The sequence below is a fragment of the Acidobacteriaceae bacterium genome, assembly GCA_028283655.1.
Taxonomy (GTDB): Bacteria; Acidobacteriota; Terriglobia; order Terriglobales; family Acidobacteriaceae; genus Granulicella.
In genome coordinates, this window is record JAPWKE010000003.1 from 1,266,713 (window position 1) to 1,497,398 (window position 230,686).

Annotated in this window: 192 protein-coding genes, 6 tRNA genes, 1 other RNA gene and 2 pseudogenes (2 of these 201 cut by a window edge); 107 read left to right on the plus strand and 94 right to left on the minus strand. The window is 57.6% G+C overall.

Annotated elements, in window-relative coordinates:
* From PW792_08155 to PW792_08285, 27 genes are all read left to right on the plus strand, one after another.
* Positions 1-1,791 carry the 3' portion of an alpha/beta hydrolase-fold protein gene (locus PW792_08155; GenBank protein MDE1161905.1) on the plus strand. It extends 24 nt beyond the left edge of the window, so 1,791 of the gene's 1,815 nt are visible here — the last part of the coding sequence; its start codon lies beyond the left edge, outside the window; its stop codon occupies positions 1,789-1,791.
* 44 nt (positions 1,792-1,835) lie between these two features.
* Complete coding sequence (locus PW792_08160) at positions 1,836-1,964, plus strand: hypothetical protein (protein MDE1161906.1); 129 nt, start codon at positions 1,836-1,838, stop codon at positions 1,962-1,964.
* 829 nt (positions 1,965-2,793) lie between these two features.
* On the plus strand, positions 2,794-4,038 hold the full coding sequence (locus PW792_08165; protein ID MDE1161907.1) for a site-specific integrase: 1,245 nt from the start codon (positions 2,794-2,796) through the stop codon (positions 4,036-4,038).
* Between the two features lie 243 nt (positions 4,039-4,281).
* Positions 4,282-4,509, plus strand: a complete 228-nt coding sequence (locus PW792_08170; GenBank protein MDE1161908.1) for a hypothetical protein — start codon at positions 4,282-4,284, stop codon at positions 4,507-4,509.
* Positions 4,509-5,036, plus strand: a complete 528-nt coding sequence (locus PW792_08175) for a hypothetical protein (protein MDE1161909.1) — start codon at positions 4,509-4,511, stop codon at positions 5,034-5,036. The genes PW792_08170 and PW792_08175 overlap by 1 nt, the downstream gene beginning before the upstream one ends.
* Complete coding sequence (locus PW792_08180; protein MDE1161910.1) at positions 5,036-5,962, plus strand: DUF5131 family protein; 927 nt, start codon at positions 5,036-5,038, stop codon at positions 5,960-5,962. Before PW792_08175 ends, PW792_08180 begins: the two co-directional genes overlap by 1 nt.
* Positions 5,963-6,088: 126 nt before the next feature.
* Entirely contained in the window at positions 6,089-6,454 is a 366-nt protein-coding gene (locus tag PW792_08185) for an HNH endonuclease signature motif containing protein (GenBank protein ID MDE1161911.1), read from the plus strand.
* Positions 6,454-6,654, plus strand: a complete 201-nt coding sequence (locus tag PW792_08190; protein MDE1161912.1) for a hypothetical protein — start codon at positions 6,454-6,456, stop codon at positions 6,652-6,654. The genes PW792_08185 and PW792_08190 overlap by 1 nt, the downstream gene beginning before the upstream one ends.
* Positions 6,655-7,146: a sigma factor gene (locus tag PW792_08195; protein ID MDE1161913.1), complete on the plus strand. Its 492-nt coding sequence runs from the start codon at positions 6,655-6,657 to the stop codon at positions 7,144-7,146.
* A 1,023-nt stretch (positions 7,147-8,169) separates the two neighbouring features.
* Positions 8,170-8,820: a DNA cytosine methyltransferase gene (locus PW792_08200; protein ID MDE1161914.1), complete on the plus strand. Its 651-nt coding sequence runs from the start codon at positions 8,170-8,172 to the stop codon at positions 8,818-8,820.
* Positions 8,821-8,905: 85 nt separating this feature from the next.
* Complete coding sequence (locus PW792_08205; GenBank protein ID MDE1161915.1) at positions 8,906-9,292, plus strand: hypothetical protein; 387 nt, start codon at positions 8,906-8,908, stop codon at positions 9,290-9,292.
* A gap of 70 nt (positions 9,293-9,362) precedes the next feature.
* The gene (locus PW792_08210; protein ID MDE1161916.1) at positions 9,363-9,689 is read left to right on the plus strand and encodes a hypothetical protein; all 327 of its coding nucleotides are present in this window, start codon (positions 9,363-9,365) and stop codon (positions 9,687-9,689) included.
* 2 nt (positions 9,690-9,691) lie between these two features.
* A complete protein-coding gene (locus tag PW792_08215; protein MDE1161917.1) occupies positions 9,692-10,039 on the plus strand; it encodes an HNH endonuclease in 348 nt (115 codons plus the stop codon).
* A 169-nt stretch (positions 10,040-10,208) separates the two neighbouring features.
* A complete protein-coding gene (locus tag PW792_08220) occupies positions 10,209-10,694 on the plus strand; it encodes a phage terminase small subunit P27 family (GenBank protein MDE1161918.1) in 486 nt (161 codons plus the stop codon).
* Entirely contained in the window at positions 10,672-12,327 is a 1,656-nt protein-coding gene (locus tag PW792_08225) for a terminase large subunit (protein ID MDE1161919.1), read from the plus strand. The genes PW792_08220 and PW792_08225 overlap by 23 nt, the downstream gene beginning before the upstream one ends.
* A 5-nt stretch (positions 12,328-12,332) precedes the next feature.
* A complete protein-coding gene (locus tag PW792_08230; protein MDE1161920.1) occupies positions 12,333-13,640 on the plus strand; it encodes a phage portal protein in 1,308 nt (435 codons plus the stop codon).
* Positions 13,630-14,262, plus strand: a complete 633-nt coding sequence (locus tag PW792_08235) for an HK97 family phage prohead protease (protein MDE1161921.1) — start codon at positions 13,630-13,632, stop codon at positions 14,260-14,262. Before PW792_08230 ends, PW792_08235 begins: the two co-directional genes overlap by 11 nt.
* Before the next feature lie 83 nt (positions 14,263-14,345).
* On the plus strand, positions 14,346-15,521 hold the full coding sequence (locus PW792_08240; protein MDE1161922.1) for a phage major capsid protein: 1,176 nt from the start codon (positions 14,346-14,348) through the stop codon (positions 15,519-15,521).
* 64 nt (positions 15,522-15,585) lie between these two features.
* Positions 15,586-16,245, plus strand: a complete 660-nt coding sequence (locus tag PW792_08245; GenBank protein ID MDE1161923.1) for a head-tail connector protein — start codon at positions 15,586-15,588, stop codon at positions 16,243-16,245.
* Positions 16,245-16,586 carry a phage head closure protein gene (locus PW792_08250; protein ID MDE1161924.1) on the plus strand — a complete coding sequence of 114 codons (342 nt, stop codon included), beginning with the start codon at positions 16,245-16,247 and terminating at the stop codon, positions 16,584-16,586. Before PW792_08245 ends, PW792_08250 begins: the two co-directional genes overlap by 1 nt.
* Positions 16,583-16,975 (plus strand): DUF3168 domain-containing protein, encoded by a 393-nt coding sequence (locus tag PW792_08255; GenBank protein ID MDE1161925.1) that lies wholly within the window; start codon positions 16,583-16,585, stop codon positions 16,973-16,975. Before PW792_08250 ends, PW792_08255 begins: the two co-directional genes overlap by 4 nt.
* A gap of 78 nt (positions 16,976-17,053) precedes the next feature.
* The gene (locus PW792_08260; protein ID MDE1161926.1) at positions 17,054-17,530 is read left to right on the plus strand and encodes a hypothetical protein; all 477 of its coding nucleotides are present in this window, start codon (positions 17,054-17,056) and stop codon (positions 17,528-17,530) included.
* 53 nt (positions 17,531-17,583) lie between these two features.
* The gene (locus tag PW792_08265) at positions 17,584-17,952 is read left to right on the plus strand and encodes a hypothetical protein (GenBank protein MDE1161927.1); all 369 of its coding nucleotides are present in this window, start codon (positions 17,584-17,586) and stop codon (positions 17,950-17,952) included.
* 92 nt (positions 17,953-18,044) lie between these two features.
* Positions 18,045-18,332 carry a hypothetical protein gene (locus PW792_08270; GenBank protein ID MDE1161928.1) on the plus strand — a complete coding sequence of 96 codons (288 nt, stop codon included), beginning with the start codon at positions 18,045-18,047 and terminating at the stop codon, positions 18,330-18,332.
* Positions 18,287-19,558: a hypothetical protein gene (locus tag PW792_08275; protein MDE1161929.1), complete on the plus strand. Its 1,272-nt coding sequence runs from the start codon at positions 18,287-18,289 to the stop codon at positions 19,556-19,558. Before PW792_08270 ends, PW792_08275 begins: the two co-directional genes overlap by 46 nt.
* Before the next feature lie 6 nt (positions 19,559-19,564).
* On the plus strand, positions 19,565-19,996 hold the full coding sequence (locus tag PW792_08280) for a lysozyme (protein ID MDE1161930.1): 432 nt from the start codon (positions 19,565-19,567) through the stop codon (positions 19,994-19,996).
* A gap of 8 nt (positions 19,997-20,004) precedes the next feature.
* A complete protein-coding gene (locus PW792_08285) occupies positions 20,005-20,277 on the plus strand; it encodes a hypothetical protein (protein ID MDE1161931.1) in 273 nt (90 codons plus the stop codon).
* Positions 20,278-21,694: 1,417 nt separating this feature from the next.
* Here the strand turns inward: PW792_08285 and PW792_08290 are convergent.
* The 5 genes from PW792_08290 to PW792_08310 all read right to left on the minus strand — a co-directional run bounded on the left by PW792_08290 (position 21,695) and on the right by PW792_08310 (position 28,455).
* Positions 21,695-22,087 (minus strand): hypothetical protein, encoded by a 393-nt coding sequence (locus PW792_08290; protein ID MDE1161932.1) that lies wholly within the window; start codon positions 22,085-22,087, stop codon positions 21,695-21,697.
* A gap of 16 nt (positions 22,088-22,103) precedes the next feature.
* A complete protein-coding gene (locus PW792_08295) occupies positions 22,104-25,217 on the minus strand; it encodes a hypothetical protein (protein ID MDE1161933.1) in 3,114 nt (1,037 codons plus the stop codon).
* 2,510 nt (positions 25,218-27,727) lie between these two features.
* Positions 27,728-27,804, minus strand: a tRNA-Glu gene (locus PW792_08300).
* 97 nt (positions 27,805-27,901) lie between these two features.
* Positions 27,902-28,177 carry a DUF507 family protein gene (locus PW792_08305; protein ID MDE1161934.1) on the minus strand — a complete coding sequence of 92 codons (276 nt, stop codon included), beginning with the start codon at positions 28,175-28,177 and terminating at the stop codon, positions 27,902-27,904.
* The gene (locus tag PW792_08310; protein ID MDE1161935.1) at positions 28,177-28,455 is read right to left on the minus strand and encodes a DUF507 family protein; all 279 of its coding nucleotides are present in this window, start codon (positions 28,453-28,455) and stop codon (positions 28,177-28,179) included. The genes PW792_08305 and PW792_08310 overlap by 1 nt, the downstream gene beginning before the upstream one ends.
* A gap of 370 nt (positions 28,456-28,825) precedes the next feature.
* Here PW792_08310 and PW792_08315 point away from each other — a divergent pair, with 370 nt between their 5' ends.
* Positions 28,826-31,306, plus strand: coding sequence for an ATP-dependent Clp protease ATP-binding subunit (locus PW792_08315; GenBank protein MDE1161936.1), 2,481 nt, complete (start codon positions 28,826-28,828; stop codon positions 31,304-31,306).
* Between the two features lie 127 nt (positions 31,307-31,433).
* Here the strand turns inward: PW792_08315 and PW792_08320 are convergent, their stop codons facing one another.
* Positions 31,434-31,730, minus strand: coding sequence for a YtxH domain-containing protein (locus PW792_08320; protein ID MDE1161937.1), 297 nt, complete (start codon positions 31,728-31,730; stop codon positions 31,434-31,436).
* Between the two features lie 318 nt (positions 31,731-32,048).
* On the opposite strand from PW792_08320, the gene PW792_08325 reads away from it, so the two are divergent.
* The 6 genes from PW792_08325 to lon (PW792_08350) all read left to right on the plus strand — a co-directional run bounded on the left by PW792_08325 (position 32,049) and on the right by lon (PW792_08350) (position 40,408).
* Positions 32,049-33,215: a hypothetical protein gene (locus PW792_08325; protein ID MDE1161938.1), complete on the plus strand. Its 1,167-nt coding sequence runs from the start codon at positions 32,049-32,051 to the stop codon at positions 33,213-33,215.
* A gap of 156 nt (positions 33,216-33,371) precedes the next feature.
* Complete coding sequence (tig, locus tag PW792_08330; protein MDE1161939.1) at positions 33,372-34,778, plus strand: trigger factor; 1,407 nt, start codon at positions 33,372-33,374, stop codon at positions 34,776-34,778.
* Positions 34,779-34,909: 131 nt separating this feature from the next.
* Positions 34,910-35,506 (plus strand): ATP-dependent Clp endopeptidase proteolytic subunit ClpP, encoded by a 597-nt coding sequence (gene clpP, locus PW792_08335; protein ID MDE1161940.1) that lies wholly within the window; start codon positions 34,910-34,912, stop codon positions 35,504-35,506.
* A gap of 194 nt (positions 35,507-35,700) precedes the next feature.
* Positions 35,701-36,303, plus strand: a complete 603-nt coding sequence (locus tag PW792_08340) for an NAD(P)H-dependent oxidoreductase (GenBank protein ID MDE1161941.1) — start codon at positions 35,701-35,703, stop codon at positions 36,301-36,303.
* Between the two features lie 197 nt (positions 36,304-36,500).
* The gene (clpX, locus tag PW792_08345) at positions 36,501-37,784 is read left to right on the plus strand and encodes an ATP-dependent Clp protease ATP-binding subunit ClpX (protein MDE1161942.1); all 1,284 of its coding nucleotides are present in this window, start codon (positions 36,501-36,503) and stop codon (positions 37,782-37,784) included.
* A gap of 203 nt (positions 37,785-37,987) precedes the next feature.
* Complete coding sequence (gene lon, locus PW792_08350; GenBank protein MDE1161943.1) at positions 37,988-40,408, plus strand: endopeptidase La; 2,421 nt, start codon at positions 37,988-37,990, stop codon at positions 40,406-40,408.
* Between the two features lie 78 nt (positions 40,409-40,486).
* On the opposite strand, the gene PW792_08355 is transcribed toward lon (PW792_08350), so the two are convergent.
* A complete protein-coding gene (locus PW792_08355; GenBank protein MDE1161944.1) occupies positions 40,487-40,633 on the minus strand; it encodes a lmo0937 family membrane protein in 147 nt (48 codons plus the stop codon).
* A gap of 178 nt (positions 40,634-40,811) precedes the next feature.
* Between PW792_08355 and PW792_08360 the strand changes: the two genes are divergently transcribed.
* On the plus strand, positions 40,812-40,964 hold the full coding sequence (locus PW792_08360; GenBank protein ID MDE1161945.1) for a DUF3309 family protein: 153 nt from the start codon (positions 40,812-40,814) through the stop codon (positions 40,962-40,964).
* A 154-nt stretch (positions 40,965-41,118) separates the two neighbouring features.
* Complete coding sequence (locus PW792_08365; protein ID MDE1161946.1) at positions 41,119-42,384, plus strand: MFS transporter; 1,266 nt, start codon at positions 41,119-41,121, stop codon at positions 42,382-42,384.
* Here PW792_08365 and PW792_08370 read toward each other — a convergent pair.
* Both PW792_08370 and PW792_08375 read right to left on the minus strand, forming a co-directional pair.
* The gene (locus PW792_08370; protein ID MDE1161947.1) at positions 42,381-45,836 is read right to left on the minus strand and encodes a protein kinase; all 3,456 of its coding nucleotides are present in this window, start codon (positions 45,834-45,836) and stop codon (positions 42,381-42,383) included. The genes PW792_08365 and PW792_08370 overlap by 4 nt on opposite strands.
* A 128-nt stretch (positions 45,837-45,964) precedes the next feature.
* Positions 45,965-47,788: a hypothetical protein gene (locus tag PW792_08375; GenBank protein ID MDE1161948.1), complete on the minus strand. Its 1,824-nt coding sequence runs from the start codon at positions 47,786-47,788 to the stop codon at positions 45,965-45,967.
* Between the two features lie 46 nt (positions 47,789-47,834).
* Between PW792_08375 and PW792_08380 the strand changes: the two genes are divergently transcribed.
* Positions 47,835-48,569, plus strand: a complete 735-nt coding sequence (locus PW792_08380; GenBank protein MDE1161949.1) for an HAD family hydrolase — start codon at positions 47,835-47,837, stop codon at positions 48,567-48,569.
* Positions 48,570-48,572: 3 nt separating this feature from the next.
* Here PW792_08380 and PW792_08385 read toward each other — a convergent pair whose 3' ends face one another.
* Positions 48,573-49,655, minus strand: coding sequence for an isoaspartyl peptidase/L-asparaginase (locus PW792_08385; protein ID MDE1161950.1), 1,083 nt, complete (start codon positions 49,653-49,655; stop codon positions 48,573-48,575).
* A 95-nt stretch (positions 49,656-49,750) separates the two neighbouring features.
* On the opposite strand from PW792_08385, the gene PW792_08390 reads away from it, so the two are divergent.
* From PW792_08390 to PW792_08400, 3 genes are all read left to right on the plus strand, one after another.
* A tRNA-Leu gene (locus PW792_08390) sits at positions 49,751-49,835 on the plus strand.
* Between the two features lie 210 nt (positions 49,836-50,045).
* A complete protein-coding gene (secG, locus tag PW792_08395) occupies positions 50,046-50,339 on the plus strand; it encodes a preprotein translocase subunit SecG (protein ID MDE1161951.1) in 294 nt (97 codons plus the stop codon).
* 67 nt (positions 50,340-50,406) lie between these two features.
* On the plus strand, positions 50,407-51,057 hold the full coding sequence (locus PW792_08400; GenBank protein MDE1161952.1) for an MBL fold metallo-hydrolase: 651 nt from the start codon (positions 50,407-50,409) through the stop codon (positions 51,055-51,057).
* Between the two features lie 5 nt (positions 51,058-51,062).
* On the opposite strand, the gene PW792_08405 is transcribed toward PW792_08400, so the two are convergent.
* Positions 51,063-52,223 (minus strand): pyridoxal phosphate-dependent aminotransferase, encoded by a 1,161-nt coding sequence (locus tag PW792_08405; GenBank protein ID MDE1161953.1) that lies wholly within the window; start codon positions 52,221-52,223, stop codon positions 51,063-51,065.
* 44 nt (positions 52,224-52,267) lie between these two features.
* Between PW792_08405 and PW792_08410 the strand changes: the two genes are divergently transcribed.
* Positions 52,268-52,906 carry an HAD family phosphatase gene (locus tag PW792_08410; protein MDE1161954.1) on the plus strand — a complete coding sequence of 213 codons (639 nt, stop codon included), beginning with the start codon at positions 52,268-52,270 and terminating at the stop codon, positions 52,904-52,906.
* A 155-nt stretch (positions 52,907-53,061) separates the two neighbouring features.
* Positions 53,062-58,908, plus strand: a complete 5,847-nt coding sequence (locus tag PW792_08415) for a choice-of-anchor D domain-containing protein (protein MDE1161955.1) — start codon at positions 53,062-53,064, stop codon at positions 58,906-58,908.
* On the opposite strand, the gene ribB is transcribed toward PW792_08415, so the two are convergent.
* Complete coding sequence (gene ribB, locus PW792_08420) at positions 58,895-60,076, minus strand: 3,4-dihydroxy-2-butanone-4-phosphate synthase (GenBank protein MDE1161956.1); 1,182 nt, start codon at positions 60,074-60,076, stop codon at positions 58,895-58,897. The two genes, PW792_08415 and ribB, sit on opposite strands and share 14 nt — an antisense overlap.
* Before the next feature lie 122 nt (positions 60,077-60,198).
* Positions 60,199-60,426 (minus strand): hypothetical protein, encoded by a 228-nt coding sequence (locus tag PW792_08425; GenBank protein MDE1161957.1) that lies wholly within the window; start codon positions 60,424-60,426, stop codon positions 60,199-60,201.
* A 200-nt stretch (positions 60,427-60,626) separates the two neighbouring features.
* Between PW792_08425 and PW792_08430 the strand changes: the two genes are divergently transcribed.
* From PW792_08430 to PW792_08455, 6 genes are all read left to right on the plus strand, one after another.
* Positions 60,627-63,104 carry a RecQ family ATP-dependent DNA helicase gene (locus PW792_08430; protein ID MDE1161958.1) on the plus strand — a complete coding sequence of 826 codons (2,478 nt, stop codon included), beginning with the start codon at positions 60,627-60,629 and terminating at the stop codon, positions 63,102-63,104.
* Between the two features lie 14 nt (positions 63,105-63,118).
* Complete coding sequence (gene glmU / locus PW792_08435; protein ID MDE1161959.1) at positions 63,119-64,540, plus strand: bifunctional UDP-N-acetylglucosamine diphosphorylase/glucosamine-1-phosphate N-acetyltransferase GlmU; 1,422 nt, start codon at positions 63,119-63,121, stop codon at positions 64,538-64,540.
* A 41-nt stretch (positions 64,541-64,581) separates the two neighbouring features.
* Positions 64,582-65,772 carry an HD domain-containing protein gene (locus PW792_08440; protein ID MDE1161960.1) on the plus strand — a complete coding sequence of 397 codons (1,191 nt, stop codon included), beginning with the start codon at positions 64,582-64,584 and terminating at the stop codon, positions 65,770-65,772.
* A gap of 83 nt (positions 65,773-65,855) precedes the next feature.
* Positions 65,856-66,143 (plus strand): 4a-hydroxytetrahydrobiopterin dehydratase, encoded by a 288-nt coding sequence (locus tag PW792_08445; GenBank protein MDE1161961.1) that lies wholly within the window; start codon positions 65,856-65,858, stop codon positions 66,141-66,143.
* A gap of 193 nt (positions 66,144-66,336) precedes the next feature.
* Positions 66,337-67,878: a glycosyltransferase family 39 protein gene (locus tag PW792_08450; protein MDE1161962.1), complete on the plus strand. Its 1,542-nt coding sequence runs from the start codon at positions 66,337-66,339 to the stop codon at positions 67,876-67,878.
* Between the two features lie 20 nt (positions 67,879-67,898).
* Positions 67,899-68,336 carry a CYCXC family (seleno)protein gene (locus PW792_08455; protein MDE1161963.1) on the plus strand — a complete coding sequence of 146 codons (438 nt, stop codon included), beginning with the start codon at positions 67,899-67,901 and terminating at the stop codon, positions 68,334-68,336.
* A gap of 9 nt (positions 68,337-68,345) precedes the next feature.
* On the opposite strand, the gene PW792_08460 is transcribed toward PW792_08455, so the two are convergent.
* Complete coding sequence (locus PW792_08460; protein ID MDE1161964.1) at positions 68,346-68,729, minus strand: DUF202 domain-containing protein; 384 nt, start codon at positions 68,727-68,729, stop codon at positions 68,346-68,348.
* A gap of 118 nt (positions 68,730-68,847) precedes the next feature.
* Here PW792_08460 and ssrA point away from each other — a divergent pair.
* Positions 68,848-69,201, plus strand: a transfer-messenger RNA (tmRNA) gene (ssrA, locus tag PW792_08465).
* 269 nt (positions 69,202-69,470) lie between these two features.
* On the opposite strand, the gene PW792_08470 is transcribed toward ssrA, so the two are convergent.
* From PW792_08470 to PW792_08480, 3 genes are all read right to left on the minus strand, one after another.
* Positions 69,471-70,367, minus strand: a complete 897-nt coding sequence (locus PW792_08470; protein MDE1161965.1) for a putative DNA-binding domain-containing protein — start codon at positions 70,365-70,367, stop codon at positions 69,471-69,473.
* The gene (locus PW792_08475) at positions 70,364-71,248 is read right to left on the minus strand and encodes a DUF692 domain-containing protein (GenBank protein MDE1161966.1); all 885 of its coding nucleotides are present in this window, start codon (positions 71,246-71,248) and stop codon (positions 70,364-70,366) included. Before PW792_08475 ends, PW792_08470 begins: the two co-directional genes overlap by 4 nt.
* Before the next feature lie 87 nt (positions 71,249-71,335).
* Positions 71,336-71,599 (minus strand): hypothetical protein, encoded by a 264-nt coding sequence (locus PW792_08480; GenBank protein MDE1161967.1) that lies wholly within the window; start codon positions 71,597-71,599, stop codon positions 71,336-71,338.
* A gap of 399 nt (positions 71,600-71,998) precedes the next feature.
* On the opposite strand from PW792_08480, the gene PW792_08485 reads away from it, so the two are divergent.
* Genes PW792_08485 through PW792_08495 form a run of 3 tightly spaced genes read left to right on the plus strand, consistent with a single transcriptional unit; the run spans position 71,999 to position 73,346 of the window.
* The gene (locus tag PW792_08485) at positions 71,999-72,466 is read left to right on the plus strand and encodes a DoxX family protein (GenBank protein MDE1161968.1); all 468 of its coding nucleotides are present in this window, start codon (positions 71,999-72,001) and stop codon (positions 72,464-72,466) included.
* A gap of 2 nt (positions 72,467-72,468) precedes the next feature.
* Positions 72,469-73,092, plus strand: a complete 624-nt coding sequence (locus PW792_08490; protein MDE1161969.1) for a sigma-70 family RNA polymerase sigma factor — start codon at positions 72,469-72,471, stop codon at positions 73,090-73,092.
* Entirely contained in the window at positions 73,083-73,346 is a 264-nt protein-coding gene (locus PW792_08495) for a zf-HC2 domain-containing protein (GenBank protein MDE1161970.1), read from the plus strand. The genes PW792_08490 and PW792_08495 overlap by 10 nt, the downstream gene beginning before the upstream one ends.
* On the opposite strand, the gene PW792_08500 is transcribed toward PW792_08495, so the two are convergent.
* The 3 genes from PW792_08500 to PW792_08510 form a co-directional block, all read right to left on the minus strand.
* Positions 73,343-73,783: a hypothetical protein gene (locus PW792_08500; GenBank protein MDE1161971.1), complete on the minus strand. Its 441-nt coding sequence runs from the start codon at positions 73,781-73,783 to the stop codon at positions 73,343-73,345. The two genes, PW792_08495 and PW792_08500, sit on opposite strands and share 4 nt — an antisense overlap.
* Before the next feature lie 125 nt (positions 73,784-73,908).
* A complete protein-coding gene (locus PW792_08505; protein ID MDE1161972.1) occupies positions 73,909-75,606 on the minus strand; it encodes an MFS transporter in 1,698 nt (565 codons plus the stop codon).
* A gap of 68 nt (positions 75,607-75,674) precedes the next feature.
* Positions 75,675-76,472 (minus strand): DeoR/GlpR family DNA-binding transcription regulator, encoded by a 798-nt coding sequence (locus tag PW792_08510; GenBank protein ID MDE1161973.1) that lies wholly within the window; start codon positions 76,470-76,472, stop codon positions 75,675-75,677.
* A 104-nt stretch (positions 76,473-76,576) separates the two neighbouring features.
* On the opposite strand from PW792_08510, the gene PW792_08515 reads away from it, so the two are divergent.
* Together PW792_08515 and PW792_08520 are read left to right on the plus strand one after the other, a co-directional pair.
* Positions 76,577-77,713 (plus strand): SIS domain-containing protein, encoded by a 1,137-nt coding sequence (locus tag PW792_08515; GenBank protein MDE1161974.1) that lies wholly within the window; start codon positions 76,577-76,579, stop codon positions 77,711-77,713.
* A gap of 10 nt (positions 77,714-77,723) precedes the next feature.
* Positions 77,724-78,665 (plus strand): BadF/BadG/BcrA/BcrD ATPase family protein, encoded by a 942-nt coding sequence (locus PW792_08520; protein ID MDE1161975.1) that lies wholly within the window; start codon positions 77,724-77,726, stop codon positions 78,663-78,665.
* On the opposite strand, the gene PW792_08525 is transcribed toward PW792_08520, so the two are convergent.
* Entirely contained in the window at positions 78,662-79,264 is a 603-nt protein-coding gene (locus tag PW792_08525; protein ID MDE1161976.1) for a TetR/AcrR family transcriptional regulator, read from the minus strand. The genes PW792_08520 and PW792_08525 overlap by 4 nt on opposite strands.
* A 90-nt stretch (positions 79,265-79,354) precedes the next feature.
* Between PW792_08525 and PW792_08530 the strand changes: the two genes are divergently transcribed.
* The 5 genes from PW792_08530 to PW792_08550 all read left to right on the plus strand — a co-directional run bounded on the left by PW792_08530 (position 79,355) and on the right by PW792_08550 (position 87,322).
* Complete coding sequence (locus PW792_08530) at positions 79,355-80,845, plus strand: TolC family protein (protein ID MDE1161977.1); 1,491 nt, start codon at positions 79,355-79,357, stop codon at positions 80,843-80,845.
* 273 nt (positions 80,846-81,118) lie between these two features.
* A complete protein-coding gene (locus PW792_08535; GenBank protein MDE1161978.1) occupies positions 81,119-82,312 on the plus strand; it encodes an efflux RND transporter periplasmic adaptor subunit in 1,194 nt (397 codons plus the stop codon).
* Positions 82,313-82,315: 3 nt separating this feature from the next.
* The gene (locus tag PW792_08540) at positions 82,316-84,127 is read left to right on the plus strand and encodes an FUSC family protein (GenBank protein MDE1161979.1); all 1,812 of its coding nucleotides are present in this window, start codon (positions 82,316-82,318) and stop codon (positions 84,125-84,127) included.
* A 148-nt stretch (positions 84,128-84,275) separates the two neighbouring features.
* On the plus strand, positions 84,276-85,457 hold the full coding sequence (alaC, locus tag PW792_08545; protein MDE1161980.1) for an alanine transaminase: 1,182 nt from the start codon (positions 84,276-84,278) through the stop codon (positions 85,455-85,457).
* Between the two features lie 1,439 nt (positions 85,458-86,896).
* Positions 86,897-87,322, plus strand: coding sequence for a hypothetical protein (locus PW792_08550; GenBank protein MDE1161981.1), 426 nt, complete (start codon positions 86,897-86,899; stop codon positions 87,320-87,322).
* A gap of 246 nt (positions 87,323-87,568) precedes the next feature.
* On the opposite strand, the gene PW792_08555 is transcribed toward PW792_08550, so the two are convergent.
* The 6 genes from PW792_08555 to PW792_08580 form a co-directional block, all read right to left on the minus strand.
* Positions 87,569-90,109, minus strand: a complete 2,541-nt coding sequence (locus tag PW792_08555; protein MDE1161982.1) for a DEAD/DEAH box helicase family protein — start codon at positions 90,107-90,109, stop codon at positions 87,569-87,571.
* Complete coding sequence (locus PW792_08560) at positions 90,102-91,760, minus strand: Eco57I restriction-modification methylase domain-containing protein (protein MDE1161983.1); 1,659 nt, start codon at positions 91,758-91,760, stop codon at positions 90,102-90,104. Before PW792_08560 ends, PW792_08555 begins: the two co-directional genes overlap by 8 nt.
* Positions 91,757-92,413, minus strand: coding sequence for an N-6 DNA methylase (locus PW792_08565; protein MDE1161984.1), 657 nt, complete (start codon positions 92,411-92,413; stop codon positions 91,757-91,759). Before PW792_08565 ends, PW792_08560 begins: the two co-directional genes overlap by 4 nt.
* A 271-nt stretch (positions 92,414-92,684) precedes the next feature.
* Positions 92,685-93,098 carry a hypothetical protein gene (locus PW792_08570; protein MDE1161985.1) on the minus strand — a complete coding sequence of 138 codons (414 nt, stop codon included), beginning with the start codon at positions 93,096-93,098 and terminating at the stop codon, positions 92,685-92,687.
* On the minus strand, positions 93,095-94,000 hold the full coding sequence (locus PW792_08575; protein ID MDE1161986.1) for an ArdC family protein: 906 nt from the start codon (positions 93,998-94,000) through the stop codon (positions 93,095-93,097). The genes PW792_08570 and PW792_08575 overlap by 4 nt, the downstream gene beginning before the upstream one ends.
* A gap of 217 nt (positions 94,001-94,217) precedes the next feature.
* Complete coding sequence (locus tag PW792_08580) at positions 94,218-94,412, minus strand: hypothetical protein (protein MDE1161987.1); 195 nt, start codon at positions 94,410-94,412, stop codon at positions 94,218-94,220.
* 128 nt (positions 94,413-94,540) lie between these two features.
* Here PW792_08580 and PW792_08585 point away from each other — a divergent pair, with 128 nt between their 5' ends.
* The 5 genes from PW792_08585 to PW792_08605 all read left to right on the plus strand — a co-directional run bounded on the left by PW792_08585 (position 94,541) and on the right by PW792_08605 (position 99,980).
* On the plus strand, positions 94,541-95,146 hold the full coding sequence (locus tag PW792_08585) for a hypothetical protein (GenBank protein ID MDE1161988.1): 606 nt from the start codon (positions 94,541-94,543) through the stop codon (positions 95,144-95,146).
* Between the two features lie 54 nt (positions 95,147-95,200).
* Positions 95,201-96,394, plus strand: coding sequence for a hypothetical protein (locus PW792_08590; protein MDE1161989.1), 1,194 nt, complete (start codon positions 95,201-95,203; stop codon positions 96,392-96,394).
* A gap of 392 nt (positions 96,395-96,786) precedes the next feature.
* On the plus strand, positions 96,787-97,905 hold the full coding sequence (locus PW792_08595) for a hypothetical protein (GenBank protein ID MDE1161990.1): 1,119 nt from the start codon (positions 96,787-96,789) through the stop codon (positions 97,903-97,905).
* Between the two features lie 10 nt (positions 97,906-97,915).
* Positions 97,916-98,965 (plus strand): hypothetical protein, encoded by a 1,050-nt coding sequence (locus PW792_08600; GenBank protein ID MDE1161991.1) that lies wholly within the window; start codon positions 97,916-97,918, stop codon positions 98,963-98,965.
* Positions 98,966-99,080: 115 nt separating this feature from the next.
* Positions 99,081-99,980 (plus strand): FRG domain-containing protein, encoded by a 900-nt coding sequence (locus tag PW792_08605; protein ID MDE1161992.1) that lies wholly within the window; start codon positions 99,081-99,083, stop codon positions 99,978-99,980.
* An 85-nt stretch (positions 99,981-100,065) separates the two neighbouring features.
* Here PW792_08605 and PW792_08610 read toward each other — a convergent pair whose 3' ends face one another.
* The 5 genes from PW792_08610 to PW792_08630 all read right to left on the minus strand — a co-directional run bounded on the left by PW792_08610 (position 100,066) and on the right by PW792_08630 (position 110,257).
* A complete protein-coding gene (locus tag PW792_08610; protein ID MDE1161993.1) occupies positions 100,066-101,289 on the minus strand; it encodes a hypothetical protein in 1,224 nt (407 codons plus the stop codon).
* Between the two features lie 86 nt (positions 101,290-101,375).
* Positions 101,376-102,977 (minus strand): hypothetical protein, encoded by a 1,602-nt coding sequence (locus PW792_08615; GenBank protein ID MDE1161994.1) that lies wholly within the window; start codon positions 102,975-102,977, stop codon positions 101,376-101,378.
* Between the two features lie 73 nt (positions 102,978-103,050).
* Complete coding sequence (locus PW792_08620) at positions 103,051-104,856, minus strand: hypothetical protein (GenBank protein ID MDE1161995.1); 1,806 nt, start codon at positions 104,854-104,856, stop codon at positions 103,051-103,053.
* A 38-nt stretch (positions 104,857-104,894) separates the two neighbouring features.
* Positions 104,895-109,199, minus strand: coding sequence for a hypothetical protein (locus PW792_08625; GenBank protein MDE1161996.1), 4,305 nt, complete (start codon positions 109,197-109,199; stop codon positions 104,895-104,897).
* Between the two features lie 98 nt (positions 109,200-109,297).
* Complete coding sequence (locus PW792_08630) at positions 109,298-110,257, minus strand: SOS response-associated peptidase family protein (protein MDE1161997.1); 960 nt, start codon at positions 110,255-110,257, stop codon at positions 109,298-109,300.
* A 242-nt stretch (positions 110,258-110,499) separates the two neighbouring features.
* On the opposite strand from PW792_08630, the gene PW792_08635 reads away from it, so the two are divergent.
* The 6 genes from PW792_08635 (at position 110,500) to PW792_08660 (ending at position 120,396) form a co-directional block, all read left to right on the plus strand.
* Complete coding sequence (locus PW792_08635) at positions 110,500-111,447, plus strand: recombinase RecA (GenBank protein ID MDE1161998.1); 948 nt, start codon at positions 110,500-110,502, stop codon at positions 111,445-111,447.
* Positions 111,444-112,955 (plus strand): DNA polymerase Y family protein, encoded by a 1,512-nt coding sequence (locus PW792_08640; GenBank protein ID MDE1161999.1) that lies wholly within the window; start codon positions 111,444-111,446, stop codon positions 112,953-112,955. The genes PW792_08635 and PW792_08640 overlap by 4 nt, the downstream gene beginning before the upstream one ends.
* Positions 112,948-116,175 (plus strand): error-prone DNA polymerase, encoded by a 3,228-nt coding sequence (locus tag PW792_08645; GenBank protein MDE1162000.1) that lies wholly within the window; start codon positions 112,948-112,950, stop codon positions 116,173-116,175. The genes PW792_08640 and PW792_08645 overlap by 8 nt, the downstream gene beginning before the upstream one ends.
* Positions 116,162-116,455: a hypothetical protein gene (locus PW792_08650; GenBank protein MDE1162001.1), complete on the plus strand. Its 294-nt coding sequence runs from the start codon at positions 116,162-116,164 to the stop codon at positions 116,453-116,455. Before PW792_08645 ends, PW792_08650 begins: the two co-directional genes overlap by 14 nt.
* Positions 116,456-116,579: 124 nt before the next feature.
* Complete coding sequence (locus tag PW792_08655; GenBank protein ID MDE1162002.1) at positions 116,580-118,664, plus strand: ATP-dependent endonuclease; 2,085 nt, start codon at positions 116,580-116,582, stop codon at positions 118,662-118,664.
* On the plus strand, positions 118,627-120,396 hold the full coding sequence (locus PW792_08660) for a UvrD-helicase domain-containing protein (GenBank protein MDE1162003.1): 1,770 nt from the start codon (positions 118,627-118,629) through the stop codon (positions 120,394-120,396). Before PW792_08655 ends, PW792_08660 begins: the two co-directional genes overlap by 38 nt.
* Before the next feature lie 33 nt (positions 120,397-120,429).
* On the opposite strand, the gene mobF is transcribed toward PW792_08660, so the two are convergent.
* The 25 genes and pseudogenes from mobF to tsaB all read right to left on the minus strand — a co-directional run bounded on the left by mobF (position 120,430) and on the right by tsaB (position 144,689).
* Entirely contained in the window at positions 120,430-123,756 is a 3,327-nt protein-coding gene (gene mobF, locus PW792_08665; GenBank protein ID MDE1162004.1) for a MobF family relaxase, read from the minus strand.
* Positions 123,750-125,669, minus strand: coding sequence for a type IV secretion system DNA-binding domain-containing protein (locus PW792_08670; protein ID MDE1162005.1), 1,920 nt, complete (start codon positions 125,667-125,669; stop codon positions 123,750-123,752). Before PW792_08670 ends, mobF begins: the two co-directional genes overlap by 7 nt.
* Before the next feature lie 80 nt (positions 125,670-125,749).
* A complete protein-coding gene (locus PW792_08675) occupies positions 125,750-126,130 on the minus strand; it encodes a ribbon-helix-helix domain-containing protein (GenBank protein MDE1162006.1) in 381 nt (126 codons plus the stop codon).
* Between the two features lie 179 nt (positions 126,131-126,309).
* On the minus strand, positions 126,310-126,624 hold the full coding sequence (locus tag PW792_08680; protein ID MDE1162007.1) for a hypothetical protein: 315 nt from the start codon (positions 126,622-126,624) through the stop codon (positions 126,310-126,312).
* Positions 126,625-126,648: 24 nt separating this feature from the next.
* Positions 126,649-127,599 carry an ATPase, T2SS/T4P/T4SS family gene (locus PW792_08685; GenBank protein ID MDE1162008.1) on the minus strand — a complete coding sequence of 317 codons (951 nt, stop codon included), beginning with the start codon at positions 127,597-127,599 and terminating at the stop codon, positions 126,649-126,651.
* Between the two features lie 68 nt (positions 127,600-127,667).
* A complete protein-coding gene (locus tag PW792_08690) occupies positions 127,668-128,063 on the minus strand; it encodes a single-stranded DNA-binding protein (protein ID MDE1162009.1) in 396 nt (131 codons plus the stop codon).
* A 466-nt stretch (positions 128,064-128,529) separates the two neighbouring features.
* Positions 128,530-129,216: a VirB8/TrbF family protein gene (locus tag PW792_08695; protein ID MDE1162010.1), complete on the minus strand. Its 687-nt coding sequence runs from the start codon at positions 129,214-129,216 to the stop codon at positions 128,530-128,532.
* Positions 129,217-129,225: 9 nt separating this feature from the next.
* Positions 129,226-130,083, minus strand: a complete 858-nt coding sequence (locus PW792_08700) for a type IV secretion system protein (protein ID MDE1162011.1) — start codon at positions 130,081-130,083, stop codon at positions 129,226-129,228.
* A gap of 24 nt (positions 130,084-130,107) precedes the next feature.
* Entirely contained in the window at positions 130,108-130,827 is a 720-nt protein-coding gene (locus tag PW792_08705; protein MDE1162012.1) for a hypothetical protein, read from the minus strand.
* 132 nt (positions 130,828-130,959) lie between these two features.
* A complete protein-coding gene (locus PW792_08710) occupies positions 130,960-131,253 on the minus strand; it encodes a hypothetical protein (protein MDE1162013.1) in 294 nt (97 codons plus the stop codon).
* Positions 131,254-131,260: 7 nt separating this feature from the next.
* Complete coding sequence (locus tag PW792_08715; protein ID MDE1162014.1) at positions 131,261-132,526, minus strand: TrbI/VirB10 family protein; 1,266 nt, start codon at positions 132,524-132,526, stop codon at positions 131,261-131,263.
* 37 nt (positions 132,527-132,563) lie between these two features.
* Positions 132,564-133,325, minus strand: coding sequence for a TrbG/VirB9 family P-type conjugative transfer protein (locus PW792_08720; GenBank protein MDE1162015.1), 762 nt, complete (start codon positions 133,323-133,325; stop codon positions 132,564-132,566).
* 14 nt (positions 133,326-133,339) lie between these two features.
* Complete coding sequence (locus tag PW792_08725) at positions 133,340-135,829, minus strand: DUF87 domain-containing protein (protein MDE1162016.1); 2,490 nt, start codon at positions 135,827-135,829, stop codon at positions 133,340-133,342.
* Positions 135,829-136,131 (minus strand): VirB3 family type IV secretion system protein, encoded by a 303-nt coding sequence (locus PW792_08730; GenBank protein MDE1162017.1) that lies wholly within the window; start codon positions 136,129-136,131, stop codon positions 135,829-135,831. The genes PW792_08725 and PW792_08730 overlap by 1 nt, the downstream gene beginning before the upstream one ends.
* 58 nt (positions 136,132-136,189) lie before the next feature.
* Entirely contained in the window at positions 136,190-136,525 is a 336-nt protein-coding gene (locus PW792_08735; GenBank protein MDE1162018.1) for a TrbC/VirB2 family protein, read from the minus strand.
* 122 nt (positions 136,526-136,647) lie between these two features.
* On the minus strand, positions 136,648-137,664 hold the full coding sequence (locus PW792_08740) for a LysR family transcriptional regulator (GenBank protein ID MDE1162019.1): 1,017 nt from the start codon (positions 137,662-137,664) through the stop codon (positions 136,648-136,650).
* A 473-nt stretch (positions 137,665-138,137) separates the two neighbouring features.
* Positions 138,138-139,034, minus strand: a pseudogene (locus PW792_08745) (HipA domain-containing protein).
* Positions 139,035-139,062: 28 nt separating this feature from the next.
* Positions 139,063-139,374 (minus strand): HipA N-terminal domain-containing protein, encoded by a 312-nt coding sequence (locus PW792_08750; GenBank protein ID MDE1162020.1) that lies wholly within the window; start codon positions 139,372-139,374, stop codon positions 139,063-139,065.
* A gap of 430 nt (positions 139,375-139,804) precedes the next feature.
* Positions 139,805-140,812: a site-specific integrase gene (locus PW792_08755; protein MDE1162021.1), complete on the minus strand. Its 1,008-nt coding sequence runs from the start codon at positions 140,810-140,812 to the stop codon at positions 139,805-139,807.
* Between the two features lie 128 nt (positions 140,813-140,940).
* Positions 140,941-141,027 (minus strand) — tRNA-Leu (locus PW792_08760).
* Between the two features lie 31 nt (positions 141,028-141,058).
* Positions 141,059-142,066 (minus strand): Asd/ArgC dimerization domain-containing protein, encoded by a 1,008-nt coding sequence (locus PW792_08765; protein ID MDE1162022.1) that lies wholly within the window; start codon positions 142,064-142,066, stop codon positions 141,059-141,061.
* Between the two features lie 27 nt (positions 142,067-142,093).
* Positions 142,094-142,921 (minus strand): CDP-diacylglycerol--serine O-phosphatidyltransferase, encoded by an 828-nt coding sequence (gene pssA / locus PW792_08770; protein MDE1162023.1) that lies wholly within the window; start codon positions 142,919-142,921, stop codon positions 142,094-142,096.
* Positions 142,921-143,550 (minus strand): phosphatidylserine decarboxylase, encoded by a 630-nt coding sequence (locus PW792_08775; protein MDE1162024.1) that lies wholly within the window; start codon positions 143,548-143,550, stop codon positions 142,921-142,923. Before PW792_08775 ends, pssA begins: the two co-directional genes overlap by 1 nt.
* Positions 143,551-143,613: 63 nt before the next feature.
* Entirely contained in the window at positions 143,614-144,063 is a 450-nt protein-coding gene (rimI, locus tag PW792_08780; GenBank protein MDE1162025.1) for a ribosomal protein S18-alanine N-acetyltransferase, read from the minus strand.
* Positions 144,060-144,689, minus strand: a complete 630-nt coding sequence (tsaB, locus tag PW792_08785; protein MDE1162026.1) for a tRNA (adenosine(37)-N6)-threonylcarbamoyltransferase complex dimerization subunit type 1 TsaB — start codon at positions 144,687-144,689, stop codon at positions 144,060-144,062. The genes rimI and tsaB overlap by 4 nt, the downstream gene beginning before the upstream one ends.
* Before the next feature lie 106 nt (positions 144,690-144,795).
* Here tsaB and PW792_08790 point away from each other — a divergent pair, with 106 nt between their 5' ends.
* A complete protein-coding gene (locus PW792_08790; protein MDE1162027.1) occupies positions 144,796-145,263 on the plus strand; it encodes a hypothetical protein in 468 nt (155 codons plus the stop codon).
* Between the two features lie 74 nt (positions 145,264-145,337).
* Positions 145,338-146,021 carry a prolyl oligopeptidase family serine peptidase gene (locus tag PW792_08795; GenBank protein MDE1162028.1) on the plus strand — a complete coding sequence of 228 codons (684 nt, stop codon included), beginning with the start codon at positions 145,338-145,340 and terminating at the stop codon, positions 146,019-146,021.
* Between the two features lie 57 nt (positions 146,022-146,078).
* Here the strand turns inward: PW792_08795 and lon (PW792_08800) are convergent, their stop codons facing one another.
* A complete protein-coding gene (gene lon, locus PW792_08800) occupies positions 146,079-148,526 on the minus strand; it encodes an endopeptidase La (protein ID MDE1162029.1) in 2,448 nt (815 codons plus the stop codon).
* Positions 148,527-148,916: 390 nt separating this feature from the next.
* Here lon (PW792_08800) and PW792_08805 point away from each other — a divergent pair, with 390 nt between their 5' ends.
* Entirely contained in the window at positions 148,917-150,527 is a 1,611-nt protein-coding gene (locus tag PW792_08805) for a DHA2 family efflux MFS transporter permease subunit (GenBank protein ID MDE1162030.1), read from the plus strand.
* A gap of 155 nt (positions 150,528-150,682) precedes the next feature.
* On the plus strand, positions 150,683-151,504 hold the full coding sequence (locus tag PW792_08810; GenBank protein MDE1162031.1) for a hypothetical protein: 822 nt from the start codon (positions 150,683-150,685) through the stop codon (positions 151,502-151,504).
* Positions 151,505-151,562: 58 nt separating this feature from the next.
* On the opposite strand, the gene PW792_08815 is transcribed toward PW792_08810, so the two are convergent.
* From PW792_08815 to uxaC, 5 genes are all read right to left on the minus strand, one after another.
* Positions 151,563-152,339 (minus strand): glucose 1-dehydrogenase, encoded by a 777-nt coding sequence (locus PW792_08815; protein ID MDE1162032.1) that lies wholly within the window; start codon positions 152,337-152,339, stop codon positions 151,563-151,565.
* A 50-nt stretch (positions 152,340-152,389) separates the two neighbouring features.
* Positions 152,390-152,881 carry a gluconokinase gene (locus tag PW792_08820; GenBank protein ID MDE1162033.1) on the minus strand — a complete coding sequence of 164 codons (492 nt, stop codon included), beginning with the start codon at positions 152,879-152,881 and terminating at the stop codon, positions 152,390-152,392.
* Positions 152,882-152,968: 87 nt separating this feature from the next.
* Positions 152,969-154,231 (minus strand): tagaturonate epimerase family protein, encoded by a 1,263-nt coding sequence (locus PW792_08825; GenBank protein ID MDE1162034.1) that lies wholly within the window; start codon positions 154,229-154,231, stop codon positions 152,969-152,971.
* A 174-nt stretch (positions 154,232-154,405) separates the two neighbouring features.
* Positions 154,406-156,004: a DUF5060 domain-containing protein gene (locus PW792_08830; GenBank protein MDE1162035.1), complete on the minus strand. Its 1,599-nt coding sequence runs from the start codon at positions 156,002-156,004 to the stop codon at positions 154,406-154,408.
* 27 nt (positions 156,005-156,031) lie between these two features.
* Complete coding sequence (uxaC, locus tag PW792_08835) at positions 156,032-157,429, minus strand: glucuronate isomerase (GenBank protein MDE1162036.1); 1,398 nt, start codon at positions 157,427-157,429, stop codon at positions 156,032-156,034.
* Between the two features lie 143 nt (positions 157,430-157,572).
* Here uxaC and PW792_08840 point away from each other — a divergent pair, with 143 nt between their 5' ends.
* Both PW792_08840 and PW792_08845 read left to right on the plus strand, forming a co-directional pair.
* A complete protein-coding gene (locus PW792_08840) occupies positions 157,573-158,295 on the plus strand; it encodes a haloacid dehalogenase-like hydrolase (GenBank protein MDE1162037.1) in 723 nt (240 codons plus the stop codon).
* A 36-nt stretch (positions 158,296-158,331) separates the two neighbouring features.
* Positions 158,332-158,796, plus strand: a complete 465-nt coding sequence (locus PW792_08845; GenBank protein ID MDE1162038.1) for a (deoxy)nucleoside triphosphate pyrophosphohydrolase — start codon at positions 158,332-158,334, stop codon at positions 158,794-158,796.
* Between the two features lie 3 nt (positions 158,797-158,799).
* On the opposite strand, the gene PW792_08850 is transcribed toward PW792_08845, so the two are convergent.
* The 6 genes from PW792_08850 to PW792_08875 all read right to left on the minus strand — a co-directional run bounded on the left by PW792_08850 (position 158,800) and on the right by PW792_08875 (position 164,706).
* Positions 158,800-160,059 carry an Nramp family divalent metal transporter gene (locus PW792_08850; GenBank protein ID MDE1162039.1) on the minus strand — a complete coding sequence of 420 codons (1,260 nt, stop codon included), beginning with the start codon at positions 160,057-160,059 and terminating at the stop codon, positions 158,800-158,802.
* Positions 160,060-160,195: 136 nt separating this feature from the next.
* Complete coding sequence (locus PW792_08855) at positions 160,196-161,257, minus strand: glycosyltransferase (GenBank protein MDE1162040.1); 1,062 nt, start codon at positions 161,255-161,257, stop codon at positions 160,196-160,198.
* A 6-nt stretch (positions 161,258-161,263) separates the two neighbouring features.
* A complete protein-coding gene (locus PW792_08860) occupies positions 161,264-162,538 on the minus strand; it encodes a CBS domain-containing protein (protein MDE1162041.1) in 1,275 nt (424 codons plus the stop codon).
* Positions 162,539-162,624: 86 nt separating this feature from the next.
* Positions 162,625-163,197, minus strand: a complete 573-nt coding sequence (locus PW792_08865; protein MDE1162042.1) for a LemA family protein — start codon at positions 163,195-163,197, stop codon at positions 162,625-162,627.
* 75 nt (positions 163,198-163,272) lie between these two features.
* Positions 163,273-164,043, minus strand: coding sequence for a TPM domain-containing protein (locus PW792_08870; GenBank protein MDE1162043.1), 771 nt, complete (start codon positions 164,041-164,043; stop codon positions 163,273-163,275).
* Between the two features lie 168 nt (positions 164,044-164,211).
* Complete coding sequence (locus PW792_08875) at positions 164,212-164,706, minus strand: DUF4142 domain-containing protein (protein ID MDE1162044.1); 495 nt, start codon at positions 164,704-164,706, stop codon at positions 164,212-164,214.
* Between the two features lie 155 nt (positions 164,707-164,861).
* Between PW792_08875 and PW792_08880 the strand changes: the two genes are divergently transcribed.
* A complete protein-coding gene (locus tag PW792_08880) occupies positions 164,862-166,949 on the plus strand; it encodes a S9 family peptidase (GenBank protein ID MDE1162045.1) in 2,088 nt (695 codons plus the stop codon).
* Positions 166,950-167,004: 55 nt separating this feature from the next.
* Here the strand turns inward: PW792_08880 and PW792_08885 are convergent, their stop codons facing one another.
* The 4 genes and pseudogenes from PW792_08885 to PW792_08900 all read right to left on the minus strand — a co-directional run bounded on the left by PW792_08885 (position 167,005) and on the right by PW792_08900 (position 172,762).
* On the minus strand, positions 167,005-169,551 hold the full coding sequence (locus tag PW792_08885; GenBank protein ID MDE1162046.1) for a M1 family metallopeptidase: 2,547 nt from the start codon (positions 169,549-169,551) through the stop codon (positions 167,005-167,007).
* Positions 169,552-169,579: 28 nt separating this feature from the next.
* Positions 169,580-171,431 (minus strand): annotated as a pseudogene (locus PW792_08890) (ABC transporter ATP-binding protein).
* Between the two features lie 50 nt (positions 171,432-171,481).
* Positions 171,482-171,871 (minus strand): hypothetical protein, encoded by a 390-nt coding sequence (locus tag PW792_08895; protein ID MDE1162047.1) that lies wholly within the window; start codon positions 171,869-171,871, stop codon positions 171,482-171,484.
* Positions 171,872-171,883: 12 nt separating this feature from the next.
* On the minus strand, positions 171,884-172,762 hold the full coding sequence (locus PW792_08900) for an SCO family protein (GenBank protein MDE1162048.1): 879 nt from the start codon (positions 172,760-172,762) through the stop codon (positions 171,884-171,886).
* A gap of 91 nt (positions 172,763-172,853) precedes the next feature.
* Between PW792_08900 and PW792_08905 the strand changes: the two genes are divergently transcribed.
* From PW792_08905 to PW792_08925, 5 genes are all read left to right on the plus strand, one after another.
* Entirely contained in the window at positions 172,854-174,047 is a 1,194-nt protein-coding gene (locus PW792_08905) for an MFS transporter (protein ID MDE1162049.1), read from the plus strand.
* 5 nt (positions 174,048-174,052) lie between these two features.
* A complete protein-coding gene (locus tag PW792_08910) occupies positions 174,053-176,743 on the plus strand; it encodes a PD-(D/E)XK nuclease family protein (GenBank protein MDE1162050.1) in 2,691 nt (896 codons plus the stop codon).
* Positions 176,736-180,278 (plus strand): UvrD-helicase domain-containing protein, encoded by a 3,543-nt coding sequence (locus PW792_08915; protein MDE1162051.1) that lies wholly within the window; start codon positions 176,736-176,738, stop codon positions 180,276-180,278. Before PW792_08910 ends, PW792_08915 begins: the two co-directional genes overlap by 8 nt.
* Before the next feature lie 149 nt (positions 180,279-180,427).
* Positions 180,428-180,838, plus strand: coding sequence for a response regulator (locus PW792_08920; GenBank protein MDE1162052.1), 411 nt, complete (start codon positions 180,428-180,430; stop codon positions 180,836-180,838).
* Positions 180,835-182,592, plus strand: a complete 1,758-nt coding sequence (locus PW792_08925) for an ATP-binding protein (GenBank protein MDE1162053.1) — start codon at positions 180,835-180,837, stop codon at positions 182,590-182,592. Before PW792_08920 ends, PW792_08925 begins: the two co-directional genes overlap by 4 nt.
* 8 nt (positions 182,593-182,600) lie before the next feature.
* Here PW792_08925 and ltaE read toward each other — a convergent pair whose 3' ends face one another.
* Both ltaE and hemW read right to left on the minus strand, forming a co-directional pair.
* Positions 182,601-183,635 carry a low-specificity L-threonine aldolase gene (ltaE, locus tag PW792_08930; protein MDE1162054.1) on the minus strand — a complete coding sequence of 345 codons (1,035 nt, stop codon included), beginning with the start codon at positions 183,633-183,635 and terminating at the stop codon, positions 182,601-182,603.
* Between the two features lie 20 nt (positions 183,636-183,655).
* Complete coding sequence (hemW, locus tag PW792_08935; protein ID MDE1162055.1) at positions 183,656-184,876, minus strand: radical SAM family heme chaperone HemW; 1,221 nt, start codon at positions 184,874-184,876, stop codon at positions 183,656-183,658.
* A 34-nt stretch (positions 184,877-184,910) separates the two neighbouring features.
* Here hemW and PW792_08940 point away from each other — a divergent pair, with 34 nt between their 5' ends.
* Both PW792_08940 and PW792_08945 read left to right on the plus strand, forming a co-directional pair.
* Positions 184,911-186,896, plus strand: coding sequence for an ABC transporter ATP-binding protein (locus PW792_08940; GenBank protein ID MDE1162056.1), 1,986 nt, complete (start codon positions 184,911-184,913; stop codon positions 186,894-186,896).
* A gap of 66 nt (positions 186,897-186,962) precedes the next feature.
* Positions 186,963-188,249 (plus strand): MFS transporter, encoded by a 1,287-nt coding sequence (locus tag PW792_08945; protein ID MDE1162057.1) that lies wholly within the window; start codon positions 186,963-186,965, stop codon positions 188,247-188,249.
* A gap of 24 nt (positions 188,250-188,273) precedes the next feature.
* On the opposite strand, the gene PW792_08950 is transcribed toward PW792_08945, so the two are convergent.
* The 4 genes from PW792_08950 to PW792_08965 form a co-directional block, all read right to left on the minus strand.
* Positions 188,274-188,453 carry a hypothetical protein gene (locus PW792_08950; GenBank protein ID MDE1162058.1) on the minus strand — a complete coding sequence of 60 codons (180 nt, stop codon included), beginning with the start codon at positions 188,451-188,453 and terminating at the stop codon, positions 188,274-188,276.
* Positions 188,450-188,851: a hypothetical protein gene (locus tag PW792_08955; GenBank protein ID MDE1162059.1), complete on the minus strand. Its 402-nt coding sequence runs from the start codon at positions 188,849-188,851 to the stop codon at positions 188,450-188,452. The genes PW792_08950 and PW792_08955 overlap by 4 nt, the downstream gene beginning before the upstream one ends.
* Positions 188,848-189,435, minus strand: coding sequence for a sigma-70 family RNA polymerase sigma factor (locus PW792_08960; GenBank protein ID MDE1162060.1), 588 nt, complete (start codon positions 189,433-189,435; stop codon positions 188,848-188,850). Before PW792_08960 ends, PW792_08955 begins: the two co-directional genes overlap by 4 nt.
* Positions 189,436-189,508: 73 nt before the next feature.
* The gene (locus PW792_08965; protein ID MDE1162061.1) at positions 189,509-191,074 is read right to left on the minus strand and encodes a DHA2 family efflux MFS transporter permease subunit; all 1,566 of its coding nucleotides are present in this window, start codon (positions 191,072-191,074) and stop codon (positions 189,509-189,511) included.
* A gap of 105 nt (positions 191,075-191,179) precedes the next feature.
* Here PW792_08965 and PW792_08970 point away from each other — a divergent pair, with 105 nt between their 5' ends.
* On the plus strand, positions 191,180-191,554 hold the full coding sequence (locus tag PW792_08970; protein MDE1162062.1) for a helix-turn-helix domain-containing protein: 375 nt from the start codon (positions 191,180-191,182) through the stop codon (positions 191,552-191,554).
* Here PW792_08970 and PW792_08975 read toward each other — a convergent pair.
* Positions 191,551-192,210, minus strand: a complete 660-nt coding sequence (locus PW792_08975; GenBank protein ID MDE1162063.1) for a YdeI/OmpD-associated family protein — start codon at positions 192,208-192,210, stop codon at positions 191,551-191,553. The two genes, PW792_08970 and PW792_08975, sit on opposite strands and share 4 nt — an antisense overlap.
* Before the next feature lie 29 nt (positions 192,211-192,239).
* Here PW792_08975 and PW792_08980 point away from each other — a divergent pair, with 29 nt between their 5' ends.
* Complete coding sequence (locus PW792_08980; protein ID MDE1162064.1) at positions 192,240-193,571, plus strand: pitrilysin family protein; 1,332 nt, start codon at positions 192,240-192,242, stop codon at positions 193,569-193,571.
* A 93-nt stretch (positions 193,572-193,664) separates the two neighbouring features.
* On the opposite strand, the gene PW792_08985 is transcribed toward PW792_08980, so the two are convergent.
* Complete coding sequence (locus tag PW792_08985) at positions 193,665-195,146, minus strand: alpha-amylase family glycosyl hydrolase (GenBank protein MDE1162065.1); 1,482 nt, start codon at positions 195,144-195,146, stop codon at positions 193,665-193,667.
* A gap of 92 nt (positions 195,147-195,238) precedes the next feature.
* Entirely contained in the window at positions 195,239-196,771 is a 1,533-nt protein-coding gene (locus PW792_08990) for a TolC family protein (protein MDE1162066.1), read from the minus strand.
* Between the two features lie 162 nt (positions 196,772-196,933).
* On the opposite strand from PW792_08990, the gene PW792_08995 reads away from it, so the two are divergent.
* The 7 genes from PW792_08995 (at position 196,934) to PW792_09025 (ending at position 206,475) form a co-directional block, all read left to right on the plus strand.
* Positions 196,934-197,449, plus strand: coding sequence for a type II secretion system protein (locus PW792_08995; GenBank protein ID MDE1162067.1), 516 nt, complete (start codon positions 196,934-196,936; stop codon positions 197,447-197,449).
* 68 nt (positions 197,450-197,517) lie between these two features.
* A complete protein-coding gene (locus PW792_09000; protein ID MDE1162068.1) occupies positions 197,518-198,168 on the plus strand; it encodes an outer membrane lipoprotein carrier protein LolA in 651 nt (216 codons plus the stop codon).
* 134 nt (positions 198,169-198,302) lie between these two features.
* Complete coding sequence (locus tag PW792_09005) at positions 198,303-200,432, plus strand: family 20 glycosylhydrolase (GenBank protein ID MDE1162069.1); 2,130 nt, start codon at positions 198,303-198,305, stop codon at positions 200,430-200,432.
* A 12-nt stretch (positions 200,433-200,444) separates the two neighbouring features.
* Entirely contained in the window at positions 200,445-201,584 is a 1,140-nt protein-coding gene (gene nagA, locus PW792_09010; protein MDE1162070.1) for an N-acetylglucosamine-6-phosphate deacetylase, read from the plus strand.
* A 30-nt stretch (positions 201,585-201,614) separates the two neighbouring features.
* Positions 201,615-205,817: a sodium/solute symporter gene (locus PW792_09015; GenBank protein ID MDE1162071.1), complete on the plus strand. Its 4,203-nt coding sequence runs from the start codon at positions 201,615-201,617 to the stop codon at positions 205,815-205,817.
* Positions 205,818-205,892: 75 nt separating this feature from the next.
* Positions 205,893-206,102, plus strand: a complete 210-nt coding sequence (locus PW792_09020; GenBank protein ID MDE1162072.1) for a hypothetical protein — start codon at positions 205,893-205,895, stop codon at positions 206,100-206,102.
* Between the two features lie 193 nt (positions 206,103-206,295).
* Complete coding sequence (locus PW792_09025) at positions 206,296-206,475, plus strand: helix-turn-helix transcriptional regulator (GenBank protein ID MDE1162073.1); 180 nt, start codon at positions 206,296-206,298, stop codon at positions 206,473-206,475.
* A gap of 251 nt (positions 206,476-206,726) precedes the next feature.
* Here the strand turns inward: PW792_09025 and PW792_09030 are convergent, their stop codons facing one another.
* The 7 genes from PW792_09030 to PW792_09060 form a co-directional block, all read right to left on the minus strand.
* Positions 206,727-207,347: a hypothetical protein gene (locus tag PW792_09030; GenBank protein MDE1162074.1), complete on the minus strand. Its 621-nt coding sequence runs from the start codon at positions 207,345-207,347 to the stop codon at positions 206,727-206,729.
* Positions 207,344-208,129: an RHS repeat-associated core domain-containing protein gene (locus PW792_09035; GenBank protein ID MDE1162075.1), complete on the minus strand. Its 786-nt coding sequence runs from the start codon at positions 208,127-208,129 to the stop codon at positions 207,344-207,346. The genes PW792_09030 and PW792_09035 overlap by 4 nt, the downstream gene beginning before the upstream one ends.
* A 218-nt stretch (positions 208,130-208,347) precedes the next feature.
* Complete coding sequence (locus PW792_09040; protein ID MDE1162076.1) at positions 208,348-209,043, minus strand: oligogalacturonate lyase family protein; 696 nt, start codon at positions 209,041-209,043, stop codon at positions 208,348-208,350.
* A gap of 2 nt (positions 209,044-209,045) precedes the next feature.
* Complete coding sequence (locus PW792_09045; protein ID MDE1162077.1) at positions 209,046-209,726, minus strand: hypothetical protein; 681 nt, start codon at positions 209,724-209,726, stop codon at positions 209,046-209,048.
* A gap of 102 nt (positions 209,727-209,828) precedes the next feature.
* Positions 209,829-210,365 (minus strand): hypothetical protein, encoded by a 537-nt coding sequence (locus PW792_09050; protein ID MDE1162078.1) that lies wholly within the window; start codon positions 210,363-210,365, stop codon positions 209,829-209,831.
* A 194-nt stretch (positions 210,366-210,559) separates the two neighbouring features.
* Positions 210,560-210,636, minus strand: a tRNA-Pro gene (locus PW792_09055).
* 27 nt (positions 210,637-210,663) lie between these two features.
* Complete coding sequence (locus PW792_09060) at positions 210,664-211,128, minus strand: DUF4112 domain-containing protein (GenBank protein ID MDE1162079.1); 465 nt, start codon at positions 211,126-211,128, stop codon at positions 210,664-210,666.
* Positions 211,129-211,265: 137 nt separating this feature from the next.
* Here PW792_09060 and PW792_09065 point away from each other — a divergent pair.
* The 5 genes from PW792_09065 to PW792_09085 all read left to right on the plus strand — a co-directional run bounded on the left by PW792_09065 (position 211,266) and on the right by PW792_09085 (position 213,935).
* Positions 211,266-211,340: transfer RNA gene (locus PW792_09065), tRNA-His, on the plus strand.
* 68 nt (positions 211,341-211,408) lie between these two features.
* Complete coding sequence (locus PW792_09070; protein ID MDE1162080.1) at positions 211,409-212,170, plus strand: DUF72 domain-containing protein; 762 nt, start codon at positions 211,409-211,411, stop codon at positions 212,168-212,170.
* Positions 212,167-213,213 carry an alpha/beta fold hydrolase gene (locus tag PW792_09075; protein ID MDE1162081.1) on the plus strand — a complete coding sequence of 349 codons (1,047 nt, stop codon included), beginning with the start codon at positions 212,167-212,169 and terminating at the stop codon, positions 213,211-213,213. Before PW792_09070 ends, PW792_09075 begins: the two co-directional genes overlap by 4 nt.
* Positions 213,214-213,225: 12 nt before the next feature.
* Complete coding sequence (locus tag PW792_09080; GenBank protein ID MDE1162082.1) at positions 213,226-213,837, plus strand: hypothetical protein; 612 nt, start codon at positions 213,226-213,228, stop codon at positions 213,835-213,837.
* A gap of 21 nt (positions 213,838-213,858) precedes the next feature.
* Positions 213,859-213,935, plus strand: a tRNA-Arg gene (locus tag PW792_09085).
* 8 nt (positions 213,936-213,943) lie between these two features.
* Here the strand turns inward: PW792_09085 and PW792_09090 are convergent.
* Positions 213,944-215,194, minus strand: coding sequence for an MFS transporter (locus tag PW792_09090; protein MDE1162083.1), 1,251 nt, complete (start codon positions 215,192-215,194; stop codon positions 213,944-213,946).
* A 98-nt stretch (positions 215,195-215,292) separates the two neighbouring features.
* Here PW792_09090 and mnmA point away from each other — a divergent pair, with 98 nt between their 5' ends.
* Positions 215,293-216,459 (plus strand): tRNA 2-thiouridine(34) synthase MnmA, encoded by a 1,167-nt coding sequence (mnmA, locus tag PW792_09095; protein ID MDE1162084.1) that lies wholly within the window; start codon positions 215,293-215,295, stop codon positions 216,457-216,459.
* A gap of 67 nt (positions 216,460-216,526) precedes the next feature.
* Here the strand turns inward: mnmA and PW792_09100 are convergent, their stop codons facing one another.
* Together PW792_09100 and PW792_09105 are read right to left on the minus strand one after the other, a co-directional pair.
* Complete coding sequence (locus PW792_09100; protein MDE1162085.1) at positions 216,527-217,093, minus strand: hypothetical protein; 567 nt, start codon at positions 217,091-217,093, stop codon at positions 216,527-216,529.
* 114 nt (positions 217,094-217,207) lie between these two features.
* Positions 217,208-217,633 carry a YtxH domain-containing protein gene (locus PW792_09105; protein MDE1162086.1) on the minus strand — a complete coding sequence of 142 codons (426 nt, stop codon included), beginning with the start codon at positions 217,631-217,633 and terminating at the stop codon, positions 217,208-217,210.
* 192 nt (positions 217,634-217,825) lie between these two features.
* On the opposite strand from PW792_09105, the gene PW792_09110 reads away from it, so the two are divergent.
* The 5 genes from PW792_09110 to PW792_09130 all read left to right on the plus strand — a co-directional run bounded on the left by PW792_09110 (position 217,826) and on the right by PW792_09130 (position 222,993).
* Positions 217,826-218,836, plus strand: coding sequence for a BON domain-containing protein (locus PW792_09110; GenBank protein MDE1162087.1), 1,011 nt, complete (start codon positions 217,826-217,828; stop codon positions 218,834-218,836).
* Positions 218,837-218,989: 153 nt separating this feature from the next.
* A complete protein-coding gene (locus tag PW792_09115) occupies positions 218,990-220,864 on the plus strand; it encodes a DUF1957 domain-containing protein (protein MDE1162088.1) in 1,875 nt (624 codons plus the stop codon).
* Positions 220,865-220,873: 9 nt separating this feature from the next.
* Positions 220,874-221,746: a hypothetical protein gene (locus PW792_09120; protein MDE1162089.1), complete on the plus strand. Its 873-nt coding sequence runs from the start codon at positions 220,874-220,876 to the stop codon at positions 221,744-221,746.
* Positions 221,733-222,362, plus strand: a complete 630-nt coding sequence (locus PW792_09125; GenBank protein ID MDE1162090.1) for a class I SAM-dependent methyltransferase — start codon at positions 221,733-221,735, stop codon at positions 222,360-222,362. The genes PW792_09120 and PW792_09125 overlap by 14 nt, the downstream gene beginning before the upstream one ends.
* Before the next feature lie 82 nt (positions 222,363-222,444).
* Entirely contained in the window at positions 222,445-222,993 is a 549-nt protein-coding gene (locus PW792_09130) for a histidine phosphatase family protein (protein MDE1162091.1), read from the plus strand.
* On the opposite strand, the gene PW792_09135 is transcribed toward PW792_09130, so the two are convergent.
* Complete coding sequence (locus tag PW792_09135; protein MDE1162092.1) at positions 222,945-224,528, minus strand: Ppx/GppA phosphatase family protein; 1,584 nt, start codon at positions 224,526-224,528, stop codon at positions 222,945-222,947. The two genes, PW792_09130 and PW792_09135, sit on opposite strands and share 49 nt — an antisense overlap.
* 167 nt (positions 224,529-224,695) lie before the next feature.
* Here PW792_09135 and PW792_09140 point away from each other — a divergent pair, with 167 nt between their 5' ends.
* Complete coding sequence (locus tag PW792_09140) at positions 224,696-226,402, plus strand: glycosyltransferase family 39 protein (protein ID MDE1162093.1); 1,707 nt, start codon at positions 224,696-224,698, stop codon at positions 226,400-226,402.
* Positions 226,403-226,481: 79 nt separating this feature from the next.
* Positions 226,482-228,446: a glycosyltransferase family 39 protein gene (locus PW792_09145; GenBank protein ID MDE1162094.1), complete on the plus strand. Its 1,965-nt coding sequence runs from the start codon at positions 226,482-226,484 to the stop codon at positions 228,444-228,446.
* A gap of 83 nt (positions 228,447-228,529) precedes the next feature.
* Here the strand turns inward: PW792_09145 and PW792_09150 are convergent, their stop codons facing one another.
* The gene (locus PW792_09150; GenBank protein ID MDE1162095.1) at positions 228,530-229,714 is read right to left on the minus strand and encodes a glycosyltransferase; all 1,185 of its coding nucleotides are present in this window, start codon (positions 229,712-229,714) and stop codon (positions 228,530-228,532) included.
* A 94-nt stretch (positions 229,715-229,808) separates the two neighbouring features.
* Between PW792_09150 and PW792_09155 the strand changes: the two genes are divergently transcribed.
* Positions 229,809-230,686, plus strand: the 5' portion of a protein-coding gene (locus tag PW792_09155) for a lysozyme inhibitor LprI family protein (protein ID MDE1162096.1). It continues 184 nt past the right edge of the window; 878 of the gene's 1,062 nt are visible here — the first part of the coding sequence; the start codon lies at positions 229,809-229,811; its stop codon lies beyond the right edge, outside the window.

Below are 230,686 nucleotides of genomic sequence, written 5' to 3' on the forward strand. Positions count from 1 at the left end.
CTGACCGAATCCTCTGCAATTTCCCAAGAAAGCAACACGCCAACAAGAAGTACGGAATCAGCTCGACCTCCTTCACCCATAGAAGAAGTCACTCTTCCTCCTTTCAACGACTACCCTCTCGGTCCGGATTCAAAATCGCAGCCCACCGTGCCGCACGGAAAGACCTTTCGTTTCGAATGGAGCAGCTCCACGATTTTCCCGGGCACCACTCGAACGATCACGGTCTACGTGCCTGCCGAATACAATTCCGACAAACCAGCATGCACTTTCATCTTTCTTGATGGAATTGGGTTCAACGCACCGACGGTCTTCGACAACCTTATCGCGCAGCACGCAATGCCTGTCACCATCGCGATCGGAGTCTCACCGGCGCAGGTAGAGTCGAGCACGCCAGGAGAAAACCCGCGGTTTGATCGCAGCATGGAATTCGACACCATGAGCGACCGTCTGGCGCGTTTTCTGCTCCATGAGATTCTCCCAGCCGTCGAACAGCAACACACACTCGATGGAAAGCCCATCCGCCTAATCGACAACCCTGACGCACGGGCCATCGCCGGAAGTAGCACTGGTGGGATAGGCTCCTTCACCGTTGCTTGGCAACATCCAGAGGCCTTCCACCGAGTCTTCACATCTATCGGCACGTTCGTCGGAATGCGCGGCGGCGAGAGCTATTATGTGCAGGTCCGAAAGACTGAACCCAAGCCGATCCGTATCTTCATGGAAGACGGCGTGAATGATGAGTGGGCAGGCGCCGAGATGGGCGACTGGTGGATGTCCAACCTCACGATGAGCCGCGCACTAGAGTTCGCGGGCTACGACGTACGGCACATGTGGGGAGCAGGGACGCACAACAGCGCCCATGCAAAAGCCATCTTTCCTGAAGCCGTTCGTTGGCTGTGGCATGATTGGCCGCAACCGATCGTAGCGCAGCCTCCTGGAAATCGCGTGCTGAAAACGATCTTGAAGAGCGGTGAGGGGTGGCGTGTCATCTCCGCAGATTGTTCTGTTTCAACGGAACTCCATGCCGACAAAGTCGGCCGCATTCTCTGGGGAAAAGCGAACGATCCACGATGGCTTTCCCTCGATACACCACGCCTCCCCTGCACCGCGACGGAGGATCGGCCGAATGCCATCGGGCCAGAGGGAACAATCTTCGTAGCCGAGGCCTTAGGCGACATCCAACGGATCTCTCCAAACGGCGTAGAGACCACCGTTTCTACGGGGACGCAACGGTTGAACATCCAGCACCTGACGGTGAGAAGTGGCGGCGAAATCTATGCCCTCGTGCGGGCGCAGGATGGACACGATCAGCTCTGGATACTGCCCACGAATGGGACACCACGAATGCTCGACGCAGATCTGCATGATGCGTCGGGCCTGGCATTTTCGCCCGACGGACTTTGGCTCTTCGTCACGCAGAAGGATTCACGCTTCGGCCTGAACTACCGTGTGCGCGATGATGGCTCTTTGGACGCCCGTGAGCCCTTCTACATTTTCGATCTTTCGCCTTCTGCCGACCAGAGCGGAGCTGGACAAATCGCAATGGATCGCGATGGCCGCGCATACGTTGCGACTGCGTTGGGTATTCAAGTCTTCGACAGAAATGGAAGAGTCGCAGCCATTCTCCCTCTTCCGGGAAATGCGGTGGCAACGGGAATCGCCTTCGGAGGACCACAGTTCGACGTGCTCTTCGTATCCGCCGGCGGGAAACTCTATCGCAGGAAGCTCCAGGTTTCCGGCGTCGCACCTTGGGCATTTCCGATCAAGCTACCACCTTGGAGTCCCGGCTAAGAAAACAAGCCAATGCAGCTCAACCCACCGAAGGAGGAACAAACATGCGCGCATTGTTTTCCGTCACCACCGCACTCGTTCTCTCCCTCGCGAAGATTTCTGCGGCACAAGACACCCGCGAGGTGTCGGAACCGAAGATCACGGCATCACCGATGCCTTTGAAGGATCCGTGACGATTCAACGTCATTATCTCGAAGCCGCTCTTCGACCCGAATCAGTGCAAGGTTGCCTGTCCGAAGAATGGAGCTCTGCACTTCCATCAGGAGACTGACAAGGAATGCGAACGCGAGCGTGGATTGCAAAGCCTTGCATGCATCAGCTACTCGATCACGCGTGCCATGCTCACGTGCAACTGCACACTAGAGCACCAGCGCACCGGTAGAGGCTACGTTCCGCGACCGTACTTTCAAACGAGGGACGTCCCAAACAAAGGCTATATTGGGCTTCATGGTGGCATAGCCAGGAATGAAGCAGGTATATGACCACCAACCGAGCAGGCCTGAGCACGCTAGGAATCCGACAATCCAGAGTTAAGCTGACTTCCCTTGCGATCGTCTCGATCACATGTCCCGTAATGCCCTATCCATGAGCCAATAGTGTCACATTAAATGCCTGGTAAGTTCAGCTGACGGGAATGCAAGTCAATCGTGTATCGATAAGTATGTTGCTTGCGCTTTCTACGCCCTGCTAGTCGTAGGAATAAGCCCTACTGCAGATTAAGTGCAGCCAAAAGAAATGGCCGGACTAGACCCAACTACGTAAGCACTCAAATAGTTAATTTTAGGAGGTTTTTGGTAGCGTTACCGGGGCTCGAACCCGGACTCTTCGCCTTGAGAGGGCGAACATATGGGTTTGCACGACATCGCACAGACCTGCACCGCAATCAGTATATCTGTTGATATTATTACACTTATACACGATTAAGATTGCACCAAGCTGAACCTCCCTTGCACGAATTAACGGTATATACCTGGCAGAAATCTGGCAGATTTTTGTGCCACAATGTCCGAGGGAGATTTCATGCCAAGAGGACGCAAGCCGAAGGTTATCGAAGGCGATATCGCTGGAGTGTACGAGCAGAAGGGCAAGAACGGCGTCACATGGACGGCCCGCTACTGGTCATCCGGCAAAGACGTACGGCGTACTTTCAAAACACAGGCCCAGGCCATCGAACACCTCAATAAAGTACAGCTCATGCGCCTCACTGGCGAGCGTCTTCCGACGACAGCGAAAGTCCCACTGCTCACCAGCTCTGAACAAGAGAGGCGCGGCACTGTCTCTAATCTCCTGCTGACAGACCTCATAACGGAGTACATGGCCAAGCAGAAGGAAACGGCTGAACGCGAGAAGCTCCAGAACAGCAAGAAGGTCGGCTACGTTGCCGATCCTCAGATTCGCATCGGCAACCTGGAATCACGCTTCAAGGCCATCCGTAAGGCTTTCACTGGCCGCTATGCGGACTCTATTGAGCCGCATGAGGTCAAAGACTTCCTCGAATCGCTCCAACGGTCCAATGGCACGATGAACCGCTACAAGACGACCTTAAGCGGTGTGTACGAATACGCTATCGAGCGTAAGAAGCTGAAGTCGAACCCTACTAGCGATGTCGAACACTATTCTGTACCGCTTGGAATCCCCCGCTGGATGGATGATGACGAAGAGACGCGTCTGCGTAAGGTAGTTCAATGCTGGATCGACGAGACACCGGAAGATCACGAAATCACCCGGCTGCTATTCCGCGAACACCTTAATGAGATCACCGTTGCCTCTCAGACCGGAATGCGTAAAGGGAATCAGTACGCCCTTATGTGGGAGATCGACATCAACTTTGACCTCCGCTTGATTCTGTTGCCGAACACAAAGACCGGCAAACCGCATGTGATCCCGATGACCGAAAGCGTCCATGAGGCACTAAAGGATCAAAAAGCCATTCAGGACCAGCTTCATAGGCTCCGAGGCGAAAACTATGAATCAGAGCGTCTTCGCTTGGATGGACGTGTATTCACTATCCGAGAGAATCGTGAATGGTTCGCCAAGGCCAAAGAGGAAGCTGGCATCAAGACGAACCTTCGTTGGCATGATCTCAGCCGTCACACGGCTGGTTCACGCCTAGCAGCAAGCGGAGCGAACCAGAAGGTGATCCAGAGCGTGTTGGGACACTCCACAATGGCAATGAGCGCCCGATACACTCACCTCACTCAGAGCCACATAGCAGAGGCGATGAAGGCACTGAATCGAACTGCATAGTTCTGCATCAGATACGACGTAGGGTGATTCCCCTGCTTCTGGAAACCGCACGGTCGAACACTGCTGACCGTCAATAGTGCATCCACAGCAACATCGCTGGACACGAGTAGGCGTATCGAAGCGGACATCCTGTAGGCCTAATGTCATCCTTGGCCGGATGAAGGGGAACTCCGCCCCGAGTAGCGCGAACCTTGCAGACGGATTCGACCGCATAGCTCCGAAACTTCCGTTTCGAGGCTATTTATGTCTATTTCACACATGAAAGCTCCTATTTCGCCAGTCCGTCTGGACCGCAAAGGTTCAGCAGCTTACCTGTCTCTCTCGGTCCGCTCTGTCGATTACCTAATCCAGCAGGAACGCTTGAAGCCAGTCCGCGATGGCGGCAAAGTGTTCGTAATGGTCGCCGACCTCGACCGTTATGCGAAAGCAGATCATAATCAGCCCATTCGCCCGGTTGCAGGTGGTCGCTAATGGCGCCTGACAAAATGTCAGATTCTGAGCTGACAGGAAATCTCCCGAATCTACTTGCCGATATTCCTACAGCGGTTCGTGAAGAGTTCCTCGCCGACGTACGCGAGATCACTACCGTCTCGAAGGCAACAGGATTGAAGTTAGGCGAGCATCTTCGCTCTATGCGTGATGAATTAAAGGCAACGAAACGCTGGTATCGAGTAGTGAAAGAACTAGCTAAGGTCACAGGATATGCAGATCGCACTATCCTTCGCTGGGTGGATGGCGATGAGAATCCCCAAAAGAAGCCAGCCAAACCAGAGTTTCAGAAACAGCGAGAGATTCGCTCGTTGGCGAACCGTCTCGAATCCAATCATTCCCTCGATGCCGAAGCTGTGGCAGATTTTGCCAGTCTTGCAATGCAGCTAACCATTTCAGAAGGACCTGCTGGGGATGTCGAGGCTATCTCATTCCTGACCGGCGTGATTGAATCCGTCGCAGCTCTTCGCCGGATGAGCGTCACTGTTGAAATCAAGGTGGTGGCGTAATGGCTAAGGGTACGAAGATCAGTTGGGCGCACCACACGGTGAACTGGTGGATTGGTTGCGGCAAGGTATCGGCTGAATGCAAGAACTGCTATGCCGAATCTCTTATTGAGAACCGCATGGGCAAGTCTTTCGCGGAAAGACATTACCGTATCGAAGCGGCAATGAAGGAAGCCTACAGCTACGACGCCGAAGCCAAAGCAGCAGGAAAGCGAGCCATCGTCTTCACGAACTCTCTATCCGACTTCTTCGATCCAGCAGCAGACGCGAACCGCGCTGCTGCGTGGGCCGCCATCAAGAACACACCAAATCTTTACTGGATGATCCTTACGAAGAGGCCCCACCTCATCGCTGATAGGCTCCCTGCGGATTGGGGAGACGGCTGGGAGAACGTTTGGCTCGGTACGACCTGCGGCTCTAAAAAACCCTATAAGTGCCTTCATACGGGGATGATTATGACGCCTATAGACCGTGTAACGGCTCTACAGGCGATACCCTGCCGCGTTCGGTTCATCAGTGCGGAACCATTGCTCACCGATATCTCCGATATCGACCTGACAGGTATTGATTGGGTCGCAGTCGGTGGTGAATCTGGACGCGAGTGGAACTATGCAGACCGAATGATGGATATAACGAACGCGGCGAAGCTATATGACCGCTGCAAACAGGAAGAAATCAGGTTCCTGTTCAAACAAGCCAGCCATCAGTTCACCGAAAGAGGAATCAATGCACTGAATCTCTACCTGGCCGAGCAATACGGGGAACGTCTCGACCCGATGAGGTGCGAATTGATTCGTGAGTACCCTGCTGAAGCGGATGGGAAGTTGATGGAGTTCAGTCCTCCTGGCGCGAAGGCACGATTCAGCCTCAGCGATTGGCGCGACTACAAGGTCACGAAAGTCAAGACGCGATTGCCGATATTGCAGTAGACGGGATGGGGATGGCTTCGGCTATCCCCTTTTATCTTTTAATTTGAGGTGCCCCGAGCTAATCAAAAGTATTTTGTGAATAATTTGGCGATTCAATCAAATTCCATATACTAGCAGTGGGTATATATGGCAACTTATACCCCACCCTTTAACCGCCTCGACGGCAAGTACACTATCGATCATCAAACCGGCTGTTACAACTGGACCGGTTCCCTCTCATCGCAAGCTGGTTATCCGACCATTGGTGACGGCCAGAAGGTTTTATACGCTCACCGCGTAGCGTGGGAGTCTATAAACGGCCCCATGCCGACGACGCCATGTCCTGATGGCTCTTTCCGCTGGGAACTCCACCATGTTTGCCAGAATAAGCGTTGCATCAACCAGACTCACATCCAGCTCGTAACGCAGCGCGAACATGCCGTACTCCACAAAGCTATCCGACTAGCAAACGAACTAGGTCAGATCGCCGCAACGATGAAGGCGGCAGCCTAATGGTTAGACAACTCTGGAAAGCAGCACCCTCTCTCAAGCCCTCGGTCGGCACTATGGACGCCTACATTGATGGCGATCTTGAGGCCGAAGCGATCATCGAGGCGTGGCGGTTCCAACCCAATCGGGGAACTCGAATCGTCTACGTCACGAGTGAAGAACACGCTGCAATGGCGGCGCGAACCGAAGGAATCGCTTACTGAATGGATAAGACACTTAACAACCTCTACTCCGCGTGGGCCGCGAATCCCAATGATGTGACTATGCACGCGCTCCTTTCTTCAGTAAGGAGTGCTGCACTCAAGTCCTTCCGTTTTGAGTTCCGTGATTCCTCGGAGGATATGTCACAGAATGTTGTTTTTCGCGTGTGGGAGCGGCTTCCGACGTTCACACCTCAGGACGAAGGCTCCTTTGCACGTTGGGTATCTGTCATCATCCGAAATGAACGCCGTCAGCAGTGGGACAGACCGAAGCTCAACCAGGTAGACGTTCTAGAGCAGCCACAGGAAGAACACCACTACTTCGACACATCGTTCTTGCCTGATTCGATCCAGCCAGCCGCGAAGCTATTACTCGCGGGCTTCTCCTTTAAGGAAGCCGCAGAACTATTGCAAGTCAACGTGACTGCCCTTCGTGAACGATTTCGCAGGTTTCGGCAGGAATATTCAGTTGATGACTGTTGTTTTAGCGTCTAACTCCGTTGTTATATATAGAGGCCGCTTTGGCTCGAAACCTAAGTTCGTGTAATATCTATATAGTTACTAAAGTCCTTCCGTCGCCAACCTAAAATGCGTCGTTATGGCAGGCCATCCCTGGAATTAGCTTCTCAGCTGGCCGGAATCAAAGAACAAATCCTGCGAGTAATCGCAGGCGGTTAGGGATGGGGTTCCTACGATCTGAACAGACAGATCGGGCGTAGCGGGAGAGAAAACCCGCAGAGCAACGCAAGGCTCATACGCTGCACACCCACTAGTCAACCGTTACCCGCATTGGCCAGCTAATTGGCTGATATTTATAGGACTAGTAATAGCAAAGGGAGCGTGGCCAGCACGTTGATGTCCTGCGATGGACTGAAGAGCTGGATGTTTACGGGTTATACGTGACGTAGCCGCAAGGCTAATCGAACATTAAGTTGCTTGCGTAGGCGTGGACATCGGTCCATCACGAGGAGATACCACCTTGGCGCCACCTTTCCACCGGCTACCCCTGACTGGAATCCCTATTTACAGGGGGATGATACGAGTAGTGTATCTGGGTTGCCGTGACGGGTAGTTTTACTATGAGTTACATCTACTCAGTAAGTAGAGATATCTACCCTCTACCATGTGCCCGGCGGCTCCGACCGACCGGCACGGACCACACATCGAGATTGGCTGGCAGCACCTCATCCCTAGCAGCCAGCTAAAGCAGCGACCAGCCACGGGCGAATCCCTTACGAGTGGCTGGTCGCTTTTGCTATTCCCGCACCTCACATCAATCAGGTTCCCTGACCGGCCACCAATAATTCGACTATTTCCCATAGCGGCGTGTTGTTTTCGGCCTCATCTCCGCTGATAGAGTAGAGGGCAAATAACCAGCCCACAGTAACCACGTGGCCTATAGGTCTCGCACCGACCTCGAATGCACTGCTCACTCGCATTCCAAACAGGTGCAATCCCTCCTTCAGCGATATCAGGACCGGCCGTCAGAGTTGGTCCTTCGTTGTTTAAGCCCCATACATGAAGACACTCACCGCAATCAGCCTGTTCAGTGGAACAGGAATGCTCGACCGTGGCGTCGGGGCCGCTCTCAAGGCACAAGATTATGACCTCCGAACCATCCTCTACTGCGAACGTGAAACCTACGCGCAAGAAGTCCTCAAAGCGAGGATGCAAGACAAGCTCCTCTGCGAAGCACCTATCTGGTCAGACGTTACAACTCTCGACGCCAGCCAGCTTAGAGGACACGTTGACTGCATCATTGCAGGCTTCCCTTGCCAGCCGTTCAGTGTCGCCGGTAAACGAGCTGGTATCGAAGATGAAAGATACCTATTCGGCGACGTTCTACGCATCACCAATGAAGCAGGCGCAGCTCTGCTCTTCCTCGAAAACGTTCCAGGTTTGCTCTCAGCCAAATCAGACACCACAGCTCCCATCGCAGACGTTATGCGGCTCCTGGACGAAGCAGGGTTTGATGCGACATGGCAGTGTCACACTGCCGAAGAAGCTGGCGCGCCCCACAAAAGAGAACGTTGGTTCTGCATCGCCTGGCGAAGAGAACTGGCTGACTCCGAATGTGATGGACAAACTGGAACCAAGATCGAAGGAATCACTCACTGCGTATCAGCAGAGGAATCGACCGGGCAGAACATCTTGCCCTACGCTGCGTGAACAAGTGGTTTACGGCAAGAATTGGACTACACCTCAGAAGCATGATTCCTGTGAAAGCACTCGAATCACCACGGCTCACAATACCGTGACACGTGAGGTTCGCAACTGGTCCACACCACTGAAGACCGACTCGAAGTTCTGCCTGACTACTGGCAAGTTCACCAATATCGTGAGCGAAGTACAAGGGCATAGCGACGGATCTTCAACGAACAGATTGAATCCTGCATGGGCTGAAACGCTCATGGGATGGCCTATCGGCTGGACCAATGCTTCTGTACCCGTCACCTGTGCATTCCCCGGCTTCCCTAAAGGCCAAGGCGATGAGCAGCACGATTACGAACCGTCCAGAACGATCCATAAAGATCACTGCACGAACCGCGCTAAACGAATTGCAATGATCGGCAATGGTGTAGTCCCACAAGAAGCAGCACTGGCCTTCACTCATCTCCTCAATGGCAACAAGAGCAAGTAAACCCTGCAAGTATCCAAATTGTTCGGCTCTAGTTCCATCTGGCTACTGCTCCGCGCACGAGAAGATCACAATGAATCCCATATCAGATATCAAAACAGCAGCTATAGACATAGCTCATGCAGTAGAGAAGGTAGCGACCTCCATTCCAAACACCATCTCGCTACTCGACCACGCAATCAAAGATGAACCAGCAGTGAAGACCCTCATCACTACGCTGGTACAGAACGCATCAAGCGTTCTGACCGCTGGCACAATCGCCGCCGAAGCAAGAGGAATCTCTCTGACAGCAGATGTAGCAACACTAGCAGCCGCAGAGCAGTTCTTTACGTACTTCAAGAACATGTTCCTGCCACAGGCCGAATCCATCTACGCAGAACTCAAGTCCGACGCTCAGTAAGAATGCCGTCCAGAGCAAAGCGCGCGTGCAAGCAGCCGAACTGTTCAGAACTGGTCGATAACGGTTACTGCAACAATCACAAACAGCACACCAATGATTACGACCGCTGGCGTGGGCAGTCACAAACGCGCGGCTATGACAACGACTGGCGACGAATCAGATTGATTGCACTACGACGTGACCGCTACCTGTGCCAGCATTGCCTACGAGATGGACTCGTTACTCCTGCGATTGACGTCGATCACATCATCCCGATCAGTGTTGATCCAACGCGCCGACTTGACATTGATAATTTGCAATCACTTTGCAGACCTTGTCACAACATTAAGACCGCTATTGAATCACGATGATCCAACCCTTACAGTCGTCTCTCCATGACCTAATCCGGAACATCGTGAGGCATTAAGGGGATAGGGGGCGTCAATTTGTTCGATATTGAGCCTTGTGTCACCGCAACGTGGAAACACTTTCACGACCGCGAATTGAAAAAGCTGAATTCAGCCCGAAAGAAGAATGAATATGGCTGGAAGGAAGCCCAAACCAACCCTAATCAAAGAGCTATCGGGCAATCCCGGTAAGCGTCGGCTGAACAAGAGCGAACCCACGTTCGCATCTGGAGCCAATTGCCCTTCGCACCTCTCTGAAGAAGCAAAGAAGGAATGGCATCGTCTCTCCGCTGACCTAACGGCCTCAGGACTCCTCACATCAGTTGACCGCGCTGCATTAGCAGCCTATTGCCAGTCCTGGGCTACATGGTGCATGGCAGAACAGCACCTTGCAGATAACGGTTACACGATTACATCACCCACAGGCAACGTGACCACCAGTCCATACGTGCTCATCGCCTTCCAAGCGAAGAGCGCGATGCATAAATTCGCCGCAGAGTTTGGCTTCACCCCGTCCTCACGCTCACGCCTCAATGTGACGGCTCCCACAAAGCAGAAGGCAGACCCGCTTGATGCGTTTTTCGATATGAACCACGATGACCAAGGACTACGCCAATGAAGCAACCGCCTATTGCAAGCGCGTAGTCTCAGGTGGAATCGTCTCCTCTAAATGGATCAAGTTAGCTTGCCAGCGTCATATCGAGGACCTCCAACAAGTTGATTCCCGCTGGCACTATGACGCTACACAAGTCAATCGTGCATGTGCATTCATCGAAAGCCTCACACTCGAATCAGGACAACGATTCCTTCTCTCTGACTGGCAGATATGGCTCACCGCCTCCCTCATGGGATGGGTCGATAACGAAGGTCTTCGCAAATATATAGAGGCGTACATCGTTGTCGCCAAAGGTAACGGTAAATCACCTTGGGCAGCGGCTATGTCTCTGCTCTTCACCTTTGGCCTCAACGTTCCCAAAGCTGAGGCATATTGCGGTGCGATGTCACTCCAGCAGAGTGACGAGGTACACCGCGTTGCTCGTCACTTCGTTGAATCGAATCCCGCATTCGCCGCGATCAACGTCATTGCACAGAAGAAGTCCATCTTCTCGCTATCAGGTTCCCGTTTCCAACCTGTTATTGGTCGCGGTCGTCACGGCTCGCGTCCACTCCTTGCGGTGCTCGATGAGTACCACCAAGCGATCACAGACGACCTGTATGGAACGTTCAAAACCGGATGCAATAAGACGGTCAACTCACTGCTGCTGACGATCACCACAGCAGGCGTGGCATCGTCCGCTTCACCCTGTTATCAACTCCAAGACCGCGCAATCAAAGCAGTCGACGGCTCAATGCCCGACGAACGATTCTTCACCGCGATCTATGCAGCCGATGGTTCGGTCGAATGGACAAGTGAAACAGCCCTACGGATGGCGAACCCGAACCTGGGTATTTCCAACGACGCTGAGAAGATTCGTCTCGCCATTAAAGATGCAACCCGCAATCCCGCTCACGCCAACAACGTAAAAGCGATGCACCTCAATATATGGTCAACCGCTGCGGCGAGTTGGATGAATATGACTGCGTGGTCAAAGTGCTTCGACCCAACGCTCACAGCAGACAGCGTTAAACATCTCCCATGCTGGATAGGCTCTGACCTCGCGAGCAAGCTAGACCTCTCCGCGTGTGTGCGTCTCTATCGCGACGACACACAAGGTGACCGACCTCACTACTACGCTCTATGCCGCGCGTACCTTCCTGAAGAGCGCATAAACCTGCCCGAGAACACGCATTACCAAGCATGGGTTGAACAACAACACCTCAGTGCGACACCCGGCTCCTCCCTTGATTACGCCATGTTAGAAGCGGACGCACTCGCAGACATCGCGATCAATCAAGTGCGTGAAATCCCCTATGATCCGCGCTACGCCGACCAGTGGAGCCAGCGCGTCAGCGAACTCTCTGGCGTCACTCGCATCGATGTACCTCCATCCTCGGCGGTCTTATCGCCAGCGATGAAAGAACTCGAAGCTGCTGTAGCCGACGGACGTTTCCACCACGACGGCAATCCAGTTCTGACTTGGTGCATGAGCAATGTGCTCACCCGCGAAACGGCTGCTGGCAATTACACAATGCCCGACAAGTCGCGCCCCGAAAACAAGATTGACGTAGCTGTCGCTCTCTTCATTGCAATGACGAGGGCACGACTAGCAGAACCTGAACCAACAGCCGACTACGGCTTTTTATTTGCCTAAAAGACATGCCTTTATTTGAACGCAGCATCACGACGCTCGGACTGAGCGATGGCACCACCGTCGAAAGACGATGGAACATCAACAGCCCCTCCACACCACTGACAGCTATGGCTGCGTGGGGTGATACGGGTGGTGGCCTGTCCTCATCTGGTGAGGTTGTAACCGAGAAGAACGCGCTCTGCATTAGCACCGTTTACACATGCGTCACGATCCTGGCTGAAGCTGTGGCTTCTCTTCCATGCCGCCTCATGCGCTCGACGGATGAAGGCGACGCACCCGCTATAGATCATCGACTCTGGCCACTTCTAACCGAGTCACCGAACGATGAGATGACGGCCTTTACCTTTTGGTCCACCATCGTTGGCTCATCGGCTCTCACAGGTAATGGATACGCTCAAATCGTGCGTGACCCGACCGGGGCAGTGGAATCAATCTGGCCTTTGCATCCCTTAAAGACCGAACCGATTCGCAACGTAACCGGTCAACTCGCATACAAGACCACAGACGGTATGGATAACGGTGCATATCGCATCATTCCGTCCGTAGATGTTCTACATTTCCCCCTATTCTCCCTCGATGGGATCAAAGGTGTATCTCCTGTCACCGCTGCTCGCGAGTCATTCGCAACAGCGAGAGCAATGGAGAAGTTTGGCGCTCGTTGGTTCGCTAATGGTGCCCAACCATCATCTCTGCTCATCAACAAAACTAACGGTAAGCCTGATGCTAAGGCTCAAAAAGAATTCGTGGAGGCGTGGCAAGCAGCCCACTCGGGCATCAATCAGCACAAGCAGGGATTCCTCTGGGGCGATTGGTCCGTTGAGCAGATTGGCCTATCACCTGAAGATTCGCAATTCTTAGTCGCACGGAACTATCAACGTTCTGACATCGCAGCGATGTACAAGATTCCAGCGTTCATGGTTGGTTCTACTGAGAAGCTATCCAACAATAACTACACCGGTCAGCAAATGGGGTTCGTCGTAGACACGCTGCGTCCCATCCTCGTTCGTCTCGAAGCGGAACTGAAACGTAAGCTCCTCAAGTCGTCACGATTCTTCGTGGACTTCGACGTAACCGAAAGGCAACGCGGCGATTTCGCGGCGATGGCGACGGCCATCTCACTGACACGTCAATGGGCAGTCCTCGATGCAGACGAATGCCGCGCTCTTCTTGGCTATGCTCCTCGCGGTGGTGCAGCAAAGAAGCTCATCACGCAAGTAAACATGATCCCCCTTGATCAGCTTGGCGTCCCCACCGACACAAGCGACACAACCCCGATTACAGACCTCACGCAGGACAACAAAGATGAAGATTGAACGCCGCAACATAACGACTGAGTTTCGACTCTCCGAAGCTGATAACAAGACGACCATCAGCGGGTATGCGGCGGTCTTCTCATCCCCTGCAAGCAACGGCCTATGGACTGAGACGTTAGACCCGCACTGCTTTAATAACGTGCTCGCCACTAATCCCGATGTTCGCGGTCTCTGGAACCACAACCCTGACCACGTTTTAGGTCGCACCACCTCTGGCACGTTGACGTTGGCCTTGGACGCACGCGGTCTCAGCTATGTGATCGACCCTCCTGATACCACGGTCGCGAATGACCTTATCGTCTCGATGCGGCGCAAAGACGTGACTGGTTCATCCTTTGGTTTCGTCACGAAACGTGACCAATGGACAGACCAGCCAGACGGCTCTGTGCTCCGCACGATTCTCGAAATCGAACAACTGCTTGATGTCTCGCCTGTCACATATCCCTTCTATGGTGCGGCAAACGCTAACGTTCGTTCCCTGCCGGATTCATGTCCTGCCGAGTTCCGCTCTCGCTTTGAGCAGCGCAGCGAAGAGGTCACCAAGCCTGAATCGCTCGTGCAGCACGAAGACGAATGGAAAGCCAACGCTGACCTCCTGCTTCGCCTAGCCGAAGCCTCCTAAGCCTCACCAAATCCCAAACCGCTTCATCACACCGTGCCCTCACAGGCGCGGCGATCCCATTTAAGCCACCAAGGACCTAATCAATGACTCACCGCGAACTAACCGAAAAGCGTAACAAACTCCTGATCGATGCCCGCACCGCCATGCAGGCTGACAACGTAACCGCCGAAACCCGCGCCAGCGTAGACGCCATGCTCGCGGATGCTAACGTCCTCAAGGGTGACATCGAACGCATGGAAGCCTCGGCCGAATCAGAGCAGCGTTCCCTGCCAACCAACACCCCGCCTCGCGGTGCTGTAGAGAATCACTCCGCAAAGGATGAGCGCAGCTTTGAAGAGCGCAATGCCGCTGCGAACATTGCATTGCGTAGCTTCCTGAAGGGTGAACGTTTTGAACAGCGTGACCTCACTGTAGCTGCTAACGGCGGTGTGATGATCCCTGTTGCTGCTGTCGATCCGATCCAGGCAAAGAAGTCCGCCGGTTCGATCATGGACATCGTCAAACGTATGCGTACCACGACTGGCGAAGATGTTCGCCAACCGCTGTGGGACGACACCGCGAATGGCTTCGTTCTCGATAGCACGGCTGTATCCACGACCGATCCGTCGATCACCGGCACGCTGCTGAAGGTTGATGGACTCCGCTCGAATCCCATCCTGCTCGATAACAAACTAGTCCAGGATGTCAGCTATGACCTCGTCACCGACGTAAACGCGGCGATCAATCTGCGTTACATCCGCTCGGTGTCGCAGGCCATCGTTCAGGGCAACGGTAGCAACTTCACAGCCCTCTCTGCACCTTCGGCTCTTACCAGCGGAACGGCTGCGACCGTTAAGTACGCGGACCTCGTCGGCTTGATGACTGCTCTCGATCCGGCCTACACGACTAACGCTGTCTGGTCTTTCTCAACCTCGACGCTCGGCGCGGTGATGAACCTGGCCGACGCTAACGGTCGTCCCCTGTTCCTGCCCTTCAACGATGGCGGCATCTCGGGCTTCGTTGGAACCATCTTCGGTTTCCCCGTGAAGATCGACCAGTACGCATCGACTGTGGCAACGGGTAATACGCCGATCCGCTTCGGTGACCATAGCGCAGCCTACACGCTACGCGAGGTCGAACCAGGCATCGTCATCAAGCAGAGCGCAGACCGCTGGATTGAACTGAACCGCCTTGGTGTGGTTGCCTTCGCTCGCGCTGGTGGTGCTCCGACGATTGCATCGACGACCACTCCTTCGCTTGTGTCCCTGACGATCAAGTAATTCAACGCGACCCTAAAGCCCCGAGGTCAGCAATGGCCTTGGGGTTACCTCTTGAGACCTATCCATGCCTCTGTCCTATCGCGAACTCACACAACCAGCAGCCGAACCAGTGACACTCGCGATGGCGAAGCAACAGCTTGTGATCGATAACACCTTTACCGCCGACGATACACTCATCACTCTATATATAGTGGCGGCTCGTCAGTATTGCGAACGCGTGATGCAGCGTTACATCTTCACACGCTCTATGTTGATGACGCTCGACTACTTCCCACTGTTGAGTGAGTGTGTTTCAGGTGCAGACCAGTACGCCTACGTATCTAGCTACATCCGATCACTCTCAATCATCGTTCCGAAGGCAGGACTAGCCTCGGTTCAGTCCATTAAGTACACCGGCAACGACGGCACACCTGTAACGCTCCCCGCTTCAACCTACGTCGTGGACACAGTGAGCGAACCGGGCCGCATCATGCCAGCCCCCGGCTGCGTGTGGCCGTATCAGCAGAATTACATCCCCGGCCAAGTACAGATCACTTACACGATGGGTACGTATGGCGACGGCGTGAATGCAGACAACTGCCCAACTGATATTAAGCTCGCCATCCTCTTGCTGGTCTCACACTTTTACGCACACCGCGAGGCCACCACAGAAGCATCGCTGACAAACATTCCCCTCGGCGTTGATTCCCTACTGGCTCCACACACATTCGACACGGTGTACTAATGCGCGATCCTCTCACGATCAATTCTGGTTCGCTACGCACATCGATAGATATCCAGGCGTCATCTTCTGCTGGCTTCGGCCAAGCATTGACATGGACGACGGTACTGACCACCCGCGCTTCCATCCGCTCTTTATCGCTGAGTGAAAAGTCCACGGCAGCAGGATTTTCGTCACAAGTAACTCACCGAATCGTGATGCGTTATCAGAACTCAGTGCCGTTGAAGGCTGGAATGCGAATCGTTGCAGCCACCGGTACCTACGACATTCAAGCAATCGACAATGTGCAGGAACGCAATCGAGTCATCGTTGTTCTCGCGTTAGAGATGGAGCCGACGCAATGATCGAAGCCTCCATCGTTGACCTGCTAAACACAGACACCACGCTCACATCAATCATCGCCGGTCGAATCTATCCCGTTCTGCTACCTGAGCCGCCAACGCTACCAGCGATAACCCTTCGCACACTATCCGCCGTACCTACGTACGAACTCACAGGCGCGTTAGGCATGGTTGTCACGCGCATCGAGTTCACGTCCTGGGCGAACGACTACGCAACGTGCAAGACCATCGCATCAGCGATACGTAACGTGCTCGATTTATTCACCGGCATTCTGAACGATGGCACAACAGTATCCGCTTGTCTACGTGCAGGCGTGACGGTCGATGCGTTCAACGCTGACGCTCGCCTCTATGGCGTGTCTGTTGATTACAAGTTGACCCACACCGAGTAGCACCCACACACCCACATCTTCATTGCTTCACGACACCTCGCCCACAAGCGAGGTATTCCACGTTAAGGACTCTTACACATGGCTACAGCCACTCAAACATTCCAGCTCGGCCTCAAGGCCACGCTCTCGGTTTCCACAACCTCGACCGGCACATTTACGCCCGTAAACAAGCTATCCAAGATCACCTTCGGTGCAGACAAAGTCGATTACATCGACGTAACAGACCTCAATGCACCCTCTGGAGTGACAGGTGGTCAGCCACGCAAGCAGTCCGCACCTGGCCTAATCACTCCCGGCGATGTGACCGTTACTGGATTCCTTATCCCTGCTGGCGACCCCGGCCAGTTGCTTGTTACTGCCGCTTTTGATGTGCAGACGCTCCTTTATTGGCAGCTACAGTTCGCTCCTGTTGCAGGACAGACGACCGGCGCTTTGCAGACCTTCGTTGGTTATGTGTCAACACGTCCGACGATGGATGCCTCGATGACCGATGCAGTGACGTTTAACTTCACCGTGCAGCAGACAGACGCGCCGACCTACACCGCAGGCAGCTAATCCAGATCACCCCAGAGGCTCCCACCGTGGAGCCTCAACCTTTTTGAGGTCATATGTCCCACGCAACACACAATCCATTACTGCCATCGGTCTATCTGGACATCGCAGGCAAGAAGCGCAAGTTGCTCTTCGACTTCAACACAGTGATTCGCGTAGATGAACTCACAGGCTTGAACCTGCTTCGTGCAGTTGTATCCGAAGTGGAAGCGAAGAACGTTCGCGCACTACTTTACGCATCATTGCTGCACGATGATCCCGACCTCACCCTCGAAGAGGTTGGTTCATGGATCACGATTCGCAACATGAGCAGTGTACAGACCGCGATTCGTACCGCTTGGTTTGCTTCTGTTGAAGACCTCGAAGCAGAGGATGAAGACGACCTGGGGGAAGCTTCAGCTCAGGACGCGACCCCAGCGAACTGAGCATTCACTACCTCTGGTCCCGCGCTCGATACGATCTTGGTCTATCCGATGAAGAGTTCTTCCGATTAACTCCAGCACTCTTCCACCTGCTGATGAATCGTCACCGTGACCGCCTTGCACATGAAGAGATGGTCGCCGCATTGACGACAGCAGCGACGATCAACCACTCCATGAATCCTCCCGAGAAGGGAGTGTCGTGGACTGAGTTCGCGCCACACTTCCGTGAATTCAAGCGTAGCGGTGGAAGCAAACTCAACGAGAAGCAACTGCAACAGGTCAGCGATTTCAACCAACTCGCTCTTGAGTTGGCCGACCGCCTACGCAAGGAAGCATCATGCCCGACGATTTCACAGCCTTACGAACCAAACTCCAACGCCTAGCGAATGAGCAACGAATAGCAGCCGAACGTAAAGCGTTGAAGGCGACTGGTGAAGTCATCCTTCAAGCGGTGCAGGACCTCTGCCCGATTGAAGCTGGCAAGCCCGAGGGCATTCTCGAAGTTGGCGAATTACACGCCTCATTGAAGACCTACGTGAAGATTGCCACCGATGAGAAAGCTGTAGACGGTGCTGAAGATCAGGTCATCGTCGCACCTTCGACCCTTGCTTACATCAACGCCGTTGCCGGTCAAACCTATAACATCCGTATCCGTTCATTGCGCTCCAACGGCGGCACATCCGTTTGGGTGGAGTTGGATGGCTTCGTCGCCGGTCTTGTGCTCAACACTCAGAGCGCGGACGGATACGGCATCGGTTCACTCGTTGGCGAGGCGTATCCCAACAACACAGCAGCGATTGACTGTATGCCCTTCACTGCTCAAGTTGGCTCGCTATCCCTGCCTATCTTCCCTTCTGGTGCAGTGATGATTACAACCGATGGGACGATAGGCGGCTCGGGTGCTGCGCTGCTCCAGCAGACGCAATATTACGTCTACTACGTCGATACAGCATATGCGGGTGGTAATGTCACGCCGATCGCTACAACCAACAAGGCTGATTTCGTTGGGAAGCTCGGATTCTTCCTCATCGATAGCATCATCACACCGTATGTCTCTAGCTCTGGCGGTGGCACATCGACAACGACGCTGTACTATCCATCGACGTACAGCGATACCGGCACTCGATCAACGGCGAACCCCGGTCAAGCATATGACGGTGACCTTGCAACCTACGCTCTTTGTTCTGGCGTTACCACCACAACAACCTGGACTACGGGCGAAGGTTCCTTCTCTGGCTTCCCTGCGATTGCCTTGGCAAGCGAATCCACTTTAAGCATCAACGCTTACGCAAGGATGATCGGCGATGGTCAATGTGGTTGCACCATTAGCTGGGGCTCTGGCTCGACGGCTGGTAGTGCGACGGTCTTCGAAGCAACGGCTACGTTTGCACAACAGACCTACACCTACACCATCCCTGCCAACGTCGCACTCAACTCGGTAAGCGTACATATCTATGCGTATCCAGCCGTTGAGGTCGATCCCGGCTCTAGTGGAGCAGAGCCTCCTGTTGGCCCCGGTGCTGGCGGTGGTGCGGGGATTGTTACCAGTTCAACGTATGACCCTGCATCGACGTTGATGTCGGTGTACGAAATCTACATTACGGGATAAATCACCATGCAAATCGGTGAACGGGGCTTGGCATTAACCAAGTCCTTCGAAGGCTTGCGCCTCAAAGCATATAGAGATTCAGCAGGCGTTTGGACAATCGGGTACGGAAGCACCACGAACGTTCGCGCGGGGATGGTCATCACGCAAGAAGAAGCTGATGACCGCCTGCGCTCGGATATGGCAACAGCCGAACACGCAGTCGATATTGGCGTCCGCGTTCCACTCGACCAAAACCAATACGACGCGCTGTGCGATTTTGCTTACAACATCGGTATCGGCAACTTCTTGCATTCGACTCTTCGTGAGCTGCTCAACGCGGGCAAGTTTGCCGATGCTGCGCTGGAGTTTTCAAAGTGGACAAAGGCGGGCGGCAAAGTGTTGCCGGGATTAGTTAGCAGGCGAGCGGCTGAGGCTGCTCTATTCAATTCAACCAATTAAGGAAATACATGCCCGAATCAACAACATCTCTCATCCTCTCCGAACTTCGCGACCTGCGTGAGGAACTAAATCAATTCACCCGTTCAAGCGAAGGACGACTCGCGACGTTAGAAACTGGCATGTACGACCTTCGAGGCAACGGACAGCCGGGACGAGTCACCAAGCTGGAGCACAACGTCCATGAACTAGATCGATGGAAGTATAAGTTGGTCGGCTACTCAAGTGGGATAGCCGCTTGCGTGTCTGTTATCGGCTGGTGCGTCGAACATCTCGTGAAGTAAAGAAGCTCCACTATATATAGTGGAGGGGAAGATAGGTTGTTCATTGAGAGCGCTTCTCCGAAAGAATGGTTAACCTGGTGATTCTCAACCAGACAAACATTTCTACCATCCCAAAAAGAAACCATTCATATTTATCTATATAGCCTAACTTAGCCAAAATAAAATATACAAATAACGAATAGCTGACGGAAAACATTAAAAGCATCCATCGGAATCTAGCTATAATCCATAAACCCCCGTTTTCCCAGTAAAAAATAGCCAAAATGACAAGCGAAAAACATATAACGTTAAATGTTTTTACGATTGTGGGGTTGGGAATAAATGGATTCCCGCCAAGATGCACATCACAATTGCAATGAGCATAAATGGCAAGAATAATCGGAAAAATATAAAACGATTTGTCATTTCTGACGTCGCCTTTAGAACAATCTACACGGTGTTGGATTAGCCGCAGCATCAATAGCCTGCGGAGCTTCATTAACCGCAAAATTAACACCCACTAGATACATGCTATATCTCGATAATGCTAGCGAGTCATCAACCATCGAACTAAACGTGGTTGATTTAAATGGCATAATTAGGACAACTCCTCCCTTTGATTTTATTTGCGTTGCCGAATAAATATAAGCATTCACAATAGCAGTCTGGCTTGCGTTATTTAACGCTTGCCCTGCTTGATCCTCAATTATTCCGCCAGCATCCGATGGAGGATAGACGCAAGCAAGTCGTCCCGAAGGGACGGCTTGCTGCTTTTAGGCGGCCCGTCATTTTGCAAAGCCTAACAATCGGATCACGATCCCGAAGCAGAAAATCACTCCGCCGCAGAAGCTAACGCATGCACCAAGTACAGGCAGCCTTGACCAATGTCGGTCAAGCGCGAGCAGCCAGTAGCGCCTTAGAAGACTCGGCATATTGAAGATCAAAAGAGAACTCGAGGAACCTCCATCGACTTCCTGAAGACGACGACGAATTAGTGTTGCGAAATACCAGTATGCGAGAGATGCAACAGAGGCTAATAAGCTCAACAAGTCAATCATGTTCTTCGTCCCCTATCGATGTCAGAAATGTGCGTCAGGATCAGAACACACTAAGGCCGCTGGTAATATGCGGCTCAGGTTGTACCAGGCGTTCACAGCTCCGACCGTTTTCGCAACAGGATTCGGCGATATCAAATTCCATATCGTCGCCGCTGTTGTCGTAGCCGTAAGAGTGTTTTGAGTGTTGCTTCCCCCGGGAAGTGCGTTCGCTTTCATAGCGCCGTTGAAGCAATCGCCGAAGGACTGCTGGCGAGGATGTGGTGGTTGAGGCGTTGGCCAGTGGGGTTTCTCATCCCAGTCCCATCCATTTTTATTTGGGGCGAGTCCAAATGTACAAGCGTTGACAGCATCGTAATCATAGGAGTAGGAGCTAGACTCCATTACCAAACCGCAAAGAATAACCGATAGTATGTCGGATATTTAACCGCTGGAGCGTGCTGAGCCGAGCCAAGGCTAACCGTGAATAGCGACGATGCAAGCAACAAGGAGACTGCGACAATGCGGGTTTTGGAAGACATATCGAAGAGTCTAGATCCCCAAAAGGCCATAGCAGCCGAAACTGCGATAGGCCAAAGGAACGCTCCGATGACAGTCGCTTTGGACTGCACGCTGAGGCCGACAGATGCATCGATCACCCAAAGACCGAGACCGTTCGCAATACTCCACAAAATGTTCAGCAGCCTGAGACCTCCAAAAAATGAAACATATGGAAGAAATACTCCAAGAAACAGCGGCCAAATCCCAAAAAATATCGTAAAAATTGCTTTCTTCATCCTTCGCCTCGATGTATCAACGGCATCCCAAATATGCCCTTGCATTTGCGGCGTTAACATGCACCCCAAGCTCGTATTCTGCGGCTTGCACAAAATGCATAAAACTCATTGTTGGATAGACCACCGCAATTGTGTTTCCTAGCTTTGGATCGCTGTACATCTTGGCCACAAAGGTATTTTGACTAGGTATAAATGGTGATTCAGTAGCACTTCCATGTACTGACGCCTGCGAAGTCCAGCCTTGGGTATTGATCGCGGAAGGATTTCCTACCGCAGCAAAGTTTGCGTTTAGAGGACTTATGTTGTTGGCTTGATTCTGCGAAGGATTCAGGTTGGACAACGCTGCTACCGAGGCATTTCGGACGACTTGTGAATCATTCGCAGAGCAAGCTGGGTTACTTGGGGCTAAAGAGCCATCCGATCCGAAGTAATAGCCCCAATCCACACTCCAACCGGGCAAAGCATCTGCGCTGACTGTAATTTCAGTATATCCGTTATCGTAGCTACTATCGGTATACTGACCGCCGGATGAGATACATGTATCTGAATCTACAGGATTACCTTCATCCGTTTCTTCGACGACATCGGGGTTGTCATCTGTGAACCACTCACAGTACAAACCACTTGGGTCGCGGTACGAAAGAGGACTATTCAGCACATAAGAGTACCGGTTCAAGCTCTGCGGGTTAGCTGCGTTGTAGCTACCCGAATATGGATCAGGGCTTGTCCATGTTCCCGACAGTGGTGAATAGTCGCGGAACATAGCATGTACCGTCCCGTCATTGTTGCTATCCAAACCGGTGTAATGTCCGGGGTCTTGATCTACACCACTCGCCGTGTAGCCATCACCAAACGGTAGCGACGAGTAGGAACCCTCAACCGCTCCCGCCGATGTGGTCTGCACTCTAGCCGTACCAAGATGATCTTGGTGCTGGAAATGAAGACCAGAGGCGTTGAACAACGCTATCGAAGAGCCGCCAAAGTACACGTTCTCCGACACCACATTGCCAGCCGAATCGAGGGTAGCCACTCGGCTTCCGCTTGAGTTGAAGACGAAGTTATTCGTCGTGCCAGAGTTCGTTACCCCGATACGACGGTTCATTGCGTCGTAGACGTACGAGGACGAAGAGACGCCCGAAGAGGCAATAACATTCCCTTCCGCATCGTAGGTGTAGGTATACAGTCCGTCCGAAGTCATATTCCCGGCTGCATCGTAGGAGTATGGAAGCCCCGCCGCCGAACGTGTGCTGCTTGCCAGAGATGTAATCTGATTCGCGGCATTGAAGGTTGCTGACACGGACGGATCACCGCTGGAGGATGCCTGTCCGAGGCGGTTGCCGTATCGGTCATAGGTAAACGTCAAGTTCTGCGTCGTCCCAGAGGTCACAGTCTTCGAGGCCAGGCGATTGAACTCGTCATACCCATAGTTCATCGACTGATTCAGCACTGTATCCGATGCGGAGGTCATTTCCTTGCCTGACCATGTAGCCGTCATGCCATACAGTGTAGACCCACCAGCACACCCAGCACTCGCTGAGCCGGAGCATAGATACTTCGAACTTGGACGTCCCAACCCATCATAGCTATTAAGAGCGATCAGGCCATTGCCAAGCGTCGTGCTCAGCAAGCCGTACGCTCCATAGCTCGCGCCGGAAACTATAGGGGTAGAGACGCTTCCATAGAGACTGGAAGCGGTCAACGGTTCAGAGGCAACGTCGTAGGTATAGCCGGTCGTGTGTCCAGTACCGTCTGAAGCCGACAAGAGGTTCCCTATGGCATCGAAGGAATAGTTCTGCTGTGTGGCTGAACCAGTTGCACAGTTTGCGGTGGTGCAACTGATAAGCAGCTTCACGCGACCACCTGCGTCATAGCCAAGGAACCCGATGCTCGAACCCGTTGCAAATGAGGTCATCTGCCCCTTAGAGGAGCCGAGGTTTGTTCCTCCAACACTTGCCGTTGCCTGATCGTAGCTAAAGGTCTTCGTGGGAGTGCCATCGTCATAGGTGATCGAAACGACGCGGGATGCATTATCGTACTGCGTCACCGTCGTGGTCTTGACAGTCGGGTCGGTCTGGTTCGCCTTTGGCTTCACGCGAGTCACAACCAAACCAGTCGAATTGGAGCTATACGCATACGTGGTCGTTCCCGACTCAGGCTCCGTTACGCTGGTCGTTCGACCCAGCCAATCCGTTACGAAGGTGCGAGTCTGACTTCCCTGCGTAACCGTCGTTGTGTGGTTCGCAAGATCGTAGGCGTAGGTTGTCAGATAGCCAGTCCCTGCGATGTCCATGCCGCAATCCACCGGAGCACCTGAGTTTGGCAAAGTTACCGAAGTGATTTCGCATACCGCTGCCGTCCGACCAAGGGCATCAGTCTTGATTAGCTTCTTATGCCCATTCTCGTTAGTACGAGACTCCGTCTGTCCCAGATATTGATGAACGAATGAAGTGCCATCATCATGCTGCACAGACAGTATCCGCCCAAGAGCGTCGTAGGTGTACGTATCGCCCCGCCCCGAGCATACCTGCGTGACCGAATCGGTTGCTGCTTCATAAGGATAGGAAGTGAAAGACACCCGACCATTCGCGTCGTAGCATGTGTCTTGCAAATACCAATCGCCCGACGCCTTTTCTACAGCGACTCTGCGCGTCCGCCCGTATGCATCAGCAAACGTCTCACGCGTCTCTGTGCCACCGGACATTGAACGAGTCTGAATCGTCTCGTTTGTCGAAGCCACGATGGTCGCACTCCCCGTTCCAACAACACCGTTGATTTCAGTCGGGAACGAATAGCCAGTTGGCCGGAACAAGCTGTCATAGCCGGTGATCGTGGTGGTCTGACCGTTGACATCTGTGCTGCTCGTGGGTAGGCCGGTATGCGCTGTGTCATAGCCTGCACCGGTTGACAGGTTCACTCCGCTTGAGGGCGTTGGGGGTGTAGCCCCAGTCGCATAGGTGAACGTGCTGTCGTAGTTATAGGTCGTCGTCCCGTTCATGGGGTCGGTCGAGTTGAGCACGGCACCGGTGTCGTTGTATGTGATATTCGTTGTTATATAGCTCCCGGAAACATTGGCAAAGTAGGTGTTAACGGAGGTTACATTAGCACGATCACCTGCGACTGCGGCATGCATGGGGACACCACTTGTTGCTTGCGGAGTTGAGCCATCGTAAGTGTAGGTAGTATTTAGAAATATCTGAGTCGCATCATAGTAAGTATCTGAATATTTCACATAAAGCCCATTCAAGAGCTGAATCTCGTCCATCCGGTGGTTGACTAGGTCTGATACGTAGGTGCTTATGCTAGCTGTCAAAACTTCTTCTTTATTTAAATTTCCGGTGAACGCGCTAAAGTATCGAAGGTCACTCTCCGTTTCGAGCCCATCATATGTTGAGCCACGTCCCGCGGTATAAATAGGGTATGTGAACGACGAGGTACAGCTTGATCCAGCTCCACCAAAGCTCGCATAGCAAAATGCGTCCTTGCGAAGCGGGGTTCCAGTAGCGGACGTTGCGTACACTGAGACACTTGAAGGCAAGAGGAGTGACGTTACCGTCGAAGGCACGTTCGACGCTTGTACAAAGTCATAGGCTATTACATGACCAGCGACAGTAACATCCGTGTGCGATGTGGAGTTCGTGACCGTTGAGCGGACATAATCAACTTCAGTTCCAAGAGAATCAGCATCCGCCGTGGCAGTGCGTGTCAGACCCGCAGCGCTACCATCTGTGCAGTTGATGCCATTGCTGCCCCCGGTATAGGCATAGGATATGGTGGCACCGGTAGGTATCCGAACTGACACAATCCTGCCTGTCGTAGCCGAAGCGTTACCAGGAGTCGGTTCATATGTAAATGCATAATATCTGCCGTCAGGAAAGGTAACTCTATCGACAAGAGGAGAGGTGCTAGCAGCATATTCGCTCACACCGGAGCATCCAAAGGCCGTCTGCACAGTGTGATTCAGGTAAGTAACCGTGACGGAAACTGCTTGCCCTGAATAGTTGGTGTAGGTGAATGTTCGTGGGCTTGGAGCTGTTCCTGCCACAGTCAAAGCTATATTGCCGGTAGTGTCTGTAAAATGGCCGGTCGTATCAACCGATATCTGATTACCATTTGTGTCTGTAACCGTGCCAGCACCACTGGTGGAAAGAATCGGAGCAACGATCTTCGTACCGTTCGCAGTCGTAATAGTGGCATGGGTGTAAGCAGTCACATTTATCTGGTATCCAGAACCATCCGTAGCAGCACCACTGACTGCAAGGAAACCTGTTGTTGCGGGGCAGTAATCAGCACTGCCTGAGGTAAGGCGAGACGTTGAGACCGTAAAAGGGTGTCCCACGCCAAATTGATCGTAATAAATCCACCCGCCATATGTCGCAATGGTGCATTGGGTTATCTTCCCACCAGAAACTGGCTGAGGGCCGCCGACCTCAGGCGAAGTCGAGGTATCAGTCTCGTAGTTAAGAAACCCGGTGATAGCGTTGGTATCGCCAGACCATCCCCATAAGCTAACGGGTGTCCACTTCTTCGTTGTCCCGGATGTAACCGGGTACCAAATGGAGCTGTCGTACGCGAGCGAGTATTGGAATGGCATCCCGCGCCCCGGCTTATTCAGAATCGGGATGCTCAGATGGACATTAAGATTGCCAACATTGATTACGTCTCCACCGGCACGAGAATCGAATGCTCCGTTCGCATATTGCCCTGTTGCGACTTGCGCCAAAAGGTTTTGGTTGACGAGCAGAAAAAAGGCGCAGAACAGCGAAACGACGAGGACTCTCAACAGTCGCAAGGGGGGTTCTCCTGAGTTGGTTGCTAATCCGAAGAATAAGGCCTATCGGACGGCGACTCAATAAGAATCGAAAGATAGGCTAGGTACTATCGTCTAGCGACCTTCGAGTAGTGATGGTATGCGATGGGATCCATAGGAGCCAGACGGAATCGCCTTCACCTAAGAGCCTCCAATTTTGCCATCTGCCCCTCATCCAGCACCACGGCGATGATCCCCCTCCTGACCACATCCCGAACTCCAATGCCTGCTTATCCAAGCGCACGACCACGTTTGGCGATGGCCGTTAGAGCTTCATCGGTTCTCGCCGTGCATTCGTATATCCGCGATCCAGCTATCCAGAAGCTGACGTGCCACTTGCTGCCCTGTTCTTCGAACCGCATCGTAACCTTGTATCGGACAGCTGCGAGCCCCTTGCGGATGGAAGCGGCGATCCTTGCCCGGTCTTGAGCCGTTGGCAGGGGTGACCGCGCTGACATATCCAACCAGAGGGCACCTATCGAGTTCTGTTTCGGTTCATCCACCCTAGGCGAATGATAGGCGAAAGTCCTGTGTGGTGGCTAGGCTGATTTTTGACGGTTCAGCACCGACATCGCATTGACCAGTGAAGAATGATCCATGTGTGCGTATCTGGCGCTCATCTGAATAGTCTTATGCCCTGCCGCCTCCTGAATCACTTTGAGACTCACACCTGCCTGAGCTAGCCGCGAACAACCGAGGTCAGCTTTGCACCGAGACGCATATGCCAGCACAGATTCCCACAAAATATCTGGCAGAAACCTGGCAGATTTTCCAAACAGGCCTGCAGTGCGATTTCAACCATCGCCGTAAACTATTCATTTTACTGAGGTTTTTGGTAGCGTTACCGGGGCTCGAACCCGGACTCTTCGCCTTGAGAGGGCGACGTGTTAACCAGTTACACCATAACGCCACATACGATACAGGGCTGTACCGGTGCGACTTGTTCAGTATAGCAAAAGAACTGCCCGGCGCTGTGGCCGGGCAGTTCCCTTTTCTGTGCAAAATTTCTACAGGCCGAGCTTCTTGACTTCGTCGTTGTAGTACTTGCGGTAGAGGATCTCCCACTCCTGCGAGCCTTCCAGGATGATCTTGCGCTGGGAGCTGATCTTCAGGCGAGCGGCCTGATCCAGGCGGGTCTCTTCCAGCAGAAGCTTTTCGAGTGCCTTACGGGCTTCCTGGCGAATTGTGTTGCGATCTTCAAGAAAGTCGACTTCGTCGATCTCAGCAAGGGCATCGGCAACGGTGTGGGCAAGTTTGTTGAGCTTGTCGCGGGAAATACGCACTAGAGCACCGCCTTATACTTGCGGGCCAGTTCGTTCTTTACCTTCTTGAACATCTCCGGGTAGCTGGCGCCGGTCTTGAGCATGTCGTCCTGGAATGCCTCAAGGATGACGCGCACTTCTTCGTTGATGCGGTCTTCGAGCGAGAGTTCATCGACCAAAGCGTAGGCCACGCGCTCGTTAACGAGCTCTGGCTTTTCGGTCTTGATCATCTTGGCAGCGACGAGGTGCTTGACCGTCTGCTTAGCGAGGTAACCTACGTAGTCTTTCGAGAAAATCATGGGCGGCTTTAGGTTAGCACCAAATGCAGAGCAGATGCGCGGCCAGCTGTTTCGAAAGAAAGCACTCGACCAGGTTGGGCAAAACGCTACAACCTGGCCGCTAAAAGGCGGCGAGAAGGCGGTTTGCGACCGATTTTCCACATTCGCGTCTAAAGAAATGTGACGGAGAGGTTTCCGGACCGTGGCCGGAAACGCCCGACGCGGATACACTAGGGCCAACCTTCTGGAAGGCCCGGAGTTATGGGTTTACAGTTCGTGTCTCGGCGGAGGATTGCCGAGGCGACCACGGCAATGACGTCAACACAGACCGCGCCCTTTGCAGTACTGGGTTCTACACAGCGCGGGCGACGGTTTGAGGCTGAGGGTGAGCATGTTCGAACGCTATACAGAGAAGGCGCGACGCGTAATCTTTTTCGCGCGCTACGAGGCGAGCCAGTTCGGATCGCCTTACATCGAAACCGAACATCTCCTGCTGGGACTGCTGCGCGAAGATAAGGCCCTGACGAACCGCTTCCTGCGGTCCCATGCGTCAGTGGAATCAATCCGCAAGCAGATTGAGCAGCACACTACGGTACGCGAGAAGGTTTCGACCTCCGTCGATCTTCCGCTATCGAATGAATGCAAGCGCGTGCTGGCCTATGCAGCCGAAGAGGCTGAACGCTTGTCTCATAAACATATTGGAACGGAGCATTTGCTACTCGGCCTGCTGCGGGAGGAGAAGTGCTTTGCTGCAGAGATTCTGACCGAGCGAGGGCTGCGCCTTTCGGCAATTCGTGAAGAGTTGCAGCGTACGACGCAGGAGAAGCCTGCACCGGCTGCCTCCGGCAGTTCCAAGCAGCGCGGACAGCAACAAGAACAGTCGATGCTGGCCGAGTTTTCACGCGATCTGACGATAGCTGCAGGCGAGCAGCAACTTGACCCGCTGGTTGGCCGCGACTTCGAAGTCGAGCGCGTGATCCAGATCCTGTGCCGTCGTACGAAGAACAATCCGGTGCTGATCGGTGAGCCTGGTGTTGGCAAGACAGCGATCGTCGAAGGCCTGGCGCAGAAAATTGCGGACGGCGAAGTTCCCTCTTTCCTTGCGGACAAAAAGGTGCTTTCCCTTGATCTGTCGCTGGTGGTTGCGGGGACGAAGTATCGCGGCCAGTTCGAAGAGCGTTTGAAAACGATCATGAAGGAGTTGCAGGAAGCCGGCAACGCTATCGTGTTCATCGACGAAATTCATACTCTGGTCGGTGCGGGTTCGGCAGAGGGTTCACTGGATGCAGCGAACATTCTGAAGCCCGCGCTGAGCCGCGGCGAGATTCAGTGCATCGGCGCAACGACTCCTGCAGAGTTCCGCAAGTCAATTGAGAAGGACCGCTCACTGGAACGCCGTTTCCAGGCGGTGAAGGTTCCTCCTCCGAACGAAGAAGATGCCATCAAGATCATCATGGGCATCCGCGAGAAGTACGAGAAGTTCCACGCGGTGAGCTACACGGATGAGGCGATCGAGTTTTCGGTCACGCACTCGAGCCGCTACATCCCTGACCGCTTCCTGCCGGACAAGGCGATCGATTTGATCGACGAAGCTGGTGCGCGTGTGAAGTTGCGTCAGACGACGCTGCCTGAGGAGTTGACAGAGGTTCAGAAGCGGATCAAGTTCATCGTGCACCGCATGGAGTCGGCGATTGCGAATCATGAGTTCGAGAAGGCTCGCTTCTACTCGGACGAAGAGCGTAAAGAGCGCGAGAACCTGCGTGCTCTGCGCGACAAGTATCACCTTGATGAGTCGAGCTCGGGCATTGTGACGCGCGAAGACATTGAGGACGTCGTCAGCCGCTGGACCGGCGTGCCGATTACGTCGATCAAGGAAGAAGAGACGCAGAAGCTGTTGCGCGTGGAAGAAGAGCTGCACAAGCGCGTGATTGCGCAGGACAAGGCGATCAGTGCCCTGGCCCGTGCCGTTCGCCGTTCGCGTGCTGGCCTCAAGAACCCTTCGCGACCGATTGGATCGTTCCTCTTCCTCGGGCCTACGGGCGTGGGTAAGACGGAAGTGGCGCGTACGCTGGCTCAGTTCCTCTTTGGCAGCGAGAAGTCGCTGATCCGCTTCGATATGTCGGAGTACATGGAGAAGCACAGCGTCTCGAAGCTGATCGGTTCGCCTCCGGGCTACGTCGGTTACGAGGAGGGCGGCCAGCTCACAGAGCGCGTAAAGCGTTCGCCGTACTCGGTTGTGCTACTGGACGAAGTCGAAAAGGCGCATCCCGATGTCTTCAACCTGCTGCTGCAGGTCTTCGACGACGGACAGCTTACCGATGGTCTGGGCAACACGGTTGACTTCAAGAACACGATCATCATCATGACGTCGAACATCGGCGCCAAGCACCTGATGAAGCGCGAAAGCCTGGGCTTCCAGTCTCAGCGTGATGAGGTGGCGATCGAGAAGATGCAGGAGATGGTGCTCTCAGAGGTGAAGAAGGTTTTCACGCCGGAGTTCCTGAACCGCCTCGACGAGACGATTGTGTTCACGGCGCTGGGCGATTCGGAGTTGATGCAGATTCTCGAGTTGCTGGTGCAGCAGTTGAACAGCCATCTGGTCCACAAAGCGATCACGCTCTCTGTGACCGACGAGGCCAAGAAGTGGATTCTGGACAAGACCGTGACGGACCGCTCGTACGGTGCGCGTCCGCTGCGTCGTGCTCTCCAGCGCCACATCGAAGACCCGTTGTCAGAGGCACTGATCGCAGGTCAAATCACCGACCGGCCAGCGTTCCTCGAGGTGTATCTCGAGAACAACCACCTTTTCTATCGCCCGCTGAGTGCAGAGGGCGACGAGAAGAGCGATGGCCTGGCGTTGTCGACGGTGTAAAGACTCACGCTGGAAAAACCAAGAGTGGCGCCTGCTTGCAGGCGCCACTCTTTTTCCTGTGCCGAAGTGGCTGCTACGCACAAACGCCCGCAGGAGAGCTCCTGCGGGCGTTTGTCACGATAGCTGGTTAGACGAGCTTAGAGATCGCCTTGTTGGCGGTCTTGATATAGCCCTGGGCTTCATCCACGGCGTCATCCAAATGGTCCTTGGTGTAGTCGATGAGCTTCTGAGCTTCTTTTCCAAGAGAATCCGCTTGCTTCTTCAGGTACTCCGCCGAGTCCTGCAAGGTATCACCAAGATCTTCGATGCCCCGTTTGAGCTTCTTCCGCGTAGAGGCTCCAGATTGAGGAGCGTACATCAAGGCCGCAACTCCGCCGGCAATAGCACCGATGCCAAGAGCAATCCAGAATTCTTTGTGACGCATTTGCTTTCCTCCGTGTGCAGATCAAGTCGCACTTGAGCAATAGGATGACAGTTTCTGATGATCGGTTGGATGCTTGGATGAGCGGGATCAAGCTGTCCGCAAAGTCAAGCCACCTTTGCGACACGGATTGCATCTTTATGTCCTTAGGCCTCTTTTCGTAAAGAGCTATGCGAAGTGGTCACTGAGCGTGTACAAGAGATAGCCAGCGAAGCGTTTCTGGCAGCAGTACGCGCTCTGTGCTGATGGGGTTTTATTTATTTGAAGGTCTCTAAGAAGATGAAGTCGTTTGTAGCATCGGGCCGCCGTAAATGGAATGGAATGATTACCCCGCTTCTTGTGGGATTGTTATGCCTTGGGTTGCTGACGATTGCTTACAACCATATCCATGGAAATTTCCATCGCCTGAAGCAACAACTGGGTGATGAAGAAGTTGATGATTATGCCGGCCCCGGTGGACAACCTCCTGTAACACTGACGCGCACCGTGAGTTCATTGGGCAGCCAGGCGGAGTTTACATCCCTGACCTTGTTCCCCGGGCGTGGGATGCAGATGGAGCAGATTCACGCGTCTATTCCCGGCATGGGAGACGTACCGCTTTTGGTCGACTTGCCGAGTGACAACCTCTCTACGGTTCTTACCAATAAAGGAAACGACGCCGGGGGGCGAATGAGCCCGACCTTTGGGGGAGCGTTTCTTGCGCCGTGGATCGGGCAGCTCACAGGAGAGCCGGTGGCTACGAATCCTGAGCTCCTGACAACTACGGTTGTGCAGCAACCGGTTCAGATCTTTGCCTCTGCAGATAATGCCTCAACCTCGGTAGAGGGCTCGCTATCAGGCACCGCAGCGACAAAGACGGAAACGGTGGTCTTGGCCGAGGGTCAGGCTGTCACCTCAACCTTCGAGGTGGGAACGAAGAAAGATTGGCCCTCGACGTTGGAGATGACCGGAAGCGTACGGTTGACGGGACAGGCCATTGATGTGACCTGGGTAGTGAAGAATACCGGGGGCACAGCTGTGCCCTTCGCGCTGGCGTGGCGTCCGATACTGGCTCTGCCTGATTCCACGCATGGACACATGCAACTTTACGTCCCTTCTACCTCTGTTCTTTCCCGTGGAAAGATTCAGGATGTAAAGGGCGGTGAGCAGGACTTCTCGCAGGCCTCCGGAACCAATTTGACCGGTACGGCGTTGGATTCGACGTACGTGAATCTTAGCCATGCGCTGCTGGACGATGGGCCTGCTGTCGAGGTTCGCAATTCGCAGATCGGCACAGGATTGCGGCTGACGATGGCTGGCGATGGATTTCAGGCGGTTCATATACGGTCAGACCGCAAAATGAGCTGGATTTCTCTCGAGCCGGAGAGCACGGCTGAAGGAGAATCCGTCCCTTTGCTGGCTCCGGGAGCGAGCAAGACGCTGCGGCTGCGGCTGGAGATTTTCCCCATCGGGAATCGATCTAGGCTGAAAGCCTCCAGCACACCTTAGATGCCCGGTTTGACCCATCGCTATCGACCCTCGTATCCTTAGAAGCTGGCGCAGTATCACGGCTCCGGACAGGAACCGGCGCTACGGCAAACGTTCCGCAAGCCTGCGGAATATTCGATTGCATAAGAGAAATCCCCTCTGGAAGGCACCAAGACATTGACTCCGACTGAAACTCAAGACGCGGCGATCGCTACTCCTGCGCAGAACGAAGAGCACAACCACGACCACTCGCACGAGGGGCACCATCACCATGGACCGGCGCTGAATCCGGAACTGACCCGCACGATCCACGTTGAGGCTCCGGCTGAAGACGTGACGAAGGCGTTCAAGTCCGTCACCTCGCGCTACACCAAGCTGGCCCGCATTCCGGGCTTCCGCGCGGGTAAGGTTCCTGCAACTCTGGTAAAGAGCCGCTTCGCGAAGGAAATCCGCCAGGAAGTGCTCGAATCGCTGATCTCCGAGAAGTTCCGCACGGCGCTGGAAGCTGAGAAGCTGCAGCCCATCTCGCAGCCCCAGGTGAGCGAGCTGTTCCTCGTAGAAGGCCAGCCGCTGAAGTTCACCGCGACCTTCGAGACCCTTCCCGAGTTCGACGTAACCGGCTATGACGCCGTGACGGCGAAGCGCCCGGAGTCCGAGCTGACGGAAGATGAGTTCCAGGCAGAGATCACCAATGTGCTCGACCACCACGCTACCGTTGAGACGGTGACGGAAGAGCGCACGATCGTCGATGGCGACTGGGCAGAGATCGGCTTCACCGGACAGGTGCAGGCGCTCGCACAGACCGTTGGCGAAGATGGCGTTGAGTCGGCTGCGGCAGAAGAACAGCCGATCACCGGCGACGACGTAATGATCGAGATCGGCGGCAAGAACACCCTCGCGGCGTTCTCTGACTCGATCCGCGGCACCAAGGTCGGCCAGGAGATCGAAACCGAAGTTGTCTACCCGGCAGACTTCGGCGACATTCGCCTCGCGGGCAAGACCGTGAAGTACGACGTGACCGTGAAGGCGATCAAGTCGAAGACCTATCCGGAGCGCGACGCTGAGCTGGCTAAGCAGCTCGGACCGTACGAAGACTGGGCAGACTTTGAAACCAAGCTCCGTGAGCGCGCTCAGGGCCGCAAGAAGTCGGCTGTAGAAGCGGGTGCACGCGACGAGATGGTCGAAGAGCTGATCAACAAGTTCACCTTCCCTGTCCCCGAAGCGTTCGTGGCCCAGCAGGTGGATGCACGCCTGGAGCGTGGTCTGCGTGCACTGGCACAGCAGGGCATGACGCCGGATGCGATGCGCCAGCTCGACTTCGAGCGTCTGCGCGAAGCGAACCGCGAACAGGCTATCGCCGAAGTGAAGGCTTCGCTGATCCTGGACAAGGTTGCGGACCAGATGGGCGTGACCGTAAGCGATGAAGAGCTGGAGCGCGAGCTTCTGATGCTTTCCATCCAGCAGCGCGAACCGCTCGATTCCCTGCGCAAGCGCCTGGAGTCTGACGGCACCGTGCAGCGCATTCGCGAGAGCATTCGTCGTGAGCGTACGGGCGAACAGCTTTACGAAAAGCTGGCCAAGTAAGCACAACGGTTCAATGAACCCAAGTTCTCCACAGCTAAGGCCTCGCGTGAATCCCACGCGAGGCCTTAGCATCTAGAGCAACGAAGAGAACCACTTCGCAAACGCAACACCTGCCGAGAAAGAGAGTGCAAATGGGACTGATTCCGATGGTGCTGGAGCAGACGAGCCGAGGAGAGCGCTCGTATGACATTTACAGCCGTCTGCTACGCGACAACATCATCTTTCTGGGCACGCCGATTGATGACAACGTCGCCAACCTGATCATCGCGCAGATGCTTTTCCTGTCTGGGGAAGACCCAGAAAAGGACATCCAGCTTTACATCAACTCGCCGGGCGGGTCGATCACAGCTGGCATGGCCATCTACGACACGATGCAGTACATCAAGAATGATGTGGTGACGTTCTGCATTGGTCAGGCGGCGTCCATGGGCGCGTTCCTGCTGATGTCCGGCACCAAGGGCAAGCGTTTCGCCCTGCCGAACTCACGCATCCTGATTCACCAGCCGCTCATCATGGGTGGTGGCATCAGCGGACAGGCGACCGAGATCGATATCCAGGCTCGCGAGATCCTGCGTATCCGCGAAAATATGAACCGCATTCAGGCCCAGCACACCGGCCAGACGCTGGAACAGATCGAAAAGGATACGGACCGCGACTTCATCATGACCTCTCCGCAGGCGGTGGAGTACGGCATTATCGACGAGATCATTCATCGACCGCGTGCGTAAATTACGAGCATTTAACGGAAAACGAGTGGCTTAGGCCACTCGTTTTCATTTCTTCACAGGCCAGAGATGCAGCCGGAAGCTAAACGGGCTAGTATTTATATCAACGCAAATATATTTGCGTCCTTGAGCAGAACCGGCTCATCCGAAGAAGTGGCGTGGTTGGCGCCAGAATCGAAACACAGGAGTTTTAGTACATGGCTACCCTTTTGAAAGTCGAAGTAAGCCCTCGTGGCGACTGGTCCGTTTCCCGCAAGCTGGGCGACCTGTACCAGGAGAAGTGGCTGGAAGCGAACCCCGGTGGAACCGTGGTGACGCGTGATGTTGCCGCCAATCCTCTTCCCTTTGTCGACCTGCAATGGATCGCGGGTGCCTATAGCCCTGTGAACGAGCACACGGAAGCCCACAAGGCGGCTCTGAAGCCCAGCGATGAGCTTATCGCGGAGCTTCTGGGTGCGGATGAAGTTCTGATCACGACGCCTCTGTACAACTTCAACATGCCTTCGGCGTTCAAGGCGTGGATTGACCACATCATTCGCATTGGCAAGACGTTCTCGGCAAGCTACGAAGGTCTAGCCAAGGGCCGCAAGGTCACGGTGATCATCGCTGCCGGAGCCAACTACGGTGCAGGTTCGCCGATGCATGGCGTGGACTTTGTGACCAGCTACCTGAAGTTCATCTTCGGATTCATCGGCATCACGGACGTGACGGTTCACATCAACGACCAGACCACCCAGGTGCTGCAGGGTACGAAGACGATCGAGGAGTACACCGCTGAGCACAACATTGCTCTGAGCTAAGTATTCGGATTGAAAAGCGGCTGCCTGGAGTCCTCCAGGCAGCCGCTTTTTGTTGTGTTCAAAGATAGGTCAGATTTATGAACCTTGATTGATATCATGTACCCCGAAATACACATGCAGCGTACGGAAGTTGGACACTTATGCCATTGACTGAGGTGTAAACTTACTGAGTTGTAAAGAAGGAGTTGCACCCGTCTATGAAGACCTCTCGGGGCATGGAAGAGTCGCTGCGTTGTTCGTTCTGCCATAAATCGCAGGATGCCGTGGCCAAGTTGATCTCGTCACCTTCCGACTATCCTCGCGCGTACATCTGCGACGAGTGCGTTGCTGTCTGCAACTCCATTCTGGAAGACGACAAGGGCGAGCAGCAGACAGGCCATGCGCCGGCGCATCTGCCGAAGCCGCATGAAGTGAAGACCTTCCTCGACGAGTACATCATCGGGCAGGACATGACGAAGAAGAAGCTCGCAGTCGCTGTTTACAACCACTACAAGCGCGTGCAGATGAACCGTGTCCGCGGTAACGATGTGGAACTGGCGAAGTCGAATATTCTGCTGGTTGGTCCGACGGGATCGGGCAAGACGCTGATGGCGCAGACTCTGGCAAAGATGCTGGACGTGCCGTTTGCGATCGTGGATGCAACGACCCTGACCGAAGCCGGTTATGTGGGCGAAGACGTCGAGAACATCATCCTGAAGCTGCTGCAGGCAGCAGACGGCGACGTGGCTCGTGCTCAGTCGGGCATTATCTACATCGACGAAATTGACAAGATTGGCCGCAAGGATGAAAACCCTTCGATCACCCGCGACGTCAGCGGCGAAGGCGTTCAGCAGGCACTGTTGAAGCTTCTGGAAGGCACCGTTGCCAACGTTCCGCCGCAAGGTGGGCGCAAGCATCCGCACCAGGAGTTCACCATCGTCGACACGACGAACATCCTGTTTATTTGCGGTGGCGCGTTTGTTGGGCTGGAAAAGGTTATCGGTCGCCGTATCGGCAAGAAGGCTCTCGGCTTCAAGGCGATTCAGGACGAGCACGACAAGGAACTCGTAACACCTATCCGCGCACAGCGTGATGCGGAGTTGCTACGTAAGGCTGAGCCGCAGGATCTGCTGAAGTACGGCCTGATTCCTGAGTTTGTTGGCCGTCTGCCCGTGCTGGGTGTTCTGGACGAGTTGGACGAGCCCGCGCTGGTCGAGATTTTGACCAAGCCGCGCAACGCCATCCTGAAGCAGTATGCGAAGCTCTTCGACTACGAGGGTGTGAAGGTCACGTGGACCGATGAAGCAGCACACGAAATCGCTCGCGAGGCCTTGTTGCGCAAGGTTGGCGCACGTGGACTCCGTATGATCCTCGAAGAGTTAATGCTTGACCTGATGTATCACGTTCCCGGCAACAAGAAGGTTCGTGAAATTGTGATCACCGATGAGATGGTCAAGAATCGCGACATCACGACACAGGTTCTGCTGGAAAAAGCAGGCTAGTCAGTAGGCACAAGAAAAGAACGAAGAGCCCGAAGGAGATCGCCTCCTTCGGGCTCTTCTCTTTTCAACGTCATACGGAGTGCGTCCGGATTTCGATGCGATGAAAGATAGGTACCCCTTATGCACCCTTGAAAGCGGGTACAATTTCCAGCTAAGACCACGTCGCATCTTTCAAGCAGTTGATGCGTCCAATCGGGAGGCCTATGGCAAACGAAGAACGCGACATCCTTACCGGCGCACAGCGCAAACTCCCGATGATGCCCATCCGTGAGATGGTGATTTTCCCGCACATGATGACGCCCTTTGTCGTTGGGCGAGAGTCAAGCGTACGAGCGCTCGAAGAAGCTCTGACGGGCGACCGTCGCATCTTTCTGGCGACACAGTATGACGCCTCCGTCGACGAGCCAACCGCGGACGACATCTACAAGGTCGGCGTGATCGGCAACATTGTGCAGTCGGTGCGTATGCCCGACGGCAACATCAAGGTGCTTGTCGAAGGCGTAGAGCGCGCGCAGGCCACGAACGTCAACGACGAAGATGGCTTCTTTGTGGCCACCGTCACGACCTCGCAGGCAGAGCTGCAATCGACTCCCGCGACCGAGCAGCTTGTCTCGCGCGTGCATCAGCTCTATGAGCAGTACAGCAAGCTGCAGCAGTCACTGAACCAGGAAGCTGCCGCTGCCCTGCGCACGGACGAGCCTGCAAAGCTGGCAGACGTGATCGCAGCCAATCTTTCCCTGTCGATCGAAGAGAAACAGCAGCTGCTAGAGGTCTTCGACCCGGAGCAGCGTCTGTCTCGCGTCGCAGACACGCTGGACATCGCCATAGAGAAGCTCAACATGGACCGCACCATTCAGGGCCGCGTGAAGCGGCAGATGGAGCGCGCTCAGAAGGAGTACTACCTCAACGAGAAGATCAAGGCGATCCAGAAGGAACTGGGCCGCGGCGAACGCTCGGAGTTCGATGAGCTGAAGAAGAAGATCGACGAGTCCGGCATGCCCAAGGACGTGCTCGAAAAGGCAACGCAGGAGCTGAAGAAGCTGGAAGCGATGCCGCCGATGTCGGCTGAGTCCACGGTGAGCCGTAACTACCTCGATTGGCTGCTGGCCGTGCCGTGGCGCAAGAAGTCGAAGGAGATCCGCTCCATCGATAACGCCGAGCAGGTGCTGAACGAGGACCACTACGGGCTGGAGAAGATCAAGGACCGGATTCTCGAGTTCCTCGCCGTGCGTCAACTGGTGAAGAACCCGAAGGGTTCGATCCTCTGCTTCGTCGGGCCTCCGGGTGTCGGTAAGACCTCACTCGGTATGAGCATCGCGAAGGCAACCGGCCGGAAGTTCGTGCGTATGTCGCTTGGCGGTGTGCGTGACGAGGCCGAGATTCGCGGGCATCGCCGCACGTACATCGGCGCGCTTCCCGGACAGATTATCCAAAGCATGAAGAAGGCTGGAACGAAGAACCCGGTCATCATGCTGGATGAGATCGACAAGCTCGCCAGCGACTTCCGTGGCGACCCAGCGAGTGCCCTGCTGGAAGTGCTTGATCCCGAGCAGAACTCGACATTCCAGGACCACTATCTCGACGTAGAGTACGACCTGTCGCAGGTGCTGTTTGTTGCGACCGCCAACGTGCTGCACACGATTCCCGGCCCTCTGCAGGACCGCATGGAGATTCTGCGCCTTACCGGCTACACCGAGGTGGAGAAGCTTGAGATCGCCAAGCAGTACCTGGTGAAGAAGTCGGTTGAGGCGAATGGCCTGACCGGCGAGCAACTCACCTTCACCGATGACGCACTGCGAGATATCATTCGCTACTACACGCGCGAAGCAGGGGTACGTAATCTCGAACGCGAGATTGGCAATGTCTGCCGCAAGATCGCTCGCAAGGTCGTTAAGGACGCCAAGCACAAGGAAGAAGTTACGGCTGTAGCGCTGGCCGATCTGCTAGGTGTGGCAAAGTATCGCGACTCACAGATACACGAGCAGAATGAAGTGGGTCTGGTTACCGGCCTCGCCTGGACAGAGATGGGTGGAACCATTCTGCAGACCGAAGTACAGGTGCTGGACGGCAAAGGCAAGATGACGCCGACCGGGCAACTGGGTGACGTGATGCAGGAGTCCGCTCAGGCAGCCCTGACATGGATTCGGTCGCGTGCGCATCACCTTGGCCTGCAGAAGGACTTCTACCGCAACCTGGACATTCATATCCATGTGCCGGAAGGTGCGATTCCCAAGGATGGCCCCTCTGCTGGTATCACGATGGCAACGGCATTGGCTTCTGCTTTGACCAAGATCCCTGTTCGTCGCGATATTGCGATGACCGGAGAGATTACGCTGCGTGGCAAGGTGCTTCCGATTGGCGGGTTGAAGGAGAAGCTGCTGGCGGCACATCGCGCTGGGATCTTTGAAGCCATCATGCCTGCGGACAACAAGCGGGATTTTCAGGATCTGCCTGAACTCATCCGGAATGAGATGAAGCTCCACTTTGTGGAGAGCATGGATGAAGTGTTGGAGATCGCACTGGCTGGGAAACTGCAAAAGCTCGAGGACGAGTCACCTACACCCTTGGAGCAGATGCCTCCCCCGGCGGCACATGATTCGGTGCCCTCCAGTGCTCGACAGTAATCCTGGCTAGAAATCCTGTATGGGAAAAACAAAGGCCGGGCCGCCAAGGCCCGGCTCATTTGTTGTGCGATGAATGTATCAGGATTTACGGCCGGTGATCAACTGCATAACCAGCGAAATGACCGCAAAGATGATGAGCAGATGAATTAAAAACCCGCTGATGTGCATGACGAAAAAACCGCCGACCCAAAGCACTAAAAGAATGACAGCCAAAAGGATAAACATATCGGAATTCGCCTCCAAAGCTGTGGTTTCACCACATGCTTCCACATTGCATGAGAGCCAGATTGAAAGCCTGAAGTTGCTTGCTCAAATTTCAGCTGACGTTTTTTCTGTCAGATAACTTCGTCCGTAAATTTCTGCATCTATGGCAAGGGAAAGAGATTCCTTCTGAGGTGCAGTGATGATGTTGATTTTGGTTATTGTTCTCGTCCTACTGCTGTTTGGCTCGTTCCCTGTGTTCCCCTACTCGCGGAACTGGGGCTATCGCGGTAGCGGATTGCTGGGTACGATCCTGACCATCGTTGTCATTCTTTGGCTTTTGAACTGGGTATAGAAAACGGCAGAGCCTCCATCGGATGGAGGCTCTTTTTCTATCGTGCCAAGATGTGGAAGCTATCTGAATGCTGCTATCGTCAGATAGTAGAGTGGCAGAGCAAAGCACAACAGATATAGAAGGCGTGGCAAAGCTATCGCGCGTAGGAGAGGGATTGCGGGCGTTTCGCTCTCGCAACTTCCGCCTCTTTTTCACCGGTCAAAGCATCTCGCTGATTGGTACGTGGATGACGCGTATCGCAACTGGCTGGCTGGTGTACAAGCTGACGCACTCGGCAAAAATGCTGGGAATTGTGGGTTTTGCGGGACAAATTCCTACGTTTCTGCTGGCTCCATTCGCTGGTGTGTGGATTGAGCGGATGGACCGGCGCAAGCTGCTGGTGTGGACGCAGGTACTTGCCGGCATTCAATCGCTGACAATCGCTTTCCTCACCCTGGCCAAGGTCATCACCATACATGAACTGCTGCTACTGAGTGCGTGTCAGGGGATCATCAACGCGTTTGACATGCCGGGACGGCAGGCAGCGCTGGTCAAGATGGTCAACGACCGCGAATCGCTGCGTTCAGCGATTGCTCTGAACTCTTCGATGGTGAACATTGCGAGGCTGATCGGGCCAGCTATCGCCGGGCTGCTGATTGCGGCCGTTGGCGAAGGCTGGTGCTTCCTGGTGGACGGCCTGAGCTACATTGCGGTGATCGCTTCCCTGCTGATGATGAGGCTCGATAGCTCCAAGGGAGTCAGCAAGGCCCCACCCAAGATGATTGAAGGGCTGAAGGACGGATGGGCGTACGTTTCGACGTTTCTGCCTGTCCGAACGATTCTGCTGCTCTTTGCGGTTGTCAGCCTGATGGGCTTTCCGTACATGGTGTTGATGCCGCTATTTGCTTCCGATGTACTGCACGGCGGGGCGCATATGCTGGGCTGGCTTTCCTCAGCAAGCGGGATAGGCGCGGTGATTTCTGCGATTACGCTTGCGCTGCGGCGTGGCGTGCGCGGGTTGACCCGAATGATCCAGATTGCCTGCTTCCTCTTTGGTGGCGGCCTTATTCTGCTGGGCTATTCTCATTGGTTTGTGCTGTCGATGGTGGCGCTGTTGTTTATCGGCTTTGGGATGATGCAAGGTATCGCGGCCAGCAATACGGTGATTCAGACGCTGGTTCCCGAGGACAAGCGGGGTCGCGTGATGAGTTATTACACTGTAGCGTTTGTAGGTATGGCTCCGTTTGGAAGCTTGCTGGGAGGGACGTTGGCAAACCGCTTCGGACCGCAACACACGGTGATGTTGACGGGAGCCGTCTGCATCCTGGGTGCGGCATGGTTCTCGACGCAACTGCCGAAGATCCGCGAGGAGATGCGGCCAGTCTATGAGGAGCTAGGCATTCTTCCGAAGAAGCCGCTGGAACCCGCTGTCAACAGCTAGTGAACGCTGCCGTTCCGGGCTTCCGCCGCGAGAGGAAAGCTGGCAGAGGCGGATGGGATCAGTTGCAGATACTTGGCATACGCTGCCGCGCTGTTATCGTGATCTCCGCTGGCGTTGTACGCACGAGCAAGGCCGAGTTGAGCGAGCGGATAGAGCACAGGATTCACCAGCGCGGTGGAACCACCATGCTGCAGAACGAGTTGGAACTCCGCTACGGCATCTGCTGATTGATGCGCCTTGAGATGAATGAGGCCACGAAGATAAGGTGCGAAGGAGATGATGTCCGCCTGTCGTGCGTTCAGGAGCGTATGCAGCCCAGCCGCAGAGTCTCCTGACTTCCATTGGATGACGGCCTGTAGCGAAGGAATGTAGCTGTTCTTTGCGAGGTATGACTCTGGATACGTTCGGTTCAACTTGTCCACGCTTTTGCGAGCTATATCGAGGTTTCCGCAGAGAGCGCTGGCAAGACCGGAGCGAAACGTCGCCTCGGGGCCGAGTGGGTACGCTTGAGCGCTCTGAACAACGCCGGGAACCTGTCCGCAGTTCTCCAGAAGCGCCATGTCGAGAGCCTCATGCGAGAGAGCATTTCCTGCGGTGGAGAACAACGGAGGATGCGTTCCTGCTTCTGCGGCCACGCCCTGCCATAGTCGATAGGCTGCATCGGTATCCCCAAGTGCGGCCAGCAGGGATGCCTGCATCGAGCCTAGAGTGGCGTTCCCCATTGCTGGAGTGGAGAGGTCGATGGGGCCTTGTTGATTGCTTTGCAACCATGTCAGCAAGAGCTTGAGTTCAGGGGCAGCCGCGCCATTGGGGCCGGCGTGGTTAAGCATTGCAAGAGCGGCACCAAAACGTTCCTGCCCGATCAACGCACGTGCTCCTATGCGGTGAGCGGAGACGTCGTAGGGTTCGCGCGAGAGAGCACCATCTGCGGCCTGTCCAGCTTCAGAAAACTTGCCTTGCTCCAGCCATGAAAGCGCAGTGAAAATGTGTGCCCGAACGCTGTGAGGATGGTCGGCGAGAACCGCCTGCGCAGAGCTGGCTATGGAGTTCAAGTCGCCTGTTACGTTGAGAGCGAACGTTGCCGCGGCAAGGTGCTGCATACGGTTTGACGCTCTGCTGGCTGCGGTTTGCGCAGAGGTGGATGCCTGAGCTGCTGCGACTTCTGCACTCTCGCGCCGGTATAGATCTGCAAGCTGCAGCCATGCGGGAGCAAAGTGAGAGTCCAGCGAAGTAGCATGTTCGAGAGAGGTGGAAGCTTCATCGAACTGCCCGCGCGCAAGCTGATTGGTTCCCTGCGTGTAGGCGTTCAGGGCGTCGAGGTTGCTGGAAGCTTCGCGCGAAAGCGGAACGGCCGTGCGGGTGACGTCATCGTTCACTTCACCGCTCGCGGTACGAAGATCGACGACGAGACGGTCAATAGCGTCGACGACCTGCTCACGGCTTTGCGCAGTTTCGTCCATGCGGAAGGCCTCAGCCCCCGTACCCACCATGATGATGCGCACGGAGACGACGTACGCGTTGCCGTTGCGATGGATCGCAGGTTGCAGAAGCTCTGTGACCAGAAGCGACTGTGCTGCGCGGCGGACGTCTTCAAGGGCGAGTGTGCTCGAGACCTGAAATCCTGCCGATTGTAAACCTGCGTCCAGTGTGGCCTGATCCTCCACAAGGAACTGTGGCGACTGCGCCAGATCAAAGAGAATGCCTGCGCTGAGAGCGCCACTCAGGGCGGAGTCTCCCGTTGTATTCACAGGAGAAAGCAGAGCCAGGGGGATGATGCGCGAAGTATCCGTGGCGACCCGATGCGGCCAGAGCTGCCAGGCCACGAAGCCGATAGCTGCCATGAAGACAAGGCTGAATGGAAGCAGCCACCAGCGCTGCCTCGGAGTCTCTGCCTCTGGCAACGCGGAGACGGGAGGCAATGGTCGCAGAGGCGGTTGCAGGATGTCTGCGGGCTCAACCTCTTCAATGCGCGAGAAGCGCGGCGCAGGACGCGAACTCTGCTGCCGGGGAAAGTGAATGACCGGAAGCGAATCACGCGACTGCGGCTTGCGAGCCGACTGCGGAACAATCGGCCTGGATGGCGCGGCAAATCGTTGCTCGTTCGGATCGTATGCAGGCTCTGCTCCCTCGGCGACAAGGCGCGTCTGCGGAGGCAGGAATTCGTCGTCTGGCGGCTGTGCCCCTGCCGTCTTAGGAGCCACTGGGGTTGCAGACTCCGTTTTTTCAACCTCAGGACTCTTTTGCTCCGCCGCTATGTTGTGAAATGCGGAAGACTCGAAGGCTGCACGCATGACAGCGCTTTCGCTGTCGAGAACTCGCCGTACGGGACGGATAAAGTCGTCGCTTGAGTCCTTCGAAGCATCCTTGGGCGGTGCGGGCTCTGCTTTTGCGATCCGGTGTGTCGAAGAAGCCGGAGCACTGGGGTTGCGTTCCATCTGGCGTAAGGCACGGATGGCAGGTTGCGTTGGAGGAAGAGAAGCCTGTGAGGAGTCGCTGCTCGAAGTTGGCTTGGACGGGGCGATCGGAATCTGGCGGCTGCTGAGTGCCGGAGGCGCGACAGAAGGCATTGGACTGCGGCGAGCTAAAGGGGTCGCGCGTACTGCAGACGATCCCGACAGGCCGAGTTTGGCCAGAGCATTGACGACGTCCTGCCCGTCCTGAAAGCGTAGAGTTCTATCCTTTTCCAGAAGCCGGTGAATGATGAGTTCAAGGCCTGAGGGAATGCCGGGATTCTGGTCGCGGATGAGTGCGGGTTCGCGGGAAAGCAGCTCAACGAAGACCAGCGCGCTAGTGGCGCCATGAAATGGGACGCGACCGGTTGCCATCTCGTAGAGAATGACGCCGAGAGAAAAGAGATCGGAGCGAGGATCGAGTTGTTCGCCGCGAGCCTGCTCGGGAGACATATACGCGACGGTGCCAACGGTCGTTCCAGTGTGTGTGAGGTCAAAGATCGACTCGCCGTAGGCTTCCACCTTGGCCAGACCAAAGTCGAGCACCTTGCTGCTGAAGCCGCCACCGGGCTTGTCAACGAGGATGATATTCGCGGGTTTGATGTCGCGATGGACGATACCGCGAGCGTGTGCCGTCGAGAGAGCATCCGCGACCTCTGTGCCGACGCGAACGATTTCACTGAGCTGAATATCGCCGGCATTGATACGGTTGCGCAGCGTTTCGCCCTTGAGCAGCTCCATGACGAGAAACGGATCGCCGTCCTGCTCGCCGATGTCAAAGATGGTGCAGATGTTCGGATGGTTCAGGCCAGAAGCGGCGCGGGCTTCCTGGAGAAAGCGTGAACGCATCTCCGGCGTAGCGTACTCATCACGAAGGATCTTGATGGCGACGTCGCGCTGCAAACGGCCGTCCCACGCAGAGAAGACGAGTCCCATGCCGCCCGTACCGAGGCGACCGAGTATCTCGTACGGACCAATTCTCTGCCCTACCTGAGGCACCATGCAGCGCCGTGTCTCCTCTTCCGCTCAGCCTATGCGAACGCCCTAATGATACCTGCGCCGTGTGATGAATACATGGACGATTGACGGAGCCCAGCGGGGGTTACCCGGGTTGATTCGTCGGGTCTGCGTCAGGGGCGTTTCGCCGCGCAGTTGTAGAGCATGATCGGTGTGTCCCCGGCCTTGAGCACAAAGGTATCCGTCAACGTACATGCGCTCACGAGTTGATCTAGTGCGTAGATGAGGTCTCGCTGGCCACTGCGATGGCCGTGACGCCAAATACGCTCGTCGTCCAGCAGATCAGACTCCGTAGGACGGGCGTAGAGGATGGCCTTGGGAGGATGCGCAAGAAGGCGCGCCGCTTCTTCACGCGCAAAGCTGTCGGGGATGACGTCGATGTTATGTGAGCCAGCGCGTGTCGGCGGATTGCGATCCGCGAGTGCGTAGATCAGCCCAAACTCGGGGTATGTGAAGACTGTATCCTCAGGCTTTGGAGCCGCCTGCTGCATCACCTCGGTCGTTCGGTCGAGGAGCCGAGCAGTCTCCGCCGGGAAGCGCATTCCGCGAAGTTGCGGAATATTGGAGCGCACCGTCGCGAAGCGGACCGCGGGCTCTTCCTGATGGTTGAACGCGAAAGGCAGCTCAAGCTTCTCGCGAATCTGGATAAAGATCATTGCCGCGGCGACGAGATAGAGGAAACGGCGTCCCCAGAGTCGCGTGCCGTCATGGGCTGCAGCCAGCAATAACGCGAGCCCAGGCAGAGTCATCGCCTCAAAGGCAGGCCATGAGAGCGAAAGCGTAAAGGCTACCGACCAACCAACAGCCGCAAAGAGCGCGAGCTCCCAATTACGCGCCGCCAGAGGCCTGCGAGCGAAGGAAAGTGCGATGGCGACCAGCCCTACGATGCTCGTGCCAATAAAGGCGAAGTAGACAGAGGCTTTCCCGAAGTCTTCCAGTGCAGGTAGCGACGTGAGCGCTAGCGCACACGCTGCAGCGATGACAACGAAGCCTGCAAGCGCGAAGCTTCTTAGCGAAGCAGAGGGGGCTGCCGAGGGCTCAGCGCGAAGGTTGCGAAGGATAGCTGCCAGAGAAACAGCAAGCGCAAGAACAGCCAGCAGCACCCATATAGGATTGCCGATGGCGACGGAGAGTTCTCGAGTGAGGAACTCATGCGCTCCGGAGGCTTTGGCCTTGGGGCCAGCGACGAAAAGCATGTGCAGCGCGGAGCCAAGCACTCCCAGATGCTGCAGGTAGAGAGCCACCACCGCGATAGGCAGAACAAAACCGGCGAGGTAGCTGAGCTTTACCAGCACAGCGCGGCGCAGCGCAAAGAGATGCCATGTGCTGGCAGCGAGCAGGATCAACACGGCTACCGCCGTACCAAGTCCAACCGTCTGCTTGGTGAGCGAACTGATGGCTGCGGCAGATCCCGCCAGAGCCGCGAACAGCGACGCGCGGCGAACGGAAGAGGCACGCATGGAGTAGCAGGCAAAGAACCCACAAAGGATCGCAAAGAGGATGGCATCGTGGTTGTACGACGCCAGGGGGTCCGTGCGATCGCCTGCCGAAACGATGATCGTAACCAGCGCGGCGAGGGCAGACGCGATGCGCGTGAAGTAGCGGCGAAGCCAGAAGAACAGCACCCCTGCGATGAGCAGCCGTTCCACGACGCCACAAAGCCGTGTGACGAAAAGAGTCTTGCCAAAGAGCCCGAGTTCTATTGCCGACTTGATCTGGTTAAACGGTGGCCCGGCTGTGTAGTAGTCGCGATAAGGCAGGCGGCCAGCAAGGAAGGCTAGCCCGCCGGTGTACTCTCCGTCACCCGAGCGAAGCGCCGCAAAGCGGTTGAACCAGCAGAGAAAGAAGAGTGCGGCCAGCAGAAGCACGACGGAAAGCGCGAGCCAGTCGGCGCGACGACCAGCGTCAGTGGTGCGGGGTTCGGAGATCGTGCTCACAACGGTTGAGCGTAGCAGAAACGCACGCTGGAGGCCGATCGCTAGAATGAAAGTGATGGTCTATGTAAAGCAGAATGCGACCCCAACGCTTGGGCGGCAGACGCTGTTCTTCGATGCTGACGACACGCTGTGGGAGAACAGCGTGTACTTTGAACGCTCGATCGCCGCGTTCATCTCCTATCTCGATCACAGCGTTCACACCAGCGAAGAGGTCCGCGAGCATCTGAACCTGTGCGAGCAGGCCACGATTGCTGAACACGGGTACGGCTTGAAGAGCTTTCGTCGCTCGCTGGTCAACTGCTTCGAGCAGTTGACATCATCCCCGGCAACGCCGGAAAAGCACGAGCGTATCGTATCGTTCGTGAACTCTATCGCCGAGCAGGAGATTGAGTTGCTGCCAGGTGTCGCTGCAACGCTGGCAGAGTTGTCACAACGGCATACGCTGATCGTCGTAACCAAGGGTGACCTGCACGAGCAAACCGACAAGCTGCAACGTTCAGGACTTGCCCCCAGCTTCACCGCCGTGGAAGTGCTGGCCGAAAAGCACGAAGAGGCCTATCGACACCTGATTAGCAAGCATGGATGCGATGCAGCCTGCACCTGGATGATTGGGAACTCGCCCAAGTCTGACGTGAACTCGTCCTTGGCCGCAGGGTTGAACGCGGTTTTCGTGCCGCATGACTTCACGTGGGTGTTAGAGCATGAGTCGATTGAGCAGCCCGCCGCAGGGCGCAGACTGTTAGAGCTTGGCGGCTTCGCCGAACTGCTCAACCACTTCTAAGTTTTAGGGTTCGTCGTTGTAGATACCGAAGACAGGCGTTCCGCCTTCGACAAGGCGTGCGCGAAACATTCCCGGCGTATTGAAGCTCCACGTCATCTGCCCGTCAGGCGTCAGCGCGATCACACCGCCATCGCCCTTCAGGTCGGTGACTTCGTGATGGATCACTTCGTTGGCCGCGTCAGCCAGCTTCATCCCCTTGTACTGCACCAACGCGCAGATCGTGCGAGCCACCGTGAGACGGATGAAGTACTCGCCCGTTCCCGTGGCGGAGACAGCACAGGACTGGTTCGAAGCGTACGTTCCCGCACCAATGATGGGAGAGTCGCCGATGCGTCCCCAGCGCTTCGCCTGCGTGCCACCGGTCGTGGTTCCCGCAGCGACGTTGCCGTGGCGATCGCGAACCACCATCCCCGTCGTCCCCCACTTATGGATGTCCGGCGTTTCCAGCTCCGCCAGAGGTTTGGTGGGGACTGGCGGCACACCTGCGGGGCGCGGAGGAATCGGCAGATTCATCTTGTTCAGCGTGCGGATAAGCCCCTGCCAGCGCTGCTCCGTGAAGAAGAACGACGGGGGAACCTGCTCCAGTCCCTTCGACGCCGCGAAGGCGTCAGCCTCGGGACCGGCAAGAAAGACGTGCGGTGAATCAAGCATCACCGTCTTGGCCGCCGTTATCGGATGGCGCGTGGTGGAAAGGCTCGCGACTGCGCCCGCAGAGAGCGTGCGACCGTCCATAATGGAGGCATCCAGCGAGTTCTTTCCATCGGCTGTAAAGACAGCTCCGCGCCCGGCATTGAAGAGCGGGTTGTCCTCAAGCACCCTGAGCCCCGCTTCCACCGCGTCGACGGCAGAGCCATCCGCGTCCAGGACCTTCGCCGCAGCATGAATGGCCGTATCGAGCCCGGCGCGGTAGGCCCGCTCGCGTTCAGGCGTCATGGACGAGCGCTCGATAACGCCCGCGCCCCCGTGCATCACGATGCCCCACTTGCCTGCCGGAGCCTGCGCGTTCGACGAGACCAGGGCTGTGGAAGATTGATCCGAAACAAAGGGGTTAACCGCAAGAAAAGCCGCGAGAATCAAGGTCTTCATGCTCGCTATTGTTCCACGGCAAAGCTCTGCTATACTGAGTGAGTTGTTCGTCACTCCTGCTTCGCCGCTTATGCGCGTGTTGTCAGGGTACTCATGCGGAGGTGGCGAAATTGGCAGACGCACTAGCTTGAGGTGCTAGCGGGTAAAACCGTAGGGGTTCAAGTCCCCTCCTCCGCACCAAGATTGAGAAACGCCAGCCCTAGCGGCTGGCGTTTTCTTTTCCCGGAAGAGTGTTCCCTCGCAGGTTCCTTTGGGCGTTCCACCATGCTCTGAATATTTTTCAGCTAGAATAAGAAGGATTGTGCGAGGAGTGAAAGCTCCACTCACTACGACTTCCCTGCTCGACGTCTCAACACGCAGCGAGCAATGCAAAGGCAGCCCAGCTTTCCGATGGTTACAGCTCTTCTTATCCTGCACGTTACTGTTTGTCTGTTTCTGGTCGGTGTTGTTCTGCTGCAGCAGAGCAAGTCTGGCGATGTGGCTTCGGCGTTTGGTGGACAGGGTTCGCAGACAGCGTTTGGTCCCCGTGGCGCAGCCAACGTGCTGACCCGCCTGACGACCTGGTCGGCGATTATCTTCATGTTGACCTCGATCGGCCTGACGATCTTCATGTCGCGTGCAGGTTCGAGCAAGAGCGTACTGCACGATGCACCCAGCTCGCAGACAACGCCGGCGAAGAAGTAACGAACGGGTTTGATTCAAGGAAAGCGCGGGCTTCGGCTCGCGCTTTCCTGTTTGTGGGAGAGGCTAGATGATTCGAGAGACGTTTCCGGTAGGACTGCTTGGCTGCAACTGCACCGTGCTGGGCGATGAGCAATCGCATGAAGCCATGGTGATTGATCCTGGCGATGAAATCCCACGGATTCTCGCCGTGCTGGCCAAGCATGAGCTGACGGTGAAGCAGATAGTGGTGACCCATGCTCACATCGACCACATCGCCAGTGCGGAGACGCTGAAGCAGTTGACCGGCGCGCCCGTGGTCTACAACCAGAACGATCTGCCGCTGGTGGCGATGATGCCTGCCCAGGCCGCCTGGCTCGGGATGCCGGAGCCGAATGTGCAGCCCCCGGATCACTCCCCCGAGCAGGGAGATGCCGTCGGGGTGCGCGGGATCGCAGCCACGATTCTGCAAACACCGGGACACACGCAAGGCAGTTTGTGCGTGTGGGTGCCGGAAGAAAAACTGCTGATTGCGGGAGACACTCTGTTTGCCGGAAGCGTCGGGCGCACGGACCTTCCGGGTGGAAACGGCGGGCAGTTGATTGCGAGCATTCAGGAGCAGTTGCTTCCCTTGCCGGGTGAGACGGTCGTCGTCCCAGGGCATGGCGAAGAAACGACGATTGCTCGTGAAAAAGCGACAAATCCGTATCTGATCGGCGGCGGAGGCCTGCTGAAACTCTAGCTGCGTTATTCGCTGCTCAAAGGCAATAGAGCCAGCCCTCGTTGCCAATCATCCGGCGGCGTCAGCAGGCTGAGGACGATGCGTGCAGGGCCCATGCTGTAGAAATCTCCCGGCTGAACGAGGACTCCGTTCTGCAGAGAAGCGAAGGCAAAGGCTTGATAGTCGACTTCGCGAGGCACTTGCAGAATGACCGTCCAGCCACCTTCAACACGAAGCATGGACGAGTGAGTGCCACGAAGGCGATCTTTCAGGGCGGCGAGATTGCTCTCCATTCGCTCTTTGATTTGCTGCTGAAGAAGAGCGCGCTCCGGCAGCCAGCGCGTCAGGGCAAACTGCACGGGAGCGCTCATCGACAGGAACGTGTCGGCGATGATTTCTAGGCGTGCGAGAGCTTCACGAACAAGCTCGGCAGGCCCCGTTGTGACGATCCACGAAGCCTTCATCTGCGGCAGGCCACAGACCTTGCTCAGGCCGCTCAGCGTGAAAGTGAGTGCGGGAGATTCCGCTGCGGCAAAGGAGTCTTCCCGTTCTTCGAGAGCGTAGTCGAGGAAGACTTCATCCGCGATGAGAGCGAGCTTGCGTTCTGCGCAGAGCGCAAGAAGTTCCTGACGCTCACGCAGATGCACATAGCTTCCGGTGGGGTTGTTGGGATGGACGACGATGATGGCTCGCGTGCGTGGGGTGATCGCTGCGCGAAGAGCGTCGAAGTCGATCCACCACTCCTCGCTGGCGGGGTCGTAGTGCAGCGGATACTCCTGCAGCACCACGCCATCGAGACGTGCGATGTACTCAAAAAGCGGATAGCTGGGGCGCGCGATGAGGACGTCATCGCCGGGGTCGCAGAGCAGGCGAAAGAGGAAGCTGTAGGCCTCGCTGGTGCTGGTGGTTAGGCAGATGCTCTCAGGGAACAGCTTGCAGCCGAGCTCACGGTAGTATCCCGCGACCGCCTGGCGGGAGTGCTCCATACCGAAGGCGGCCGGTTCATAGGCGGCAGCGGCAGGATCGGCGAGCGGAGCCAGCAAGGCTTCGGCGTAACGGAAGCCGCAGCGGGTGGGATTGGAGGCGGTGAGGTCGATGATCGCCCCCCCAGCCGCGCGGTATGCGCGAACAGCGATGGCGAAGTCGTTCTCTTCTAATTCCCAGGCGGTGCGGTTGGAAAAGCTCACAACTTTATCGTAATGGCAGCCATGATGGGTAAAATCGGCGAGATATGAGTGAGATTCAAGCGGTGTTGTTTGATTACGGTATGGTGTTGAGCGGTCCTCCCGATCCGAAGGCGTGGGCAGAGATGAAACGGCTGCTCGGTGTTGCGAGTGAAGAGCGCTTTCATGCGGCGTACTGGAAGTTTCGCGATGCCTATGATCGCGGCGAGTTGACCGGCGAAGGTTACTGGGAGGCGGTGGCTAAAGAGCTTGGAGAAGAGGCCGAGGTCCGGGAGCTTCTGGACGCCGATACGATGCTGTGGACGCAACCAAATCAGGAGATGATCGACTGGGCCGTCGCCCTGCAGCACGGCGGATGGAAGACGGGGATTCTCTCCAACATTGGCGATGCGATGGAGCTTGGTGTGATGGCACGCTGGCCGTGGATGCGCGGTTTCACACACCACACGTTTTCGCACAGGTTGCGAATGGCAAAGCCGGAATTGGCGATCTATCGTCATGCAGCGGAAGGGCTGGGTGTGCCGGCGGAGGCTGTGCTGTTCGTCGATGACCGCGAGGAGAACATCGCCGCGGCACGAGAGGCAGGCATGAAAGCCGTTCGCTACAGCAGCCACGAGCAGTTTGTGGCCGATATGCAGGGTTCCGGTTGGGGCGAGCTGCTCTCGGCACCTCCGCAAAAAGCTTGAACTACAGAGGCATAAAACTTTCTGATTGCGCCCAAATCGGAACGATGTACTCTGTTCGGACACCGTAATCCCAGAATCAGACAGTACGAATACCCGATCTTCCATTGGTATTGAGGACAGGCTGCACTCAGAGCTTTACCGCAGCCCTTGCCACTATGAAGAAACTTATCGCTTGCCTTTGCCTGCTTGCCGCAGCTCTCTCCTTCCACGCGAGGGCTGAAGCTCAGTCCGTAAACGCTACGCAGACTTTGTTAACTCAGGGCCTGCTGGCTGCGAACGGCAAAGGATCGTTCAAAGCTGCGGCGTTCCTGCCCGATAGCAATCTCGTGCTGCTGATCAACCAAGGCGACGGCCTGAGGTTGGCCAAGACCGATGCCAGGGCCACGACGACGATCACGCAGGTGCAAAGCGGAGCAACGGGTGACGTGGGGATCGCCATGGCGGTGGATCCTTCCGGGAATGTGTACGTCGTTGGGACATCCTCCTCCGCGGTATTGAGCGGAACAGGCAGCGTACCTTTTCCCGCACGGGCAGATACGTCGACGAACTCCTTTCTGGCGAAGTTCGATGCAAACCTGAAGCTCGTCTTCCTGACGTTTCTGGGCTCGGGAAGAACCTCTGCCACAGGCGTCGCGGCGACAGCCGATGCTGTGTTCGTCACGGGCATTACCTACAACGCAACGTTCCCGGTGACCTCTGCCGGCATTCAGCAGGTGCCTGCGAGCGGGACGAGCGGCAACGGCTTCGTCGAACGCTTTTCTGCAGATGGCGCGACGTTGGTCTACTCCACCTACCTGACCGGCGCGGGCGGAGATACGAGCCCTGCGGCGATTGCTGCAGATGCTAACGACAATACTTATATCGCGGGCTCAACGAACGCAAGCGGCTATCCCACGGTGTCCGCACTTGAGCCTGCCATCTTCGCGACTCCCTCGGGCTTTCTAAGCAAGCTGACTCCGGCAGGCGATGGCTTTGTGTTCTCCACGTTTGTTGCGGGCGGTGGGCTAACGAGCCTTGCGATCGATGCAGGCACGTCAACATTGCTGGCGAGCGGAAACATCACGCTCGGCCAGTTCCCTGTCTCGGTGGCACCCATGCCTTTGGTCAATACGACCTACCAGGTGTTACTGCGCCTGGCGCTGGACGGCCAATCTGTGAGTTCAGAGACCGTACTGGCTCCTGCAAACACGTCGTACGCGTCGGTGGGAGCCAACGGAAGCGCATGGATTGCTGGAACGCTGGCGGTTCCCTTACTGCCGGGCAGCAGTTCGCCTCTGCTGTCGCTGGGGGAGGGCTTTGCCGAGCATGTCATCTCCAGTGGTGCAGTGGACCAGACGTTGCGAGTAGGCGGCTTGCAGGCTGACAACGCGTCCTATGCCAGCCTGTCGACAGCACCCGGAGCACCAGCAGCGAGTGCTTCTGTCGTAGCCATTCCGTTCACGCTGACGACGTCGATCGACGCGTCGCTGGTGAAGACGGAGCGTTTTGATGTGCCTCTTGTCGCGGCTCCGACAGCATTTCTTTCATCGGGCATGCGCGATGCCGTAACGGTCTGCACGAGCGGACGCTGTAGCGGAACAGCGGGGCTTCTGGCAGAGGCAAGCATCACAGCTTCAGCCGCAGCGCTGTCAATTTCTGCTGACGACATCCCCAATGTGACGATCAGAAACCTCGGGACATCTGCGGCCACGGGGATTGCGATTGCCGTAAGTGGTTTCACCAACACCACGAACTGCGCGAGCACGCTTGAGGTCGGAGCACAGTGCTCCGTGGCGTTGACGGGAAGCGGGCCAGGGTCGTTGAGCGTCTCAGCAGCCAACGCTGTGACAGCTACAGCAACGCTGGCGGCAAATACTCTGACGCCCGATGCGCTGGCGCTGAGCAGCTATGAGATGGACTTTGGCGTGGTGACGTCCTCAACGCCAGTGGCGCGAACCTTGACCGTGACCAATCTGACAGCGAGCCCCGTCACCTTCTCATCTGCAGCTGACGGCACTTTGACGACGACCTACACCTTCACGCAAACGACGACGGACTGTGCCTATGGAGGCGCAACGGGCAAGTACACGCTAGCTGCGAATGCAACCTGCCACATTACGCTCATGCTTACGCCTTCGACCACGGCCAGCAACGACGGCATCGTCAAACGGACGTGGCTGGTGGGAGCACGCGATGTCTTGCTGACGGGCTTCGCGGAAGCCGCTGCGCTGAATATTTCGGCGACCACAATCGACTTTGGCACACAGTTTTCCGGCGCAAGTGCGCTTCGCCTGCCGCGCTATCTGTTCGTGTCGAACAACTCAGAAGCACCGGTGACGCATACGCCGGTTGTGTTGGCCGCAGGGACTGCCTTCATGCTGACAGATGAGTGTCCCACGACCTTAGCGGCGCATAGCCTCTGCCGGATGACGATCGGATACGAGTCATCGTCTGCGCCATCGAAGGATTCGCTGACCATTACGGTAGATGGTGTTTCCGTACTGCTCACAGGCACGACGCTGCAACCAGCGACCGTTACAGGAAGCACTGCGAACCCGAACCTCAGCGTTTCCCCTACCGCAATTACGTTCGCCACTGCTGTAGCCGTAACGGGTATTTCCGGAACGAAGCAGACAGTGACGCTGAAGAACGCGGGCACAGGAACGATGGCTCTGGCCGTGTCTGCAAGCACGGAGTTCCCCTTCATCAACAACTGCCCCGCAACGTTGAGCGGAGGCGGGTCCTGCACGCTGGTTGTAGGCTTTGCTCCAGAGGCTCCGGGAGTACGGCAAGGGCTGTTGGCGATTACAGGCGGCAGTGGATTTGCGCCTGTCTATGTCACGCTAAGCGGAACAGCAACGGCTTTGCTGCCAACGAACAACGGCAATCTCAACGTAGGCACCACCTATGTCGGAGAACCAGTGGTGGCCTGGTACAAAGTACAGCAAGCCTATAGCTCGTTGACCGCGACAGTGAGCGGAGCAGGCTTTGGCGTGGTCTTCGCCAACGATACAGGCACCGGGCATCCGACGCTGGCGGCTTCGGCGTTTGTGCAGAGCACGACAGCAGCCTGCACCAGTTGCTGGGTTGGAGTTCAGTTTGCCACCGGAACCGCTGGCACGGCGAGCGGGTTATTGAGCTTCACTTCAACAGCCGGGGGCAGCACCTACAGCGTTTCTCTGAGTGCTGTGGCACTGCCGGTAGCAGGCCTGATTCTCTCGCCGGTGGAGCAGGAGTTTGGCACAGTCGCGACGGGAAGCTCGTCGGCTCCTGTCACATTTACGGTCGCTAACCTGCTGCAGAATAACGCTACAGCCAGCATCCAGAGTGTGTCGGTGACGGGAGACTTTGTGCTGTCCGCCACGACGGCGAATGGAGCGAACAACTGCACGGGAACACTGGCTTCAACCTCTGCCTGCTATTTGAGCGTGACGTTTGTGCCTTCGGCTGTTGGACAGCAAACAGGGTCGCTGACGGTGGTCACCGACATCGGCACCGCCAGTGCAACGCTGACCGGATATGGCAGCGCAAGCGCTGGCGTGGCGCTGAACCCAGCGGTGTTGAACTTCAACGATATTCCAGGCTCAGCATCGACACAGCAAACCGTGACACTGAGCAATACCGGCATCTCCGCGATCTCGGTTGGAACGCCAACGGTTTCTAGCACGGCGTTTGCAACCACGAGTAGCTGCAACATCGTGGCGCCGGGTTCTCTGTGCACCCTTGCCGTCACCTTCACCCCGCAGTCGGGACCGACGAGTGGAACGCTGGTGCTTCCCATCACCACAACGACCAATGGACAGAGCGCAACGACGAGCTACTACGTTGCCCTGAACGGAAACTATGCAGCGGTCGCAAGTGGACTGACGATTTTGCCCGACACGGCAAACTTTGGTGCAGAAGCGGTGGACTCGCTTGGGCTGACGCGGCAGTTCACGGTATACAACTTCTCCGCAAAGACGATGAACGTCAGCCTGTCCACGCCGAGGCAGTTTCCACTCAGCACGCCCTCGTCCTGCGCAACGCTGACCGCTGGAGCAAGCTGCGTCTTTTCAGCGAGCTTTCTGCCAGGCGTTGCAGGTGAAGCCACCGGAAGTGTCTACGCGACGGGAACGCCCACCGATGGGGCGCCCACGGTCCAGGCCCTGACGTATCTGCTGGGGTACGGAACCGGTAGCGGAGCGCTACAGGTGACGGGTTCCGCACTTGTACCGAACGCTGCGTTGAGTTTTGGGCAAGTGAGTTCCGGGCAAAGTAAGCAACAGACATTAACACTGACGAACACGGGCGCCTCTTCCCTGACGATACGGCGAGTAACGAGCCTGCCTCCGTTTGCGGCTTCGACGACATGCGGAGCGGCGCTCGCAGTGAATGCGTCCTGCGCGGTCACGCTGACGTACGCTCCGGTCTATGAACTATCCACCGCAGGAACTCCTCTCACGCAAGCCGGAACGCTGACGGTCGAGAGCGACGCGAAGGACTCGCCGTACACACTGTCGTTGACCGGTCAGGCGGTCCCTGCTGTCTCAAGCTCTCCAGCGTCAGGTTCCGTGCTGGCCAGCTACAGCCTGAGCCAGAGTTCACTGACGTTTGCAAATACCACTGTGGGCAACATGTCGGCATCGCAAACGGTGACGTTGACGAATACCGGCAACGCGATACTACATGTGTTGTCATTGCTGGCCGCAACGGACTTCAGCGCGACCACGGACTGCACAACCATTGCCAGCGGCGCGAGTTGCAGCCTTACGGCGAGCTTCTCTCCGAGCACACTCTCGACCGCCACGGTGCGAACGGGCACGCTGGAGATTCACTCCGATGCCTCCACGGCGCTGGAGTTCATCAGCCTGCTGGCGACCTCGACGCCTTCTCCGCTTACACTCTCGCCATCTGCTCTGGACTTCGGCACAGTGAACGTTGGCGCAACCAATCCGCTGAGCGTGATGGTCACCAACACCGCAGCGACACCGGTGACGTTTACAGGTGTCACCGCAAGCGGCGATTACACAACTGCGCGAGGGACATGCCCTGCCGATGGCTCGACACTGGCTGCAGGTTCCAACTGCACACTGACCGTCACCTTTGCTCCGACTCTTGCGGGCACGCGCACGGGCACATTGGACCTCGCCACGAATGCTACCCAACTTCCGTTAACGGTTGCTCTTACCGGAGTAGGCGCGCAGGCCAAGCTGACCGCCACGCCCGCTGCGTTGCAGTTCGGCTCGATCGCCGTTGGAGCTTCCGCTCAGCTCTCGCTCACTCTGCTGAACAGTGGCAACGCCACGGTGACAGGCATCGCGACGAGCCTGAGTGGAGCCAACGCCGCAGACTTTGCGGTCATTGTTCCCTGCTCTGTAACACAGCTCGCAGCGAACCAGGGATGCACCCTTACGCTTGCCTACACGCCTTCCAGTACAGGGGCTGAGGCAGCCTCGCTGGTCATAGTGAGCAGTGATCCGAACTCACCTATTACGGTTCCGCTAACAGGAACAGGCGTGGCTGCTGGGAGCTTCTCCTTGACGACAAGTGGTGGTGGCAACAGTGCCAGCGTGGCGGTGCAGACAGGCTTCCCCGCGGTCTATGGTCTTACGCTGACGCCGTTGAATGGATACGCCGGGCAAGTGGCGCTGACGTGCGTGCCGGTAACAACAGCGGTCTACGCGGGCTGCTCGATGTCTCCCACGCTGGTGACACTGAACGGGAGCAACGCCCAGAGCGTGCAGGTGACGATCACGACCGTCACCTCTCAGGCCAGCCGCATGATTGCCGCGACCGGGGTTCTGCTTGCGGGGCTGCCGCTGATGCTGCTGCGACGCCGCAATCGCAAGCTCGTTGGCTGGGCCATGGCATGTGCGATTGCGGCGTTGATCTTCGTCAGTGGTTGCGGAGGCGGAAGCGGCTCCACAGGCAACAACAACCTGCGCTACACGCCAACGGGAACCTATGCGTACAAAGTGACGGCCAGTTCCACCAGCGGCACAACGATCAGCAGCAGCGTGACGCTGAACCTTACCGTGCAGTAACCGCTGTGGGGATCGGCACCTGCTCGACGAGCTCGATGCCAAAACCGTGCAGCGCCGGAACGTGCGCCGGGTGATTCGAGAGCAGGCGGATGCGGCGGATGCCGAGGTCGGAGAGAATCTGGCCGCCCAGCCCTGTCTGACGCAGAATGCGGTTCGTCGGAGTTGCGTTCGACTTCTCGCGTGCAGCGTCAATACGGTGGAACCCAAGGCGCTGAGCAGCGTGATCCACCGTGTATCCCGGCTGGCCGTTGTGCAGATAGATCAGAGCACCGCGGCCGGCGGCCACGATAGCTTCCAGGCTACGGTCGACCGTTTCTCGGCAGTTGCAGAGCGTCGAGCCAAAGACAGAACCTGTGACGCAATGCGTGTGAACGCGAACGAGCACAGGCTCGTCGGTCTGGGTTTCAAGATCGCCGTAGACAAGCGCCAGATGCGACTCGCTTTCGGAGGCGCTGCTCAGGCTGGCTTCCGTCTCGTAGGCGATCGTACGGAACTCGCCGTGCTGCGTCGGGAGCATGGACTCGCCAACGCGATGGACGTAACGCTCATGCTGCATCCGATAGCGGATGAGGTCGGCGACAGTCAGTAGCTTGAGGTCGTGCTCGGCACAGAAGTGCTTGAGGTCGGGAACGCGAGCCATCGAACCGTCATCGTTCATGATTTCGCAGATGACGCCCGCAGGAATGCAGCCTGCCATGCGCGCAAGATCCACCGAAGCTTCGGTTTGTCCTGCGCGGACAAGAACGCCGCCCTTGCGGGCGCGAAGAGGAAAGACGTGGCCGGGACGTGCAAGGTCCTGTGCCGTGCTGCCAGGTGCAATCGCCACCTGAATCGTGTGAGCGCGGTCCGCAGCGGAGATCCCGGTGGTCACACCTTCGCGAGCTTCAATGGACTCGGTAAACGCGGTTCCGAAGCGCGAGGTGTTGTCCTGCGCCATCGGTCCTAGACGCATGGCATCGGCGCGTTCTTCGGTGAGTGTGAGACAGATCAAACCACGGCCAAACTTCGCCATAAAGTTGATGACTTCGGGCGTGGTGAACTCTGCGGCAATCGTCAGGTCGCCTTCGTTTTCACGATCCTCATCGTCGACCACGACGATCATCTTCCCCGCGCGAAAGTCCGCGAGTGCTTCTTCAACCGTAGAGAATCCGACTTCCTGCTCGCTCATGCAAAAACCTCAGTACCGCTTTCCTTCTTCTTATGGATGAGCAGGTCGGCGTGTACGGTGCAAAAGGAAACGGCGAGGCTGATTGGCCGCGCCGTTTCCGGGATATGTCTTTTTAAGAGTGACTAGAGAGTCGACTCGATCTCAAAGCCCCACGCTTCGAGAAGCGCCTCGGGGATGTACTTCGAGTTCTTGTTACGGCGAGCCCACTCGCGAAGGCGGGTGGAACGGATGTACTGATCCGGGGTCAGCTTGTACTCCTTCACAACCTGTTCAAAGGAGGTGATGGTCGGGACAACCGGGCCAATGGGCTCGGGCTTGCCCCAGTTAGGGTTACCGCGGCGCTTTGCCATGTAAATCCTTTCTGCTCAGGCGCCTCCATGGAGGAAGACGCAACAGTTTATGATACCGCGATTTCTCCTGTAATTCAAGGGTTTTCCTGCACTCTGCAAGGCGTTTGCCCAGGAAGCCAGAGAGGTACGCTCGAACAACGCCTAAAGCCCTCCGCAGAAGAAGCCACAGTGAAGATTATGCGAAACTAGGCGAGGTTCTCATGCCTTCTGCCTCTCCACATCGCGACCTCGGTGAACTGCTTCACGAAGTCTTCGGACATCGCGAGTTTCGACCGCATCAGCAGGTTGTATGTGAAGCCGCAGCGAGCGGGCGCGATGTACTGCTGGTCATGCCTACCGGTGCAGGCAAGAGTCTTTGCTACCAGCTTCCAGCCTTGGCGCGAGGAGCGACGGCGCTCGTCATTTCACCGCTCATTGCTCTGATGGATGACCAGGCGACGAAGCTTGAACAGCTTGGGCTGCGTGTCGCAAGAATTCACTCAGGACGTTCGCGTGAAGAGTCACGGCAGTCTTGCAGGGATTACCTTGCCGGGGAGTTGGACTTCCTGTTCATTGCCCCGGAGCGCATGCGCGTACCGGGATTTCCGGAGATGCTGGCCAAGCGCAAGCCTGGACTAATCGCTATCGACGAAGCGCACTGTATTTCGCAGTGGGGGCATGATTTCCGCCCGGATTATCGAACGCTGGGGCAGTGGCTGCCAGCGTTGCGCCCGGCTCCGATTGTGGCTTTGACCGCAACGGCAACGCCTAGCGTGCAGCGCGACATCGCAGTACAACTCGATCTTCAGGCGCCTGCAATCTTCATCACAGGTTTCCGCCGCGACAATCTCGCGATCGAAGTGCTAGAGATGTCCAAGCCGGAGCGCTCAGAGTTTGCCGCAAAACTGCTGAAGGATGACGCGGCGCGGCCAGCGATCGTTTACGCGGGATCGCGCAAGCAGGCGGAAGAACTCGCCGACAAACTGGGGCGGCACTTCCCTGTCGCGCCATACCACGCAGGGCTGGACGCAGCTACGCGAGAACGCGTGCAACGAGCGTTTCTCTCGGGCAAGCTGGATGTTGTGGTCGCTACCGTAGCGTTTGGCATGGGCGTGGACAAAGCCGATGTGCGAACGGTGATTCATGTGGCGCTACCAGGGTCGGTCGAAGCCTACTACCAGGAGATTGGCCGCGCTGGACGCGACGGCAACCGCTCACGCACGGTGCTGCTGCATGGCTTCGCGGACCGCAAGCTGCAGGAGTTTTTCCTCGAACGCAACTATCCGCCGACGAACGATCTCGAGCGCGTCGCTCGCATCCTTCCACCCGAGTTCACTCCGATCGATACACTGCACAACGTCCTGCGTAAACAAAAGGCCACGATGGACCGCGAGACGCTGGATCGGTCGATCGAAAAGCTGCTGGCTTCAGGGCTCGCGCTCATGGACATCGAAGGCAATGTGCGCGATGCGGGCGAAGAGATGGAAGGCGGAGCCTGGCAGAAGAACTACGAGTTGCAGGTCGCCAGCCGACGTTCGCAGATCGACCGCATGATTGCGTTTGCCGAGTCCACGCAATGTCGCATGAGGATGCTGGTCGAGCACTTTGGCGACCAGGGGGACCGGACAAAGAGCTGCGGCATGTGCGACATCTGCAACCCTGCCGGCGGAAGCGGACATGGAGCACGAACCCCAACGAGTGACGAGAAGCGCCTGCTGCTAATGATTCTCGATGCGCTGAGCGATCGGAGCACCTCGACAGGCAAGCTCTTTACCGAGCTGAAGATTACGAGTGATCGCAAAGAGTTCGACACGCTGTTGGAAGGGCTTGCTCGCGCAGGTCTGATTACGCTGGCGAACGACACCTTCCGAACACCGGACGGCAAGGACGTGACCTACCGCAAGGCCACCATCACGCACGAAGGCCGTGAGCCAGATGATCGGGCGCTGGAGACAGTGTGGATTCGTGGCGGGAGCGGGACCGGTGGCGCAACGAAGCGGAAGAGTTCCAGTAGCTCACGAACAAGTGCGCCGAAACGAGCAGCCGTGAACGACGATGCTCCCATGGATGCCGAGAGCACCGCGACCTTTGAGCGGTTGAGAGCGTGGAGAACCGCTGAAGCCAAGCCAACCAACACACCTGCCTTCATGATCCTGACCGACAGCGTACTGCGCGGACTTGCCGTAGCAAAGCCCAAGTCACTTTCGGAGTTACTTCAGATCAATGGCATGGGCCAAGCAAAGGTCGACCGCTTTGGCGCAGGGGTATTGGCTGCGATTCGTGGCGAAGGTCCAATCGCGACAAGTGCGGCGAAAAGTCCTGCCCCAGCCAAGCCAGCCGAACGCAAAGCTGCGGCACCTGTGGTGAATAAAGTGGCGGCCACTGCGGCTCCAAATGCACAGGCTACCCAGCCAAAGACAGTAGCCGCCGTTCGGCAACAGATTCGCGAAACTGCGACGGTGAAAGCCGTAGAGTTGACTCCAGAGCAGAAGGTGATGGAGACGAAACTGCGAGAATGGCGCATGGAGCGCGCACGCGATGCGGGGCTGCCGTCGTTCTTTATCGTGAGCGACACGGCTCTGCGAAGCATCGTAGAAACGAGGCCTCAGTCGCTGGAGTCGCTACGCGGACTGCATGGTTTGGATCGCGAAAAGGTAGAGCGCTTCGGCGCAGAGATTGTGGCGATCAGCCGCGCGTGAAAGGACACAGACAGATGGCACGGAACAGATGGGGCGTAGCAATTATGGCGGCGGGCAAAGGGACTCGGCTGAAGTCACGCCGGCCGAAGGTGCTGCATGAGATCGGTGGCCGTTCCCTGCTGTTGCATGTGATCGCGGCGGCAGAGACCGTCGCTCCGTCCAACGAGATCCTATGCATCGTGGGCCACGAAGCCTTGCGGGTAAAAACCGCTGTCGAGGCTACCGGAGTACAGTTCGTCGAGCAGACCGAGCAGCGCGGTACAGGTCATGCATTGCAGATGGTGAAGGCGTGGTTTGCCACCGGCGGCGCTCCCATGCCGGAGAACATCATGGTGCTTTCGGGCGATGTTCCGCTGATTCGTCCTGAGACGCTGGAGCGTTTTGCTGCTTTCCACGCGGAGCATAGTGCTGCGATGACGATCCTCACAGCGATCCCAGAAAGTCCGTTTGGCTATGGTCGCGTAAACCGCGCTGCGGCGGGTGCGGTAGACGTAACAGGCATCGTCGAGCAGAAGGATCTGCCGAAAGGAGACGCTGGTTCGCCAGAGATCAACTCCGGCATTTATTGCTTTCAGACAGCGAAGCTCTTTGCAAAACTCGACCAGCTTTCGAACAACAATGCCAGCGGCGAGTTCTACCTGACCGACGTTGCCGCACTGCTCGTCGCCGATGGGGAGAAGGTTGTCGCGACCGTCGCCGACAGCATCGACGAAGTTCTGGGAGCGAACACCATTGCAGAGATGATGCACCTGGACGCAGCGATGCGACTAGCTACGGCTCGCAGGCTGATGGCTCAGGGTGTGACGATCTTCCGTCCGGAGACGTGCGTGATCGACGCCGGTGTAGAAGTTGCTCCCGATACCGTGATCGAACCGTTTGTTCAGTTGCTGGGCACGACCCGAGTCGGCACCGAGTGCAGGATCCGCTCCTACAGCGTGGTGAAGGACTCCACCCTGGGCGACAACGTTCTGCTGCGCAACGGCTGCATCCTGGAAGATGCCGTGGTCGGCGATGGAGCGCTGCTAGGGCCGTATGCTCATCTGCGCCCGGGCAGCGAGATTGGCGAGGCGGCCCATGTCGGCAACTTTGTCGAGACGAAGAAGACCAAGCTTGGCAAGGGCTCGAAGGCGAACCATCTTTCGTACCTTGGCGATGCAGTGATCGGTGCGGGCGTAAACGTCGGTGCAGGCGTCATTACCTGTAACTACGACGGCGTCAACAAGACCGTGACGACGATCGGCGACGGTGTCTTTGTCGGCTCCGATTCCACGCTGGTCGCGCCGCTGACACTGGGCGAGGGAGCGTACATCGCTGCGGCTTCCTGCATCACCGAAGACGTTCCGGCAGGCTCACTGGCGCTGGGACGCAGTCGGCAGGTGGTGAAAGATGGCTGGGCTGCGGAACGCAGGAAGAAGCTCGGCGACCGCAAGAAGTAAGCCATAGTGTCCGCGTAAGCGACACCGTAACTGCTGATTCTATGCAGCCGATAAGGTGTCTGGCAGCACCTCTGGCGCAGTACCGCTGGAAGGTGTGCGCCGCAAGGGCAACCATCGGCATGGCGCAAACGGAGACAAATCGCGAACATCTTCTGCTCGTGGAAACAGAGGCCGGGGCGCGCATGCGCTCCATGCGAATGCTGCGGGAGTATGGCTACGAGGTCGCCTCTGCCTCGACTGCAGCCGAAGCGCTGGTGTACCTGGAGCTACATCCGGGCTGCAAGATCGTCGTCAGCGACGTTTTACTTCCGGCTGGGGCCAGCGGCTTTGCCCTCCTCGATCAGGTCTCGCGCCTACACTCCGACGTCGGCGTTGTTCTGATGCTGACAAGCGGAACTCCGCAACTCGCGGTCCAGGCGTTTCGTCGAGGAGCCGCAGATGTTGTTCTGAAGCCGCTGTGCGGAGTGGCTCTGCAAAACGCCGTTGCCGGAGCGTTGCTCCAGGGCGAGATGCGGCGGGAGACCGTCCGGTATGTTCGCAATCTGGAGTCTCTGGTGAGCGAACGCACGGGCAAGCTGCGGGAGATTATGGCCGATCTCGAACTCTCGTACGACGTCACGATTGAAGCCATGGGCGATGCGCTGGACATGCGCGACGAAGAGACGGAGGGCCACTCCAAGCGGGTCATGGCCTATACAGTGGCGCTCGCGAAGCAGATGCGGCTCGTCCCCCACGACCTGAAAACAATCGCTCGCGGAGCGTTTCTGCACGATATTGGCAAGATTGCGATCCCGGACTCCATCCTGCTGAAGCCGGGCAAGCTGACCGAAGAAGAGATGATCGTGATGCAGGGTCACTGCGAACAGGGCTACCGGATCGTTCGCAAGATTCCATTTCTGGAAGAAGCTGCCGAGATCGTCTACGCCCACCAGGAACGCTTTGACGGATCGGGTTATCCTCGCGCCCTTTCAGGCAGACAGATTCCCCTGGGAGCACGTATCTTTGCCGTCGCCGACACGCTCGACGCGATGACCTCTGACCGACCGTACCGGCGTGGTCTGAGCTTTGGCGACGCGATTGCCGAAATCGAGCGGTGTAGCGGAACGCAGTTCGACCCCATCGTAGTGGATGAGTTCCTGGCGATGCCTGGCAGCACCTGGCCCGCTATTCGGGCGGAAGTCGGTCGCCAGACCCATGCTGCCGAACTCGTTCGTGCAGCTTCGGCGGCTTGAAGTCCGGCAAAACCGAGCTGAGCTTTTCCAATCACGACTCGAATCAAGCTGCATCCTATTTATGGAAGGCGGGGTGAAGCGAGATGAGCGAAAAGCTGACGAGTCTAGAAGTCGAGAAGGAACTCGGAACAACGACCGGCTGGGCATTGGACAACGGGAAACTCACCAAAGAGTGGCTCTTTCCCGACTTCCGAGCCGCGATGGAGTTCGTAAATGGCGTAGCCGCAGAAGCCAAGGCCGCCGCACACCATCCAGAGATAGCTATCCGGTACAACAAAGTAATGCTTTCTCTGGTAACTCATGATTCTGGAGGGGTTACTGGAGCCGATTTTGCTCTTGCAAGGACCCTGAATCAAAAATTTGGTAGATAGTCGCTAGAAATTTATGAGATGTGGAAGATTTTTCTAGACACATCTCCATTTTGTGGTATCTTTAAATCATCGCTAAGGCGATACAGTTTTCGAGCAGGTTGAATTGCTCGACACAAGTTGCGTCACTGGCCTCCCGGCATGGACAGAATACCGTTCATGCCGCCTTTTTTTGTTTACGCTAGGATTGAGGCAGATGCAGCCAGGCACGAACGACGTGGAACGCAAACGAGAACGATGGCTTCTGGCCTTCGGAATTGCCTTCATCTTTTTATCCATCTCGCTGACTCTAGGACACTTCAAAGTTCTATGGGGCGACGAGTTCGTGACCTACTGGGTGGGCCAGCAGGGCTCCTTCACCGGGATATGGGCTGCACTGAAGAGCGGGGCCGACCCCAATCCGCCGCTCATGCACGTGCTGAGCTGGTGGTCGACCAAGGCGTTTGGCTCGGTGGCTACTGCGATCCGTCTTCCCTCGGTTTTCGGTGTAGGACTCGCTCTGGCCGGAGTTTGGTCGATCGTTCGGCGATATGCTGGGCCGCTGCTGGCTGCCGCCGCCTGCCTCGCCCTGATGACCAGTCGCGGCTTCGATTACAGCTATGACGCCCGCTCATACGGCTTGCTGATGGGGTTTGCCATTGCAGCCCTCGCCTGCTGGGTGAAAACACTGGACGGCAAGCGCCAAGGGTTCTGGTTTGTGGCCCTGGCGGTGATGCTGGCCTGCGACCTCTCCAGCAACTACTACGGCGTGATGGCGTTTTTCCCCGTAGCCGCAGGAGAGCTGCTTTGGACAAGACGGGAAAAGCGGCTTCGCTTGGGTGTTTGGGCGGCGCTTCTGGCTGGTGCGCTCCCCCTTCTTCCCTACCTGACGTTGATTCGCGGCAATATTGCAGAGTTTGGCCCGCATGCGTGGAACAAGCCGGCGGCTGGAATGATCGCCGAAAGCTACTTTGTGCTGGTGGAAGGGCTGTTCTGGCCGGTGGCTATAGTGGCCGCAGTTTGGCTTTGGAAGCGACGTCGCCAAAAGCCAAACAGCGTTCAACGCTCTGCGATACCCGCTGAGGTTCGCGCTGCTCTTTGGGTGCTGATGCTCTATCCGTTCCTTGGATTTGCCATCGCCTATGGTGGCGCAGGAATGATCAGTGCGCGCTGCGTAATCCCAGTATGTGCGGCCTTTGCGATCGTTGGAGCTCTTCTGCTCTCCCAGGTGGCTGGCCGCAAGGTTGTGCTGGGTGTGGCTGCGTTTCTACTGGTATGGGTTCTAGCCAGGTCGGCAGCTTGCGCCATGCTGCTGCGCGATCAGAGGCAGGCATTTTTTCATCTGCGCAACGAAGTGGATCAGGCAATGGCTCCGGGAGAGAAGCTTCTCGTCGGCGATTCGCTGATGGTGATGCCGCTGTGGTGGTATGCCTCACCGAATGTGCGAGCAGGGCTACGTTTCCCCATCGACTTTGCGGCCATTCACCGCATGGAGAGCGACGATAGCGGGGAGCAGAACCTTTGGGGCGGACGCCACGGCGTCTTCCCTGTCCCCATCGACAAACCGAACACGATGATTGAACCGCAAGAAGAGTACATCTATCTGGGCGGACAAGAGGGCTGGCTGGCGAAAGAGCTTACGGACCGAAACTTCGTACTGGTTCCTGACGGAACGCAGGTGAACTGGGGAGGGTTGGGTGGAGTCTTCACACCCCTGGCGCACCCGACGACTCGAGTGTGGTTCGTGCGTCCGCGCTGAGGGCAGCTACACTGGAAGCTATGAAGAAGCTTCTCGGCATAGCAGCGGTCATGGTAGTGAGTCTGGCAGCGTCGGCACAGTTCTCCGACATCGGCAAAGACATTCCTGCATATAACGCGCTGCCTCCGTCGAGTCCGCTTCCTGCAATCCGCTCGGGGGCCCAGCTTACGGGGCCGTACTTCTCGCACAGCTACCAGGTCACCGCGTACAAGATGGCCGCGAAGGTGCCAAACGTACTCTTCCAGCAGCCCTGCTACTGCCGTTGCGACCGTGGCATGGGACACAACAGCCTGCATAGCTGCTTTGAAGGCTTGCATGGAGCAGAGTGCTCGACGTGCATGAAGGAAGCGGTTTATACCTACCGCGAAACGAAGCGGGGACACTCCGCAGCGCAGATTCGTGCAGGGATTGAGCGCGGCGAGTGGGAGTCCGTCGATCTCGAACACATCAAGATGTAGCGTTGCTATTCAGCGAATAAGTGTGAGGTAAGCGGCCATGCCGATGCCTGCCAGCGTCAGCAAGACAGCCAGTAACACTGCGCTGCGCGACACCTGGCCGGGCTGCCATGTCTCATTCTTCAACTCGCGGATGATGCGCATGTGCTCGAGGATCGAGTAGATCGTCACCAGAACGCCTATTAAGACGAGTGCCACGCCCGACCAGACGGATACTCCCGTGGAACGAACCGCCGCATGCCCTGGTGTTGCACTCAACTCACGCAGAAAGAGTCCAAAGCGTGCGACGGCGAAGCCACCTCCCATAAGCGCGAGACCGGTGCGGATCCAGGCGAGGAACGTTCGTTCAGCGGCAAAGTAAGTACGTGGATCATTCTGGATCGGTTGATCGGCCATGCGTTGATTGGATGCGAGTTGCGCCGCTGTGGTCGTTCTACCGGGGGCGAAGATCGGGCGTATAATTGAGTTAGTTCTTTGAGTGCCACAACGCAATGTTGGGCCAGCTCCACCAAGTGGGGGCGTCACGGCTTCGACGGGATTGCTTGCGGTAAAGAGGCATGCCGGGGTGTGGACACCCGTAATCGCTCACAAAAACACAAGTGCCGAACCTCAATTCGCACTCGCTGCTTAATTAAATAAGTAGCCGATCACTCGGGCTTTGCCTATGGGCCCGTACTGGTCGTCGCACAGTAGGCTGGTCTGCGGTGCCCCGCCTGAGCGCCAAGGATGAGATCGATCAGGCTGGTGACTGACGCGTCTTCGCCCATTTTTAGCGTCAGTTACGAGACAAATGTGAACTGGGAAAAGCATGAATGCTCTTTACTGACTGTAGTTTCGGACGTGGGTTCGACTCCCACCGCCTCCACCAACTCAAACATTCAATGGTTGCGCCACCTTTCGAGGTGGCGTTTTGCTTTAATGGCAAACCTGCAGACGCCTCTTACAGTTTGGGAGCAGATGCACCTCATGCAGCTCTCGACACCGGCGAAGGCGTACCTTTGGGAGACCTATAGGTACTGCAGTTGGCTGTAGCGCGAAACGATCAGCCAATGATTCGACTGCTGCACGCGTTGATCCTTGCCACGCAAATCACGGCCTAGCGCAGTGGGTTCATAGGACCTCTTCACTAGAGAACAACTACTGCAGCGTCGACATGTCGAAACGCTCGCGGCAGAACCAGCCGAGTTGAGCAGCATGAGCAAAGCAAGCTTGAATCACAGCAGCCTGTTTCGCTTCTGAAAGCCTGCTGTCCACAAACGCAAGCTCGATCGCTTCCCCCAGAGTCTTCTTCTGCTGCAGCGAGGAGAGCAGCAAGAACGCTTCACGCTCAATGCGACGGTAATAAATTGAGCCATCATAACGATGCACCGCAAGATAGATAGCCTTACGACGCATCGGCGGCAGCTTCATTCGCGTCTTCTCTTTGCGTTCGACAACCGCATTGCTCGCAACCTCCGAGGGCGGCTCCTTCTGATGCACTGCCAGTACCAACTCATCTACCGGATACTGCAGGCTGAGCAGATGCAGGTGTGGCTGAAGCGAAAACCCCGAATCTGCGCTCAACTGGGCGAAATCGGACTCAAGCAAAGGGTCCAGAGCTGCGCTATCGAAGGCCTCTATATAGGCAACTTCCAGCCGCGCGACATCCTGCAGCAAATCATGCTTCTTCCCCGCATACTCCGGGTGCGACTCCAACCACCTGGGGAGATACGTACTCAAATCACGCAGCGTATACGAGGTCGAAGGAGTGTCTTTCAGGAACGCCAGCACCAACTCGTCGAATTTCTTGTTCCCCAGAACCGTACCAACCGCAGGAAAGTCCTCCATCACTGAGTCGATGACGCGGAACCAGTACTGTCGGTTATAAATCTCCAGCCGCTCGAACGAACTCAACCGATCATTCGGCTTGATATACGTCGCAACGTGCTCCGCGGTGGATTGTCCCGACTCTGTCTGCCGCTGCATACGGTAGTCCGCCGTAAGCGGCCGCCGCACATCGTCACACATCTGGCGCTGCAGTTCGAGCAAGGTCATGCGCGGACCTCCGCGAGCTTCTCCGAAGACATCGTTTCTCTAGCCGATCCGGGCTTCTGCAGATAGCGATTTGCCTTCAGCGCCTCGTTATGAACTTCATCAAAGGTGGGGATATTGTCATCCCACTCCAGCAGCGTTGCGGTATTGCCCACACGCTCCAGCGTGCGCGCATACATCTCCCACACAGGATCCAGAACCGGATGATCATGCGTATCCAGGGTGTACTTTTCAAACTTCGAATGCCCTGCAACGTGGATCTGCGCCACACGGTCGGCGGCAACGCTATTTACGTACTCCATCGGGTCGAAGCTGTGGTTTTGCGACGAAACATAGATGTTGTTTACGTCCAGCAAAATGCCACAATCCGCAGCGTGGACTACTTCGTTGAGAAACTCCCACTCCGTCATCTGCGACTCATGAAACTCCGCATAACTGCTGACGTTTTCTACGGCGACTGGAATCTCGAGATAGTCCTGTACCTGGCGAATACGCTCTGCCGTATTGCGGACCGCTTCAAACGTATACGGCAGCGGCAACAGATCATGCGTATAGCGTCCATCCACGCTGCCCCAGCAGAGATGGTCTGAAACCCACGGCGTCTTCGTCCGCTTCGTGAGTTCCTTTAAGCGCTTCAAATGCTCGCGATTCAGTGGCTGCGCGGAGCCAAAGTACATCGACACGCCATGCTGCACCACGCGATATTGATCGAGGATCTGGTCAAGCACCTTCAGTGGCGCGCCACCATCGACCATGTAATTTTCCGAGATGATTTCAAACCAGTCCACCACTGGCTTTTGCGACAGGATGTGCTCATAGTGCGGCACACGTAAACCAATCCCCACACCGTAATCGGTAAACCCATTGAAGCGATTCGCAGGCATTCTGTCTCCAGCTACAAGGTACGCGATCGAATGAGATGTGGAGCTTGAGGTTCGCTCAAGCCCCACACGCTTCCCTGAGGAGGAAAGTTACTTCTTAGAGCCGTCGGTTGCGCAAGCGCCCTTACCCTTGCAGGCATTCTTGCCAGCGTGCTTGGCATCGCCGCCGCCCTGGCCCTTGCAGGCATTCTTGCCCTTGCAAGCGTGCTTTTCCGGAGCAGGTGCATCCTGCGAGAAGAGAACGCCGACAGCCGGAGCTGTGTGGGTGGGCTGCGCATTTGCGCGGAGGGCGGTGCCGCCGAGGAGACCAGTCATTGCTGCTGCAAGTGCGAGCGACTTTGTAGAGTTCTTCATAGAGATGAGGACCTTTCAGTTCGGTTAGGCCACGCGCTTCGAGCACGGAGCGTTGGTGGTTGTGAAACGAAAACCCGTTATGCAAACAAAACGCAGCAGATCATCTGCTGGATTGCAAGAAAGCAAGTTTTTTACGACTCGCCCATACTGCCCCCTTGGAGTCCATTTTGGCGAGCAGGTTACAAAGAATTTTTCGTTCCCAAAATGACTCGCCTCGCTTCAACTGGTTTCTGGATACTGCCAGCAGCTTGCCGTATCCAAAACGCTCCACAAAGGAATAAACGACGGCACCGAGGTCTGAAAACTGTTCTGTAACGTTTTCACGGTATGCCTCTCTAAGGGTCCGTAGCGGTATGCCGGAGCAGTAGGCAGCTTTCTCCAGAAAAGAGATTGAGAACTATGAAGATCCTTGTGCAGGCTTACACCCGCTTGGTCCGCTATCTCAACTATTTGCAATCGCCGTTCCTGCTCGCGATCCGTCTCTACTGGGGCTGGCAGTTTGCCCAGACCGGCTGGGGCAAGATGCATAACATCGCGAAGATCGTCGACTACTTTAGCACGCTCAACATCCCATTCCCTTCTGTCAACGCACACTTCATTGCCGGCCTGGAGTTCTTCGGTGGCATTCTGCTCATCCTCGGTCTTGGCTCCCGTGTCATCGCACTCTTGATGACCTTCAATATGCTCGTCGCCTACTGGACCGCCGACCGCGCCGCTTTCACCTCAATCTTTTCCGATCCAGGCAAGTTCTATGTTGCCGACCCGTTCACGTTCCTCTTCGCCTCGCTTATCGTGCTCCTCTTCGGCGCTGGACTCTACTCGCTTGATACCTTAGTCGCTAAGCGATTCAAGGACGCAACCGCCTGACCATGACGCAGAAGCCAGAACTCGAAGAAGAGCAGCGACTCATCAGCCAGATTCTGGCTGGCGAGTCGTTGTTATTCCACGAGCTCATCCGGCCCTACGAACGCAGCGTCTACCTCATGGCCTTCTCCATGCTTCGCAACGAAGCCGACGCAGAAGATGTCGCGCAAGAAGCCTTCCTCCGCGCCTTCCGCAACCTCGCCAGCTTTCGCGGCGAAGCCAGATTTGGTACCTGGCTCATCAGCATCGCGCTCAACGAAGCTCGTAGTCGCATCCGCAGCAAGAACACCATGCCGACGCAGTCCATCGACGAGGAGCCCGATAGCCCCGGCGCCGTGGCCCCGGAACTCTTGCGAGACTGGAAAGAAATTCCCTCGCAGGCACTCGAGCGGCAAGAGATTCGCCTGCTGCTTCAAGAAGCAATCTCCGCTTTACCTGTGATCTATCGCGAAGTCTTCGTCCTGCGCGACGTGGAAGAACTCAGTACCGCGGAAGTCGCTGAAACGCTGCAAATCAGCCTTGCGTCTGCCAAGGTACGGTTGCACCGCGCACGACTGATGATGCAGAAAGCATTAGTGCCCGGGCTGAAGCAGTTGAATCCAAAGAGGAGGTGGTTCCAGTGGTCATAGAGTGCAAACACGTTTGGAACTACCTCTCCGACTTCCTCGACGGCTCGCTCGATGCTCAGACGAAGGAGTTGGTGCAGCGCCATCTGGAGCACTGCGAGATTTGCTCGGCGATTCTAGACTCGACGCGCAATATTCTCATCCTGACCGGGGACGATCGTGTCTTTGAGTTGCCCGTCGGCTATAGCGAGCGGCTTCATGCGCGCTTGCAATCGGAACTCACATCTGACGACAAAGTCCCTGATCCGTCAGGCTAAACTCCGTGGACGATGCGATGTGTCAGATACTCCGCGGCCACCAGCACCAGAGTAATGATCGCTAGAGAAATTTGAAGGGCCTCCTTGCGTTTCGTCGAAGCCGTCGCGGGCTGCACACGCCACTGCGAAGAAGGCCGCGCACGCAAGGAGCGAATCCGCCAGATGACATAGAGGTTCACAAGCGATCCCCCAACGGCGATCAGCATCATGGGAATGCGAATCGCGTCCCGGTGAAAACCTCCCGCAGGGCGATGCAGCCCCGCAGCTGCCGCCAACGCACTCAAACCGATGAGCACGCGCACACCGCTGATCGCCATGACGGCAGTACAGGCGCTCTGCAGCAGGATGAAGACCAACCCCGTAAAACCAACCAGCCACGAGCTGTTTTGCGGTTTGGATGAAGGATTTTGGGGGCTATCGATGACGTCGTTGCTCACAGGGTTTCCAGACTCCATCGCCATCTTACAGAGATCAGACGAAAGGCCGCCAAACGTTCAAGGCGTAAGGAGTGTAGCTGGTTATCTGCAACCGGCCATACCTTGAGCCCCCCTCGCCGAACAAATCAGCTTGCTTGCAGATTCTTATCGTTTCCTCGAAACGACATCTCAATCTCTTCCAGAGTCTTGCCTTTGGTCTCCGGCAAAAAGAACACTGCGGTGAGGAAGTAAACCACGGTACACAGCGCCCAGAAGCCAAACATGGCGGCGTATCCATAGCTTCCTGTTACTGGAAGAAAGACTCCTGCAATCGCCGTGGAGACACCCTGATTCAGCAGCAGAGCGATGCCCATGCCGTTCGAACGAATGCGCATCGGCATCAGTTCAGAGAGTGTCAGCCAGACAACCACACCGGGGCCAACAGCGAACGACGCGATAAAGAACGCGATACATAGCGCAATAAGATTGCCGCTGCGTTCGCTGGGAATAGGACCCAGCCAAGCGTGTTCGATTACTAGGGAACGGGACTTGGCATCAGCAGGAGCAATCTTCAAAGCCCCGTTATTCTCCGTGCTGAGTACGGCTGCCATCTTCTTCCCATCACCGTAGTTGTAGGAAACCATCATCTCCATCGGCTGAGAAGATGTCGTAAACGCCTTCAGGTTTGAATCCACGGCATTGTTGTGCACCACAGCTTGCACCTGTGCGGCCATGTCCGTGCGCTTCGATTCAGCCTGACGGAAGGTGATGGCTCCCGTGGTCAACGCGATGATGATGCCTGCGCTACCGATCATCAGCAGGAAGCGGCGTCCCTTCTTATCAATCAGCATTACGGCCACAACCGTCATGATGCAGTTGAGGAGCTTCAGGACAAAGTCAAGCTGTGTCGAACGCTCCGCAGTCATACCAGCCTGCTTGAGAATCACCACCAGATAGCTCAGGATCGAGTTGATCCCCGTCGCCTGATTGCACATCAGGATGACGCACGCCAGTAGAAACGGCAGAACATAACGCCGCTGCAGCAGTGAGCCCGTCTCGCCAGACGATTTCTCCTTTTCGTCCTGCGACGCAAGCGTGGTCATCTCCTCAATCTGCAACTCAGCTTCCTGCTCGGAGCTATTACGGCTCAGGGCCTGGAAGGCCTCCTCACGGCGCCCACGTTTGAAAAGCCACCGTGGGCTTTCGCTGAGGAAGAGCGAGCCTGCGAAGAAAAGCAGGCCGGGATAAATCAGCGAAAGGAACATGCTGCGCCAGGCATGGTCCTGCGCGGCATGGATCAGCAGAACGTTGCCATGCGCCGCAACTATCGAGCCTTCAGCCTGACGGGTGTAAAACCAGCCAACCACCGAAGCCAGCACAATGCCGATCGTAAGCATCAACTGAAAGATCGAAGAGACGCGGCCTCTACTCTTTGCACTCAGGGATTCTGCAAGGTAGAGCGGTACGACAACAGCGATAACGCCGCAGCTCAAGCCTTGAATAAGGCGCCCCAGAAACAGAGTCGTGAAGGAGTGGGAAAACGCGATGAGCGCGCCACTCAGGACAAACAGCAGGCCGCTGGCCGTCATCATGGTGCGACGACCAAACCAGTCGGCAAGCATTCCAGCAACGAGCGACGAGCAGGTGCTCCCCGCAAGAACAGCCGCGACGATCAAGGACGTCTGCCCTACCGACAAGTTGATCGTCTTGTCAAGGTACAGCAGCGCGGCCGAAACAATGCCGATATCAACGCCGTAGAGCAGGCCTCCGAGCCCGGCGATGAAGGTAAGGAAATGCCTGAAGCTCGATGCCCGGCTCATCTGACTGCCCACGACCTGCGTCATAAACGACCTCAACTTATATTTGCCGGAAGGCTTATGCGGCCCGTCCGCTCGAAGCAGCTACTGCATTTCTACATTTCGTCCTGCACAATATGCACTTCGATACCGACCGCTTCAAACGCAGCACGGTTCTCAGTCGACAGTCCCCGGTCCGTAATCAGATGGTGAACGTCAGCGGTTGCGCAGATGCGAGATGGACTGACCACACCGCACTTCGAAGAGTCGACGATCAAAATCACTTGCCTGGAGTGTTCCACCATCGTGCGAGCGACCAACGCTTCTTCAGACTCCAGCGTTGTTACACCGTGCTTCAGATCAAACCCTGTGGCGCTGAGAAAAACCTTATCCAGGAAGATGTCGCGCAACGCTTCTACTGCTGACGGCCCGGCCATCGCAAACGTCCAACGCCATGCCAGCAGCCCGCCGGTGATCGTGGTGCGAATCTCCGTCTGGTTGCACAGCTCCATCCCAATATTGAGCGCGTTGGTGACAACACTGATGTTCTTCCGTTGCCTCAATGCCCTGCCGACCTGCGTGGCCGTCGTCCCTGCCGTAATCCCGACAGTCTCTTTTTCAAAAACCATCTCTGCTGCAGCCACACCGATCAAGCGCTTCTCAACGGCAAAGCGAAGCTCACGCGCCTGATATGACGTGTCGTATCGAAAGGCCTCATAGAGCATGGGTTCGATCAGCGTTACGCCACCGTGGGTGCGCCGCACCAGGCCCCTCGCCTCAAGCCGTGTTAAATCGCGTCGAATGCTGGGCGCGCTTACGCGGAACTCCTCCACAAGGCTGGCAAGGCTCATCGTCCCGCGTACCAGAAGTTCCTTCATGATCAGCTCTTCGCGACGATCAGTTTTTTGGGACATAGCTCAAACTTTCCGAAAGAACTTTCATTTACTGTACTCACAGAATACACATACATGCAATATAATGAACGTATCAGGCAAAAACAATCATTTTGAGGAACGCTATGTCCACTCTTGATCAGCCGCTTCACTTCCCGCACTGGATGTTGCAGGAAATCCATCAGCAGCCCGACGCTCTCGCTCTCACGCTCAGCCACTACGTTCAGGACGGTGCCTTCCGGACAGACACAAACGCTGCTGCACGTGAGTGGCTAAGCCAGGCAAACGGCGAAATCCTGATCACCGCGAGCGGATCGAGTCGCCACGCAGGCATGGTCGCGGAACTACTGTTTGAAGACCTGAGCGGCATCGCTGTGGACGTCGAGTATGCCAGCGAGTACTGCTTCCGCAACCTCCGCTCGCTCAAGAACGCCTCGGTGCTGGTCATCTCTCAATCAGGCGAAACAGCCGATACGCTTGCGGCTTTGCGTCGCGCCAAGAAGGCTGGTCAACGCACGCTTGCCGTCACAAATGTGCCGACGTCAACCATGTCGCGCGAAGCGACGGTGTCGTACCCCACGCTTGCAGACAAGGAACGTGCGGTTCCTGCCACCAAGAGCTTTACAACTCAGCTGCTCGTGCTGCAACTGCTCGCCCTTCTCGCCGCTGAAGTTCGCGGAACGATGAGTGCTGCCGAGATCAGCGCACAACTTCGCAAGCTGGAAGCTCTTCCTGCGATCGTGCGCGAGCATCTTCAGGCATGGCAGGAAGCCGCAGAGCAAATTGCGCGAGACAACAAGCCATACGCAAACTATCTCTTCCTCGGTCGCGGGCTGCACTACCCCATCGCTCGCGAAGGTGCGTTGAAGTTGAAGGAGTCATCCTATCTCCACGCAGAGGGCTACCCGAGTGGAGAACTCAAGCATGGCCCGAATGCTCTTGTAAGCGATCACACGCCGCTCGTCATGATTGCGACGGTCGATCGTAACGACGAGGATTCTGTCGAGCGCTACGAAAAGTCCATTCAGCTGATGCGCGATATGCATGAGCAGGGCGCGAAGATTGTTTGCACCGCGATTGAAGGTGATGAATCGGTCAACGCGCTCGCAGCACACACCTTCCGCGTGCCTGCGCTCGATGAGACTCTGCTGCCTTTTGCTGAGGTCATCGTCTACCAGCTATTCTCCTATTACATGGCGGTGCAGGCAGGCATTGATGTCGACCGGCCTCGCAATCTCGTAAAAGCAGTCATCGTCGAATAGGAAGCATTGCATGCCTTACTTTCTCGCCGTGGACGTTGGCGGCACCAAGACCGACTATCTACTTGCTGACTCAAACAAGCCGCTGGCGACCTCGCGCAGCGGCAGCTTGAAGCGTCTGCGTGTCAGCGAAGAAACGGCTACGCAAAACTTACTCGAGGGGCTCCGCAGCCTCGAGGAGCAAAGCGGTATCAACCTGCGCGAGGTTGCGGCTACGTGTGTCGGCTCCTCGGGATCGAGCGTCCCACTGGTCTATGACTGGTTGATGAAAGCTTTTCCCCAGCACGTTGGCGGCCAGCTACTTGTTGTAGAAGACGTCTCCATCGCACTCGACGCTGCGTTCTTCGGCGGCCCGGGCGTACTGGTACTGGCTGGCACCGGATCCAACGTTGCCGGTCGCGATAGTTCAGGCAACATCAGCACCGCCGGGGGCTGGGGTCCCGTCCTTGCAGACTGGGGCTCAGGGCACAGGCTCGGACAAACAGCTTTGGAAGAATGCTTCCGCGATCTCGATGAAGGGTATGTCTCGCTGATGCTGAACGAGATTCAATCATTCTGGGGTCTGTCACGCCTGGAAGAGCTTGTCGAGTTCGCAAACGCGCAGCCTGGTCCAGATCTTTCTCAACTCTCCACGATCGTCGCTCGCTGCCACCACGCAGGAGATCGCACAGCGCAACGCGTTATCGAGAAAGAAGCCTCTGCCCTGGCCCAAACGGCAAATATCGTTCTCGGCCGATTGAGCAAAGCAATGCGCCACGAAACATGGGTGCCGCAAATCGCTTTTGCCGGTAGCGTCATGGGACAGTTTCAGGCGATGCAGGACGCGGTGATGCAGTACATCCACCAGATACACCCAGAAGCTATCGCTATTCCAGAAGCCGTCTCACCAGCAGAAGGAGCTCTTTGGCGGGCTCGTAAGCTCCACGCAGACGCCGCTGCGGCTACTGCTATCTAATGCGCTAAGATCCGCGCGACGCTGTCCTGCGTCTCGCGGATCGCGCGAGCTTTCGTCAGCCCATATGCCTTCGGGTGCGCGATAAGAAGAGCAGCCGCGCCATGAAGGCACATGACGACCTGACGTAACCGTATATTCGATTCGCTCGCCGGCGTTTCCTCAGGCAACAGTTTCCGAATCAACTCATGAATAACAGCCAGGAACTTCTCCCCCAGTTGTTCTCGCTCTGCGATCACTTCTGCGTCGGTATGGCGGACCAGAAAGATCAACGAGTAGTGGTCTGGATACGCAACGGCAAACTCGATCAGCGTCGCGATAAAGACTCCCAGTTGCGCTTCGGCATCTTTTGCCGGATCCATACGCTGAAAAACACGCTCGGTGAAGTCTGTATAAAGCTGGGCACAAAGATGCTGAGTCAGCGCCTCTTTGTTTGAAAAATGTCGGTAAGCTGCCATCTGGGAACATCCAGCAGCCTGAGCGACACGCCGCATCGAGAGATTGTCATAGCCCTCATCCCTGAAGATCGTTGCGGCTGCTTCAATAATTCGCTGCCGTAATGGCGAAGCATGCCCCCGTTCGCTTTGTCTGGATACGACCATAAATATATCTTACGCCCTCGCGTTTACACTGTACGCTTTTCAGCGTACGCCGTATACTCGATCACAAGAGATGTTTACGGCGTACACATTATGACTCATTCGCTCTCTAATTCGCATAGCTCCCGCAGCCTGATGCTGACCATCGCTTTGGGTACAGTGGCTCTGGCATCTGCCGTTGCGCAAACGCCTTCAGCTGCGACGACCGCAGCGACAGGTTGTACCTCGGTGATCAACGAAAGGGCGGTTGCGCGTTGCCTGCACGAAGCGCGCTACACGCCTGCCATCCCCAGACTCGACGATAGCCATGTTTATGAGCTTCCCGAACTCATCGACATCGCAGAGTCCGCCAGCCCAGCAGGCCGAATAGCATGGGAACAGGCCAAGCGCAGCGCGGAGCAGGCAGGCATAGCAAAAGCAGAGTACCTGCCCTTGTTGACCTTTGTAGCCGAAGGCAGTGACGCTCGCGTGATCGTTCCCTTCCCAAAACCTATCGCTCCAATCGGCTATGTCACCGTTGAAGAGCCAGCAGCCGTCGCCCAAATGGAGCTGCACTACAGCCTTCTGGACTTCGGGCGCCGACCACGCATCACGGCAAGTCAGGCTAACGAAATCGCCTCGACGCTGCACCTCAGCCGCGTGCATCAACAGATTGCATTCAACACAGCGATCGCCTTTTATCGGGCCCAGGAAGCTGCTGCACAGCTGGCTGCAGCCAAAGATATTCTGGAGACCGCGAAGACACTTTCTAGCAACGCGCAATCGCAGTTTGATCAGGGACGCTCCACTCTGCCCGATGTCCAGAATGCTGATGCTGGCGCGGCCGAAGCGGCCTACTCCCTGACAAACGCCGCAGGTGAGGTCGAGAAATCGAAGTTGGCACTCACGGAAACCCTCGGTATCGAGCCGACAACCAGAATAGAGATAGCGCCACCATCAACAGGCAATGCTGAGGCGTTCGACAAGCCTGTCGAAGAGTATCTCGATGTGGCCTGGAAGAGCCGTCCCGACCTTCTCGCTAAAGTGCAAGCGCTACGGGCTGCAAAGGCTGAGGCGCGTAACGCCCATTCGCAATACTTACCCGCTGTTTCTTTGAAGGCAAGTGGTGGCCAGACATCGCTATGGCCAACGGCAGATTATGGCGAGCTAGGCAACGCCAGCGTCTCAACATGGTCAGCAGCGGTGCAGTTGCGCTGGGACGTGTTTAACGGAGCACGCCAACACAATGTTCAGTCCGCAAACGCTGAGGCTCGTGCCGCTGCGGAAGAAAAGCGCGAAGCCCAGGACGCGGTAACACATCAGGTCTGGGACGCTTATGTGGAATACCACACCTCGCTCGAACAGGAACGTGCGGCTGAAAGCTACCTCAAAGCATCGCAGACATCCTATGACTCCTCCCTTGACGCTTTTCGGTATGGAGTGAGGTCTCTAGTCGATGTTGTGGAGGCTGAGCGGCAGCTTGCCCAGGCTCGGTTAGCCTCTGTAAAAGCCTATGCTCATCGACAACAAAGCGCTTCTGCGCTGGGTTATGCCATCGGTAGCTTCACTTCGTATCCGTCTGGAGCAACTGGAGTTCATCCATGAAATCGAAATATTCCCTTGTGGCGCTTTTGCTTACATCGACCCTATGCGGCTGTGCGCGCAACCCAAACATAGAAATCGTTGGGTCTTACTTTCCCGGTTGGATGGTCTCGTTAGCGTTAGCGGTACTTTTGACATCGCTTGCCCACGTAGTGCTCCGTCGTCTTCGTATGCTCCATTCGATTGGACACCCAGCCATCATCTACCCGGCGATGACACTGCTGTTCACCTGCCTGCTTTGGCTCTGCATCTTTGCTTAATGAGTAAGGACTCCATATGACATTCGACACGAAACAACGGCTACAAGCAGGACGAATCCTAGGCATCAGCATCGTTGCACTTGCACTGCTGGCCCTTTGCCTTGCCGTCTTTCAGGTAGACAATCATCCGCGAACCGACGACGCTACGGTGCGAGCGAACACTATTGCGTTCGCTCCTGAAGTAGAGGGCAGGCTCGTGCAGTTGCTGGTGCAAGACAACCAGGCAGTTCACAAAGGCGACCTTCTCTTCCAGATCGACCCGAGGCCTTACCAGTACGCACTGGATCAAGCCGTAGCCGACCAGGCAATGCTCGAAGGGCAGATCAACGATGAGCGTCGCCGCATCGCGACCGAGCAAAGTGCAGTCGGTGCGGCACAGGCCGGCGTTACAGGATCGCGAAGTGGTATCAGCGCGGCACAGGCCAACTATCAGGCGGCACAGGCGGCGGTCGAAAGAGCTGTTGCAGCCCAAAGTGCAGCAGAAGCTCAACTGAAGTTTGCGCAGAACGACTACAACAGAATCGCTCCCCTTCTCGCTAAGCACTATGTGACCACGCAACAGGTGGATCAGGTACAGACAGCCCTGCGAGTAGCTCAGGAGAATGCTCACCAGGCAGCCTCGCAGCATCTTCAGGCACAGGCGCAAGAGTCCATGGCGCAGGCTTCCAAGCAATCTGCAGAGGCAGGACTTCAGGCGTCGCAGTCAAAGCTCGGCGAGGCCGTCCACACCGTCGATACGCTTGAGACACTGATGGCGCAACGCCCTAATAAGGCTGCAAAGATCGAACAGGCACGACTCAACCTCGCATGGTGCAGCGTGCGTGCGCCGTTCGACGGCTATGTCGTCAACATGAACATCTCACAGGGTGCATACGCTCATCCGGGGACACCCATGTTTACGCTCGTCGATACAAGCATGTGGTGGGTTCTTGCAAACTATCGAGAGTCAAAGCTGAAACGAATCAAACCCGGCATGCATGTACAGGTTTATCTGATGGAGCATCCTGACCGCCGATTTGATGGTGTTGTCGACAGTATTGGCCGCGGCGTTTTCCCCGAAGATGGAGCGACGGCAAACGGCCTTCCCAACGTTGACCGAACCCTGAACTGGGTGCATCTGTCTGCTCGCTTCCCTGTCCGCATTCGCGTAACCAATCCCGATCCTGAGATGTTCCGTATCGGGGCAACAGCCATCACGGTCATACGGTAAGCCATGAAACCCTTCAGCGCTCATCGCTCGCAGGAACTACTTCGCGAAGAGCTTACGCCCTACAAAGGGCGTACAGCAGGCAGTTTGAGAGACATGCTCGGCATGTTGCTGGCTGTAGTGCTGGCGATGACGTTGCGCACACCTGGCATCGCGTTATCAGGAGCACTTCTGCTCTTGATGCAGCGTGAACGTCCAGGCCTAACCTTTCGCGTTGGTCTTGAGATCTTCATCGGGTCAGCGCTTGCTGCAGCCGTAACCCTCACATGGGTACAGCTGACCGACGGGTCTGAGGTTGCACGCTTCCTCGGCATCATGACCATTGTGTTCGTGGCAGCCTTCTGCATGGTCACGAGCACAAAGCCACTCTTCTGGACAATCTTTGGCTTCTACGGATTTGTCTTTATGGCGTTCTGGGATTCGCACCGTAGCTCCGATGCGAATGTTCAAGCCTGTCTCTACAACCTGGCGTCCTTTGCCATCGTCCTCACCTCAGCAACCGTTATCGAATACTTATTTGGAACCAGGCATCCAAGCAAAGACCTGAAGGAGGAGTTCGATCGCCGGTTTGAGCTTCTGGAGCTCTACTTCACTCAGCTGGCAAACGGCCAGACCAGAGGCAGTTCAAGCAAGTTCGAACAGACGCATCATCTTCTTCTTCAATACGTAAACGGATCAGAGTTTCGGCTCCACGAGCTCTACGATAAGCTACGCTACTCCTTCGACAGCCAACACGCTCCTATAGGAGTTCAATTTCGTATTGAGTTGATGAATCGGATTTTGCAGGCAAGCTCCATCTTAGGGTTCTCTCAACAGGCCCAAACAGGAAGAGTCATATCGAGCGAACAGTATCAAAAGCTTGCTGCAGCTTGCCGCTCGATTCTCAATAAGGTGTCCGTTCCGTCAGAAGAAATGTTCGACAGTAACTCTAGCGGCTCCAATCTGTATCTCCACTTGAAGCAATACTCCGACGTCGAACAAGGCATTTTGTCCGTGCCCGAAGAGGAACAGCAGGAGATCAATAAGGCAGCAGTGCCTCTGTTCCACGCCGGAGCATTGGCTTCTTTTGATGCGATCACTTACGCTCTGAAGCTCACGCTATCAGCCATGACGTGCTATATCCTCTACAACGCCATCGCATGGCCTGGAATTCTGACCTGCGTCGTTACGGTTCTATTTACTGGACTAAGTACTACCGGTGCGATGAAGCAGAAGCAGCTATACCGATTCACCGGTGCAGCCTTGGGAGGCTGTTTAGGCATTTCTGCGGTCTCCCTCTTCTTCCCCAACATGGACTCCATCACATCTCTGGTCGTGCTCCTCGCACCTGTCTGCTTTCTCTCTGCCTGGGTTATGCGTAGCCCTCGTATCGGATACGTTGGCGTTCAGATTGCGTTCGGCTTCTTCCTCACCGCACTGCCAGGATTCGGCCCAGCTACCCAGATTGCTCCCGCCCGGGACCGCGTCATAGGCGTGGCGCTTGGCATCCTCGTTATGTGGGTTGTGTTTGATCAGCTGTGGCCAACAAGAAGTAGCGACGCTCTGCTCAAGACCTTCGAGCGCCTTCGCCAGGTCAACCTATCCTTGCAACAAGACGTCGTCACGAGCGCCAAATTAAGAGAACTGCGTACCGTGGTTTCCGAAGAACTCGCGATCGTCCAGCAGCTGGATTTTGCAGCGAACTTCGAAATCGGACGCCATCGGAGCAGAGAGATCGTAAAAAGCCGGAAGCTGATTCATTCCATCGAAGAAGAGGCACACCTGTTTTACCAGGAGCTCTTTCGGCGGAGCATACGCTCTACGCAGTTGACCCCATAGCCGCAGGCTTTCACCAAGTATCTAGCCCCAAAACACTTCGCAGCTTGCAGCCGTCACCTCAGCCTGATTCAGGAACCTTTCGCTGAAACGAGCTTCAACAAGGGTGGTGCTGAAATCGTGTCGAAAACGTGAAATGATGGGTGCTATCGTGAGCGACGACTTTCCAAGAATCAAGCGACTCCCCCCCTACGTCTTCAACATCACAGGCGATCTGAAAGCTGCTGCGCGAAAGCGCGGAGAAGACATCATCGACTTCGGCATGGGTAATCCCGACGGAGCCACGCCCGCGCACATCGTAGAAAAGATGATTGAGGCTGCCCGCAAGCAGCAGACCCACCGCTACTCGCTTTCCAAAGGGATCCCGCGACTTCGCAAGGCAATCTGCAACTGGTATGCCCAGCGTTACAACATCGATCTAGACCCCGCGACGGAAGCCATCATGACGATCGGCTCCAAGGAAGGCATTGCGCACTTCTGCCTGGCGGTTCTTGATAAGGGCGATACGGTCCTGGTGCCCAACCCCAGCTACCCTATCCACATCTACGGCCCGGTCATTGCTGGCGCGGATGTCCTGAGCGTGCCAATCACGGATTCCACCGATGACTTCTTGGCGCACATTCAAGATGTAGTACCTCGTATGACGCCGCGGCCCAAAGTGCTGATCGTCAACTTCCCTTCCAACCCCACGGCGCAATGCGTTGACCTGCCATTTTTTGAAAAGCTTGTCGCTCTTTGTAAGGAGTACGGCATCTGGCTGGTACATGACTTCGCCTACGCCGACATCACGTTCGATGGGTACAAGCCGCCAAGCGTGATGCAGGTTCCTGGCGCCAAAGACATTGCCGTCGAGTTCTTTACCTTATCCAAGAGCTACAACATGCCCGGCTGGCGTGTGGGCTTCATGGTCGGTAACGCAAAGCTCGTGGGAGCACTTTCCAGGATCAAGAGCTACTTCGACTACGGGACGTTCACACCAATTCAAGTGGCATCCATCCTAGCTCTCGAAGGCCCGCAGGACTGCGTCCAGCAGATCAGCGACACCTACCGATCACGTCGGGATGTGCTCGTCAGTGGACTGAATAAACTTGGCTGGCCTGTGCAGATGCCAAAAGCAACGATGTTTGTTTGGACAAAAATTCCAGAGCAATATAAACACATGAAATCGCTTGAGTTCTCGAAGCATGTTCTGGAACATGCCAAGGTCGCAGTCAGCCCCGGAATCGGCTTCGGTGAGTACGGAGACGACTTTGTCCGTTTCTCTCTGATTGAAAATGAGGAACGAACGAGGCAGGCTCTACGCGGCTTCAAAGAAATGTTCGGACAGCTTTAAACAAAATCGATAAATTCAAGTAGCCAAGAACGTTACGCGGTAAAAACGCCGAGCTAAAAGCTCGGCGTACCTCATAAGAGGCCTGTAAACATTGGTGCCGGGAGGGGGGGTCGAACCCCCACGAGGTTGCCCTCGGCGGATTTTGAGTCAGCTTTTTCCACAGTTGCAGGGCGTCGCATAATCACGCATCTTGGTCGCATAAGCGTAGATATTGCAGCTACTTACACGAATCAGCCTCTCCGCAAGGCGTTGCATGACGAAGCACTGAATACAGGGGCAAAGTATCACCAGAAGTATCCCTGGAACGCAGCGGACTTGTGTACCTGCCACGTAAAATCTGGTGATACTTCAGGGATACTTTTGTGCCGCCCAGCGCTGCTAGGCCCGTAGGATTTATGGTCCGCCGAAGGTTGTCAGGAGACGATTCAGCTTTCGGATCGAGTTCTCTCAAGAACGATAGCCACGGGTCAGGCAGCATAGTGCCCAAGATCAGCCTCCGTGAGTTTCGTAACCAGATTCCAATGCGCAGCAAGCTTCGACCTCACTGCTCTGACATGCGCTCCACGGGACTGAGGCCACGACTCTTGGCACAGGGTGTCTTCCTTTACGAGGCGTGCATCCTCTAGTTCGAGCAACACGGGTTCCAAGGCCCTCCACACCAAGAACGCGTCGTCCTGATGGGCCAACTTATTCGCTAGCGAGACGACGAATCCAAGCCGGTTCTGTCGGTTCCTCAACTTCACTTCTCGAAGGAGCCATGGCCAGTTGAGGTGGGGATACGTAAACACGACCCACGGTAGACCTTCCGTCGTACGCACATCAACGTCTGCGTGATCCAACACATCGAGTAGGAGCTCTGCCGGATTGCGTAGCTGGCCGGACAGATGAGCGTATCCGGGATACCCCAGTCTTCCAAGTTCCGATGCGAGCGCCTCAGCGCTGTGCCTCGGAAGCGGGTCTACTGGCAATGCCGTTGGGTCTCCGCCAAAGACCTCTGCCGCGCGCTGCGCGACTTCAAGGGTGACGTTCCTTTTCCCGGTCTCCATGTGAGAGAGCATGGGTTGGGAAAGCCCGAGGAGCTTCGCTGCTTGGACCTGAGATATACCTTGACGCTTGCGAACGGACTCTAATGTGAAGCCGGTCATTCACATAGCCTCTTCCGCCATATTACATCTTTTGTAATATCCTGATTGATAGACGACCTAGCTATCAATCATCGGCTGTCACGAAGACATCGCCGAGGAAGGATGGGGGGTAAATGTCAGAGGTCGAAATCGTCACACAGTCTTTGGCCGATCGACCGTTTGATAGTGGCTATAGAAATCGTCCACACTTCCGGATGTCGGATGTGTAGGCGGTGTTTGGTTGCAATAATGGCAACTGATGAGCAGATGAGCCGCAAACGCAGAAATCTTTAGCTCACTAAGGGACGCCACTTGATGGAATTAGAAGCCAATAAGCCTTTGGACAACGCAGCGATTGTAGCGATTTGTGAATTGCTCAAAACTAAACGCGAGCATGTTCAAAGGATGGCGAACGCCAATGGTGCAGCAGGCGAGTCGATGGCCTTAGCTTTACTTGAAGGCAATCGATTCGTTCGGCGTCCCAAGGGTACAGGCTTGAGGAACTTGATGTCAGCTCTCTCTGAAGCAGGTATCACTATCAAGCCGACTAGCTTCGACGTTATCGCTTTGCCTGAGGGGGAAAGCGTGGAATTCATGTCTATTGATTCCGTACGTATAGCGCTTCCTAGGATGACTTTCATAGAAGTCAAAACTGCCAATCAAAAGAGGGTCAAACCCGACTTTTCTTCGTTCTTCTTCGCGCTAACAGAAGGAGAAATCAAAGCTGCAGAGGCTCTCTGAAGCAGACATGGCGTCCTACTCATCAATCGAGCCACAAATGCTTCCCTGCTGACGACAGTGCCCGAAATCCTAGCCAGAGCTCGTTCCACCACCTGGCAAGTATCTGTGCAGCTCTGATTACGACCAGGCTCGTTCTCGTTTGTCGCCTCTGAGCGCGATCTTTCGGCTAGGGTGCATTGAGTTCTTCGGCCCCCCAGCTGCTGCCACCCGCAACAGAGTCACGGTTCCAAGGCACCTTCGCCCCGATTACTCCTTCGCGACTACCGTGTCATAAAGACCGTAATGCGTGAGGCCCTCGTGACTTTCAATCCCTGTGTAGTGGAGGGACGCATCTTCGTAGCGTCTGAACGCAAAGACCGCTTGATTCATCTGTTCCGTATTGAAAACTTTCAACCGAACTAGGAGATGGAAATCTTTCACGGTTAGGCCCGTCACCGCAAGAAAGAGGTCGGGCTCCAGCTTCGTGATCACATCTTGAAGCGTGTTCTCCCGAAAGTCGGTCAGGTACATGAACGCTGGGATGCGTGTAGCGAACTTGATCAGCTTCTCCTGAACGAGCTTCCGCTTGGACTTGTACTCCTTCTCTTCATCCGTGAGCTGCTTCTGCTCTCTTGCGGAAAGGTCCTTCGACTTCGCCTTGTTCTTGAGTTCCTTGACCTTCTCGCTCTTGTTGATGATCGTCTCTATGACATTGTCTCCAAGAGTCCGCCAGCCCTCGATCCGCTCAACAGCCGCCATCGCCTCTGGGTTGTCGAGCACGCGGCGCAACGTATCGTTATCAACGTTAACGAGCAGCGCACTCTCCCACTTCCTTGCAAGCAGAGTCGCGGATGTGCCTGCCATCGCTATATCGAGGATGCCGCCCGCGTCGATCTGCGTCATGTTTGCGCCGTCATAGGCGAGAACAGGGAGAAACGAGACGAGTTCTCTTACCGCAGTCTCAGGATTCTTCTCATCGGGAGAAAGCCCAATCCCATACTCGGATAGCTGTCGCAGAGCGCGGGTCGGTGCGAAGTCGAAGACGAAGCAGACGGGCTTTAGAATCTCCTCTTCGTGCGGATTGTCGCCATCGGGATTCTTGATCGACCATGGCGACTGCACACGAAAGGCTGCTTGGAAGTACGTCTCTGGACTCTTGAGATTTCTCAGCATGAGAATGGACGACCACTGAGGCACGGTGACGCCGGTAGTCAGTTTGCCGCACGAAAGCGTGATGGTCTTGCTATCGAAACCGCTCCCGATTGCTTCGCGGACAGGTGGGAGCGCATCAAGTCCAATGCCGGCGCTCGCGCCCGCTGCAACCACAACTTTGTATTCATGCCAGAAGACGTTCTGCTTTTCGGCTAGAAGATTTGCCATCGCGTGGCAGGAGGCCACATTGGGCAGAAACCAGAATGAGTGGTTGAGGTAAGGCAATAAGCGCATGTCGGAGTACGGAAAGGGTGGCTTCGTGCCCGTCTTTAGCCCTTCGACAAACTGCGGCGCGTACTGCCCACGGATGATGTCCAACCACTTCTGTACGTCGTTTTTGTGCTTAAACTGAGCCTTCTTGTCTGAGCCCGTAGCAGTGAAGAACTCGTTCAGGTCGAACTCGTCAAACTCACCGGCACTTGCGACAACAGTGAGCTCTGGGGGCATCTGGTACGTAAGCAAGCGCATTTGCGGCAGCGCACCGTAAGGGTTCCATTTACCAGGATGCTTCGCTGCGAATTCTTCCTTGGCTCGCTGCTCGTCTGTGTACGTCCAGTTGAAGATCTGTTCTTCAATGAATTCACCCGTTGCCAAAGCCTTGAACGGAGTGCCAGAGAGGTAGAGATACGCTCTCGTCGTTATCGGCAGGAACTCCGTCTCCCTTTCCGACAACACTGCGAGGTCCTCATTGACTGTACCGAGCCCCTTTGCGTACTCAAGCTTTTCCTCTTTGCGGGCAACAGTCTCTTCTTCACCCTCGAAGAGCTCTTTTGCGGTCTCTCGCCAAGCACCAAAATGGTATTCGTCGAAGATAACAAGGTCCCATTTCTCTTCGTGAAGCCACTCATTATTGGCTTTGATGTTGCCCGTCGAATCATGCCCCAATAGGTCCTGAAATGATCCAAAGTAGACCACGGGTGTCTTGCGATCAATCTTTCTAGGGTCCGCTCCGGCTGATTTCTTCGACAGATAAATCCACCCGTCGAAGTCCACATGGCTCTCTAGATCGGTTTTCCAGGCGTCCTCCACCGCCGGCTTGAAGGTCACTACAAGGACGCGCTTCGCTCCCAGCCGCTTCGCAAGTTGGTAGCTGGTAAATGTCTTGCCGAAACGCATCTTGGCATTCCAGAGAAAGCGTGGGAAGGCGTGAATGTCCTCCGCCCAACGTGACAGAAAGTAGTTGTGCGTGATCTTGACAGCCTCCGCCTGCTCGCGTCGCATCGGAAATTTCTCGTGATGTGTCCCGGTGTAGTGCAGACCTGAACGCAACTCAGCCAAGACTGTCTTCAAGTCCGCAACGGTACAGCGCATCCACTCCAACTCGGGATTCGCAAACCCCTTCGCTTTGAGCGCCGCGCGTACCTCATGATCGGTGAAGACGGTGCCGTCTTCGCGCTCGGCTGGCTCATCGAGTTCGATGACACGGTTCTTTATGGCTGCGGTCTTTAGCTGCTCTGCTACGCGATCTTTCACGTTCCGTGTCGTCTGCCCGATCTTGAGCAAGCCAGCATGAGCATGGTCGTGAATCGAATAGGCGTAGATGCGGGGCCGCGCTTCTGGCTTGGGGACGAGAATCTCTTCGATGGGTCTACTCATCGATCTCCTCGGGCGAAGTCTCTTCGTCAAACAGATCTTCATTTACGGTCATAGGTCGAACGATACCTTCGATGAAGGCCACTTCGCTGTCCGAAAGACCGTACTTCTTATATAGGTCGGCGTCAGTCCAGATTCGATCCCACTTCTGCTTAGGGACAAAGGTGTAGACTTTGCGCGTAACGTGCTGAGAGGGTTTATGCAGAAGCACGAGAAAGCGTGTGAGCCTGCAGCACAGATATGACAACGCACTCTCGGCTTCGGCCTTGGATTCGAAGGGGCCGATGCATAGGTACGTTTCTGATGAGATTGACCCTGGTTCACCGATGAAAGGCGTACTGATGATCCGATGCGGATACGTATCTTTATTGCCAGTACCGGGGGCTGCATATCCTGCGAAGAGCTTCCATTTGTCGATCAGTTCGACGCCGGTCGCAATCGTCTTACGGCTGACGAAACCTCTACCTCCGTTCTGATAGACAACTGCGTCACCCTCCCGCCTCTTGCTTCTTCCCTTGAAAGTGGTCTGGAGTCCAAATGGCTTTCGCGAACTAACCAACGAATCAAATCTCTTGTCCTCAGGAGGGAGAACCGTTGACTGAGAGCTTGGGGCGGCCTCAATCGAAGACACTTTCTGAAGAATCGAGAGACCTTCGTTGAACCGGATGAATACTTCCGCGCCAGATTCGAGGAGAGGACGCACTGCCGTTGATACTGGCCAGTCTTTGAAGTGAGTGCTTACCCTACATGGCCCCCGATGATCTCGATCCCACAGGAAAAAGTTAACTCCTCCTTTGAGGCCGACACCCGGAAACACATCCGCCGCACTAAGGAAGTCATCAATGGAACGGACTCTGTCATCCGTAAGCATCGACTCCCTAAACTCGTCCAAGCCCTTCCCGCCTGAAAACCAACGGGACGGGATGACCATTGACAGGTAGCGGGGCTCCAATGCCTTCGCCTGTTGGACGAAGAGCTGATAGATCGGGGCGGCACTTGTGCCAAAGCCTCCGTCGTCAAGTTGGTACGGCGGGTTGCCGATAACCACATCAAATTGCATGTCGTCTCCAAAGATCTTCGCTATCCGGTCTTGAACGTTGTCGGTGTGTAGTAGCGCATATGCGTGAGTTTCAAGCTCGGAACCACGGTCTAATGCCTTTTGACTAGCGCCACAGTATCTGCACTTTCCATCGACCCATGTGTGCTCCAAACGTTCGAACCAGATGTTGCCCTGCTCGGCCTGGAAATCTCTCCCGACAGAATGTGGCCCATTGGCGTGCTTCGAGCAATACAGGCTGCGTCTTGCAAGGTACCCAGTGAGGCGGGTGATCGCGATGCCGAAGACCTGCTTGGTAAGGATGTGGTTGATGCGTTCCTGAAGGTCAGGAATAGAGCCTTCGAGCCCTTTGTTCAGACGGCTCGTGATCTCCCGTAGGAACACTCCCGACTTCGAGAACGGATCGAGAAAACGAACTTTACTATCAGCCCAAATATCCTCACCGTTATGGCTCGCGGCCCATGCTTCTGCAAGCGTGTCCAACATCCTGTTGGCGAACTCAGGCGGCGTAAACACTTCATCATTGGAGAGGTTTGCGATACAGGTCAGAACGTCAGGATTTCTGCCTTTGAGAGTGAAGCTCGCTTGCTGGCTCATCCGACCGGCTCCTCCTGGATTTCAGGAGCGAGAGCCGCGAGCTCCCGGACAGTGATAGGGGTATACGACTTCATCGGCGTGAAGACCTCGTGCTTCCCGAGATGTGCAAAGAGCGTGCCCTCTTGGCTGAACGATGACATCTGGGCCAGTACCTCGAAACGAAAGTCGCGGCGCTGAAATTTGCCCCTGCCGAGGTAGCCCCACTCGGCGAAGGTTATCGGACGGCCGTCTTCCATGCGCATTGTGAGCGCATCGCCGTGGACGAGGTTTTGTGAGAGTACATACAGTGCTGCGAGATAAGACTCGTCAGCGGAGTCGATGTTGAGGTAGTCAGATAAAACCTCAAGCATGTTCGCTCGACATTCGACGATGTTGTCAGGCAGAAGTTCGATACCGTAACAGCACATGACAGCAAGCAAGGCGTAGTGTCGCCTTTCGAAATCAGCTCTCCCAAACTTCGCCTCTACGGCGGCGAGCTTGCGTTTGAGAACGGGGACCAGGAAGTTCCCACTGCCGCAGGCTGGTTCAAGAAAACGGGAGTCGATTCGTTCCGTCTCATTTCTGACCAAATCGAGCATGTTTTCGACCAGCCATGAGGGCGTGAAAACTTCTCCGTGGTCAGCGACGCGACGCTTGGACTTGATTAGACTCATAATGCTTCGACGTTCTGTTGATTATAGTTCTGTATTCTTTGGATTTCGGCTTGGTTCCCCAACGCGTGATCGCAGCAAATCGCTCAGCAAAGCGGAGAAAACGGGGGAAGGTGCAGGAGGAGGAACTCGACTCCTGCCGCGCAGCCGTCGAGCGAGGACGGAAGCCGTCGGAAATGGGTGCAGGGAGAAACCGAGCGGGTTTCTCCCTGCCGCGCGAGAAGCGCGATGAAACGCTGAGGCAACAAGTTCGTGGCCTCAGCAACACAACTCGCTAGCTGATAATGCACTTGTCCGTGAAGGCGTCTATGAAGCCCTGATGACGGAGGTTTGCGTCCCATGTCTTAGCGAAGCTCTCGAGCTGCTGGTGCAGCGAGGGAAGGTAGATGTAGTTGCCGCTGACGATGTTCCGGCTCCACTGCTCTACGCCTACATAGTCGTTTCTGTAGTAGTAGAGGCTGAGGTGTGCTCCGCCTGCAAAGCCAATCTCGAAACACATTTCGGGGTCGCGCATCGGGTCGCTGTTGAGATTGCCGTAGTGAGCTACGGAGAGTGCAGGCAAACCGCAGGGCCCGGACTTATTTACCGCCTCAATGACGAGCGTCAAATATGGCGAGTTCTCGATCTTGAGGTAGAGGCTGGGACGCCAGCCTCCACCCTTTTGCATTAGGGCCAGTAGTGTCTTCATGCCGCTACCTCCTCGCGCTCTACGTCGTCGGTGATCTCGGCCTGCTGTGCAGGCTCCAAGGCAGCAAGGATGATGCCGGCGGTCTGCTGGATGACTTCCAAGCTCTCGGCTAACAGAGAGGCATTTCCCTGATAAAGCTGGATGTAGTCTGCGGACGCCGTTCCGGTGAGAAGACCAACGGCCTTTCCGACAACAAAGGCCACTGCCTCGGCCTCTAGTTCGCGGATGGTCTTGGTGGTCGCGGTGCGGCGTTCTGTCTTGTGCAGGAGTTCGTGCGCCGTCTCATGCACCAGCGTCGAAAACTCCTCGGCCTTGGACTGACCGGGAAGAATGGCAATACGTCCGCCGTAGCTCATGCCCAGCGCGGGGGCAATCTTCTCGTTGTAGACAAGCTGAATGCCCTTGCCCTTGACGAACGCAACCAGCCGCTCGATATTCTCGCCGGGGTCGCCGCTGACCTCGTGCAGGTTGGGCAAGTCTACGCCGTTCGTCTGGGAGATATCGAAGACATAGGCATTGCGGAAGCCCAATAGAACGCGCTCGTTCTGCTTGGTGATGTCCTTCTGCGCTTCGGCATCCTTCTTGCGGCGGACGCCAACCATCGGGGCAAGAATACGAATGCCCTTGGCTCCTGCATTCACGCTGCGCCCCATATTCTTCCACGTCCAGAATCCAGCAACGCGGGTGGCTTCGGGCATCTGCCGTGCAATCTCTAGCACGTTCCCAAAACTGTAGTTATGAAAGCGGCTCATGGCGGTGAGGTAGTCGGTGAGGGCGTCGGACTTGCCCGCCTCCAACTGATCAATCAGGAGCTTGATATTGGCAAGGATGAGTTCCTGTTTCGTGAGGGGCTTCTTGCTGTCGATGGCGGTGGGGGTCTTGGTGGTGGCTGTGTTGCTCATGGTGTTGTCTCCTTGGCGGTTGCCGTTGCTGTTGCACTTCATGCCGTCGCGGCATGTACCTACATGCCGAACGCCTCCTGGCGAAGGCGGGGGTAGCAAGCGTCAAGGGGAGTGGGTATCTCCCACCCGCAGCAAAGCGGAGGGCGCGGCTTCATCGCGTGATTTTGCGCAGCAAAATTATGGGGAAACCCCTTGACGCGCGCGTGGGGCAGAGCCCCTAGCGAGGTTTGGTTTCCTTATTGGCGTGCGGAGCACGCAGACAAATCAGGGTCGGCGTTGCGGGCAGGAACAGGCCCGCCCCTAAAGAAAAAAAGGCGGAAGACGCGAAGCGGCTGGAGATGAAGAGTAATCCGTTAGCCTGACGAATCACAGGTGCGTGCTGGAAAATAGAAGGTAGTACAGACGTAGCCATACAAAATACTCCAACCGAAATCTGTAGAGACTTCCATGCCAGAGATTCCCAAATTCTCGCCATACAGTGACATGAACACTTTCGAACGATGCGACGCCTTGGCACGAGCAAAGGTGCGCGACCAAACGATGGCTGAACTTCGCTACATAGAGGACTTTCGCCGGTCGGCGTTGGAGCTCTTCTTGAAGGCCATTGCTGCCGAGGAAGGTATCGTCGTGCCATCACCGGATGGCGGGTATCGACGGGCGCTTGTCGCCCACTTCTTGCAGGGTGCCAGGCACGTTCACAGCGCGATTGTCGAGGGAGCGTATGCCAAGTCGGCGGCGATTCTGAAGCAGGACATGGAGCTACTCTGCCGCATCGAAGAAGTCAAAGCCGGGACGGAGAAAGAGGGACAGCAGCCGCAGTTCCGAGCCGCTCCCTATCTGGGACGAATGAATGGCCATCTCAACGACCTCGCTCATCCGTCGAAAGAGGGGCTGATTCATCTCTCCCTGGAGCAAACGGTCGCGGACGGCAAACGCGGCATCTCGCCCTTTCCGATTTACGAGCCGAAATTCGCAAAGAGCCACTTCAGCATTCATGCCTATCTCTGCTTGCAGGCCTCTCGTGAAGCCATTGAACTTCTGGCCGAAGCAAAGAGCGAGACCGACACGAAGGTAGTCGAGCTGGCAAATGAGTGGAAAGCTCTGCACGCGCATGGCTTAGCGCAACGCGTTTTTCTGGAAGAGTAAACAACGGGCGTTACGATTCGGTAAGGCGAGCTTCGCACAATATGGAGATGAACAATGGCGACCGAGGCTGACGATACCGACGTCCAAACGATGAACGAAACGGAGAACTACGAACTCCCCGGGAGACGATCCGACTTGACGTCTGATTCTGCCATACCGCTCGTTTGGCCACCCCTGCTGGAGCTTCCTGCCGCAGACAAGCTTGTCGTCTACCTCGACCTGAATCATTGGATCGGGCTGTCGCAGGCCCTGATCGGACATCGGCAGGGTGCAGCCCATGTAGACACTCTTGAAGCATGTCGTGCTGCCCGCGCATCGGGTCGCGTTACCTTCGTTCTGTCCGGAACGGCCTATATCGAGGTGCAACGGATCAAACATCCGGATCAGCGCCGTCGGTTGGCTGAAGTTGTTGAAGAACTAGCCGACTTTAGCACGCTTGTAGGCCGCCATGTGGCAATGGCGCTCGAGCTTGATGCGGTGCTTGACCCAATCGCGAAACGGCCAAGTCAACTGTCTAAGGTGCCTCTGCTCGGACGCGGTGTGCGACACGCATTCGGAATCCAGAGTGGGTTTTCGATCATGGGGCCTGAAGGGGACGTCACGGAAAGTTTTCGGCAACGATATGGCCCCGCAAAATTCGACGCCCACATGGCAGAGACCATGTTGAAGATGGAGCGGTCGATTTTCCGGGGTCCCATGAACGCGGACGAAGAGAAGGGGTTGCGATCGTATGGCTATCTCCCAGAAAGCACCGTTGCCATGGCTCAGAAGCGACTGGAACACGAACTTTCTTACAAGCGGACGATGGATGCAGACCCTTCCATTCGTCGCGGAGATCTCACTGACTATGTGTCAGTCCGAGAACTGCTGATCGAATTCCAAGACATTCTTCCGCGAACACTCCAGCAGAGAGGTCTGGTGCTCGCGGATTTGAGAGAAGGGCGCGAAGCGGGCCGAAGGTTGGTGCATTCCATGCCCAGCACGGACGTGTCGATCACTTTGAAATCGGCATGGCATCGCAACGGTCAGCGGGAATGGGCCACGAACGACATCTTCGACATCGATGCACTGTCCCTCGCGATGCCGTACTGCGATGTCGTGGTGACGGAAAAGGCCTGCGCACATATCCTGCGAACCGCAAAGATCGACCAGCGGATGAACACGGCGCTCCTTACAAATCTCCAAGAGTTACCTGAAGTGCTGAAGAGCAGCATGTCGAAGCGCGTACCTGCGACTTTGGTGATGTAGACCGCTGGAGGGTGGGCCGCACGAAGGTTCCCTGACCGGGGGCTCGGGCGAAAACGTCCCCGCTGAGGTGGCTGGCGTAGGCCGTGCCAGCGGCTAGAGGCAGCGCAGAACCTCCCGCCCCCAGCGACAATCCAGTGGGATTTGCTGGTGTTTTGACCGATTTCTGCTTTTTCGTCTATCACCCCTCTGTTCAGAGGGAGTTTTATGGAAATTTGGTTGATGCATCATTGGAGGGCGCTCTCAGGAGGCTGGTTGATCCCGGTTGTGGCATGGCTTTACCGGAGAGTCGGCTTCCGTCGCTTGTCGGTTGAAGGCGATTTCTGGAGCTTCGAGTAGCGGAAGCCGGAATCTAGGGCCTTGCTGGAAGAATCGAGGGAGTCGAAGTCGAGACGATGAGCAAAGCTAAACAATCCGTGGGTTCCGAGATCGCGAAGATACTACGCGCCGACTTGCTCCCGAATCTGCTGGCAATTCTGGAGAGCTTTCCCGCGCTCCGGTCGATGCTTCCGCAAGTGCTGCAGTTAGCGGTCGTGATCGACGCCAACGTGGTCTACGGCGAGCTTCGATGGCGTCTCAAGAAGCGCCCCCGGCCAAACCTGCGCTCTTCCCTAGAGGAGGCGCTAGCGAGCCACGTTCTGATCGCGTATGCCCCGCACCATCTCGACGACGAAATCCATGAGCACATGGAAGAGATTGCCGCTGATACAAAACAGCCGGTCGAAACCGTTACGCGCGAATGGAAAGCGTTCCGATCCTTCATTCACTTCCATACCGGACGCAAAGGCGCGGGAGGCCGAGTCTCCGATCCTGACGATGCCGCCTACCTCGATACGCTGCAAGAGGTCGCCGTGCGCGGTATCTACACCCGAGACACGCACTTTCAGGATTCTGCCGCTCCGTTGGTTTTTGTCGCGATGGACATGCGAAACCCGATGGATGGGGCGTTGCGGCGCTACGCACGGGCCACAGCAGTGCGAGTTGGACTCTCGATGGGATCCTCTGTCTCTGCCGTAGTGAGCGTAGAGGCTCTGATCGCACTGGGTCGATTGCTCAAGGCTTTTTCCGCCGCCTTCAAACGCCTCTCGTCCGGTGCCCAGCTTCTGATCCTCGCCGGCGTGACGGCAGTCATCCTCCATCCCAAATCGAGGGCGAAACTGAAAGAACTATGGGAGGCATTTCAGGAGACAGTGCGTCCGCTGCTTTGGGATGCCGTAGTGGAAGCGATGTATGAATTCGCCGAAGCGACGGAGACGGCGGAGGTCGCTCGTCGGGAGATTGAGGTTCTCCTTCCCGCAGCTCGACGTCGTCCTCTGATCGCTCATGCGCGTGCAGTGTGCCTAGCATCATCTCGACCGCTCTCGGAGGAGACGATTTTGCGTAGGGTGAGGACGAATGGATATGTTTCTCGCAACGGTGGCTCGGCAGTCTATCTCCGCCGCTTACTGCGGGCAGATGGCAAGTTTGTGGAGTCTGCTATGGGATGGTCACATAAGAGTAGAACGACTACCTAAGGCAAACACGATGATGCGAAAGCACGTTTACCAACTAACGAATCTGCACTTCCTCGGAAGTCGAATCACAACGTTCCCGGACGGGAGCTGGTCACGCGACACGCTCGATTTCGCGTACAAGGACGTGCGCTGTACGCTGCAACAGGCTGAGGGTTACCGCGAAACTATAAAAGAGTTGAGCCGAACGCACGGGGCAGGCATCACCGCCACACTGACCCTTGAGACCGACATCGACCGGCCGCAGCATGAGATGGACGAACTCGCCGACGCGGCTTGCGAACTTCTGGCCTTCGCGACCAAAAACGAGGTTTTCTGGGCGAAACGGGACACCTTTGATGAAAACGGCAGTTTGGTCTCCGGTAAAGGACGTTCGCTCGGTGCCAGAGTTCGTGACTTTCACGAAGGGTGGTCCATTCTCAACGATGTTGTCATCACCAAGGACAACGGCCACAGGGATGAACTGCAAATCTTTCTTCGAACAGTATTCGAGCGGTACTTCGACACCCTTCGAGCAAAACTAAAACTACCCCTGATGTGGATTGCTGAAGCTGAGCATTTTGGTTTTGTGGACCTGAACTTTATGACCCTGTTCATTGCGATGGAACGACTCAAGAGCGAATTTGCTCCCAAGAAGAAGCAAGACTTCCTGCACCTGGACTGGCAGAGGATGTTGGATGGGGAGCTCGCAAAGACTGTCTTGAGCGCTATTCAAGATGAAGTAGGACCGCTCTCGCCGGAACAAGAGAAGGCGATCATTGGGAAGTTACGTGGAGCGAACACACCCTCGACCGGCGTTCAGATCGATGAGTTCTGCCGTAGCCTCGGCGTCAAAGGGCTGGAAAAAGATATGACTGAACTTCGCAATAAGCTGACGCATACGGCAGCATACGGAAACTTTGACTTGCCGAAGGTGCTTAGTCTCCACGTCGAGCTTTCGCATGTAGTTGACGTCTGCGTGCTGAAGATTCTTGGGTACCGGGGATACTACTGTCATCGCGCGACGGACTGGCGAAACGTCAGCTTGGACGAAGAATCAACGGCTGAAGATAAGATATCGTGACGGTCATAGGCTTCTATGGCGAGTAATCTGCGCAAGCACGCCCATTCAATGGGCGACTAGGATTGTCAGTGGCATTTGAAGTCGCAGTTTGAAGATCAGCAATAAGGAGAGATACTTGGCATCGACCAACATCGAAGTCGCGAACGCACGTAGTGTCCAAAGCTTCATCGGTCTCGTATCGCATGCGACAGCACCTGGAGTGCAGCGGTTTTACCGTGGGGTACCTAAGCACTTCAACAAAAGCGTACCTTCGGTTTTCCGATCACCTACACGCATCGAAAATGAAAAGCTCCTCTTCAATCAGCTCCTAGCCAGAAACCCATCGGACTTTGCTGCAGATGCGACGACGCTCGACAAGCTGGTACGAATGCAGCACCATGGACTTCCTACGAGGCTCCTCGACATTACGTCGAATCCACTCATGGCGCTCTACTTTGCTTGCGAAAAGGAACCGACGAAAGATGGCGAGGTCTTTGTTTTGAGTGTTCCTGACTATGACGTCAAGTTCCCTGACAGCGACAGAGCGTCAGTGGTTGCCAATCTCGCGAGACTCACGACAGCACAACGAAAGGCCGTGTCCGCTCTTGCGGCAGACTCGTTTTCTCTCCCGATCGACGAGCGTATCAAAGTCTTCAACAAAGATCGATCGGTGTTGAGGCTCCTGCATTTCATCAAGCAGGAGAAGCCATACTTTGAGGCCAAGATCAACTCGCGCAATATCCCGAGTATTTTGGTCGTCCGCGCGAAACTGAGCAATCCACGAATCGCAGCACAGGGGGGAGCTTTCATTTTGTTTGGCGATGGGGCGACCTTCGAGGGCTCTTCAAAGGGCCGCAGCATTCTCGATACAGTCATTACGATCCCAGCGAAGTCGAAGGCTGGGATGCTACGAGACCTAGATCACCTGGGTATCAACGAGGCGACTGTTTACCCCGGCCTCGAACGATCTGCCGCATACATCGCAAAGCCGTTTCCGGTCAGAGGGCAAGGTAAGGATCAGCGCGCCATCAAATAAACCGTTTCGTCTCTCGAAGTCTTCGGTTGTTCATCTGTACAAAGTACCTCTTGATTCACTTCCCTCATTGGCTGCCGAAAGCAAGTCAGAGACTCGGAAGTGTGAAACCACATCGCTTTTCAACCATTAGCCGCTGACCTTCGCTCAGTGATTCGACAACTCCTCGGGGCTGTAGGCTAAGGCGCTCGGCGGCTGCTCGTACGGCTTCTAGAAGAGTCTTATCGCCACGGCCCTCTGCTGCAAGCCCAACAGCCGCTAGGAAGACAATCGAGCGCTGGCGGTCGTCCAGGAATAGCCTGTGGCGTGTCATACGCGAGAAGTAGTCGGTCGCGAAACCGTCAAAATAACCTCGGAAGACATCAACGTCGATTCCGTGCTTGGAGATCAGCTCGACTAAGGGGTCTAGTGACCATTTGGACGGCGTCCTAGTAGACGCAGCCTGGAACTCCGTAAGACTTTGCCGTGACCCGAAAAACAAATCTAGATATTCGTGAGAGGCGTGACCGAGTGCCTTCACTGCCGTCGATGCAAGACTGTCGTCTTGGGACCAACGACATAACGCCGAGAGAACTTCTAGGTCATGGATGCCAGCCCTCTTGAGAGCCAGGTTAATTGCTTTTCGGTTTGTGAAGACTTGCTTTCCCGCGTTGTCGATTCGTTGATCGATCGCCTTCACCCGCTCCGCTACATCGGCAGCAATGCGTGGGTCGTTATACCGAGCCGTAGACGTGATGATCGAGCCCAAGATCATTGCACCCGAAGCAGGGTATTCTTCGAGAGCCGCAAAGACTCCTTCTGGAAGACATCCCGGCCTGTCCACGCCGAACTCAATCCAAATTCGCAGAAGATCAGTGGCCACGTCCGTAGCCAAAGAATCATCAAGGATCAGAAGGCTTTTCATCACTCTGTACTGGTCTTCAGGTGCAATGAAAGGCCAAGTCGATAGGTAAAGCGTTGCAATTCGGGAAGGATCTACGACGGGAGACAAAGATTCCAGAACTGCATTTAGATCCGCATGGATGGCAACAGTCAAAACGACAAGAGCCCATCCAAGATCTGGACGATTCAATTCTCTAGCTAAAAGGAAGGAGCTTTGCCGCGAAGAGCGCTGCCCCGTCGAGACATAGGGAACCTCGACCGCAGGTTTCTGATGAACAGCTAGCTCGGTTCGGACAATCTTGGCAGTTCCACCCAACCGAAAGGCTTCGAGTACAGCATCGTTTTGAACTCCGTTGTACCAAGCGAATGCGGCGATGCGGGCAGTCTCCAGGCTTTTGATTCCGCCCGACGCAACCATGTCCTCAAACACTTCGAGAATCTCTTCGTGTGTCGGAGTGGGGAGTGTTGGAGCGCGTCCACTACAGGGAGTTTGGTCGAGAATCTTTGACGCATCTCTCATGGACGAACCTCGAACACCGGCGGATGAGCTTGCGCCTCGTCGAACAATTGAGTCACGGCGAATTTGACTCGTTCGTCGCGCATCTCGACGACGGCACTGATCTCTTGACCGATCTGATTGAAGGAGTAGCCGATGTGCCAAAGACGCTCGCCTACCATGAGGAAGCGATCGTGTAAGCTCTCGATCCGATAAAAGATCATAGTCACGTTGAGTTGTGACGCTATCTTTTGCGCGACAGATTTTGCGTTTTGCTCCGCAACGGTTCGCGCGGAAGTCTCCGCAGTCGTCGCCTGATCATTGGTGCCCGGCGAAGTGGCAAGTGCCCGCTGTGAGGCTCCAGTCTGAAACTGCGTAAGGACATGGATCACGGGGATGTGGTGCTCCCTCAGAGACATTACTGCAAGCGCATGCATCGCGCGTTCGTCGAGTACATACGGGTCTGCAACAATAATGCGCGGAGCTCCCTCATCTTTGCCCAGCTTCTGCAGGTCTCGGAGTGCCCGTTCTGAAGCGGAAGTATCTAAAACCGGATTGTAGAAGTATTCGCTGTCGGATGATGGACTCTGGGTGCGGAGGAGGCGACCTGCAATCCAAGCCTGATGTCTGAGCACATTAGTTCGGCGAGTACCGATAAAAGTCGGCGTGGCCTGCGTTCTAGGAATGATAAATCCTAGCTCTTTGCGACGGCCCTCTGCTGGGATGAGCAGCCTCTCTTTTCCATAGGTCGTCGTTTTCATCGAAAGTGACCTTAGAAACCAGTTGGCTTGAATGTCCATCGGGATGCCATCAACAGTCGTAAGGAGCGACATTGCTCCGAAATCCTCTTCAACGCGAACTGGGCCGGGACCTGAAATGTGCAAAGCGCGAACGATCAGATCGTCACGAATCAGCGTTCCCGTGGTGAGAACGTCATGCTCAAAGAGAGCCTTATCGACACTCTCGATCCGGAACGAGGCAGCGCCGTTATCATTCCCAACTTCAATCGAGAACGGTGAAGGGTGTATCTCATCTAGATCACCCAATTTCTCAGGAAATCTTGCAAGCGGGATCGCTGCCCAGCGAGCCTCCTGAAGACATTCTAGGTAGACAGCCACACGCCATGCGCTTGACCTTGTAAGTGATACCTGTCCGAAGCTCTTGCGCGAACCGATGCTCTCCTGTGTCCAACAAGACGTTTCCCAAAATGAGTTATCGCTCAAGTCCGTGGCGTGGCTGGCTTGGCGAAGACCTTCAAGCATTTCCACGAAAACGTAGTTGATCTCCCACGATTCAAACGACGTCTTCCCCGCTTTGGCCTCTGAGACGAGGCGGGCAGCATCAGTGCGCGAGGTCTTGAAGCGTAGACACAGAACCCGACCGGAATCGTAAGTTTTGTGATCGACATGCTCGGCGATGCTGGTGAAGTCGATGTAGCGTCCATACGTCGCAGATGTGTAGAGATTGTGCCAAACGCCATCGGACAACTCCGCAACGCAATGGATGACAGCGTACGTATAGATTGATTCAGTCAAGCGAACTGCCGCAGCAAAATCGGAATTGGAGAGATTACGCTGCGGCGTGGATTGATCTTGTGAGCGCCGAGATGTTTGCTCTGACATCGACTGTGGCTCCACTGGGTAAACGGAGGATATGATGCAACGGATCAGAAGGCGTAGTCGAGAACACATCTTTCTAAGCATTTGTGTCCAGGACCAACTTGAACAGAGTGTTGATCTTTCGCAAGGAGTCTATTGTCCTATCGAAGATCATATCGAGGGCGAGCCCCCATCCCTGCATATGCTGCTGAGGATCGATTCCGAAGAGGGCAAGCGCCTCAATCAACTGATTGGAAATTCCGCCCGCCAAGCTGTGTGCTTCCATGATGCGGAGTCCGTTCAGTTTGAAAATTGGCGTTAGCACACCCAACTCGACCTTGCTGTCCCAGCTCGGCGCGATCAACTGCCTATCCGCAACAAGATTCAGACCCGAGTCTTTTGCAATCTGGGCTAGCTGGCATACCGTGGCAATAAGTTTCAGACTCTGAAAATTAGCGATGTCGTTCTTCTTGACGCCAAGACTAACGGCGATTTGAAGCAAAGGAGCCTTTTGCCAACGTTGAAGGAGGTTGAAGATGTCCTTGGTGCGACTGAGAAGTTCGGAGAGCGGCATCTTTTCCAACGCGGTGTACCCAAGTGCCTTCAGCTCCGGATTCGTCCACCAACCGCAGTAGTTAATCTCTTCTAGGCCGAGTTGCCCCAAGTCGGTTGGAGTGAAAACGAGCCCAAGATTTTCAGCAATTTGCGCGAGGGTTTGGTTCACTGCCATAAACGCGTACACGAGTTCCTTCGCACGAACACCAATGTTCCGGTTCCCGTGTTGCCCCCGGTCTGCGATTGCTACATCTGCGACGACTGCGTACGCATGGTAGTGCTTGATCACGTTGAAGGGCGCACCCTCATACAGCTTCCGGAGTTCAATCGCTAGATGATTTCGCCCGATGCGGTCAACGAAGCTAACCGCCCAGTGGTTGCCATAGCCGACCCAACCACCCTCCGGAGATGTGTCGTACCCAGGCTGTTGCTCGAACTCAGCCAGTACCTCGTCGCGTACATATGCGAGCTCCATGGGAGCAAACGCACCCTTTCCCTTTCCATGGATGGGAGCGGTCCGGCCAGGCCAGAAGAGGCTTTCCTCTACGGGCTCTGAGATAGGGCTGCTGTGGGGATCAAGTAGGAGCTCTGTGCAGGAAACTTGGGAGATTTGGTTGGCGAAATCGAGATCAATGTCCTTGAACCAGAACTGACGCGCGGCCTGAACCGTGTGCCAACCATGCTTGGCGATGATTTCGGCAACGCTAGTGTCATCGGTCGAAAAGCGCTCATCGAAAAAGACGGCCACGGCGGCACAAGAGCGCTGATGGAGAAAGTCTTCCAAATAGTCCTTCAATACGGTGACTCGCGCAGTCGAGTATCCGTCCGAGGTGTAGGTAGACACCGACTCAACGCGAACCACATCGTAGACAGGCCTCGACAGATCATCCCAGCAAACCATTCCATTAGCGAGATTTCTAGGGACAAGCCGATATGCGGCGAGGAATTCGGGGTGAATCTGCAGCACCGTTTGCTTGCTATTGTCCCAAACGGCGAGCAGGCTTTCGTAACGCGGGCCTGCGGGGCTTTGAATCCAAAATTGAAAAACTTTCGAGTCGTCGGCTCCAAGTGACGTATTGGAACTGTCCGAACTTACTTTGTGGTGCAGGCCCCCTTGAACCTGAAGCACTGTTGGCAGCTCGGAGACAGGAATCATGGCCGTATAGAAGAGCCGGTTCCCCTTGTATCCGTTTTGTTCTTCACTCGTAATTTCCCCTATTAGAACCCGGTCGTCGGAAAACTTTATAAGCGGGCTTTCGCAATGAGCGAGAGGTGCGGGCCAAGAGCCGACTGGAACGACCAGGGCGGGTGTACCGGACGAATTAGATGAACCGGGAGATTCGGCCATAACTCATTTTATGAGGCGGTCACCTCGAGGACGAAAGACTATACCTCGGAAGGCAGGGTCGGATCAGGATCATCCTCAAGAATATCGTCCTCGTACCCCTCGTCGTCATGGAACGTCGGAGCAGGAAGTACAGGCGCATGGTTCTGGGCTAATTCCGCAAAAAACGTATGCATCGGGTTGTCAATGGGCCATTGGTCACGGAGGGCTACAGCCTGCGAAACATGGCTGAGATCTGCTGGAGGAGGGGTAAGCCCCGCGTAGGTACGCACGCCCGGCCCTCGAAGAGTGTTCGTAAATAGGACACTTCGGAAGCTGCGTCTCATCTCGTCAGCGAATGATTCAGCAATGCTCAGCACATGCAGAGCGAAAAACGGCTGAGACAGCGCCAAGCCCTTCGGACTCTCGTGAATCAGATGGTGGAGAAGACGAGTGTCCATCTCGTTCTCACTGTGCAAGAGCTCGTCGAGCGCTTCAAGCGTTGGACCATCCAAGTCTGCGATGTACCAAAAGATCGGAGCTAGAGCGTGGTACGCCTCCGGAAAGATGCGAAGAAGATCAATGAAGTCGAAAATCGCGTCACGGTACTCCGGAGAGTTCTTCGCATCACGCAGACTCGACCAAGAGAACGACGAAGGGATGGCCTTATAGTCAGAATCCACCCCATCGCTGTCCAGCTTCGCTCTGTGCTGCAGCCGTTGTTTCAAGAACGCCACAATCGCTCTAGGACAGGTAGAGCACAACTGCGAAAACAATCCACCGATAGAGTCGCGCTCAAGCTTTTCGATAGGGACTAGATTCGAGAGAACACGTTCGGCCTGGTCGCGGCTGAAAAGGTTCTTTGGTAGAGGGTGAACCCCAAGATTGTGGCAGTAATGTCCAGCAAGATACTGCTCCGTTCCGATTTTGAGGTCAGCATAGAGTTGGGCGGCTTCCGCTGCATAGCTGGAATGCTGCATGAAACGCCGCAGTCCAGCCATGAGATCGGCTAAAACGTAGTCCTCTGTGCGTGTCGCAAGAGCACGTAGCAAGTCAAAATCTTCAGGGATTGCGTACTCGACAGGAAATCCATAAGACGCTGTGCAGGCCGAAGCCCGGGCTAGAAAAACGTTCGGAGATTGCGCAAACAATAAACCGTAGTGCTGATATTGTGAGGGGTTGGAATAGCGCCATGCTTGCAGTGCAAAGGCCCCCTCCGTCGCCAGATAGGGCTTCTGATCAGTGACCAAATGTTCACTGAATGCACCCAGAAAATCGGCATCTTTACAGAGACGAGAAAACACCTGATCGAGGGCTTGGAGCCGCAGACCTGCGTCCACAGCAACGCGGATTACTCGTTCAACTGCATGGATCTGGTCCATCTGTCTCGGATGAGCTTGCGTAAGCTCGTCGAACGCCAGATCTTCGATACTCTGCCGCCAACCAGGAATCGAAACATCGTTGAACCTGATTTCTCCATCCTCATAAGGGTTCGTGCAAAGAGCGTAAAGAAGATTGCCAAAGGGGGGAGTTTGGAGCTCGGCCAGGATACTCGCAGCTCTTGCTTTGACGGTAGCTGACAGTGCCGAACGACGACCGATCCGGCTGAGCAATAGTCGAAGCTTGAAGGACAGAGCGGGACTTAGGTTTCCAGAACCGATACGAGCATGAATGCATTCGAGCGCCTTGAGGCGTTCGACCTCCTGCCAATCGAGCTCTTCTTGGGTAACAGAGCGGCCCATCTTCGGATGAAACTCAGCGATGACGTATCCAAGCTCCTTTGCAGCCAACACAGCAATGCGTGGCGAGGACGAGGCGAGCTTCTCGCAGATGATCTTCAACACACGCTGCCTGAGATGGGCCGTGCCGGTGTAATTCACTGGCAGCGCTGTGAAGGTGAAGGCACGCTTCCTCCAACCGTGGTCATCGACTTCGCACGCTAACAGCTCGTTGAGCAGGTCAAATGGCGTGAACTTACCGCTATAGGCGGAGTCATCTCCGGCTTTCTTCTCGACCATGTCGAGGAATCGTTCATTGAAATGGACGCTTTTGTATCGGTGATACGAGAGCGCTTCTTTAAGAGCTCTACGGGCTCCGTTATGGACGCCCTCGTTATTCGCCTGAGACAGCGTCCACAGTCGATCGAAGGCTCCCTGCGCAGCGGCCTCATGATAGATCGTCACACCTAGAAGCGGTGACACCTGCCGGAGCAATTCGTCCTGCGTCACCTTCCTGATGCTGTAGAACCGCTCGGGCTGCACTGGCTCGTCCATCGCGATCTCGGCGATTCGTTGCACACGTTCCGGTTGAAACGGCGAAAATGATGCAATGTCGCGCAGAAACCGTTCTCTTTCAATCGCACCTTGAGCTCGAAAGCTAGCGTATAGTGTTTCCCAGATTTGATCGAGCAGCCGTGACTCGGGTGTACGTTGGGTGATCCTCCAGTCCAACTCCGCGAAGTTCTTAAGGAGATTTGAAAGATGGGTGTCACTGAACGACTCAAATACTGCATCTGCAAAACCCGTCGACACCCCTGATTGCCCCACCGATGCCGACTCCAAGAGGTAGTCTCCAAACAGATCCGGAGCAATGCGTAGTCCACCTCTTCCGCGTACCAGAACGCCCCGCTGTTCAAGGTCATCAAGCCCCTGCCAAACTTGGTCGGGGCGAATAGAAAGAAAGGCTGCAGCACGGTTACCGAAGTTGTTGTCTTGTTCCAAAACCGGCTGAACGGCAGACATCAACCGGAGCAACTCTTGCCGGCTTCTACCACCTGCGGGAAGATCCCCTTCGCAGTCTGCTGCGAACTTTGAAAACACAGCATTGCGAAAGTCGAGGTCGTTGACCAACAGATCGGGTGATATCTGTCCGCGTGCAATCAGTCGGCCGCCAACGACAGTTATCAGAGGAGTATCTGCGGAAACCCTGGAGAGTGCTTCAGCATTGCTCTCGAACTGAGTTCCCAAGACTTCCCTGGCAATTTCCAAGACAGCATCGGGATTGGGTTCACGCAAGGAATCGAACCGGCGGATAAAGCTCTCGTCGGCCTCACGAGCTAGCGTTTCGTTGACGTACGCTTGACCGCTAGGCCGCGTTGCAATCACTAGTTTGCGTTTTGGTCCATTCCCGGTGTCGGTTGCGACATAAGCGATCAGATGGTTGAGATCGCTGTACTGGTGCGCATCGTCAACGATCAGGACAGTGTTCTCCGCAGGAACAGCCTTCGATGTCTCGTCGGTCCACTGCCCATGTGGATTCACCCATAGATAACGCCATCCTGTGAGCGACGTAGACCAGTCGATCAATAACTTCGTCTTTCCGACGCCACCTCGGCCAGGAAGGACGGCGATCCGTACACCATCGTCTTCAATAAAGCGCTTCAGTTCCTGGAGCCGCCCACGGCGTCCATAGAGTGTCTGGTCGTAATCGAAAAGAACCCCACGAGGTCCTCGGCGTTTTGGTTCGTAGAAAGTGTTTACGGCGATCTGAGAAGTACGTCGCTCAAGGACCTCGATGCGACTTTCATGATCGGCAAGCTTCGCGTCAACGTCGGCAATCCAGGTTCGCAGCGCGGCTGCGGAAATGTGGTCCGCGAGCGTCATGGACGATGCGGTCAACTCCTGAAGAAGCATTGCATGCGTTAATACTTTGTCTCCTGCTTGGCCGAGGAGGCTGACGACAAAGCTGAAGAGATTGCGGTATTGAATCTTTGCTCTTTGCTCCGAATTGTCTGGATCGCGCGCTTGGAGCTCTTCGCGAACAAGACGTTCAACCTCCTCGTGATTGCCCGCTCCGGTTACCCACTCAAAAGATCGAACCAGATCTTTAAAATCATTTTCGTCCTGGTCATCGAGAGTCCGGTGTAACGCTGCCCAACTCTCTTCCGTAACGGCTTCCGGTTTCGGGCAGGACTTAAGAAAAGTCTTTATAGCGAGAAGAGGCACGCTCGCTGAAGCGCCCGACAATGCTCCACTCTGTATCTGTTTCCAGAGTTCGATGCCAGGTTCAGCCGGCGACCAAGGAGATCGTTCCTTGCTTACAAAAGACGTCGTCAGAAATCGAAAGGTGATGCTGAGGCCCGGATTGGACTCACGATGACGACAGAAATTCGCAATGGACTCAAGGCTATCCGGCGTCCGCAGAGTGATATTGGAACTGGTCTGCTTCAGTTGTTCTAGAAGACGCTTCTTACTTCCACCGTCCGAATTAGCTGCAGCGACAACGGTGTCAATATCCTCGCCTGCTTCGAGGACAAGTTGATTTCCATCCGGAAGATCGAGCCAACGCGCGATCGTGACATTGACCTGGTAGATATACCCGGCGAATGTGGAAGCTGCGTCGCGCCCCGGAATGGGAAAGAAGCTCATTGACCTTCCAGTTTATCTTTTGAACTGGCGGGTACCCCCATTAGTTCTGGGTGAATTACAGCATTACGCCAGCATTCCGAGAGAGTGACAACAGGACATTACGCAGCAATCTGATGCACGTAGTACGGGACTTCCTTATCCGAGAGTATGTGTTCTAGTCGTTCTTTGCTCGCTCCGCTCGGAGTAAGCCATTCGGACAGATACTTCTCCTGAAGCGTGATGATGGTGCGCTGATGTCCCGTTGCAGCGACTTCAGGAAGCGGTTCATCGGTAATCGCGGCGAACGAGTAGAGGTCTGGCTCATTGGGTTTCGTCCAGCGGTCCCAGATGCAGGCTACGAGCATGTCGCTGGATGGTTGAGGATCGAACTCTAGGACGAGATTCTTTGGTTTCTCTTCGGGAGCTAGCTTGCGATGTTCATAGAGATGAAGCGGAACATTCTCGTAGAAGCCTGAAATGACCAACACGGCATGATGCTGCCCGTAGACCTTGCTCCAGTAGTCATCCAGACTGTCGCGCCGCGCGTTGTACGTTCCCGGAAACCGCTTGTCGTAGTCTGCGGGCTTTCCCGCCAACCGGCAGGCGTAGCGCATGGGACGAATGAGGGTCTTATCATTTTCTCGAATGAGGACTGGCGCGTAGATCATCGGGAAGATGCGGGCGTCTTCATTGTTGGGTTCGGTTCTTCTGAGATCTGCCAGCTGTTCCAGCAGAGCCTGAGACTTAGCAGTCCCGATGCGAACGTCTTCCCGAGCCTTCTTCGTTTCCTTCTTTGCGAGGGCTTCTTCGGCAACCGCGATACGCCGCTTCTGAACGAAGACTTCGCTCTCCCAATCCGTTCGCTTCTCTTTGAGGTACTGAGCGATGTATCCGGCGGTGCGCTTTTGAACCTCCGTTTCCGGGTTTGCGAAGTTGCGCTGCAAATCGCGCGACATCTTGATGTCTTCGCCTTCGGCTCGGCGGCGGTATGCGTCTTCAAACGCCTCCCAATCGACTTCCGCCTCGTAGCGGCGCGAGAGGTGTTTGAGGTTCTGTCGAACTCGTGCCGAGTAACACATGGGTTTCCATTATAAGATTTTGGGCCCGATTCACATCTTGACCAGACGCAAGCCGTTATCTATGAGCTAGATAGGAATTCATGCACCTGTTCTTATGCAATTCGGCGGCTTGACCTTCCTCCCCACTGATAGGCGAATATAAAGCGAAGGTGTTCGCCATGGCCTCCGCCGCCACAATCCGGGTGCAAGTAGAGTCGGCCCTCGCGCGGAAGTATCCTTCTGCACTGACGCCTCCCCCTCGCATGGTGCGCCCGGTCGTTTCGTCGGGCATAGACGCTCTTGACGAACTGATACAGGGGGGCTTGCCCGTTGGGGCGGTTACGGAGTTTGTAGGAGAAGAGTGCTCCGGGCGTATGTCGCTGGCCCTGTCGTTCCTGTCGCAGATTACGGCGATGGGCAAGGTGTGCGCTTGGATCGACGCCTCCAATACCTTTGACCCCTCATCGGCGGCTTCGGTCGGCGTAGACCTCAAGCGGCTCTTGTGGGTGCGTTGCGGTGTCAGCGAGGCAACCGTCGAACCTGAGACACGGAAGTTTGCTCTTCCCGCAGCGTGCTTCGCTTCCAAGCCTGGATTGAAGGGACTTCATGGCGGCGGACATGGAACGCACCCACGATCAGAGGTCAAAGGACTTTCAGCCGCTGTCGATAAGTTCTTGAGCAACGAAACAGTGACTGCCAGATGTGCGGAGCCAATCTCAAAACCTCGGCCTGCTCCACGGCACTTTGAGTCCAGCTTGAAATCGTCCACTGTACCTGTACGCACCCCGCGACGCGCGAAAGTCTACAGCGCGGTTGAGCAAGCACTAAGGACAACAGACCTGTTGATTCAGACTGGCGGTTTCAGCGCAATCGTTCTTGACTTTGGAGAGATCGCCAGCGAAGTGGTCTCTAAAATCGAGCTGTCCACTTGGCATAGGTATAGGGTCGCGTCGGAGCAGACCCAATCGAGCATCGTGCTCCTCTCGCAATACGCTTGTGCCAAGAGCGGCTCAGAATTACAGCTTCGGCTTTCCGCGCTGGAGAACCTGAGAGAAGAGCGAACGGTATTCACCGGTCTCAAGGCCCGCGCAGAAGTGCTTCGACAGCGTTTCCCGCAAGCTCCCTCGAACGTCGTACCAATGCGAAAGTCACCTCAACGGATCTGTGAAGCTCGCTGGGATCATCGCGCGAGTTGGGCAGGTCCCCGATGAAGCATGTGCCTGAGCTATATGCCTGCATTTATGTGCGCGAACTCCCCGCTCAAGCATTGCTGCGTTTACGGCCTGAACTGAAGGAGAAGCCATGCGTCGTTCTGGAGGGTGAAGCACTTGGCCAAACAGTGTGTTCCCTGAATACGCGGGCGCGACTGCTCGGACTCCGGCAAGGCATGACGAAGGTTGAAGTTGAGACCTTCGAAGACGTGATCGTGTTGCAGCGAAGCGTGAAAACCGAGAGTGCCGTCCGTTCTGTTTTGTTGGAATGCGCTGGAGCCTTCTCACCACGACTGGAAGATCGAAGTGTCGATGGGATTTTCATCTGCGCCGTGGACGTTGCAGGCACAGAAGGTTTGTTTGGACCTCCACAACTTCTGCCGAAACTCGTTCGCCAACGCATTAGCGCTGTCGGTGTCGTTGCCTCGGTGACTGTGAGTGCGAACCTGAACACCGCCATTTGCCTCGCGCGTGGGCTCAAACATGGAGTGGCAATTCAAGTTGTGCCTCGCGGGGCCGAGGCGCAAGCGTTAGGGGCGCTCCCTGTCTCGGTGTTACACATCACGCCGTCGCAAGCGGAAACCTTCAGCGTATGGGGAATTCGTAATGTCGCTGCACTCGCTGCGCTCCCCGAGAAGTCCCTGATCGCTCGTCTGGGGCAAGATGCCAAGCGATTGCTACAGCTCGCGAACGGTACACGACCACACCTGTTCCAGCCGATTGATATTCCCTTCGTGTTGGAAGAGCAGATTGAACTCGATTTTCCGTTGGACGATCTTGAATCCCTGCTCTTCGGCGTTTCAACGATGCTGGAACAGCTTATCGTTCGCGCCAAGTCTCGCGTGCTCGCCTTAGCTTCGGTGACGATTACGCTACGTTTGGGCGGTGGAGGCTCTCACGAACGCAAGGTGAATCCGCGCGTGCCGACGAACGAAAAGCAGCTATGGGTCAAGCTGTTGCACCTTGACCTCGAAGGCCATCCTCCACCCGCGTCCATCCTTGGCGTTCACCTCTTCGCGGAGACAGGAGCAACAAGCAAAGTTCAACTTGGGTTGTTCTCTCCACAACTGCCTGAACCCGGAAAGCTCGATGTGACCTTGGCCCGTATTACGGCCATCGTTGGCGAGAACAACGTCGGACAAGCGGTGCTTGACGACACACTGCGAGCGAGCGATTTCCATGTAGAGCCGTTCTCGATCACCACTGCGGAGCCCACGCCTGTTCAGAAGTCTTCTGCATTGTGTTTACGTGTACTCCGTCCTGCTGAACGGACAAGGGTTGATATTCAGCGCGGACTTCCGCAACAAGTTCACTTCCGTTCACGTTGCTACTTGATTCAGGAAGCCTACGGGCCTTGGCTGAGCGGCGGCGATTGGTGGAACGAAGCGATCTGGGGGAACGAGCAATGGGATGTCGTCGGCAAGGCCAGCGACAACGCGATGCTTGTGTGCAGGCTGGCACGGGACTTCATCGCAAACGATTGGCGAGTGGCGGGTCTCTATGACTAATCGCTACGTCGAACTCCACGCAAACAGTGCCTTCTCGTTTCTGGAAGGCGGTTCTCAACCCGAAGCCCTGGCGGAGCGGGCGTTCGCCTTAGAGATGCCGGCGATGGCGCTTATGGATCGCAACGGATTCTATGGGTCTGCGCGCTTTCACAAGATCGCTGAAGAAAACGGCATCAAGGCGCACGTCGGCGCTGAAGTCTCCGTCTCAGCTCTGGGCAACCGGTTAGCGCCTCCCATTTGGACGCCACATCAACACCTCGCCGAACCCTCGCGCCTTGCTCTGCTGTGCGAGACCAGAGAGGGATACCAGAACCTTTGCCAACTCATCACGCGCTTCAAGATGCGTGAGAGCACCAAGCAGGAAGGCTCGGCAAAGCTGGCTGATGTGGAGGAGTACAGCAAAGGTCTTGTCTGTTTGACCGGAGGCGATGAAGGGCCGCTGGCTGCGGCGCTCATGACCGGAGGCGAAGCTGCTGGCCGCGAAGCGGTGGAGAGGCTGGTTCGTATCTTCGGACGAAGCAACGTCTATGTCGAAGTACAGCGACATCGCGAACGAACGCAGGAGTGGAGAAACCAAGCTGCGTTGCGGATCGCTGAATCGCTCCGTTTGCCCGTGCTGGCAACGAACGGCGTCCGCTATGCCACCAAGTATGACCGCGAGATCGCGGACCTCTTCACTGCCATACGGCACCATACGCCTCTCGACCATGCCGGGCGATTGTTGGCAATCAACAATCAAAGGCACCTTCGACCCGCAGAGCGAATGGTCTCGCTCTTCCGAGACATTCCGGGCGCCGTCGAGAACACGGTCGAACTCTCGTCGCGCTTGGACTTCCAACTCTCAAAGCTTGGCTACGAGTTCCCGCGTTATCCGGTTCCGGATGGCGAGTCTATGGATAGCTTTCTTGCGAAACGCGTGGCTGAGGGCGTAGCCCGGCGCTACGGTCCAAAGCGCGATGCCGGTCTTCTCGAACGCGCGAAGAAGCAAGTGGCACACGAACTGGCGCTGATCGAAAAGCTTGGTTTCGCCGGTTACTTCCTTATTGTTTGGGACATCGTTGAATACTGCAAGAAACACGGAATCTTGATTCAAGGCAGAGGCAGTGCCGCGAACTCGGCGGTCTGCTACGCGCTGGAGATTACCGCTATTGATCCGGTCGGCATGGAATTGCTCTTTGAGCGTTTCCTCTCTGAAAGCCGTGGCGAGTGGCCCGACATCGACCTCGATCTCCCTTCGGAAGAGAGGCGTGAGCAAGCAATCCAGTATGTCTACGAGCGTTACGGTCGGCTCGGCGCGGCTATGACTGCAAACGTCATCACGTATCGCGGCAAGTCCGCAGCACGCGAAGTCGGCAAGTCACTGGGCTTCGACCCCGAGTCCTTGCAACGCCTGTCCGGGCTGGTGGCGAACTACGAATGGAAAGGCCCGAATGACACGATGGCGCGTTCGTTCCAGAACGCGGGCTTTGACGTGGAGCATCCGCGTATAGCAAAGTACCTCGAACTCTGTATGCGGGTGCAAGACTTTCCGCGTCATCTTGGCCAGCACTCGGGCGGCATGGTGATCTGCCAAGGCCAGCTTGATAAGGTCGTCCCGCTCGAAAGGGCTTCCATGCCTGGAAGAACTGTCGTGCAGTGGGACAAGGAAGACTGCGCCAACCTAGGAATCATCAAGGTTGATTTGCTCGGTCTCGGCATGATGGCCGTATTGAAGGATTGCCTGTCACTCGTGCCCGAGCATCACGGCGAACAACTCGATCTCGCACAACTGCCGGAAGACGAGGAAGTCTATCGAACTCTACAGCGTGCCGACACGATTGGGATGTTCCAAGTGGAGAGCCGGGCGCAGATGTCGTCGCTGCCTCGCAACCGGCCTGAGAAGTTCTACGATCTGGTCGTACAGGTCGCCATCATTCGTCCCGGCCCTATCGTCGGCAAGATGATGCATCCTTACATGCGGCGCAGGCAGAGGCAGGAGGAAGTGACGTACCCGCACCCCTCTCTTGAATCGACGCTCAAGCGAACACTCGGCGTGCCCCTCTTCCAGGAGCAGCTCTTGCGTATGGCAATGGTCGTCGCCAATTTCACCGGTTCGGAAGCTGAAGAGCTTCGTCGAGCCGTTGGGATGCGCCGCTCGTGGGAGCGGATGAAGAACCTTGAAGGTCGTCTGCGGGATGGCATGACTGCTAATGGACTTGATATTGAGACGCAAGAGACCATCATTCAGAACATCAGCTCGTTTGCCCTCTACGGCTTTCCAGAGAGCCATGCTGCCAGTTTCGCGCTCATCGCGTACGCATCGGCGTATATCAAAGTGAAATACCTCGCGGCCTTCACCTGCGCGATGATGAACAACCAGCCGATGGGTTTCTACAGTCCCTCCGTCATCATTGAAGATGCACGGCGGCATGGCTTACGGGTAAAGCCGATTGACATCCAGGTATCGGACTGGCCCTGCACTATCGAGCACGAGGACGACCGTTCCCTGTCTCTGCGGCTGGGGCTTGGGTATGTGCGAGGACTGCGGAGCCAATGTGCAGAGGCAACCGTTAGGGCACGTTCGAGCGGACTCTTCCGATCTGTGGATGATCTGGTGCTTCGCGTTCCTCGGCTCAATCGAAAAGAACTCTCACTCCTTGCTAACGTAGGAGCCTTGAACAGCCTCGATGGTGTCGAGCATAGACGCGATGCTCTCTGGCAGATAGAACGGGCTGGCAAGCCGGAAGGCCCGCTGCTCATGCAGCAAAGCGAACTGCTGCGGGAAGACTCCCCAGAGATACCGCTGCAGCCGATGAGTGCCGAAGAGCGACTTGTTGCAGATTATGCAGTGAGTAGCGTCACAACCGGCCCGCATCCGATGTCCTTCCGACGCGAGGAGTTGAGACGACGCGGATATTTGCGGGCTGCCGACCTTGCCCAGCGGCCTCACGGCTCATATGTCAGAACCGCAGGGCTCGCGATCGTTAAGCAACGTCCTGGTACTGCTTCCGGTGTTGTGTTTCTCTCCGTTGCGGACGAGACGGGAGTCTTCAACGTCTTCGTGGCCCCGGACTTTTTTGAAAGGAATCGACGGCTCATCACGACTGCGAAGTTCTTGGCGGTAGAAGGACCGTTGCAAAAAGAAGGCCCGATCATTCATGTGATGGCGAAGTCACTCAAGGAACTTTCGGCAGAGAGCCAGGCTGGCCGCTTACAGGTGACATCGCATGACTTCCACTAACAAAGGCTCAAAGGTCGGCGGTCACCGAGACGAGGTCGATCAGCAGAAACTTGGACCAGCGATGGTTGTCGCTGCTGGTCTCATTCTTGGAATGCGGACGATCCGCTGGGAGGCAACGCACAGCGATGGTCTTTCAAGCACTGAATGGGAGAAGGAAGTCGAGCACAGTGTACGGGTGGCCAAGCGCGTTCTGACTTTCTTAACGACTCGGTATCCCGACCTCTTTCAGACAAAGAAAGTGCCTTGGTACGTGGCGAATGACGACGATTCGCCACGCTAAACCTCCGACGGAAATCAGATATCGAAGAGGAACGACATAGGATTCTTCACACAGGTTCAGTGGTGCGATAATCATCGGATTATAAAATCACAGCCCAGTCGTTGAGCGGGAACAAGGGTGTCGCGTGTACATCGGCAAGATTGCTATACGAAATTTTCGGTTGTTGGCGAAGGTCGAGCTTGGGCTCGAAGAACAGACCACTGTTGTCGTTGGACGTAACAACAGCGGGAAAACTTCGATGTCAGAAGTACTACGTCGTTTTCTCGACAAGGACAAATCCATCTTTCAGCTTGAGGATTTCTCTAGCGCCTGTTACGACTGCTTTTGCGAAGCCTATGACAAACACAAGGCGGGTGAGGCAGACGAAGATGTCAGGAAAATCATCCCCCATATCGAACTTCGCCTGACATTCAAGTACGACCTCGATAAGCCCTATAACCTTCTCAGCGATTTCATCATTGACGTGAACGAGACTGCGGACACTGCCGTAGCGGTTGTTCGGTACGAGCTCAAAGGCGGGTCGATCACTCCCTTTTTTGCCGATCTTCCCGACGCGCCGCTCACCGAAGAGAACCGAGGGGCTTACTTCCGTGATCTTCGGACGCGGCTTCCGCAATTTTATGAGTTCAAGGTATTCGCGGAAGACCCGTCAGATCCCGAGAATACTCGATCCATGAGTCTGAGCACGTTGCAAGGACTCATCCACACAGGGTTTATCAACGCTCAACGCGGTTTGGACGGGGCGACTTCGAAAGACACCGAGGTTCTTGGAAGGATCCTGGAAGGTCTATTCACAAACGCTTCCTCGCCCAATGCCAACACGACTGAGCGCGTGATTGCAGAAGCTCTCAAAGAGGCCGTTGCCGAGATACAGGACAAGCTAGATACCAACTTTGCAGGTGAGTTGAAGAAGCTGATCCCTACGTTCAAGACCTTTGGTTATCCGGGATTAGGTGGCCCAGAACTTCAGACTGAAACTACTCTCGACATTAAGAGGATGGTCACAAATTTCACCAAGGTCAGCTACTCAGGCTACTCCGGTGTCTCTTTTCCTGAAGCGCACAACGGTCTGGGCGCTCGAAATCTGATCTTCATCCTTCTTCAATTGGTCACTTTCTACCGCAGCTACCGAGCATCGACACCTGCGCCTGGTATCCAAGTCATTTGCATCGAAGAGCCAGAGGCACACCTTCATCCTCAAATGCAGGAAGTCTTCATCAAACAGCTATCGAAACTGACAACTGAATTGAACCAAGGCGCACAAGACGATCCGTGGCCCGTCCAGTTCATCGTCTCGACACATTCTTCGCATGTTGCAAATGCCGCCGGTTTTGAGAACATTCGGTATTTCATGGCTTCGCAAGTTGGAAACATACCCAACGTCTTACATACGAAAGTGAAAGACCTCCGCATCGGGATGCAGGCGTTGGACCCCGACGCTTCCACCTTTCTCCAGCAATACTTGACGCTGACCCGTTGCGATCTGTTCTTCGCTGACAAGGCAGTTCTGGTTGAGGGGCTAAGCGAACGGCTGATGTTTCCGAGCTTTGTAAAGCAGCTAGAAATGCTACAACCAGCGCTACCCAAATTGTCTACGCAGTATTTGACCGTACTTGAAGTGGGCGGAGCCTACGCGCATCTCTTCTTCGATCTCCTAGAGTTTCTCGAACTGCCTTCGCTCGTATTGACAGACCTCGACAGCGTGGGGCCGCCACACAATAACGCGTGCGCAGTCCACGTAGGAACAGCGACAAGCAATGGCTGCATTAAGAGTTGGTTCGAAGACGATCATGCTCTCGCGACTTTAATCGCAAAAACTAACGATGAGAAAGTGAGCGGTGGTCGTCGCATCGCATATCAAGTTTCCGAAGTAGCAGGAGGACCTTGCGGTCGAACATTCGAAGATGCTTTCATTCTCGCGAATGCAACTCTCTTTGGTCTTACTGGCGCAAATAATGCAGAGCTGGAGATAAACGCTCGCGAGATTGCTTCTGGTGAGAAGAAGTCAACGTTTGCGCTCAAGTATGCGATTCAAGAGAAGGGTTGGTCTGTCCCTCGGTATGTCCGGGAAGGGTTGGCATGGCTCGCTGAGAGGCAAGCCTACTTAGACCCTGACCCCCAGCTTCAAATGCTGGCAGAGGCGACAGTGGCAGTTCCGGAAGCGGTCACGCTTGCAGCCGTTCAAGGGGAAGCTGATGCCGAAAACTAAGCCGACCAATCCGGCGATCCAAGCCAGTGAGCAAGCCCTCGGGAAGCTGCGTGAGTGCCTTTCCGATAAGAAATCCTTTGTTCTGGAAGCCGGAGCGGGTGCCGGGAAGACATATTCACTTGTACATGTACTGCGTGATCTCATTGATCAGCACAAATTCGACTATCCGAGAGCGAACAGCAAGATTGCTTGCATTACGTTCACGAATGTTGCTAAGGACGAAATCCTCTCTCGAACCGATCGAAGCCCTCTGATTCAATGCGACACGGTACATGGGTTCTGCTGGGCCCTAATCGCTCCCTTTCAAAAGCAGCTAAGAGAACTTGTGCCTACTTTGCCAGAGTGGATAAAGAAACTGGCCGAGGAGCAGAAAGTCGTTCCAGAAATCGTGGAATACAGTTTCGGGCATAGACGGGTAGGAGACAAGACCCTTTCTCTTGGACATGATGACATCATCCCTTTGACCGTTGAATTGTTGAAGAGTGTCAAATTCAGAACCTTGTTCGCGTCACGCTACCCGATTGTCCTGGTTGATGAATACCAAGACACCGATGCCTCTTGGATCGAAGCGATCAAGACACACTTCTTGGGGTTACCGAATTCACCATTGTTTGGCTTCTTCGGGGACCACTGGCAAAAGATCTACGAGGGCGGCTGTGGGGAAATTGTTCATCCCTCGCTGACTGTCATTGGCAAGCAGGCAAACTTTCGGTCTGTGCAGGACATTGTTGATTGCCTGAACCGGATGAGGCCCCAGCTCACACAGTTTTCCGAAGACCCGACCTCCAAGGGGGAGGTCTCGGTATTTCATACAAACGGCTGGACTGCGACAAGAAGAAAAGGCGCTCACTGGGCCGGTGATCTACCAGAAGAGATGGCGGGACAAGCTTTCGACTCGGTGAAACAATCCCTGTTGGATGGTGGTTGGGATTTCTCAGCGCAGCGCACGAAGATTCTCATGTTGACGCACCGTGCGTTGGCAAAGGAGCAGGGATATAGCAGTCTTCCTGGGATTTTCAGCTTCAACACTTCCTTTACGAAGAAAGAGAATAAGCTGATCGCATTTCTCGTGGACAGTTTAGAGCCTGCGGTTGAATGCTTCGTCGATAAGCGATATGGCGCAATGTTTGCCGCATTGGGCAGCAAGATTCCTCCAATCAAATCCAAGGCCGATAAGAAGCGTTGGTCGGACTCAATGAACAAGCTTCTCGAACTCAGAGCCACGGGAACGGTCGGTGACGTCGTCTCGCATCTCCGATCCGCTAAACGTCCTTGGTTACCGGACGCCGTTGAACAGCTAGAAAACGATCTGGATCGAATCGACTCGTTTGCCGATGGCGAGGTTCCACGAGGCATAAGCGAACTCGCAGAATTTCATAAAGTGCCCTATCGGGAAATCGTCGCTCTTCGTTCTTACCACTCTGGGTTTTCGCCGTTTGAAGTGAACCACGGTGTCAAAGGCGCAGAATTTGAGAATGTGCTGCTTGTTGTCGGTCGAGGCTGGAGTGACTACAACTTCGCAGAGATGCTGGAATGGGCAGCGAATCCAGCCGCTGTCCCCGCCGCGAAACTGACAAAGTACGAGCAGAATCGGAACCTCTTCTATGTGGCATGTTCTCGACCGAAAAAGCGGCTCGCCATCCTTTTCACCCAACTGATGTCTCCGGCTGCTTTGGCAACCGCCACATACTGGTTCGGTGCAAACTCGATGAGTGCGCTTCACCAGCCGTAATGCAGTTGTTCCGTGAGCGATTTGGCTCTTTGGTCACAAGGACAGACCGGAGCCGGAGCTTTGGTCGAAACCCTTTAGTTCGGCCCGTTCGATTGCGGGATTTCCGGCTAGGCTTAGGCCAAGCGGAGCCAAGGCTTCTTCTGCGAGGAGAGGACGCGCTCCTCGGTCAAAGAACTGTCCCGCATTATCAATGTGTAGCCACCCCTTCGGCTCTGCGGTCTGTTGGTAGCTCTGGATGTCACCATGCTCCCGCCGCCATACTAGCGTATCCGTTTGGGCCGCGCCGATCGCAGCGATTGCTGGCTCCCAATGGAGCGTCTGCGTGGATGTAGGCTGCAGACTTTCCAAGACTTTTCCAATGGGTTGTTCTGGCTCAGATGTGACAAGTTCGGTCACTCGATTTGCGTATCTCTCAGCGAGAGAAAGTGTTGAAGGCTCGGCTTCAGTTCGCCGGACATGGTCTCCAATCAGATTGCTGGTAGCTTCGGTTCGCGATATGCCTTGCTCTAGCTGTCGTTCCGCAAAACGAAGGTCTTCCCGAATGACCTCCGGGGACAAGGTCGAAGCGTACACTTCAACCGGCATCTTCTGTCCTTCCTGGTTCACTTCCTTTATATGGGCGTGTTCGTTTTGAAAGTTCATCGTCTTTTCCTTCGGTAAATTGAGTTCAATGGCTGCCGTCTTACTCACATCTCTGCCGAGATCCTTTGCCAGACGTGTGCTGTCGTCGGTGTAAAGCCGCACATCGAAGGCCGCTCGCGAGACGGCAACATAGGCAAATCGCTGGTTGACTAGATCGCGGTGGGCGGACACGTCCACATTGATGAGAACTCGGTCGGCGGTGAGCCCTTGAGAACTATGGGATGTGACGGCATAGCCATGATCGAAGTGCCTCATCTGCTCAGGCCGAAAGCTGACCGTTCTTTGCTTTTCGCCATCAAGACGGACGCGCATTTCCATCGGCGTCGCTTTCTCCACCGTTCCTAGCTGGCGGTTCGAGATGCCTAGCTCGCGATCGTTCGTTGTGAATTGAAGTCGGTCACCATTTGCAAATCTGCGCGGCGTTTCGCGATACGCAGTGATCCCGCGAAGGCGCTTTGGGTCGTAGCTGACCTGTTGACCGTCCTGCCGTTCCACGGTCAGCCGGTTTGCTTGCTCATCGATCGCGCGGACCGTCGCGTAGCCCAGCGGAGCTATCCCTAATTCCTTGCTACCACGGGTGTATTGCAAGACATCACCAGCCTGATATTGGGCGGCCCATTTTCGATCTTCGCTATTGAGTTCGGAACGCGCTGCCAACACCTTGAATTCTGTCTCTGCTCCGTGCAGACCACCGCGCTCCCTCAGCTCAGAACGAATCGCTTGGTTCAGCTCAACGCGACTCGCGTTATCAGGTGAGATGACGATAGTCCCGACAGGTTGAGCCGCGTACTCTCGGGCAATCTCTGCGACACGTTTTGGGCGGTCCGGCGTTTCGTACACTCGCCCCTGCTCTTTGAGTAACCGAACACCATCAGCCGTTTGTCCCTGCGAAAGATGCTCCACAGCGCGATGAAGTCCGGCGTCTTTCTGCCGGATGATCTCGTCTAGTTTCGATGTTTTGAGCCCTGCGTCTTGTAGCTGCTCAAATGGTTTCCCAGCGTCAACGCCCTGGTGCTGACGAACGTCTCCAATCAAAAGAACGCGATCACTCGGCCCGATCTTTTCGAAAAAGCTCTGAATCTGCTTCGTGCTCGTAAGACTCGACTCGTCAACCATGAAGAGACGCTTCGCTTCGGGATCAGAGACTCCCTGCGCTGAACCTCCGCGAGTGAGGAATTTCTGTAGAGTCTCAGCATTGACTCCTGCCTCCCGAAGTTGATTGGCAGCGCGATTGGTTGGCGCGAAACCTTCGACGGCGTAGCCGCCCCGCTCAGCACCCTCGCGTATGGCTTTTAGGGTCGTTGTCTTCCCACTACCCGCGTATCCCTGCAGACCATGTACCCGGTCAGATGTCGTCAATACTTCCTCTGCCGTTCGGCGCTGGGCTTGATTTAGCAGGTCAACGGAAGCGACATACTTGGCTGCGTCGTGTGGCTCCATGATCGGAGGTGCCGTGTTCTTGCCGGATAGGATGAAGTCGATATTGGAACGTTCCGCGTGGAGCATGTCGCGCGTGGTGAAGCGGGTTGCGGAATGCTGTCCCGGCACTTCCACTTTCAGAAACTCTCCCGCTGCCTCGCGTTTATGGAAGTTCGCTGCAACCTCGGAAAAGGTGACTTCTCCCATCCCGCGCCGGAGGGCGTCGCGCATGATCGCCCGCTCATCGATGACAGCGTCCCGCTCGAAATTCCTCGCCTTGGAAAAGCTCACGCTCTCACGCGCTTTCTGCTGCGGGTCACTTTCTTTCTGCTGCGTGTGCTGTCGTTCCTCAGCACGTTCGCGTGCTTCTTTCACGACACGATCCGCCTGGTTTCCGAACTCGTCCGCGATCTGTCGATGCGCTGCCAGCACCTTCTCTGGCGTCATGATTTGTTTACGATCTCGGGTGGTATGGGCTGCGATCTGTGCGGCCTCGGGACTGGAGAATCCACTCCTCGCGAGAGCTTCTTCAATCTGCTGACGCCGGGGGCTGGACGCGGCCAGATATTCGGGCGAATACCCCTTGATCTCGGGCGCACCGCTCCTGCCAGGCTGAATCTCATAACCGAGATTCTTCAGTCGGTACATTAGCTCCGATTGATAGACGGCGGTGGCAAACTGCTGCGAGGCGAAGAGGCTCTGGGGCTGCAACGCTCGGTATGAGCCGTCTTGGCGCTCCGTCATGTTGAAGACCACGGCGTGCGTGTGGAGTTGAGGAGCCGCATAGCCGTTCACCGGGCGAGCGGTGTCATGCTCGAACTTTGCAGCTACAAAGCGTCCAGTAGATTCGGGCGGATGGTTCCCACCTATCCGGGCTTGCGTGTATCGTTCCAGCTCCGAAAGAGCGACCGTGACGGCTGCTCGATGAGCATCACGCACGCGGTCATCTCCTCCAACCAAGGCCGTGAGTGAAACAGATTTCGGCGCTGAAAAAGTCGCGTCCCAGCCCGCCCGATGCTCTACAGGTTTTACCGTCTCACCCTGAGCGTTCTTGTACTCCTGCGCCTGCCGATGTTGAACAAGCTGGGCCCAGGTTCGAGGATGCTGCCCGTTGCTCAAGAGAGCGAAATCTTCGGCGGCTACACCTTCAGTGAGCCCAAAGGCACCGGCCATGCGGCCTTGCCACTCGCCAACGATCTCGTTGCCTTGCTTCCAATAGTTCTGCTCCGCCGCTGTGAACTCCTTCGCGTGGTACGTCTGGGCCTGCCCGGCACTCAGCGGCTTGGAAATGGTTAGCATTCGGGCAAGCGGCCTTTCAGCGTGAACAGGGGCCTCGTCTGTCCAACCGCAACGTCATCCTCTGGCTCTTGCACCGCTACGGGGACAGCGGCAGGCACCACTTCAACTTCCGCTTCGAGGTCGGGCGACTCTGGCAATGTCGGAATGCCGTGGAGCCGCTGAGGGTCAAAGTCGAGGGCATCGTCTTCGACGTCCCTCGGCTGAAAGCTCTCGGCAATGATGGGCCGGTCCAGGTACTCGAAGGCGAAGCGCGCCACCTTGTTTCCGAGCTTGAGATACGCTCGCCGCTCCTCCAATCCGCTCACCTCTGAATCAAGCACCAGCGGCTCAACCTGGCGGTCAACGGTGAAGTTCCTACCGTTCCGGCTGCCATCGAAATGAGTCTCCTTCACCCGCTCGATTTCTACCTTCCCAATGGCATTCGAAACCCACTCGGCGGCCTTAGGCTCGGTTGTCTTGAGAAAGATCTTCGTGGCTGGCTGAGACAGCATTACCTCGGCGAGATGCCCATAGATGTTCTCTAGCTGAGCCTTGCCCTGAAACCCAAGTACAAGAGGATTCTTGCTTTTCCGGTTCTCGGTGATGGCCGTATGAAGCTGTGGCAGTCTTTGCAGGCTGGCAAGCTCGTCAAGGACAAACCAAACAGGCGTCTGATGTTCTTTCGGGGCGCTCAAGAGCCTCAATACCAGCCAGTCAATCCAGAGGCTATGCAACGGCTGGAGTGCGTCCCTTTCCGTGGGTCGGGATGTGATGAATATCCATCCTCGCCGCGTTTCAGCCCATTCGGTAGCGCACCAGCGATGGCCCTTCGCGTCTTCGAGGGTGGGCAACATGCGAAGGCTGTCAGCCACCAATCCGAGCGAAGAAAGAACGCCGTTTCGCTGCGGCGGAGAGTCTCTGGCAATCATGGTCGCCATCTCTGTTCCACGCACCTGCTTGTCTATCTCGACCGGATTTGCCATCCAATCCGCGAGCTGCCGGGGCGTTGGCCCGGTGCGGAGAAGATGGGCAAAGATCTTCTGCGGAGTCTTGGTGAAGAACTCGTCCCTCTGGGTGTCCGTTGGCTGGTACAGAGACTTGGCGAGCGTCTTTGCTTCGGCTTTGCTCCGCAATTCTTCGGACGGCCCCCAATACGGACACCGCTGATCGAGAGGGTTCAGAACGATGTCGCAGCGGTCGGGCCGGTAGAAACGCTGGATGAACTCGCACGCCGGGTCGTAGACGATTGCGGTGTGCCCCCGCTCTTCGATCTGGCGGAGTACCTGCATGATGAGCGTCGTCTTTCCGGCTCCGGTATCGCCCATTAGCTCGATGTGCTGGGCTTCGGAGCGGGCCGGAATTCGCATAAGGTCTTTCGACTCTGAGGTCTTGAATCCGATTCCGTCTCCGCCGATTTGCTGGTTGAACTCCATCGGCGTCAGCATCACCGGTCCCTTCAACAATCGTCCGTATTTCATCTGGCGGCGACGCTTGATGTCCTTTCGGATAGAAAACGGGAGTTGAATCAATAAAGCCAGAAAACCGAAGAGGATCGGCTCCTCGTAGATGGAACCGAGGCCCTCGCCGGCGAATACGGATCGTTTCAGATAGTCGCGCAAAGCGGCATCTTTGAACTTCGTCTCAGGTCCACGAAAGAGGACATCATAACCTTGGCGGAGCGCCGCCTGGCTCGGTACGAGGTCTATCGATTTGCCTCCGGGTTCGGAAGTCCGCCCAACCTGAACGTCGGCCTCGACCGGCATTCGTGGTGCGGCTTCGACCCCGGTGATGAAAAGGAGTCGGTACTTATCTTCCCGCGTCGCCCCGAACTGGGAAGCGATGCTCGAACGCAGGTAGATCGGCGTATAGAAGCGCTGCAGCGGAGTGTTGCCGACCGCGAAGCGCAGGTAAAGAAACAAGCTCGTCAGGATCAACGCCAGGAAAGCAGCTCCATACGCGTAGATCGGCGAATGCGGAGGCCAGATGACGGTTTCTTTGCGTCCCCATTGGGTAGTCATTTGCTCGCTCCAATCTTTGCAATCAGGTCTGCGGCAATCTCCGTTTTGGAACGGCGAACCTCTAGCACGATGGCATCGAAGGTCTGTTCGGACATCTGCTGGCCCGTGGCCAACGGCTTGAGAACAGTCGTCAGCAACAGGCGAAGACCGACTATCTCGGTAAGGTCGGCGGGTGGCTCGTGCGTGGGACTCGGCTTGTCGAGTTCGCGCAGGATCAACTCTCGGACGAGTTCGCCTCGCTGGACGCCGCGAGCTTCTGCGAGCGTATCGAGCCGATCTACTTCGCTTCGGTTGAGCTTTGACGAGACATTCACCGTGCGAAACGCTGCTCGCTTTTCGGCTGCGGCGAAGAGATTGTCGGTGTCGAGAAGTGCCATATTCGGCTCCTACGAGCAGGAATCCTCAAGAATCCCTGCTCGCGCTAAGTGACGGATTCTAGGAACCCGTTCTGAAGAATCCCCAGGGATTCTTCGCACGACCCTCGAAGGGGTGGAGTGTCAACTTTTACCCGGTGCGCAGCACCGCTCACGTATCGGGCAAAGATTCCGATGGAGGTTCATGCCTTACGAACCGCCGAAGACTCCGCTGATTCCACCCCGGATACTGGCTTCTTCAGAGTGGGCGAAGGCTCTGTCGTAGTCGGAGCTTTACGAACACGAAGAAGAGACGGAACCGACCGAGCAGCATCGGTACGGAGGAAGTCCTGGAAGTCGCGGTCTTTGGAGAAGACATAGCCAAGGGCTTTGTCGACGACATCATCAGGCGAAGCCTTGATGAAAGCGGCATACTGATCGACTTGGGTTGCAGTGACTTCTTCCAATCGGATTGAGGCACTGATTTGGCGGTTGGTGGCTACTTCGATAAGCGGCATTGGCGTTCTCCTTTGGGTGATGATTCAAGCTGAGAAGACGGTTTCGATCTGGAAGCGTTTGGCGTCGCGGTCATAGCCGGAGAGTGCGAGGGCTTCCCGCACAACTCGACGGCCAGGTTCACGCTCGATGTGGACGGCGAAGTCGACCGCATCGGCGATCTCTGCCTCTATGTCGGCAAAGTTCGATTGGGCATGGCTTCGCATGACGAGATTGGCGAAGCGATGCAAGGCTTTCTCAGCGGTGTTCGCGTGGATTGTAGCCAGCGAACCCGAATGGCCGGTATTGAGCGAATCGAGCAAGGTGCGCGCTTCAACACCACGAACTTCGCCTAGAATGATTCGGTCGGGACGCCACCGCAATGCAGACTTCAAAAGGTCATCGAAACTTACGGCCGATTTGAAGGTATCGGTCTGGCATTCAACCGCCAGGATGTTCGGCTTCTGAATGGCAAGCTCGGCGGTGTCTTCGATCACGACGATGCGCTGATGCTCTGGAATCGCATCCGCCAGGATGCGGAGCAGAGTCGTCTTCCCAGTGCCCGTTCCGCCGCTAATGAGTAAAGTCTTTCCCTCTGCGATTCGCGCGAACAGGAACTCCGCAAGCGGACGCGTCAGCGTACCGCGAGCGATTAGATCTTCGACTGTGAAGCGACGGCTGGTGAACTTGCGGATGGTGATAGCCGGAGCTGGTCTTGAGACCGGAGGGAGAACCGCCGCTAGGCGGCTCCCGTCCGGCAGTTGAACATGGAGCAACGGCGAGTCGGCATCGAGCCGTTTCTCCATCTTGTTCGCGATCACTTCCAAGCCAACGCGCAAGCTGTTGGCATCCATCGTAACGCCTGCTTCGCGCTGAAGGACTCCCGCTCGCTCAGACCACCACGAGCCATCGGGATTGCCCATGATCTCGCTTACGCTCTCATCTAGGAGAAGCGGCTCAATAGGGCGAAGGAATGGAAGGATCAATTCAAAGCTCATAGCGGATGCCTCAGGAGTGATGGAAGGCCGGCGTAAACCGGCCCTCCAGTTTGTGGTGAGGAAGCGGCCTAAGCGGCCACTTCCTCGGCGGGGACATCCTCCGCGACATCCCCGATCTCGTCGTCTTCCGAAGACACCTTGGCTGCCCGATCCAGCTTCAGAATCGAGTCCACTCGGATCTCGGTCACAGTTTCTTTCTGGCCGGTCTTGGTGCTGTCGTACTCCCGGCTGCGGATCTCGCCCTCTACGAGGATGTGAGCGCCTTTCTTTAGCGAACCGGCAAACTCTCCGAGCTTCCCGAAGACGACGCATTTGTGCCATTCGGTGTGCTCAATCCACTTGCCATCCTTCTTATAGGAGGACTTGGTTGCGAGGGAGAAACGAGTGAGGCTGCGGTTGCCGTGGGTGCGAATTTCTGCGTCGTTGCCGAGGAAGCCGATGAGCTGAACGTTGTTCTTGTACATGGTGATGATCTCCGTTTCGTTGATTTCCCGTATCCTGCTCGGGTCACACATAGCGAAGCGAGCGAGTGTGCCCGGCTCCCAAGTGCCAAGCTCTGCATTTACGGAGGGTCCGTCGTAGACGGAAACCGTAACCCGAAGGGCGACGTAGTCGAAGCAGAAGAGCGCCGAGCCGCAGGGCGCCGGTAAGGCACCGAAGCGTGATCCCGAGAAGAGGACGGGAAACGAGGCGGCAGAACACAATCTGAACGACGTTTAGCCATCTCTCCTCGGCGGCAAGAGTCCACATCAACAGCGGCCCATTTTCCCTGCCACCTGCAGCTCCGCACGGATGGCAATGAGCACTTGATTGGCAGCATCTCGAAGCTCGTTCCCGGTCGATAGGGCGCGTTTGAAGACGAGTTGGGCTGTGCAACCGGATTGGCAGCATGAAACGGCATGGTGTGACCTCAGATGTGGGTTCGGTTCTTTAGCTGAATGCCTGGTCTGCTCGGAAGCGGACGATGGTGAGTCCGAGAGGATCAACCGCGATTTCGTTATTCTTCACAAGATCCCGGAAGACGTAGGTAACGCTGGCCGTCCATCGCTCCCGCTTGAGCTCGGAATGATCTGCCGGGTTTGTGTATACCTTCTCGAACTCAATCCTCGCTGAATACGGTGACTGTCGAAGGTCGTCAAGGACGACGTTCTTCACTTCGACATCGACGTATGGGAGTGTGCTGTCCGCTCGATAGTTCACGATGATGTTGTCTTTGCGTTCCTGTTCGATCACGGCGCGCTGGACATCGCTATTCAGAAAGTAGAGAGCGCTGGTTTGATCACGCTCAATCGTGTAGCGATTTCGGCTGAAGTAGAGCTCAGCCCAACGCGTGAGGTAATACTTATTTTCCGCCTCCTGAGGCCGGTAGGCGAAGTTACGATAGTCCACAGCTTCCGCCTGCCCAACGTCGTTGATACGTACAATCATCGGCTTGGCAGACGCTAGAGCCTTTTGACTCTTGAACACGGCCGCAGCTAGGGCCATGCAGACCACCACGAGGCACAATATCGTGATCTTGAGGTAGGTGTTCATGACCAACGGCTCCGCATTCGATTCGAGGTAGCGTTCGGCGGCCCGTGTGAGTTCGGAAGACTGCGACATGGTTGTGCTGGACATGATTCCTCCTTAGCCCATCATTGCGGTGGTTGCGAGACTGGTGAGGATGCCGGTGCCGGCGTCGTGTCCGCCTGTGCTGCCGGAAAAGATCGAGGCTGTCATTGCAGGAACTTTGAGCAGTATGAATCCGCAAACCAAGACCAACAGGATGAGAGTCGGGAGTTCCTTCACCATCGTGCCCGGATCGGTGAACCCGCTCATGACCGTGTAGTAGTGAGCTAAGAGTTGTGACATGACGCTCAATGCAGCTGCGGCAACGACCTTGTAAAACGAGAATCCAAGGAAAGCTCTCAACCATCCCCAGAAAAGAAACTCCAGCTTGTCAAAGACAAGAAATGGAATGAAGATCGGCCCGAGAAGGCCCGTAATCGTGCTGGCTACAGCGCCGTAGGCGATGATGACAGCTACAAGAGCGGAAAGTGTAGAGATGAGTACCTGAATCAACGCAAAGATAATCGCGTTATACGGATTCATGGCGGCGGACATCATCCCCGGACCTTCAACGGACTCAGCCTGCTTCAACGTTGATGTGATGTTGGCGGCGCTATCGGTTCCAATCGCGTTCACTAGGTACTGCGCTCCTCCGTTGATGAAACCCTTCAAGGAGTAGCCAAGACCAGGTATTGAGGAGTCGTAAAACTTGACCATGACGTAGGCGAACGTGATCAACATGAAGAAATTTAGAAACTTGCCAATGGCGAAGCCCGCGCCACCTTGAGCAGAGGCCAATGCTTCCTGCACGCCGAACCAAACGAGCATGATCGTAGCGAGAGAGATGCAAATATGTACGCCCATCGAATCAACCGAAGGGCTGATCGTGCTGGTGAGGGACGTGCAAGCCTGGGTAATCCAATTTAGGAGATCCATATTGTTCCTCTCTCGCTGACGGGTTTAGTAGCGCATCGCAGCTGCAGCCCCTGCGTAAGAAGGAGCCGCTGCTGCATAGCCGGTTTGGTATTGATTTGCCCGCTGGAAGGTCGACTTCAGCCCATCCTGTTGCTGCTTCTGCGCAACGATCTGCTGCAAGGCGTAAGACTGGGCGATTTGGTTTGCTTCCTGCTGTTGTTGGAGCTGAAGGATCAGCGCTTGATTGATGCGCTGAAGAGTCGCCAACTCCGTGTGCTGACTGGGATCGGTTGATTGGGTCTGGGACTGCAGAGCCGTGATCGCCGCTTGGCGCTGTTGTGCGTTGGCGCGAATCGTTCCGAGGGTTTGGAGATTACTCGCGCTGACTGAGTCGTTAAGGTCAACAGTTGCGCCTTGCGCTGCCACCTGTTGCTGCCCTGACAAGCTCAGCGATCCGTAACCGGCCATCTGTCCGGTACGGGGAACAGACGCCTGCTGGTACGCCAGTTGAGCGTTCGAGCCGGTGTTGGCGGAGTTCATCCAAGGCTGGGAGTTCCCGTAGGTATTGGCGGCCTGGTTTAGCTTTGCCCAATACGACCACGGAGAAAGATACGGCTGATACAGACTGCTGGGGGCCATCGACATCTGATGGACCACGTTGTACGTAGCGATCGCATTGTCAGCCAGCTTCACAGAGTTGGTGAAGATGTTCTGGCCCTGCTCAATCTGCTGGAGAGCGTGCGCGGCTTGGGTTGGGTCGTACACGATGCCGCTTCCGAATTGCGCTCTGGCGAGTAGCGGCGACATTGCCAGAACTAGGACTCCAATTTTAAGAAAACGAGTTCTCATTGCCCGGCCTCCTTAGGCTGAGTGGTTGGTTGTGCGTTTGGTTTGGGATTACTTCTGGACGGCTTGCATCTGCTGCTCAAGCGCCTTTATTTGGCTCAGTTCCTGAGCACACTTTTGGTTGTGCGCCGCCTCTTCCTGAGGCGACGGAACCTTTGGCTTCGTTCCCTTGAAGTAGGAGTCCGCCCCCTGCATTCCACTGATAGGTTCTATGCAGTCAGCTTGATAGCGACTCTTGAGCGGGTCCAACTGAGCATTCAATGCATCGAGCTTGGCTTGCTTGTTCTCGCATCCGGCCATGGCCAAAAGAAGCAACAGAACGAACGATGTGGGGATTCTCTTCATAGGCACCTCAAAACGACTGCGGGATCGTGTGGTTCTCCACCGCAGGCAGAAGCATGTCCTGGGTGATGTAGAGCTTCACGCGATGCCCCTCGCGGATCGTGATGGTCGGGGGAATCTGCATGAAGCGATCTAGGATCGTCGTTGCAGACTGGGAAACGGAACCAGAGGCTCCGCTAGCGAAGACCGCCGGACCGGAGGCCGTAAGAACAGCTCCTCCCTCGGTAATCTCCGAAGCTCCGGCGATGACGCCGAGCGCAATGGATGCACCGAAAATCTGAAGGTAGTGATTGTTTACCTTGTCCTTCAGACCCTCTTCTCCAATTTGATCCAGTCCGTGAAACTGGTCAAGGTCTACGGAATAGCCGTCAGGCATGATGAGCCGATGGAATACAACGGCCATCCGTCGTTGCTGCCCAAAACCACTACTTCCAACCTTCTTGGCTTCTCCCAGAGCGATCGTCCCTTCAGGGATGAGAACGTGCTGGTGGTCGTGGGAATAGACGGGGTTTGACACCAACACCTTCACCGGGCCGACGGCGTCACCGTCCAGCCGGTTCATAAGAACCGTGTCTACGGTTGTTCCTTCGTAGATCACGTAGGGCTGACCGGTAGCAGAGTCGATGTTGACTTCGGGAGCTCGCTTTGAAGTCGATGTTTCGGCACTGACGGTATGGGCGGCGGGCGAAGCCGGTCCGCCCGTCTGCGGGTTTCCAGAAGGCGGGACTGGAACCTGAGACTGAACCGATTCTTGGGCTGCGGGCTGGACAAAGGCCAGATTCGAGGAGAATCGTCCATCGAATGCTTTGTCACTCTCTTTAGCCGCAAGCATCTGTCGCTCCTGCTGCACGGCTGAGGGCTGACCGCCGCCGCCCGAAGAATAAGGGCAAGGTTGGCCGGGTGCGCAAGCGCCTTGGCCATTCGAGCCATAGCCTGCTGCAACCGTTCTCTGTGCGGCTGTTGCATTGGCGAGCGTAGGATCAAGCGCCGCTTGAGCCGCCGCGTCCTGCGCTTGCTTCTGCTTCGCGGCGTCCACCTGGTCTTTGAGGTCTTGGACGTTGTTCTCGGTGTTGTCCTGAACGAGCGGCTGCGGCGGAGCGTTCTTCGATGCCGCCGAGGCCGTAGTCTTCTTGCCATACGAACTGAAGATGGCGGCCAAGATGACGAGTGCTGCTGCACCGAGGTAGAGAAGCGGCTTCGTGTTCTTTCGAAAAACGCCCTTGGGGTCAAAAACGCGGGACTGAAGAGATGGTTGGGGCACGGATTGCTCAGACATGATTTGCTCCTTTCCTGCTCGGTTCTAGCGGGTAGCGTTAGCTCTTGCGAGTGAAGTTCATTTTCTTCTTGCCAAGCTGGACGTAACCGTTGTCCATGACGAGCGGGATAACGTAGGTGCCATTCCGTAGGTCATAGCTCACAAGATTTGGCTTTCCGTCCTTCATGTCGTAAACCGCGAACTTCTCGGTGGCTTTCGTCGTGATGTAGGTGAACTTGTCGTCGTGATAGATCGACTCGATATCGAAGGGGGCTTTCATCGCGTTGAACTTGTAGTCGAAGCGGAGCTTCGTCTGGTAGTCGCTCTTGAACTCATCAACGGCCTGGGTGACGTGCGACTGCAGAGCGGCGTACTGCGCTTTCGATTGCTCTAGCTGCGCTGCCGGAACAAACTCAGCTGGACCGCTCGAAGCGACCAGCGAAGAATGGTCTGCGGGCTCGACTATGACCTTTAGGTCAGGGAGAGCGGTTGATCCCGAAATGTCCTGCAACGTGAACGTATAGTCATTGCCTTTATCCGTCTTCAGGTGAAGATCGGTGCTGATGCCGGCCTTGGCCGGATGGATGAAGCAATCGTTATTGACGACATCCACCGCCCAGAACTCTTTATCACCCGTGGCGGCAAGAATGATCTTCTCGGTGGCTGGCACCTCGATCAACGTGCTGTACTTCATCTTGGCCCGGATAGGGACGATGTCCGAGGAATGGTAGGAGACTTTGCGAGCACCAGTGGTCTCCTGCGCGAGCACGGAGACACTGGCTGCGAGAGCGAGGACGATGGAGATGAGGACGCGCTTCATAGGACACTCCTTTGTTACCGGGTTGAGGTTGAGGTGACGGCCAGCGCACGCGGCCGGAATGGATGGTCTTTGGCAAGTTGCCGCAAGCCTTCGGCTATGCCGAAGCGAGCGAAGTAATCGCGCTTCACAAGGTTGTCGCGGGCATTGTTGGTCGCCGTCCAATGGCTCACCGAATCGACATTCAAGTGAACTTTCTTGGAACTTTGCGCTTTGCGCACCAGCATCTGTCCTGGCGGTACAAGCCCGGCGATCAACTCCAACTCGGTATCGTTCAGATGGAATGCTTCGCGGTACAGATCGCGATTCATTTCGGGGTTGGCGAGGAAGATCTTCGTCGGACAGCTCTCGGACACGATCTGCAGCATTCCTGACTCTTCAAGCTCTTTGAGAGACTGTGTGGCGAGTACCATCGCAGCATTATGTTTGCGCCAGGTCTTCTGAGCTTGGACGATGTAGTTGCGGATGGTCTCGTTCTTGACGAACAGCCAAGCCTCATCAAGTAGAAAGATCTTGAACGTTGAAAGCTTCTCAGGATTGGCGATCTCATTCGACGCGCGATGGAGAATGTAGAAGAGCAGCGGCTCCAATACCTCGGGTGCATCGCCCCAACCGCCAAAATTGAATGTCTGGAACCGGTTGAAGGTGAGGGTGTCTTCGACGTTGTCGAAGACGAACCCGTACTGCCCCTTGGCAGTCCAGCGATGCAACCGTTCCTTCAGCTCCCCAACGATGTTCGCGAAGTTGGAGACGGTGCGCTGCTCTGGTTCTAGGACGTAGGTGCGCTCGATCGCATCCCAGAGTTTCCGCTCTTCCTTGAAGTCGAGCCTGTAACGCCCCTCCGAACCCTCGATCAACACGCGGAAGAGACTGAAGAGAAACTGCAGGTTCTCTTTGGTCGGCTGGAGAGAGAAAGGGTTGATAGTGAAGTCTCGCGACTCCCGTCCCACATTCAAGTAGCTTCCATCGAAGATCGTGGTCAGCGATTGGAAGCTCCCGCCGATATCGAAGATGTAGGTTTGCGGCTGATACTTCTGAGCGTTCTGCAATAGGAAGTTGGCGAAGTACGATTTACCGCTTCCTGTCATCCCAAGGATGAGCGAGTGCGCCACCTCACCGTTATGCAGGTTGAGGAAGTATGGCGTGCTGTTGTCGGTCTCCATCACGGCCAAGTATTCGGCACCCAAGTGGGAGTTGTGCTTCTCCCCCGGCAGGATTGAGAAGAGAAAAGACAGATCAGCGTAGTTGCTGTTCAGCATGTACATACGCCGCAGATTCAAGCCATAGTTGCCGGGCACGATGGAGAAATAAGCATTGAGCTGGTTATAGGTCTCGGCATACAGGTTGCCGTCTGCCGTGGTGAAGATGCCGGCGAACTCGCCTGCCAGTCCTTCAAGCTCTTGCTGGCTCTTGCCGTAGAGCAGAATCGTGAGGGAGAAGTCGCCTAGCGACTGACCCTCACCGAGCACGCGTAGGCAGTCACCCAGATTCTCGATGTCGGCTTGCTTTGACTCGTCTACAAGAACATCGCGGGGGTTGGTCTGCGTCGCATCGTTACCCATCTGAGAGACGAAACCGGTCTTCGAGACGTTGAAGTGACGGCGGCGCTTCGTGACTTCTTTGCGGGCCTTGTCGGCAGACAAGGAAGCCCATTCGGTACAAACGATGAAGCTGGCTGGGATCTTGAGAAGCGCGTCAAGCACTAGCGGGCGCGTCTCGGTGATGGCTTCTTTCATCGTGAGGAGGCGCACGAAGTGATCGCCGACGCGCAGATGGTCACGCTCTGCCTCAATGGACGAGTTCACAACTTGGTAGTCGAGGAATTGGCTGCTTTGCGGCTTGCCCGCAATGCGCCAGTCATCGAAGTTCAGGAGACGGCGAAAGAAGGTGAACTGCTCCTGCTGTCCGAGTGCAGCGATCTGGACGAAGTCCTGGAGCTGCCGGACGAAGACTTGCACTCTTTGCTCAAGGCGAGCGGTTGCAGCTCCAAGCTGCGACCGCATGAGCGTCTTCATGCTGTTGCTGCTGAACTGGCTCTTGAGCTCATTGAAGCCAGCGGCAGGGTCGCGGAAAAGCATAGCGAGTCCAGCCCCGATGCCGCGCTTCGCCCTCTGGCCTTCTAGCAGGACAACGTAGAAGATCTCCACTTGAAAGAGTTGCTGGCTCTTGCTCTCGAAGAACGTGCGTCGCTGGTCGATGGCTGCGTCTACAACCGCATCTTCGTAGCGGGCGAATGGAATATCGGGACGGTTTGTCTTGAAGAGGTACTGGTAGATGCGGAGGCCCGGGCCGAATGTCTTCATTGCGGCTTCTAGCCTCTTCACCGCATATTCCTGCTCGCTCTGGTCAAGGCTCTCGTAGTCCACACCCTCCACCTTGAGCACCATGCCGACATCACCTGCTTTGGTGACAAACACTGTGTCATTCCAAAAGCCGTACAGGCTGATGTGGTCGTTAAGTTCTGCTGTCTCTCGCCAAGGCTTGATTGCTCGGGAAATGTTGAACATCACCGTACCTCCACCAGCGGTACGCGCTGCTTGGCGGCGTCGTAGCGCGTTTTGAACTTCTCGGACTTGGCGAGGATTCGCAGGTAGGCCGGATCGGTGTTCGTGACCCAGTGACCGAAGGCGAAGCCGCCGATGAATACGCCGATACCGGCGAGGAGCGAATTGAAGAGGTTGAACACCCCGACCGCAGAGACACAGATGAAGAAAAAGAGTGTGCGTTCGATGCCAAGATAAGTGAGGGGCTTGTGCAGACTCTTGAACACCCTGTTGCGGCGTCGTGACGTTCTCAATTGCTCTGACATAAGCCCTTCGATTTGGTTGGTGGGTGATGGTTGAAATGCAAGCGCGAAGGATTGGGGGTTAGGAACCCCAAAGCCACGAAAGGACGTTGGTCGCCATTACGGCGATTCCCGTGCCGGCGGCTACGCCAGCGAGCGCCTTCTTCGCACCGGGTTCTCCGTGCGCGAACTGGTAGCCTCCGATCACGATTGCGATCAGTGAAGCGACCTTCGCCACGGTGCCCGTGAAGAGGGTTTGCATATTGGTGAAGCCGGTATCGAAGGGAGAACCGGACTGTGCGTGTGCGGTGAGAGGAATAAGGAATACCAGAAGCAACAGTCCACCCATGGAACGAATCCATTGGTGTACCTGTGCGGCTGTTCTGGCAGGAATGCGGACACGAATACGACGGGACATCGGCACCTCCTTCGACTGTGATTCAGTCGGGTATGCCGAGACCTTAGGCGCGAATTATCTCGTCGTCCAATTCTTCTTTTTGATACTGCCATCTCTCGTGGAGACGGCGTTCGAGCAAGTCGTCAACTCGCTTCGAAAAGCGGAAGGACACCTGCACCTTTATCGCGTGCTGGCTTGGGTCCTTTTCGCCTTGAGGGACCATTCGCCAATTCAGGCTGCTTGGGTGCCCAAAGTGAACCCATCTCACGCGCGCGCTTTCGTAGTTCACGAAGCAGCAAAGCGAGTGCCGGATGTTGCGAAGTTGGTTTCAGAACCAAAGCTGTATCCATGGTCCAATCCGCACCATGAATCGGCTTCAAGATGAGACCAGGCAGGAGGCGGGTTCCGCTCCGAAAGAACGCCAGACATTTACCCTGTTGAACCATCCACTGGATGTGTTCAACGTTCGTCGTTGGCTTATTCTCCTTCGGGGTGATGCCCACTGCACTCAGCAACTCCAGCATCCGCCGATATGCCGGGCGATGGACCATTGGAAATTGGAAGATGCTCACGCGGTTATTGAGGAGATGCGCTCGTACTGCTTCATGCTCCGCTAGAGCATCATCTGAACGCATGCAGACGAGAGGCTTTTGTCTTGCGACTATGCAGGTGGTCAGGTCGGAGTTGTGCTCTATGGGCAAGGTGACCAATGCGCCGTCAAGCTCGTCGCTTCCGACCCGCTGCTCTAAGTTTTGGATCTCGTCGCCCTCTGAGAAGATTTCGCAGTGGGGGAAGAGATTGTGCGTTGTCTCGATCAGCGTGTGAAGTGTTTCCTTGCCAACAAGTGAGGAGTAGCCGAGCTTCAAGGGAGTGATCTCACCCGTCCGCAGGGCTCTCAACATGTCGATGACATCTTGACGGACCTGCAGCAGGTCCCGCGCGCAAGCGACCAGCACTTCACCGTATGGAGTAGGCACCGCGCCGTCACGATGTCGAGTGAAGATCTCGATATCGAACAACCCTTCGAGGTGGGCCATCTGAGTGCTGATGTTTGACTGGGTGGTGTTGGCGACTGTTGCAGCCGCGCTAAACGATCGCGTTTCTGCAATCGCCTGGATGTACTTCAGATGACGAAACTCAAGATGATCGTAATCACTCATGGGGCCCTCCTCGATGCTCATCACTGCGAGGCGAAACTGAGAGACAAAACGGACAGACTGTCAATGCTGCGTCAATAATTTTCCACAAAGAGGACATAAGTAGTCAACCTTTGGTCATCGCCCCCAGCGATGGCGGTATTCCCAAAATGAATTGGACGGGATGCCTTTCACCTCTCAAGATACGAACACGAGGTGCAGCGCTATGCAGGATCACACATTCGATCAGAAGAAACCACCGGCACGCGAGACCGTGCCCAACAACCAACGCCTCCTCGTCGGACGCCGAGAGGCTGCTGATCTCTTGTCAATCAGCGCAAGAGCCCTTGACTACTTGGTCGCGAACCATCAGCTAACAACACGGCGCATAGGCGCGAGGGTGCTAATACCAATCTCTGAACTGCAGCGCTTTGCACGAGCAGATCATCCTGGTCGTTTGGCTAGCTGACAAGAATGATCTTTCCGGTGGTCTGGTTCTAAAGGCGGGGCGGGCCATTGAGCTTCGAAGCGATTCCGTTAGTAGACTTGCGTGACGCTTCAGCCCGTACAGCGAACATAGGCCACTTAGCGACTGCGCTCTGAACTTTTTCCAGAATCTGATGAGCGTTCTTGAGGGAATGCTGTTTGCCCAGCGCCTTCAGTTGTTCCACACCTGGATTCTTGCCTTCTCCCATCACGAGCGTGCTCTGCTCTCCGGCAGGACTATAAGAAAAGATCAGGTCGTACGCAGGCGACAGTCTCCATTCGTTACGAGCATCAAGTAGAAACGTGAAGTTCTTCGCGTGATCGTCGCGGTTGTGGCCGATTACGTTGAAACAAGCGAGCGCATAAGCCTTCTCAACTTCCTAAATGCTCCTCGTGAGGCGCATCGTGACACGCAGGAGCATGTCGTAATCGAGACTCGGATTGCGATGGTCGGCATGGATTAGGCCGCCAAGACTGTGCATGTGTATGCGGCTATCTCCCTCGCGGTCAAAACGCTTGGTGCCAAAGTACCGGCTCATCTTCGTTTGGAAAAGGTGCGTCTCGGACATTTCCACACCAGCTTCTCTTGCCATGAGGCTATACGCGAATTCGATTGCCCCGATATCTGGCACATCCTGCGATGAAGGAAACTTAATCATCCAGTGGGAGTAGCCTGGTTGTAATTCCTGATGGCCATGGATGATCCGATTCTTGTCTTCACTCACTTGGGCAACGATCTTGGGCCGAGCGCCAGAGGACGATCCATTGAGATGCAGCAACTCCTCAAAAACCTCATCATTCTTTCCCTCCAAGACAGTTGCCGACTCCTCGGCAAGTTTGTCCAAAGCCAGTGGAGTTGCATCGGCATGTTGCTCCCCAAGTTCGGGCTCGTAGCTCAGAGCCCCCATGCCACGAGAGCCTACATAGGCTAGGCGATCAAGAGGGTTTAGCTGACCGCGATGGATTCCGTGACGCTCCACGGTACGGTCCCAGCAGCAGGCGGCCCCATCCATCCGGCAGGCTATCGTTGAACACACCGAACAGCCCCTCAAAGATCGTCGTGTCCGGAGTGATGATGCCCGGCTGGAGCGGAAGCTTGAATGGAGAAACTTCGATTCCTGAGACGAGAAAGCCTGGGTCGTACTCGAACAGTATTCTTCTGTCTCTGGACGCAAGCCTCCCCACCTTTTGGCGTTGGCCCTGAGCGTCGAGATAGACATTCAGCAGCTCTGATGGTCTATAAGCCATGCTTGCGTCCTTGCTTGCCCGTGGCTCTACGGCGAGCGTTAGGCGTCTCCAGGAGGGCATCGAGTGATTGATGCACCTGACTTGTCACACTCTCTGATGCCAACCTGTCGAACTCGTCGAGACAGCCTAGTACCATCGCGAGATGCAGCAACGAATCAAGTGAGATCAACCCCTCGCGTTCAAACCGCTTCAGAGAGCTATACGAAACAGCGGCCCTCATCGCCAGTTCCTGTTGAGGCAGATTCATCGCAAGCCTTCGAGCCTTGAAACGGCGTGCTATCCCCATCTGCACTTCAGCTAGGGTATTGAGAGAAAGAGACAATATATTGTCCTCAATCATCTATTTTACCGCACAATAGTCAACATTTGAACCCTAAAAACCTGCCAATTGTCATCCACTCCGGAGCGGTGACACGAACAGCATACGAATCTACAGCCCACTTACGGCAACGTGTAGTGATTTCTCTCCTAAATGCGCATACCTTGCGCTCATCTGGATCGTCTTGTGCCCAGCGAGTTGCTGAATCGCTTTCAAGTTCTCCCCACGCATCGCCAGTCGTGAGCAGAAGGTGTGCCGGTTGTCATGCCATCGGTAGTTGTCGATCTCGGCATCTTCCATCGCGGGCTTGAACCAATCCTTCGGGTTCTTGATTGGGAACACCAGCGCGTCCCGGCTCGTCGACTTCGAGCGCTTCGCAAACTCGTCCATCGCACTCATAACGGCATCGTTCATGGGGATCATGCGAGGAGAGCCATTCTTCGTTCTGTCGAGGTTGATCTCGCGGCGCTCGAAGTCGATATTCTTCCACGCGAGCGTGTACTGCTCCGAGAGGCGCATGCCCGTCCCGAGGGAAATGGTGAGCTCTGCTTCATGCTCTGGGAAGCGCTCACGAATGGCCTCCCGTAGCGAAGCTTCTTCCTCGGCGGTCAGGAATCGAATCCTGCCGTTGTTCTCGGCTCGCTGCCTCACGAGTCGCGCCGGGTTGATCGCAGCTTTGCCATTCCGAATGGCCTCGCGGAAGATGAGCGAGAACAATGCGCGGTAGCGATTCGAAGTCGCGGGTGTCTTGGTGACGCGGGATAGCCATGCGTCGATCTCAGCTGGCTTGATCTTGTCGACCGGCTTCTCGCCGAACTCGGCAACGATCTTCCGCACTCGGATTTCAACGCTACGGAAGTCGCGATGATGTTTCTTGCTGAAGACGAGGATGTCGTCGCATAAGGTCTTGAACCGAACGGCGGTGTACCGCATGTTCTCCGGCATCTTGATACCTTCGCGAATCTCGTTCTTACGCTTGATGAGCAGATCGCACGCTGCCTTGTGCGTGCCAACCTTTTCGCGCTTCAAGACACCATCGACCCGAAACCTAATCCACCAGATGTCGCTACCAGGCTCGCGCTCCCAGACGCCCCTTACCTCTTTCCGTTTCCTCGGCATAACGCACCCTCCCGAACCAAAATAGCAAAGTATCACCAGAAGTATCCCCGGCGCTTTTGAGCATGAAAAAGCCTCTCGGGCTGAGAGGCTTTGGTCTTTGTAACCTATTCATTTTGTGAAGCTTATCTTGGTGCCGGGAGGGGGGGTCGAACCCCCACGAGGTTGCCCTCGGCGGATTTTGAGTCCGCTGCGTCTGCCGATTCCGCCATCCCGGCTCAGTGCTGCTGCTTCATTATTGTAGCAGCGCTATTGAACAATTGTTGGCGGGCGAAGCTGCAACATCTCCACAGCATTCGCAATAGCATTGCCCGCGGCAAGCTGCAAATTATCCGCTGCTGCCCATAGCCAGAATCCGTTCGCTGCGCCTTCTGCCCTGCGAATTCGAAGCAGAATACTTCCCTGCCCGTTCGCCGCCTGATTGCTAATGTCTTCTCCGTCGCCTTCTGTCGCAACGACAATCCCCTGAGACCGAAAAGCTTCCGCAAGATCAGCAACAGATGTTTCGGCCGCAGAGAGCTGAAGAAAAATAGACGCCGTGATGCCGTGGAATACAGGAGCCTGCAGCACTTGCAACGCTAAAGGCATATCCTGCCCAACCACCAACGGCAGTTGCTGCTGCAGCTCCGCACGAACGGCCTTCAAACTCGCACGCGCATCCTCACCCGACTCGTCGCGCAGAGCAAAGGAAACCTGCGTTCCGAAAACCTCTGTAGGCACGGCCTGAAACGAAAGCAAGGCGACCGTCTGCTTATGCATCTCATCCATCGCTTCGTCGCCAAAGTTCGACGCCGGAAGCAAAACCGTAGCCGTTGCAAGCGAGAGATTGGAAACTCGCTTCAAAATCGTTGCCAGCATCATGGCTGCAGGGTGAACGATACTCGTCGATACTGTCGTCAGATCAGGCTGAGCCGTTGTGAAACCCGGAGCAAGCATCAGCGACTTTGTTTCTGCGGCGGGAACACCTGTGAGGTCCACAAGCCCTGCGCCCGAAGCCTGAGCTAACGCCCAATGCTCGCGAGTTTGGGCTGCATCTCCTGCGAAAAAGACGATATCGGCCTTCTCAAAGGTTTCCGCAGCCACAGGCTGGACGATCGCGGCCTCATCCCCCGCGGCGGTCATCTGACCAGCCGTAGTCGTATCGGCCAGGACGATGTCCCACACGACTGATGAGGCCAAATTCAGTTGCTCTGCCAGCTCTTTACCAAGTGGACTGCTGGCACCGACGATAACGGCGCGCGCAAACTTTCCTGCCATGTAAGTTCCTTCTTCGATGCGGCTCGCTTATGCCGCGGATTCTGAACGGCGCTGCCACGAGTAGGCCAGTCTAGCCACCACGCCGGAGACAAGATAGCTCATCGCCAGAACGATCAGCCCCTTCTCCGACCACTCAAACATGATGGCACCAAACACCACAACCAGCACCAACAAACGGGCCGGTCGGCGCGACGACATGTCAATTTCCTTACCACTCCAGAAACGCCAGCTGCTCACCATCAGGAAGCCTATAAAGGCGATCAGCGCCAGCCACAGGCAGGACATCCAAGGGTTATAGATCGGCGAGCCGCTTTCAAAGTGCACTACAGCCGCAAGGCAGCCAGCTCCTGCGGGAATAGGCATTCCCACGAAGTACTTGCGGCCCGGTCGTCCCGGATTACGCGGCTTCGGATCAACGCTGACGTTGAACCGAGCAAGACGGCAAGCTCCACAGATGAGGAAGAGAAAGCAAACGACGATGCCGAAGTGGACGAGGTGTGCGTGAACCTGCGGAGCCTCTTCGCCAATGACTTGCTTGACGCCCCAGAGATACGCGAGCAGGCTCGGCGCTACGCCAAAGGCGATGACGTCCGCCAACGAATCAAGCTCGGCACCAAAGGCGCTCTGCGTGTTCGTCATGCGCGCAATGCGTCCGTCAAGCCCATCGAAAAGAATGGCAAAAACAATCGCCAGCGCAGAACGATCGAACGCATTCGCATCATGCGTCGCAGAGCCATAGATTGCCTGCATGATCGCGTAATAGCCAACGGCGATGTTGCCTGCCGTAAACAACGACGGCAGGATATACATCCCTCGGCTAGGACGCTTGAACTCTGCAGACATCTCGGCTGCCATTAAATCGTCGTCTCCTGCGGAATGACGGCAAGAATGGAGCTTCCGCCCTTCACTCGTTGACCAGGCTTCACGCGAAGCTCAGCGTTCGCGGGCAGAAGGATATCAGTACGCGAACCAAACTTAATCAACCCCATACGCTGACCACGTGTCACAACATCGCCAACCTTCAGGTTGCAAATAATGCGGCGAGCCAGCAAGCCAGCAATCTGTTTGAAGCTTACGTCGTATGAACCGTTGCTCACGGTAATCAGTGTCTGCTCATTCAAGACAGCCGACTCAGACTTCATCGCATTGAGGAACTGCCCCGCGCGATACTCCACAACAGTCACCTTGCCGCCAACCGGAACGCGGTTCACATGAACGTCAAATACGTTCAGAAAGATGGTGATGCGGATGCGATCGCCAGCAGAGGTTTCAATCCACTCTGCCTCTTCCACCTTGCCGTCAGCAGGAGAAACAACCAATCCCGGAGCATCAGGAATGACGCGGCTGGGATCGCGGAAGAACCACAGGAAGAAGGCCGCCAGCAGAACCGGAACCGCAGCCAGGAAAATGAAATGCGTCAGAATCCAAACAATCACTGCGACCACCAGCAGTGAGATTCCGTAGAGCAAACCGTCGCGGACCATATCGAACGATTATATCCGGCTCAGCCTCTTTCTTTTCAAACACAAGGCGTAGCCCGCAACAAGTTACAACTCCAGCGTCATCATGACTGCGTCCTCGCGAGGATGCTCATAGTAGCCACGGCGTTTGCCGCTCTCGATAAAGCCAAGAGTCCGGTAAAACGCTTGAGCCGTAGCGTTGCTCTCCCGCACCTCTAGCTCAATGGCTTCCGCCGCAGCCGAACGCACGCGCTCCATCATGGCCAGCAGCAACTTGCGGCCTATACCCAGGCGACGATGTGTCCCCGCTACAGCGATGCTCTCTATCTCTGCAACACCAGCGATGAGCATGCACACAGCAAACCCCAGGATCTCTCCGTCGGAGGTCGCAAGCAACACGAAGCGTCCTGCAGCAGGCTCCTGCAGAATCCTCTCCCAGATCCTTGCAGACCATTGCGGCGCTTCTGCCGTGATGCCTGCAATTCCCTCAATTGCGGGCAGGTCCAGGATTGACGCTTCGCGGATCTCTACGCTCACGCACTCTTCCTTGCGCCGTAAATATCTGACTCAGAGCGAACATAGTTGGCGTCCAGAAGAGCGATGTCCTCAGCGCCGCGTTCTATCGCCCGCTGAACCGCAGACCACGCATCGCCGACATGCACCTCACGTACTGCAGCATTGGGTAGCGTTGCAGCCAGCGCAGCCTCGGCAACCACCGGCAACGCAGACTCCGCAATGTGCTCCAGCACCGTAGCTCGGTCTTCCAGTGACTCCATCCCCGTGGCAAGATCGCGCACATAAAGCTGACCGCGACCGGCATCCATCACCGCCAGCCCCGTTGCGCTTCCTTCCCCGAGTACTTCCAGCCGAGAAACGGCAAAGAGCGGAACGTTCCACGCCTCGGCCAACGCCTTCGCGGCAGAAAGCCCCACGCGCACCCCGGTGAACGAACCGGGCCCATTCACGACAGTCACAGCATCCGGTTGCCGAACGCCAGAAAGCACCCCCGACACCGCAGAGAGCAACAGCACGGAGGCGCTTCGATCTGCCAAGACACTCTTCGCCACGAGCAGCCCTGCTCGAAAAAGCGCCACGCTTCCCGCTGCACCACAGGTATCGATCAGCAGGACGGTCTCGATTGTTTTGCCTTCACTCTGTGCCATCTCTCTAAGAGTAGCTCCAGGCACAGAATTTGACTCTTACATAGCTCGCCTGATACACATCCTCACGCAGCAGAAATCTTCATTTTTCCGAGGACTAAATCGTTTTATGAAATCACTAGTCACGTTCGCAACCGCAGCATTTCTTCTCTCTGCTACCACCCTGGCAGTGAGTGCCCAGAGCGTTCATAACAACTGGCGTGCGGAGCATTCGCGCGATAAGGTGTCGAGCACCAATGTCACAATCGACGAGTCACGCGGCCTTGACTCCACAGGGACACCCGCCAAAGCGGTTTGGGTTCGCGACTTCCCTACTGCCGGCACGTACCTCTTCAAGATCAAGTACACGCCCATTGCTGGTCGCGAGGTGAAACTGACCGTTAACGGCAAGATTGTCGGCACAAAAGGCATGAATGCCAAGCCTTCGGCCACGCCAGAGATGGATTGTGAGAAGGCATCGTGGCGGCCGCTGGGGGATGTGAAGTTTACGGCCGGGGCGAACACCATCGTGATGGAACCAGTCGCCGTGGACGGTAAGTTGCCGCATGTCTGTCAGTTCGATGCAGAGCTCGAATAGTTCGCGCAGCTCAAAAACTGCCTTTGGAGGCCAAATACCGAGGGCTTATTCGGTCTTTTTTGCATCCAAAGAGCATGATTGAAACGATTCAGGTTGGCGACAAATCTGTGCGCCTGGAAGTACACCTCCCCGAGAAGGTGAATGAGACGACTCCAGCCATTCTTCTGCTGCATGGCTCGGGCGGAAACGTCGGTTGGTGGCTGGAGCGGATTGCCCCTCAGGTTACGGCGGCCGGGATCGCCCTCTTCGCGCCTCACTACTTCGACCGCACCGACTCCGTCCGGCCGGACTACGAAACCATCATGGATGGCTTGCACGTCCCATTGTGGATCGAAGCTGTGCGAGCGAGCCTGGAGCACGTTGCGGCGAAGCCTGAGATCGATGCAAGCAGGGTGGCGCTGGTTGGCGTCTCGCTGGGGGCGTTTCTTTCGCTGGGGCTTGCGGCGATGCTTTCAGCCTCGCCGCAAGAGCCGGAGCGCAAGAGGATTCGCTGCGTCGTTGACCTCTCAGGCGGCCTGATCGAGCCGTTCCGGGATCAGGCCACGAAGGCGTTTCCGCCGACGCTTGTTGTTCATGGAGAAGCGGACGACGTGGTCAACGTTCGTGATGCTCATGCTCTGATCGCTCGGCTGGAAGAGTTGGGTGTGGAGCACGAAACGATGCTGCTGCCTGGCGAAGGACACTGGTTCTCGGATGCTGCCCAGATTCCACTCTTCCTGCGGCTTGCAAGCTTCGTCAGCAAACATCTGAAGCCGTGACGAGCGGCAAAAAGAAAGGCCCTGCCGGGATGGGCAGGGCCTTTTCTTCTTGCTTGCTTATTCGACGCCAGCGAGGACTTCTTCCCGCACTTCCTCATCCTTGGCAGCTTCGCGCAAGGTCTTGGGCAGTGCGACATCGAGGACGTCCTCGATGCGAGAGGCGTAGTGAATCGTTACGCCTTCCACCTGGTCGGCCGTGAGGTCTTCCTCCACGTTGGCTTTCACGTCAATCGGAAGAATCACGTCGCGAACGCCTGCACGCTTGGCGGCAAGGAACTTCTCCTTGATGCCACCGACCGGCAGCACGTTTCCGCTCAGCGTGATCTCGCCCGTCATCGCCAGCAGAGGACGCACCGGACGATCGGTGAGCAGCGAGATGAGCGCTGTCGCCATGGTCACACCGGCAGAGGGGCCGTCCTTGGGGATGGCGCCTGCCGGGACGTGGACGTGGATGTCCAGTTCCTTCAGTACATCCTCATCGAGACCAAGCTGCGCTGCGTTGGAACGAATCCACGTATGCGCCGCCTGTACCGACTCCTTCATCACGTCGCCAAGCTGGCCGGTCATGGAGAAGTGTCCCTTGCCCTTCATCTTGTTGGCTTCGATGAACAGAACATCGCCGCCTACAGGAGTCCATGCAAGTCCCACAGCAACACCGGGACGCTTTGTGCGTTCCGCAATCTCTGTATCCACGCGGACCTTGATGCCGCCCAGGAACTCGCGGATAACGTCCGTGGTGACGACGAACTTCTCGCCTTCCGGCAGAGTGCCTTCGGCGACCTTGCGAGCTGTTTTTCTCGCAACGGTTCCGACAAGCTGCTCCAGACGACGCACACCGGCTTCGCGGGTGTAGTGCCGTGCAATCTGGCTTACGCTCTCTCGCGGAATCTCGATCTGCTCAGGCGTCAGGCCGTTTTCCTTCACCTGACGCGGAACCAGGTACGTCTCCGCAATGTTCGTCTTCTCTTCCTCGGTGTAGCCGGAGAGTTCGATAATCTCCATGCGGTCAAGCAACGGCGCAGGAATGGTATCGAGCTGGTTGGCGGTGCAGATGAAGAGCACCTTCGACAGATCGAACGGCTGATCGAGGTAGTTGTCGCGGAAGGTGGAGTTCTGCTCCGGGTCTAACGTCTCCAGCAACGCGCTTGCCGGGTCGCCACGGAAGTCGCGGCCGAGCTTGTCGATCTCATCCAGCATGAAAACCGGGTCGTTTACCTCCACACGCTTCAGGTGCTGAATGATCTGCCCCGGAAGAGCGCCGATGTAGGTACGGCGATGTCCGCGAATCTCGGCCTCGTCGTGCATACCGCCCAGCGAGATGCGTGAGAACTTGCGGCCAAGCGCCTTGGCGATCGAACGGCCAAGCGAGGTCTTACCCACGCCCGGAGGTCCGACAAAGCAGAGGATCGGTCCCTTCATGTCCGGCTTCAAGCGACGAACGCTCAGGTAGTCGAGGATGCGGTCCTTCACCTTCGTCAGGCCGTAGTGATCGGCGTCAAGCACTTCCTGCGCCTTGCGAATGTCCACGGCTTCCGCAGTCGACTTCGCCCACGGGAGGACGGCGAGCCACTCGACGTAGTTACGCGTCAGCGAGTAGTCCGCAGCCGCAGGGTTCATGCGGCTGAGACGGTTCAGCTCCTTCAGAGCGTCCTTCTTGGTGTCCTCGGGCATTCCGGCGGCTTCGATCTTGTCGCGCAGGTCCTGAACGTCCTTCTGGGTCTCGTCCTGATCACCGAGCTCCTTCTGGATAGCCTTCATCTGCTCGCGCAGGTAGAAGTCACGCTGCGACTGCTGGACGGAGTCCTGCACCTCGCTCTGGATCTTGTTGCGAAGCTGCTGAACCTCAATCTCCTTGGCGAGTTGAGCATTCACCTTGTCCAGGCGCACTTTTACGTCCGCCGTCTCGAGCAGGTCCTGCTTGTCGGCGGTGGAGAGGAACGGCAGGCTGGAGGCGACAAAGTCGGCGAGGCGGTTCGGTTCTTCGATGTTGATCGCGATGGTCTGCAGATCGTCCGAAAGCGTCGAAGAGGAGCCAACGATTTCTTGAAACTGGCCAACAACGTTCCGCTGCAAGGCCTCATACTCTGGCGACTCCGAGGTTTCTAGGTCTTCGAGCGGCTCAAACTCAGCCATGAGGAACGGCTGTGTCTGGGTGAACGCGCCGACCTTCACGCGCTCGGTGCCTTCGGTGAAGACAAAGAGGCTCTGGTTCGGCATCTTTACGACTTTGTGAACGGTCGCACGCGTACCGACGACGTGCAGATCGTTGCCGTCGGGAGCGTCCAGACGAGCGTCTTTCTGGGCAACGACGAGGATGGTCTTGTCCTCTCCCAGTGACTGGATGAGCTGAATGGAGCTCTCACGGCCGACCGTAAGAGGCAACACAGCATGGGGGAAAAGAACCGTATCCCTAACAGGAAGAACAGGATACGACTTTCCCTTTGAGCCTTCGCCCTGGGCTTTTTCACCTTGCGGCCGGATTACGCTTACAAATTCACTTGCCATGGTTGAGTGTCCCTCTATCAACTTTCATGCTTAGGATGCACTAGCACCGCCCTTGGTCGCAAATTTGCAGCCGAAATAGATGGCATAGCCGTGTGGTTCGGGCCCGCACGGGTCGGGCTCCGGGTTCCGGTTCTGGGTTCTAAGATGTCATCGGCCATTCCGGCAGCATCCTGAATCGAAAAAGAATTCTGCTGATAACAGTACGCAGGAGGGAGTGCAGCGGTTCAGAGGCGCGGCGGCGGTTGTGATCGAGAGGCCGATTCGCTCGCAGCCGTCGCTATTTCCGACGCATCCCCTGAGCGCAGGGCACCATCCTAACGAGCATCCTTTGCTGTCTCTTGCAGCAATTTCTCTGACACTCTTCCGTTTTCTGGAGGTATACCTCTCCTTATGGCAGCCGCAGCCCAAGCCGCGCCCGCAGATGAGTCCGCGAAGGCAGCCCAGGGAGTTAATCCCTGGCTGATCGCGGCTTCTGTCATGCTGGCCACCTTTATGGAGGTGCTGGACACCTCGATTGCTTCTGTGGCGCTGCCGTATATTGCCGGCTCGCTTTCAGCCTCGAACGACGAAGCGACGTGGGTGCTGACCAGCTATCTGGTAGCGAACGCTGTGATTCTGCCGGCGTCGAACTGGTTTTCGCTGCGCTTTGGCCGCAAGCGCTTCCTGATGAGTTGCGTGGCCATCTTCACGATCGCGAGCTTTGCCTGTGGAGCGGCTCCGACGCTGGGTCTGATGCTGCTGGCGCGTGTGGTGCAGGGTGCGGGTGGAGGCGCGTTGCAACCACTGTCGCAGGCAATTCTGTTGGAGAGCTTCCCACCTGCGAAACGAGGCGCGGCGATGGCGGTCTTCGCCTTCGGCGTGGTCGTTGCGCCGGTGCTGGGGCCGACGCTGGGAGGCTGGCTGACGGACAACTACTCCTGGCGCTACGCGTTCTACATCAACATCCCGATTGGGCTGCTGGCGCTGTACATGATCAACCGGTACGTTCATGACCCGTCGTACATCTCTGAGGCGAAGGTGTCGAAGTTCGACAAGATCGGCTTCTTTACGTTGCTGGTGTGGACGGGCAGCCTGCAGATCATTCTGGACAAGGGACAGGAGGATGACTGGTTTGGAGCGACGTGGATTCGCTGGGCCGCAGTGGCGCTGGTGATAAGCCTGGTCTGGTTCATCTACCGCTCGTGGTTCCAGAAGGACACGCTAGTGGACCTGAAGGTGCTGAAGAACCGAAACTTTCTTGTGGGGTCGGTACTGATCTTTATGTTCGGCATCGGGATCTACTCCACGGTGACGGTGCTGCCGCTGTTCTACCAGGAACTGCTGGGGTACACGGCGTTCACGGCGGGGCTGGTGGTGGCGCCGCGCGGGCTGGGCGCGATCTGCGGGATGCCGGTCATCGGCTACCTTTCGAGCAAGGTTGATCCGCGGTACCTGCTGACGTTTGGCTTTGCCACGTTTGGCCTGACGACGCTGTACTTCGGCAACGTGACGCTGGGCATTTCGCCGACGACGCTTTTTCTGCCGATTCTGATCACGGGCTTTGGGCTGAGCTTTATCTTTGTCCCGATCTCGACGGCGGCTTATGGAACGCTGACCAATGAGCAAATCGGCAACGCCTCAGGACTATTCAACCTGATGAGGAATGTGGGCGGGTCGATCGGTATCTCGATTGCGACGACGCTGCTGACGCGCCGTGCGGCGGTGCACCAGAACGAGATTCTGAACACGTCGCCGGGAGGGATTGCAGGCCAGGGTGGATCGACGGCGGTGGGCTCTGCAGCGTTTGGGCAGTCACAGTCCGCGATGACGGGGTACTTCGGGCATTCGAACTCGCTTGCACCGGCTCAGGCGCAGCTTTATCAGGAGCTTGTAAAGCAGGCGTCGCTGTGGTCGTTTGTGGATGTGTTTCGGTGGCTGTCGATCCTGTGCTTCATCTGCATTGTCTTTGTCTGGCTGTTCAAGAAGGTGAAGCCGGGTAAGGCTCCGGCGGGAGCTCACTAGCTCCAGCTTCTACCACTGCGTTGGCTGTGTGTGTTCCTTTTCAGGAAACATGCACAACCAACGTGTGATTTTGTTCGCCACGTAAATGCTGTGCAATATAAACTTCCGGTACTTTCGGGCCCGGAAGCCGAGCATTTACGGCCGCGGAGAGATGCATGACCAGCGAAACAGGCGCGTCCCCCAAGACAGGGACGACAGACTTCACGGCAGCTACCAACATCGCAGAAGCTGCGAAGATTCTTGCGGAGCAGGCCGCCGCGCGCGCAGAAGAAGCTCGCTCTCGCGCAGCCGAGGCCGCCGCAAAACTGACCGCACTGCGGACGCAGGCGATTGAAGCTGACGCCGCAGAAGATGCTGCAGAAGCCACAATCCCGCAGCCGTTGGCGCAGGAAGAAGCCACGAAGCTGGTGGAGACGGTGTTGCAGCAAGGCCCTGTGCTGCCTGCGGGGATCGTGGTCGATCCACCGCCTGCGGAGACGCGACCGATTGCCGCTCAACCTGAGCCGATTACGAGCACGACTCGCTTGGCCGATGGACGAAGGGCCTCCGAGATGAAGGACATGCCGTCCGGCGTTGTGCGGCTGGCGAACTCTCTGCGCGCGCAGCGCAGTGATCGCGCGACCAAGCGTCGGAAGGTGAAGCGCAAGGCTCCGGCGCGCAAGCCCGGCGCTCTGCTGGAGCCAGTGGCGCATGAAGCGGGACTCTTCTCCCCGGCAAAGGCGAAGAAGCGCAAAATCATCACACCACGGCTGGTACTGCTGTTTCTTCTGATGATCTTCTTTGGGCTGTACGCTACGGGGAACTTCCCGCAGTTTGATCGCTGGACAGACCATCTGGTAAGCGCAACGCAAAGCCACAATGATGATGTGGTGGGAGCGTTCACGAACCACTGGCATGGTGCGGCGTATGTGATCTGCGCACTGCTGCTAGGTGGGATTCTGTTTATCGTCCGCCAGAACCGCGAACGGGCAGAGTAAGCCAACTAAAGCAGAAGGGGCGCGGCTTAGGCCGCGCCCCTTCTGCTTTGGTTGAGAGCTACTGGTTTACGCCGCTGGCGAGGAAGCCGCCGTCGATCACCAGGATTTCACCGGTAACGAACGAAGCTGCGTCCGACGCGAGATAGACCGCGCCGCCGACCGTCTCTTCGGTCTGGCCGAAGCGGTTCATCGGGGTGCGCATGCGGAGTTCCTTGCCGCGCTCGCTCTTATCGAGCAGCTCTGCGTTGAGAGCAGTGCGGAAGACTCCGGGGGCGATTGCGTTCACGGTGACACCCTGTGCCGACCACTCGACGGCCAGCGAACGCGTGAGCGCGCCGACTGCAGCCTTGGAAGCAGCGTATGCGGCAACTTCCTTGAGCGAGACGAAGGTGTTGAGCGAAGCGATGTTGATGATGCGACCGTAGCCCTTCTCCAGCATCTGCTTGCCGAAGATCTGGCAGGCGCGGAGCGTGCCGGTGACGTTCGTGTCCATGATGTCGGTCCACTGATCTTCGGGGAAGTCGACCGTCGGCGCACGCTTGATTTTGCCGGCCGAGTTCACGAGGATGTCGACCTTGCCGAAGGCCTTGATGGTCTCGTCGCAGAGTGTTTGCAGGCTGGCGCGATCGCTTACGTCTGACGCGATGCGCAGTGACTTGCGGCCCATCGCTTCAATGGCAGCAGCGGCTTCTTCTACCTGCTCCAGGCGGCGCGAGCTGGCGACGACATCTGCACCGGCTTCTGCGAGGCCCTTGGCGATGGCCAAACCGATACCCGATGTTCCACCCACAACGACGGCTACCTTGCCCGTCAGATCAAATCCCTTGAACGGCATTGCTTTCTCCTGATCTATTCGTCTGGCTTACTTTTGAATTTCGAGCTGGCTTACTTTGCAAGCCCAGCGATGATTTCGTCAACGACTTCGTCCGGCGAGCGGTCGTTTACGACGCGCAGCGCGTCGGCAGGTTTTTCCAGCGTTGCCAACTGGCTGTCGAGCAGCTTAGGGTTCATGTACTCGTGCTGGCGCTCCTGGAGGCGCTTCTCGATCAGCTCGCGAGAACCGTCGAGCAGAACGAAGTCAACGGTACCGGCTGGCATATTCTGCGCCAGCGTGACGCGGTACTTGTCCTTGAGCGCGGAGCAGGCGAGAACGCCGCCGGTGCCTGCGTCAAACCAGCTCTTCATCAGCCCGTTGAGGACTTCGAGCCACGGCTGACGATCATCGTCATTGAGCGGAAAGCCTGCGGCCATCTTCTCTTTGTTCGCGACCGGGTGATAGCTGTCCGCGTCCGCAAAGGTGATGCCTTCGCGCTCGGCGAGGCGTTCGCCAATGGTCGTCTTTCCGGCGCCGCTGACGCCCATCAAAACCACAATCATGCTGCTTCCCTGCTCCCTGATCCAAGCGATTCAAAAATGATACGCTCCAGCTCCAAAGCACGAGGCTTCGAAGCTGGAGCGCAGGGGTTAGTTGCCCAGGAAGACCGGGCGGATGTGGCGGTCGAAGAGGTTCTCCGTCACGTTGCGCGAGACGTGCTCTTCGTTCTCTTCCAGAGCCGTGAGGTAACGGTCGCCCATCTTCGCAGCGACCTTGAAGCCGACGTGCAGCAACTGGCGGAAGTTTGGGTTGTAGGCCGGGTTCGACTGGTCATGACGCAGAGCCGAGGTGTACTGCTCGCTGGTCCAGCCCTGAACTTCTTCCACGGAAGGAAGCTGGTCGGTCTTGATGTCGATGACCGTGGCGTACGGCTTGCAGAGCTCGTCGGCGTGTGCAAAGGCTTCCTTGTAGACTTCCTTCGCGATCTCGAGACCAGATCCGCCCGCTTCTGCGAGACCGATCAGCTCTTCGAGCCAGGTCGTGCCAGCCGTCTTGAGGTGGACGCCTGCGTCGAACTTGAGGATCGCTTCGCGGATCGGCTTGTAGATGGAGAACTTATCCGAGCCGGAGTGGACGCTGAGCTTAAGGTTTTCGGGGAGGCCGTAACGCTTGATCGCGAAGTCGATCGCGGCGAGATCTTCCTCGAACTCCTTGGTGAACTGGGCGACGTCGCCGACGTAGTCCACGCCCTTGTTGAAGCGGCCGGTGAACTTGGGAGCAACGGTCTGGAGCGGCACCTTCTCGTCAGCCATGGCGGCGAGGATGATCAGCAGCTCAACCGGCGTCTGCGGCAGGTCGGTTTCATCCATTGAGACTTCAGGGATAAAGTTGCCTTCGCCCTTGGCTGCAGCGATGTGGCGGTAGATAGCTCCGGCGGCCTGAACTGCCGCGAGGAACTTGTTTGCCACACCCTTTACGAAGTCCACAGTGGTGTGGAAGGGCTCGGCGATGCGCGGGATAACGACTTCGCCGATCAATTCGGGATGACGGGCGATGAACGCTTCCACGTCTTCCGACTTGGCAGGCTTGCCGATCTCTTCCGCAACGTCGATGGTGTAGAAGTCGCAGGGAGCGAGGAAGCGGTCGACGGTGGCGAGCGTGATGTGGTCGGCGTCGACGAAGTAAGGCTTGTTCCAGCCAAGCTCCTTGACCGCAGCGTCAACAGCCTTACGCGCCTGGGTCGGGTCCGTACCGATAATCATGTGCTCGCGGTTGGACTTGTTCCACACCGGAGCAATGTCCACACCTGCGTCTGCAGCCTTGATGGAGGCCATCAACTGGGCCTTTGCCTGATGGGCAAAGCGATCGCCCGTTCCAACCGAGTACTTGGCTAACTTCAAACCGTTCGACATCCTCAAAATCCTCTCTTACTTGGGCCGCTTGCGAGCGTCCGCCTGGGCAGACGCAAAGATGAGCCTCACGCCGGGAAATCATACGCGCCCGCGCTCTGACAGCGCAAGCAAATATGTCAGACAGGTTTCAACAGGGCGTTCCGGCGGGAAATCGCCTAATTTCCAGCCGAAGCCCTACTTTTCGTTTCTCCTGCGGAAGAGAACCGCGACGTAGGGCTGCCCCGACAGACGTACTTTGGACTTCCCGCTGAAGGTGCCGCTGAGTGGCGTCCGCGTGCGTGCTTTGATGTCGATGACCTCAGCGGCAAAGGGGCCCGCAGGAAGAGGAAACTCGTACCAAAGCGGCTGATGCTCGGCGAAGTACCAGAGGACGGCGTGCGCCGTCTTGCCGTCGGCTTCGTAGGTCGTAGCGTTCAGGTAATAGGGGTTCGCCTGTGCTTCCCAACCGGCGCGCACGGCGGCTGATTCGGCGACAGCTTCTGAGAGTGAACGCAGGAAGCCGATCATCTCGGGGCTGCGACCGCGAAGTTGTACGCCCTCTGCGGTCCAGACGCTGACCGGCGTGGTCTCGTCCATGGGAGCGTCGGGCGGAAGCAGGGTTTCACCGTGCGTGACGTAGCAGCCAGCCACGGTGCCGAGCCAGAAGCGATGGGCGAGTTCTTCGCCGGTGAGGTTCCCCCAGCGCCTGGCGACGTTGCCTTCGTACTTCACTTCATCGAAGAGGACGGGCTTGTTCCAGTCGGCGAGGTAGCGCGGAGCCTGATCGAAGGCGTCGGTCTGCAGCGAGGCGTGCGTGACCCACGCTGCGGCGTAGTCGTACATGACCTTCGAGTAATGGATCGACCGAAGATGCTGATACGGATCGCTGCTGGTAACGATGCGGAAGAAGCGGTCAAAGTCTGCGGTGGTCTTCGAACGCACGAGGTCGAACTCATTGGCTAGCGACCACCAGACGTTGCGATAGGCGCTGAAACGCGCCAGGACGTATCGCAGATAACGATCATCGTCGGGCGCGGACATCTTCGCGAATCCCCAGGCGTCGTAGGGATGGAAGAGGATGAGGTCCGCCTCAATGCCCTGTTGTCCGAGTGCCACGATCTGCTCTTCGAGGTGCTGGAAGAAGAGTGGATTCAAACGCGTGTGATCGAAGTCGTCTTTGGCGTCGCGCTCGAAGGGAGCGAGCTTCAGTTCGTTGTGACCATCGGAGAATCGCGTAGGAAAGACGCACATGCGGAGCTTGTTGAAGGGCGCAGCCTTGAGCGCGGCGAGTGTTTGCGTTTGGCGCTCTGGAGATTGGTGCGCCCAGTTGTAGCTTGTCGTTCCGAACGGAAGAAAGGGTTTGCCGTCGGCGTAACCGAAGTGATGGCCGCGCTCGACACGAACGGGGCCGTGGTTGCCGACGGTGGCCGGGGTGCAATGGAAGCTTCCCTGCCTGCCGTGGAGGGCCGGGAGCGAGGACATGGTGGTGAAGGACCATTCGCCTACGGCATCGGGCATGAATCGCAGCTTGTATCTGCCGCTGCCGTCGTAAAAGCCATCGACAACGAGTTCGCGATGGCCCTGACGAAAGCTCGCCGTCAGCGTGACGGAAGCGAAAGGGTTGCCGTCGGAGTTCGCCTCGAAGGCCGTCTCGAAGACGCTCCACTGCTCAATCGGGGCCGCGTGCTCTGTGGCCTTTGGATACGCTGCAGCCGCAGCGACCGCTGGTGTTGTGACCAGGGCTGCTGCGGCTGAGGCGAGCTTCAGTGCGTCGCGACGGGTGATCGTCGACATGGCGCTCCTTCTCGTTTGCTGCCGGGGTTAGAGGCGGTACGCCTTGCGAACGAGGTTCACGGTGAGGTCCTGCGCGAGCTCGAAGGCTTCGTCTTCATCCAGACGATGCTCTGCGACGAGGCGACCGAGGAAGCCGCAATCTACGCGACGTGCGACGTCGTGGCGGGCAGGGATCGAGAGGAAGGCACGCGTGTCGTCGTTGAAGCCGACTGTGTTGTAGAAACCTGCCGTCTCGGTGGCCTGCTCGCGGAAGCGCAACATGCCTTCTGGCGAATCGTGGAACCACCAGCTCGGCCCGAGGCGCAGGCAGGGGTAGTGTCCGGCCAGCGGCGCGAGTTCGCGCGAGTAGGTTGATTCGTCGAGCGTGAAGAGGATGAAGGTGAAGTTGGGCTCGTTGCCGTACTTCGAGAGCAGCGGACGCAGCGAGCGGACGTACTCCGTCGGCGAGGGGATGTCGGCGCCCTTGTCGCGGCCGAACTTCTCGTACACCTTCTGGTTGTGATTGCGGATGGAACCGGGATGAAGCTGCATGGTGAGGCCGTCTTCGACGCTCATGCCAGCCATTTCGGTCAGCATCTGCGCCTGGAAGAGTTCGACGTCGCCAGCGTTCGTTTTGCCGGTGTAGATGCGCTCGTAGAGGGCCGTGGCGTCCGGCAGCGAAAGATCGGCGGTCATGGCCGTGAGGTGGCCGTGATCGGTGGCGGTTGCGCCGTTCTGCTTGAAGAATGCGCGGCGCTTGCGGAGAGCGTCGAGATAGCCCTTCCACGAGGAGACGTCTTCTCCGCTGACTTCGCCGAGCTTCTCGAGGTTTTCGCGGAAGCCAAGGTACTCGGCGTCGACGACGGCGTCGGGGCGGAAGGTGGGGAGCACGCGCCCCTTCCAGCCAGAGTTCTTGATCTTAATGTGGTGCTCGAGCGAGTCGACGGCCGCATCGGTGGTGGCGAGCACTTCGAGCTTGAAGCGGTCGAAGAGAGAGCGCGGGAGGAACTCCGGCGTCTGGAGGGCTTTGTCGATGATTTCGTAGTACTCGTCGGCGTTTTCGGGCTTGAGGCGCTCCTTGAGACCGAAGAGTTCCTGGAAGGCGTAGTCGAGCCAAAGACGCGTGGGCGTACCGCGGAAGAGGTAGTAATGACGGGCGAAGATGCGCCAGACTTCGCGCGGGTCGGCCTGCTGCTTGCCGTCCACCTGCGGAATGCCGAGCGACTCAAGCGCAACGCCCTGCGAGTACAACATGCGGAAGATGTAATGGTCCGGCTGGATGAACAGCGCCGTGGGGTTGGGGAACGGCTTGTTGTCCGCAAACCACTGCGGGTCGGTGTGTCCGTGCGGGCTGATGATGGGCAGATCGCGCACCGTTTCATAGAGCTTCGCCGCAACGTTTCGTGCCGCCGCTTCGGCGGGAAAGAGCCTGTTCTTGTCCAGCATGATTCTTTGATCTCCTGTTGGGGCCGCAGACCGCGAGGCCGTGGCGTCGAGTGCAGCGTATCAAAATGTGGGCACACCTGTCTTACAGGATGCGTTTGGCGGTGCACAAGCAGGTCTGGTCTACTAGCTGGGTGACCGCTTCTATGACGTCTTCTCAGCCGCTCCCGCACACCACCGATGCCTTTCACCAGAGCGTTCTTGCGCTCGAACCCAAGATCGCTGTCTTCGACTGCGACGGTACGTTGTGGTCGGGCGATGCAGGCTCCACTTTTATGCGTTGGACGATGGAGACGAGGCTGCTTTCGGCCGAGCGTACGGCGTGGCTGAACGAACGTTACGAGGGCTACAAGCGTGGCGAAGTGAACGAGTTGCAGATCTGCGGCGAAATGGTCCAGGTCTACGAAGGCATCCCCGTCAGCACACTGCGCGAGGCTGCGGCGACATTCTTTGCCGAGCACATCGAGAAGAACATCTTCCCGGAGATGCGTGCGTTGATTACAGAGCTGCAAGCCCGTGGCACCGACATCTGGTGCGTGAGTTCGACATGCGACTGGGTGATCGAAGAGGGCGTCAAGCGCTTCAACATCCCGGCCAATCGCGTGCTTGCTGCATGCGTTGCGCCGGAGGGCGACAAGGCCAGCGCCACGCTGCTGGATGTTCCAACCGATGAAGGCAAAGTGGCTTCGTTGAAGCGTATGCAGATCACGGCACCAGATGCGGTCTTCGGCAATTCGGTACACGATGCGGCGATGCTGGCTATCGCGCGTGAAGCGTTTCCTGTGAATCCATCCCCTGCTCTTGTGGAGCGCAGCGCGCAGGAAAGCTGGGCCGTGTTCTATCCTTCCAGCGTTGCACCGGCACGATAAACGCTTTCCACGATAAAGCGTCTACACTACTGACAAGTGAAACGACCGATTCGCAAATTGAACGGCCGGCGCGCAGCCACTCTTGCCGCCAAACCTGTACGCCACGTTGTGGCTGCACTGATCCTGCGTGGTGAAGGTGAAAGCCGCGAGGTGCTCATCTGCCAGCGTCGGCCAGACCAGCCCATGGGGCACAAGTGGGAGTTCCCCGGCGGCAAGATTGAGCCGGGCGAAACGGCAGAAGTGGCGCTGGCTCGCGAGTTGAATGAAGAGCTTGGCATCGACGCCACAATCGGCGAAAAGCTGACGACCGTGCGACATAACTACCGCAATGGCGCTTCCATCGAGATTCAGTTTTTCAAGGTGACGGAGTTCCGAAGCGAGCTTGAGAACCGCATCTTTCAGGAGATGCTCTGGAGTGGCTTTGAACGTCTGCCGGAGTATGACTTCCTGACCGCAGATCTTGAGTTGATTCGCGATCTTGCGGACGGCAAGCTGCTCTAAACCTTAGCTGCCGCCACCGAAGAACTGCATTCCCAACATCGACACCGTAAGGATGATCGCGAGGCCCGTGAGGCTCCACGCGACGACGTTGTAGGTGCGCGAGTTCGTCTTGTTGCCCATCAGGGAGCGCTTGTTCACCAGGATAAGCATGAAGATCAACACGAACGGCAACAGTACGCCATTCAGCACCTGAGACAGCACCGCGATCTTCACCAACGGGATGCCCGGCAGCAGAATGAGCAGCGCACCGATGACAAGCAGCGCCGTGTAGAGCCAGTAGAAGGCAGGCGCTTCGCGGAACTTCTTGCTGAGGCCAGACTCAAAGCCTAGCGCTTCGCAGACGGTGTACGCCGTCGAAAGCGGAAGGATGGAGGCTGCGAAGATCGAAGCGTTCAACAGTCCAAAGGCAAAGAGCGAGAAGGCGTAGCTGCCACCGAGGGGGCGCAGGGACTGTGCCGCATCGGCGGCGTCGACGATCTCGTGATGGCCCGCAGAGAAGAGCGTTGCGGCGCAGGCGATGACGATGAACGCGGCCACGACTACGGAGAAGATCGAACCTACGACGGCATCCAGCTGGGCGTAGCGTAGCTTCGACTTTCCCGCGCCCTTGTCCACAACCGATGCCTGCAGATAAAACTGCTGCCAGGGAGCGACGGTTGCGCCGATCATGCCGACCGAGAGGTAGAGGTACGAGCTTCCTTTGAGGTCATGCAGGCGCGGCAGGCGGAGCGTCTCCTTCATGGCGAAGCTCCAGTTCGGATGAGCCAGGGCCGCGGTCACGATGTAGGCGACGTAAAGGAAAGAGAGGCCGACGAAGATCTTCTCGAGCGTCTTGTACTCCCAGAAGACGACCAGCGCCCAGACGGCGAACGCAACCAGAGGGACGGAGATGAACTTGCTGACGTGGAAGAGTTCACCGCTGGAGGCGACGCCGGCGAACTCGCTCATGACGTCGCCGAGGTTGCAGAGGACGAGGCCGCACATCAGGGTGGCTGTTGTGCGCAGACCAAACTGCTCACGGATGAGTTCGCTGAGCCCCTTGCCGGTGGTGACGCCCATGCGCGCGGAGATTTCCTGCGCGAAGGTAAGCATGATCGCCATGGGGATCATCGTCCACAGGAGGCCGTAGCCGAACTTCGCGCCAGCGAGCGCGTAGGTGTAAATGCCGCCTGCGTCGTTGTCTACATTGGCGGTAATGAAGCCGGGGCCAAGCACGGCAAGAACCAGAAAGATGCTGGTGCGCCAGCGGCGCAGGTGGTCCATCATCACTGCCCCCGTTCGGCAACGCGCAGGCGTGGCGAAGCGATCATCTGTGCTCTGATGTTCACATCGACTCCTTGCGTTGATTGGGGTTGGCCAGCGAGAGCTGCCGCTCCATCTAGAGTAACCCCTAAACCAGTCAGCGGCTTAGCAGTGGTGTGACGTGAGCAAGAATCTTTTCCACCTGCGCGTCGTTGCTGTAGCCGTCCCGAAGAGCCCGTGCGTGTCCTGCAGCCGCGATGCGGTTGCGAGCAGCTTCGTCGGGCAGATAGCGGGCGATCTTCTCTGCGCACTCGTCGAAGTCCGAGAAGAAGACAGCTTCTTCGTCCTCGACAAAGCGCGCGCTGTGGCCGGGAGAACGCTCGGCGAGCAGGAAACCACCGCAACCGGTGATCTCGAAGCTCTTGTGCACGAACTCATCCTGATTGGAGTGAGTGAGAAAGCTCAGGTTGATCTTCGAGTGCCACATGGCCTCGCGATAGCCCTGCTGATAGAGTTCGCCGCCAGTGTAGATCGCTGCGGCCGCCTCAGGATCGAGTTTGTGCGTCCAGGTGTTGTCGCCGGAGACCACCACAGGGAAACCGCGTTCGCGCCAGAGGCGGGTAAGGAACGCTGCACGCTGATCGTAGGGGGTGCCCACGAACGAGACACCGCGCGTACGCTCGGCGTCCGTGACCGGAGTGGGCGAAGCAAAGTGGATGCTCGGCTCATAGGCGGTCTGGATCTTGATCACATCGCGAGCTCCGCACGCCTTGTAATCCAGCACATTCTGGTCGCGCTGCGTGGCGTGGAGATCGTAGTACGGGATGCATTTTCTGTAGAGCCGCCAGCCCGGGTCCCGGCGGGGGCCAAAGGCGTTGTCGATCATGTACGACACGGTGACGATGCCCATCGCATGCAGCTTCTTCAGCGTCTCCGGCTGCATGGAGAGTACTTTGTCCGCCCACACGATGTCTGGTTTCTCGGCACGTGCCAACGCCAGGATGTCACGATTCAAACGCGTAACCCAAGGTCCGAGCTGCGCACGAAACCACACCTTGCGCAGCAGCGACCACTTTGGCTCATAGGGATATGTATTGAGCGAGACGACAGTATGCCCCAACCGCTCCAAAGCCCATACGCGATACAAAGATGAGTCGTTCGGAGAAAGTCCCGCGACGTAGAGAATCTTCAAGGCACTCCCCGTTGTAGCTCCCGGCATCCCCGTTTATCCTTCGCGAAGCTGTGCGATCACCTGCTCGGCATGGATCGCGCCTGCAACACGGCCACGGTGATCCGTCACCGGCAGTGAACGCAGGTTGTACTTGTCAAAAAGCGCGGCGACTTCGTCATGATTGGCCTGCAGGCCGCAGCTTGTGTTGTGAATCTCGCTCAACTCCTTGAGCGAGGCATCCGGCTTGGCGAGCAGCAGTCGCGGCAGCGTGACGACGCCGGCCAGCTTTTCCTGCTCGTCCAGCAGATAGATTTCAGTGATCGTGTCCGGGTCGCCTTCAAACTCGCGCAGCAACTCGACCGCTTCGGCGACGGAAGCACCGGCCGGTGCGCTGACAAAGTCCGTCGTCATCTGCCCTGCGGCGGAGTCCGCAGAGAACTCCAACAACTCTTCCAGGTCATGGCGCTCGTCGGGCTCAAGCTCTTCGAGGATGGCTTCCGTTTCTTCATCGCTCAGCTCGCTGAGAAGATCGGCGGCGGCACCGGGGTCCATCTCTTCGATGATCTCGGCAGCGTGCTCCGAATCCATTCCCGAGAGCAGTTCCTTCTGCATCTTCGGATCGATCTCTTCCAGCGCCTCTGCGGCGGTCTCTTCCGGCAAGGACGTAAATACAGCCTCGCGCTCCGCTGGGGCGAGTTCTTCGAGAATGGCGGCGATGTCCGAAGGATGGAGGGCGGACAACCGCTCCTGCCCGATCTTCAGGCGTACTCGGCGAGCTGGGTCGCGCTCGATCAAATCGACGCATGTCCAAGGGATTACGCGTGCCGGAATCCTGGCGACAAGCTTCTCGACAGACTCTGGAGGCAGGCCTTTCAGCAAGCGGCGAACCGCTCCGCGAATGCCGACTTCGACTTCCTCAATTCGGAGGCCAACGGCCTTGCGGTTGCCGCGGCCAAGCTTCTCCCAGACCAGGTTGACATCGTTTACGCGCACGACCTTGCGGCCGTCGACGTCGATGATCTGCTGGTCCAGCAGGTCGCGCTCGAGCAGCAGATACTCCTGCATATTCGGGTGCTCAGAGGGGTCGATTTCGGTGCGCAGCACGCGATCGTTCAGCCGCGGAACGACGATGTCGTTGACCGACACGATGACTCGCTCCCGCAAACCTTTGCGTTTGCGATCAAGGATCAGACCTTCCACATGCGCGCCGTCGCGGTCGACTTTGACGGCGAACTCGTGGATCTTGCCACAGTTCTTGCCATCGGAGTCGACCACGCGCATACCCACAAGGGTGGACACGCTGGTCGGAATGGTCTGCATCTCGGACATACAATCTCTACCCTACCCCATCATGCCGAACAAACAAAGACGCCACCGACCCAAAGGCCGATGGCGTGTTGTGAAGATCGCGTGACTTACTTGTCGAAGTTCACGGAAGGCGCTACGTTGTTCTGCGGATTGCCTTTGAAGTACTGGTCCTTGACCGGGAACTTCGAGCCAGCCCAGATGCTGTTCGGGATCTCCTGAACGTAGGTGTTGTAGTTCTGGAGATCCATGTTGTAACGGCGGCGAGCGACGGCGATACGGTTTTCCGTTCCTGCCAACTCATCCTCCAGACGGATGAACTGCTCGTTGCCCTTCAGGTCCGGATAGGATTCCTGCAGACGCAACAGAGGGCTCAAGGCCACGTCGAGACGCTGGTTGGCGGTGATGCTCGAAGCGCGATCGCTCGAAGCAGCCACAACAGCAGCGCGTGCGTTCGCGATGTTGGTCAACACCGTTTCCTCTTCCTTCACGTAGCCCTTGACGCTGGCAACGAGGTTCGGAATCAGGTCAAGACGGCGCTGCTGCTGCACGTCTACTTCGGAGTACGTCTGGTTCACCTGTTCGTTGAGCTGCACCATGTGGTTTCGCGAAGTGACTGCGCTGCCACCAATGAGCAGCACCAGCACAACAAGTACTACAACTGCGATAAGACCCTTCTTCACGTTCGTCCTCCCAGAATCGATTGTCTTCATCACTTCCCTGACTGCTGGCGAAACACCTGCCAGCTTTGCGAGGCATTACCAGCCGCTGCTGGCTCCGCCGCCGCCTGAACTTCCGCCGCCGAATCCTCCGAAGCCCCCGCCGGAACCGCCGCCGCCGCTCCAGCCTCCTCCACCACCGCCCCAGCCGCCGCGATCACGCGAACCTGCAGAGCCGAGAAGATTACCGAGGAGAAACCATCCTAACCCGCCGCCACCGCCGCCACGACCACCACCACCGCCGCCTCGGCCAAAGCCGAAGATAAAGATCAGCAGAATGACGAAGAAGAGGATGTGGCCGAAGGTGTTGACGTTGCCGCGTGCGTGACGCCGGGGCTGAGAGACGGGTACGTCATCCTGCGGTGCAAGCTTAACACCTGCATCCGCCGCGATAATATTCGCCACCTGCTGCAGCCCGCCGTAGATTGCCGGGCCGTAATCGGCCTCGCGAAGTTGCGGACGCATGGAGCGCAGGATGTCGCCAGCCTTGGCATCGTTCAAGATACCTTCGAGCCCGTAGCCGACTTCCATCCGCTGCTTGTGATCGTCGATCGCAAACAACATCAGCAAGCCGCGGTCTGTGCCCTTGGCCCCGACCTTCCACTTTTCTTCCAACTGAACGGCGTAATCCTCAATCGGAACGCCGTCGAGCGTATGGACGGTCACCACGGCGATCTGTGCGTGAGCGGTCTTATCGACCTCGGCGCACAGGCTCTCCATCTGTTGCTGAGAGGACGCGTCCAGAACTCCGGCAAAGTCGCTGACGTAGCCGGTCGGAGCGGGCAGCTTATCTACCTGTTCGCCTTGCATTGGCGCAGCCAACAGCAGGGCGGCCAACAATACGAGCCAGCAACTGGCGCGGAGTTCTATCCATCGCTTCACAGTCAAAGGATACGCTCGCTGTTCGAAAAAGTTCCCACAGAAGAAAGCCCTCCGGCGCGGTGAACGCCGGAGGGCAAAAGCTGGTTGGTGCTTCGCTTACAACTTCTTGTCGAGGTCATAGGCCATATTCTTGTGCGCGGCGACGACGGATTTGCCCTTGATCACGGCAGCCTTGAACTTGGCATCCTTCGTATCCTTTACCTCGTCGGTAAAGAGATCGAGCGCCTGAGTGTGGTCCTTCACCATGGCGTCCATGTACTCCTTGTCGAAGTCCTTGCCGCTCAGGCCGCTCAGCTTGGCATAGACATCCTTGTGATCTTCGTCGAGATCAGGAGGAGCCTGCAGGCCCCAGGAGTCTGCAAACGGCTTCATCTTGGCTTCGAGCATCTTGTGGTCCGTAATCATTCGCTCGGCGAACTTCTTCACGGCAGGGTTCATGGCCTTGGTTTCTGCCAGTTCGCTGATCTTGATCTCGTTAACATCGGCTTGCGCTGCCGTGGCGAGGAACTTCTTATCATCGTCCGGGGTCTGCGCGTGAGCGGCAACTGTGCCCAGAATGGTGACGGCGCTCAAAGTCAGGGTGCAAATCATCGAAACACTCTTTTTCATCGAAGTTCCTCCAAAAGGTAAAAGTCTCAGCAGTCGCAAAACTGTTGCGCTTACAAAGGAATAGGAGTCCAAAAGCAAACGATGGAGTTGTCTTTCTATCTCGCGCATCCAAGTAAGCTGGAGTCTGGAGTTTGATGATGCCAACAAAGATTCAACCGCCTGTAGCCGGACGCGAGCCGAAACGCACCCCCATCCACACCACGGAACTGATCGACGACTATGCCTGGCTGCGCGACAAAGGCACCGAGCGCGTCACGCAGTATCTCGAAGCTGAGAACGCTTATACCGCCGCCGAGATGTCCGGTACCGAGGCCCTTCAGGGCGAACTCTACGAAGAGATTCTGTCGCACATCAAGGAAGATGACATCTCCGTGCCGTATCGCGATGGCAAGTGGGAGTATGTGACCCGCACGGAAAAAGGCAAGCAGTACGCGCGCTACTGCCGCCGTCCGGTGCAGGCTGATGGAACGACGGACGAGCAAACCGAAGCGACGATGCTTGACGTCAACGAGCTTGCCGAAGGTCAGCCGTTCATGTCCCTCGGCGACATCAGCCTCTCTCCCGATGGCAACCTGCTTGCGTTCTCGACCGACAACACGGGCTTCCGCCAGTACACGCTTGCGATCAAAGACCTGCGCACCGGTGCGATGCTTCCCGACCGCGCGGAGCGTGTCGGCTCGATCGTCTGGGCGGCAGATTCGGCCACGCTGTTTTATTCGACCGAAGACGAGCAGACCAAGCGACAGGACCGCGTCTTTCGGCACACGGTAGGCGCACCCGAAGGGACGGCCACCGAGGTCTTCCACGAGCCCGATGAACGCTTCAACCTGGGGCTTGGCCGCACGCGTGACCGCAAGTATTTGGTGCTCGCAGCGGGCTCGCACACCACCAGCGAGGCCTGGTTCATCGAAGCCAGCAAGCCAGAGTCGAGCTTCCGCCTGCTCGCGCCTCGGATTGACGACGAAGAGTACGACTTCGACCATCGCGACGGGTTCTTTTATATCCGCACGAACAACAACGCGGAACGCTACAAGCTTGTACGCACACCGGTAGACAAGACGGACCGCGAAAACTGGCAGGAGGTGCTGGCTGAGTCGGCAGAGGCCTCGCTCGAAGACTTCGACCTCTTCTCTCGCTTCTTCGTCACGTCTTCCCGCGAGCGTGGCCTGCCCGTTCTGCGCGTTCACCACTTCGACACGAATGGTTTGCCCAAGGCGGATGCTGACCCGATTCTCTTCCCTGACCCGGCCTATACGGCGTACGGCGAGATCAACCGCGACTTCAACACGGAGACGTATCGCTACAGCTACCAGTCGCTGGTGCGGCCTGCTTCTGTCTATCGCTATGACGTGGTGAGCAAGCAGTCCACGTTGCTGAAGCAGCAGGAAGTTCCGGGTGGCTTCGATGCTTCTCGCTATGAGAGCAAGCGGCTATGGTTCAAGACGGCGGATGGAACGGAAGTTCCGGTCTCGCTGGTCTTCCGCACAGACAAGTTCCAGACCAGCAAGAGCCCGCTCTACGTCTACGGATACGGATCGTACGGTTATCCGCTGCCGCTAGGCTTCTCTGCGGCGCGGCTTGCGTTACTCGATCGTGGTGTTGTGGTGGTGTACGCGCATATTCGCGGTGGTGGCGAGTTGGGCGACCCGTGGCACGACGGCGGCAAGATGATGACCAAGCGGAATACGTTCACCGACTTCATCGAAGCGGTTGAGTTCCTGACGAGCGAAGGCTATGGCGACCCGAAACGTGTGGCGATTGAAGGCGGATCTGCAGGCGGACTGCTGATGGGAGCGGTCACGAATATGCGGCCCGATCTCTTCCGCGCGGTGCTTTCGCATGTACCGTTCGTCGATGTGATGAACACGATGCTTGATGCGTCTCTGCCGCTTACGGTGGCTGAGTACGAGGAGTGGGGCAATCCCAACGAGTCGGAGGCCTTTGCCTACATGCGCTCGTACTCGCCTTACGAAAATCTTGACGATCTTGCAGGCAAGCCTCTGCCGGCGATCCTCGTCAAGACGTCGTTGAATGATTCGCAGGTGATGTACTGGGAGCCGGCGAAGTACGTTGCCAAGCTGCGTACGTTGAAGACGGACGAGTCGGCGCTGCTGCTGCACATCAACATGGATGCAGGGCATGGCGGGGCTTCCGGCCGCTATGACTACCTGAAGGAGATCGCGTTTGATGACGCGTTCCTGCTTCGAGAACTCGGCGTTCAGTAAGCCCTTTGAGTAGCAAGGCAAAACCGGCTTCCCACAAAGGAAGCCGGTTTTGCGTTTAGTGCTTTGCGAGCCAGAGATCCAGCGAGGCGTTCTGCTGCTGCCGAATCTGGATGCAGCTTTCGATGCCATGCATGGCCCGGGGGAGCGCCTGATTCGCCGCCTGGACATGATGTGTGGCGAAGAACTGCTCCACATCCTGCTTATCGGCTTCGCTGCAGAAGCCGCTTGTCGACGAGATGATCTGAGGCCCGCTGAACATCGTAGAGAGCGCCATCACCTGATCCCAATGGCCCTTGATGAAAGCCCACGCCTGATGACGGGTGGAGGTGCGCTGCATCTGCAGCACCAGCATGACCCATGCGTCCTGTGAGCGAACCTTTCCGCTGACGGCGTAGTCCAGTGTGCGTGCGACCAACTGCGGGTTGGAGAAGTACGGCAGATCGTAAAGCGCAGCCGTCTTCCTGGTTGGGTCGGTGGCGCTCTCTGCGACGGCAAAGACCTTGTCGTAGAAGTCCGCGTCCGCACGGCGAGCGGTTGCGGTGATCGCGGCCTCGGCCAGTTCAGGGTCAACGCTCTTATCGCCATCCAGCGAACGTTCGGCGAGGGCCTTCGCCTCTGTAAGCACGTTGGGATCACCTGCGGAGGTAAGGAGGTCGAAGAAGACGGCGTGAAGAAGCGACTGCTGCTCGGTCGGATGGGCCGGAAGTGGCCCAAGCTTTTCGTACTCCGGCGCAAAGGTTCGCACCGACCATTGACGGACCTTCTGGTCCTGCACGGGGTCGGCCACGCGACCTTCAACAACCTGCAGCACCTGTAGCATCTGCGCGAAGACCTGCGGATCGCGCTCGTCACGCAGGGCACCAACGAGGTCCAGCAGATCGCCGATGTTCGCTACACCGGCACGCATCAGCGAGAGCCGATCGCCGAGCAGGTTGATGCGCTCTGTAGGCTTGAGAGAGGGGGCGGATGCGATTATCTCGGCCAATAGATCAGGCGAGTACTGCGTTCGATAGAAGCCAAGACCGTCGGCGTTGGCATTGATGGAAGCAGGTCGTGCGATGGTCTCTGAGCGCTTGCCGAAGCGTTGGCAAGGAACGCCCGTGAAGCATACCGGAATGGACCATAAGGCGTCTGACGGCGAGGCCTGCTGGCCAACGATAAGGCGTTGCTGCGAGAGCGTCACACGGCCGGGACCAGCCGACGTGATGGTCAGCAACGGCATTCCCGGTTGGTCGATGTAGCTGGACATGACTTTGTCCGCAGGCTTGCCGCTGCTTTCGGCCAATTGGTCCCAAAAGTCTTCGGCTGTTGCGTTCGCGTACTCATGCTTCTGGATGTAGGCGGAGACACCCTTGCGAAACGCTTCGGGGCCGACGTAATGCTCCATCATGTCGAGTACCGCGCCAGCCTTGCCGTAACTGATGACGTCGAACTGCTGCGTAATTTCGCCGGGCGTCTCGGCCCTGGCTCGAATCGCCCTGGTTGACGGGGTGGCGTCCACATCCATCGTGCGGTTCAGATCAAAGCCACGATCTTCGAGGATGGCGCGCTCTGGCTTCCACTCGGCCACGGCCTTGTACTCCATCCATGTGGCGAAGCCTTCGTTGAGCCAGACGTTGTCCCACCACTTCATGGTGACGAGGTCGCCGAACCACTGGTGCGCCATCTCATGCGCGACGGTCAGGGCCACGTTGTCGAGGTCGCTGGCGGGTGCGGTCTTTGCATCGACCAGTAGTGACGACTCGCGATAGGTGATGCAGCCCCAGTTCTCCATGGCTCCGGCTTCAAAGTCGGGAACGCCGATGAGATCGAGCTTGGGCAGAGGGTACTTCACGCCGAAGTAGTGGTTGTAGTAGCCGAGAAAGTGCTCGGCAGCTTTGAGCGCATAGCCAGTGTAGGCGAACTTGTCCGGCGTCGAGCAAACGCGGATCGCCACGCCTTCCGCCTCTCCGTCGCGACAGGCCCAGTCTCCAACCTGAAACGCGAGCAGGTAACTGCTCATGCGCGGTGTCCGGGCAAAGGTGACGGTGTGCGTTCCCTCTGCGGCGGGAAGGTCGCTGAGTACGTTTGTGTTGGAGATGACACTGTCCCCGGTGTCGACGGTAAGAGACAGGTCAAAGGTGGCTTTCATGGCCGGTTCGTCGAAGACAGGAAAGGCGCGGCGCGCGTCGGTTGGTTCAAACTGCGTGATGGCGTAGCTGCGGGTCTTTGTCTTCGAGAGATAGAAGCCGCGCAGCTTATTGTCGAGCGTCCCGGCGAAGTGCAGTGAGAGAGTTACATCTCCTGCTGGAAGCGGCCTGGCGAAGTGCAGCGTTGCCTGCTGCTTTACCGTGTCATAGGTGACACTTCCCGGTTCCGAGCTGCCCTTTGCGGCGCTGGCAGAGATATCCGTCAGTTGCAGATCGACAGCGTTCAGCGTGACGTCGCTGGAAGCAGATTGCAGATGCAGAGCGACCGTCTCTTCGCCGGTGAACGTCGCGGAGTTCAAGTGAGGCGTGAGGTGCAGGGTGTAATGCTCGGGGAGAGCATTCCCGGGCAGACGCTGGGCAAAAACAGGCGAGCACGCGAACACAAGAAGAGCGAGCGGCAGACAAGAGCGCATACAAGCAATTTACCTGTATGCGCTGTCCCTAGGCACCTGCGGTGTCGCCTTCACCCGGAGCAAGAAAGAGGTTCTTTTCCAGCCCGTGCTGACGGGTGTAGAGGTCGTGATAACGGCCCTGCAACGCATAAAGCTCGTCATGTGTGCCGCGTTCGAGAATTCGTCCCTGCTCGATGACGAGAATCTGGTCGGCCTTGCGGATCGTCGACAACCGATGCGCGATCACAAAAGTTGTACGTCCGCGCATCAGATAATTCAGGCCTTCCTGAATCATCGCCTCGGACTCTGAGTCCAGCGAGCTGGTGGCTTCGTCGAGAATGAGGATGCGAGGGTCGGCCAGAATGGCCCGTGCGATGGAAAGGCGCTGACGCTGGCCGCCAGAGAGCTTTACGCCGCGTTCGCCTACGATCGTCTCGTAGCCTTCGGCAAAGCGAGTGGCAAACTCTTCGACACGAGCGATGCGGCAGGCCTCGAAGAAGTCCGCCTCTGAGGCGTCGGGACGCGAGAAGAGCACGTTGTCGCGAATGGTGCCGTCGAAAAGGAAGGTCTCCTGCAAGACGACGCCGAGTTGCTGGCGATATGAGCTGAGGCGGACGGTGGCGAGGTCCTGCCCATCGACCAGAACAGCGCCGCCACTGGCAAAGTGGAAGCCGCAGATCAGGCTGATGATGGTCGATTTGCCGGAGCCGCTCGAACCGACGAGCGCCGTTACCGTTCCTGGCTTGGCTTCGAAGGTAATGTCGTGCAACACGGGCTTGTCTTCGACGTACGAGAAGTCGACGTGTTCGAACTGTACGTCTCCGACAAGTTCACCCACGATGTTTCGCTGCTCGGGATTGGCGTCTTCGGCGATCTCGCCGAGGACTTCGCGTGTGCGATCCAGTCCGGCCATCGCCTCCGTGAGTTGCGTGCCGATGTTGACCAACTGCACCAGCGGCGCGGTCATGAAGGCGAGAAACATGACGTAGGAGAAGTATCCGCCGGGGGTCAGTTTCCCGGCCGCGTTGGCGTGTGCACCCATCCACATGACGACGGCCCCGACGACGCCGAGAATGGCGGTCGAAGAGAGTGTCATCAGGCTTTGCGCCGTCAACGAGCTGATCACGTTGTTCAGCAGACGATCGACGCCACCGGAGAAGACGCGCGACTCGCTGGCTTCGGCGTGGTAGCCCTTGACGACACGCACGCCGCCCAGCGACTCGGTCAGGCGCCCAGTTACTTCTGCGTTGATCGCGGGCACGCTCACGGAAGATCGGGCGAATGGTCTTGAACGCACGCTGCACCACGGCGGCAAAGACCGCCATGATAAGGAACGTCACCAGCGTCATGCCGACGCTCTGGCGAATGAGATAGATGAACGCGAAGATCGCGGTGAGGACGCCGCCGACGAAGTCGACGATGCCGGTTCCGATGATGTTTCGCACGCCTTCGACATCCGTCATGATGCGGGCAACGAGTGTGCCGGTGCGGTTCTCATCGTAGAAGCTGACGGGCAGGCGACCGATGTGGTCCTGCACCTTGACGCGCAGCTCTGCGATGAGCCGTTGACCGGCTTTCGAGAGTAGCTGAGTCAGCGAGTAGGAGGTGATGCCCTGCACCAGAGTCGCTAGCATAACGACGCCCACAACCCAGGGCAGTTCACTCATGCGCTTCTGGATGAAGACAACGTCGATCAGCGGCTTGAAGCTTGCAGGCAGCACAAGCGAGCAGGCGCGATTGACCACCATCAGAAAGAAGGAGCCGAGCAGCAGCCAGCGACGCGGCTTTACAAGCGACCAGATCTCCGGCCACACGTCGCGAAGCTTCGGTTTCGGTCTTTGCTTGGTAAGCTCTGCTGTCACAGCCCGTCCTGTTCCTCGTGAAGGCCTGTCGGCACCCATGCCGCTGCCCCGTCCCATACCGCCACCGTGCCCGGAGAATCCACCCACGGTTAGACGAGCCTTTCGCGGCGGGCAGCAATGAAGCTACGCACGCAGAGAGCTGTAAAGATGAAGCAGAGGGCTGCCATCGCAAGCTCTTCCTGCACAGCAACAGCCTTCGTTGCCGTCAAAGCGACGCCGGAGCTGTGCGCATGAACCAGAGCGCTGATGCCGCGAATCGCCGGGAAGAGGAAGCCGAGCAGGCTGACGGTTACGCCGATATGCATCCACAACATGCGCTGCCTGGCGTTCTCTGAGTTTGCGAGGACGCCGCAAACGATCAACACGATACCGAACCAGGTGGGGATGAGGGCTGTCTTGTGCGCGTTTCCTGTCGCGACAAAGTACGCCACGCCGAGAATTGCCAGTAGTACACCGAAAATCATTGCCAATCTTGCCATCGTTCTCTCCTCTTACTTTGCGGCTTTTTCAATGGCAGCCAGTACGTCCTTTACCTGCCAGTCATTGGTCGGGTAGAACGCGATAACTTTTCCATCTTTGCCGATCACTACAGTTGCCAGGGAGTGGGCTAACGTGCCGTTCTCTCCCGGGGTGACACCTACAGCAAACCACTTCTCTACATCCAGAAGATCCTTCTGGGAAGGCGCTGCAAAATCCCAATGTGCAAAGGTCTCGTTAGTGTACTTACCCGTCACGCCACCGCCATAGCTTTTCAGCACTTTGGGCGTGTCGTACGAGGGGTCAAAGCTGATGCTTAGCAGGTGGGTATGAGCGTAAAGGTCGGGGTCTTTTGCCAGGGCAGCGTCGATCTGGGCGAAGTTACGGCTCATGCGCGGGCAGTAATCCGAAAGCTGGCAGCGGGTATAGATAAACGTGAGCGCGATGGCTTTGCCACGGAAGGAGTCCAGAGAGATGGTCTTGCCGGACTGGTTCAGCAGCTTGAAGTTCGGCACGACCTCGCCTGCGGTGGGCGTGTGATAGACCACAGGTGGCTTGTAGTCCGGACGGGCCTGCGCGATAACGACAACGTCATGCAGACGAAGGTGGATAGGGCCTGCATCGTCGCGGTCGTTCAGCAGCGTGGCGGTAATGCGGTCGCCTGGATGAACCTCTCCCATCACGGCGGGATCGTCAACGTGATAGGGCATGGCCATGGCTTCCATAAAGCCTGGAATCTCTTCCCCATCGAGCGTGATCTCGTTGGAACCGGGGTTCAGGCTCATGACCTTGCCTCGAACCAGGTGGCTTTCCGGAGCCGCAGGCTTGGCTGGCTTACGGCAACCTACCGCTGCCAACGAGAGCAGCACACTAAGGAATCCAGCAACCCACAACTTTGATCCGTTTCTCATACCATGTTCAGTCTCTCACCATTGCCCAGGCAACGGGCAGCCGTGCTAGCATCTCAGCCAACGACCCTCCCCCATGAATCCCCCTGAACAGCGCACGGAAACCTACGATCGCGTCGATGGCCCAACGACACCGTGGCTGGCGGTCGGCTTTGTTCTTGCGGGTCTAGGCACCGCCTTACTTGGCCCCATCCTGCCCTACCTGGCGCATCAGTGGCACCTTTCGGACGCTACCAGCGGCGCGCTCTTCTTTGCCAAGTTCGTGGGCGCCTTTCTCGGTGGAGCCTCGGTGGCGCGGCGTCTGCGACTCAGCATCTTCCTCGGCGCCGTACTCGGTTGTGTGGGCTTTGGCACCTTTGCCCTTGCCTCCGGCCCGATGCTCGGCGGAGCGCTGCTCTTCGTCGGCGGCTTTGGCCTTGGGCAGATTATTGCGGCCACCAATATTCTTGCGGGACGTCGCTACGAAGAGCACACGGGATCGGCACTCGCTTCGTTGAACTTTTTCTGGAGCCTTGGCGCTGTCGTCACGGGCGTTCTGGCGGGTATCACGGTTCCGCGCTTCGGACTTCGCATGCCGCTCTTCGTGCTCGCTGCGCTCTTCCTTGCAGCCGGGTCCGGCGGGTGGTTCAGCACACAGAAGGCGCAGGCAAAGCAGAGCAAGGTGGTGCTGCAACCTTTAGAGACGGGGGCCTTTGTTCGCTTTGCGTTGCTGCTTTTTCTCTATGGCGGCCTGGAAACGTGCCTCACGAGCTGGCTCACCACCTTCAGCCTGCGCTTTACCGACGCTCATCTGCTGAATGAGCAATCAGCCGTTGTCCTCTTCTGGAGCGCGCTCACGGCGGGCCGACTGCTCGCCAGCCTGTTGCTCCGCTGGTGGTCAGAACGCTCGGTACAGATTGGCTCGATGCTCCTAGGGGCCTTGCTGGTCGTTGCCGTCTCGCTGTCCCATAGCTCGCTTACGCTCTCCGCCGAGTGCATCGCGTTGGGGTTGGTGCTTGCACCGTACTTTCCTGCGGTCTTCGGAACGCTGATGCGGCTCAACCCGTCTGCTCGCAGCGCAGGGATGATTCTTGCGGTCTCTGGCCTGGGAGCCGCTCTTTTCCCCTGGTTGATGGGGCTGGTTTCGACCGCGACAGGATCGCTGCGCATCGCCATGCTCCTACCGGCAGCGATCGCGCTCGTGATGCTGGCGTTGAACTGGATCGGGCAGGCTGCGACCAGCATCACAATACCCACAGGCGAAGCTGAGGCGAACGTCGTATCCTCATAGGCAGTATGCCGCCACGCCCTGTCACCCTAGACGAAGCACTCGCGCTGTTGGCCCAGAAGGCTGTGGTGCTGCTGCCAACGGCCCGTTCGGCCGCGGCACTTCGACAGGCGTTCCAGGAGGCCCAGGCGGCAGCAGGCAAAACGCTATGGGAGCCGCCTGCGATCTACGACTGGCGGTCCTGGCTGAGTTCCCTCTTTGCCGAGTTGCTGGTTGAAGGGTATGAAGACCGGCTGTTGCTGAACGCAGCCCAGGAACACAGTCTGTGGCGCGACATTGTTCTGGCTGATCCTGACCACTCCGCTCTTGCGCCGGAGGATGCTCTTGCGAACCTGGCGAGCTCCGCCTTCGCGCTTGCCTCGGCGTGGACGTTCGAAACACGCCTGAAGGCTACCGCTGGAACCCATGATGCAAAGGTCTTCGCAGCGTGGGCTGAGCTGTTTGCGAAGCAGGCGCAGCGCGACCGCTTTCTTTCCGCTTCGCAGCTTGAGCGTGCGCTGACGGAGCATCTCGCGCAGCACCACGTCCCTTTGCTGAAGAGGCTTTACCTTCTCGGCTTTGGGGAGCATCCCCCCGCAGCGCAAGAACTGCTTGCAGCCTTTGAGGCAGCAGGCACACGTCTTGTTGACCTGGAGTGGAAAGCCAGCACCGGACCGCAACATGCGACCACAGAACTGCCCGACGAGCGGATGGAAGCCCGTGTGGCTCTTCGCTGGCTTCGGCAGCAGATGATGGAACAGCCGCTGGCACGCGCAGCGTTGCTTATTCCGGAGCTTGCTACGGAGCGCGTGAATCTTGAGCCTCTACTGCGCGAGGTGCTGACGCCGGAGTTGCAGGACATCCGCCAGGACCTTGCAGCGGCGCCGTGGGAGTTTTCCAGCGGAACACCGCTGGCCAGCCAGGCGCTCGCTTCCGATGCGCTGCTTCTTCTTCAGTGGCTGCGAGGAGCTCTCAGCCTCGATCGCCTGTCCGTCCTGCTGCTTTCGCCCTACACGGCACTCGCCAAGAACCCTGATGCCGCTGCTCGTTTCGACAACTATGCCGTCAAGGCGAGGCCTCTGCTCCGCCCCGAGATGGACCTTGCAGCGGTGCTTGACCTGGCACGCAAACGTGTCCCGGACAGCGACCTTGTCGAGTGGGTTGCAGCTCTGGCAGAGGTCTCGATTCAACTGCGGGCTCTCGCGCCGCGCCGCACGTATGCGGATTGGGTCGAGACCATTCACCTTGCATTGCGGACGGCGGGATGGCCCGGACCACGCCCCCTGAGTGCAAGCGAAACGGAGCTGCACGCAACATTTGGGAGCGTGCTCGACCTGCTCGTAACGCTGGATGTCCATGGCTCTCGTGTGACGTTCTCCGAGTGCCTCTCGGAGCTGGGTCGGCTCTGTTCGCAAACCTCAGCGCCCGAAAATACACGAGGTCGCCTGAAGGTTTTGTCACCGGAAGCTGCCGCAGGAATGGCGTTCGACTTCGCCGTTTTCCTGCGCGCAACCGACAACAATCTGCCGCATATGCCACGCGCGAATCCGCTGCTGGATCGCGCGGCGCAACGTTCGCTGCGGATGCCTGGAACGAATCCTGAAGCGGACGCCGAGCGGGCCCAACGCCAGTTTTCGAGCCTGTGTTTGAGTGTCAGCAAGATGCTTTTTACACATGCGGCAGAGTCTGGCGAAGGCAAGCTGCGCGCTTCTGGCTGGATTGCGGATCTCCCCACACTTGCGGCCAGCAATCTGCTGCAACCCGAAGCGGCGGTAGAACCGCTTCGCCTGGAAGACGTTCCTGAAGACACGGCTTTACCGCCTTTGCCTTCGCGGGAAATTTCGGGTGGGGCCCGTGTGCTCAGGCTGCAGGCGGCCTGTGGCTTTCAGGCATTTGCGGAGATCCGCCTCGGCGGCCGTGAAGCACGGGTTCAGGACGCAGGCTTCGACGCTATCGAGAGCGGAAACACGCTGCACAACGCGCTGGACTTCTTCTGGAAACAGATGAAGTCGCAGCAGGCTCTGCGCGACGCCACCGACCTGCAGCGGAAAGAGTTGCTCGAAGCGGCTGTCGATCACGCGCTTGCCCGCATTCTTTCCACCAACAATAGCTGGGATGCGGCTTACCTCTCGGTACAGCGCGAGCAGATGCTTACGCTGCTGTGGGTGTGGCTTGGGCGCGAGTTGGAGCGCGGACCGTTTGAGGTTGTCGGGAGCGAGCACGATCAACTCGCCACCATTGGACCGCTGGAGTTGAAGCTGCGTATGGATCGCATCGACCGTTTGCCAGATGGAGGGCTAGTCTATGTCGACTACAAGACCGGTGCGGCGGCCAGGCCAGCAGCTTGGCAGGGCGACCGACCCGACGATCCGCAGCTTCCTCTGTATGCTCTGCAAGGCGAGCCCACGGAGTTGCGTGCGCTGACCTTTGCCAAGCTGCGGCTCGGCGAAGAGATGAAGTGGGATGGCTGGCAGGCCGAGGAGGGCATCCTTCCGCAAAAACGACCGCAACAGGTTGACCTGGAACAGGCGGCGGAAGAGTGGAAGCGTGTGCTGGAGTCGCTGGCGGAGGACTTTGCGGCGGGCCTGAACACGGTTTCGCCGAAGAACTACGCTATCAACTGCCAACACTGCGCGCAACGGTTGCTCTGCCGCGTCGACGCCAATGCTCTGCTGCAGTCGCTGGAAGAAGAGCAAGAGGAGGGTGCAGGCGATGTCTAACGTCCTCACATTCCCTTCGCTGCAAAACGACGACAGCGCGGCACGACGCCTTGCGCTCGACACACAGCGCAGCTTCATTGTGGAAGCGCCTGCGGGATCGGGCAAAACGGGGCTGATGGTGCAGCGGTTCCTGCGTCTTCTGCTCGACCCCAACGTCAGTGCCGCGGACGAAGTTCTTGCAATCACCTTCACGCGAAAGGCTACCGCAGAGCTTGCGGAACGCGTGCTGGAGCAGCTTCGCAACGCTGCGGGGGGCGCGCCGCTCGCGGAAGACGCCCAGGAGTTCGAGCGAGAGCTGCGCCACTCCGCGCTGCAGGTGCTGGAGCGCGACCGACAAGGTGGCTGGCGGCTGCTCGAAGGCGCACAACGACTCAACATTCGCTCGATTGACTCTGTCTGCGCGGCGATTGCGAACTCTGTGCCGGTGCTTTCGGGCTCCGGCGGAGAGCGTACGCCGGTGCAATCGGCCGAAGCGCTTTATCTGCTGGCCGCGAGGCGTACGTCCTTCCATCTTGGCGGCCAGGATGCGCGGCTTCATGCTGCCCTGCGAACGGTTTTGCTGCATCGCGGTGGCAAGCTCAACGACATGGAGCGGTTGATCGCCAACATGCTCTCGATGCGTGAGCAGTGGGGCGAGCTTGTGCCACTCGATGCGGCCTCGCTCAGTGAGGACCGCCTCGATACCGAGGTGCGCCCGAGGCTGGAAGCCTCGCTGGAATCGATCGCCTGCAATGGGCTTCAGCGGGCGCTGCAACTGATGCCGGACGACCTTCTTGCGGAGCTCACGCAGATGGCTCATCGTCACAGCGGGGAGCCCGGCTACGGCGGTCAGGATTCGCCGCTGGCAATCTGTGCCGGCAAACAAACGCCACCTGATGAGAGAGCGGAGACGCTTGATCATTGGCGCGCACTGATTCACCTGATCCTCAAATCCGATGGCGAGTGGCGTCGTTCTCTGGCCGTGTCGACGCTGAAGGTGAAGCTCCCCAAAGCCTCTGCCGATCGCCTGAAAGAGATCATCGCCGAGATCCAGCAGGACCGCCTACAGGCAGCACTCACCGCAGTGATTCACCTTCCGCCGACTCGCTACTCTGACGAGGACTGGCATGTAGCAAAGGCGCTCTTTCTCGTGCTGCGACACGCTCTGGCAGAGCTCAAGGTCCTCTTCGCTGAACGCTCCGAGTGCGACTTCACCGAGCTTTCGATCGCAGCACGCGAGGCACTTTCCGCCGAACCGACACTGGCGGATACAGCGCTGACCAGCGGTTCAAGGCTGCGGCATTTGCTCGTCGACGAGATGCAGGACACCTCCGCCGCGCAGTACAACCTGCTTGAGCTGCTCACTCGTTCCTGGGACGGGCAATCGCAAACGCTCTTTCTTGTCGGCGACCCCAAGCAGTCGATCTATGCGTTTCGACAGGCCGATGTCACGCGCTTCCTGCGTACGGTGCGCGAGGAGTGCATTGGAGATGTTCCGCTCACCGCGCTGCAACTCACGGCGAACTTCCGCTCGCAGGCTTTCATGGTGGAAGGCTTCAATGAAACCTTCCAGCGCATTTTCCCTCCACCAAACGATGATGCTCTGCGCGGTCAGGCCTCCGATGTTCCCTTTGTCGCGGCGCTTCCCAAACGCTCTGCTGGTGAGCCCGACGCTTTCCACTGGCACACGACGGTTTTGACCAACGATGACACGGGCGCCAAGCCGAGCATGGCAGCGTACAAACGCAATGAAGCCAGTGAAGTTCGAAGCATTCTGCAGGCGTACCTCAGCGAGGCCCAACCGCAGCGGATCGCGGTGCTGGCACGCTCGCGTCCACATCTTACGGAGATCGCCAAGGAACTTCGCAAGCATCGCATTCCCTACCGCGCCGTGGAGATTGATTCGCTGGCCGAACGGCAGGAGGTGCTGGATGCCCTTGCCCTGACGAGAGCACTGCTACATCCTGCGGACCGCATTGCGTGGCTCTCTGTGCTGCATGCGCCCCCGTGCGGGCTGGGCATGGCCGACCTGCTTACACTTACCCGCGAAGGCCCGGAAGCAGACCGCCAGGCAACGGTAGGTGAGCTCGTTCGCAATCGCCTGCACCTGCTTTCGGAAGCAGGACAAGAGCGGCTGACGCGAGTATGGACGGTACTGGAAGCAGCGATGGAACGGCGAGGACAGATGCCGTGGTCTGCGTTAATCGAACGAAGCTGGCTTTCGCTCGGCTTCGACGCTCCGCTGCAACCCGACGAACGACGCAACGCAGAGCGCTTCTTTGCGCTGCTGCGCGAGATCGAGCAACAGAACGATGGCCGACTCGATGCACAGACGGTGAGCACGCGGCTGGCAAAGCTCTACGCCGAAGCCGACACCACTCCTACGCAGATCGAGTTGATGACGATCCACAAATCGAAAGGGCTTGAGTGGGATGTCGTCCTGGTTCCCGGTCTTGAGCGTCGCCCGCCCATGCAGGGCCACGAGCTTCTTGACTGGTTGCAACTTGACGCCAACTCCGACGACGCAGGCACCGTGATCCTCGCGCCGGTTCATCGCAGCGGAGAAAAGGCCGGAGGCCTGGGCAGCTGGCTGCGTGGCGTACGCCAGCAGCGAGATGCTGCAGAGCGCAAGCGCCTCTTCTACGTGGCCTGCACTCGCGCCCGTGAAGCGCTTCATCTCTTCGCCATGCGGAAAGAGACGAAGGAGGGGTTGGGCAAAGCTGACTTTGGCAGCCTGCTGGAAGCGGTGGACACCGCAGCCATGCTGCACTTCCACCTCGAAGCGGAGCCACAGGATGCCTCCGCAAACGAGCCAGCGACCAACGTCCCGGCTTACGGACTTACGCTCGCGGCGGAAGCGGATTCCGCTGATCTGCCACGTCCGCAGTACCAGCGATTGCCCTCTGCGTTTGATCCTCTGGCACGCTTTAGCTCGAACGCAGCCAGTCGGCTCAGCTACGAGGCCGCTGCGGCTCCCCCGCTCTTTGCCCGGCCTGAAGGTTCGCTGGCGGCACGCGCGTTTGGCAATGTCGTTCACCGTTTTCTGGAGCTCTCTGCGAAGCGTTTGTCCGAGGGACTTTCCACGACGGCGCTTCAGGCCGAGTTGCCGCAATGGGAGCCTCGGCTTCTTGCCAGCCTTCGCAACGAAGGCCTGCCCTTCACCCTGGCGACGCGAGAGGCTCATCGAGCTTTGCGGGCGCTGCAAAAGACGATGCTCGATCCCACAGGGCTTTGGCTGCTGATGCCCCATGCCGCAGCAACCAGCGAGGCCGCCTTCACCTCCCAGGAGCAGACCGTGCGGGCCGATAGGGTCTTCCGCGCAGGCGCAGCCGTGGGACAGGATGGGGACGATTGTCTATGGATTGTGGACTTCAAAACGACAGAACAAGGAACGCGCTCCGACCAGGTCTTCCTCGAGGCAGAGCAAGAAAAGTACCGGGCCCAGCTCGAACGCTACGCCGAGGTTCTGCGCCGGTCTCCCCTGACGCCTGCCACTGTTTCCCTGGCGTTGTACTACCCGTTGTCCGGTCAGTTGATAGAGTGGTTTGCACCATAAGTCATGCCCCATTCCGGGAAAGTAATGACACGCTAGATGCAGCCGTTTCTTCGCTCTGAAATGGTATCCTCGGGACACATTCGAGCTTGCCCGGAGCAGGATGTTTCGTTCTACCGGCTAAAGGAATCGTCAAGGAAAGGAGCGTATCGATGTCAAACAAAAGTGGTCCGCTCGTTCTTTGTGTCGATGACGAGCGGGTTGGGTTGCAGGTTCGCAAACTTCTGTTGGAACGAGCGGGATATCGTGTGCTGACAGCTCTCGATGGCCCGACCGGGATTGACGTCTTCAAGAAACAGCCTGTCGAAGCGGTTGTCCTCGACTTTGCCATGCCCGGCATGAACGGGGGCGAGGTTGCTGCCGCGATGAAGCAGGCGAAACCGAAGGTACCGATCCTCTTGCTCAGCGCCTACCTGGGGCTCACCCCGGAGATCACGTCGCTGGTCAACGTCTATATGACCAAGGGAGAGGGAGCACCGGCGCTGCTCGAAAAGCTGGGGCGGCTTTTCCCCCAGACGCCGAAACAGCCCCCGACGTCAGTAGAGAGTGCTGAACTGCCGTGAACCTTTCGCAGCTCAACCGAACACTCCTGCAGGTGCTTTTGCTGCCGGTTGCAGCTCTGCTGATCATCGCAGCCGTGTTCGTGTGGCAGATTGTTTCTGCGGTTCACACCGTTGAGCGAATCCAACACGCCGACCGCAATATCTCTTACAGCGTTGCCATCATGCTTCACCTTACGGAGCAGGAAACGGCCCTGCGCGGCTATCAGATTACCGGCAACGAAATCTTCCTGCAGCCTTACACCTTTGCCGAGCAGCCGCTGCAAAGAGGATTTGCCGCTCTCCGCACGGGCCTGAGCGCACTCCACGAATCCACCCAGATCGTCGATCGAATCAACGCTGACAATCAGGCATACCGCAAAGAGATCGCAGAGCCGCTCATCGCCGCGGTACGGGCGGGCGAGTACACCTCGGATCCAGGGCTGAACCTTCGCGAAAAAGCGCGCATGGATTACCTGGTACGTGAAACGCGTACCCTCACGCTGTCTCAGCGAGATGTGCGCGACCAAGCCGTTGCGGACTTCCACACAACGGTCAGGCATACGATCGAAGCTTCCATCGGCCTCGCTATTGCGATCGGGTTGATGGTCGGTGTCTTTTCACGAGGTCAACTGCGCGCCGTCTCCACCGCGTTCCAAACAGCCGTTGAAGCCCTGCGACGGAATGCCCTTGAAGCCAGTGACTCAGAACAGCGCCTTCGCACCGTTCTGACCTCTATCGCCGATGGCGTAATTGTGTGTGATCGTGATGGACGGGTCGAAATGCTCAACACGGTGGCGCAGGAGCTGACGGGTTACTCTCAGGCGCAGTCTCTGCGTCGTCCACTGGATGAAATTCTGCCACTGCTGCACGAGGAGACAAAGGCCCCTGTTTCTTCGCTGAACATCACGGCCCACGAGTACGGGTCATTTGCTGGCAGCCTGAGCTACGCGCTTCTGCGAAAGCAGGACGAGCTCACGAAAACGCTGCTGGAGTACAGCGTTTCTCCCATCTTTGACAATCATCATCGGCCTGCCGGAGCCGTCATTGTCTTCCGCGACATCACCGAGCAGCGGCAAACGCAGCATGCTCTGCTTGCCAGCGAAAAGCTCGCCGTTGCAGGCAGGCTCGCAGCTACGATCGCACACGAGATTCACAATCCTCTCGACGCCGTCATCAACCTGCTCTACCTGCTGCGCAACAATCCTGCACCCGAAGAACAGCGAGAGTTCCTCGACATGGCATCGAACGAACTCGACCGCGTCGCGCAGATAAGCCGAGCCATGCTGGGGATGTACCGGGAATCAAAGATTCCGGTTGCCGTGGAAATGACCTCCCTGCTCCGGAGTCTTCTGCTTCTTCTGGACCACCATCTGGAGCAAGCTGGCGTTACCGTTGAAACCAGGCTGCTGCCTGAAGCGACGATCATGGGGTATCCCGCAGAGCTGCGCCAGGTCTTCACCAACCTGCTGACAAACGCTCTCGATGTTTCGCCCAGAGGTTCAAAGCTCATCGTCTCCATGGATGCGTCAAGCGATCCAGAAGGCGTCATGATTACAGTCGAAGACAGCGGTCCGGGAATTCCCGCCGAGGTTCTGGCTCATCTCTTCCAGCCCTTCTTTACAACGAAGGGCGAGCAAGGAACGGGGCTGGGTCTCTGGGTCAGCCGCGGCATCGTCGAAAAGCACAGAGGCCACGTTGACATTGAAACCAGCATGGAGAAAGACCAGCACGGCACCAAGCTGATCGTGACCCTCCCCGCAGCCCGCACGTCCTAAGCCGATGGCTAGCTGCTAAGCGCCTTCAGCGCAGTCACGAGCTTTTCGCACGCCAGCGCACAATCGCTATCGCTGACATCCAGATGTGTCACCAAGCGCACAGCGTGTGGTCCGATCGCACTCACCAACACACCGGCTTCTTTCAACGCAGCTACGAGCGCAAAGGCATCGCCACCGTTAGCCAGTTCGAAGACCACAATGTTCGTCTGCACGCGCTCCACGTCGATGCGAACGGCAGGCGATGTGGCAACGGCTTCCGCCAGCAGCCGCGCATTGCGGTGATCGTCTGCAATGCGTGCGGGCATCTCTTCGAGCGCGATCAAGCCAGCAGCCGCAAGAATTCCCGCTTGCCGCATGCCGCCGCCGAGCGCTTTGCGATACGAACGGGCCCTGTCCATCAACTCCTTGGAGCCAACAAGCATCGAGCCCACCGGGGCTCCCAGCCCCTTCGACAGGCAGAACATCACCGTGTCGAAGCCCGAGGTCAGGCTCTTCACGTCAGAGTTCAGCGCAGCTGCCGCGTTGAAGATGCGAGCGCCGTCGCAGTGCGTGCGCAGGCCAGCAGCCTTCGCCCCTGCCCAAATGCGCTGCAGTTCCTCCAGCGGCGTAACAATCCCGCCTGCCATGTTGTGCGTGTTTTCGATCCACACCAGCGCGGTCTGCGCCTTGTAGTAGATCTTCGGCGCAATCGCCTTCGCAATGCTCTCCCAACGCAGGACGCCCTGGTCCGCTGGAACCGTGCGTGGAACGCAGCCAGCAAACGCCGCAACCATCGCCATCTCCCAATCAATGAGGTGCGCGCGCGACTCGCAGATGATCTCCTGCCCGTGCTCGGTATGCAGGCGTGCGGCGATCGTGTTGCCCATCGAGCCGGTGGGCAGAAACAATGCGGCTTCGCGGCCAAAGATTTCAGCCGCCCGCGCTTCCAAACGGTTGATCGTCGGGTCTTCGCCGTACACGTCGTCGCCGACTTCCGCCGTGGCCATGGCGCGTCGCATCGCTTCGCTGGGACGGGTCACGGTATCGCTACGCAGATCAATCATCTTCACCACTTCAACGCTCCTCAAACTTTCGCCACAACGTCTTCGAGCAACCGCCCGAACACGTCGTTTGAAACCAACTGTCCTCGCCGGGTAAGCCGCCATCGGCCCTCCGACACATCCATCAGCCCTTCGGCACGTAACTCTTCTGCGGCCAGGGCAACACCTTCAACTCGATCACCAAACACCGCTCGCAGATCTCGCTCGTCGATGCCATCCAGCATCCGCAGCCCGAGAAAGACACTCTCCTCAAAGGCCGCATCGGCATCCACAAGCTGCGGTAGTGTGCGGCTTCCCAGAGCATAGCTGGCGAGATCATCGCTGTTGGCAAATCGCAGATCGCCGCCGCTGGCTGCGTGCAGCATGGAGTGAGCATCCAGCCCCAGGCCAAGGTACGGCGCTCGTTGCCAGTACTTGCGATTGTGCCGAGAGACAAAGCCTTCGCGGCCAAAGTTCGAGATCTCATACTGCGTGAACCCTGCTTGCGGCAGACGTTCGCAGGCCTGCTCGTACATCGCAGCCGAAACTTCTTCGCTCGCCACAAACGGCGCGCTGAAGCGGGCTCCGCCCTTCAGCACCTCACGCCCCAGCCGCGAGTCTTCATCGACCTCCAGCATGTAGACGCTCACATGCTGCACGTCGGACTCATCCACCGCCTGCAGCGACTCCTGCCAGCTCGCCATCGTCTGGAGCGGCAGCCCGGCGATCAGGTCCATCCCGACGTTGCCCATACCGGCTTCACGCAGCCGGGCAAACTCTGCAAAGCAATCCTCTGCGGTGTGCGTTCGTCCCACGGCGGCACTCTCGGCGTTCACAAAGGATTGCACCCCAAGGCTCACGCGGTTGACACCTTCGCGCATCGCGGCTTCCAGCGAAGCTTCGCCGATCTGCCCAGGGGCAGCCTCCAGCGTGATTTCAGCGCCCGGAACGAGCGTGAAGCTCTCGCGCATCGCCGCAAAGACAGCGGCAAACTGCTGCGGCTCCAACAGGCTCGGCGTCCCACCGCCGAAGTACACGGTGTCTACAACCTCCGGCAGCAATGCTCCCAACCGCTCCGCGCTCTGCCTTGCCGAGCGAATTTCTGCCGTCAGCGACTGGATATATGAGGCCATCGCAGCATCGGTGCCCACACCGCTGGCAAAATTGCAGAACGAACACTTGTGGCGGCAAAACGGCACACTGATGTAGAGCCCCAACGGCACGTTTTTGCGGCTATCACTCACATTTCCCATTCTTTCACGCATCGTGGGCACGGCTTCTACAATCAAAGAGAGACCGATGGCAGACCAGAAGCAGAGCCCCGAAAAAACCAAAGCAAAAAAGCGCCCCGGCATCGACGACGATGTCGCAGGAAAAGTCTATGACAGCGTGCTGACACGCCGTCTGCTCGGCTATCTGCGCCCGTACACGCTGCAAGCCGTCGTCTCTGCGATCGCCATCTTCATCAAGGCGCTCTCCGACGTTTTTGGCCCCTACCTGGTGAAGGTCGCCGTCGACACGTATCTTGCCCCGACCGGCTCGCCGGGGTGGCTGGGCCGCCATCTCTCGCGCAACGCCACGACCGGCGTCACGCAGATCGGCATGCTGTATCTCGCCGCACTGCTGCTCAGCTTCGGCCTGGAGTTCGTGCAGACCTACCTGATGCAATGGACCGGGCAGCAGATCATGTTCGACCTGCGCAAGCAGATCTTCCGCCACATCCAGAGCCTGCACGTCGGCTTCTTCGACCGCAACCCGGTTGGCCGCCTTGTGACCCGTGTGACGTCAGATGTCGACGCGTTGAACGAGATGTTCACCTCCGGCGTGCTGGCCATCTTCGAAGATGTCTTCGCGCTGACGTTCATCGTCGTCATCATGCTGCGTATGAGCTGGCCGCTCGCTCTGCTCACACTGGCCGTTATTCCTGGCATTCTCTATGCCACCAAGCTCTTCCGCGACCATGTGCGCGAAAGCTACCGCCGCCAGCGCGCCGCCACCGCCAAGATCAACTCCTTCACGCAGGAGTATGTCTCCGGCATGAGCATTGTGCAGATCTTCAACCGCGAAAAGCGCGCGTTCTCAGACTTCTCCGCCGTCAACCAAGAGAATAAGGTCGCCTGGACCGACGCCATCTTCGCGTACGCGCTCTACTATCCCGTCGTCGAGTTCCTCAGCTCCATCGCCATCGCCCTCGTGCTCTGGCAGGGTGGTCTGGCGGTCATGCGTAATACGAATTCGATCGCCGCGCACCATCTCGCCAGCGGCATCTTCAGCACCGTCACCATCGGTGTGCTGATCGCGTTCATCCAGTACGCCCAGCGCTTCTTCCGCCCGATTCAAGACCTGAGCGACAAGTACAACATCCTGCAGGCCGCCATGGCCGCCGCCGAGCGCGTCTTCAAGCTCATCGACACGGATACGGATATCGCAGCGCCAATGTCCCCTGCGCAAGGCAACGGCAGCGGACGCATCGAGTTCCGCAACGTCTGGTTCACCTATCAGCAACTGAGCGATGACCAGCTCGCGGCCTTGCCGCAGCTCTCAACATCCTCCTCCATCCTGCCCGCCATCCTTGCGGACGTTGAGTGGATTCTCCGTGGCGTCTCCTTCACCGTCGCCCCCGACAACACCGCTGCCATTGTCGGCCACACCGGCGCGGGTAAGACCACCATCACCGCGCTGATGATGCGCTTCTACGACGTTCAGGCCGGGCAGGTCCTCATCGACGACGTCGACGTTCGTGAGCAGGACATCACGGCCCTGCGCCGCCGCTTCGGCGTGGTACTGCAGGACCCGTTCCTCTTCTCCGGTACCATCGCGCAGAATATCCGGCTCGGCTCCAACTGGATCACCGACGACGAAGTCGAGAACGCGGCAGAACAGGTCAACGTCGCAGACTTCATCCGCACGCTACCTGCCGGCTTCTCCGAACCCGTGCTCGAACGCGGCTCCACGCTCTCAACCGGCCAAAAGCAGCTCATCAGCTTTGCCCGTGCGCTCGCGCACCAGCCCGGCATCCTCATCCTCGACGAGGCCACCAGCTCCGTTGACACCGAGACAGAACTGCGCGTCCGCTCGGCGATCGAACGGCTCATCACAGGCCGCACCAGCGTGATGATCGCGCATCGTCTCAGCACCGTGCAACGTGCCGACACTATCCTCGTCATGCACAAGGGACAGCTCCATGAGCAAGGCACTCACCAGGAGTTGCTGGCGCTTCGCGGACTTTATTACAAGCTCTACCAGCTTCAGTACAAGGACCAGGAACTCGCCGCAGCCGACTAAACTGCCTATAGCAAGCTCTTATAACGCGCTGCAACTCCCTGTTGGCGCGGTAACATCGGAAGCATCATGTCCGCGAACCACAAGAAAATCAACACACCGGCACAGGTGCTGTTCGCCTCCCTGGTAGGCACCACCGTCGAGTTCTTCGACTTCTACATCTACGCCATCGCTGCGGCGCTTGTTTTTCCGAAGCTCTTCTTTCCTCCCAGCGATCCGAACGCCGCCATCCTGCTCTCCTACGCCACCTTCGGCGTGGCTTTTGTCGCACGGCCCGTAGGATCGGCGCTCTTCGGACACTTCGGCGACCGCATCGGCCGCAAGCGCACGCTCGTCATCGCCCTTTCCACCATGGGCCTCTCGACGTTCATCATCGGCATCGTTCCCAGCTACCACTCCATCGGTATCGTCGCGCCGCTGTTGCTGGCGCTCTGCCGCTTCGGCCAGGGCATCGGGCTCGGCGGCGAATGGGGCGGCGCGGTGCTGCTTGCTGTTGAGAATGCTCCGCCGAACCGGCGCGCACTCTACGGCATGTTCCCGCAGCTTGGTGCGCCGATCGGCTTCGTCTTCTCCGGCGGTATCTTCCTGCTCATCTCGAAGTACCTGACCAACGACCAGTTCTTCCGCTTCGGCTGGCGCATCCCGTTCATCACTTCAGCCATTCTCGTGCTGCTCGGGCTTTATGTACGACTCACGATTACGGAGACACCGGTCTTCCAGGAAGCAGTTAAGCGCTCCGAACCGGTCAAGCTGCCGCTCGGAACCGTCATCACGAAGTACACGCGCCCGCTCATCGCCGGTACGCTCACCTGCATCGCGACCTTCGTGCTGTTCTATCTCATGACCGTCTTCACGCTTGGTTATGGAACCAGTGCGCTTCATTACTCGCGCAATACGTTCCTCTACATGCAGCTGGGCAGCATGTTCTTCTTCGCACTGACGATTCCGATCTCCGCGCTGCTTGCGGAGAAGGGCCGCCGTCCCGTGATGCTGGGCGTCTCGGTTCTGATTGCTCTCTACGGCTTCGTCTTTGCGCCGATGTTCCAGTCCGGCCACGCTGGCGCCTTCGCCACGCTGGCCCTTGGGCTCGCTCTCATGGGTATGACCTACGGCCCGCTCGGCACGGTCGTCTCCGAACTCTTCCCCACCTCGGTTCGGTACACCGGCAGCTCGCTCGCCTTCAGCATGGGCGGCGTGCTCGGAGCTTCAGCAACGCCCTACGTGGCCAGCTATCTGGCCAAGACTCATGGCCTACCCTGGGTAGGCTACTTCCTCACGGCGTCAGCGATTCTCACCATCATCGGCCTGCTGTTTACCCGCGAAACCAGCAAGGACGACCTAATGCTCTCGGCATAAGAAATACGCCGCAAAAGCCACTGGCTACACCGTCTCCGGTGTAGCCAGTGCTGCATACAGCAGCTCATTCAGACTCATGGATTCCATCGCGACAACAGACTCGGGCTTCGGCTCGACGTTCAGATGGTTCCACCAGGACACAACGTTTGAGCCCGTTTTTACTTCCGACCCCATTACCAGATTCATCGTCCACTCCTGCATCATCCGCGTGGCTCCTTTTGTTCGGGACTCACGTCCTGCTCCCACGGAGCACGTCCGCGCATCCAGTCCGGACCGCATCCGCTGCCCCACTTGTCCTTCATCGCCATCCGAAAACGCTCGCGTTCTTCCGGCGTCATGCCTACCCAGCGGTTCTTCATCCGACGCTTCCATTCGCGACGTTCGCGGAAACCGCCACCGGGCTTCGGCCCATGCTTGTGGAATCCGCCGAAGAGAATTTTGCTCAGCAGCAGCAGGCCAATCGCCTGGGCAAACGTGATCATCTTCCAGCCGAAGATTGTCGGCATCAGCCAGTTCCAAAGCCGCATGGTGACGTAGCCGAACACCGTCACCGCAACGGCGACGATCACCAGCATCTTCATCACCTTCAAGCACTTCTTCATTGCTCTTCTCCCTCTCGCCCGAACGTTTCTCGCATCTGCCGCAAACGCTTGCGGAGGTGCAGCACGGCGTATCGCTTCCGTGCCAGCAGCGTGTTTTGATTGATTCCGGTACGTGCGGCCATCTCTCTGAAGCTTTCGCCCTCAAGCTCATGGGCGACAAACACCGCACGCTGCTCGGGCGGAAGCTCCGCCAACGCTTCTTCAATCGCCTCCGTCAGCACGCCCCGTGCATACAGCGCGTCGGGGCCGTCCTGAGGCGAAGGCAGTAACTCTTCCAGCGCGAGCCCATTTTCGTCGCCTACAGGCTCGCTCAGAGAGGCCGTCTTCTTCTTGCGGCGGAACAGATCGATCACCCGGTTACGGGCCACGCGGAACATCCACGCCGTTACCTGCTCCACAGGCTTCATCATCCGGTAGGTCTGCAGCAGCTCGTAGAAGACATCCTGAAGGATGTCTTCCGCCTCACCCGTATCCGCTACCTGCTTCCGGATGAAGTTACGCAGGCGCTGTCCGTCGCGCTCGAGCGCGATAGCGAGCATCTCGTCCTGCTGTGCAATCGTCCACTGCTGTTCCGCTGCCGCCATCGCCCTCCTTTCCTGCCTTTACCTGTGTAAACGCATCAGACAGAGGAATATTGCAGACCGCCGCAGCTTTTTGTCAGTGGGCTTCCGGAGCCTTTCCACCAGCCCGGAAGGTCTTCGTCGCCCACACCAGCGGAGCCACGCACAGGGTCAGCACACCCAGGACGTGGAAGCAGTCCATGAACGCCAGCATACGCGTCTGTGCCTCCATCTGCGCATACACTCGCGCCGTCGCCGCAGCCATCGAGTCCGCCGCAGAGAACCCATGCACGCGTAGATACGCCGCCGTTTGCTGCACCGTTTGCTGCAGCGCTGCAGAGGTTGGTGCCAGTTGTGCGCTCACACGCGCCTGGTGGAAGTTCTGCCGCCTCTCGCTCATCGTCGTGACCAGTGCAATGCCGAAGCTTCCTCCCCAGTTGCGGAAGAAGTTCGTCAGCGACGACGCCTTGTTGTTCTGATCCGGCTTCAACTGCGAGTACGTCACCACCGTCAACGGCACGAAGAAGAACGCATAGCCCAGTCCCTGCAGACCACGCGCCAGAGCGTAGTGGCTGTAATCCGTCTGCAGATTGAAGTGGCTGTAGTGCAGGAACGAGATTCCCACCACCATCAACGCGCCAAAAAGCAGTACTCTCGGATGCACGATCCCGCGCTGCACAAGCACCGCCCCCACCGGCGCCAACAGCGTGATCACAAACGCTCCCGGCCCAAGCACCAGACCGGCATCGATCGCGCGATACCCATACAGAGACTGCAGAATCTGCGGAATCATCGTCGTCGAAGCAAAGAGGCCAAGGCCAAAGACGAAGTAGAAGACGTTCGAAATTGCGAAGTTCCTGATCTTCAGCAGACGGAAATCAATCACCGGATCCTTCTGCCGCAACTCCCAGAAGACCGCTGTAACAAGGCAGCCGATTGCCACGACAAACATCCAGCGGATAAAGACCGAGCCGAACCAATCATCGATTTGGCCACGATCCAGCAACACCTCCAGCGCCGCCGAGCCCAGCCCGATCAGCGCGATCCCGATGCCGTCCACATGCAACTTACCGTCCGCGCCACGAACCGTCTTCCGCTCCTCGGCAAACTCCGGTGGGTCTTCGACGAAGCGATTCGTCAGCAGCAACGACGCAATACCGATCGGGATATTGATCAAAAACACCCAGCGCCAGTTGAAATTATCGGTGATCCACCCACCAAGCACCGGCCCAATCGCCGGCGCGGTGACAATCGCGACGGTGTAAAGCGCGAACGCCGACGCCCGCTTCGCTGGAGGAAAGGTATCCACCAGAATCGCCTGCTCCACCGGCGCAAGCCCACCGCCACCCACGCCCTGTAAGACGCGCGCCATCAACATGAAGCTCAACGTGGGAGCGACGCCGCACAGCAACGACGTAAGCGTAAACAACGCGACACACGCCATGTAGTAGTTCTTTCGCCCGAAGACGCGCGATAGCCATGCCGACATCGGCAGCACCACCGCGTTCGCGACCAGATACGTCGTGAGAATCCACGTCACCTCGTCGAACGACCGCCCCAACCCGCCCGCAATATACGGCAGCGAGACGTTCGCAATCGACGTGTCCAGCAGCTCCATGAACGTTGCAATGGTGACCGTCAGGGCGACTACCCATGGATTCACGACTCTCTTCACACTTCCTCACAATCATGTTGCATCATGCAACCAGCCAAGCCAGACAGACATCTAGTCCTATAATGCAACTAGACGCCGGGAGGGCCGCCTTCGATGCAAAGAAAATCACTCGCTGACGCCACCTGCCCTGTTGCCCGCTCACTCGACGAGATCGGCGACTGGTGGTCACTGCTCCTCGTGCGCGATGCTCTGCGCGGCGCTTCGCGCTTCTGTGAGTTCGAACGCTCGCTCGGAGTTGCCCGCAATATTCTCACGATGCGTCTGCGCAAACTGGTTGCGGCTGACATTTTCATTCAGCAGCCCGCCTCAGATGGCAGCGCCTACAACGAGTATGTGCTGACCGAAAAAGGCCGCGCCCTGAAGCCCGTCATCGACAGCCTGTGGCAGTGGAGCTGCGCGCATCTGTATCCGGACGGCAAGCACCCTGAGTCCCCGACGCCCTTCCAGCACTTCCTCGCCGACCGCTAAGCCTTCTTCTCGGCGACGTCGCACAGCCGCTGAATACGCTTCTCCCGGGCTTCCGCGCCCTGGTAGTAGAAGACGCCCATCAGCTCATTGCGGCGCTGCGTCAGCGTCAGCTTGGACCACCCCATCGCTGCTTTTGGCCTCTGTTTGAAGACTCGCATGATTGCAGGTGGCAGCTCCAGCTCCGCTTCCATTGTGCTCAGCAGGCGCTCCGCCATCTGCACCGAACGCTTCTGCCGCGAAGCTTCGCTCTTTACGCCGTCGATCCACTTTGCAATCTCGCGCCGCGCCGACTCGCTCAAGCTCTCATAGAAAGCCCGTAGCCCTTCAGCTTCGTTTAGCAATGAATCTAAAGCATCCGGCAACTCAGCCGGACGCTCTGCCAGATCGGGCTCGAGCAGGACTTCGACCTCATCTCCAAGCGTTACGCCCGCGCCCTTCTGCATCGCCTTGTTGACCAGAATCACCTGTGCGCCAAGGGCAGCATCCGGCAGCAGAGAGCTTCGGAACGACAATCCGGCAATCGATCCCTGCACGCGTCCTCGCACCCGCTCCGGCCAAACCTCCGCCGGGACAAACGGAATCCGCACCACCGTCCACCCCAGCGCGGGGTCGCCTTTTTCCAGTCGTGCACGAAAGCGCTGAACCTGCTTTTTCATACGGGCCTCCCCGTGAAACAATAGAGTTTATGCCGGTTTCCGTTCCGGTGGCAGATACAGCCACCCCTCTTCAGCCTTCCTCCACGCAGCTTCGCGACATCCGCACCACTACCCTGCCCAATGGGCTGATGGTCCTCACCGAACGCATGAATCATCTGCGCTCCGTGTCCATGGGCGTGTGGATCGATACAGGATCGCGCGACGAAGACGAAAAAACCAATGGCATCTCCCACTTCCTTGAGCATATGGTCTTCAAGGGCACGACCACGCGTTCGGCACAGCAGTTCGCTCGCGAAATCGATGCCATTGGCGGCAACCTCGACGCCTTCACCGGCAAAGAGACCGTCTGCTTCAACATCAAGACGCTCGATGAGAACGTGCCTGCAGCGCTCGATCTGCTGACCGATCTCGTGCTCCATCCGACGTTCGCTCCCGAAGATATCGCGAAGGAGCAAGGCGTCATTCTCGAAGAGATCAAGATGGACGAGGACAACCCCGACTATCTGGTCCACGAGCTTTTCACGCAGAAGTTCTGGCCCGGCGACGCTCTAGGACGCCCCATCCTCGGCACCGCAGAGACCGTCTCCAGCTTCAACCAGGCGATCGTTCTCGAAGAGTACGCCAAGCGCTTCTCTCCGCCGAACATGCTCTTCACAGCAGCCGGCAATATTGAACACGACGCCTTCGTCGCTCAAGTTGAGCAGGCGTTCTCAAGCCTGAGCGCGAGCTCTGCCGCCAAGCTCGCGCAGCACACCGCACCGGCCACGCAGCCGCATATCACACTGCGGAACAAGAAGTCGCTTGAGCAGGTGCAGTTCTGCCTCGCTATGCCTTCGTTCCCGGTCGCGCATCCGGACCGCTACGCGGCGTTCCTGCTGAACTCGATCCTCGGCGGCGGCATGAGCTCGCGCCTCTTCCAATCCATCCGCGAAGACCGTGGGCTTGCCTACTCGATTTACTCGGAGCTCAGCCCCTTCCGTGATACCGGTTCGCTCTCGGTCTATGCCGGTTGCGCCGTGGACAAGACCCGCGAGGTGCTTGCCCTCACGCTGGCCGAGTTCACACGCCTGAAGGACGAGATCGTCAGCGACGACGAGCTCAAGCGGGCTAAAGACCAGATCAAATCGAACATGGTTCTTGGCCTCGAATCGTCATCTTCGCGCATGTCGAACCTGGCCCGCCAGCAGATGTACTACGGCCGCTTCTTCGCCGCGGAAGAGATCATCGCTGAAGTCGACCGCGTCACCTCGGAAGAGGTCCAACGCCTCGCACGCGAGCTCTTCGTCTCCGACCGCTTCGCGCTTACTTTGCTCGGCAATCTGGGCAAGCTGAAGTTCGAGCGTGCCGACCTCGCCTGCTAACGACAGCTACCGATCCCAAACAGCATAGGCCCACTCAAGGTGGGCCTATGCTGCGTCTCGAAGACGGATTGGTGATCGCTAATGCAGAACGGCCTAGTGCTTCCTGCGTGAACGTCTTGTGTGCATTGCCGAAGGGAGCGACCCATCGTGATAGAGCTCACCGACGAACAACGTTCGCGACGGCAATACCACATGGTCTGTTGTCTCCACCGGCAGCAGATTGCCCGAGGAAGACAGCATCTCTGTCGCAGAAGCCGTCAGCAGCGGCCGCAGCGTTCCTCCGCGCATGTGCAGGGCGTCAAAGTCATGTCCCAGGTCCAACTGCACCGGCTGGTCCGTCGCATTGATGGCAAAGACCACAGAAGCTGTCGTTCGCGTCCCTGATGGAGCGCGCCGCACCCACACCAGTGCGTTCTGCGCGTCATGGTTCAGCATCGCCTGTGATCCGTTACGGATCGACCAGTTGCCGTGGTGCATAGCAATCAGGTGTCGATAGAAGTTCAGCAGTGACGATGATTCTTCATCCTCACTCGCCGCGTTCGCAGCGCCGCCATTCACCGCCGCGCTCACTTTTACCTCCGCCGCCGTAAACCCCGGCAACGTATTCAAATCCGAAGGTAAAGCGTTCGCCGACTCCACTACCACGGGCGCTATAGGAGCAGACATGGAAAGCTTCGGCGGCGGAATATACGGCGTGAACGCTCCGTACACCTCCGCTTTGGGCTGAGGCTTCGTGACGGCTACAGGAGCAGCCTTTTCACTCGTCACATTCAACGGCGTCCACTGCACCGCCACGGACGTTCCGTCCGGCGAGCGCAGCCCCAGCTCGCGTCCCGCGTCGAACATCACCGCAGCTCGCGAACCCAACGTCATCGTCGCCAGCGCACGATCTTCAATCGCCTGCGCCTCCAGCGTCCCATGCAAAGGCGCACTGCCCGAGATCACCAGCAACGGCAGATTTTCCGTCGGATCTGAGTTCGTAATTGCCCCCTCAAGCTTCGCGTGCCAACTGCGAGCGTCTCCGGGAGCATTTCCAAACTCTGCCGAACGCTGCAGCTGCGCACTGCCACTCGTCGGCATGGCAGTGCGGCTATTGACGATCAACACACGATCGCCGGGAAACGACGCCACCACGCGCCGCACGGCTGCCAGCGCCACGGCGTCACGGTCAGAGTCCACCACGAGACCACCAGCACCCTGGTTCAACCAATTTCTCGCAACCGCCACATCCGGCTTATCCATCTCGGCAAGCACACGCAGATGAAAATCCGCAGCCTTCCGCGCCAGTTCGCTGAACTCATCTTCGTTGAACGGCGGCGTTAGAACGATCGCGTCCACGCCAAGCTGCTGCACGTATCCCAGGCGCTGCTCGATACCCTGCACATCCCCCACGCCATCGCCGTCGGAGTCCTGAAACAACTTCGGCTGAATCCGGTAGAAGACCGCTCGCCGCCACCACGACTCGGCCGACACGCCTGACCCCGCCCAGCCGGGACGAGCCAGCACCTGCGCGGGCAGCATCCCCGCGCTCATCAACGCCCAAACTGTCAGCCAGACTCGGCAACTCTTCGACATAAGCAAAAAACCATCAGCCAACCGTTTCCGGCTCCCTGATGGTTTCGATGCTACGCGAGAAGCTCGGGCTGTGCAGCGCACAGCCCGAGCTCTTAGTGGCCTGTACCAAGGTAGGTGCGGTAGCGAGTTTCCACCACACCCGTCGAGCGGGCCAACTGCAGCTTCGCAACGTTGTACTTGTAGAGCGCCTGCACCATCTCCGCCTGGGCTTGCGTTACGCTGGCCTCGGCGTCGATCACGGGCAGATTGTCATCCACGCCGGCCTTGAAGCGATCACGCTCGTCGGACAGTTCCTGCTGGGCAAGCTCCACCTTGTCCTGAGCCACCTTCACTAGCTCATGGGCGGCCTGCTCATCCAGCATCGCCGAACGAATCTGCGACTCCATGTCCGTACGCAGGCTGGCTTCACGCTGCTTCAGAGCCATCAATTGGCCTTGAATCTGCTGCTGCTCACCACGCTGCGCGGCTTCGCGGAAGACCGGCACGCGAACGCTGGCCTGTGCGTTGAACACACCGTGATACATCCCGGTGGTCTCGCCGATAACGCCATAAAAGCCTGTGAACGCCAGTGTCGGCAGACGCTGATACTTCACCGCACGGTACTCGCGGGTCATCACGTCCACCTGGGCCTCAAGGCTCAGGAAATCTTTGCGGTGCGCCATCGCCGTCGCCATGGCCAGGTTCATATCCATGTCCACAAACTCGGCAAACGGAGCATTATCTGTCAGTTCCCAGGTCTGCTCGGCCGGAACGCCCATGATGCGGTTCAACTGGATGATGTCCTTGGACACCTGGGTCGCAGCCGCAACCGTCTGCTGCTGATGCTGCTGGTACGTCACCTGTGCCCGCAGCGCGTCGAGGTTCGTGCCGACGCCCGCCTGCCTGCGTGCCGAGGCGTCGTCAAATGTTCGCTTGGCGGATACTTCCTGCGCCTGCGCGTTCTTCAGGTTTGCCCCGTCTGCGATCGCCTCCAGGTACGCCGTACCTACAGCGGTCACCAGTTCGCCGCGGCTGTTCAGGTAGTTCAGGTCCACCACCTGAAACTCGCTTTTCGCAGCTTTGTACAGCTCCAGATCGGGCAGGTTGAATAGCTGTTGACTGGCGCCAATCTGCGCCTGTGTCACATTTACGCGAACGATCGTCGAAAAACCGGTCAGATCGAGCCCCAGCGTGCTGCTGAAATCACCAAGCAGAGAGTTGCTGAAACCCATCGCCGCAAGGTTGATCTGCTGCGCGCTGCTCGAAGCCTGCAGCGTCAGATTCGGGATGATCGCCGACAGTACCGTCGACTGCAAACCCTGCACTTCGCGCTTGTTCGCCGCGTCATACTTCAGGCGATGGTTGCGCTCGAGGCCAAAGGCAATCGCATCGTCGAGCGAAAGCGGCCGTTTCTCGCCGGAGCCAAGCTCTACCTGCGTGTCATGCGGGCCAGCAGTCGTGGATGCCGCAAGAAACGTTGCGCCGGAGCCTGCGGTCTTGCTCAGCTCTGTTTCTTTCTGCACCTGCTCCTTCAGAACCGACGAAGGAGCCACCGGCAATGGATCTGCCGTTTGCTGTGCGCGCACAGCCGCCGGGACGGCCACAAGACAGCAGGCGACGCCCGTCGCCAGGAAACTGGAAGTCAAACTTTTCACTCTTTATTAGAGTGCCACGACAGGCTCCGGGATGCGAAACCTTACGCACCGGATTTGAAAATCTTCTCCACTCTCCTGCTGACACCAGCCCTCCGCCACCGTCTATACTGCATATCGTTGCACTTTCCGAGTATCCGAACAGTGAAGGAACCTATGACCTCCGTATCCAAGCGCACGCTGCGCCACGCAAATGAAGCCGGTTTCACCCTGATCGAACTCCTGATCGTGATGTCGGTCATCCTTATTCTGATGACCCTGGCCGTCCCGGCCATGCAGAAGACGATCAAGCGCGCCAACGAAACTTCGGCGATCAACAGCCTGCGTACGCTGAACCAGATGGAAGGTCAGTACAACTCGACCTACCCGACGCACGGCTTCTCCTGCTCGCTGACTACGCTTGGCGGCAAAACCGGCACCACGCCCTCTCCGGAAGCGGCGCAGCTTATTCCGGACGATCTTGCTTCGGGCTCCAAGGCTGGCTACACCTTCACCATTTCGAACTGCGCGAAGACCACCATCAACAATCAGGACCAGTACAACAGCTACCAGATCACCGCCGTGCCCAACTCCGTTGGCCACTCCGGCGACCGTGGCTTCTGCACCGACGAGAACGCGCAGATTCACTACGACCCCAAGGGCGGCACCAACTGCACAGAACTGCTGCAGTAACCGTCTGAACGCACCCTCAAGGCCGCTCCACTCGAGCGGCCTTTTGCTTGCTCCCGACCGAGGCACACATGCTCTTCCGCCAACTTCCCGCTGCCCTCCTCTTCACGGCGTCTGCCCTCACCGCTACCGCGCAGACGCCCTCCGCGCAGGACCTCGCCCACAAGGTCGACGCGCACTATAACCATCTGCGTTCGCTCGAAACCCGCTATACCGAGCGTTACCGCGGCCTCGGCCTTGACCGCACCGAGACTGGAACGCTGTTGCTCCGCAAACCCGGACGCATGCGCTGGAGCTATGACTCGCCACGCGGCAAAGTCTTCGTCCTCGACGGCAAATTTGCCGTCTCCTGGACCCCCGGAGACTCCCAGGCCGACCGTATCCCCGTAAAAAAGCTCGACGACCTGCACTCACCCCTGCGCTTTCTGCTCGGCCACACGGAGCTTTCGAAGGAACTCGATCACCTGACGCTCACCCCTGTCTCCGCTGGGCACTTCACCCTGAGCGGCACACCAAAGGGCATGGCCAACCGCCTGCGCTCGATCGCTCTCACCGTCGACGCCAATGGCACCATCCTTGCCATGCGGATGGAGGAGACCGACGGTGCGTCCACGGACTTCACCTTCGCGAACATGCGCGAAAACGTTCCTACCAAGGACGCGGATTTCAGCTTTACTCCACCCGCCGGTGTCACCATCGTCGACGGCGCCTCGCCGATCTAAAACTGTGCGGAAAACAGCACAGAATCTGACTGTCTGAACGGCTGGGTGATCGGTTCGGCACCCAGCCAGATTCCCTAATGCCCCTCAGCATTTTTCCAACCGTTCGCACAGCGTGCGTCGTGTACCGTGTTTGCATGTTGGTTTCTCGCCGCACGGCCCTTTACGCCACCGTTTTTGCGTTCGCTTCCTGGCACGCCACGGCCCAGCTTCACCTGATTCCGCAGCCCCGAACAATCTCAGCAAAAGGCGACATCCCTATCCGCGGAGCCACCGTGGTCTGCGAAGCCTGCGACGCCGACGACCAGTTTGCCGCCAGTAATCTGCGAGAAACCCTGAACGAACGCCACGTCCCCAACGGCAACGGCCTCCGCATCGTTCTGCAACGCCTTACGCAGCACCCCGACACCCGGTTCACCGAAGCGATGAAGCCCGAAGGCTACACCATCGCCTACGCTCCGGGCACGTTAACGCTCACCGGTGCGACCGCTTCTGGTGTCTTCTATGCAGCCCAAACCGCCAAACAGCTCTTTTCAGAGTCCACAAACGGCATTGTCGTGCTCCACGCGGCGGACATCCGCGACTGGCCTGCGATGAAGTACCGCGGTCTGCATGATGATCTTTCGCGCGGCCCTGTCGACACCTTCGAGTTTCAGAAAAAGCTTATCCGAACGCTCGCAGCGTACAAGGACAACGTCTACTCACCGTACTTTGAGTCCACGCAGGCGTACCCGTCGATGCCTCTCTCGGCGATCCCTGGCGCGAGCCTTACGCCCGCTGAGGCCACCGAACTCGTCGCCTACGCCAGGCAGTATCATGTCACCGTTATCCCTGAACAGGAAGCTTTCGGCCATCTGCGCCACATGCTCACATGGGAGCAGTACGCCAACGCCGCCGAAACGCCCCACGGCGCAGTGCTCGCCCCGGGGCAACCGCAGTCCATGCAGATGATCGATGGCATGTTCAAGGACCTTGCCCGGATGTACCCTGGCCCGTTCCTGCACATCGGCGGCGATGAGACGTTCGAACTCGGCTACGGTCGCACGCGGCCTGATGTCGACCAGCGTGGTCTCGCCCCGGTCTATCTCGACTTCATGCAGCGCATCGTTGCCGATCTGAAGCCGCTGAATCGCAAGATTCTCTTCTGGGGCGATATCGTCGGCAACCAGCGTACGCAACCCCTGCTGAAGGCCCTGCCGCAGAGCTTCAAAAGCAGCGTCATCGCCGTGGCGTGGGGCTACTCACCGAAGCCCAGCTTCGACAACTACCTTCGCCCCTTCGCCGATAGCGGCATTCCCTTCTGGGTCGCGCCATCGATCAACAACTACCGCCAGATGTGGCCGAATCAGCAGCAGGCACTGCTCGACATTCAGGGCTTCACACGCGATGGCCAAAAGATGGGCGCGGAAGGCCAACTCAACACGCTTTGGAATGACACCGGTGAGTCACTCGCAAACGCGAACTGGTACGGCATTCTCTTCGGAGCCGCCGCCGCATGGCAACAGGGTGAAAGCTCTATCCCGCAGTTCCAACAGGACTATGGCGTAGTCTTCCACGGCGATGCAACCGGCTACGTCAACCAGGCGCAGGATGAGCTAAACGCTGCGATGCAGATCTTCCATGACGCCAAGGTCATCAGCGACTCCGAGGGCACGGACGGTCTGTTCTGGATCGATCCCTGGTCACGCCACGGTCAGCAGTTCGCCGCGGCCATGCGCCCCATCGCCGCACCGGTTCGCCTGCACGCTGAGCGCGCTCTCGCGCTTCTGGCGCAAGCCCGTGCCGCAAACCCCAGCCTTCGTGAGCAGGACGCGTTGAACGCCATCGACTTCGCCGCGCGGCGCATCGACTTCCTTGGCCTCGTCTATCAGCTTTCGGACGAGATGATCAACGACTTTGCCCAGGCGCAAGCCACGGCGGCCTCCGATCACTGGAAGAAGGCGAAGCCCGGCGTGAACTGGCTGCTCTCCGAACTCAGCAGCGTCAACGGACGCATGCAGGACCTGACCTACGGCTACTCGCAGCTGCGCGACATGTATCAACAGCAATGGCTGTCGAGCTATCGCCCTGCCAATCTCCGCCCGGTGCTCGAACGCTATGACTACACCGTTCAGCTATGGATCTCGCGCATCGATCAGCTTGAAGCGATCCATCGCGACTGGAGAGACAACCACATCATCAACCCAGCGGACGCAGCGAAACTCGGCATCCCCGCGCCGCTCACCCCGGTTGCAGCCTCCCCCGCCGACACTGCACCCAAGCCTTAGAAAGCATTGACCATGAGCAAGACTCTTCACGCCCGCAAACTCATCACTGAAAACGGACTCGTCGATTACGCTGTGATTCATGTCGACGACAACGGCCGAATCGCGGCCATCGATATCGACCGCGCGCAGCCGGAAAATAACGACACACTCGCGCCCGCTCTCTTCGACGTGCATACGCATGGTGGTGTCGGCAAAGATGTCATGAACGCGACACCCGCCGACTTCAGCGAACTGCAACGTTTTTACGCAAGCCACGGCGTTGCCCATTACCTGCCCACCACCGTCACGGACTCTATCGACACGACGCTGCATGCGCTCGAACGTATCGCCGACAACATCGAATGTGATACCCCCGCCAACGAATCCAAGCCGGTAGCGATCCACCTCGAAGGTCCGTTTCTATCGCACGTCAAACGCGGTGTGCATCCCGCGCACGATCTGCTGCCGCCGACGATTGAGCTCTTCGACCGCTTCCAGCAAGCCTCGCGAGGACACATCGCACTCGTCACCGTCGCCCCCGAACTCCCCGGAGCGGTCGAGTTTATCGCCTATGCCAAAACCCTCGGCGTCCGCGTCTCTTTGGGCCACACCAATGCCACACTGGACGAAGCACAAGCCGCCGTCGCTGCGGGTGCTGCCTCAGCGACGCACACCTTCAACGCCATGCGCGCGCTTGACCACCGCGAGCCGGGAGTTGTTGCGGCCGTTCTGAACAGCCCGGAACTCTTTGCCGAACTGATCCTCGATGGCATCCACGTTCACCCAGAGATGGCCAGACTCTGGTGGCATGCAAAGAGCGCAAAGCGCGCCCTGCTCGTTACCGATTCCATGTCCGCTACCGGCATGGCCGACGGCAACTACACCCTCGGCGGCCTTGCCGTCACGGTAGAAAACCAGACCGCCACGCTTACGGACAGCCGCTCCACGCTCGCGGGTTCGCTCCTCACGCTGGACCGCGCCGTCGAAAATCTGCAACGATTCCTTGAGGTTTCTCTGGAGGACGCCGTTCGAGCGGGCTCGGCCAATCCCGCAGCCATGCTTGGCCGCAATGACGTTGTCTCCATCGGCATCGGCGCTCCGGCGCATCTCAATCGTTTCAATGCGGCCGGTCAACGTACCGCCAGCTATCTCCACGGCGAAGCTATCGCTTAGCCCCTACTCAGAACACGAGGTCGACACCGCTTGCTCCATACGCCTGCCGCCATCATCCTCACCGCACCTCACCGGTTGAGTGCTGTCGATCTCGTGATCGTCGCTATCTATCTGCTCGGCATCACGCTCTTTGGCCTGCGCTTTCGCAAGCGCAACAGCGCGGCTTCCGCAGATAAATCGCTCAAGAGCTACTTCCTCGCCAACAACAGCATCCCTTGGTGGGCGATCGCGCTTTCGGTCGTGAGCGCGGAGACCTCCACACTCACGATCATCTCCGTCCCGGGGCTGGCCTTCGGTGGCAACTTCGGTTTCCTGCAGATCGCACTCGGCTATCTTGTGGGTCGCGTCGTTGTTGCGCTGCTCTTCCTTCCGCGCTACTTTGCGGGGGAGATGCTCACCGCCTACCAGCTCATCGACCGACGATTCGGGCCTGCGCTGCACAAGGTCACCGCAGGCCTCTTCCTGCTCACACGCGCTGCCGCAGAAGGCGTTCGCGTCTTCGCCGTCTCCATCGTCGTCGGCATCGCCATTGGCACACGCGACGTCTGGTCGATCGCCATCATCTGCGCGCTCACGCTGCTCTATACCTTCGAAGGCGGTCTCGCTGCCGTTATCTGGACCGACGTCGTGCAGATGATCATCTACGTCGGCGGCACGCTCGTCGCTCTACTGACGCTCGGTATGCACGTCCACGGAGGCTGGCACGAAATCGTCCACGTCGCTTCTGCGGCGGGCAAGTTCCACTGGCTCAACTTTGCCTTCAACCTCACCCAGAGCTACACCTTCTGGGCCGGTCTGCTGGGTGGGACCTTCCTCACCATGGCCTCGCACGGCACAGATCAGCTCATGGTGCAGCGCCTGCTCGCGGCCCGCAACCTACGCCAGGGGCAAGCCGCTCTGCTCAGCTCCGGTCTCGTCATTTTCGTGCAGTTCGCCATGTTCCTGCTCATCGGGGCAGGACTTTACGTCTTCAATATCCAGACCCCGGCGCTGCTGGCCGGTCTTTCGTCGGACCGCCTCTTCCCTGCGTTCATCGTTCGCCAGATGCCCGTCGGCATTGCGGGCCTGCTCATCGCAGCCATCCTCGCAGCTGCCATGTCGAATCTCTCGGCCGCGCTCAACTCGCTCGCCTCGACCACGGTCGTCGACTTCTACGTCACACTCAGCCCGCGCTCCACGGACTCACAGCGCGCGATGCTTGCGAAAACCTCCACCATCTTCTGGGCGCTCGTTCTCTTCGCCATCGCCGTGGCAACGGCAGCCGTCGGCGGCAAGGGGCACGTTGTCGAAATCGGCCTCAGCATCGCCGCTGTCGCCTACGGCTGCCTGCTGGGCGTCTTCCTCCTCGGCACGCTCACCCGCTTCGCCACGCAACTCGGCACCAGCATCGGCATGGTCTTCGGTTTCCTGCTCAACCTCTGGCTCTGGCAAGGAAACTTCCCCGTCCACCTTGGCCCCATCACCGTGCCGCACATCGCCTTCACCTGGTACGTCCTCATCGGAGCCGTTGCCACCTTCGCCGTCGGAGCCCTCGCCAGTATGCTGACACCTCGCCGCACCGTCCCAGCACTCCTGCTGCTCGCGTTTTCAACGGTGACACTCCGTGCCCAGACAACCGAAGCCGGGCACCGCTTCGACACCGTCGACACGCTCATCAACGACGCTATCGCGCAGCACAAACTCCCCGGCGCTGTTGTCGTCATCGGCCACAACGGCAAGATCGCCTACGAGCACACCTACGGCCTCCGCAAACTCGACGGAGAACCCGGCCTCGACGGCCAGCCCGCGCCCGCTGAAGCCATGACCGAAGACACGATCTTCGACATGGCCTCACTGACCAAGGTGCTCGCGACGACCACAGCGATCCTCGAACTACACGACGCAGGCAAGCTCTCCTTCGAAGCTCCCGTTGAGCAGTATCTGCCCGCGTTCAATCCGCAACACGATCCCGCCCGCACCGCCGTCACCGTTCGTTCTCTGCTGCTGCACATCTCCGGCGAACCCGCCGACGTAAAGCTCGACGACGCCTGGGGGCTTGCTGTTGCCGACAAGGAAGAAGGGCTTCGCCGCGCACTCACCACGCCGCTCCAGTCGAAGGCAAACACCCTCTTCCGCTACTCCGACATCAACTTCATCCTGCTCGGAGACATCATCGAAACCCTGACCCACCAGCCCGAAGATGTTTACGTGCAGGAGCACGTCTTCGCTCCGCTCGGCATGACGGAAACGCGCTACCTGCCTGCCTTCAAGGCCTGCGGCCCACGTACGATTCGCGGAGCAGCTATCGCCTGGGGGCAAAAGCCCAAAGGTAGAAGCCTGCTCACCTGCACCGCCGGCACCTGGCGCACCGCGCTCTTCGAGCGCATCGCCCCCACCGCGCACGACGACACAGGAACCGACGCCAACAACCCGGACTTTGGCTTCCTTCTCCGCGGGGTCGTCGACGACCCCACCACCCGCCGCATGGGCGGAGTCGCCGGACATGCCGGCGTCTTCTCCACCGCGCACGACACCGCACTCTTCGCGCAGTCGCTGCTCGACAAGCTGCTCCACAACACCGGCCCGTTCCCCGTCTCACAGGCCACGCTGCGCCTCGCCACCACGCCGCAGCAGCCATCGACACTTGATACGGCAACCATTCTGACAAGCGACCTCGCCAAGCCATTCCCGACGCTGGTTCCGACGAAAGGCCTGCCTGTCCATGGTCTCGGCTGGGACATCAATACGGCCTTTTCACGCAACCGTGGCGCGGTCTTTGCGACGGCAGGCCCGAGCGTCCCGTCCTCCGCAACGCCAAGCTTCGGGCACACGGGGTTCACCGGCACCTCGCTCTGGATCGACCCGAATACCGACACGTACGTCGTCCTGCTCGCGAACGCCATCCATCCGCGCGTCGCACAATCCATCTCGCACCTGCGCGGCGACGTGGCAACGGCCGCAGCGCTGGCAATTCTTTCAGATACGTCACAGAGAAAGAATGGCGCACTAGCCAACGTCCCTTTTCTTGCCCCCAGCGAGCAGCCTGCAGAACTTGTAAACGGGGCGCATAGTGCCCCACTCAACAAAGCTCACGGCGTCCAACTCGGCATCGACGTCCTCGAAGATTCGCATTTCTCCGCGCTCGCGCCCTACGCTCACATCGGCCTGCTCACCAACCAGACGGGGCTGGACTCACAAGGCAAGCGCACTGTCGACATCCTGCACAGCACCGGCAAGCTGACGAAGATCTTCACCCCCGAGCACGGCCTCTTCGGCGCGCAGGACACCGAACACCTGATCGCCGAACATGATATGGCCTCTGGCCTTCCCGTCCTTTCGCTCTACGGGGCCAAGCCAGCAGATCGCCACCCCACGCACGAGCAGCTCAAAGACCTTGACGCCGTTGTGATCGACATTCAGGACGCAGGCGTCCGCTTCTTCACCTACGAAACTGTCGTCGGTTACTTTCTCGAAGCCGCTGCTGCAGAGCAAAAGGAGTTCCAGCACAAGCTGACCATCGTCGTCCTCGACCGGCCTAACCCCATCAACGGCCTCGCCGTGCAGGGCCCCGTCTCGGACGCTAACATCTCCACCTACACGAACTTCACCGCGCTGCCCGTCCGCCACGGCATGACTCTCGGTGAGCTCGCCCGGTACTTCAACCGCGATCTGCACGCGCCGCTGCAGGTCATCGCGATGCAGAACTGGCAGCGCTCGCAGTGGCTCGACCAGACCGGCCGGACCTGGCACAACCCCAGCCCCAATCTCCACTCGCTCGACGCTGCGACTCTCTATCCCGGCGTCGCGTTCGTCGAGCAGACGAACGTCTCCGTCGGCCGAGGCTCAGCCACGCCCTTTGAGCAGATCGGAGCGCCGTGGATCGACGCGTCTAAACTCGCTGCCGAGCTCACGGCGCAGCATCTACCGGGCGTGACCGCGACTGCCACGACACTCAGCATCGCCGACGACGCAAACCACTACCCCTTCCACGGCCAGACGATTCCTGCCGTGCGTTTCACCGTCACCGACCGAGAAGCCTTAGATTCGCCACGTCTCGGCCTCCAGCTTCTCGTCTCGCTCCACCACCTCTACCCGGAGCAGTTCAAGCTCAGCCAGGCTTCCATACTCGTCGCCAACAAAGCCACGATGCAGGCCATTACGCGCGGAGATAGTGCTGCCTCCATCGCAGAAACGTGGAAAAATTCCCAAAATGGCTTCACAAGCGATGCCCTCAGGCCATTCCTTCTGTACTAGCGTGTAAAGAATCCGCTAAAGTTCTCTCGAATTCATTCGATAAAAGCAGAAGTTCTATCTGCGAGAGAGATTTCCATGCAAGCCAATTACTCCCCCCGGTACTCCCTCGAAGCCTTCGCTGCTTCGCACCACCAGGTTCTAGATCAACAGAATTACGAGCTTTCCAGCGAGTTCTACCAGCAGTTCTCGACCAGCGGCCATCTGCTCAACGTCGTCACCGATTGGTTTGACATGCTCGTCGCGGGCACGCTCTTCGTCCTGCTCGGATTTGCGCTCTTCGCCTGATCCCCAACGACAGGTAGCATTCATCGGCCAGACAGCAAAAAGAGCAGCCAGGCGACACGCCCAAAGCTGCTCTCAAAACGCATACTGCGTTCTCTAAATTCGTTTGGTCGGGGCGGAGAGATTCGAACGATCAGGCTGCCCCATCCTTTTCAACAGATGGCTTGGGAGTTTTTATGCTGCTTACGCCACGCTCGTGCCGATTAACCACGACTGGACAGTGAAGTTCCCCGAACGCCTGGCTCTGCTCCGTAAGGAGCGAGGGCTTACCCAGCCACAGCTAGCCGAGAAGATCGGCCTCCCCGTCGCCCAGATTCGACGCTATGAGGCTGGAACCCACCCCGTCGTTATTGTCGTTGGCATAAACGCAATCTAGGCCGGTGGGATCAGTGTTGATGAGGGGATTGTTTCGGGCGTAGGCATACAAGTTGAAACTTTGGGGGGGCTGACAGACTCGCCAGCGTTAGACCGGAGGGATCAGGCGTCATAAACCGACCCATATTGCTCGAATAGTACCTTGCCCCCATGAGGTCAAGTCCTGATTCGGTATCTCTTTCTTTGCCGGTATAACGAGATGACAAATCGACAAGCGCGTCGTAGACCCATACCCCTGCGTCATAGCCTTACCTATCGACCGCAATCCGTAAGAAATTTGCGGTCTTTCAGGTTCCTCGATTTCATTGCTCGATCGTACTGCGCTGGGATCTTTGCTCTCAGCTCTCCAAGCCGTGAACAGAAGAAGTCCACGTCCTCGTAGTTTGGCCAAAGTTTCGTATCGAACTGTGTCGCAACGTCGAAGAGTTTTGGTAGTGCGTTCGGCTGGTGTACGACCAATTGAAAGGCATCCTTATAGAAAGCAGAATAGTACGGAAGGAACTGTTCAGCGCCCTTCTCATGTGTGAATTCGTAGAAAGCCTCCATTTCAGTAGCGGAACGCGGGAGAGCATTCAAAACGTCAGTGCTTGAATCGGGACCAGAGGCCTGATACATGTGAGCCGCATAAATCATTTGTACGACAGGATTATTTGAAGACACTAGGTCCCCCGCCTTCGAGGGGCCGGTTTGAGCAACTAACACTTGCAATCTGGGTCGCGAAGATTTCGCATCCGTCAAAATGCGCTCCAAGCGAGCCTTGCTACTGGCCTCTTGGCTATGAGAAGGGCTTCCGTGCTTCTGTGCAATACCAGCGGAAACAATAGTGAGCGAAAGAAGACAGAGAGATAGGAGCTTCATCAACTTCGTGCTCATTGGGCACCATGCTTCTTGGCGGGCGGCCGTGGGGTTTCCGCAGCAGTGTTTTTAGCTTTATTCCACCGATCCACATTTTGCTTATTGTTTTTGACGGTAATGGTTTTTAGCGGGTCGGTCTTAGCCGTTTTGTTGATCGTCGTCATTGCCTCACAGGTAGTTCTTACGCATCCTGCTGTCTTCGACTCCGGTCCATTTCGTCCGGAATGTACACCATCCCCCACGACAACGTCTCCAGTGGCACCCTTCGCGTCCTTGATATGGATGATCCCTTGTGATCCGTATGGACCGTTGTCGGGTCCGTTCAGGTGCATGGTAGCCCCCTTGGAATCACCAGAGTTTATGTCGTAGGTGCCGTCTTGAATTGGCCCGTGTGTGTAACCGCCACCCTCTCCGGCTGGAGCATGGACGGCCACGTTGTTGGCCGCAGGCCAAGACCCAACTGTCTTGCCATCGCTGGAAACAAGCGTGATTGTATGGGCTTGACCATCGAAGATAAGATCAGAAGGGTCGTGGCCATCTGGGTCAGCTTTGCTGAGCGGATTGTTGCCCACATAACCGTACAGGTTGAGCGATTGCGGATTATCGAGCGAGGAATAGGGTACAGCTTCTGGTTTGTCGGCCCAGTCTGGGCTCATCCACCTTCCCATGCTGGAGGCGTAGTACCTAGCCCCGAAGTAATCGAGCCCTGTTTCGGCATCACGTTCTTTGCCGGTGAACTTGTAATGCATTGACGTTGAACCATCAGGCAGTTCTTGCCCAAATGGAGTGAACTGTCCCATCCACAGGGGCCATCCTTCAGAACTAAGTTCTACCTGTGTTGTTCCAAGATGATCGTCAAGGTAGTAACGCATTGAGTCGAGGCCTGTGGACAACGTGGTGGGTGTGATCGCCGAGGCTAGCATCTGCCTGCCCCCTCAAGCACTTCTGATTAGCCTCTCAGCCGAATGAAAACCATTCTACCTGCACAGGTAGAAGGATTTCTGGGGTTGGTAAAAAATTATTTGGTCTCAACAGCAAATACGTAACTTGAGCCAAACATGTTCGATGTAAAAATTACATACTTTCCATCTGGGCTGAAACGCGCGTTAGGTTCATCACGTAGATAGTTGTTCTTTGAAAGATTTACCAGCCTTTCAGGTTTCAACCAACCAGCAAGACTGACCTCTTTGCCCGATACTTTATTGTTGAAGTCGAACCATGAGGCCATTTTAGGATCAGTGGCCGCGGTAGCATCTAACGGGATTGGCTTTAGTGTTTCAATCCACTGACGGCTCCACGGAGTCTTACCTTGAGTATTACTTCCTGCTGCTGGTAGCGCGGTATTTCGACCATCTCCACAGAACAGTGTGCCATCTTTTGATATGCCATAGTGTACGGATGACGCGACTTTATCTAAGTGGTAGAGCTTTCGCTGTCCCGACTGTACATCGTAACTGGCAAGATAAAAGTTCTTACCACTAGGCTTCTGTAGGTCATACCAGATTGTATGACCATCCGGCCCCCAAAATTCGTGGTTAACAGTCTCATTCGCGTCAGTTCGCTCATGCATCAATTTGTTTTGCGTGCCGTCGTACCTGATTGCCCAAATTCGGTCAACCTTGTCAGAAGGACCTTCATGGGCGTACATCAACGTATAAGGGTCAGTGGGTGAGAATTGGACATGATTTAGCCAATCGTGACCCTTCAAAATCATCTTTACTTCCCCGTAGCGATATTAACGGTGAAAATATCTTCGGGTAAATGAGCATCTAAGCGTTTCTGCATCGCAACAGTGTTGGTTTTTAGCTCAGAGTTTCGAGCGGTCTTTGATGCTAATAGTTCATCATGTGCTTCTCGCAATGCCTGCAACTTAAATGAATTGAAGTCGGGGGCATCACCTTCGAGAACGGTACCAGCCAGTAAGGTTTCGTTTGCATTAACTGTGGTCAGCACACCACGAATAGGGAGATCGGCTATACGCTTAATTTGCTTGGATTCAATATCTAAAACGTAAAGATGACTGTCACCGAATTTTTTGAAATAAAGATGCTGCCCATTTGGAGATAGAACGACTGCGGTAGTCTTCCCCTCTATGAGAGTTGTGGTTTCAAACGTTATCAAATCCACACGGTGAAGTCCTTTAGGAGAGCTATAGATCATTGCTTTCCCGTCAGCGGTGAAGGCGTTCAAGTTGAAGTAAAGTCCTTTTGATCCCGGCTCGTCACTGAGACGAATAACTTTGTGCCCAGTATCAGCGTCCGTCCATTGTTTTGGCGGAGCAGACTCGCTTGTAGACTTTTCAGTCTGTGCAAACATCAAGGGTGATGCAAGATGGCTTAAGCCCGTGATTGCGAATGCCACGAGTGCGATTCTCGAAGCAGAGTAGCTAATCTTCATATATCTCCTCCAGTGGAGTCGTTTGAGTTCTACGTTTAGACGTTAGTGAGCACATCTTAGGGGTCTAACCACCACATGGAGAATCTGTGTCACCCAGTCCATTCACCTTCGAGGCGTCGGTATCATCTGCATCAGAGCGTTGTTGTTGCTTATCCGCAGTATCTTCGTCAGACTGGATGTCTCGGCGTCCGATTGAGCGGCACTTGCGTCTGAAGCTGCAGCAGCCGCACTGCCGTTTCCTCCAAGATCGACTTGTTCCTGAGCATTATCGGCCTTGTCTTGAGCGTCGTCGGCCTTCTGTTGAGCATCATCCGCAGACTCAGCCGCTCCTTTGGCAGCATCCGCAGCATCATTGGCATCGGAATCAGCCTTGGCCTCTGTGACATGCGCTGCATTTGCGGAGTCAAACGCCTCCTGCTCAGCTTGTTTGTTTGCGTCTGATGTTTGCTTGTAAGCGCATCGGCCAACTGGGAAGCACTTTGATCCGTTGTCGCTATCTGTGCTGTTGCCTGACAGATCTGACAGATTTTCCAAAATGGCTCGGCAGCGCGATTTAGGGCATCGCCACAAACTATTGATTTTATCGAGGATTTTGGTAGCGTTACCGGGGCTCGGCCTTGAGAGGGCGAAAACGGGCATTTGCACCCAACGGCCCCTCATCCCACCGGCGGATAAACGGGCTACCGATCGCGGGGCTTACCGGCTACCGATAACCTGTCAGACGGCCGTAAATGCCAATTTCGGCGTATAACGGCGGGTTACGCTAGGTTATGGGCGTACGCGCCGAAAGCCGTGTCTTTACCGGTTTTTACGGATATTTGACTGTAAAGAAATGGTCGGGGCGGAGAGATTCGAACTCCCGACCCTCTGCTCCCAAAGCAGATGCGCTACCAGGCTGCGCTACGCCCCGACTCGTTTCACTAGTTTACAGCAGCCTTCACCACCTTGGAGCATGAACTCCGTGGAGAACTTCTCCACCAAGCCATAAAAGCAACAGCAGCGGCAGAGAAATCAGCGCCAGCAGCCCCAACGTCAGCAGCCCAAGAAACATCCAGTCGCGCCAGGTGTCCCGGCGATGTGTCTCCAGCGCCCTCTCCAGCAGGTGATAGTTCCTGCGGTTCGCTCTCCAGCCAATGTCGAACAGGTTGCCGAGTACTGGAACCATACCCACTGCGACCTCGATCGCCACATTCACCACCATGCGCGCCACGGTCACCATCGGCACGCCGCGCACATAGGCTGCGAGCACGATCACCATGCTCGCCAATCCGCCGAGGATATCGCCTATGCCTGGTACAAAGCCGATGATGCCATCGAGCCCAAAGCGAATGCTGGTGCCCGGCACGCGGAACCATGTATCCAGCACCTTCGACAACAGGTCGAGGTTCTCATCGCGAAACATCCCACCCGCGCCACGCAGACGATCATGCGGAACCTCACGCGATGTTCGTCCCTTCGGCAGTATCTCGGGCTGTGCAAATGTATTCTTCACGCGCTTCACCTCACAGGTGATTGGATGCTACAATTGAACTCGATACGGCGGCTATAGTTCAGTGGCAGAACGCCGCTCTGTGGCAGCGGATGTCGTGGGTTCGAACCCCACTAGCCGCCCCAATCACCCCCTCCCTGTACTGTTTCTTTCGAGAAGTGATACACCGCTTTTGCGGGCCTGGAGAAGTCGATTGTCCCGCCGTGCGTCCGTATTCCCCCAAAATGACCAGGCGGCTTCGCCACTTTTCTGCGGCACCTCAGGTTGGGCCTATCCCACCTGGAAGCCCGAGTTCTATCCGGCTGACGTCTCCAGCAAAAATTTTCTTCGCTACTACGCTTCCCAGTTGAACTCGCTGGAGGTGAACTACACCTTCACCAAGGCCCTGAGCGCCAAGCAAACAGAAGACTGGCTCGCCGCGACCTCTTCCGGCTTCCGCTTCAGCTTCAAAGCTCCACAGCGCATTACGAACTGGCAGCGACTCCGCGACTGCGCCGACTCCGTGGCCGAGTTCTTCGCCACGCTGCAGCCCTTCGCGAACGCCAACAAACTCGGCTGTGTCCTCTTCCAGCTTCCGCACAACTTCAAGCCAAACCACGAACTCCTCGCGGGATTTCTCTCCTTGCCGGAGTTCCAAAGCCACACCTCGGCCTTCGAGTTCCTGCACGCTGACTGGTTCAGCGAAGAGACCTACAGCCTCCTGCGTCAACATAACGTCGCCCTCTGCCAGTCGGACAGCGAAAAGCTCACCGCGCCGCAGGTCGATACCGCGACGCACCGCTATCGGCGGCTTCGCCAGCCCGGCGGCTACTCCGCGGCCACGCTCGACAAGCTGGCGAAAGAACTCGCTGCCGCCACGCAGGAAAGCTACGTCTATCTACGCCACGAAGAAGCCCCCACCGGAGCTTTGCAGGCGCGTACGCTGCTACAAGCCGTTCTGCAGGAGGCCGCATGACGCCCGCAAACTGGCAGCAGGGCCTGCCCTCCTTTGAACCACGCCGCTGGCTCCGCAACGGCCACCTGCAAACTATCTTCGGCAACTTCCTGCCACGCGAGTCGCACATTCCCTCGCCCACGCAGCACCTCGTCGAAGTCATCCCGGCACGTCACTCGCAGATCGCCACCCAGATTCTTTGTGAGTGCCACTGGCAACCGGCCGACGTCCGCCGCGACCGCCACACCGTGCTCATCCTCCACGGTCTCGAAGGCTCCTCGCGCTCGCAGTACGTCGGCGGCAACGCGCAGAAGCTCTGGGACGCGGGCTGCAACATCATCCGCATGAACATGCGGAACTGTGGCGGCAAGAACTACGAGATGGCCCGCCTGACGCCGACGCTTTACCACTCCGGGCTCTCCGGTGATGTGCTCGCCGTAATCAATCACTTTATCGCCACAGAAGGCATCACGTCGATCTCGCTGATCGGCTACAGCATGGGTGGCAACCTTGTGCTGAAGCTTGCGGGCGACCTCGGAGCCAACGCTCCGGCGGAGCTTCGCGCCGTCGTCGGAGTCTCGCCTGCCATGGATCTCTCGGCCTCAGCAGACGCTCTGCACCTGCCCGCCAACCGGCTGTACGAGATGAAGTTTCTTCGCGCCCTCACCCAGCGCTTCCGGCACAAAGCCGAGCTCTTTCCTCGCGCCTTCGACCCGCGCCTCTCCTACGGCATCCGCTCTCTTCGTGAGTTCGACGACCGCATCACGGCGCTTTACTCCGGCTTCCAGTCCGCCGAGGACTATTACCAGCGCTGCGCCGCCGCACACGTGCTCGGTACCATCGCCGTTCCTACGCTGCTGGTTCACGCAGAAGACGATCCCTTCATACGCGTCCTGCCTGAGACACGCGCGGCAATTGCCGGCAATGCCAACATCACGCTCGTCGAAGCAGCTCACGGAGGCCACTGCGCCTTCCTCGCCGCACCCGACAAAGCCACCGGCTATGACGGCTACTGGGCGGAGCATCTCTCCCTGCGCTTCATTCTCGCCAACGCCAATCGCTGATAACCTGAACGAATGCTCTGTGAGTGGACAGCCGAATGCGGAGATGATGCCCCGACCGTAGTCGTTCCATGGTCTGACGCCGCCTCCGGCCTGCATTGGGTCGATCTCCGCGCCGAACCGTACGACATCGCAGAGGTCTCTGAAGCCGAGCACTACCCTGCTCTGGGCCGTGCGCTGCGCTCGCTCAACGCCACACGCTCTCCGCTCATTACCTCAAAGTGCGACGCCTGGCCGCTGGACAGCGAAGACATCGATGCGCTCCGCTTTGAGCTCGACCTCGACGAGACCGCCTCGCAGCACGGCATCTCCGGCTACGTCGATATACTGTGGCGCGACCGCACGCTCTTTGGCTCAGCCCATCAGCAGCAGGACCGCCTCGATCGCCTCACACGCCGCACCCAGCGTCTCGAACACCCGCAGGCCAAGGCCGAGTTCATCCTCCGCCCTGCGATGCTCGACCGCGCCAGCGCCCTCGAAGGCTACGCCATCACGCTCTACGTTTCTGCTGCGGGAGCCGACCATGATTCGGCGATGCGAGAGTGGGAGTTAGCACTTGAAGACATCGTGGCAATGCTTCGCACGCGAGAGTTCGAAGTCCCTCGCACCTCCGCTACAATCGACTAAGCGTTCAGGCTCTTCGCCTGCGGACACGTAGCTCAATTGGATAGAGCACCGACCTTCTAAGTCGGGGGTTACAGGTTCGATCCCTGTCGTGTCCACCACTTCCAAACTACATTTCAGCGAACTCACGCTCTGACGCCGGCACATGCCGCTGAACGTGAGGCTGTGTGCGGCTGTAGCCGGTCACGTGGCGCAGGCCAGCAAGGCCGATCAGCGCCAGTTGCAACACGCAGACACCGTCCCACTCCCACCGCGACCACGCCATCGTCGACAGCGCCGAGCCCACCGCGCCACCGATGAAGTACATCGTCATATACACCGTGTTCAAACGCGAACGCTCTTCCGATCCAAGCCCGAAGATGCGCGTCTGGTTCGCCACCTGCAGCATCTGCTGGCCCATATCCAGCACCAGAACGCCGACCACCAGAACCACCAGGTGCACCGCCGTCGCAGCGTGAATCTTGTCGCCAAGCCACAGGATCACCAGCGCAAACGTAAACACCGCGCCCGCGACGGTTACGACGTACCGCGTACCGCGCTTGTCGGACAACCGCCCTGCCACAGGAGCCACCATGGCTCCAGCCGCGCCCACGATGCCAAACGACCCCGCAACACCCGGCCCCATGTGGTAATGGCTTGCGAGCATGAACGCCATCGTTGTCCAGAAGCAGCTGAACGACGCAAAGCTCAGCGCACCCATCATGCCAGCTTCGCGCAGCAACGGCTCTTTGCGGAAGATCGTTCCGAGCGACCGCAGCGTCGCCGCATAGCTTAGGCTCTGCTTGGGCTCCAGCCTCGGCATCAGCTTTGCCAGCGTCGGCACAAACGCCAGGTTCATCACCGCAGCCGCGAAGTACACCGTCCGCCAGCCATGCCACGCGTTCAACCACCCGGCAAACGTCCTGGCCAGCAACACGCCCAGCAGCAGCCCGGTCATCACTGTGCCAATCGCCTGCCCACGCTTCTCCACCGGCACAAGATCAGGAGCTATCGGCAGCGCAATATGCGTCACAGCGGCAAAAAGCCCGATCAGGATGCTCGCCGCGACCATGCTCCACAGGTTCGGAGCCAGCCCCGCCAGCAGCAGCGCCACCGAAACTCCGGCGTACAGCTTCATCATCAAGCCGCGGCGCTCGGCGATATCTCCCAGCGGAACCAGGCACAGCAGGCCGATCGCGTAGCCTACCTGCGTGGCCGTTGCGACAAACCCCATCGCGTGGGCGCTGGTGTGCAGGCTCGCGCCCATCACCATCAACAACGGCTGATTGTAGTAAATCGAGCCCACGCCGACAGCGCAGGCCAGGCCGAGAAACGGCAGTGCCCAACGCCCACCCATCGTGCTGTCTGAACTGCTCGCCATGGTTGTCTGAATCTTAGATCGCCTGAGCTTATAAGTGTAAGACAGGTTGCCGCCTCAGAGAACAGGCAAACGCCTGACATCGGAAAGAACTATCATGAATGGTGGTGAATACGCATACCTCCAATTCGCCCGCTGAGCAGCCCCTCGTCACCGACACCGCTGCCGAGACCATCGCCGTCGCCATGTCCGGTGGCGTGGACTCCTCTGCCGTCGCCGCTATGCTCGCCGCGCAGGGCTACCGCATCGTCGGCCTTACGCTGCAGCTCTGGAACCAACGCCGCCTCGCTGGTCGCGAAGGCATGCCCGAAAGCGTGCAGGGCCGCTGCTGCTCCATCGACGACGTCTACGACGCTCGTCGCGTCGCCGAGCAGCTCAGCATCCCCTATTACCTCGTCAACGCGCAGGAGCGCTTCGAGGATGAGGTCGTTCGTCCCTTCGTCGACGAGTACCTCGCAGGCCGCACGCCCATCCCCTGCACCCTTTGCAACAACCATCTGAAGTTCGACCAGCTCCTCGTCACCGCACGCGGCATCGGCGCGGACAAGATCGCCACCGGCCACTACGCACGCAATCGCTTCGACGACGAGCGCAACCGCTGGGTCATGTCGCGTCCGGCCGACAAGAGCAAGGACCAGACCTACTTCCTCTTCGGCCTCACGCAGGAGCAACTCGCCCGCACCCTCTTTCCGCTCGGCGAGATGCAGAAGCCAGCCGTCCGTGCCATGGCCGCCGATCAAGGTCTCGAACTCGCTCAGAAGCCCGACTCGCAGGAGATCTGCTTCATCCCCGGCGGCTCGTACTCGCAGTTCCTCCGCGCCTATCTCGACGAGCAGGGCCGCGAGCTTCCTGACTCCGCGGGTGAACTTGTCGCGTCCAACGGTGACGTTCTCGGTCAGCACGAAGGCATCCACGCCTTCACGGTCGGCCAGCGCAAGGGCCTCGGCATCAGCGCGCCGAACCCGCTCTACGTCCTGAAGATTCACCCGGGCTCACACCAGGTCGAGGTCGGCGAAGACGAGCAGCTCTACTCACGCACGCTCCACGCCAACCGGCTCAACTGGGTTTCCATCGCCGAACCCGGCGAGCCCATTCGCGTCGACATCAAGATTCGTCACCGCCACGAGCCTGCTCCAGCAACGCTCCGTGTCACCGGCCCCGACACCATCGAGGCCACCTTTGACGAACCACAGCGAGCCATCACTCCCGGCCAGTCTGCCGTCTTCTACCAGGGCGATGAAGTCGCCGGTGGCGGCTGGATTTTCTAGCTCTTTCCCCTTACGCCCAAACAAAAGCGGCGAGCCGAGGCTCGCCGCTTTTCACTTCTGTCCGACATTAGAGATCGTACGGTCCCGGTTCCTTCGTCCCAAACGGCGAACGCGCAATCAACGTATCCAGCCCGGCACGCAAACCAGCAATCACGCCAGCAACCTGACGCACCGGCCCCTTGATGCTCTCCTGCACCGTGCGCGAAACCTCATACGTCGTTGCCAACGCATCGGAAACAATGCCGTCCACGCGGGAGATCTGCACACGCGAACGTTCGTTGACGTCCTGAACCGTACGGTTGAGCTGATCAACCGTCGAAGCCAACTCATCGACCTTCACACGCACCGTGTAGCTGGTCTGCTCGAAGTTCGTCGCAGCCGTACGAATCTTCGGCCCCAGCTCATCCACTAAGGCGGTGGCCTTCTCAATCAGCGGCGCGGTCTTTTGCTCAAACGCCCCGGTCAGCTTATCGACCTTCATAAACATCTTGGCAGCGAATGCAGCGGCAATGCACACACCTACAGCCTGCGCCACCAGTGCAATACCAATCACCGCAGACCAGATCGAAATCTTATGCTGATCGATTCCGCCATCCTGAAACATCACCACCGCGATCGAACTCAATAACACCATCACGACCACCTCAAAAAGAAAATCAGTTCCACTCTACGGGCGCACTCACTTCCCCGCAAGCAAGAGGGCCGGCTCGTAGATCGAACCGGCCCTCTGCAATCCGAACAACACAGCTTACGAAGGAAGCACTTCGTTGGTCTTTTCGACGTAAGCTTCCTTGCCTGCATCCACTGCAGCGGCTACAGCCTGCTGTTGGTTCTGCACAACCTGCTTGCCCTTGTCGACGTACTGCGTCCACTGGGTGCGGCCCTTGTCGTAGTACTCCTTGCCCTTATCGGCATACTCGGACGCAACCTGCTTGCCCTTGTCCACGTACTCAGACGCAACCTGCTTGCCCTGCTCGACGTACTGCTTACCCTGCGTGACGCCCTGGCTGTACAGTTCGTTGGCGCGCTCACGTGCGTCCATCGCGCCAGCTACAAGCTCTTCCCGCGTTTCCTTGCCACTCTTCGGAGCGTACAGAACGCCCACCAGCGCACCGAGCCCGAGACCGGCCAGGAACCATCCAAAGCTACCTACGCCGTTATCGTTGTCTGCCATTACATCCTCCAGATGCGTTATTTCACCACGTCCTGCACATCTAAGCAGACTTCGCGGCGTTCTATGAAAGTGGATGCCCTCAACGAGCTCCGGGTTGTGTGCATACCGTCTTCGTAAGTTTTGCATAAAACTACTTGCGGCTTCTTCACTCACAGTTGCATCCTAACCGCGAGGCAACTCGGAGGCACGATTATGTTTGCAAAACTCTCCCTGCAACGGACAACGACCGCAATGGTTCTCTCCGCTGCAATGCTTGTAAGCGTCGGCTGCAAAAAGACAGTCGACGACGCCACTCTCTCCACCGAAGTTCAAAAAGCACTGGCAGGCGACCCCGCCATCGCCAAGCAATCGATCCAGCCCACCGTCGTCAACGGCGTCGTCACCCTCGCAGGCAACGTCACCGACGACACAGCCAGCACCGTCGCCGCGCAAGATGCGGCCCGCGTCCAGGGCGTCAAGGAAGTCGTCAACAACATCACCGTAGCGGGCATCGCGGTCACGCCGACGGTCACCTCGCCTGCCGCACCGGAGAACCCACGCCCTGCCACCAAGGCCGAGCAGCAGGTTATCGCCACACAGAAGACGCTTCCGCCGCCAGCAGCCAACGAGCCGCCACCGCCGCCGAAGCCCGTCGTACACAACATCACCCTGCCTGCAGGCTCCAGCATCCCAGTGCGCATCACGGAAACGCTCGATAGCGGCAAAACCGAAACCGGCACGCCCTTCAACGGCACCGTCACACGCTCGGTTTCGTCGAACGGTTACGTCGTCATCCCGGCAGGTTCTGCCGTCTCCGGCCGTGTTGTCGAAGCCAAGGATGCGGGCCACTTTAAAGGCAACTCGCTTCTCGCCATCCAGCTCACCGCAGTTCGCCGTCACGGCCAGCTTATCCCCATCACCACCGAGAGCTACGCCGTAGAAGGCAAGGGCCGCGGCAAGAACACGGCACTCAAGATCGGCGGCGGCGCAGCTGCGGGCGCTCTGCTCGGCGGCCTCTTTGGCGGCGGCAAGGGCGCTGGCATCGGAGCACTCGCTGGCGGCGGAGCAGGCACAGCCTACCAGGGCATGACGCGCGGTGAGCAGGTGCAGATCTCTTCAGAGAGCCTCATCCGTTTCCGCACGGCTAACTCCATCACCGTGCAGACCACCGAGCGCCCGGCCGAAGACGATGAGGCTCCGGCTCCCGGCCTCCAGACCCGATAATCGACAGCCAGCAAAAAGCGTCGGCAAACCTGCCGACGCTTTTTTGCGTCTGTAATCGCTTGTAGTCGTCTAATTCAGTAGCAGCTTGCCGCGCATCTACGGCGGTTACCCCTCTCACGCACCCCTGCCCCCCGAGAAGGATGTAGTGTGCCCTTGAGCACTTCGGCCGTACGCCCATCAGCGTTTCTTAGCTTGACCCTCCACGCGCATCTACCGTTCGTGGTCAACCACGGCACATGGCCCCACGGCATGGAGTGGCTTCTCGAAGCCGCCGCCGAAACCTACCTTCCCCTGCTGCGCGTCTTCACGCGGCTCGAGCAGGAGGGCATCCCGCTTCGCTGCAATCTGAACCTCACCCCTGTCCTGCTGGAACAGCTGAATCACCCAGCGTTCAAAGCCGAGTTCCCCCGTTATCTGGAGCGCAAGATCAGTGCCGCGCGTGAGGACGAATCCTACTTCCTCACCATGCAGCAACAGCAGTACGCCGAACTCGCTCGTTACTGGCAACACTTCTTCTCGGAAGCCCTTGAAGACTTCCGCGCCCTCGGCGGCGACTTCCTCTCGGCCTTCCGTGGCTTCCACCAGCGCGGTCAAATCGAAATCATGACCTCCGGCGCAACGCACGGCTACATGCCGCTGCTCGGCACCGATGAAAGCGTCCGTGCGCAGATCCGCGTCGCCGTACAGACGCACGAACGTCTCCTCGGCGAACGTCCCCGAGGCATCTGGCTGCCGGAGTGTGGCTACCGCCCGGCAGGTCGCTGGGAGCTCCCTGTTCCGGCCGCCGATGGCTCGCCGCTGCCCCCTGCCGCCGAGCGCATAGGCATCGAAGAAGCCGTCTCCGAGGCCAACCTCGACTACTTCTTCGTCGATACGCACCTGGTTGAAGGCGCAGCCGACATCGACTCGCCGTACTTCCGTTCGGCTTCTGCCGCGCACGTCCGCCTGCCCGAAGGAACCGACGCTCGTCGCCTCTATCAGCCCTACTTTGTCGACGGCCCGTACACCTCCGCTGGGAACGCCGAAGCAGCCGCAACGATCTTCCCGCGCGACCCGCGCACCGGTGCACAGGTCTGGTCTGGCGACACCGGCTATCCCGGCGACGAAAACTATCTCGACTTCCATAAGAAACGCTGGCCCGGTGGTCATCGTTACTGGCGCGTCACCGGCGGCAACGTCGACATCGGCGACAAGCAGATCTACGTCCCGCAGCACGCCGCCGAACGCGTTCAGGAGCACGCCCGCCACTTCGTCGAGCTCGTCTGGTCCGCTCTCAGCCCCACAGCCTCGACGACCAAGCCGCCGATCCTCTCTGCGCCTTTCGATGCCGAACTCTTCGGCCATTGGTGGTTCGAAGGCCCAGCCTGGCTGGAAGCAGTCGCCCGCGCCGTCCATGCCCCAACCAGCGGCCAGAACAGCGGCCTCGCGCTCTCCACCGGCTCCGAGTACCTCGACAGCTATCCGCGTGCCGGCTTCCTCGCTCTGGCAGAAGGTTCTTGGGGAGCGCACGGCAACAACGAAGTCTGGCTCAACAACCAGACCTCCTGGACCTACACCGAGCTTTATCCTGCCGAGTTGCAACTTCGTGAACTCGCCACCGATACCGCCTGGCACACCAACGAACTTGCCGCTCGCATTCTGCGCCAGATGTGCCGCGAACTTCTCCTGCTCGAAAGCTCCGACTGGCAGTTCCTCATCACCACCGGCGCCGCACAGGACTACGCCTCAGCTCGCTTCCGCGGCCACGCCGACAGCTTCAACGACCTCCGTCGTCTCTACGCCACGGCGCTGCAAAGCAGCCTCGGCGAAGCAGACACGCACCTTCTCACCGCCATCGAAGCCCGCGACAATCTCTTCGCCGAGATCGACCCAGCCTTCTGGGCTACTGGAGCCCACGCCACACGTACCTCCCCGGCCACCGTCCACGGGGAACACCCGACCTTGCCCCCTGCCGGACGCAAGCCCCCGACAGGGGACGCCACTCTCAGCGAGCTGCCCAAGTTCCACACCGAAAGGTCGGAGGCGTAAGCTAAACCTATGCAGCACAGCGCCATCGCCACGAACAAACGCCCCACGCTCCACCTTGTTCCGCCGCGTGCGCCTCGCTATAGCCCCATTGTTCTCTGGCATCTGCTCTCGCTCGACGCCCCGACCGTTGCCGCCGTCTGGACGCTGCTCGTCGCCCACGCTGCGCACATCCATCTCCCGTGGCAGACGCCCGTCGCACTCTTCGTCGCGGTCTGGGCGCTCTACGTCGTCGACCGCCTGCTCGACACCACCGACCTCGAAGAGCGGCATCGCTTCCACCAGCGCCATCGCGGCCGCTTCCTTGCGCTTGTCGCCTGGGCCGCTCCCGTTATCGCTCTGCTGCTGCATCGCATCGACGCCGCCGCGCTACGTCTCTACATTCTTCTCGCCAGTCTGCTGGCCGCATGGTTCATCGTCATCCATGCCCGGCACGGTGCGCACCGTCTGCCGAAAGAACTCGCCGTCGGCCTGTTCTTTCCGGCAGCTATCTTTATCCCCACCGTCGCTCGCTTTCCTGACTTGCGCCTCACGCTGCTGCCGCCCGCGCTCCTGCTTGCAGTCGTCTGCACACTCAACTGCCTCTTCCTTTACGCCTGGGAACACCCGCACAATCGCCTCCGCGCTCACTGGACGACACGCTGGGCCACCGCCCACCTCGACATGCTCTCCATGGTGGCGCTCGGAGTTTCGGTCGTGCTGGGCGTCTTCTACCGCGAAGACCTGCGCATCATCCCCGTAGCGTGCGGGCTCGCTGTCGGCTTCCTGCTGTTGCTCGACCGCACGCGCCACACCCTTCGTCCGCTGGTCGTGCGTGCGCTGGCTGACGCCGCGCTGCTTTCGCCGCTGCTTTTCCTCCCCTTCCTGCACAATGCCGGGCTTTGATCGCGTGGCGCGGCTCTACCGCTGGGCAGAATACCTCGCCCTCGGCCCGCTGCTCACACAAACCCGCAACCACTGGCTCCCCAAACTCACCCACATTCGCCAGGCAACCATCTTCGGTGATGGAGACGGGCGCTTTCTCGCACGCTTCCTGCAGCAAAACCCCGCCGCGCACGCCCACGCCATCGACGCCAGCCCCTGTATGCTCAAACTTCTGCAGCAGCGCAGCCTCTTCGCCGCGGCAAGACGCACCACGGAACTAGCTACCCTGCCTGAAGCCCTTCCGGCTCCCGACAGCGACCTGCTCGTCACCCATTTCGTCCTCGACTGCCTGCCCCAAACTGCCGTCGATCGTTTTGCAGAGCAATGCTTCGCCCGCACCGCACCCGGCACCCTCTGGCTGGTGTCAGACTTCGCGCCCATGCGCTCCCGCTGGCTGCGCCCGGCCTCGCGACTCTACATTCGCTTGCTCTATCTCTCGTTCCGCATGTTGACCGGGCTACGAGTCACGCAACTGCCCGACTCGTATCAGGCACTTTCGCAGGCAGGCTTCCAGCGCATCGCCCACACCGAACGAGTCAACGGCCTGCTCTTCACCGAACTCTGGCGTCGCCCATAAAATGGTCTACAGGAGCACTCCCGCTCCGTGACATCAGCCGTTCATACAGAACGTGTACGCTGCAAACCATCGGAACGCTCGCATGAATCTATTCGTACTTCGCCACGCCTCTGCAGGAACCCGCCGCCCGAACCCGCTGCTCGACGTCAAGCGTCCACTCGACAAAGACGGCAAGAAACACGCGCTCTACCTAGCCTACGTGCTGAACACGATGAACGTGACCTTTGATCTCGTCGTCTCCAGCCCGCTCAAGCGTTCCCTGCAGACGGCACAGCTTGTCGCCACCGAAACCGGCTACGAGCAGAACGTGCTCATCTCCAACGCGCTCTCTCCCGCCGCGACCTACACACAGTTTCAGCACATGCTGCGCGAGTGCGATGGCCACGAGAACGTCCTCGTTGTCGGCCATAACCCCAACCTGACCGAGTTCCTTGGATCGCTGATCTCACCCACCGCAGCCCTCAACGAGAACCCGGAGAACGCCCGCGTACGCCTCCGCAAGGGCTCGCTCGCGCGCCTCAACTACCAGCGCGGCCCAGCTACCCTGCAGTGGCTCCTCGACCCTCGCGTCGTGCGCGGCCTTTACACCACTTCGACGAAGAGCTCTCTACGGAAGATCTCGCGGAAGTAAGCAGCTTCCTTCTTCAGCGACCACGCTTCCAGCTCGGCTCCCCCACGCGCCGGCACCAGTTCCAGCACCACACGCTTCGGAAACACCTTCACCTGCATCTTCACCGCGGACAGTGCGCGGTCCTGGTTCAGTGCCTGCGCCAGTCGCAGCAGCACCACCGCCCGCACTACGTGGCCGTGCTCTTCCACCGGAACCGCCCGCATCGGACGATCCATCGCATCCGGCCTGCTCTTGCCCAGGTAGCGTGCAATCGCCGCCACAATCGCCCGCTGCTCCGGCGACACGCCAAAGATCTCCGAGTTCGCAATGATGTAATGCGTGTGCCGGTGATGCCCCTGGTGATTCAGGAACTTACCCACGTCCTGCATCATCGCCGCAGCCTGCAGCCACAGACGATAATCCTGCGGCAGTTCATGCACCCGCGCCAGACCATCGAAGATCTGCAGCGCATGGAGCCGCTCCGGTTCAGCACGCTTCAGGTCCACACGATAACGCTCGCAGACCGCCATTACGCCTTCCCAGCGCTCGGCCTCAATCGTCCTGTGCGCTGACGTCTTGACATCGATATCTGCCAGCATCGCGGCCAGGATGCCGTCACGCAGCCCAAGCGGCGAGTACCGGAAGCCCGGCAGCTCCATCCGCTCCAGCAGCGACGCATAGACCTGCGCTCCGCCCGCAATGATGTCCGCGCGACGGGCTCCAATGCCCGGCATTGCAGCGCGTTCCGCGTTCGTCAGCTTCAGCAAACGATCCGCAAGCCGACGCACGCTCCCCGTATCTGCCTGCATTAGCTTGCCCAGAGCAGCGTTCGTCGTGCTCAACATCCGCTTGCCCTTCACCACCTTCTTTGGCACGCTGCCCTGCGCCGCGTAGAAGTTGCTCGCTTCTGCCAACGCAGCCGCCGTGCCCGAAGTCGCCAGAACAAGATCAATCCGTGGCTTGCCCAGCTTGCGCTGTCCGCGCGTCAGTTCGCGGTCAATAAACTTTCTCAGCCTGCCGACATCTTCCTTCGACGGCTTCTCTTCGCGCAGGAACTCCTGCTGCAAACGCACTGCGCCCAGCGGCAGGCTCACCATCTCCTTGATGCGTCCCGCTTCGCTCACCGTAATCTCGCAGCTTCCGCCTCCAAGGTCGACCAGCAGGCAGCGTCCGCGTGCGCCCGCCTCATGCGTCATCACCCCGAGATGAATCAACCGGCCCTCTTCGAGCCCGGAGATCACCTCCAGCGTCCATCCTGTCGCTGACTTCACCCAGGCCTTGAAGGCATCTGCGTTACGAGCATCGCGCGTCGCGCTCGTCGCCACCACGCGAACCCGGTCCACCGCATGCATCTGCACCGCTTTATGAAAGCGCTTCAGCGCCTTCACGGTCACGGCCATCGCTTCCGGCGAGATCACACCCGCTTCAAAGACGCTCTCGCCCAACCGGGTAATTTCGCGGTCTTCATGCAGTGTCTTCAGCCTGTGTCCAACCACCTCGGCAATCGCCAGACGGCACGAGTTCGATCCGATATCAATCGCTGCAAACGTTGGCACCTGAGCCCATCCTCTTGCCGAAGCCTCGACATAAGCAAGATACACGCGGTCACGGTGTTTCTCGCAACTCAACGACAACGCGTAAAGTCTATAGAAGGTATATGCAGCGTCTCGCTACACGAAAAGCACGGCTTGTTTTGCTCTTTCTCGTCTGGGCAATCGTATTTGTGGCTTCCACATGGGCGCCGCCACTGCTCGACGACGCCGACGCGACCCACGCCCAGGCCGCGCAGTACATGCTCCACTCCGGCGACTGGACCACGCTTCACGTCAACGGCATCCGCTACCTCGAAAAAGCGCCGCTGCCCTATTGGCTCACCGCCATCAGCATGAAGCTCTTCGGCGAGAACGCCTTCGCGGCGCATCTGCAACTCGCCCTCACCGTCCTGGGCCTCGCCCTGCTTGGCTGGCACTGGGCGCGCAAGGCCTTCAGCGAAGACACAGCCTTCCTCACCGCGCTCGCGACGCTCACCTCAGCGGGGGTCTTTCTCTTTACCCGCGTATTCATCCCCGACGCTCTTCTCGCGCTCCTGCTCTGCGCCGCGCTTTACTGCGCCCTTCGCGCTCTCGAAGAAGACTCGCCAAAGCACGCCTACGCCTTCTGGGTTGCGATGGCACTCGCTGTCCTCACCAAGGGACTCGTGGCTATCGTTTTCCTTGCCGGGCCGCTGCTGATCTTTGCGCTCTACACCCGCCAACTGGCCAGCCTCAAACGCCTGCGCCTCGCCACGGGCACGCTGCTCTTCCTCGTCATCGCTGCGCCCTGGCACATCCTCGCAGGCCTGCGCAACACCGGCGGAGCCAACGGCCACGGCTTCTTCTGGTTCTACTTCATCAACGAGCACCTGCTGCGCTTTCTCGGCAAACGCCTGCCGCGCGACTACAACAAGCTGCCCGCCGCCGCCTACTGGCTGCTGCACCTCGTCTGGCTCTTTCCCTGGAGCCTTCTGCTGCCCTCTGCTCTGCGCCGACTCGATCAGCCCACCGACACAAGCTTCACCCGCAATACCACGCGGCTGCTCACCCTCTTCTCGGCCTTCGTCCTCATCTTCTTCTCCATCTCGACCAACCAGGAGTACTACACGCTCCCGGTCTACCTTCCGCTGCTGATGCTGCTCTTCGCCAGCCTTACCCGGCAGCCCGCGCCGCGCTTTGTCACAGCCAGCCTCAGCACCTTCGCCGTCCTGGGCTTTGCAATCGCCGGAACCCTCGCTGCGGGTCTATGGTCTTCCCGCAAGCTCCCTTACAACCCCGACATCGGCAGCGCGCTCGCGCACAGGGCGGTAGGCAACTACACGCTCTCCATGTCGCACTTCTTTGACCTCACCGGCTCCTCCTTCGCCGCACTCCGGCTCCCGGCCACACTCGCCGCGATCACCTTCGCCCTCGGACCGCTCCTCGCGCTGCTGCTCTGGATGCGCCAACGCCGCCTCGTTCCCGCGCTTACCACCGTCGGCGTCACCGCAGCTGTCTTCCTCGTCGCCGCGCACATCGCCCTGGTCCGCTTCGGCCCCATGCTCTCCTCCAGGGACTTCGCCGTCCGCATCCACACCATCGAGCAGCAGGACCCCGCCACCGAAACGCTCCTCTTCGGCGATCAGGCCTACGGCTCCTCCATCCCCTTCTATCTCCACCACCGCGTTCTGCTCGTCGACGGCCGCTCGACGTCCATGCTCTTCGGCAGCACCTTCCCCGACGCTCCGCCGATCTTCCTTACCTCCGCCGACCTCCGCGCCCAATGGGGCCAGGGCCCTCGAAAGATCCTCTTCGTCCCCCAGGACCACCGCGCCGAAGTCGCCCGGCTGCTCCCGCAAGCCATCCCCGTCGCCGAAGAGTCCGACAAACTCCTGCTCACCGACCGCCCACTGCCCTAATCCCTGAAGGCGTGCAGCAAGTGCTTTCGCCCGCTCAGACACGAACCAGGGCCCCAACCGCTATCCTAGAAACACACCCGTGACACGTCTCTTTTCAATCCGCAAACGCTCGCTCGCCCTCATCACTCTCGTCTGGGCCATCCTCCAGCTTGGTGGCATGTTCACGCCCGGCCTCCTCGATGACGTTGACTCCGTCTACATCCGCATCGCGCGCGAGATGCTCTCGCGGCATGACTACGTCACGCCCACCATCGACGGCATCCGCTTCTTCGACAAGCCGCCCCTCATGTACTGGCTCGCAGCAGGCTCCATGCGGGTCTTCGGTATCCATGACTGGGCCGCACGCCTTCCGCTCACTCTCGGCTTTCTCGCTCTGCTCTTCGCCGCCTACGCGCTCGGCAATCGCTTCTTCCGCACGCTCTCACCGGCGCACGCGCCCGACCGCGCCGGACTCTACGCCGCGCTCGCCCTCGCCACCTCCATCGGGCCGTACCTCTACACCCGCTTCTTCATTCCGGACATGCTCGTCACGCTCTTCATGACGCTCTCCGTCCACACCTTCCTGCTCGCCCTGGAACGCGCTCGCAGCCGCTCCTCCGCGCTCTGGCCCATGCTCGGCTTCAGCAGTACGCTCGCTCTCTCGCTGCTCACCAAGGGCCTCATCGGCATCGTCTTCCCCATCGGCTTCGCGGTCTTCTACCTCGTGTTCACCGGGAACCTCCGCCTGCTCGGTCGTCTCAAGCTCCTGCCGTCGTTGCTGACGTTCCTCGTCATCGCCCTGCCGTGGCATATCCTCGCCGCGCTGCGTAACCCTGCGATCGCCATGCCCGCAGGCGTAGGCCTCCCTGCCCGCGCAGGCTGGGCGTGGTTCTACCTCTACAACGAGCACATCGCCCGCTTCCTCTCCAAACGCATCCCGCACGACTACGGCAACGTCCCCGTGCCGCTTTTCTGGCTGCTGCTCGTCCTCTGGCTGCTTCCGTGGGCGGCGTTCCTCCCCGCAGCTCTGCGTGACGCCGTTGCGTCGCTCCGCACGCGCATGCGCGGCGGCCTGAACCTCCGCTTCGACTCCGACCCTCTCGCCGGAAGCCCCGGCTTCAGCGCACCGGATCACTCCGCCGAGGCCGCGCCCGCACTTCTTCTCTGGGCCGGCATCATCCTCGGCTTCTTCACCATCTCAGCCAGGCAGGAGTACTACCACCTCCCCGCCATCCCGGCGCTCGCGATCCTCGTCGGCGGAGTTCTCGCCGCAGCCGAACGTCAGCCCACCAGCCACGACGCCGCACTTACCTCAGCAGCTGCCGCCACTTCGCTTTCGCCCGAACGCGCCCGCCGACAAACCCTCCTCGCTTCCGGCTGGTTCCTTGCTCCCTTCGGTACGATCCTCGCCGCCATCTGCGGCTTCTTCGCCATCACTGCGCCACATCCTCGCGCCGGACTCACCCTCAGCGACGCCCTCACCAGCAACCCCGCTGACTACAACCTCTCGCTTGGCCACCTCTACGACCTCACCGGCGCGGCCATGGGCTTCTTCCGCGGCCCGCTGGCGCTTGTTGCGATTGGCATGCTGGTCCTCGGCCCGATTGCCTACATCATCCGCCGCAAAGGCCGCCTCTTCGCCGCCAACCTCACCGTCGTCGCCGGCATGACAGCGGTTCTCGTCGCCGCGCACGGCGGCCTCGTCCGCTTCAACCCCATCCTCGGCTCCAAGGACCTCGCCCTCGCCATCAACGCCGTCAAACAGCCCGGAGACCAGATCATCCTCGACGGCGAACTCACCTCCGGCTCCACGCTGCTCTTCTACTGCGACCAACCCGTCCTGCTCGTGAACGGACGCGTCAACGGCCCGTGGTTCGGCTCCTTCTGGCCCGACGCCCCACACATTTTCCTCGACGACGACGCCCTCCGCCACCGCTGGTCCGGCCCTGAGCGCCTCTTCCTCCTCACCTATCACCCCGACCAGCGGATCCCCGACCTCTCCCGATTCGGCCCGGTCCACATCCTCGCCACCTCCGGCGGCAAGACCATCCTTACCAACCGCTAGAGTCTCAAGAATTGGCTTTGAGATAGCAATAAAGAAGCGCTCGCTGACACAGCGAGCGCTTCTTTGTATGTACCCTTTGGCTCTTACTCCGGCGACTCCACTCTGCCGCCTTCCTTCAACTTATAGATCTTGCCTCGGTAGTAGAAATTCTCCCCGCCATAGCTCGCCATCCAAAGCATGCTGCCCAGCGCATCGCGCATGGGATAGATCAGCGTATTCGCCAGCCAGCCCGAATCCCCCATCGCGTTCAGAATCACACCCGCCTGCAACCAGCGATTGACGACCAGCCCCGCCAGCCACAGAAGCCCCAGCCCGGCGTGCCCGCTCAACAAGCCCCAAGCCAGCCCCAGCACCGCAAACGGCGCGGCAAACGTCAGCCCAGACCCCAGGTGTCCCCACGGACGCGACCGCCGCGTGCTTTGCATCCAGCGCAACTGGTTGCGGAAGCTCAGCCAGAACGGCGAATCCTGCACCATCAGCCGGATCACATGCGTGGCCATCTTCACGCCCTTGCCCTGCTCGGCCAGACGATTGCCGATCACAAAGTCATCAGCATAAAACTGTCCCAGTTCATCGAAGCCGCCAACATCCTGAAAGCTCTTACGACGCGTCACCATCGTCGCGCCCAGAGCAAACTTTGTGCCTTCGATCATGTCCGCAACCAGCACGCCGCTAGTCATCTCGACGCTCTTGCCTACCGCGTCCAGTCGCGACGATATGGCAGCGCCTTCATGCGCCGTCCCCAGGTACACACAGCTCGCCAACGCCAGCTTCGGATCGCGCAGGTTCTGCACCAGTCGCAAAACGTAATCGGGTGTCACGCGAACATCGGCATCAGCGGTCACATACTGATCAAACCGCGCCACCGAATCCAGCTTCGCCAGCGAGTACACCTTGGCGTTATGAAACTTCGGCATCGGCTCGCCGCAGGTCACAAACTTGGCACTCACCTGTGGGTAGCGCTTACCGACCTCGCGTGCCAGCATCAGGCCTTCGTCCGTCTCCTGCCGTGCACAGAACAACAGCTCCCACTCTCCCGGGTACTGCTGCTCAAAGAACGACTCGAAGTTTCTCTCCATGCCCGGCTCGGTGCCATGCACCGGCTTCAGCACGCTCACAGACGGCAGAAAGTCCGCCGGAGCGCGCCGGTCGCGTCGCCGACGCAGCCCAAAACGCGTCGCCGCCACTATGACCATGCCACAGTAAATCGAAGAAGTGACGGTGCCCAGCATCGCCACCCAGAACAGAACTCGTAGAAAAATGTGCATCGAAAAAGGCGCTCTTCCCTTGCCTCAACCGCAGCAAGAAAGACGTGCTTCCAGTGTAATCTTTGCGTGCACTACACTGCACTCAGACCCGACTATGCGCGCCTTCCGATTTGCCCTTCCGCTCCTCGTCTCGACGACAGCTTTCGCCGCCAGCTTCAACTGCAAGCTTGCCAGCACCCCGCGAGAGAAAACCATCTGTGCCTCGCCTGCGCTCTCCAAAGCCGACGACGAACTCGCCGCAAAGTACAAAGCGCTGCACGAAAAGCTCTCCCCCGAAAGCGCCGCAGACCTCCTGAAAGACCAGCGCATCTGGCTCGCATACCTAGACAAAGCCTGCGCCCCAAACCTGAAAGCTGACCGCGCGAACATCTCCGAGTGCCTGCTTGGCGAGTACAACAGTCGCAAGCCGGACTTCGACAGCACCACCCTGCCCTCTGGACAGGTCCTCTTCACCCGCGCCACCTACATCGCGCGTCCCACCAAGCTCGTTCCTAACGACGATTCAGACATGGACCCCGGCGTCGGCACCGGCATCTTTCGCTGGCCACAGATCGACCGCGCGACCAGCCAGCAGACGGCCTTCAACCACTCCGTCCTCGCCTACCTGTTGGAGAGCAGCAAGAACGACCCGAAGCAAGCAGCAACCTTCCTCGCCTCCACCGATCCGCACAGCTCCGTCGACGTCTCCTGGACCCTCCGCGCCGTCAACGACAAACTCCTCAGCATCGACTTTGAGCAGTTCAGCATGACCTACGGCGCAGCCCATCCCAACACCTTCGACAGCACCTTCCATTGGAACGTCGCCGCAGGACGCCCCCTTCAGGTCACCGACGTCTTCAACAACGCCTCTGGCTGGAGCACCAAACTCATTCCCGCCGCCCGGCAAAAACTCCGCGCCATCCCCGACATGAGCGAAATGCTCTGGAACGGCGACGAACTGACCAAAGGCATTGGCAACGGCCTCTCCAATTC

Excerpts from the sequence above, each read along its gene's own strand:
- ribB (MDE1161956.1), bottom strand. The coding sequence starts at position 60,076 with ATGAGCGAGCAGGAAGTCGGATTCTCTACGGTTGAAGAAGCACTCGCG.
- tsaB (MDE1162026.1), bottom strand. The coding sequence starts at position 144,689 with ATGGCACAGAGTGAAGGCAAAACAATCGAGACCGTCCTGCTGATCGAT.
- PW792_09045 (MDE1162077.1), bottom strand. The coding sequence starts at position 209,726 with ATGAAGATTAGCTACTCTGCTTCGAGAATCGCACTCGTGGCATTCGCA.
- PW792_08445 (MDE1161961.1), top strand. The coding sequence starts at position 65,856 with ATGAGCGAAAAGCTGACGAGTCTAGAAGTCGAGAAGGAACTCGGAACA.
- PW792_08675 (MDE1162006.1), bottom strand. The coding sequence starts at position 126,130 with ATGGCACTTCTCGACACCGACAATCTCTTCGCCGCAGCCGAAAAGCGA.
- PW792_08915 (MDE1162051.1), top strand. The coding sequence starts at position 176,736 with ATGTCTAACGTCCTCACATTCCCTTCGCTGCAAAACGACGACAGCGCG.
- PW792_08505 (MDE1161972.1), bottom strand. The coding sequence starts at position 75,606 with ATGACGCAGGTCGTGGGCAGTCAGATGAGCCGGGCATCGAGCTTCAGG.
- PW792_08830 (MDE1162035.1), bottom strand. The coding sequence starts at position 156,004 with ATGTCGACGATCACCCGTCGCGACGCACTGAAGCTCGCCTCAGCCGCA.
- PW792_08185 (MDE1161911.1), top strand. The coding sequence starts at position 6,089 with ATGGCAACTTATACCCCACCCTTTAACCGCCTCGACGGCAAGTACACT.
- PW792_08255 (MDE1161925.1), top strand. The coding sequence starts at position 16,583 with ATGATCGAAGCCTCCATCGTTGACCTGCTAAACACAGACACCACGCTC.
- clpX (MDE1161942.1), top strand. The coding sequence starts at position 36,501 with ATGAAGACCTCTCGGGGCATGGAAGAGTCGCTGCGTTGTTCGTTCTGC.
- PW792_08910 (MDE1162050.1), top strand. The coding sequence starts at position 174,053 with ATGCCGCCACGCCCTGTCACCCTAGACGAAGCACTCGCGCTGTTGGCC.
- PW792_08170 (MDE1161908.1), top strand. The coding sequence starts at position 4,282 with ATGTCTATTTCACACATGAAAGCTCCTATTTCGCCAGTCCGTCTGGAC.
- PW792_09030 (MDE1162074.1), bottom strand. The coding sequence starts at position 207,347 with ATGAGCACGAAGTTGATGAAGCTCCTATCTCTCTGTCTTCTTTCGCTC.
- PW792_08805 (MDE1162030.1), top strand. The coding sequence starts at position 148,917 with ATGGCAGCCGCAGCCCAAGCCGCGCCCGCAGATGAGTCCGCGAAGGCA.
- PW792_09000 (MDE1162068.1), top strand. The coding sequence starts at position 197,518 with ATGCTCTTCCGCCAACTTCCCGCTGCCCTCCTCTTCACGGCGTCTGCC.
- PW792_08575 (MDE1161986.1), bottom strand. The coding sequence starts at position 94,000 with ATGAGCAACACAGCCACCACCAAGACCCCCACCGCCATCGACAGCAAG.
- PW792_08995 (MDE1162067.1), top strand. The coding sequence starts at position 196,934 with ATGACCTCCGTATCCAAGCGCACGCTGCGCCACGCAAATGAAGCCGGT.
- PW792_08325 (MDE1161938.1), top strand. The coding sequence starts at position 32,049 with ATGATTACCCCGCTTCTTGTGGGATTGTTATGCCTTGGGTTGCTGACG.
- hemW (MDE1162055.1), bottom strand. The coding sequence starts at position 184,876 with ATGCGTGAAAGAATGGGAAATGTGAGTGATAGCCGCAAAAACGTGCCG.
- PW792_08960 (MDE1162060.1), bottom strand. The coding sequence starts at position 189,435 with ATGGCGGCAGCGGAACAGCAGTGGACGATTGCACAGCAGGACGAGATG.
- PW792_08380 (MDE1161949.1), top strand. The coding sequence starts at position 47,835 with ATGAAAGTGATGGTCTATGTAAAGCAGAATGCGACCCCAACGCTTGGG.
- PW792_08725 (MDE1162016.1), bottom strand. The coding sequence starts at position 135,829 with ATGTTCAACATTTCCCGAGCAATCAAGCCTTGGCGAGAGACAGCAGAA.
- PW792_08635 (MDE1161998.1), top strand. The coding sequence starts at position 110,500 with ATGGTGCGCCCGGTCGTTTCGTCGGGCATAGACGCTCTTGACGAACTG.
- lon (MDE1161943.1), top strand. The coding sequence starts at position 37,988 with ATGGCAAACGAAGAACGCGACATCCTTACCGGCGCACAGCGCAAACTC.
- PW792_08315 (MDE1161936.1), top strand. The coding sequence starts at position 28,826 with ATGTTCGAACGCTATACAGAGAAGGCGCGACGCGTAATCTTTTTCGCG.
- PW792_08190 (MDE1161912.1), top strand. The coding sequence starts at position 6,454 with ATGGTTAGACAACTCTGGAAAGCAGCACCCTCTCTCAAGCCCTCGGTC.
- PW792_08810 (MDE1162031.1), top strand. The coding sequence starts at position 150,683 with ATGACCAGCGAAACAGGCGCGTCCCCCAAGACAGGGACGACAGACTTC.
- pssA (MDE1162023.1), bottom strand. The coding sequence starts at position 142,921 with ATGGCAGCCGAGATGTCTGCAGAGTTCAAGCGTCCTAGCCGAGGGATG.
- PW792_08720 (MDE1162015.1), bottom strand. The coding sequence starts at position 133,325 with ATGAAGCGCGTCCTCATCTCCATCGTCCTCGCTCTCGCAGCCAGTGTC.
- PW792_08940 (MDE1162056.1), top strand. The coding sequence starts at position 184,911 with ATGGCAGACCAGAAGCAGAGCCCCGAAAAAACCAAAGCAAAAAAGCGC.
- PW792_08695 (MDE1162010.1), bottom strand. The coding sequence starts at position 129,216 with ATGTCCAGCACAACCATGTCGCAGTCTTCCGAACTCACACGGGCCGCC.
- PW792_08625 (MDE1161996.1), bottom strand. The coding sequence starts at position 109,199 with ATGAGCTTCTTTCCCATTCCGGGGCGCGACGCAGCTTCCACATTCGCC.
- PW792_09075 (MDE1162081.1), top strand. The coding sequence starts at position 212,167 with ATGACGCCCGCAAACTGGCAGCAGGGCCTGCCCTCCTTTGAACCACGC.
- PW792_08270 (MDE1161928.1), top strand. The coding sequence starts at position 18,045 with ATGAATCGTCACCGTGACCGCCTTGCACATGAAGAGATGGTCGCCGCA.
- PW792_08790 (MDE1162027.1), top strand. The coding sequence starts at position 144,796 with ATGAAATCACTAGTCACGTTCGCAACCGCAGCATTTCTTCTCTCTGCT.
- PW792_08755 (MDE1162021.1), bottom strand. The coding sequence starts at position 140,812 with ATGCCGAGGAAACGGAAAGAGGTAAGGGGCGTCTGGGAGCGCGAGCCT.
- PW792_08285 (MDE1161931.1), top strand. The coding sequence starts at position 20,005 with ATGCCCGAATCAACAACATCTCTCATCCTCTCCGAACTTCGCGACCTG.
- PW792_08595 (MDE1161990.1), top strand. The coding sequence starts at position 96,787 with ATGAGCAAAGCTAAACAATCCGTGGGTTCCGAGATCGCGAAGATACTA.
- PW792_08825 (MDE1162034.1), bottom strand. The coding sequence starts at position 154,231 with ATGTCGAACGGTTTGAAGTTAGCCAAGTACTCGGTTGGAACGGGCGAT.
- PW792_08945 (MDE1162057.1), top strand. The coding sequence starts at position 186,963 with ATGTCCGCGAACCACAAGAAAATCAACACACCGGCACAGGTGCTGTTC.
- PW792_08425 (MDE1161957.1), bottom strand. The coding sequence starts at position 60,426 with ATGGCAAAGCGCCGCGGTAACCCTAACTGGGGCAAGCCCGAGCCCATT.
- PW792_08870 (MDE1162043.1), bottom strand. The coding sequence starts at position 164,043 with ATGCAAGGCGAACAGGTAGATAAGCTGCCCGCTCCGACCGGCTACGTC.
- PW792_08860 (MDE1162041.1), bottom strand. The coding sequence starts at position 162,538 with ATGTCCGAGATGCAGACCATTCCGACCAGCGTGTCCACCCTTGTGGGT.
- PW792_08180 (MDE1161910.1), top strand. The coding sequence starts at position 5,036 with ATGGCTAAGGGTACGAAGATCAGTTGGGCGCACCACACGGTGAACTGG.
- PW792_08685 (MDE1162008.1), bottom strand. The coding sequence starts at position 127,599 with ATGAGCTTTGAATTGATCCTTCCATTCCTTCGCCCTATTGAGCCGCTT.
- PW792_09105 (MDE1162086.1), bottom strand. The coding sequence starts at position 217,633 with ATGGCAGACAACGATAACGGCGTAGGTAGCTTTGGATGGTTCCTGGCC.
- PW792_09130 (MDE1162091.1), top strand. The coding sequence starts at position 222,445 with ATGAATCTATTCGTACTTCGCCACGCCTCTGCAGGAACCCGCCGCCCG.
- PW792_08460 (MDE1161964.1), bottom strand. The coding sequence starts at position 68,729 with ATGGCCGATCAACCGATCCAGAATGATCCACGTACTTACTTTGCCGCT.
- PW792_08260 (MDE1161926.1), top strand. The coding sequence starts at position 17,054 with ATGGCTACAGCCACTCAAACATTCCAGCTCGGCCTCAAGGCCACGCTC.
- PW792_09125 (MDE1162090.1), top strand. The coding sequence starts at position 221,733 with ATGCCGGGCTTTGATCGCGTGGCGCGGCTCTACCGCTGGGCAGAATAC.
- PW792_08245 (MDE1161923.1), top strand. The coding sequence starts at position 15,586 with ATGCCTCTGTCCTATCGCGAACTCACACAACCAGCAGCCGAACCAGTG.
- PW792_08210 (MDE1161916.1), top strand. The coding sequence starts at position 9,363 with ATGAATCCCATATCAGATATCAAAACAGCAGCTATAGACATAGCTCAT.
- PW792_08230 (MDE1161920.1), top strand. The coding sequence starts at position 12,333 with ATGCCTTTATTTGAACGCAGCATCACGACGCTCGGACTGAGCGATGGC.
- PW792_08530 (MDE1161977.1), top strand. The coding sequence starts at position 79,355 with ATGACTCATTCGCTCTCTAATTCGCATAGCTCCCGCAGCCTGATGCTG.
- PW792_08280 (MDE1161930.1), top strand. The coding sequence starts at position 19,565 with ATGCAAATCGGTGAACGGGGCTTGGCATTAACCAAGTCCTTCGAAGGC.
- PW792_08985 (MDE1162065.1), bottom strand. The coding sequence starts at position 195,146 with ATGTCGAAGAGTTGCCGAGTCTGGCTGACAGTTTGGGCGTTGATGAGC.
- PW792_08510 (MDE1161973.1), bottom strand. The coding sequence starts at position 76,472 with ATGTCCCAAAAAACTGATCGTCGCGAAGAGCTGATCATGAAGGAACTT.
- PW792_08680 (MDE1162007.1), bottom strand. The coding sequence starts at position 126,624 with ATGCCGCTTATCGAAGTAGCCACCAACCGCCAAATCAGTGCCTCAATC.
- PW792_08710 (MDE1162013.1), bottom strand. The coding sequence starts at position 131,253 with ATGAAGAGAATCCCCACATCGTTCGTTCTGTTGCTTCTTTTGGCCATG.
- PW792_08980 (MDE1162064.1), top strand. The coding sequence starts at position 192,240 with ATGCCGGTTTCCGTTCCGGTGGCAGATACAGCCACCCCTCTTCAGCCT.
- PW792_08520 (MDE1161975.1), top strand. The coding sequence starts at position 77,724 with ATGCCTTACTTTCTCGCCGTGGACGTTGGCGGCACCAAGACCGACTAT.
- PW792_08310 (MDE1161935.1), bottom strand. The coding sequence starts at position 28,455 with ATGATTTTCTCGAAAGACTACGTAGGTTACCTCGCTAAGCAGACGGTC.
- PW792_08815 (MDE1162032.1), bottom strand. The coding sequence starts at position 152,339 with ATGCCGTTCAAGGGATTTGATCTGACGGGCAAGGTAGCCGTCGTTGTG.
- PW792_08215 (MDE1161917.1), top strand. The coding sequence starts at position 9,692 with ATGCCGTCCAGAGCAAAGCGCGCGTGCAAGCAGCCGAACTGTTCAGAA.
- PW792_08750 (MDE1162020.1), bottom strand. The coding sequence starts at position 139,374 with ATGGCTTATAGACCATCAGAGCTGCTGAATGTCTATCTCGACGCTCAG.
- PW792_08640 (MDE1161999.1), top strand. The coding sequence starts at position 111,444 with ATGAAGCATGTGCCTGAGCTATATGCCTGCATTTATGTGCGCGAACTC.
- PW792_08430 (MDE1161958.1), top strand. The coding sequence starts at position 60,627 with ATGCCTTCTGCCTCTCCACATCGCGACCTCGGTGAACTGCTTCACGAA.
- PW792_08880 (MDE1162045.1), top strand. The coding sequence starts at position 164,862 with ATGCCAACAAAGATTCAACCGCCTGTAGCCGGACGCGAGCCGAAACGC.
- PW792_08415 (MDE1161955.1), top strand. The coding sequence starts at position 53,062 with ATGAAGAAACTTATCGCTTGCCTTTGCCTGCTTGCCGCAGCTCTCTCC.
- PW792_08570 (MDE1161985.1), bottom strand. The coding sequence starts at position 93,098 with ATGAAGACACTACTGGCCCTAATGCAAAAGGGTGGAGGCTGGCGTCCC.
- PW792_08515 (MDE1161974.1), top strand. The coding sequence starts at position 76,577 with ATGTCCACTCTTGATCAGCCGCTTCACTTCCCGCACTGGATGTTGCAG.
- PW792_08265 (MDE1161927.1), top strand. The coding sequence starts at position 17,584 with ATGTCCCACGCAACACACAATCCATTACTGCCATCGGTCTATCTGGAC.
- PW792_08480 (MDE1161967.1), bottom strand. The coding sequence starts at position 71,599 with ATGAAGAACTCTACAAAGTCGCTCGCACTTGCAGCAGCAATGACTGGT.
- PW792_08295 (MDE1161933.1), bottom strand. The coding sequence starts at position 25,217 with ATGCATGCCGCAGTCGCAGGTGATCGTGCTAATGTAACCTCCGTTAAC.
- PW792_08875 (MDE1162044.1), bottom strand. The coding sequence starts at position 164,706 with ATGATTTGCACCCTGACTTTGAGCGCCGTCACCATTCTGGGCACAGTT.
- glmU (MDE1161959.1), top strand. The coding sequence starts at position 63,119 with ATGGCACGGAACAGATGGGGCGTAGCAATTATGGCGGCGGGCAAAGGG.
- PW792_09150 (MDE1162095.1), bottom strand. The coding sequence starts at position 229,714 with ATGCACATTTTTCTACGAGTTCTGTTCTGGGTGGCGATGCTGGGCACC.
- PW792_08590 (MDE1161989.1), top strand. The coding sequence starts at position 95,201 with ATGGCGACCGAGGCTGACGATACCGACGTCCAAACGATGAACGAAACG.
- PW792_09050 (MDE1162078.1), bottom strand. The coding sequence starts at position 210,365 with ATGCCCGTTTTCGCCCTCTCAAGGCCGAGCCCCGGTAACGCTACCAAA.
- PW792_08290 (MDE1161932.1), bottom strand. The coding sequence starts at position 22,087 with ATGAAGAAAGCAATTTTTACGATATTTTTTGGGATTTGGCCGCTGTTT.
- PW792_08600 (MDE1161991.1), top strand. The coding sequence starts at position 97,916 with ATGATGCGAAAGCACGTTTACCAACTAACGAATCTGCACTTCCTCGGA.
- PW792_08585 (MDE1161988.1), top strand. The coding sequence starts at position 94,541 with ATGGCTGAACTTCGCTACATAGAGGACTTTCGCCGGTCGGCGTTGGAG.
- PW792_08580 (MDE1161987.1), bottom strand. The coding sequence starts at position 94,412 with ATGGCTACGTCTGTACTACCTTCTATTTTCCAGCACGCACCTGTGATT.
- PW792_09035 (MDE1162075.1), bottom strand. The coding sequence starts at position 208,129 with ATGGGACAGTTCACTCCATTTGGGCAAGAACTGCCTGATGGTTCAACG.
- clpP (MDE1161940.1), top strand. The coding sequence starts at position 34,910 with ATGGGACTGATTCCGATGGTGCTGGAGCAGACGAGCCGAGGAGAGCGC.
- PW792_08840 (MDE1162037.1), top strand. The coding sequence starts at position 157,573 with ATGACGTCTTCTCAGCCGCTCCCGCACACCACCGATGCCTTTCACCAG.
- PW792_09120 (MDE1162089.1), top strand. The coding sequence starts at position 220,874 with ATGCAGCACAGCGCCATCGCCACGAACAAACGCCCCACGCTCCACCTT.
- PW792_08620 (MDE1161995.1), bottom strand. The coding sequence starts at position 104,856 with ATGGCCGAATCTCCCGGTTCATCTAATTCGTCCGGTACACCCGCCCTG.
- PW792_09040 (MDE1162076.1), bottom strand. The coding sequence starts at position 209,043 with ATGATTTTGAAGGGTCACGATTGGCTAAATCATGTCCAATTCTCACCC.
- nagA (MDE1162070.1), top strand. The coding sequence starts at position 200,445 with ATGAGCAAGACTCTTCACGCCCGCAAACTCATCACTGAAAACGGACTC.
- PW792_08650 (MDE1162001.1), top strand. The coding sequence starts at position 116,162 with ATGACTTCCACTAACAAAGGCTCAAAGGTCGGCGGTCACCGAGACGAG.
- PW792_08490 (MDE1161969.1), top strand. The coding sequence starts at position 72,469 with ATGACGCAGAAGCCAGAACTCGAAGAAGAGCAGCGACTCATCAGCCAG.
- PW792_08200 (MDE1161914.1), top strand. The coding sequence starts at position 8,170 with ATGAAGACACTCACCGCAATCAGCCTGTTCAGTGGAACAGGAATGCTC.
- PW792_08740 (MDE1162019.1), bottom strand. The coding sequence starts at position 137,664 with ATGAGTGATTACGATCATCTTGAGTTTCGTCATCTGAAGTACATCCAG.
- PW792_08175 (MDE1161909.1), top strand. The coding sequence starts at position 4,509 with ATGGCGCCTGACAAAATGTCAGATTCTGAGCTGACAGGAAATCTCCCG.
- secG (MDE1161951.1), top strand. The coding sequence starts at position 50,046 with ATGGTTACAGCTCTTCTTATCCTGCACGTTACTGTTTGTCTGTTTCTG.
- PW792_08410 (MDE1161954.1), top strand. The coding sequence starts at position 52,268 with ATGAGTGAGATTCAAGCGGTGTTGTTTGATTACGGTATGGTGTTGAGC.
- PW792_09020 (MDE1162072.1), top strand. The coding sequence starts at position 205,893 with ATGCAAGCCAATTACTCCCCCCGGTACTCCCTCGAAGCCTTCGCTGCT.
- PW792_08450 (MDE1161962.1), top strand. The coding sequence starts at position 66,337 with ATGCAGCCAGGCACGAACGACGTGGAACGCAAACGAGAACGATGGCTT.
- PW792_09060 (MDE1162079.1), bottom strand. The coding sequence starts at position 211,128 with ATGTTTCGCGATGAGAACCTCGACCTGTTGTCGAAGGTGCTGGATACA.
- PW792_08340 (MDE1161941.1), top strand. The coding sequence starts at position 35,701 with ATGGCTACCCTTTTGAAAGTCGAAGTAAGCCCTCGTGGCGACTGGTCC.
- PW792_08850 (MDE1162039.1), bottom strand. The coding sequence starts at position 160,059 with ATGGACCACCTGCGCCGCTGGCGCACCAGCATCTTTCTGGTTCTTGCC.
- PW792_08220 (MDE1161918.1), top strand. The coding sequence starts at position 10,209 with ATGGCTGGAAGGAAGCCCAAACCAACCCTAATCAAAGAGCTATCGGGC.
- PW792_08165 (MDE1161907.1), top strand. The coding sequence starts at position 2,794 with ATGTCCGAGGGAGATTTCATGCCAAGAGGACGCAAGCCGAAGGTTATC.
- PW792_08885 (MDE1162046.1), bottom strand. The coding sequence starts at position 169,551 with ATGCGCTCTTGTCTGCCGCTCGCTCTTCTTGTGTTCGCGTGCTCGCCT.
- PW792_08820 (MDE1162033.1), bottom strand. The coding sequence starts at position 152,881 with ATGATTGTGGTTTTGATGGGCGTCAGCGGCGCCGGAAAGACGACCATT.
- PW792_08225 (MDE1161919.1), top strand. The coding sequence starts at position 10,672 with ATGACCAAGGACTACGCCAATGAAGCAACCGCCTATTGCAAGCGCGTA.
- PW792_08160 (MDE1161906.1), top strand. The coding sequence starts at position 1,836 with ATGCGCGCATTGTTTTCCGTCACCACCGCACTCGTTCTCTCCCTCGCG.
- PW792_08470 (MDE1161965.1), bottom strand. The coding sequence starts at position 70,367 with ATGACCTTGCTCGAACTGCAGCGCCAGATGTGTGACGATGTGCGGCGG.
- PW792_08565 (MDE1161984.1), bottom strand. The coding sequence starts at position 92,413 with ATGAGTCTAATCAAGTCCAAGCGTCGCGTCGCTGACCACGGAGAAGTT.
- PW792_08730 (MDE1162017.1), bottom strand. The coding sequence starts at position 136,131 with ATGTCAGAGCAATTGAGAACGTCACGACGCCGCAACAGGGTGTTCAAG.
- PW792_08715 (MDE1162014.1), bottom strand. The coding sequence starts at position 132,526 with ATGTCTGAGCAATCCGTGCCCCAACCATCTCTTCAGTCCCGCGTTTTT.
- PW792_08700 (MDE1162011.1), bottom strand. The coding sequence starts at position 130,083 with ATGGATCTCCTAAATTGGATTACCCAGGCTTGCACGTCCCTCACCAGC.
- PW792_08525 (MDE1161976.1), bottom strand. The coding sequence starts at position 79,264 with ATGGTCGTATCCAGACAAAGCGAACGGGGGCATGCTTCGCCATTACGG.
- PW792_08955 (MDE1162059.1), bottom strand. The coding sequence starts at position 188,851 with ATGAAGAAGTGCTTGAAGGTGATGAAGATGCTGGTGATCGTCGCCGTT.
- lon (MDE1162029.1), bottom strand. The coding sequence starts at position 148,526 with ATGGCAAGTGAATTTGTAAGCGTAATCCGGCCGCAAGGTGAAAAAGCC.
- PW792_08385 (MDE1161950.1), bottom strand. The coding sequence starts at position 49,655 with ATGAAGACCTTGATTCTCGCGGCTTTTCTTGCGGTTAACCCCTTTGTT.
- PW792_08975 (MDE1162063.1), bottom strand. The coding sequence starts at position 192,210 with ATGAAAAAGCAGGTTCAGCGCTTTCGTGCACGACTGGAAAAAGGCGAC.
- PW792_08195 (MDE1161913.1), top strand. The coding sequence starts at position 6,655 with ATGGATAAGACACTTAACAACCTCTACTCCGCGTGGGCCGCGAATCCC.
- PW792_09100 (MDE1162085.1), bottom strand. The coding sequence starts at position 217,093 with ATGGTGTTATTGAGTTCGATCGCGGTGGTGATGTTTCAGGATGGCGGA.
- PW792_08485 (MDE1161968.1), top strand. The coding sequence starts at position 71,999 with ATGAAGATCCTTGTGCAGGCTTACACCCGCTTGGTCCGCTATCTCAAC.
- ltaE (MDE1162054.1), bottom strand. The coding sequence starts at position 183,635 with ATGATTGATCTGCGTAGCGATACCGTGACCCGTCCCAGCGAAGCGATG.
- PW792_09090 (MDE1162083.1), bottom strand. The coding sequence starts at position 215,194 with ATGGCGAGCAGTTCAGACAGCACGATGGGTGGGCGTTGGGCACTGCCG.
- PW792_08895 (MDE1162047.1), bottom strand. The coding sequence starts at position 171,871 with ATGGCAAGATTGGCAATGATTTTCGGTGTACTACTGGCAATTCTCGGC.
- PW792_08360 (MDE1161945.1), top strand. The coding sequence starts at position 40,812 with ATGATGTTGATTTTGGTTATTGTTCTCGTCCTACTGCTGTTTGGCTCG.
- PW792_08645 (MDE1162000.1), top strand. The coding sequence starts at position 112,948 with ATGACTAATCGCTACGTCGAACTCCACGCAAACAGTGCCTTCTCGTTT.
- PW792_08970 (MDE1162062.1), top strand. The coding sequence starts at position 191,180 with ATGCAAAGAAAATCACTCGCTGACGCCACCTGCCCTGTTGCCCGCTCA.
- PW792_08540 (MDE1161979.1), top strand. The coding sequence starts at position 82,316 with ATGAAACCCTTCAGCGCTCATCGCTCGCAGGAACTACTTCGCGAAGAG.
- PW792_08250 (MDE1161924.1), top strand. The coding sequence starts at position 16,245 with ATGCGCGATCCTCTCACGATCAATTCTGGTTCGCTACGCACATCGATA.
- PW792_08615 (MDE1161994.1), bottom strand. The coding sequence starts at position 102,977 with ATGTCAGAGCAAACATCTCGGCGCTCACAAGATCAATCCACGCCGCAG.
- mnmA (MDE1162084.1), top strand. The coding sequence starts at position 215,293 with ATGGTGGTGAATACGCATACCTCCAATTCGCCCGCTGAGCAGCCCCTC.
- PW792_09080 (MDE1162082.1), top strand. The coding sequence starts at position 213,226 with ATGCTCTGTGAGTGGACAGCCGAATGCGGAGATGATGCCCCGACCGTA.
- uxaC (MDE1162036.1), bottom strand. The coding sequence starts at position 157,429 with ATGCTGGACAAGAACAGGCTCTTTCCCGCCGAAGCGGCGGCACGAAAC.
- PW792_08855 (MDE1162040.1), bottom strand. The coding sequence starts at position 161,257 with ATGCCGGGAGCTACAACGGGGAGTGCCTTGAAGATTCTCTACGTCGCG.
- PW792_08235 (MDE1161921.1), top strand. The coding sequence starts at position 13,630 with ATGAAGATTGAACGCCGCAACATAACGACTGAGTTTCGACTCTCCGAA.
- PW792_08355 (MDE1161944.1), bottom strand. The coding sequence starts at position 40,633 with ATGTTTATCCTTTTGGCTGTCATTCTTTTAGTGCTTTGGGTCGGCGGT.
- PW792_08560 (MDE1161983.1), bottom strand. The coding sequence starts at position 91,760 with ATGAGCCAGCAAGCGAGCTTCACTCTCAAAGGCAGAAATCCTGACGTT.
- PW792_08400 (MDE1161952.1), top strand. The coding sequence starts at position 50,407 with ATGATTCGAGAGACGTTTCCGGTAGGACTGCTTGGCTGCAACTGCACC.
- mobF (MDE1162004.1), bottom strand. The coding sequence starts at position 123,756 with ATGCTAACCATTTCCAAGCCGCTGAGTGCCGGGCAGGCCCAGACGTAC.
- PW792_08630 (MDE1161997.1), bottom strand. The coding sequence starts at position 110,257 with ATGTGTTACTCGGCACGAGTTCGACAGAACCTCAAACACCTCTCGCGC.
- PW792_08275 (MDE1161929.1), top strand. The coding sequence starts at position 18,287 with ATGCCCGACGATTTCACAGCCTTACGAACCAAACTCCAACGCCTAGCG.
- PW792_08370 (MDE1161947.1), bottom strand. The coding sequence starts at position 45,836 with ATGGTGCCTCAGGTAGGGCAGAGAATTGGTCCGTACGAGATACTCGGT.
- PW792_08475 (MDE1161966.1), bottom strand. The coding sequence starts at position 71,248 with ATGCCTGCGAATCGCTTCAATGGGTTTACCGATTACGGTGTGGGGATT.
- PW792_08555 (MDE1161982.1), bottom strand. The coding sequence starts at position 90,109 with ATGAGTAGACCCATCGAAGAGATTCTCGTCCCCAAGCCAGAAGCGCGG.
- PW792_08905 (MDE1162049.1), top strand. The coding sequence starts at position 172,854 with ATGAATCCCCCTGAACAGCGCACGGAAACCTACGATCGCGTCGATGGC.
- PW792_08535 (MDE1161978.1), top strand. The coding sequence starts at position 81,119 with ATGACATTCGACACGAAACAACGGCTACAAGCAGGACGAATCCTAGGC.
- PW792_08765 (MDE1162022.1), bottom strand. The coding sequence starts at position 142,066 with ATGGCAGGAAAGTTTGCGCGCGCCGTTATCGTCGGTGCCAGCAGTCCA.
- PW792_08795 (MDE1162028.1), top strand. The coding sequence starts at position 145,338 with ATGATTGAAACGATTCAGGTTGGCGACAAATCTGTGCGCCTGGAAGTA.
- PW792_09110 (MDE1162087.1), top strand. The coding sequence starts at position 217,826 with ATGTTTGCAAAACTCTCCCTGCAACGGACAACGACCGCAATGGTTCTC.
- PW792_08320 (MDE1161937.1), bottom strand. The coding sequence starts at position 31,730 with ATGCGTCACAAAGAATTCTGGATTGCTCTTGGCATCGGTGCTATTGCC.
- PW792_08775 (MDE1162024.1), bottom strand. The coding sequence starts at position 143,550 with ATGGTCCGCGACGGTTTGCTCTACGGAATCTCACTGCTGGTGGTCGCA.
- PW792_09005 (MDE1162069.1), top strand. The coding sequence starts at position 198,303 with ATGTTGGTTTCTCGCCGCACGGCCCTTTACGCCACCGTTTTTGCGTTC.
- PW792_08735 (MDE1162018.1), bottom strand. The coding sequence starts at position 136,525 with ATGTCCCGTCGTATTCGTGTCCGCATTCCTGCCAGAACAGCCGCACAG.
- PW792_08455 (MDE1161963.1), top strand. The coding sequence starts at position 67,899 with ATGAAGAAGCTTCTCGGCATAGCAGCGGTCATGGTAGTGAGTCTGGCA.
- PW792_08550 (MDE1161981.1), top strand. The coding sequence starts at position 86,897 with ATGGAATTAGAAGCCAATAAGCCTTTGGACAACGCAGCGATTGTAGCG.
- PW792_08240 (MDE1161922.1), top strand. The coding sequence starts at position 14,346 with ATGACTCACCGCGAACTAACCGAAAAGCGTAACAAACTCCTGATCGAT.
- PW792_08920 (MDE1162052.1), top strand. The coding sequence starts at position 180,428 with ATGTCAAACAAAAGTGGTCCGCTCGTTCTTTGTGTCGATGACGAGCGG.
- PW792_08440 (MDE1161960.1), top strand. The coding sequence starts at position 64,582 with ATGCAGCCGATAAGGTGTCTGGCAGCACCTCTGGCGCAGTACCGCTGG.
- PW792_08690 (MDE1162009.1), bottom strand. The coding sequence starts at position 128,063 with ATGTACAAGAACAACGTTCAGCTCATCGGCTTCCTCGGCAACGACGCA.
- PW792_08950 (MDE1162058.1), bottom strand. The coding sequence starts at position 188,453 with ATGATGCAGGAGTGGACGATGAATCTGGTAATGGGGTCGGAAGTAAAA.